205 protein-coding genes and 9 pseudogenes (2 of these 214 cut by a window edge) are annotated in these 225,068 nt (G+C 72.5%); 109 read left to right on the top strand and 105 right to left on the bottom strand.

Annotation, left to right across the window (positions count from 1 at the left end; all coding sequences use genetic code 11):
- The 3 genes from ACH4NX_RS06155 to ACH4NX_RS06145 all read right to left on the bottom strand — a co-directional run.
- A protein-coding gene (locus ACH4NX_RS06155) for an SMI1/KNR4 family protein (protein ID WP_351390982.1) crosses the window boundary here: on the bottom strand, positions 1-162 show its 5' portion. Its footprint begins 585 nt before the window's first position; the window shows 162 of its 747 coding nt (coding positions 1-162); its start codon is at positions 160-162; the stop codon falls past the left edge of the window.
- Between the two features lie 17 nt (positions 163-179).
- Entirely contained in the window at positions 180-1,034 is an 855-nt protein-coding gene (locus ACH4NX_RS06150) for an endonuclease/exonuclease/phosphatase family protein (protein WP_398126868.1), read from the bottom strand.
- A gap of 221 nt (positions 1,035-1,255) precedes the next feature.
- Positions 1,256-2,350, bottom strand: a complete 1,095-nt coding sequence (locus ACH4NX_RS06145) for a hypothetical protein (RefSeq protein WP_351390987.1) — start codon at positions 2,348-2,350, stop codon at positions 1,256-1,258.
- A gap of 454 nt (positions 2,351-2,804) precedes the next feature.
- Between ACH4NX_RS06145 and ACH4NX_RS06140 the strand changes: the two genes are divergently transcribed.
- Complete coding sequence (locus ACH4NX_RS06140; RefSeq protein WP_398126869.1) at positions 2,805-3,716, top strand: NAD-dependent protein deacetylase; 912 nt, start codon at positions 2,805-2,807, stop codon at positions 3,714-3,716.
- Positions 3,717-3,805: 89 nt separating this feature from the next.
- Here the strand turns inward: ACH4NX_RS06140 and ACH4NX_RS06135 are convergent, their stop codons facing one another.
- The 4 genes from ACH4NX_RS06135 to ACH4NX_RS06120 form a co-directional block, all read right to left on the bottom strand.
- Positions 3,806-4,795 carry an MASE1 domain-containing protein gene (locus tag ACH4NX_RS06135; RefSeq protein ID WP_351390992.1) on the bottom strand — a complete coding sequence of 330 codons (990 nt, stop codon included), beginning with the start codon at positions 4,793-4,795 and terminating at the stop codon, positions 3,806-3,808.
- A gap of 50 nt (positions 4,796-4,845) precedes the next feature.
- Positions 4,846-5,676: a PP2C family protein-serine/threonine phosphatase gene (locus tag ACH4NX_RS06130; RefSeq protein WP_351390995.1), complete on the bottom strand. Its 831-nt coding sequence runs from the start codon at positions 5,674-5,676 to the stop codon at positions 4,846-4,848.
- A 191-nt stretch (positions 5,677-5,867) separates the two neighbouring features.
- Positions 5,868-7,238 (bottom strand): PQQ-binding-like beta-propeller repeat protein, encoded by a 1,371-nt coding sequence (locus tag ACH4NX_RS06125; RefSeq protein WP_351390997.1) that lies wholly within the window; start codon positions 7,236-7,238, stop codon positions 5,868-5,870.
- A complete protein-coding gene (locus ACH4NX_RS06120) occupies positions 7,235-7,786 on the bottom strand; it encodes a SigE family RNA polymerase sigma factor (protein ID WP_351390999.1) in 552 nt (183 codons plus the stop codon). Before ACH4NX_RS06120 ends, ACH4NX_RS06125 begins: the two co-directional genes overlap by 4 nt.
- 143 nt (positions 7,787-7,929) lie before the next feature.
- Here ACH4NX_RS06120 and ACH4NX_RS06115 point away from each other — a divergent pair, with 143 nt between their 5' ends.
- Positions 7,930-8,748: a siderophore-interacting protein gene (locus ACH4NX_RS06115; RefSeq protein WP_398126870.1), complete on the top strand. Its 819-nt coding sequence runs from the start codon at positions 7,930-7,932 to the stop codon at positions 8,746-8,748.
- A 27-nt stretch (positions 8,749-8,775) separates the two neighbouring features.
- On the opposite strand, the gene ACH4NX_RS06110 is transcribed toward ACH4NX_RS06115, so the two are convergent.
- From ACH4NX_RS06110 to ACH4NX_RS06090, 5 genes are all read right to left on the bottom strand, one after another.
- Positions 8,776-9,168, bottom strand: a complete 393-nt coding sequence (locus tag ACH4NX_RS06110; protein WP_398126871.1) for a VOC family protein — start codon at positions 9,166-9,168, stop codon at positions 8,776-8,778.
- Complete coding sequence (locus ACH4NX_RS06105; RefSeq protein ID WP_351391005.1) at positions 9,165-9,467, bottom strand: metalloregulator ArsR/SmtB family transcription factor; 303 nt, start codon at positions 9,465-9,467, stop codon at positions 9,165-9,167. Before ACH4NX_RS06105 ends, ACH4NX_RS06110 begins: the two co-directional genes overlap by 4 nt.
- Before the next feature lie 38 nt (positions 9,468-9,505).
- Entirely contained in the window at positions 9,506-10,252 is a 747-nt protein-coding gene (locus tag ACH4NX_RS06100) for an SOS response-associated peptidase (protein WP_398126872.1), read from the bottom strand.
- Positions 10,253-10,338: 86 nt separating this feature from the next.
- Positions 10,339-10,674: a putative quinol monooxygenase gene (locus ACH4NX_RS06095; RefSeq protein WP_351391009.1), complete on the bottom strand. Its 336-nt coding sequence runs from the start codon at positions 10,672-10,674 to the stop codon at positions 10,339-10,341.
- Between the two features lie 88 nt (positions 10,675-10,762).
- Positions 10,763-11,353, bottom strand: a complete 591-nt coding sequence (locus ACH4NX_RS06090) for a helix-turn-helix domain-containing protein (protein ID WP_351391010.1) — start codon at positions 11,351-11,353, stop codon at positions 10,763-10,765.
- A gap of 126 nt (positions 11,354-11,479) precedes the next feature.
- On the opposite strand from ACH4NX_RS06090, the gene ACH4NX_RS06085 reads away from it, so the two are divergent.
- Positions 11,480-12,931, top strand: coding sequence for an amidase (locus ACH4NX_RS06085; RefSeq protein WP_351391012.1), 1,452 nt, complete (start codon positions 11,480-11,482; stop codon positions 12,929-12,931).
- Positions 12,932-12,989: 58 nt separating this feature from the next.
- Here ACH4NX_RS06085 and ACH4NX_RS06080 read toward each other — a convergent pair whose 3' ends face one another.
- The 4 genes from ACH4NX_RS06080 to ACH4NX_RS06065 are packed head-to-tail and all read right to left on the bottom strand — an operon-like array spanning position 12,990 to position 16,398.
- Complete coding sequence (locus ACH4NX_RS06080) at positions 12,990-14,003, bottom strand: DUF2891 domain-containing protein (RefSeq protein WP_351391014.1); 1,014 nt, start codon at positions 14,001-14,003, stop codon at positions 12,990-12,992.
- Positions 14,003-14,653, bottom strand: a complete 651-nt coding sequence (gene pcp, locus ACH4NX_RS06075) for a pyroglutamyl-peptidase I (protein ID WP_351391016.1) — start codon at positions 14,651-14,653, stop codon at positions 14,003-14,005. The genes ACH4NX_RS06080 and pcp overlap by 1 nt, the downstream gene beginning before the upstream one ends.
- Positions 14,654-14,707: 54 nt before the next feature.
- A complete protein-coding gene (locus ACH4NX_RS06070) occupies positions 14,708-15,682 on the bottom strand; it encodes a DUF979 domain-containing protein (RefSeq protein ID WP_351391018.1) in 975 nt (324 codons plus the stop codon).
- The gene (locus ACH4NX_RS06065) at positions 15,679-16,398 is read right to left on the bottom strand and encodes a DUF969 domain-containing protein (protein ID WP_351391020.1); all 720 of its coding nucleotides are present in this window, start codon (positions 16,396-16,398) and stop codon (positions 15,679-15,681) included. The genes ACH4NX_RS06070 and ACH4NX_RS06065 overlap by 4 nt, the downstream gene beginning before the upstream one ends.
- A 222-nt stretch (positions 16,399-16,620) precedes the next feature.
- Between ACH4NX_RS06065 and ACH4NX_RS06060 the strand changes: the two genes are divergently transcribed.
- From ACH4NX_RS06060 to ACH4NX_RS06050, 3 genes are read left to right on the top strand one after another with little or no spacing between them, the layout of a single operon-like run.
- Positions 16,621-17,373, top strand: a complete 753-nt coding sequence (locus tag ACH4NX_RS06060; protein WP_351391022.1) for a 5-oxoprolinase subunit PxpA — start codon at positions 16,621-16,623, stop codon at positions 17,371-17,373.
- The gene (locus ACH4NX_RS06055; RefSeq protein WP_351391024.1) at positions 17,370-18,029 is read left to right on the top strand and encodes an allophanate hydrolase subunit 1; all 660 of its coding nucleotides are present in this window, start codon (positions 17,370-17,372) and stop codon (positions 18,027-18,029) included. Before ACH4NX_RS06060 ends, ACH4NX_RS06055 begins: the two co-directional genes overlap by 4 nt.
- Entirely contained in the window at positions 18,026-18,880 is an 855-nt protein-coding gene (locus ACH4NX_RS06050) for a biotin-dependent carboxyltransferase family protein (RefSeq protein WP_351391026.1), read from the top strand. The genes ACH4NX_RS06055 and ACH4NX_RS06050 overlap by 4 nt, the downstream gene beginning before the upstream one ends.
- A gap of 28 nt (positions 18,881-18,908) precedes the next feature.
- Here ACH4NX_RS06050 and ACH4NX_RS06045 read toward each other — a convergent pair whose 3' ends face one another.
- Positions 18,909-19,526: a TOPRIM nucleotidyl transferase/hydrolase domain-containing protein gene (locus tag ACH4NX_RS06045; protein WP_351391027.1), complete on the bottom strand. Its 618-nt coding sequence runs from the start codon at positions 19,524-19,526 to the stop codon at positions 18,909-18,911.
- 309 nt (positions 19,527-19,835) lie between these two features.
- On the opposite strand from ACH4NX_RS06045, the gene malX reads away from it, so the two are divergent.
- Together malX and ACH4NX_RS06035 are read left to right on the top strand one after the other, a co-directional pair.
- Complete coding sequence (malX, locus tag ACH4NX_RS06040) at positions 19,836-21,467, top strand: maltose/glucose-specific PTS transporter subunit IIBC (protein WP_398126873.1); 1,632 nt, start codon at positions 19,836-19,838, stop codon at positions 21,465-21,467.
- Between the two features lie 2 nt (positions 21,468-21,469).
- Positions 21,470-22,696, top strand: a complete 1,227-nt coding sequence (locus tag ACH4NX_RS06035; RefSeq protein WP_351391031.1) for a MalY/PatB family protein — start codon at positions 21,470-21,472, stop codon at positions 22,694-22,696.
- Positions 22,697-22,866: 170 nt separating this feature from the next.
- Here ACH4NX_RS06035 and ACH4NX_RS06030 read toward each other — a convergent pair whose 3' ends face one another.
- Positions 22,867-23,595, bottom strand: a complete 729-nt coding sequence (locus tag ACH4NX_RS06030) for an ABC transporter permease (protein ID WP_351391332.1) — start codon at positions 23,593-23,595, stop codon at positions 22,867-22,869.
- A 10-nt stretch (positions 23,596-23,605) separates the two neighbouring features.
- A complete protein-coding gene (locus ACH4NX_RS06025; RefSeq protein WP_351391033.1) occupies positions 23,606-24,568 on the bottom strand; it encodes an ATP-binding cassette domain-containing protein in 963 nt (320 codons plus the stop codon).
- Between the two features lie 103 nt (positions 24,569-24,671).
- On the opposite strand from ACH4NX_RS06025, the gene ACH4NX_RS06020 reads away from it, so the two are divergent.
- The 9 genes from ACH4NX_RS06020 (at position 24,672) to ACH4NX_RS05980 (ending at position 36,581) form a co-directional block, all read left to right on the top strand.
- The gene (locus ACH4NX_RS06020; RefSeq protein WP_351391035.1) at positions 24,672-25,481 is read left to right on the top strand and encodes a TetR/AcrR family transcriptional regulator; all 810 of its coding nucleotides are present in this window, start codon (positions 24,672-24,674) and stop codon (positions 25,479-25,481) included.
- 374 nt (positions 25,482-25,855) lie between these two features.
- Positions 25,856-27,073, top strand: coding sequence for an AAA family ATPase (locus tag ACH4NX_RS06015; protein ID WP_398126874.1), 1,218 nt, complete (start codon positions 25,856-25,858; stop codon positions 27,071-27,073).
- Positions 27,074-27,102: 29 nt separating this feature from the next.
- A complete protein-coding gene (locus ACH4NX_RS06010) occupies positions 27,103-28,713 on the top strand; it encodes a VWA domain-containing protein (protein ID WP_398126875.1) in 1,611 nt (536 codons plus the stop codon).
- Positions 28,714-28,875: 162 nt separating this feature from the next.
- Entirely contained in the window at positions 28,876-30,189 is a 1,314-nt protein-coding gene (locus ACH4NX_RS06005) for an ATP-grasp domain-containing protein (protein ID WP_351391040.1), read from the top strand.
- 12 nt (positions 30,190-30,201) lie between these two features.
- The gene (locus ACH4NX_RS06000) at positions 30,202-32,247 is read left to right on the top strand and encodes a CocE/NonD family hydrolase (protein ID WP_351391041.1); all 2,046 of its coding nucleotides are present in this window, start codon (positions 30,202-30,204) and stop codon (positions 32,245-32,247) included.
- 42 nt (positions 32,248-32,289) lie between these two features.
- On the top strand, positions 32,290-32,823 hold the full coding sequence (locus ACH4NX_RS05995; RefSeq protein WP_398126876.1) for an NUDIX hydrolase: 534 nt from the start codon (positions 32,290-32,292) through the stop codon (positions 32,821-32,823).
- Positions 32,824-33,655: 832 nt separating this feature from the next.
- The gene (locus ACH4NX_RS05990) at positions 33,656-34,063 is read left to right on the top strand and encodes a YciI family protein (protein ID WP_351391045.1); all 408 of its coding nucleotides are present in this window, start codon (positions 33,656-33,658) and stop codon (positions 34,061-34,063) included.
- A gap of 8 nt (positions 34,064-34,071) precedes the next feature.
- Positions 34,072-35,217 carry a DUF6596 domain-containing protein gene (locus ACH4NX_RS05985; protein WP_351391335.1) on the top strand — a complete coding sequence of 382 codons (1,146 nt, stop codon included), beginning with the start codon at positions 34,072-34,074 and terminating at the stop codon, positions 35,215-35,217.
- Positions 35,218-35,384: 167 nt separating this feature from the next.
- Entirely contained in the window at positions 35,385-36,581 is a 1,197-nt protein-coding gene (locus tag ACH4NX_RS05980) for a glycoside hydrolase family 64 protein (protein WP_398126877.1), read from the top strand.
- A gap of 142 nt (positions 36,582-36,723) precedes the next feature.
- On the opposite strand, the gene ACH4NX_RS05975 is transcribed toward ACH4NX_RS05980, so the two are convergent.
- From ACH4NX_RS05975 to ACH4NX_RS05960, 4 genes are all read right to left on the bottom strand, one after another.
- Positions 36,724-38,283, bottom strand: a complete 1,560-nt coding sequence (locus ACH4NX_RS05975) for a GMC oxidoreductase (RefSeq protein ID WP_351391048.1) — start codon at positions 38,281-38,283, stop codon at positions 36,724-36,726.
- 29 nt (positions 38,284-38,312) lie between these two features.
- Positions 38,313-39,779, bottom strand: a complete 1,467-nt coding sequence (locus tag ACH4NX_RS05970) for an aldehyde dehydrogenase family protein (protein ID WP_398126878.1) — start codon at positions 39,777-39,779, stop codon at positions 38,313-38,315.
- Positions 39,780-40,112: 333 nt separating this feature from the next.
- Positions 40,113-40,601 (bottom strand): DUF6083 domain-containing protein, encoded by a 489-nt coding sequence (locus tag ACH4NX_RS05965; RefSeq protein ID WP_398126879.1) that lies wholly within the window; start codon positions 40,599-40,601, stop codon positions 40,113-40,115.
- A 161-nt stretch (positions 40,602-40,762) separates the two neighbouring features.
- Entirely contained in the window at positions 40,763-41,785 is a 1,023-nt protein-coding gene (locus tag ACH4NX_RS05960; protein WP_351391054.1) for an amidinotransferase, read from the bottom strand.
- A gap of 179 nt (positions 41,786-41,964) precedes the next feature.
- Here ACH4NX_RS05960 and ACH4NX_RS05955 point away from each other — a divergent pair, with 179 nt between their 5' ends.
- Positions 41,965-42,183 carry a hypothetical protein gene (locus ACH4NX_RS05955; protein WP_351391056.1) on the top strand — a complete coding sequence of 73 codons (219 nt, stop codon included), beginning with the start codon at positions 41,965-41,967 and terminating at the stop codon, positions 42,181-42,183.
- A gap of 223 nt (positions 42,184-42,406) precedes the next feature.
- On the opposite strand, the pseudogene ACH4NX_RS05950 reads toward ACH4NX_RS05955, so the two are convergent.
- From ACH4NX_RS05950 to ACH4NX_RS05925, 6 genes and pseudogenes are all read right to left on the bottom strand, one after another.
- A pseudogene (locus ACH4NX_RS05950) lies at positions 42,407-42,667 on the bottom strand (GNAT family N-acetyltransferase); the annotation flags it as partial.
- Between the two features lie 107 nt (positions 42,668-42,774).
- Positions 42,775-43,545, bottom strand: a complete 771-nt coding sequence (locus ACH4NX_RS05945) for a class I SAM-dependent methyltransferase (protein WP_398126880.1) — start codon at positions 43,543-43,545, stop codon at positions 42,775-42,777.
- Positions 43,546-43,637: 92 nt separating this feature from the next.
- Positions 43,638-44,801: an aminotransferase class V-fold PLP-dependent enzyme gene (locus tag ACH4NX_RS05940; RefSeq protein ID WP_398127161.1), complete on the bottom strand. Its 1,164-nt coding sequence runs from the start codon at positions 44,799-44,801 to the stop codon at positions 43,638-43,640.
- Positions 44,802-44,872: 71 nt separating this feature from the next.
- Positions 44,873-46,210 carry a pyridoxal-phosphate dependent enzyme gene (locus tag ACH4NX_RS05935; RefSeq protein ID WP_351391068.1) on the bottom strand — a complete coding sequence of 446 codons (1,338 nt, stop codon included), beginning with the start codon at positions 46,208-46,210 and terminating at the stop codon, positions 44,873-44,875.
- The gene (locus ACH4NX_RS05930) at positions 46,207-47,676 is read right to left on the bottom strand and encodes a Y4yA family PLP-dependent enzyme (RefSeq protein ID WP_398126881.1); all 1,470 of its coding nucleotides are present in this window, start codon (positions 47,674-47,676) and stop codon (positions 46,207-46,209) included. Before ACH4NX_RS05930 ends, ACH4NX_RS05935 begins: the two co-directional genes overlap by 4 nt.
- Before the next feature lie 241 nt (positions 47,677-47,917).
- On the bottom strand, positions 47,918-48,376 hold the full coding sequence (locus ACH4NX_RS05925) for a nuclear transport factor 2 family protein (RefSeq protein WP_351391073.1): 459 nt from the start codon (positions 48,374-48,376) through the stop codon (positions 47,918-47,920).
- 294 nt (positions 48,377-48,670) lie between these two features.
- On the opposite strand from ACH4NX_RS05925, the gene ACH4NX_RS05920 reads away from it, so the two are divergent.
- Positions 48,671-49,015 carry a hypothetical protein gene (locus ACH4NX_RS05920; protein ID WP_351391338.1) on the top strand — a complete coding sequence of 115 codons (345 nt, stop codon included), beginning with the start codon at positions 48,671-48,673 and terminating at the stop codon, positions 49,013-49,015.
- A gap of 315 nt (positions 49,016-49,330) precedes the next feature.
- Entirely contained in the window at positions 49,331-50,023 is a 693-nt protein-coding gene (locus ACH4NX_RS05915; RefSeq protein ID WP_398126882.1) for a dihydrofolate reductase family protein, read from the top strand.
- Here the strand turns inward: ACH4NX_RS05915 and ACH4NX_RS05910 are convergent.
- Positions 50,020-51,045 carry a Ku protein gene (locus tag ACH4NX_RS05910; protein WP_398126883.1) on the bottom strand — a complete coding sequence of 342 codons (1,026 nt, stop codon included), beginning with the start codon at positions 51,043-51,045 and terminating at the stop codon, positions 50,020-50,022. The two genes, ACH4NX_RS05915 and ACH4NX_RS05910, sit on opposite strands and share 4 nt — an antisense overlap.
- 235 nt (positions 51,046-51,280) lie before the next feature.
- Here ACH4NX_RS05910 and ACH4NX_RS05905 point away from each other — a divergent pair, with 235 nt between their 5' ends.
- Together ACH4NX_RS05905 and ACH4NX_RS05900 are read left to right on the top strand one after the other, a co-directional pair.
- Positions 51,281-53,353 carry a SpoIIE family protein phosphatase gene (locus tag ACH4NX_RS05905; RefSeq protein ID WP_351391080.1) on the top strand — a complete coding sequence of 691 codons (2,073 nt, stop codon included), beginning with the start codon at positions 51,281-51,283 and terminating at the stop codon, positions 53,351-53,353.
- Positions 53,354-53,446: 93 nt separating this feature from the next.
- The gene (locus ACH4NX_RS05900) at positions 53,447-54,130 is read left to right on the top strand and encodes a CBS domain-containing protein (RefSeq protein ID WP_398126884.1); all 684 of its coding nucleotides are present in this window, start codon (positions 53,447-53,449) and stop codon (positions 54,128-54,130) included.
- A 242-nt stretch (positions 54,131-54,372) separates the two neighbouring features.
- Here ACH4NX_RS05900 and ACH4NX_RS05895 read toward each other — a convergent pair whose 3' ends face one another.
- Positions 54,373-55,302, bottom strand: coding sequence for a LysR family transcriptional regulator (locus tag ACH4NX_RS05895; protein ID WP_398126885.1), 930 nt, complete (start codon positions 55,300-55,302; stop codon positions 54,373-54,375).
- Positions 55,303-55,386: 84 nt separating this feature from the next.
- Between ACH4NX_RS05895 and ACH4NX_RS05890 the strand changes: the two genes are divergently transcribed.
- Positions 55,387-56,703 carry an aspartate aminotransferase family protein gene (locus ACH4NX_RS05890; protein ID WP_351391088.1) on the top strand — a complete coding sequence of 439 codons (1,317 nt, stop codon included), beginning with the start codon at positions 55,387-55,389 and terminating at the stop codon, positions 56,701-56,703.
- Between the two features lie 104 nt (positions 56,704-56,807).
- Here ACH4NX_RS05890 and ACH4NX_RS05885 read toward each other — a convergent pair whose 3' ends face one another.
- The 3 genes and pseudogenes from ACH4NX_RS05885 to ACH4NX_RS05875 all read right to left on the bottom strand — a co-directional run bounded on the left by ACH4NX_RS05885 (position 56,808) and on the right by ACH4NX_RS05875 (position 59,825).
- Entirely contained in the window at positions 56,808-57,119 is a 312-nt protein-coding gene (locus ACH4NX_RS05885; RefSeq protein ID WP_398126886.1) for a hypothetical protein, read from the bottom strand.
- Positions 57,120-57,192: 73 nt separating this feature from the next.
- Positions 57,193-57,534: pseudogene (locus ACH4NX_RS05880) on the bottom strand (S28 family serine protease); the annotation flags it as partial.
- Between the two features lie 71 nt (positions 57,535-57,605).
- The gene (locus tag ACH4NX_RS05875) at positions 57,606-59,825 is read right to left on the bottom strand and encodes an MMPL family transporter (protein ID WP_351391094.1); all 2,220 of its coding nucleotides are present in this window, start codon (positions 59,823-59,825) and stop codon (positions 57,606-57,608) included.
- A 570-nt stretch (positions 59,826-60,395) separates the two neighbouring features.
- Between ACH4NX_RS05875 and ACH4NX_RS05870 the strand changes: the two genes are divergently transcribed.
- Positions 60,396-60,935: a DinB family protein gene (locus ACH4NX_RS05870; RefSeq protein WP_351391096.1), complete on the top strand. Its 540-nt coding sequence runs from the start codon at positions 60,396-60,398 to the stop codon at positions 60,933-60,935.
- Between the two features lie 120 nt (positions 60,936-61,055).
- On the opposite strand, the gene ACH4NX_RS05865 is transcribed toward ACH4NX_RS05870, so the two are convergent.
- Complete coding sequence (locus ACH4NX_RS05865) at positions 61,056-61,628, bottom strand: TetR/AcrR family transcriptional regulator (protein WP_398126887.1); 573 nt, start codon at positions 61,626-61,628, stop codon at positions 61,056-61,058.
- Positions 61,629-61,734: 106 nt separating this feature from the next.
- On the opposite strand from ACH4NX_RS05865, the gene ACH4NX_RS05860 reads away from it, so the two are divergent.
- Positions 61,735-62,601: a hypothetical protein gene (locus ACH4NX_RS05860; protein ID WP_398127162.1), complete on the top strand. Its 867-nt coding sequence runs from the start codon at positions 61,735-61,737 to the stop codon at positions 62,599-62,601.
- Between the two features lie 76 nt (positions 62,602-62,677).
- Here the strand turns inward: ACH4NX_RS05860 and ACH4NX_RS05855 are convergent, their stop codons facing one another.
- Positions 62,678-63,886: a Cmx/CmrA family chloramphenicol efflux MFS transporter gene (locus tag ACH4NX_RS05855; RefSeq protein ID WP_398127163.1), complete on the bottom strand. Its 1,209-nt coding sequence runs from the start codon at positions 63,884-63,886 to the stop codon at positions 62,678-62,680.
- Positions 63,887-64,036: 150 nt separating this feature from the next.
- On the opposite strand from ACH4NX_RS05855, the gene ligA reads away from it, so the two are divergent.
- The 5 genes from ligA to ACH4NX_RS05830 all read left to right on the top strand — a co-directional run bounded on the left by ligA (position 64,037) and on the right by ACH4NX_RS05830 (position 70,287).
- Entirely contained in the window at positions 64,037-66,145 is a 2,109-nt protein-coding gene (ligA, locus tag ACH4NX_RS05850) for an NAD-dependent DNA ligase LigA (protein WP_398126888.1), read from the top strand.
- Between the two features lie 128 nt (positions 66,146-66,273).
- Positions 66,274-67,620: an enolase C-terminal domain-like protein gene (locus tag ACH4NX_RS05845; RefSeq protein WP_398126889.1), complete on the top strand. Its 1,347-nt coding sequence runs from the start codon at positions 66,274-66,276 to the stop codon at positions 67,618-67,620.
- On the top strand, positions 67,617-68,417 hold the full coding sequence (locus tag ACH4NX_RS05840) for an SDR family oxidoreductase (RefSeq protein WP_351391108.1): 801 nt from the start codon (positions 67,617-67,619) through the stop codon (positions 68,415-68,417). Before ACH4NX_RS05845 ends, ACH4NX_RS05840 begins: the two co-directional genes overlap by 4 nt.
- A gap of 32 nt (positions 68,418-68,449) precedes the next feature.
- A complete protein-coding gene (locus ACH4NX_RS05835) occupies positions 68,450-69,442 on the top strand; it encodes an aldo/keto reductase (protein ID WP_398127164.1) in 993 nt (330 codons plus the stop codon).
- The gene (locus ACH4NX_RS05830) at positions 69,439-70,287 is read left to right on the top strand and encodes an amidohydrolase family protein (protein ID WP_398126890.1); all 849 of its coding nucleotides are present in this window, start codon (positions 69,439-69,441) and stop codon (positions 70,285-70,287) included. Before ACH4NX_RS05835 ends, ACH4NX_RS05830 begins: the two co-directional genes overlap by 4 nt.
- A 104-nt stretch (positions 70,288-70,391) precedes the next feature.
- Here the strand turns inward: ACH4NX_RS05830 and ACH4NX_RS05825 are convergent, their stop codons facing one another.
- Both ACH4NX_RS05825 and ACH4NX_RS05820 read right to left on the bottom strand, forming a co-directional pair.
- Positions 70,392-71,108 (bottom strand): GntR family transcriptional regulator, encoded by a 717-nt coding sequence (locus tag ACH4NX_RS05825; RefSeq protein ID WP_351391114.1) that lies wholly within the window; start codon positions 71,106-71,108, stop codon positions 70,392-70,394.
- Positions 71,109-71,150: 42 nt separating this feature from the next.
- On the bottom strand, positions 71,151-71,792 hold the full coding sequence (locus ACH4NX_RS05820) for a CatB-related O-acetyltransferase (RefSeq protein ID WP_351391117.1): 642 nt from the start codon (positions 71,790-71,792) through the stop codon (positions 71,151-71,153).
- Between the two features lie 121 nt (positions 71,793-71,913).
- Between ACH4NX_RS05820 and ACH4NX_RS05815 the strand changes: the two genes are divergently transcribed.
- The 3 genes from ACH4NX_RS05815 (at position 71,914) to ACH4NX_RS05805 (ending at position 74,353) form a co-directional block, all read left to right on the top strand.
- On the top strand, positions 71,914-73,122 hold the full coding sequence (locus ACH4NX_RS05815) for an MFS transporter (protein WP_351391119.1): 1,209 nt from the start codon (positions 71,914-71,916) through the stop codon (positions 73,120-73,122).
- 81 nt (positions 73,123-73,203) lie between these two features.
- Positions 73,204-73,785 (top strand): sugar O-acetyltransferase, encoded by a 582-nt coding sequence (locus tag ACH4NX_RS05810; protein ID WP_351391122.1) that lies wholly within the window; start codon positions 73,204-73,206, stop codon positions 73,783-73,785.
- Positions 73,786-73,795: 10 nt separating this feature from the next.
- Positions 73,796-74,353 carry a TetR family transcriptional regulator gene (locus ACH4NX_RS05805; protein WP_351391125.1) on the top strand — a complete coding sequence of 186 codons (558 nt, stop codon included), beginning with the start codon at positions 73,796-73,798 and terminating at the stop codon, positions 74,351-74,353.
- A gap of 83 nt (positions 74,354-74,436) precedes the next feature.
- Here the strand turns inward: ACH4NX_RS05805 and ACH4NX_RS05800 are convergent, their stop codons facing one another.
- Both ACH4NX_RS05800 and htpG read right to left on the bottom strand, forming a co-directional pair.
- Complete coding sequence (locus ACH4NX_RS05800) at positions 74,437-75,735, bottom strand: YeeE/YedE family protein (RefSeq protein ID WP_398126891.1); 1,299 nt, start codon at positions 75,733-75,735, stop codon at positions 74,437-74,439.
- A gap of 432 nt (positions 75,736-76,167) precedes the next feature.
- A complete protein-coding gene (gene htpG, locus ACH4NX_RS05795; protein WP_351391130.1) occupies positions 76,168-78,069 on the bottom strand; it encodes a molecular chaperone HtpG in 1,902 nt (633 codons plus the stop codon).
- 358 nt (positions 78,070-78,427) lie between these two features.
- Between htpG and ACH4NX_RS05790 the strand changes: the two genes are divergently transcribed.
- From ACH4NX_RS05790 to ACH4NX_RS05760, 7 genes are all read left to right on the top strand, one after another.
- Positions 78,428-79,300: an SGNH/GDSL hydrolase family protein gene (locus ACH4NX_RS05790; protein WP_351391133.1), complete on the top strand. Its 873-nt coding sequence runs from the start codon at positions 78,428-78,430 to the stop codon at positions 79,298-79,300.
- Positions 79,301-79,327: 27 nt separating this feature from the next.
- Complete coding sequence (locus tag ACH4NX_RS05785) at positions 79,328-80,284, top strand: GlxA family transcriptional regulator (protein WP_398126892.1); 957 nt, start codon at positions 79,328-79,330, stop codon at positions 80,282-80,284.
- Between the two features lie 150 nt (positions 80,285-80,434).
- Entirely contained in the window at positions 80,435-81,433 is a 999-nt protein-coding gene (gap, locus tag ACH4NX_RS05780; protein ID WP_351391138.1) for a type I glyceraldehyde-3-phosphate dehydrogenase, read from the top strand.
- Positions 81,434-81,482: 49 nt separating this feature from the next.
- Positions 81,483-81,983 carry a peptidylprolyl isomerase gene (locus tag ACH4NX_RS05775; RefSeq protein ID WP_398126893.1) on the top strand — a complete coding sequence of 167 codons (501 nt, stop codon included), beginning with the start codon at positions 81,483-81,485 and terminating at the stop codon, positions 81,981-81,983.
- A gap of 144 nt (positions 81,984-82,127) precedes the next feature.
- Entirely contained in the window at positions 82,128-83,606 is a 1,479-nt protein-coding gene (locus ACH4NX_RS05770) for a glutamate-cysteine ligase family protein (protein WP_398126894.1), read from the top strand.
- Positions 83,607-83,659: 53 nt separating this feature from the next.
- On the top strand, positions 83,660-84,502 hold the full coding sequence (locus ACH4NX_RS05765) for a class II glutamine amidotransferase (protein WP_398126895.1): 843 nt from the start codon (positions 83,660-83,662) through the stop codon (positions 84,500-84,502).
- Between the two features lie 288 nt (positions 84,503-84,790).
- On the top strand, positions 84,791-85,729 hold the full coding sequence (locus ACH4NX_RS05760) for a TauD/TfdA family dioxygenase (RefSeq protein ID WP_351391148.1): 939 nt from the start codon (positions 84,791-84,793) through the stop codon (positions 85,727-85,729).
- Positions 85,730-85,785: 56 nt separating this feature from the next.
- Here ACH4NX_RS05760 and ACH4NX_RS05755 read toward each other — a convergent pair whose 3' ends face one another.
- The 4 genes from ACH4NX_RS05755 to ACH4NX_RS05740 all read right to left on the bottom strand — a co-directional run bounded on the left by ACH4NX_RS05755 (position 85,786) and on the right by ACH4NX_RS05740 (position 90,931).
- Positions 85,786-87,609 carry a glycoside hydrolase family 2 protein gene (locus ACH4NX_RS05755; RefSeq protein ID WP_398126896.1) on the bottom strand — a complete coding sequence of 608 codons (1,824 nt, stop codon included), beginning with the start codon at positions 87,607-87,609 and terminating at the stop codon, positions 85,786-85,788.
- Positions 87,610-87,677: 68 nt separating this feature from the next.
- The gene (locus ACH4NX_RS05750; protein ID WP_398126897.1) at positions 87,678-88,583 is read right to left on the bottom strand and encodes a carbohydrate ABC transporter permease; all 906 of its coding nucleotides are present in this window, start codon (positions 88,581-88,583) and stop codon (positions 87,678-87,680) included.
- Positions 88,584-88,585: 2 nt separating this feature from the next.
- Positions 88,586-89,536 carry a carbohydrate ABC transporter permease gene (locus ACH4NX_RS05745; protein ID WP_398126898.1) on the bottom strand — a complete coding sequence of 317 codons (951 nt, stop codon included), beginning with the start codon at positions 89,534-89,536 and terminating at the stop codon, positions 88,586-88,588.
- Between the two features lie 21 nt (positions 89,537-89,557).
- Entirely contained in the window at positions 89,558-90,931 is a 1,374-nt protein-coding gene (locus tag ACH4NX_RS05740; RefSeq protein ID WP_351391160.1) for an extracellular solute-binding protein, read from the bottom strand.
- A gap of 137 nt (positions 90,932-91,068) precedes the next feature.
- Between ACH4NX_RS05740 and ACH4NX_RS05735 the strand changes: the two genes are divergently transcribed.
- A complete protein-coding gene (locus tag ACH4NX_RS05735) occupies positions 91,069-92,124 on the top strand; it encodes a LacI family DNA-binding transcriptional regulator (RefSeq protein ID WP_351391163.1) in 1,056 nt (351 codons plus the stop codon).
- Positions 92,125-92,145: 21 nt separating this feature from the next.
- Here ACH4NX_RS05735 and ACH4NX_RS05730 read toward each other — a convergent pair.
- Together ACH4NX_RS05730 and sigJ are read right to left on the bottom strand one after the other, a co-directional pair.
- Positions 92,146-92,563, bottom strand: a pseudogene (locus ACH4NX_RS05730) (hydrolase); the annotation flags it as partial.
- Between the two features lie 269 nt (positions 92,564-92,832).
- Complete coding sequence (gene sigJ / locus ACH4NX_RS05725; RefSeq protein WP_351391165.1) at positions 92,833-93,753, bottom strand: RNA polymerase sigma factor SigJ; 921 nt, start codon at positions 93,751-93,753, stop codon at positions 92,833-92,835.
- Positions 93,754-93,855: 102 nt separating this feature from the next.
- Here sigJ and ACH4NX_RS05720 point away from each other — a divergent pair, with 102 nt between their 5' ends.
- Complete coding sequence (locus ACH4NX_RS05720) at positions 93,856-94,218, top strand: hypothetical protein (protein ID WP_351391167.1); 363 nt, start codon at positions 93,856-93,858, stop codon at positions 94,216-94,218.
- An 18-nt stretch (positions 94,219-94,236) separates the two neighbouring features.
- On the opposite strand, the gene ACH4NX_RS05715 is transcribed toward ACH4NX_RS05720, so the two are convergent.
- Positions 94,237-95,166: a GNAT family N-acetyltransferase gene (locus ACH4NX_RS05715; RefSeq protein WP_351391170.1), complete on the bottom strand. Its 930-nt coding sequence runs from the start codon at positions 95,164-95,166 to the stop codon at positions 94,237-94,239.
- Positions 95,167-95,340: 174 nt separating this feature from the next.
- Between ACH4NX_RS05715 and ACH4NX_RS05710 the strand changes: the two genes are divergently transcribed.
- Positions 95,341-95,778, top strand: a complete 438-nt coding sequence (locus ACH4NX_RS05710) for a hypothetical protein (RefSeq protein ID WP_398126899.1) — start codon at positions 95,341-95,343, stop codon at positions 95,776-95,778.
- A 76-nt stretch (positions 95,779-95,854) separates the two neighbouring features.
- Here ACH4NX_RS05710 and ACH4NX_RS05705 read toward each other — a convergent pair whose 3' ends face one another.
- Genes ACH4NX_RS05705 through ACH4NX_RS05690 form a run of 4 tightly spaced genes read right to left on the bottom strand, consistent with a single transcriptional unit; the run spans position 95,855 to position 101,119 of the window.
- Positions 95,855-97,819 (bottom strand): glycogen debranching N-terminal domain-containing protein, encoded by a 1,965-nt coding sequence (locus ACH4NX_RS05705; RefSeq protein ID WP_398126900.1) that lies wholly within the window; start codon positions 97,817-97,819, stop codon positions 95,855-95,857.
- Positions 97,816-99,255, bottom strand: coding sequence for an MGH1-like glycoside hydrolase domain-containing protein (locus ACH4NX_RS05700; protein ID WP_398126901.1), 1,440 nt, complete (start codon positions 99,253-99,255; stop codon positions 97,816-97,818). The genes ACH4NX_RS05705 and ACH4NX_RS05700 overlap by 4 nt, the downstream gene beginning before the upstream one ends.
- Complete coding sequence (locus tag ACH4NX_RS05695; protein WP_351391181.1) at positions 99,252-100,052, bottom strand: sugar phosphate isomerase/epimerase family protein; 801 nt, start codon at positions 100,050-100,052, stop codon at positions 99,252-99,254. Before ACH4NX_RS05695 ends, ACH4NX_RS05700 begins: the two co-directional genes overlap by 4 nt.
- A gap of 20 nt (positions 100,053-100,072) precedes the next feature.
- Complete coding sequence (locus ACH4NX_RS05690) at positions 100,073-101,119, bottom strand: zinc-binding alcohol dehydrogenase (protein ID WP_398127165.1); 1,047 nt, start codon at positions 101,117-101,119, stop codon at positions 100,073-100,075.
- Between the two features lie 152 nt (positions 101,120-101,271).
- On the opposite strand from ACH4NX_RS05690, the gene ACH4NX_RS05685 reads away from it, so the two are divergent.
- Genes ACH4NX_RS05685 through ACH4NX_RS05665 form a run of 5 tightly spaced genes read left to right on the top strand, consistent with a single transcriptional unit; the run spans position 101,272 to position 106,792 of the window.
- Positions 101,272-102,675, top strand: a complete 1,404-nt coding sequence (locus ACH4NX_RS05685) for an extracellular solute-binding protein (protein ID WP_351391184.1) — start codon at positions 101,272-101,274, stop codon at positions 102,673-102,675.
- A 30-nt stretch (positions 102,676-102,705) separates the two neighbouring features.
- Positions 102,706-103,725 carry a sugar ABC transporter permease gene (locus ACH4NX_RS05680; RefSeq protein ID WP_351391186.1) on the top strand — a complete coding sequence of 340 codons (1,020 nt, stop codon included), beginning with the start codon at positions 102,706-102,708 and terminating at the stop codon, positions 103,723-103,725.
- A complete protein-coding gene (locus ACH4NX_RS05675; protein WP_351391189.1) occupies positions 103,722-104,606 on the top strand; it encodes a carbohydrate ABC transporter permease in 885 nt (294 codons plus the stop codon). The genes ACH4NX_RS05680 and ACH4NX_RS05675 overlap by 4 nt, the downstream gene beginning before the upstream one ends.
- Before the next feature lie 18 nt (positions 104,607-104,624).
- Positions 104,625-105,824, top strand: a complete 1,200-nt coding sequence (locus tag ACH4NX_RS05670; protein ID WP_351391353.1) for an ROK family protein — start codon at positions 104,625-104,627, stop codon at positions 105,822-105,824.
- Positions 105,825-105,883: 59 nt separating this feature from the next.
- Complete coding sequence (locus ACH4NX_RS05665; protein ID WP_351391192.1) at positions 105,884-106,792, top strand: Gfo/Idh/MocA family oxidoreductase; 909 nt, start codon at positions 105,884-105,886, stop codon at positions 106,790-106,792.
- A 35-nt stretch (positions 106,793-106,827) separates the two neighbouring features.
- Here ACH4NX_RS05665 and ACH4NX_RS05660 read toward each other — a convergent pair whose 3' ends face one another.
- Positions 106,828-107,757 carry an SDR family oxidoreductase gene (locus tag ACH4NX_RS05660; protein ID WP_398126902.1) on the bottom strand — a complete coding sequence of 310 codons (930 nt, stop codon included), beginning with the start codon at positions 107,755-107,757 and terminating at the stop codon, positions 106,828-106,830.
- 561 nt (positions 107,758-108,318) lie between these two features.
- On the opposite strand from ACH4NX_RS05660, the gene ACH4NX_RS05655 reads away from it, so the two are divergent.
- From ACH4NX_RS05655 to ACH4NX_RS05640, 4 genes are all read left to right on the top strand, one after another.
- Complete coding sequence (locus ACH4NX_RS05655) at positions 108,319-109,236, top strand: ABC transporter ATP-binding protein (RefSeq protein ID WP_398126903.1); 918 nt, start codon at positions 108,319-108,321, stop codon at positions 109,234-109,236.
- A complete protein-coding gene (locus tag ACH4NX_RS05650) occupies positions 109,233-110,030 on the top strand; it encodes an ABC transporter permease (RefSeq protein ID WP_398126904.1) in 798 nt (265 codons plus the stop codon). Before ACH4NX_RS05655 ends, ACH4NX_RS05650 begins: the two co-directional genes overlap by 4 nt.
- Positions 110,031-110,130: 100 nt before the next feature.
- A complete protein-coding gene (locus ACH4NX_RS05645; protein WP_398126905.1) occupies positions 110,131-110,862 on the top strand; it encodes a response regulator transcription factor in 732 nt (243 codons plus the stop codon).
- Positions 110,859-112,322, top strand: coding sequence for a HAMP domain-containing sensor histidine kinase (locus tag ACH4NX_RS05640; RefSeq protein ID WP_351391202.1), 1,464 nt, complete (start codon positions 110,859-110,861; stop codon positions 112,320-112,322). Before ACH4NX_RS05645 ends, ACH4NX_RS05640 begins: the two co-directional genes overlap by 4 nt.
- A 138-nt stretch (positions 112,323-112,460) precedes the next feature.
- On the opposite strand, the gene ACH4NX_RS05635 is transcribed toward ACH4NX_RS05640, so the two are convergent.
- Complete coding sequence (locus ACH4NX_RS05635; RefSeq protein WP_398126906.1) at positions 112,461-112,937, bottom strand: GtrA family protein; 477 nt, start codon at positions 112,935-112,937, stop codon at positions 112,461-112,463.
- A 214-nt stretch (positions 112,938-113,151) separates the two neighbouring features.
- Here ACH4NX_RS05635 and ACH4NX_RS05630 point away from each other — a divergent pair, with 214 nt between their 5' ends.
- Entirely contained in the window at positions 113,152-113,754 is a 603-nt protein-coding gene (locus tag ACH4NX_RS05630) for a TerB family tellurite resistance protein (protein ID WP_351391359.1), read from the top strand.
- A 68-nt stretch (positions 113,755-113,822) separates the two neighbouring features.
- Complete coding sequence (locus tag ACH4NX_RS05625; RefSeq protein WP_398126907.1) at positions 113,823-114,728, top strand: aminoglycoside phosphotransferase family protein; 906 nt, start codon at positions 113,823-113,825, stop codon at positions 114,726-114,728.
- Positions 114,729-114,848: 120 nt separating this feature from the next.
- Here ACH4NX_RS05625 and paaE read toward each other — a convergent pair whose 3' ends face one another.
- From paaE to paaA, 5 genes are read right to left on the bottom strand one after another with little or no spacing between them, the layout of a single operon-like run.
- Positions 114,849-115,970: a 1,2-phenylacetyl-CoA epoxidase subunit PaaE gene (paaE, locus tag ACH4NX_RS05620; protein WP_398126908.1), complete on the bottom strand. Its 1,122-nt coding sequence runs from the start codon at positions 115,968-115,970 to the stop codon at positions 114,849-114,851.
- On the bottom strand, positions 115,970-116,485 hold the full coding sequence (paaD, locus tag ACH4NX_RS05615) for a 1,2-phenylacetyl-CoA epoxidase subunit PaaD (protein ID WP_351391211.1): 516 nt from the start codon (positions 116,483-116,485) through the stop codon (positions 115,970-115,972). Before paaD ends, paaE begins: the two co-directional genes overlap by 1 nt.
- Positions 116,479-117,306, bottom strand: a complete 828-nt coding sequence (gene paaC / locus ACH4NX_RS05610; RefSeq protein ID WP_351391214.1) for a 1,2-phenylacetyl-CoA epoxidase subunit PaaC — start codon at positions 117,304-117,306, stop codon at positions 116,479-116,481. The genes paaD and paaC overlap by 7 nt, the downstream gene beginning before the upstream one ends.
- 9 nt (positions 117,307-117,315) lie before the next feature.
- Positions 117,316-117,609, bottom strand: coding sequence for a 1,2-phenylacetyl-CoA epoxidase subunit PaaB (gene paaB / locus ACH4NX_RS05605; protein WP_351391217.1), 294 nt, complete (start codon positions 117,607-117,609; stop codon positions 117,316-117,318).
- Positions 117,606-118,583, bottom strand: a complete 978-nt coding sequence (paaA, locus tag ACH4NX_RS05600; protein ID WP_351391219.1) for a 1,2-phenylacetyl-CoA epoxidase subunit PaaA — start codon at positions 118,581-118,583, stop codon at positions 117,606-117,608. The genes paaB and paaA overlap by 4 nt, the downstream gene beginning before the upstream one ends.
- Positions 118,584-118,810: 227 nt before the next feature.
- On the opposite strand from paaA, the gene paaI reads away from it, so the two are divergent.
- From paaI to ACH4NX_RS05585, 3 genes are all read left to right on the top strand, one after another.
- Positions 118,811-119,224 carry a hydroxyphenylacetyl-CoA thioesterase PaaI gene (paaI, locus tag ACH4NX_RS05595; protein ID WP_398127166.1) on the top strand — a complete coding sequence of 138 codons (414 nt, stop codon included), beginning with the start codon at positions 118,811-118,813 and terminating at the stop codon, positions 119,222-119,224.
- On the top strand, positions 119,221-120,567 hold the full coding sequence (gene paaK, locus ACH4NX_RS05590) for a phenylacetate--CoA ligase PaaK (RefSeq protein WP_398126909.1): 1,347 nt from the start codon (positions 119,221-119,223) through the stop codon (positions 120,565-120,567). Before paaI ends, paaK begins: the two co-directional genes overlap by 4 nt.
- 133 nt (positions 120,568-120,700) lie before the next feature.
- The gene (locus ACH4NX_RS05585) at positions 120,701-121,999 is read left to right on the top strand and encodes an NAD(P)-binding domain-containing protein (protein WP_351391224.1); all 1,299 of its coding nucleotides are present in this window, start codon (positions 120,701-120,703) and stop codon (positions 121,997-121,999) included.
- Between the two features lie 99 nt (positions 122,000-122,098).
- On the opposite strand, the gene ACH4NX_RS05580 is transcribed toward ACH4NX_RS05585, so the two are convergent.
- The 6 genes from ACH4NX_RS05580 to ACH4NX_RS05555 form a co-directional block, all read right to left on the bottom strand.
- Positions 122,099-123,226, bottom strand: coding sequence for a tryptophan dimethylallyltransferase family protein (locus ACH4NX_RS05580; protein ID WP_351391227.1), 1,128 nt, complete (start codon positions 123,224-123,226; stop codon positions 122,099-122,101).
- 207 nt (positions 123,227-123,433) lie between these two features.
- Complete coding sequence (locus tag ACH4NX_RS05575) at positions 123,434-124,783, bottom strand: cytochrome P450 (RefSeq protein WP_351391230.1); 1,350 nt, start codon at positions 124,781-124,783, stop codon at positions 123,434-123,436.
- A gap of 15 nt (positions 124,784-124,798) precedes the next feature.
- Positions 124,799-125,392, bottom strand: coding sequence for an ATP/GTP-binding protein (locus tag ACH4NX_RS05570; protein WP_345588053.1), 594 nt, complete (start codon positions 125,390-125,392; stop codon positions 124,799-124,801).
- Positions 125,367-125,744: a DUF742 domain-containing protein gene (locus ACH4NX_RS05565; RefSeq protein ID WP_351391233.1), complete on the bottom strand. Its 378-nt coding sequence runs from the start codon at positions 125,742-125,744 to the stop codon at positions 125,367-125,369. The genes ACH4NX_RS05570 and ACH4NX_RS05565 overlap by 26 nt, the downstream gene beginning before the upstream one ends.
- Entirely contained in the window at positions 125,741-126,142 is a 402-nt protein-coding gene (locus ACH4NX_RS05560; RefSeq protein WP_351391236.1) for a roadblock/LC7 domain-containing protein, read from the bottom strand. The genes ACH4NX_RS05565 and ACH4NX_RS05560 overlap by 4 nt, the downstream gene beginning before the upstream one ends.
- Positions 126,139-127,311, bottom strand: a complete 1,173-nt coding sequence (locus ACH4NX_RS05555; RefSeq protein ID WP_351391239.1) for an ATP-binding protein — start codon at positions 127,309-127,311, stop codon at positions 126,139-126,141. The genes ACH4NX_RS05560 and ACH4NX_RS05555 overlap by 4 nt, the downstream gene beginning before the upstream one ends.
- Before the next feature lie 333 nt (positions 127,312-127,644).
- On the opposite strand from ACH4NX_RS05555, the gene ACH4NX_RS05550 reads away from it, so the two are divergent.
- The 6 genes from ACH4NX_RS05550 (at position 127,645) to ACH4NX_RS05525 (ending at position 133,800) form a co-directional block, all read left to right on the top strand.
- Positions 127,645-128,397 (top strand): sulfite exporter TauE/SafE family protein, encoded by a 753-nt coding sequence (locus ACH4NX_RS05550; protein ID WP_351391365.1) that lies wholly within the window; start codon positions 127,645-127,647, stop codon positions 128,395-128,397.
- Positions 128,398-128,580: 183 nt separating this feature from the next.
- Positions 128,581-129,990: a cytochrome P450 gene (locus ACH4NX_RS05545; protein WP_398126910.1), complete on the top strand. Its 1,410-nt coding sequence runs from the start codon at positions 128,581-128,583 to the stop codon at positions 129,988-129,990.
- Between the two features lie 152 nt (positions 129,991-130,142).
- Positions 130,143-130,871: a trypsin-like serine protease gene (locus ACH4NX_RS05540; protein WP_351391245.1), complete on the top strand. Its 729-nt coding sequence runs from the start codon at positions 130,143-130,145 to the stop codon at positions 130,869-130,871.
- Positions 130,872-131,106: 235 nt separating this feature from the next.
- The gene (locus tag ACH4NX_RS05535; protein WP_398126911.1) at positions 131,107-132,042 is read left to right on the top strand and encodes an ABC transporter ATP-binding protein; all 936 of its coding nucleotides are present in this window, start codon (positions 131,107-131,109) and stop codon (positions 132,040-132,042) included.
- 76 nt (positions 132,043-132,118) lie between these two features.
- On the top strand, positions 132,119-132,526 hold the full coding sequence (locus tag ACH4NX_RS05530) for a hypothetical protein (protein WP_351391250.1): 408 nt from the start codon (positions 132,119-132,121) through the stop codon (positions 132,524-132,526).
- Positions 132,527-132,834: 308 nt separating this feature from the next.
- A complete protein-coding gene (locus ACH4NX_RS05525) occupies positions 132,835-133,800 on the top strand; it encodes a YihY/virulence factor BrkB family protein (protein WP_398126912.1) in 966 nt (321 codons plus the stop codon).
- 48 nt (positions 133,801-133,848) lie between these two features.
- Here the strand turns inward: ACH4NX_RS05525 and ACH4NX_RS05520 are convergent, their stop codons facing one another.
- The 4 genes from ACH4NX_RS05520 to ACH4NX_RS05505 form a co-directional block, all read right to left on the bottom strand.
- Positions 133,849-134,724 carry an oxygenase MpaB family protein gene (locus tag ACH4NX_RS05520; protein WP_351391253.1) on the bottom strand — a complete coding sequence of 292 codons (876 nt, stop codon included), beginning with the start codon at positions 134,722-134,724 and terminating at the stop codon, positions 133,849-133,851.
- 79 nt (positions 134,725-134,803) lie between these two features.
- Complete coding sequence (locus ACH4NX_RS05515) at positions 134,804-135,169, bottom strand: transglycosylase family protein (protein ID WP_398126913.1); 366 nt, start codon at positions 135,167-135,169, stop codon at positions 134,804-134,806.
- A 169-nt stretch (positions 135,170-135,338) separates the two neighbouring features.
- The gene (locus ACH4NX_RS05510) at positions 135,339-135,875 is read right to left on the bottom strand and encodes an isochorismatase family cysteine hydrolase (RefSeq protein WP_351391259.1); all 537 of its coding nucleotides are present in this window, start codon (positions 135,873-135,875) and stop codon (positions 135,339-135,341) included.
- Between the two features lie 77 nt (positions 135,876-135,952).
- Positions 135,953-136,768 (bottom strand): restriction endonuclease, encoded by an 816-nt coding sequence (locus ACH4NX_RS05505; RefSeq protein WP_398126914.1) that lies wholly within the window; start codon positions 136,766-136,768, stop codon positions 135,953-135,955.
- 142 nt (positions 136,769-136,910) lie between these two features.
- Between ACH4NX_RS05505 and ACH4NX_RS05500 the strand changes: the two genes are divergently transcribed.
- Positions 136,911-137,981: a nitrous oxide reductase family maturation protein NosD gene (locus ACH4NX_RS05500; RefSeq protein ID WP_398126915.1), complete on the top strand. Its 1,071-nt coding sequence runs from the start codon at positions 136,911-136,913 to the stop codon at positions 137,979-137,981.
- Between the two features lie 51 nt (positions 137,982-138,032).
- Positions 138,033-139,061: a methyltransferase gene (locus tag ACH4NX_RS05495; RefSeq protein WP_351391267.1), complete on the top strand. Its 1,029-nt coding sequence runs from the start codon at positions 138,033-138,035 to the stop codon at positions 139,059-139,061.
- 86 nt (positions 139,062-139,147) lie between these two features.
- On the opposite strand, the gene ACH4NX_RS05490 is transcribed toward ACH4NX_RS05495, so the two are convergent.
- The 5 genes from ACH4NX_RS05490 to ACH4NX_RS05470 form a co-directional block, all read right to left on the bottom strand.
- Positions 139,148-140,305 (bottom strand): SchA/CurD-like domain-containing protein, encoded by a 1,158-nt coding sequence (locus tag ACH4NX_RS05490; protein ID WP_351391270.1) that lies wholly within the window; start codon positions 140,303-140,305, stop codon positions 139,148-139,150.
- Positions 140,306-140,455: 150 nt separating this feature from the next.
- Positions 140,456-141,169 (bottom strand): class F sortase, encoded by a 714-nt coding sequence (locus ACH4NX_RS05485; protein WP_398126916.1) that lies wholly within the window; start codon positions 141,167-141,169, stop codon positions 140,456-140,458.
- A 109-nt stretch (positions 141,170-141,278) separates the two neighbouring features.
- Positions 141,279-141,722 carry a hypothetical protein gene (locus tag ACH4NX_RS05480; RefSeq protein ID WP_398126917.1) on the bottom strand — a complete coding sequence of 148 codons (444 nt, stop codon included), beginning with the start codon at positions 141,720-141,722 and terminating at the stop codon, positions 141,279-141,281.
- Positions 141,723-142,006: 284 nt separating this feature from the next.
- Positions 142,007-142,834: an alpha/beta hydrolase gene (locus ACH4NX_RS05475; protein ID WP_351391276.1), complete on the bottom strand. Its 828-nt coding sequence runs from the start codon at positions 142,832-142,834 to the stop codon at positions 142,007-142,009.
- A 179-nt stretch (positions 142,835-143,013) separates the two neighbouring features.
- On the bottom strand, positions 143,014-144,909 hold the full coding sequence (locus ACH4NX_RS05470; RefSeq protein ID WP_398126918.1) for a SpoIIE family protein phosphatase: 1,896 nt from the start codon (positions 144,907-144,909) through the stop codon (positions 143,014-143,016).
- Positions 144,910-145,038: 129 nt separating this feature from the next.
- Here ACH4NX_RS05470 and ACH4NX_RS05465 point away from each other — a divergent pair, with 129 nt between their 5' ends.
- On the top strand, positions 145,039-145,734 hold the full coding sequence (locus ACH4NX_RS05465; RefSeq protein ID WP_351391282.1) for a hypothetical protein: 696 nt from the start codon (positions 145,039-145,041) through the stop codon (positions 145,732-145,734).
- 54 nt (positions 145,735-145,788) lie between these two features.
- Here ACH4NX_RS05465 and ACH4NX_RS05460 read toward each other — a convergent pair whose 3' ends face one another.
- Positions 145,789-146,262, bottom strand: a complete 474-nt coding sequence (locus ACH4NX_RS05460) for an ATP-binding protein (RefSeq protein ID WP_351391285.1) — start codon at positions 146,260-146,262, stop codon at positions 145,789-145,791.
- 113 nt (positions 146,263-146,375) lie between these two features.
- Entirely contained in the window at positions 146,376-147,113 is a 738-nt protein-coding gene (locus tag ACH4NX_RS05455) for an SAM-dependent methyltransferase (RefSeq protein ID WP_398126919.1), read from the bottom strand.
- Positions 147,114-147,215: 102 nt separating this feature from the next.
- Here ACH4NX_RS05455 and ACH4NX_RS05450 point away from each other — a divergent pair.
- Positions 147,216-147,985 (top strand): annotated as a pseudogene (locus ACH4NX_RS05450) (LysR family transcriptional regulator).
- Between the two features lie 128 nt (positions 147,986-148,113).
- Complete coding sequence (locus tag ACH4NX_RS05445; protein WP_398126920.1) at positions 148,114-149,310, top strand: cytochrome P450; 1,197 nt, start codon at positions 148,114-148,116, stop codon at positions 149,308-149,310.
- Positions 149,311-149,348: 38 nt separating this feature from the next.
- On the opposite strand, the gene pgm is transcribed toward ACH4NX_RS05445, so the two are convergent.
- The 3 genes from pgm to ACH4NX_RS05430 form a co-directional block, all read right to left on the bottom strand.
- Positions 149,349-150,989: a phosphoglucomutase (alpha-D-glucose-1,6-bisphosphate-dependent) gene (gene pgm, locus ACH4NX_RS05440; protein ID WP_351391293.1), complete on the bottom strand. Its 1,641-nt coding sequence runs from the start codon at positions 150,987-150,989 to the stop codon at positions 149,349-149,351.
- A gap of 293 nt (positions 150,990-151,282) precedes the next feature.
- The gene (locus tag ACH4NX_RS05435) at positions 151,283-151,711 is read right to left on the bottom strand and encodes a hypothetical protein (RefSeq protein WP_351391296.1); all 429 of its coding nucleotides are present in this window, start codon (positions 151,709-151,711) and stop codon (positions 151,283-151,285) included.
- Positions 151,712-151,928: 217 nt separating this feature from the next.
- On the bottom strand, positions 151,929-152,867 hold the full coding sequence (locus tag ACH4NX_RS05430) for a LysR substrate-binding domain-containing protein (protein WP_398126921.1): 939 nt from the start codon (positions 152,865-152,867) through the stop codon (positions 151,929-151,931).
- 95 nt (positions 152,868-152,962) lie between these two features.
- Between ACH4NX_RS05430 and mdlC the strand changes: the two genes are divergently transcribed.
- The 3 genes from mdlC (at position 152,963) to ACH4NX_RS05415 (ending at position 157,368) form a co-directional block, all read left to right on the top strand.
- Positions 152,963-154,543 carry a benzoylformate decarboxylase gene (gene mdlC, locus ACH4NX_RS05425; RefSeq protein WP_398126922.1) on the top strand — a complete coding sequence of 527 codons (1,581 nt, stop codon included), beginning with the start codon at positions 152,963-152,965 and terminating at the stop codon, positions 154,541-154,543.
- Between the two features lie 47 nt (positions 154,544-154,590).
- Complete coding sequence (locus tag ACH4NX_RS05420; RefSeq protein ID WP_398126923.1) at positions 154,591-156,045, top strand: benzaldehyde dehydrogenase; 1,455 nt, start codon at positions 154,591-154,593, stop codon at positions 156,043-156,045.
- Positions 156,046-156,129: 84 nt separating this feature from the next.
- The gene (locus tag ACH4NX_RS05415; RefSeq protein WP_398126924.1) at positions 156,130-157,368 is read left to right on the top strand and encodes an MFS transporter; all 1,239 of its coding nucleotides are present in this window, start codon (positions 156,130-156,132) and stop codon (positions 157,366-157,368) included.
- A 157-nt stretch (positions 157,369-157,525) separates the two neighbouring features.
- On the opposite strand, the gene ACH4NX_RS05410 is transcribed toward ACH4NX_RS05415, so the two are convergent.
- Complete coding sequence (locus ACH4NX_RS05410; RefSeq protein ID WP_398126925.1) at positions 157,526-158,329, bottom strand: PepSY domain-containing protein; 804 nt, start codon at positions 158,327-158,329, stop codon at positions 157,526-157,528.
- A gap of 110 nt (positions 158,330-158,439) precedes the next feature.
- Complete coding sequence (locus ACH4NX_RS05405) at positions 158,440-159,378, bottom strand: LysR family transcriptional regulator (protein WP_398126926.1); 939 nt, start codon at positions 159,376-159,378, stop codon at positions 158,440-158,442.
- A gap of 215 nt (positions 159,379-159,593) precedes the next feature.
- Here ACH4NX_RS05405 and snpA point away from each other — a divergent pair, with 215 nt between their 5' ends.
- Together snpA and ACH4NX_RS05395 are read left to right on the top strand one after the other, a co-directional pair.
- Complete coding sequence (snpA, locus tag ACH4NX_RS05400) at positions 159,594-160,277, top strand: snapalysin (RefSeq protein ID WP_351400107.1); 684 nt, start codon at positions 159,594-159,596, stop codon at positions 160,275-160,277.
- Positions 160,278-160,413: 136 nt separating this feature from the next.
- The gene (locus ACH4NX_RS05395) at positions 160,414-160,674 is read left to right on the top strand and encodes a hypothetical protein (protein ID WP_351400108.1); all 261 of its coding nucleotides are present in this window, start codon (positions 160,414-160,416) and stop codon (positions 160,672-160,674) included.
- Positions 160,675-160,711: 37 nt separating this feature from the next.
- On the opposite strand, the gene ACH4NX_RS05390 is transcribed toward ACH4NX_RS05395, so the two are convergent.
- The gene (locus tag ACH4NX_RS05390; RefSeq protein WP_398126927.1) at positions 160,712-161,395 is read right to left on the bottom strand and encodes an adenosylcobinamide amidohydrolase; all 684 of its coding nucleotides are present in this window, start codon (positions 161,393-161,395) and stop codon (positions 160,712-160,714) included.
- A gap of 231 nt (positions 161,396-161,626) precedes the next feature.
- Here ACH4NX_RS05390 and ACH4NX_RS05385 point away from each other — a divergent pair.
- Positions 161,627-161,971, top strand: a pseudogene (locus ACH4NX_RS05385) (hypothetical protein); the annotation flags it as partial.
- A 118-nt stretch (positions 161,972-162,089) separates the two neighbouring features.
- Here the strand turns inward: ACH4NX_RS05385 and ACH4NX_RS05380 are convergent.
- Together ACH4NX_RS05380 and nsrR are read right to left on the bottom strand one after the other, a co-directional pair.
- Positions 162,090-163,286, bottom strand: a complete 1,197-nt coding sequence (locus tag ACH4NX_RS05380) for a globin domain-containing protein (RefSeq protein WP_351400111.1) — start codon at positions 163,284-163,286, stop codon at positions 162,090-162,092.
- Positions 163,287-163,360: 74 nt separating this feature from the next.
- On the bottom strand, positions 163,361-163,807 hold the full coding sequence (nsrR, locus tag ACH4NX_RS05375) for a nitric oxide-sensing transcriptional repressor NsrR (protein ID WP_351400112.1): 447 nt from the start codon (positions 163,805-163,807) through the stop codon (positions 163,361-163,363).
- Between the two features lie 114 nt (positions 163,808-163,921).
- Between nsrR and ACH4NX_RS05370 the strand changes: the two genes are divergently transcribed.
- Positions 163,922-164,359: a hypothetical protein gene (locus ACH4NX_RS05370; protein WP_398126928.1), complete on the top strand. Its 438-nt coding sequence runs from the start codon at positions 163,922-163,924 to the stop codon at positions 164,357-164,359.
- 8 nt (positions 164,360-164,367) lie between these two features.
- On the opposite strand, the gene ACH4NX_RS05365 is transcribed toward ACH4NX_RS05370, so the two are convergent.
- Positions 164,368-165,051 carry an ABC transporter ATP-binding protein gene (locus ACH4NX_RS05365; protein ID WP_398126929.1) on the bottom strand — a complete coding sequence of 228 codons (684 nt, stop codon included), beginning with the start codon at positions 165,049-165,051 and terminating at the stop codon, positions 164,368-164,370.
- Positions 165,048-165,371: pseudogene (locus ACH4NX_RS05360) on the bottom strand (FtsX-like permease family protein); the annotation flags it as partial. The gene ACH4NX_RS05365 and the pseudogene ACH4NX_RS05360, both read right to left, overlap by 4 nt.
- 154 nt (positions 165,372-165,525) lie before the next feature.
- Here ACH4NX_RS05360 and ACH4NX_RS05355 point away from each other — a divergent pair.
- From ACH4NX_RS05355 to ACH4NX_RS05310, 10 genes are all read left to right on the top strand, one after another.
- Entirely contained in the window at positions 165,526-166,170 is a 645-nt protein-coding gene (locus ACH4NX_RS05355) for a response regulator (RefSeq protein WP_398126930.1), read from the top strand.
- Positions 166,171-166,260: 90 nt separating this feature from the next.
- Positions 166,261-166,953, top strand: coding sequence for a GAF and ANTAR domain-containing protein (locus ACH4NX_RS05350; protein WP_351400117.1), 693 nt, complete (start codon positions 166,261-166,263; stop codon positions 166,951-166,953).
- A 79-nt stretch (positions 166,954-167,032) separates the two neighbouring features.
- Entirely contained in the window at positions 167,033-168,346 is a 1,314-nt protein-coding gene (locus tag ACH4NX_RS05345) for a cation:proton antiporter (protein ID WP_351400118.1), read from the top strand.
- Between the two features lie 207 nt (positions 168,347-168,553).
- Complete coding sequence (locus ACH4NX_RS05340; RefSeq protein WP_398126931.1) at positions 168,554-170,242, top strand: ATP-binding protein; 1,689 nt, start codon at positions 168,554-168,556, stop codon at positions 170,240-170,242.
- The gene (locus tag ACH4NX_RS05335) at positions 170,239-170,646 is read left to right on the top strand and encodes a roadblock/LC7 domain-containing protein (protein WP_279565898.1); all 408 of its coding nucleotides are present in this window, start codon (positions 170,239-170,241) and stop codon (positions 170,644-170,646) included. The genes ACH4NX_RS05340 and ACH4NX_RS05335 overlap by 4 nt, the downstream gene beginning before the upstream one ends.
- On the top strand, positions 170,643-170,990 hold the full coding sequence (locus ACH4NX_RS05330; RefSeq protein WP_351400120.1) for a DUF742 domain-containing protein: 348 nt from the start codon (positions 170,643-170,645) through the stop codon (positions 170,988-170,990). Before ACH4NX_RS05335 ends, ACH4NX_RS05330 begins: the two co-directional genes overlap by 4 nt.
- Positions 170,971-171,600 (top strand): ATP/GTP-binding protein, encoded by a 630-nt coding sequence (locus tag ACH4NX_RS05325; RefSeq protein ID WP_351400121.1) that lies wholly within the window; start codon positions 170,971-170,973, stop codon positions 171,598-171,600. Before ACH4NX_RS05330 ends, ACH4NX_RS05325 begins: the two co-directional genes overlap by 20 nt.
- A complete protein-coding gene (locus ACH4NX_RS05320; protein WP_351400123.1) occupies positions 171,597-172,838 on the top strand; it encodes a cytochrome P450 in 1,242 nt (413 codons plus the stop codon). The genes ACH4NX_RS05325 and ACH4NX_RS05320 overlap by 4 nt, the downstream gene beginning before the upstream one ends.
- The gene (locus ACH4NX_RS05315; RefSeq protein ID WP_398126932.1) at positions 172,835-174,058 is read left to right on the top strand and encodes a cytochrome P450; all 1,224 of its coding nucleotides are present in this window, start codon (positions 172,835-172,837) and stop codon (positions 174,056-174,058) included. The genes ACH4NX_RS05320 and ACH4NX_RS05315 overlap by 4 nt, the downstream gene beginning before the upstream one ends.
- Positions 174,059-174,155: 97 nt before the next feature.
- The gene (locus ACH4NX_RS05310; RefSeq protein WP_351400125.1) at positions 174,156-174,557 is read left to right on the top strand and encodes a hypothetical protein; all 402 of its coding nucleotides are present in this window, start codon (positions 174,156-174,158) and stop codon (positions 174,555-174,557) included.
- Positions 174,558-174,706: 149 nt separating this feature from the next.
- On the opposite strand, the gene ACH4NX_RS05305 is transcribed toward ACH4NX_RS05310, so the two are convergent.
- Both ACH4NX_RS05305 and ACH4NX_RS05300 read right to left on the bottom strand, forming a co-directional pair.
- Positions 174,707-175,861 (bottom strand): enolase C-terminal domain-like protein, encoded by a 1,155-nt coding sequence (locus ACH4NX_RS05305; RefSeq protein WP_351400126.1) that lies wholly within the window; start codon positions 175,859-175,861, stop codon positions 174,707-174,709.
- A 31-nt stretch (positions 175,862-175,892) separates the two neighbouring features.
- Positions 175,893-176,954: a glucose 1-dehydrogenase gene (locus ACH4NX_RS05300; RefSeq protein WP_351400127.1), complete on the bottom strand. Its 1,062-nt coding sequence runs from the start codon at positions 176,952-176,954 to the stop codon at positions 175,893-175,895.
- Between the two features lie 286 nt (positions 176,955-177,240).
- Here ACH4NX_RS05300 and ACH4NX_RS05295 point away from each other — a divergent pair, with 286 nt between their 5' ends.
- The gene (locus ACH4NX_RS05295) at positions 177,241-178,038 is read left to right on the top strand and encodes a ribonuclease BN (protein ID WP_351400128.1); all 798 of its coding nucleotides are present in this window, start codon (positions 177,241-177,243) and stop codon (positions 178,036-178,038) included.
- Positions 178,039-178,163: 125 nt separating this feature from the next.
- On the opposite strand, the gene ACH4NX_RS05290 is transcribed toward ACH4NX_RS05295, so the two are convergent.
- From ACH4NX_RS05290 to ACH4NX_RS05280, 3 genes and pseudogenes are all read right to left on the bottom strand, one after another.
- A complete protein-coding gene (locus tag ACH4NX_RS05290; protein ID WP_398126933.1) occupies positions 178,164-179,285 on the bottom strand; it encodes an SDR family oxidoreductase in 1,122 nt (373 codons plus the stop codon).
- Positions 179,282-179,509, bottom strand: a pseudogene (locus ACH4NX_RS05285) (thiamine pyrophosphate-requiring protein); the annotation flags it as partial. The pseudogene ACH4NX_RS05285 and the gene ACH4NX_RS05290, both read right to left, overlap by 4 nt.
- Positions 179,510-179,740: 231 nt before the next feature.
- Entirely contained in the window at positions 179,741-180,727 is a 987-nt protein-coding gene (locus ACH4NX_RS05280; protein ID WP_398127167.1) for a LacI family DNA-binding transcriptional regulator, read from the bottom strand.
- 320 nt (positions 180,728-181,047) lie between these two features.
- Here ACH4NX_RS05280 and ACH4NX_RS05275 point away from each other — a divergent pair, with 320 nt between their 5' ends.
- The 7 genes from ACH4NX_RS05275 (at position 181,048) to ACH4NX_RS05245 (ending at position 190,344) form a co-directional block, all read left to right on the top strand.
- Complete coding sequence (locus ACH4NX_RS05275) at positions 181,048-181,974, top strand: sugar ABC transporter permease (RefSeq protein WP_351400133.1); 927 nt, start codon at positions 181,048-181,050, stop codon at positions 181,972-181,974.
- Between the two features lie 6 nt (positions 181,975-181,980).
- Positions 181,981-182,931, top strand: a complete 951-nt coding sequence (locus ACH4NX_RS05270; RefSeq protein WP_398126934.1) for a carbohydrate ABC transporter permease — start codon at positions 181,981-181,983, stop codon at positions 182,929-182,931.
- A 95-nt stretch (positions 182,932-183,026) separates the two neighbouring features.
- Positions 183,027-184,370: a sugar ABC transporter substrate-binding protein gene (locus tag ACH4NX_RS05265; protein ID WP_351400135.1), complete on the top strand. Its 1,344-nt coding sequence runs from the start codon at positions 183,027-183,029 to the stop codon at positions 184,368-184,370.
- Between the two features lie 107 nt (positions 184,371-184,477).
- Positions 184,478-186,523 (top strand): beta-galactosidase, encoded by a 2,046-nt coding sequence (locus ACH4NX_RS05260; RefSeq protein ID WP_351400136.1) that lies wholly within the window; start codon positions 184,478-184,480, stop codon positions 186,521-186,523.
- A gap of 124 nt (positions 186,524-186,647) precedes the next feature.
- Entirely contained in the window at positions 186,648-188,699 is a 2,052-nt protein-coding gene (locus tag ACH4NX_RS05255) for an RICIN domain-containing protein (protein ID WP_398126935.1), read from the top strand.
- A 94-nt stretch (positions 188,700-188,793) separates the two neighbouring features.
- Positions 188,794-189,435 (top strand): sugar O-acetyltransferase, encoded by a 642-nt coding sequence (locus ACH4NX_RS05250; protein ID WP_398126936.1) that lies wholly within the window; start codon positions 188,794-188,796, stop codon positions 189,433-189,435.
- 117 nt (positions 189,436-189,552) lie between these two features.
- A complete protein-coding gene (locus tag ACH4NX_RS05245; protein ID WP_351400139.1) occupies positions 189,553-190,344 on the top strand; it encodes an SAM-dependent methyltransferase in 792 nt (263 codons plus the stop codon).
- A gap of 24 nt (positions 190,345-190,368) precedes the next feature.
- Here the strand turns inward: ACH4NX_RS05245 and ACH4NX_RS05240 are convergent, their stop codons facing one another.
- Positions 190,369-190,554 (bottom strand): hypothetical protein, encoded by a 186-nt coding sequence (locus ACH4NX_RS05240; RefSeq protein WP_351400141.1) that lies wholly within the window; start codon positions 190,552-190,554, stop codon positions 190,369-190,371.
- Between the two features lie 168 nt (positions 190,555-190,722).
- Here ACH4NX_RS05240 and ACH4NX_RS05235 point away from each other — a divergent pair, with 168 nt between their 5' ends.
- The 8 genes and pseudogenes from ACH4NX_RS05235 to proP all read left to right on the top strand — a co-directional run bounded on the left by ACH4NX_RS05235 (position 190,723) and on the right by proP (position 200,209).
- On the top strand, positions 190,723-191,904 hold the full coding sequence (locus tag ACH4NX_RS05235) for a spore photoproduct lyase family protein (RefSeq protein WP_398126937.1): 1,182 nt from the start codon (positions 190,723-190,725) through the stop codon (positions 191,902-191,904).
- Positions 191,905-192,038: 134 nt separating this feature from the next.
- Positions 192,039-192,602 (top strand): MSMEG_1061 family FMN-dependent PPOX-type flavoprotein, encoded by a 564-nt coding sequence (locus ACH4NX_RS05230; RefSeq protein ID WP_398126938.1) that lies wholly within the window; start codon positions 192,039-192,041, stop codon positions 192,600-192,602.
- A 103-nt stretch (positions 192,603-192,705) separates the two neighbouring features.
- Positions 192,706-193,566 (top strand): ABC transporter ATP-binding protein, encoded by an 861-nt coding sequence (locus ACH4NX_RS05225; RefSeq protein ID WP_398126939.1) that lies wholly within the window; start codon positions 192,706-192,708, stop codon positions 193,564-193,566.
- Positions 193,563-194,546: an ABC transporter substrate-binding protein gene (locus ACH4NX_RS05220; protein WP_398126940.1), complete on the top strand. Its 984-nt coding sequence runs from the start codon at positions 193,563-193,565 to the stop codon at positions 194,544-194,546. Before ACH4NX_RS05225 ends, ACH4NX_RS05220 begins: the two co-directional genes overlap by 4 nt.
- A 7-nt stretch (positions 194,547-194,553) precedes the next feature.
- Entirely contained in the window at positions 194,554-196,623 is a 2,070-nt protein-coding gene (locus ACH4NX_RS05215) for an iron ABC transporter permease (RefSeq protein WP_351400147.1), read from the top strand.
- Between the two features lie 55 nt (positions 196,624-196,678).
- Positions 196,679-196,924 (top strand): annotated as a pseudogene (locus tag ACH4NX_RS05210) (DNA polymerase III); the annotation flags it as partial.
- Between the two features lie 246 nt (positions 196,925-197,170).
- A complete protein-coding gene (locus ACH4NX_RS05205; protein ID WP_351400148.1) occupies positions 197,171-198,508 on the top strand; it encodes a lipase family protein in 1,338 nt (445 codons plus the stop codon).
- Between the two features lie 213 nt (positions 198,509-198,721).
- The gene (proP, locus tag ACH4NX_RS05200; RefSeq protein WP_351400177.1) at positions 198,722-200,209 is read left to right on the top strand and encodes a glycine betaine/L-proline transporter ProP; all 1,488 of its coding nucleotides are present in this window, start codon (positions 198,722-198,724) and stop codon (positions 200,207-200,209) included.
- Here proP and ACH4NX_RS05195 read toward each other — a convergent pair.
- Positions 200,173-201,114, bottom strand: a complete 942-nt coding sequence (locus ACH4NX_RS05195; RefSeq protein WP_398126941.1) for a DMT family transporter — start codon at positions 201,112-201,114, stop codon at positions 200,173-200,175. The two genes, proP and ACH4NX_RS05195, sit on opposite strands and share 37 nt — an antisense overlap.
- Positions 201,115-201,337: 223 nt before the next feature.
- Between ACH4NX_RS05195 and ACH4NX_RS05190 the strand changes: the two genes are divergently transcribed.
- Positions 201,338-202,099 (top strand): hypothetical protein, encoded by a 762-nt coding sequence (locus ACH4NX_RS05190; protein WP_351400150.1) that lies wholly within the window; start codon positions 201,338-201,340, stop codon positions 202,097-202,099.
- Between the two features lie 9 nt (positions 202,100-202,108).
- Here the strand turns inward: ACH4NX_RS05190 and ACH4NX_RS05185 are convergent, their stop codons facing one another.
- From ACH4NX_RS05185 to crtI, 4 genes are read right to left on the bottom strand one after another with little or no spacing between them, the layout of a single operon-like run.
- A complete protein-coding gene (locus tag ACH4NX_RS05185; RefSeq protein ID WP_351400151.1) occupies positions 202,109-202,600 on the bottom strand; it encodes an MSMEG_6728 family protein in 492 nt (163 codons plus the stop codon).
- A 14-nt stretch (positions 202,601-202,614) separates the two neighbouring features.
- Entirely contained in the window at positions 202,615-203,661 is a 1,047-nt protein-coding gene (locus ACH4NX_RS05180; protein ID WP_398126942.1) for a DUF5914 domain-containing protein, read from the bottom strand.
- The gene (locus ACH4NX_RS05175; protein WP_351400153.1) at positions 203,658-204,671 is read right to left on the bottom strand and encodes a phytoene/squalene synthase family protein; all 1,014 of its coding nucleotides are present in this window, start codon (positions 204,669-204,671) and stop codon (positions 203,658-203,660) included. Before ACH4NX_RS05175 ends, ACH4NX_RS05180 begins: the two co-directional genes overlap by 4 nt.
- A complete protein-coding gene (gene crtI / locus ACH4NX_RS05170) occupies positions 204,668-206,185 on the bottom strand; it encodes a phytoene desaturase family protein (RefSeq protein ID WP_351400154.1) in 1,518 nt (505 codons plus the stop codon). The genes ACH4NX_RS05175 and crtI overlap by 4 nt, the downstream gene beginning before the upstream one ends.
- 439 nt (positions 206,186-206,624) lie before the next feature.
- Between crtI and ACH4NX_RS05165 the strand changes: the two genes are divergently transcribed.
- From ACH4NX_RS05165 to ACH4NX_RS05155, 3 genes are all read left to right on the top strand, one after another.
- The gene (locus ACH4NX_RS05165; protein ID WP_351400155.1) at positions 206,625-207,827 is read left to right on the top strand and encodes a lycopene cyclase family protein; all 1,203 of its coding nucleotides are present in this window, start codon (positions 206,625-206,627) and stop codon (positions 207,825-207,827) included.
- Positions 207,828-207,928: 101 nt separating this feature from the next.
- Positions 207,929-208,738, top strand: a complete 810-nt coding sequence (locus ACH4NX_RS05160; RefSeq protein ID WP_398126943.1) for a methyltransferase domain-containing protein — start codon at positions 207,929-207,931, stop codon at positions 208,736-208,738.
- Positions 208,735-210,288, top strand: coding sequence for an FAD-dependent oxidoreductase (locus ACH4NX_RS05155; protein ID WP_398126944.1), 1,554 nt, complete (start codon positions 208,735-208,737; stop codon positions 210,286-210,288). The genes ACH4NX_RS05160 and ACH4NX_RS05155 overlap by 4 nt, the downstream gene beginning before the upstream one ends.
- 17 nt (positions 210,289-210,305) lie before the next feature.
- Here ACH4NX_RS05155 and ACH4NX_RS05150 read toward each other — a convergent pair whose 3' ends face one another.
- The 3 genes from ACH4NX_RS05150 to ACH4NX_RS05140 form a co-directional block, all read right to left on the bottom strand.
- Entirely contained in the window at positions 210,306-211,187 is an 882-nt protein-coding gene (locus tag ACH4NX_RS05150; RefSeq protein ID WP_351400158.1) for an SDR family oxidoreductase, read from the bottom strand.
- A gap of 91 nt (positions 211,188-211,278) precedes the next feature.
- The gene (locus ACH4NX_RS05145) at positions 211,279-212,898 is read right to left on the bottom strand and encodes an NAD(P)/FAD-dependent oxidoreductase (RefSeq protein WP_351400159.1); all 1,620 of its coding nucleotides are present in this window, start codon (positions 212,896-212,898) and stop codon (positions 211,279-211,281) included.
- Positions 212,891-213,397 carry an SRPBCC family protein gene (locus ACH4NX_RS05140; RefSeq protein ID WP_351400160.1) on the bottom strand — a complete coding sequence of 169 codons (507 nt, stop codon included), beginning with the start codon at positions 213,395-213,397 and terminating at the stop codon, positions 212,891-212,893. The genes ACH4NX_RS05145 and ACH4NX_RS05140 overlap by 8 nt, the downstream gene beginning before the upstream one ends.
- A gap of 302 nt (positions 213,398-213,699) precedes the next feature.
- On the opposite strand from ACH4NX_RS05140, the gene ACH4NX_RS05135 reads away from it, so the two are divergent.
- Positions 213,700-214,881 (top strand): S1 family peptidase, encoded by a 1,182-nt coding sequence (locus tag ACH4NX_RS05135; protein ID WP_351400161.1) that lies wholly within the window; start codon positions 213,700-213,702, stop codon positions 214,879-214,881.
- Between the two features lie 131 nt (positions 214,882-215,012).
- Here ACH4NX_RS05135 and ACH4NX_RS05130 read toward each other — a convergent pair whose 3' ends face one another.
- Complete coding sequence (locus tag ACH4NX_RS05130) at positions 215,013-215,456, bottom strand: hypothetical protein (RefSeq protein ID WP_351400162.1); 444 nt, start codon at positions 215,454-215,456, stop codon at positions 215,013-215,015.
- A gap of 203 nt (positions 215,457-215,659) precedes the next feature.
- Positions 215,660-217,024 (bottom strand): cation:proton antiporter, encoded by a 1,365-nt coding sequence (locus ACH4NX_RS05125; RefSeq protein ID WP_398126945.1) that lies wholly within the window; start codon positions 217,022-217,024, stop codon positions 215,660-215,662.
- 1,106 nt (positions 217,025-218,130) lie between these two features.
- Between ACH4NX_RS05125 and ctaD the strand changes: the two genes are divergently transcribed.
- Positions 218,131-219,849, top strand: coding sequence for a cytochrome c oxidase subunit I (gene ctaD, locus ACH4NX_RS05120; protein ID WP_351400165.1), 1,719 nt, complete (start codon positions 218,131-218,133; stop codon positions 219,847-219,849).
- 42 nt (positions 219,850-219,891) lie between these two features.
- On the opposite strand, the pseudogene ACH4NX_RS05115 reads toward ctaD, so the two are convergent.
- Positions 219,892-221,132, bottom strand: a pseudogene (locus tag ACH4NX_RS05115) (cytochrome P450).
- A gap of 208 nt (positions 221,133-221,340) precedes the next feature.
- On the opposite strand from ACH4NX_RS05115, the gene ACH4NX_RS05110 reads away from it, so the two are divergent.
- The gene (locus tag ACH4NX_RS05110; protein ID WP_398126946.1) at positions 221,341-222,183 is read left to right on the top strand and encodes an MBL fold metallo-hydrolase; all 843 of its coding nucleotides are present in this window, start codon (positions 221,341-221,343) and stop codon (positions 222,181-222,183) included.
- 60 nt (positions 222,184-222,243) lie between these two features.
- Here ACH4NX_RS05110 and ACH4NX_RS05105 read toward each other — a convergent pair whose 3' ends face one another.
- Together ACH4NX_RS05105 and ACH4NX_RS05100 are read right to left on the bottom strand one after the other, a co-directional pair.
- Positions 222,244-222,861, bottom strand: coding sequence for a hypothetical protein (locus ACH4NX_RS05105; RefSeq protein ID WP_351400168.1), 618 nt, complete (start codon positions 222,859-222,861; stop codon positions 222,244-222,246).
- 99 nt (positions 222,862-222,960) lie between these two features.
- Positions 222,961-223,374, bottom strand: a complete 414-nt coding sequence (locus ACH4NX_RS05100; RefSeq protein WP_398126947.1) for an SRPBCC family protein — start codon at positions 223,372-223,374, stop codon at positions 222,961-222,963.
- Positions 223,375-223,543: 169 nt separating this feature from the next.
- On the opposite strand from ACH4NX_RS05100, the gene ACH4NX_RS05095 reads away from it, so the two are divergent.
- Positions 223,544-224,728 (top strand): PP2C family protein-serine/threonine phosphatase, encoded by a 1,185-nt coding sequence (locus ACH4NX_RS05095; RefSeq protein ID WP_398126948.1) that lies wholly within the window; start codon positions 223,544-223,546, stop codon positions 224,726-224,728.
- 41 nt (positions 224,729-224,769) lie between these two features.
- Here the strand turns inward: ACH4NX_RS05095 and ACH4NX_RS05090 are convergent, their stop codons facing one another.
- On the bottom strand, positions 224,770-225,068 hold the 3' portion of the coding sequence (locus ACH4NX_RS05090; RefSeq protein ID WP_398126949.1) for a hypothetical protein. The gene runs 40 nt beyond the window's last position; 299 of the gene's 339 nt are visible here — the last part of the coding sequence; the start codon falls outside the window, past its right edge; its stop codon occupies positions 224,770-224,772.

Below are 225,068 nucleotides of genomic sequence, written 5' to 3'. Positions count from 1 at the left end.
CGGGGGGAGGGGGAAGCCCATCGTGGCCTCCCAGCGCTCGATCCGGCCCGGGGTGGCGGGCGGGTTGAGCATGGCGTGCGAAGCGGGAGCGTGGCGTTCCATCCACGTCTCGATCCGCTTCCACGCCCGCTGTACGCGTATGGAATCGTCGCTGCCGGTCACCGCGCGAAGGGTACCGATCAGGGTGCCGATCGGGGTGTGTGGCCCAGGTCTGCGTGGACCAGGTGGTGGTCCGAGTACGGGCTGGGGCGCACGCGGTGTTCGAGGGGGACCATGCCACGCAGGAAGACGTAGTCGAACTTGCTGTGCCAGTCGGTGGTCAGCTTGCAGGTACCGGCGGAGGGGGGACGGCACTGGGGGTCCGCGTCGTCGGCCAGTGCCCACATCCGGGCGAGTTCGGGAGCGTCGGGCACGGCGTTGAAGTCGCCGAGGACGATCGCGCGGTCGTGCCGGGCGACGGCCGCGGCGAGCACGTCGGTCTGGCCCGCTCGGACCGCCTCCTGACGTCGATGGGCGAGGTGTGTGTTGAAGACCCGGACGGGCTCGCCGCCCACCGTGGTGGTGACTGCCATGTACCCGCGGTCCTCGGACCCGCCGTCGGGATACTCCACGTTGACGTGGTCCGTCATCGGCGCCGCCGAGAGGACCGCCTGGCCGAAGGCCCCCGGATTCCACGGCGTTCCCCCGCACCGGCTCCGGTTGCTGAGAACCATGCCGTACTCGACGTGGTAGACAAGCCCGTAAAGGCTCTCCAGATAGGCCCGGATCCGCTCGACGTCACGCACGCACGCTTCCTGCATGCCGACGATCTGGGGAGCGTACGCGGCGATCTCCGCCGCCCGTTCGACGTCGCTCTCCTCGCACGGGTTGCAGATGTTCCACGTCATGACCCGGTTCGGTACGACCTCCCTGGGAGCGTCGGGGGGCAGCGGTCTGACGGCGAGGGAATCGCCTGGTGCGCTGGGACCGATCACCAGCAGGCATGCCGCGGTGATGGCACCCGCGAGCAACCGCGCGCCCCTTGCGAGCACCATGGCCTCCCCAAGATCCGTACACATGGCACCTGACGTCCTGAGGCACAAGGTTATGGGACGCGGGTGGCGTCGAACGCCCGGAGGTGCCCGAAGCCCGCTCTCCCTCGGGCACCGTCGTCCCGCACGGCCGGCCGGTCGCCCGCTGACCGGACCTGGCGCTCCACCCGCGCGGTCGTGGGTCCGGGCAGGCTCGCCACGCGGGCGGAGGCCGTCGTCGCCCGCTACCGGACGCTCACGCCGGTGCCCCCCGTCGGGACCGAGGTGGTGTCGCCGTCGGTCCAGAGGTAGGTGACGGTCACCCAGCCGTTGTCGTCGAGGCCGACGTTGTGGAAGGTGCCGTCGGCCAGGTCGATGCCGGCCGGGTTGGCGACCTGTCGGCCGAACTCGTCGCGTCCGCCGTTGTAGCCGTTCTCGTACGCCGCCTGCGCCTCGGGAAGACCCCGCGGCAGATCCTTCCACTGCTCGCGCTGCGCGGAGGGGTTCCAGTGGTCGTCGTGCGTGTTCCACGGGCCGACGTCCCACACCGGTGCGGTCTCGCAGCGGACCGGCCCGCACACCTGCACCGCATACTGACCGCTGTCCCTGGGCGACAGGGCCCGTCGTGAGGGGAGCGCCACGAAGTGGTCGTCCTCGCGGATGACGTGGCCGTTGGCGGTGGTGTGTCCGACCAGGCCCACGCGGGTGGCGTAGACCCGGGCGGAGAAGGGCGAGGCCGCCTTCGGCGCGGGTTCGGCGGGGGCGCTGCCCATGTCGTCCGCCGTCAGTGTCAGCGCCCTCACCGCGGCCGTGGCCCCGCCCTCGGTGTTCCACAGGGTGAGCCGGGCCTGGACGTCGACGACGTGGCGCGGCAGTTCCGCCGGGGTGCCGGTCGCCGCCCGTCGCCACTCGGTCCAGGTTCCGTCGGCGGCCCGTCCGCGTACGTCGACCTCGACGCTCGCCGCCGCGGGCACCGTCGCGTCGAGGCCCACGGTGACCCGGTCTACCGGCCGGTCGAGGTGGTGTGTCTCCAGCACGGCGGAGGCGTAGCCGCGGTCGCGGTCCAGGGAGGCGGGGTTGACGGAACCGTCCCGCACCCGCAGGGTTCCCGCCGCGTACCGGACGTTGACGTCGTCGGCGCCGGTCCGGGACAGGTCCGGGCGCCAGGACGCCGAGGGGGGCGACGGCGCGTCGCCGGCGGCCGGCACCGGAGCCGCGGCCAGTGCCGTACCGGCGAGGGTGAGCAGGCACGCCGTGGCGCTCAGCGTGTGCGTGGAGCGCGGTCCGCGGCGCGGGGCGGCGCCGCGGCGCCGGGTGGGGCGGACGGGACGGGTCAGCATGGGGCACTCCTGGGAGCCAGTCGTCGTTGACGCCCATGAAGAGGTCGGAGACACAGCCACCGTGGTCGGGCAGGCACGACCGGGCGTCATTGCTGTAACCGTCGTACTCGACGAGGCCGCCGTGGGCCTGGCAGGCCACGCGGACGGACGTCGGTCCGGGCGGGGTCGCCACCCGGGCGGAGTCCGTCGACGGCAGCTGACGGGTACTCACGTCCGTGGCCCCGGTCGGCAAGGGTGTGCCCGTGGTGCCGTCGTCGCGGTGGGCCGGAGCGGCTTCGTCAGTGACCTCTGCGTCGGCCGTCTCCCCCCGGCGCGGTCGCCCGGCGCCCCTCCCCCGACCTCGCGCGCCGGCCGCTCCACGGCCCGGTCGCCCGGTGTCCTCTCCGCTGCCCTCGCGCGCCGGCCGCCGGGCCGGTGAGAGCGCCCGGGGCGGGCTGTTCCGTACCCTGGCGGCATGCGCATGCGCCCCACTCTGAGCTGGACCCCTGACGAGGACCCGCCCCCGGGCAGCACGGATCCGGAGCCGGTCGCCGATGCGCTGAGCGCCGGTGGTGTGCTGGTGCTCAGCGGGGCCGGCATCTCCACGGAGTCGGGCATCCCCGACTACCGGGGCGAGGGCGGCAGCCTGAGCCGGCACACCCCGATGACCTACCAGGACTTCACCGGCAGTGCCCAGGCACGACGCCGGTACTGGGCGCGCAGCCATCTCGGCTGGCGTGTCTTCGGCCGCGCCCGTCCCAACGCCGGGCACCGGGCCGTGGCCGCGTTCGGACGGCACGGCCTGCTCTCGGGCGTGATCACCCAGAACGTCGACGGCCTGCACCAGGCCGCCGGCAGCGAGGGCGTCGTGGAACTCCACGGAAGTCTGGACCGCGTCGTCTGCCTTTCCTGCGGTGTCCTCGGTCCGCGCCGTGACCTCGCCCGGCGACTGGAGGAGGCCAACGCGGGCTTCGAGCCGGTGGCCGCCGGAATCAACCCGGACGGTGACGCCGACCTCACCGACGAGCAGGTCGGGGACTTCCGCGTGGTGCCCTGCGCCCGCTGCGGCGGCATCCTCAAACCGGACGTGGTGTTCTTCGGCGAGACCGTGCCGCCCCGGCGGGTCGAGCACTGCCGCACGCTGGTCCGTGCGGCGGACTCCCTGCTGGTCCTGGGGTCGTCACTGACGGTGATGTCCGGGCTGCGGTTCGTCCGCCAGGCGGCCCAGGACGGGAAGCCGGTGCTGATCGTCAACCGGGACCCGACCCGGGGCGACCGGTACGCCCGCACCCGGGTCGCGCTCCCGCTGGGAACAGCACTCACCACCGTGGCCGCACGGCTGGACATCCCCGTCGACGGCCCGGGGCCACTGCCCCCCCGAGGCTGACCGGCCGGGCCGACGGTGCCTCTCGGTCATGCCCCGGGAGGTGCTCCGGGCCGGTCCGGCGGACCGGGCCGCGGAAAGGCCGCAGCATCTCACCGGCCGTCTCCACCGGACGTGCCCGTGTCGCCCGGGCCACCGGCGTTCAGATGCTGCAGCGCCTCGACCAGTTCGTGGCAGGCCCGTTCCACCGACCGTCTGGTGTTGAGCTGTTCGCTGATCACGGCGGACAGCAGGAGCGCGGTCAGCCCCAGGGTCCCGTTGAACGCCTGGAGCTTCATCATGGTCTCGACGTCGGTCAGCCGCCCGAAGGAGCCGGCCTCGTCCCTGGCGGCGACGGTGGCCACCACGGAGGCGAACAGGGCGCACGGCATGCCGCCGGCCAGTTGGAAGCGCAGCGCGGCCCAGATCAGGATCGGGAACACCAGGAACAGAACGCTGACCGAGCTGTACGTGACCAGCGGTACGAGCACGCACACGACGAGGGTGAGCATCGCGGCCTCACCCCATCGGCCGGACGGGGGCGGCAGGCGGGCCCGGTACAGCAGAAGCAGCAGCGGGGTGACGATGACGACGCCCATGGCGTCACCCACCCACCACGCCAGCCAGACGAGCCAGACGTCGTCGGTGGCGAGTTTGTCCGTGAGGACGAGTATGCCGACGCCCGCCCCGGAACTGATCAGCATGGCGGTCAGCGCCCCCAGGAACACCAGCGCGAGGCCGTCGCGCAGCCGGCTCAGGCTCACGCGGAATCCCACCGCGCGCAACAGCAGGAAGGCACACAGGGGTGCGGCGGTGTTGCCGATCACGACTCCGACGGCCGAGAGCCCCGGCACGGTCAGGGACGCGACCACCAGCAGGGCTCCTACCGCGATGCCCGGCAGGCACCGTGCTCCGAACAGCAGCAGGCAGGCGAGCGCGACGCCGGTGGGCGGCCAGATGGGGGTGACCACCGCTCCGTCCGCGACCAGTTGCTGCGACAGCCCCAGCCGCCCCGCCGCGTAGTAGCAGGCGGCGACGAGCAGCGTCTCGCAGACCAGGACGACCGGTCGCGGCCAAGCACGGATACCCACCACAGCAGCCATCAGACACCGACGCCACCGTGTCGGCGAGGCGAGTCGTGCCCGGTGCCTCCCTACGGCGTAACAGCGCGCCCGTCATGACCGACGACCAGCACCGCCGCGTCGTCCTCGTGTCCCACCAGCTCGGCGTTCTTGAGCACGGCGGCCGCGAGTGAGTGCGCCTCCATCCCCGCCACGGCGGCGATGCCCGCCAGCCGTACGACCCTTTCGAGCCCCTCGTCGACACTGAGGGAGGGGCCTTCCACCACACCGTCCGTGAGCAGGACGAAGACTCCGCCGGTGGCGAGCTGGTACCGGGTCACCGGGAAGTCGGTTCCCTTCAGGACGCCCAGCGGCGGTCCCCCCTCGTCCTCGGAGACCTCCGCCTTGCCGTCCGCCGTGGCCCACACGCAGGGGATGTGCCCGGCCCGCGCGCTCTCCAGAACGCCGGTGGCCGGGTCGAAGCGCATGAAGGTGCACGTGGCGAAGAGGTCCTTGTTCAGGGAGAGGAGAAGATCGTTCGTACAGGCGAGCAGGTCACCGGGCTCACTCGTCACGGAGGCGAGCGCCCGCAGACCCACGCGTATCTGCCCCATGAAGGCCGCCGCGTCGATGGCGTGGCCCTGGACGTCTCCGACGGAGAGGCCGATACGGCCGTCGGGGAGTACGAAGGCGTCGTACCAGTCGCCGCCCACGTTGAGGCCGGAGTAGGCGGGTGAGTAGCAGGCCGCCAGGTGGAAGCCGGGGACCACGGGCAGGTCCGCGGGAAGCATGTCGCGCTGCAGGGCTACGGCGAGCTCCACCTGGGAGCGCCGGAGCTCGGCGAGTTCCCGCGCCTGGGTCGTCAGCGAAGCCAGCCTGGCCAGCAGCTCTTCGCCGTCAGGTGCGGGACGCTTGCGGAACATCGACCACTCCCGGGCCGGACGGCCTCTGGACGGGCTTCACCGTGCGGTTCGCCACAGCCCTGGCGGGCAGCGGGCACTGCCAGTGTCTCACTCAACCCGAACGGGGGCATGACGTCGCGAACCACGCGGAAGGAACGGGAGGAACAGGACTACTCGCCCCGCGCCCTCCCGCGCGGCCTCCTCTCGTCCCGCTACGAACCCGCCTCGGCCGGCTCCGGCCTGATACGGAACAGCTCGCCGCCGATCCGGCCGATGAGCCCGTGCTCGTAGAGCATCAGCTCCGGGGCGATCGCGCCCTCCACCGGGCCTTCCGGCACCGGCACCCGTCCGCGCCAGCGCACCGCGCCGCTGTCCAGGTCGAGCCCCACCAGCCGCCCGGAAGGGCCGAGGTAATACGCCGTGCGACCGCCGAGGTCCACCGCGGCGGCGGAGGGCGGTTCCCGCGTCGTGGGGTCGTCCGGCCGCGCGCGCAGCTTCAGCCCGAGGTCGCGCGACCACAGCCGCTTCCCGTCGTCGGCCGAGTAGGCGACGACGTCGCCGTCGCCGCCGGGTGTCAGGATGACGCCGCCGGCGACCACACCCATCGGCAGGCCGTCGACGCGGTGCCGCGACTCCCGGCCCGAGCCGACGTCGACGCGGGTGAGGGTGGCGGGGCCGGGGTCACCGAAGAACTCCTGCCCACCGGCCATGCCGCCCAGCAGGACTGCGTCTTTGTCCGTGCCGATGTAGGCGGTCGGGCCCTCGACGGACGCGACCGTCCGCGGCTCGCCGGTCGCCGGGTCCAGCCGGACGACGGTGCTGCGCTGCGGACTCTCCTCGCTGTCCGGCGAGCACATCAGGTACGGGGCGCCGCCGATGGCGGCCCGGTCGCAGTCCGCCTTCTCCCACGAGTACGTCCACAGCGTCCGGCCCGTCCGGTCGTCCAGCGCGACCACGCTCTTGAAGGCCGGGGCGTTGGCGAGGATCCCGCCGTCGAACAGCACGGCGGAGGCGGGGCCGCGGCTGTCGTCGGCCAGCTCGTGCTTCCACAGCACCCGTCGGCTGTCGATGTCGAGGGCGACGAGGTCGGTACCGGCCGCGGACGTCCCCGGGGCGTGATCGGCGTAGGTGTACAGCACCCCGTCGCGGACGCCGGGCAGCGCCCCCGCCGGGGAGCTGCCGCCGTCGGCCTCCGTCGCCTCGTGCTGCCACACGACCTTTCCGGTACGGGCGTCCACGCCGATGCCGTCGTACTCGGTCCCCCGGCAGTAGACGGCGCCGGGGCCGGTGGCACAGGCGTCCCAGGACGCGCCGGGCAACGTCGTCTGCCACAGCAGCTTGCTCCGCTCGCTCACCCGCGAGGCCGGTGGCCGCGCCTTGTCGCCGCCGCCCGCGCCGGTGGCGAGGACCGCGCCGAAGGTGACGCCCGCGAGGCCCAGGGCCGCTCCGGTGACGCGCGCCAGGTTCCGTCGTCGGCGGCGGCGCACGATGCGGTCGGCGACGTCCGCGGGAGCACCCGGGTCGTCGGGGGTCCAGTGGCGCAGGACGTCCCGGATCGCCTGGTCGAGCCGGTCGGCGTTCATGTGCGGGCCCCCTTCGGTACGTTGCTGCTCAGGGCGGTGGCCTCGGCCGGTGCCGGGGCGGCCAGCTCCGGGGCCAGTCCGCGCAGCCGGGCCAGTGACCGGTGGGTGGTGCTGCGCACGGTGCCCACCGAACATCCCAGGGCGCTCGCCACCTCCGTCTCGGACAGGTCCTCGAAATAGCGCAGCACCAGCATCGTGCGCTGCCGCGGAGTCAGCCGGGCGAGCGCCTGGCGCACGGTGATCCGCAGGTCGGCGTCGGACGTGCCGTCGGCGACGCCGTGGTCCTCCGGCGGCGCCGCGAACGTCGCCTCCCGGTGCGGGCGGCGCAGTCGCCAGCGGCTGATCTGCTGGCGGTACATCACCTTGCGCACATAGCCGTCCGGGTCCTCGATGTGCCGCCAGCGGCCCAGCGCCTTCATCAGAGCGATCTGCACCAGGTCCTCCGCCTCGTGCCGGTCGCCGCCGGTGAGCAGGTTCGCCAGGCGCAGCAGGGTGCTCCACCGGGCGTCGACGTAGTCCCGGAATCCCTCTTGGTCCTGCGGGTCCATGACCCCTCCCGTTCCCTGACGCTCACAAGGACGCGCGGACCCCGGCCGATCTATGCCTGCGTTTCCGGACTTCTGCCGCGAGCGGCACAACCGTCGCCGGGGGGAGGGTGATACGAAGGTCAACTTAGGCTAGCCTTGCCTGCATGGCGAAGGTTCGACGGCTCATGCCACAAGATCCCAGGATGTTCCGTGCCCACGTGGTGCGCACCGAACTCGTCTCCCCGTCCATGCAGCGCGTGACCGTCACCGGTCCGGACCTCGCCGGGTTTCCCTGGCTCGGGTATGACCACTGGTTCCGTCTCTTCCTCCAGCTCCCCCGCCAACGCCGTCTGCGGCTCCCCGAGTTCACCGGCTCCCAGTGGTGGCAGCCCTATCTCGCCATCCCCGAGGACGAACGGCCGCACTGCGCCAACTACTCCGTGGCCGACTTCCGCCGACAGGCGGCGGAGATGGACATCGACTTCGTCGTGCACCGCGGCCCCGGGGGCGACATCGAGGGCCGGGCGGCGATCTGGGCCTGCCGTGCCGCCCCGGGAGACGCGCTCGCCCTGCTCGACCAGGGCATCCTCTTCGACTGCCCGCAGGACGCCTCAGAGATCACCATCGTGGCCGACGAGACCGGCCTGCCCGCCGCTGCCGGCATTCTGCGCTCCCTGCCGGACGGGACCGTCGGACGGCTCATCCAGGAGGTGCCCACGGCGGACGACAGGCGCGCGCTGAACGGACCGGCGGGAGTCGCGGTCTCCTGGGTCGTGCGCCAGGAGGGCACCTCCGTCCCCGGCGTCGCCGCACTCCGTGAGCTTCGGCGGCTGTCCACCGCCAGCGCGACGGGGTACGCCTTCGTCGTCGGCGAGTCGGCCCTGGCCACCGAGGGCCGCAGGCATCTGCACCGTCTGGGCCTGCCCAAGGACCGCATCACCTTCTCGGGCTTCTGGAAGCACGAGAAGGCGCAGGCCGCCTGACGGCGGCCGGTCGCCGCCGAGAGCCGTCTACTGTGCCTGCGTCGCGATCTGGATGAGGTTGCCGCAGGTGTCGTCGAAGACGGCGACGGCGACGGGGCCCATCTCCACGGGCTCCTGGGCGAAGCGGACACCCAGCTCGCGCAGGCGCTCGTATTCCGCCTTCACGTCGTCGACGGCGAACTGGGCGAGCGGAATGCCGTCCTGGACGAGCGTGTCGCGGTAGGTCTTGACGGCCGGGTGGCCGGCGGGCTCGAGAAGGAGCTCGGTGCCGCCTGGCTCGTCGGGTGAGACAACCGTCAGCCACCGGTCCTGCTCTCCCACCGGTTCGTCGTGCTTCTTCACGAAACCGAGAACCTCCGTGTAGAAGCGCAGGGCCTTGGCCTGGTCGTCGACGAAGACACTGGTCATGTTGATCTTCATGGGGTGCTCTCTTCCGTTCGGGCCGTGTCGGGTGCGAGCCAGCGCTCGGTGATCCGCCGCAGCGGGGCTGTGTTCAGGTCGTGGAACTTGTACCGGCCCTCGCGCCTGATCTCGACGAGTCCGGCGGCCTCCAGCACGGCGAGGTGCTGGGAGACCCCCTGACGCGAGATACCGAGCCGGTGCTTCACACTCAGCCGTGAGCAGATCTCGAACAGTGTCTGTCCCGACTTCTCCGTGAGCTCGTCGAGGATGGTGCGACGCGTGCGGTCGGCCAGGGCTTTGAAAAGTTCGTCGGCCACGGCCACACGATAGGCAAGAAACCACTTGCCTATCAAGTCTAGGCGCCTCTCACGTCTTCCAGAAGCCCCGGACCGTCGTTACGGACGTTGTTGACCGCCGTGGACACGGGGCGGGCGTTCAGGCGGCCTCCGCCGGGCTGGTTCAGCAGGTCGCGCAGCCCCTCAGGGTCCTGGTGGGCGGGGTCCAGCCAGGCGTCGTAGTGCTCCTCGGCGACGGCCAGGGGCATCCGGGGGTGCACGCGGCCGACGGCATCGGTGGCCCGGGTGGTGACGACGGTGCAGGTCGTCAACCAGGCGGACCCGTCTTCGTCACGCTCGGCCTCCGGGTCGCGCCAGTACTCGTACAGCCCGGCCAGAGCCATCACCCGGTCGTCCTCGGCGTGGACGAAGTACGGCTGCTTGCGCACCTTTCCCGTCTTCGGGTCCTCGAGACGCCGCCACTCGTAGAAGCCGTCGGCGGGAAGCAGGCAGCGGCGCCGGGCGAACGCGACACGGAACGCCGGCTTCTCCCGGACGGTCTCCACCCGTGCGTTGATCATCCGGGCGCCGATCCGCACGTCCTTCGCCCATGACGGCACCAGTCCCCAGCGCAGCGGCCGCAACTGCCGCGTCGGGCGTGCGTCGTCGTCCGCGCCGCGCGGGGTGCGCTCGAGGACGGCCCACACGTCGTCGGTCGGCGCCACGTTCCAGCTCGGCGCCAGGCTCTCCTCGACGCTCCGGTCGGCGACCCGGAAGAGCCCGGCCAGGTCTTCGGGGCCACGGGTGGATGCGTACCGGCCACACATGGGTCCACCTTCCCACCTCGGCCGACGGGCCGCGCGCGGCCGGCACGCCGGTTGCCACCGCCCCCCACCGAGAGCGCGGCGGCGCCTCAGCCCTCTTCTTCCGGGACCGCCATCTCCCCGAGCCGCGACCAGTCCTCCTGTGGGACCGTCGCGTTGACCACGCGCGGCGTTTCCACCAGGTGGGGCGGCAACGTCTCACGTGCCGCGGCGAAGTGGTCCGAACCGACGTGCGCGGCACCGGCCTCGTCATCACGGAACGCTTCGACCAGCACGTACTCGGTCGGGTCGTCGATGCCTCGGGACCAGTCGAACCAGAGGCACCCGGGCTCCGCGCGGGTCGCCTCGGTGAAGGCGCGGGTGATGTCGGGCCAGGCGTCGGCGTGTTCGGGCCGGACGCGGAACCTGGCGGTGATGAAGATCATGGACGGGCCTTTCGGGCGTTCGGACGGTGGCCGGTCAGGCGCTCGGGCAAGCAGTGGGACGGTCCAGCAAGGGAGGAGCGGGGGAGGATCAGCGCCGGTCGACGATCCCCTCGACGATTCGCATCAGTCGATCGCCCACCTGGTCGATGCTTCCGTTCTGCGTGCTGACCTGCGCGCCTTCGAGTACGAAGGTGATCTCGGCCGCGGCCTGCTCCGGATGGGGCAGGCCGGCCTCGATGCACATGCCGACCAGTCTGCGGGTCTGGTGCGCCTTGTGCTTCTCGATCACCTGTCGTGCGGGATGGGAGCGGTCCGGCAGTTCGGCGATGGAGTTGATGAACGGGCAGCCCCGGTGCGAGATGGCCGGCAGCCCCTCCGCGATGAAGCGGGCCAGCCCCAGGATCTGCTCCCTGGGCCGGCCCGGGCTCTCGGCCTCGACGCGGTCGAAGGCCGCCCGGTAGTCGGCGGCGACGATGCGCAGCCACTCCGCGACCAGCGCGTCCTTGGTTTCGAAGTGCCGGTAGATCGCCATTTTGGTGGTCTCGGCCCGCTCGGCGATCGCCTGGACGCCCACCCGCCTGATCCCCTCGCTCCGGAAGAGCTCTTCCGCCGCGTCGAGGACGCGTTCGCGAGGGGGCAGTTTCGCGACTCTGCTCGGCCTGCCGGCGGTCGATGCCATGACTGCTCCGTGACGTCCGGTGGGTTCGGGCCTTTCACTGCTGCTACGGTACCAGTCCGTCCCATGCGATACCGCTCGGTATCAGTAGGGACCCAGTGGTATCGCTCGTTTCGAAGGAGGGTGACAGTGAGAATCGCCGAGTACGTGAACTTCGACGCGGTCGGGCTCGCGGAACTGGTGGCCAAGGGCGAGGTGACCCCCGCCGAACTGGAAGCAACCGCACGCGAGGCCGCGCAGGCGGTCAATCCGCGGATCAACGCCGTCGTGGAGACCTGGCCGGCCGACGACGGGCCCGGCCCCGGCAGCTCACCGCTGGCCGGAGTCCCCTTCCTGATCAAGGACATCGGAGTCTCCATGGCCGGGAGGCGAACGGAGCTGGGCAGCCGTCTCGCGGCCGGCAACGTCGCCGGCGCCGACTCCTTCCTCATGCTGCGCTTTCGCCGTGCCGGCCTCGTGACGTTCGGGCGTACCGCGACACCGGAGATGGCCTACAGCATCACGACGGAACCAGCGCTGTACGGTCCGACCCGCAACCCGTGGAACCCGGAGCGGAGCGCGGGCGGGTCCAGCGGGGGCGCGGGCGCGGCCGTCGCCGCCGGGGTGGTTCCTCTCGCACACGCCACCGACGCCGCCGGCTCGCTTCGCATACCCGCCGCCTGCAACGGCCTCTTCGGGCTGAAGCCCACCCGTGGCCGGGTCTCCATGGGCCCCGCCGCCGACGAGACGTTCAGCGGCCTGGCCGTGCACGGCTGTGTCAGCCGCACGGTACGGGACAGTGCGGCACTGCTCGACCGGATCCGCGGGCCGGAGCCGGGCGACCCCTACTTCGCGCAGGAGCCGTCCCGTCCGTACACGGAGGAAGTCACCCGCCGCCCGGGCTCGCTGCGGATCGGCGTCCTGACCCGTGCGTGGGGCGGACGCCGGACCGCACCACCTGTGGCCGACGCCCTCTCCCGCACCGTGGGTCTGCTCGAGTCACTCGGCCACCAGGTGGAGGAGGCCGAGGTGGGGCTCGGCGCCGACTGGGAGGACTTCGTCCTCGCCAACGCCCGTCTGATGACGGCGCATCTCACGGCCTCGGTCGACGAGTTGGCCGCCGCCTTCGACCGCCCCGTCGACTCCTCGACCCTCGAGCCGCAGACCCTTGCCGGCCACCACTACGGGCAGCGGGTCTCCGGCGCCCAGTTCGTCTCCGCTCTCGCGGTCCGGAACCGGGTCGCCCGGAGTCTGGCACGGTGCTTCGACGCCTACGACATCCTGCTCACCCCGACCCTTCCGGAGCTTCCGATGCCGCTGGGCACCTATGACGAGGGCGCACAGGCACTGGACGGCCTCGGCTGGATCGAGCGTCTCAACGACCGCTCGCCGTTCACCATGGCGTTCAACGTGGCGGGCACGCCCGCCATGTCCGTGCCGGTGACGGCCGACGCCGGGACGGGCCTCCCGGTCGGTATGCAGTTCGCCGCCGGTTACGGGCTCGAAGGCCGCCTCTTTCGCCTCGCCGGCCAACTCGAGCGAGCGGCCCCGTGGTCGGGCCGGACACCAACGGTGTGGGCGGGGAACCCCACGGACCGCTGAGAAGTACTTCCGGTGCGAGGCCGCCGGGCGCTTCGGTGCCGTGGGTCCCGACCTCCGTTCAGCCGTGGGCGACCGGGTCGAGAGCCAGGGCGGCGAAGGTGGCCAGCCAGTGGTCGGTGGTGAAGTCACCGCGTTCCACCGCCGGCAGCCCCGCCGAGAGGTGCGCCCGGGCCGCCGTGTCCAGGCGGTTGCGGACCGGTCCGTCGGGCAGGGCGTCCGCGACGGAGCGCAGCGCGGCCGCCCTGCTGAGAGTCAGGCCGAGCAGATGGCCGATCTGCGGGTCGGCGTGATCGGAGACGACCGGTACGTCCAGGAGCGGACAGGGGGCACCGGAACCCAGCGCGGGCAGGAAGCGGTCGAGCCACTGCGGGAACCTGTCCTTCGGGAGCACCCTGCGCATCGCGTCGGCCTCGCTCAGCGCCGGGGAGAGGAAGTCCTGTCCCGACGGTTCCCAGTGCGCGGGCGCGTCGTGGTCGTCGGCGAACCAGGCGAGCAGGCGTTCCCTCACGGCTCGGTCGGTCGCGGCCGACAGTTCTCCCGAGTCGAGCGCGAGGCCCAGCGCGAAGGCGCTGTTGGGGTGGTTGCCGTGGCGTACCGGATACGTGGCCTTGGGCAGCCACTCGGCCAGCAGCCGGTCGACGGCTTCGACGGCCGGCGTCAGCGCCTGGGCCCAGCGGGCGCCCGCCGCGCCCTGGTGGGCCCGGCACTCGGCGGTGAGCGCGAGCAGCCACGCCCAGCCGTAGGGCCGCTCGAAGGAGGGGCGGTCACGGAGGTAGGCGGCTTCGGCGGCGAGATTGCCGGGGGTGAGGTGCCGGTCGAGTACGTCGGCGGCCGGCCCTGTGTCCGGCAGTGCGGGCGTACCGCCGTGCCGGCGGAGCAGGCGGACGAGCAGCCAGTGCATGTGGACCGAGGAGTGCCAGTCGTAGGCACCGTAGAAGGCGGGATGCAGGGAGCGGGGTTCCGGGCGCTCGTCGGGTGAGGTGATCAGGTGGGCGGGGAAGTTGGGGTACTCGCGGGTGATGTTGGCGAGGGCGAGCTGGGCGAAGGGGGCCGCGTAGGCGCTGAGCGGCATCAGTGGGTGGCTCCTTCGGTGACCTTCAGGTCCCGCTCTGCCGGTGTGCGGGCTGCTGTGACCAGCAGGGCGCGCAGGCCGTGGGCGACGGTGGCGGGTGGCAGGGACGGCGCGGTGCCGTCGGTGACCTGCTCCGGTGCCCAGGGCACGTGCACGAAACCGCCCCGTATGTGCGGGAACTCGGTGGCGATGAGGTGACCGAGGCCGTAGGCCACATGGTTGCAGACGAAGGTCCCGGCCGTGTGCGAGACCGCGGCCGGGACACCGGCCTCCCGCATCGCGGCGACGCAGGCCTTGACGGGGAGGGTGGAGAAGTAGGCGGCGGGACCGTCCGCGATCACCGGTTCGTCGATGGGCTGTCGGCCGTCGTTGTCGGGGATGCGCGCGTCGTCGAGGTTGAGGCCGGCGCGTTCGACGGTGACGCCGGGACGCCCGCCCGCCTGGCCCAGGCAGAGCACCAGGTCGGGGGCTTTGGCGCGGATGGCGTCGCGCAGGGTGTCGAGGGACTTGCCGAAGACGCAGGGCAGTTCGGTGGCGGTGACCGTGAGACCGGTGGGCGGTTCGGCGGCCACCAGGGTCGCCGCACGCCACGACGGGTTCACGCTCTCGCCGCCGAAGGGGGCGAAGCCGGTGATGAGGACTCGGGTCATGGGCATTCCTTGCGGGTCGTGCGGGCCGGTCGGACGAGGGGCCGAAGCGGATGCTCAGAACGCGAAGAGGGACATGATGACGGTGCAGCAGCCGAGGAGCGCGATGCCCGTCGGCAGCTGTGCCTTGATCGGTCCGTACTGGTCCTTGAGCTCGAGCAGGGTGGCCGGGACGATGTTGAAGTTGGCGGCCATCGGCGTGCAGAGGGTGCCGGCGAAGCCGGCCAGCATGCCGATCGCCAGGACGGCGGGCTCGTTGCCGTGCATCTGCTGGATGAGCACGGGCCAGCCGATCGCCGCGGTCATCACGGGGAAGGCGGCGAAGGCGTTGCCCATGATGACGGTGAACAGGAACATGCCGACGCAGTACGCGATGACGGCGAGGTACCTGGAGTCGTCGGGCAGGACGTTGTTCACGATGTCGCCGACCTGTGTGCCGACTCCGGCGGCGGCGAAGATCGAGCCGAGTACGGCCAGCAGTTGGGGCAGGATCAGGGCGGAGCCCATCGCCTCCAGCATGGAGCGGCCGGAGTGGATCGGGACGGAGAGCCTGCGCTCGCCGGTGACCAGCATGCCGACGACGAGCGCGGCGACGCATCCGAGGCCGAGTCCGAGGAGCGTGGCCTTGCCCGTCTCGAACAGGCCGGACTCGTCCAGCACGGAGGCGCAGACGATCGCGACGAGCGGGATGGTGAGGGCGGGGACGAAGATCCTGCTGCCGAGCCGGGTGGCCGAGGCCTCGCGCTGTTCGCCGGTGGTGGTGACCGGGACGCCCTTGCCGAGGAAGTTGAAACCGGCGAGCACGATCAGGGTGAGGACCGCGACACCGAGCGGTTCGGCGGGCAGGGTCCAGTCGCCGTTGCCGGCGGTGGCGTTGGCTACGCCGGTGCCGTAGGGGAAGGTGAGGCCGAGCAGGCCCCAGAACGCGGCGGACGTCCACCGCTTGGGGTTGCTGCGGTCGGCGGCCATCTGCACGGCCATGACGACGAAGACGAGGCCTATCAGCCAGTAGAGCCATTCGACCTTGATCACTTGTCGGCCCCCTCGGGAAGCGGCAGGTCGTGCTCGGCGGCGGCGAGCGCCATCTCGCGCTCCAGTTGCCGGTCCAGGAGCAGCAGCCGGGCTCCGTGGATGACGAAGGCGCAGACCGCGAGCGGGATCGCCCACAGGGCCAGCTGGGTCGGTTCGATCTCCTGCTGGTAGGTGGAGTTCACGAAACCGGTGATCAGCAGGATGGAGCCGATCGCGATGAAGCAGTCCTCGCCGAAGAAGACGCCGACGGTGTCGGCCGACGCGGAGTAGGAGCGCACCTTCTCGCGCAGGCGGTCGGGCAGCCTGGCCCCGGTGGAGCGTTCGGCGGCGGCCTCGGCCATGGGGGCGACCAGGGGCCGCACGGTCTGCGCCGGGCCGCCGATGCTGTTCAGGCCGAAGGCCGCGGTGACCTGCCGGACCAGCAGGTAGACCGTGAGGAACCGGCCCGCGCTGAGGCTGCCCAGCCGGCCGATGAGATTGCGGGCCTGTTCGCGCAGGCCGTAGCGCTCCAGCAGGCCGATCACCGGGAGCACGATGGCGAAGACGGTGACCGAGCGGCTGTCGGCGAAGGACCGGCCGAAGGCCGCGAGGACCTCCAGGGGGCTCATCTTGCCGAGCAGTCCGGTGACGATACCGGCGACGCCCACCACAAGGACGGGGTTGCGGCGCGTGACGAATCCGAGGATCACCACGACCACACCGAGGAGAACGATCATTCGGTGGCCTTCTTCAGGCATGAGGGGGCAGAGCACGGACCCGGAAGCTGCGGAGCCGTGACTTCATCGGTCCGGGGACCATAGCTCCAGATGCGTGGCAGATGCACGGACACTAGCGATCGTTGAACGATCTAACAAGAGGTGAATCTCGCATCCCGCGCGCTCCTGGTCGTGACCGTCGATGTCTTGTCGGATCGTTCAACAATCGACTACGTTCGGAGTGTGATCGACCTCAACGCAGATCTCGGTGAGGGCTTCGGCCGCTGGACCCTCACCGACGACGACGCCCTGCTCTCCGTCGTCACCAGCGCCAACGTCGCCTGCGGTTTCCACGCGGGCGACCCGTCGGTGATGCGCCGCGTCTGCGACCTCGCCGCCGAGCGCGGGGTACGGATCGGAGCCCAGGTGTCCTACCGCGACCTGGCGGGCTTCGGACGGCGCGCCATGGACGTGCCCGCCGGTGAACTGGCGGCCGAGGTGGCGTACCAGATCGGCGCGCTCAGGGTGTTCGCCGAAGCCGCCGGGTCCGAGGTGGCCTACGTGAAGCCGCACGGCGCGCTCTACAACCGCACCGTCCACGACGCCGAGCAGGCCCGTGCCGTCGTGGCCGGGGTACGGCTCGCGGGTGGTGCGCTGCCCGTGCTCGGCCTCCCCGGCTCGCTGCTGCTCACCGCCGCGGGCGAGGCCGGGCTCACCGGCGTGCCCGAGGCCTTCGCGGACCGCGCCTACACCGCTCGGGGCACACTCGTCCCCCGCCGGGAGGCGGGCTCCGTGGTGACGGACGAGGACGCGGTGGTACGGCGCGCGCTGGCGTTCGCCGTGCGGGGCGCGGTCGAGGCCGTGGACGGGACGACCGTCGCGGTCGCCGCCCGCTCCCTGTGCGTGCACGGCGACACCCCGAACGCGGCCAGGATCGCTGCGCGGGTCCGCGAGGCACTGGAGTCGTCGGGGGTCGGGATCGAGGCGTTCGCATGACGCGGAGCCGGCCCCTCACGGTGCGTCCCGCCGGCCGCCACGCGCTGCTCGTCGAGCTGCCCGACGCCGAGCGCACCGCGGCCTTCCACGCCGAAGTGCTGCGCCGGCGGGCGGCCGGGTCCCTGCCGCCGGTGGAGGAGATCGTGCCGGGGGCGCGCACCGTCCTGCTGGACGGGGTGCCGGACCCGGACGCGCTGGCCCGCGGGCTCACCGCGTGGGAGGTGCCGCCGGGTGCCGACGACGACGGGGACCTCGTGGAGATCGCGGTGCGCTACGACGGGCCGGACCTGGCCGACGTGGCGGCGGTGTGGGGAGTCGCCCCCGAGGAGGTCGCCGCACGCCACACCGCCCACGTCCACCGTGTCGCGTTCTGCGGTTTCGCACCCGGCTTCGCCTACCTCACCGGTCTTCCCGCCGAGCTGCACGTGCCCCGCAGGGCCACCCCCAGGACCCGGGTCCCGGCGGGCGCGGTCGCCCTGGCCGGCCCCTACAGCGCCGTCTACCCCCGCTCCACGCCGGGCGGCTGGCAGCTGATCGGCACCATGCCGGACGCGGACTCCCTGTGGGACCCCGCACGCGAGCGGGCGGCGCTCCTCGTACCGGGGACGCGCGTGCGGTTCGTCACGTCGGACGCCGCCCCGGGAGGCGCGGAGTGACGGCGAAGCTCACGACCGTACGCTCCGGCGCCCTCACCACGGTGCAGGACTCCGGGCGGCGCGGCTACGCCCACCTGGGAGTTCCCCGCTCCGGTGCCTTGGACGCGCCCGCGATGCGGCTCGCCAACCGGCTGCTCGGCAACGACCCGGACGCCGCCGTCCTGGAGACCACCCTGACCGGCTGCGCCCTCCGGCCCGACCGCGCCATGACCGCGGTGGTCGGCGGCGCGCACTGCCCGGTCACCGTGGACGGGCGTCCCGCGGCCTGGGGGGCGCCCGTGCGGGTGCCGGCGGGCGCGGTTCTGGACGTGGGGACGGCGACCGCGGGCGTGCGCTCGTACGTGGCGGTGGCCGGGGGCATCGCCACCGATCCCGTCCTCGGCAGCCGCTCGACGGATCTGCTCTCGGGGCTGGGGCCCGAGCCCCTGCGCGACGGGGACGTCGTACCGGTGGGTCTCCCCCGGCCGGTGGCCCTGTCCGGCGCCGCTCCCTGGCCCGGACCCCCCGCCGAACTCGTCCTTCCGGTACGCCTGGGCCCCCGCGCCGACTGGTTCACCCCGGCCGCTCTGCGTACCCTCGTCTCGGCCACGTACCGCGTCTCCCCGCACAGCAACCGTATCGGCCTGCGTACCGAGGGACCGCCGCTGGAACGGGCGCCGGCGGGTGAACTGCCCAGTGAGGGCGTCGTCCTGGGCGCCGTGCAGGTTCCGCCGGACGGACGCCCTGTGATCTTCCTGCACGACCACCCCACGACAGGTGGCTACCCGGTCGTCGCGGTCGTCGCGGAACCCGCCCTGGCGGCGGCCGCCCAGGCCGCGGTCGGGACACCGGTGCGCTTCACGCGCGGCTGAGGGAGCACCAAACGCAGCGCCGACGGCCTCAGAGGCCGGTGAGCAGGTCGTCGAGCGGGGCGGGTACGCGGTCGGGGTCCAGTGCCTCGACCATGACACCGGCGTAGTGGATCTTGCGTCCCTTCTTCGTGCCGAGGAAGCGGCGCAACTGCTGCCGCGCGGTGCGGCCCTGCTGCGCGGGCTGGCGCAGGAAGGTCCGCAGGGCTCGCATGTCGCCCTCGGCCCGGACGAGTTCCTCCACCCGGGCCACGCCCAGCGCGCGAATGAGCTCGTCCTCCAGATCCGCCGCGCACACGAAGTACCCGTTGTCCGCCGCGCCGGCCCGCTCCATGGCTCGGTCGTAGTAACGGCTCTCCCTCTCGTCGCAGAGTCCCGTGAGGCGGAGCCCCAGACCGGCCGGCCCGAGTAACGTCGCGAAGCGCCCGACGCTCATCGCGCCGCCCATCGACAGGACGCACACTCCTTCCGCCGCCAGGTCCCGGCCGCGCGCCGCGGCCAGCGCGCCGACCGCGGCGACGTCGCTCGGGCCTTCGAGCAGGACCACCGCCCGGACGGGCAGGCTCGCCGCGAGCTCACGCGCGGGGGTGTCCGGGCCACCCGGTGCACACTGGATGACCGCCTCGCGGAACGCCCCCATGTCAGTCATGAGACGAGTCTCCGCCTTTCCCGGCCGCCACGGTAGTGGTTTCCCACTGCCGCGGGGGCGCCTTGGCGGACCGGTCCGGATCCGGAGCGGGCAGGAGGAGCCACCGCCTCCATGGACAGCCGCCGACCCGCTGTGATGTGATCCGTACGGCGGAACGGTCCTGCTCGGCGCGGTCACAGGTGACCCCGGGTGCCGCGCGAGGACGGCCGACCCCACGTCATGACTTCCGCCACCCGCTGTGCCCGTGGGCCCCGCATCGCCACGGCGAGCGTCCGGGCCCGTCCCCCCAGGCCCGAAAGTTCCGTACACATGCAGAAGACCAAGGCCGCGCTCTGGGAATTCCTCCAGGGACTCGGCAAGACGTTCATGCTGCCGGTGGCCCTGCTCGCGTTCTGCGGCATCATGCTGGGCATCGGTTCCTCGCTCTCCAGCGAGGCCGTCACTGACAACGTTGCCTTCCTGCGAGGCGAGGGCTGGCACCTCGTCTTCACGTGGATGGCCAACACCGGGTTGGTCGCCTTCACCTTCCTGCCCGTCCTCTTCGCGATGGCCATCCCGCTCGGGCTCGCCCGTGAGGACAAGGGGGTGGCCGCCTTCTCCGGTTTCGTCGGCTTCGCCGCCATGAATCTGGCGGTGAACTTCTACCTCACCGCCAAGGGCGTCGACTTCGAGGACGAGAAGGCGATCGAGCACTACGGCATAGCCGACGTGCTGGGTGTGCCGTCCATCGACACCGGGCTTCTCGGCGCCGTGGCCGTTGGCATCGTTGTCAGCCTTCTCCACCGGCGCTTTCGCACCCAACGGATGCCTGACGCGCTGGCCTTCTTCGGCGGGCTGCGCTTCGTCCCGATCGTCTCGGCCCTGGTCCTCAGCGTCCTCGGTCTGCTCATCCCGCTGCTCTGGCCGACCTTCAACGGCTGGATCACCGCCGTGGGCCGGGGCATCGGGCACACCGGGGTGTTCGGGCCGTTCTTCTTCGGCATGGGAGAGGTGCTGCTGCGGCCGATCGGGCTGCACCACATCCTCGTGGCCATGTTCCGCTTCACGGACGTCGGCGGTGCGGGAACCGTGTGCGGTGACCAGGTCTCCGGCGCCCTGAACATGTTCTACGCCCAGCTGGACTGCTCGGCCGCGCCCAACAGCGCGGTCACCGACGCCACGCACTTCCTCTCCCAGGGCAAGATGGCGGCCTATCTGGGCGGCCTCCCGGGCGCCGCGCTCGCGATGTACCACTGCGCGAACCGGCGGATGCGCCCCGAGATCAAGGCGCTGCTCGTGTCCGGGGTGGTGGCCTGCGTGGTGGGTGGCATCACGGAGCCGCTGGAGTTCCTGTTCCTCTTCGTCGCCCCGTGGCTGTACGCCATCCACGCGGTTCTGGTCGGGCTGGGGTTCCTCACGGCGGCCGGGCTCGGCGTCTTCATCGGGAACACCGACGGCAATGTCATCGACTGGCTCGTCTTCGGCGTCCTGCAGGGCTCGGCGACCAAGTGGTATCTCGTGCCGGTGATCGCGGTGGTGTGGTTCACCGTGTACTACTTCCTGTTCCGCTGGGCGATCACCCGCTTCAACCTGAGGACTCCCGGACGCGAGGAGCTCTCGGCACAGGACGAGGACGAACGGGGCGAGGACGCACAGCATGAGGTGGAGGAAGCCGCGCCGGACAAGGCGGCGGGACCCGGGCGCGAGCTGGTCGCGGGGAAGTACGACGCCGTCGCCATCCTCGACGCGATCGGCGGTGCCGACAACATCCGGTCCCTGGACAACTGCATCACACGTCTGCGTATGACGGTCCGGGACGCCGAACAGGTCGACGAGGCACGGCTGAAGAAGCTGGGGGCCGTGGGAGTCGTCAAACTCGACGGCCACAACGTGCAGGTCGTCATCGGCCCACAGGTCCAGTCGGTGAAGGACGCCATCGCCACGATGATCCCGGTGGGCTGACCATGACCTCCTCCTCCCCCGCCCCCGGCCATCCTGCTCGCGGGGCCTCGCCGGCGCCCTACGACTTCGACACCCCGGTGGACCGGCACGGCACCTGGTGCACGCAGTGGGACTACGTCGAGGACCGCTTCGGCGTGCCCGGTCTGCTGCCCTTCACGATCTCCGACATGGACTTCGAGACCGCCCCGGAGGTCGTCGCGGCACTCCGCGCACGCCTGGACCACGGGGTCCTCGGCTACTCGCGGTGGCGCCAGGACGACTTCCTCTCCGCGATCGTCCACTGGTACGCGACGCGGCACGCCACGGACGTGGAGCCCGAGTCGGTCGTCTACGCGCCCTCCGTCGTCTACCAGGTCTCGCAGCTGCTGCGGCTGTGGTCACGCCCCGGTGACGGCGTGGTCGCCCACACACCCATGTACGACGCGTTCCCCAAGACGGTGGCGGCCCACGGACGTCGGCTCCGGCGGTGTCCGATGGACGACTGGGCGGAGTTCGAGCGGCTGCTGGCGCTCGACGACACGGCCGTACTGCTGCTGTGCTCACCGCACAATCCGACGGGCAGGGTGTGGTCGGCGGACGAACTGGACCGGATGGCCCGGCTGTGCGCGCGGTACGACGTGGCGGTCATCAGCGACGAGATCCACTCCGACCTCGCGTACGCGCCGCACGTCCACCGGCCCTGGGCCCGGCACGGTGGCGACGGCCGGTGGGCCGTGCTCACCTCGGCCTCCAAGTCGTTCAACATCCCGGCACTGACCGGCAGTTACGGAATCATCCGTGATCCCGCGACACGCGAGGCCTATCTGCGCCGGCTCAAGGAGGCGGACGGTCTCTCCTCCCCCGCGGTGCTGTCCCTGGTCGGCCACATCGCCGCGTACCGCGAGGGTGCGCCCTGGCTGGACGCCCTGCGCGGATACCTCGCGGGCAACCTCGCGATGGTGGCCGGCCGTCTCCGCGAGGAGTTCCCGCGGCTTCGCTGGGAGCCCCCGCAGGCGGGATACCTGGCCTGGATCGACCTGCGGCCTCTCGGCGTCGACGACGACGCGCTTCAGCGCGACCTCGTGGAGGTGGAGAAGGTGGCCGTCATGCCGGGGGGCACCTACGGCTGCCCGGGACGGGTGCGGCTCAATGTCGGGTGCCCTCGGTCGAAGGCGGAGGCGGGTGTCGAGGCCCTGGTGCGCGCGTTGCGCCGGATCACCGGGCCGGACGGAGCGACGACCCCGTCCTGAGGGGCCACCTGCCACCCGTGACGTCGGTGCACGGGTGGCAGGTGGCCACCGCCCCTCGGTCCCCGGTCCATCGCGGACCGGGGCGGCGGGGATCATTGTCCCGCTACGACGCCCTAGAACTCGTGACGGTGGACGGGGTGTCCACCGAGGTCAGCCTGCGGGACGAAGCACTACTGGCTCGTCCGCCGCCGGAACAGCACTCCCGTCGCCGCCACCGACGCCGCCGTGATCGCCGCGCACCATGCGAGCGCATGCCAGCCGCCGGCGCCCACCGGCTGGTCGAGCAGAAGACCGCGCATCGACTCGATCACCGGCGTGACCGGCTGGTGTTCGGCGAAGCCGCGCAGCCAGGACGGCATGGTGTCGATCGGTACGAAACCACTGGACGGATACGGCAGGAAGGCGATGAAGAAGGTGAAGCCCCCGGCCGCCTCCGGCGACCTGGCCACCAGACCGACCGCCGCCGACAGCCAGGACAGGGCCACGATGTAACAGACGAGCACGCCGATCGCCGCGAACCAGCCGGCCGCCGACGCCGCGGGGCGAAAGCCGATCGCCGTGGCCACGCCGAAGACGACGACGGTGGCCGCGATGTTGCGGGCGAGTGAGGCGGCGACGTGCCCGGCCAGAACGGACGTGCCACTGACGTCCATGGAGCGGAAGCGGTCGATGATGCCGCCGTGCATGTCGTTCGCGACGCCCATGGCGGTGTTGCCGGCACCGAAGCCCGCGCACAGCACGAGCACGCCGGGCACCACGTACTGCACGTACGTGGTGCCGGTGTCGATCGCCCCGCCGAAGAAACAGACGAAGACGAGCATCAGCATGACCGGCATCACCAGCGCGCTGATCAGCGCGTCGGGCGTACGGGCGCTGAGCCGGACGGACCTTCCGGTCATGGTGAGGACGTCAGACACGGGTGCGCTCCTTCCGCTGCGTGAGTCCGGTGCCGGTGCCGGTGAGGGCCAGGAAGACGTCGTCGAGGGTGGCACCGTGCACGGCGAAGCGCTCGACCAGTACGCGTTCGGGGTCGACGGCGTCGAGAAGTTCCCGGACGTGCGCGGCGCGAGGGCTCGTCGCCACCCCGAGCCGCAGTTCGTCGGGATCACGACGCACCACGAGTCCGCCGAGGAGCCGGTCCGCCTCCTCGTACGCGGCCCGCCCGGCGAGCGTCAGGACCAGTAGTTCGTCGGCCACTCGCAGCTTCAGCTCGGCAGCCGTGCCCTCGGCGACGATCCGGCCGCTGTCGATGAGCGCGATCCGGTCCGCGAGCCGGTCGGCCTCCTCCAGGTACTGGGTGGTGAGGAAGACCGTCACCCCGGACCCGGCCAGCTCCGCGATCAGCTGCCACACCTCCTGCCGGCTGCGCGGGTCGAGGCCGGTGGTCGGCTCGTCGAGGAAGATCACGGCGGGCTCGCCGACGAGCGAGGCGGCGAGGTCCAGACGGCGCCGCATGCCGCCGGAGTACGTGGCGACCCGGCGGCCGGCTCCATCGGTGAGCCGGAAGCGAATCAGCAGTTCCTCGGCGCGGGCGCGCGCGGCGGCACGGTCCAGACGGGCGAGGCGGCCCATCATGCGGAGGTTCTCGACCCCGGTGAGCTGCTCGTCGAGAGCGGCGTACTGCCCGGTCAGGCTGATCGACCTGCGTACGCGGGCTCGCTCGGTGACGACATCGTGCCCGGCCACCCGGGCGTCGCCGGCGTCGGCGGCGAGGAGGGTGGCGAGGATGCGGACGGTGGTGGTCTTGCCGGCGCCGTTCGGGCCGAGCAGGGCGAAGACGGTCCCGGGGGCGACGGTCAGACCGACGCCGCGCAGGACGTCGACTTCCCCGTAGGACTTGGTGAGGCCGCGGGCCTCGATGGCCGGTGTCATGGGTGCGGAGCTCCTCTGCGTATGCCATACACGCTACTGCGTAGACCATACACGTTTTTGCGTATGCCGTACACGGAACTGTGTATGACCTACACTCCGGCCCATGGAGAACGACGCATTCCCCGCCAGCGTGGAAGCGGCCTGGGGCCTGCGTGACCGCCCCCAGAAGGGCCCGAGGCGCGCACTGACCCTCGACGGGATCATCACGGCGGCCATCGCGGTCGCCGACGGCGAGGGGGCCGAAGCGGTCTCCATGAGCCGGGTCGCGAAGGAGCTCGGAGCATCGACCATGGCGCTCTACCGCTACGTGGCCACCAAGGACGAACTGGTGACCCTGATGGTCGACTCGGCCGTCGGCGCACCCCCGCCGCTGCCGGACGGCGTCACCGGATGGCGCGCGGGCCTCGAGTTCTGGTGCGTCGCCATGCGCGAGGCGATGCTCCGCCACCCCTGGGCGGTCCCGCTGGTGGCCGCGAGCGGCGGACCGCCCATCACCCCGAACCAGCTGGCCTGGCTCGACCAGAGCCTCCGGATCCTCTCCGGCACCCGCCTCGGCCACGGAGAGAAGATCGCGATCACGCTGCTGGTGAGCGGCCAGGTCCGCAGCGAGGTCGGCATCACCGCGATGCTGCTGCGGGACCCCGACGGCACGAAGCGGCGGCTGGCGGGCTACAAGGACTTCCTCCGCCGGGTGACCGGGAACGGCAGGCTTCCGGCGCTGCGCGAGGCCGTGGAGGACGGCGCCTTCGACAACCTGGACGCGGACGCCGCCGCCGGGAGCGACGACTTCGACGACTTCACCTTCGGTCTGCAGCGTGCGCTGGACGGGGTGGCGGCGTACGTGGCGGCGATGGGCGACGCCCCGGTCCCCCACTCCTCGCAGGGTGATCCGACCGAGGCGACGGCCGAGTAGGTCTTCGTCCGGGGCCGGGACCGGTGGAGGGCGTACCGGGGGTGTGTACCGACGTTCGGCCTCCGTACCCCGCCCCGGTCCCGCGTTCGCACCGGCTCGGGACTCGAGGGCACCGGCACGCTCAGCCCGGCGGCGGCCCTGCGTCGCCTTCCCCGTCGGCGACCCGCCCGCTCCCTCGGACCGCTCCGACCGCCACGCCGACGGCCTGGCCGGCCTGCGCGGTCGCGCCCAGCGGCCCGCCCGCCGCCCATGACACCATCCTCCGTGGTCGCCGAAGCAGGTCGCCGACCGGGGGAACGGGCGAATCCGCGAGACACTCCGCGGTCGGCCCGCCCGACCGGACGCCCGGGACGAGGAGTTGACAGGAGTTGACCATGGGGCCCCAGGACACATCGCAGACGCGGGACGCGCGGGACACGGCCAAGCGGCTGCGGACGATCGGCGACGAATTGTCGGACCGTTTCTACGAGCGGGCCGACGTGGTGCGGACGCTGGTGGTGACGCTGCTGGCCGGACAGCACTCGCTGGTGCTCGGCCCGCCCGGAACGGCGAAGTCCGAGATGGCCCGGGAACTCACGGCCCGGATCGAGGGGGCATCCTACTGGGAGATCCTCCTGTCGAAGTTCACCGCGCCGACGAGGATCTTCGGTCCCGTCGACGTGGCCGCGCTGGCCCGGGGCGAGTACCGGCAGGTCTACGACGGCCGTGCCACGACCGCGCACGTCGCCTTCATCGACGAGATCTTCAAGTGCTCGACGGCGGCGCTGAACGAGACGCTCGGTTACCTCAACGAACGGATCTACCACCCCGAGAGCGGTGGCGAACCGATCCGCTGCCCGCTGATCGGGGCCGTCACCGCGAGCAACGAACTGCCGAGCGGAGAGGACACCGCCGCCATCTACGACCGGCTGCTGGTACGGATCGAGGTCAAGTACCTGGAGGATCCCTCGAACTTCGCCGCGCTGGTCCGTTCCGCCGTCAGCCGCCCGGTCACGCCGGCGCGGACCACGGTCGAGCTGGCCGCGTTGCGGCAGGCCGTGGCCGAAGGCGTCCCTGCCGTGGACGTCCCCGACGCGATCGTGGACGCGGTGTGCACGCTGCGGGCCGCCCTGCGCCGCAAGGAACTCGTCGCCTCCGACCGCCGTTGGCGGCAGGCGGTTGGCCTGCTCCAGGCGTCCGCGTACCTCGACGACCGGACCGCGGTCACCGAGGCCGACCTGTCGGTGCTGACCCACGTGTTGTGGAACTCCCCCGCCGAACGCCCGATCGTCGAACGCGAGGTACTGCAACTGGTCAACCCCGACGCCAAGGAGGCGCTCGACCTCGCCGACACCATCGAAGAGCTGGAGGTACAGCTCGACGCGATGGCCGGGCAGTCCCGCGAGGCACTGAGCGAGTGGGTCATCAAGAAGGCCCACAACCAGCTCGCCATGGCGGGCAAGCGGCTGGAGACACTGCGCGAGGAGGCGGCGGGCGCCGGCCGCTCCACCGCCGCCATCGACCGGGTCACCGGCCGCCAGCGCGCCGTACGCGCCCGCGTCCTCACCGAGGCCCTCGGCGTGGACGCCAGCATGGTGCGGGCGCGGCTCTGAACACCGGCGCGACGAGGACGAGCAGGAGCATGGGCGAGACGACACCGAACAGGCTGGACGAGCTGGCCGGCCGGGCCGGCCCCTGGCCGGCCGTGACCGCCGGCCCCGCACGGCACACCGCCGCAGTGGTCGCGGACCGGTTCGACCGGATGGCGTGGCGCGACACCTACGAGCAGTCGGCCGGACTGCGCGACCTGGCCGAGGAACTCGACGAGCGCCACCACCACGCCACCGACCTCCTGGCCGACGCGTTCCTGGCCGCCTACAAGGTGGGACCGCGGGTGCGCGAGCCCACGGAGATGGACCCCTCCCGGCTGGTCAACCACCAGATCGTCGCCTCACTGCTGGAGTCCGCGGAGTTCGCCGAACTGCACCGTGAGACGGTCGGCGACCCCTACGCCGCCGCCATGGCCGTCCTGGCCCAGGCCACCGCGCTGCGCCGGATGCTGGACGGCTCCGAGGCCGCCCGCGAGCAGGCCGAGCGGGCGAGGCGGGCCGGGCGGGACGTCGCGGACGCGGCGACCGCGGTGTCCGACGCGCTCCAGCGGGCCGCCGACGAGGCCGCCGAGGACGGCACTGTGCCGGCTGCGGCGGCCGACGCCGTACAGCAGGCCGTCGAGGCCGCGGAGGCCGCCGACCGGGGCGTCGCCCAGGACGCCGCGCAGGCCCTCGCGGTGGCGGTCCCGGGCCTGCGTGGCACCGCGCGGAACGCGATGGCGAAGGCTGCCTCGTCGGCCCGGCGGGAGGCCGCGCTGATGCGGGCGTGGGGCGTCGGTTCCGGCGAGCTGGAGCGGATGCCGTTCGACCGGCGTGCCCGGCTCGCCGAGCGGCTGCGCACCAGCCGGCTCGCACAGTGGGCCGAACTGATCGGCCGCTTCCGGCAGATGGCCGACGGTGAGCGCGCCCGCAAGGTGGAGAACGCCACCGGGGAGCTGGTCGGCGTCACGCTCGGCGACGACCTCTCCCGCGTCATCCCCTCCGAGCTGGCCAACCTCGGACTGCCCGAACTGCGCGCGGTGTTCGCCGCGCGTTACGCCGCCGGGGAGCTGATGCTCTACGACAGCCAGGGCGAGCAGGCCACCGGCCGGGGTGCGGTCATCGCGTGCGTGGACACCTCGCACTCCATGTACGAGGCGGGGCCCGGCGGAATCACCCGGGAGGCGTGGGCCAAGGCGTGCGCCCTGGCGCTGCTGGACCAGGCCCGCCACGCGGGGCGCGACTTCGTCGGCATCCTGTTCTCCGCCGCCGACAAGCTCCAGGTCTTCCGCTTCCCGGCCGACCGGCCCGCCGGCCTCGCGCGGACCCTCGACTTCGCGGAGACCTTCCTCGGCGGCGGCACCAGCTACCAGAGGCCGCTGACAGCGGCGAGCGAGATCCTCGAGGAGGAGTTCAACGACGCCGCCCGTACCCGCGGCGACATCGTGATGCTCACCGACGACGACTGCGGCGTCACCGAGGAATGGATGCGCTCCTGGAACGAGTCCAAACGCCTGCTCGGCTTCCGGGTCTTCGGCGTCGCGATCGGCGCCCCGCGCGTCGCCGAGGAGGGCTCGGTGCTGGAGGCTCTGTGCGACAACCTGCGCTCCGTCGAGGATTTCACCGACGTCCACGCCGCCGCCGATCTCTTCCGCGTGATCTGACGAGAAGGCACAAGCCCGCTTCGTCTTCCCGCCCCGGGCGGGTGCCGCCGGCGAGCGCGCCGCCGCCCGGCACCGCGCCGTCCGAACTGCCGAACGCCCGCCCGGGGGTTGCCCGAGCCACGCGCGGGTACCCCGCCGACCTTGGGAGGAGAAAGGAGAGTCGTGTCTGACGAAAACGTGAGGAACGTCTTCGTGGTGGGTCTCGACGAGACCAATCTTCCGACGCTCAAGGCCGTGCCGGGCGCGGATTCGCTTCGCTTCCACGGCCTTCTGACGGTCGAGGAGCTACAGGACGGGGAGGTTTCGCTACCCGAGGTGATCGAGAAGGCACAGCAGGTCCTGGACGCCTTCGACGGAAGCATCGACGCGATCGTCGGCTACTGGGACTTCCCGGTCAGCACCCTGGTACCGATCCTCGGAGCCCGCTACGGCACCCGCACCACGAGCCTGGCGTCGGTGGTCAAGTGCGAGCACAAGTACTGGAGCAGGCTCGAGCAGCAGAAGGTGACGGACCGCCATCCACGCTTCGGCCGGGTCGACCTGGAGGCCGACCCACCGCGTCCTCCGGACGGCCTGCGGTTCCCGATGTGGCTCAAACCGGCGTTGTCCTACTCCTCCGAACTCGCCTTCGGCGTGGACGACGAGGAGGAGTTCGGGGCCGCCGTCACCGAGATACGCGAGGGCATCTCCCGCATCGGCCGTCCGTTCGAGCACATCCTCGACCAGGTCGACCTGCCGCCGGAGATGGACGGCGTCGGCGGCCGGGTCTGCCTCGCCGAAGAGGCTCTGTCGGGTGTCCAGGTCGCCGTGGAGGGCTACGTCCGCCAGGGCGAAGTGACCGTCTACGGCACGCTGGACTCCATCGACTACCCCGGTTCGCCGTGCTTCCTGCGCCACCAGTACCCGTCCATGCTGCCCCCGCAGGTGATCGAACGGCTGCACACCGTCACCGAGCGGGTCATGCGCCGAATCGGCTTCGACTCCGCGACGTTCAGCGTGGAGTACTTCTACGATCCCGGAAGCCAGGACATCAGCCTGCTGGAGATCAACCCGCGCCACTCGCAGTCGCACGCGGAGCTCTTCGAGTACGTGGACGGCGTGCCCAACCACCACTGCATGCTCGCCCTCGCCCTCGGTCAGGACCCGCGCATGCCGCACCGGCAGGGGCCGTACGCGATGGCGGCGAAGTGGTACCACCGGTGGTTCACGGACGGCGTCGTGCGCCATGTCCCCACCGCCGAGGACATCGCCCGTATCGAACGCGAGATCCCGGGTGTGCGGATCGAAGTCCTGCCCGAACGGGGGCAGCGGCTGTCCGACCTGTCCCAGCAGGACAGTTACAGCTATGAGCTCGCGCACATCTTCACCGGCGGCGACGACGAGGAGGACATGCGCAGGAAGTACGACCAGTGCGTCGCCGCCCTGGGCCTGACCTTCGACGAGCCCACGGAAGCAGCGCGAGGACCGCGAGAGTAAGGAGCGCCGGTCATGCGTCATGTGACCCACCTGCCCTTCACCACGAAGGAAGAGGAACACGTCGTCATCCCCATGTCCGACGGCGTCCGCCTGTCGGCGCGCGTCTGGCGCCCCACGTCGTCGGACCACGAGCCCGTGCCCGCGGTGCTGGAGTACATCCCGTACCGCAAGCGGGACCTCACCGCCGTACGCGACTCCGTCCACCACCCCTACATCGCCGGGCACGGCTACGCCTGCGTCCGCGTCGACCTGCGTGGCACCGGCGAGTCGGAGGGAGTGCTGCGGGACGAGTACCTGGAGGTGGAACAGAGGGACGCCGAGGAGGTGCTGGCCTGGCTCGCCGAGCAGCCCTGGTGCGACGGCGGCACGGGGATGATGGGCCTGTCCTGGGGGGCGTTCGCGGCCCTCCAGGTGGCGGCCAGGCGGCCGCCGAGCCTGAAGGCCGTGGTCATCGCCTCCTTCACCGACGACCGGCACGCGGACGACATGCACTACATGGGCGGAGCCATGCTGTCGGACAACCTGGCCGAGGCGGGCACCATGTTCGCCTACGCCACCTGTCCGCCCGATCCCGCCGTGGTCGGCGACAGCTGGCGCGACATGTGGCACGAACGCCTGGAGCACTCCCGGCCCTGGGTCCTTCCATGGCTGCGCCACCAGCGTCTGGACGACTACTGGCGGCACGCCTCGGTCGCCGAGAACTACCAGGACGTGCAGTGCCCGGTGCTGGCGTCCAGCGGCTGGGCGGACGGCTACTCCAACGCCGTCACACGGCTGCTCGCCCACCTGGACGTGCCGCGCAAGGGGCTCATCGGCCCCTGGTCGCACAAGTTCCCGCACCTCGGCGAGCCGGGCCCCGCCATCGGCTATCTCCAGGAGGTGGTGCGTTGGTGGGACCACTGGCTCAAGGGCGTGGACAACGGCGTCATGGACGAGCCGATGCTGCGGACGTGGATGCAGGACAGCGTCCCGCCGTCCACGTCGTACGAGGAACGGCCGGGGCGCTGGGTGGCGGAGCCGTGCTGGCCGTCACCGCACGTCCGTCCGACCACGCACACGCTCACCCGGCACCGGATCGCGCCTCCCGGCGAGCCGCGCGAGGAGACGGCGGGGGACGGGGACGGCGAGGCGCTCACCGTGCGGTCACCCTTGTCCGTCGGTCAGTTCGCGGGCAAGTGGGCCTCGTACAACGCGCCACCGGACCTGCCCTACGACCAGCGTGAGGAGGACGGCGGCTCACTCGTCTTCGAGACCGAACCGCTCACCGAGCGGCTGGAGATCCTCGGATCGCCCACCGTCGACCTCGACCTGTCCGTCGATCAGCCGGTCGCCATGGTGGCCGCACGCCTGTCGGACGTCCACCCCGACGGAGCCGCCACCCGGGTCACCTACGGCTTGCTGAACCTCACCAGGCTGGACAGCGCGGAGCGGCCCGAACCGCTGGAGCCCGGACGTCGCTACCGCGCCACCGTCCACCTCAACGGAGTGGCGCAGAGTTTCCCGCCCGGGCACCGCGTCCGTCTCTCCCTGTCCACGTCCTACTGGCCGCTCGCCTGGCCACCGCCGAAGCCGGCCACGCTCGGCGTCCACGGCGGTTCCAGCACACTGACCCTCCCGGTCCGCCCCCCGGAGAAGGCCGACGACGACCGGGCCACGCCGTTCGGCGAGCCGGAGGGCACCCCGCCCCTCGTCACCACCACGCTGACGCCCCCGGAGGAACGCTGGGACGTGAAGCGCGATCTGGTCGGCTACAACGCCGAGCTGGAGACCGTGAAGGACCGTGGCACCGTCCGCTTCGAGGAGATCGGCCTGGACGTCGGCCGCCGCGCCCACGAACGCTACGCCTCCGTCGCCGACGACTTCACGTCCGTCAGCGGTGAGTCCACCTGGACCATGGAGTTCCGGCGCGACGACTGGGACGTCCGCGTGGTGACGCACACACGTCTCACCTGCGACGAGAACAGCTTCTTCGTCGACGCCACGCTGGACGGCTACGAAGACGACCGGCGGGTGTTCTCCCGCACCTGGAACGAGTCGGTGCCCCGCGATCTGCTCTAGCGGGCGTCGCTTTCTGAGGCCTCGACGATGTGGAATGGGCGGATGAACTCTCCTACGGAGGGCGCCGAGCGCCCGGAACGCGTCCGCCCCGCCGCCCACAGCCTCACCGGTGTGGGCCTCGCCGTCCTCGACCCCGCCGGACGGGTCCTGCTCGGCCTCGGCCACGACGGACGCTGGGAACTGCCGGGCGGCAAGGTCGACACCGGTGAGGACTTCGAGACGGCCGCCGGGCGCGAACTGGCGGAGGAGACCGGGCTCGTCGTGTCCGCGTCCGACATCCGGGTGATGGCGGTCCTCGTCGACGGCCTGGGCGGGCTGCCCAGGGTGACGGCCGCTGCCGTCACCCGGCGGGCCGCGGGTACGCCCCGGGTCACCGAGCCGGACAAGATCGCGCGCTGGGAGTGGTTCGACCGCAGCGCCGTCCCGTCCTCGCTCTTTCCTCCGTCCGCCTGGGTCCTGGACTGCCTGTGGCCCCAAGCCGCACCACGAGGAGCCGCCGGGGTACGTCACTACGAGGTGCTCGCCGACCGGGTCCGCGGGAGTGGGGCGGGTGAGTTCAACGGAGTACTTCCCTGAGCCGGTCGCACACCCGCCGCACGTCCGCCGCACGTCCGCCGCCTCGGGGAAGCACCCCGCCTCCCCCATGGCCACCTGCAGCGCGGGGCCGCAGGCGGCGAACCGGGTCATGTCCTGTGCTCCCGCGGGCTGTACGACGAAGTGGATGTGGCCGGGAACCCCGCCGGCGTGCGACCACAGGCACACGTACACCTGCTCCGGGTCCATCACCTCGGTGACGGCGGCGCTCACCCTTTGCAGCAGGGGTCCCAGCTCGCCGGCCTCCCGCGCCGTCAACCCGGCGACGTGCACCACGTGCCGGGCCGGTTTGACGACGACGGTGCCCAGGCCGAGCGGCCCCACGCAGTGCTCGACCACCCATGACCCGGTCCGCAGCACGCTCCCGCCCGGCAGCGGGGTCCTGCCGAACATGAGGTCCCAGGCCGGACATCCGCCGCCCGCACCCGCCGGGTCCTCAGCCATGCCGCTCCTCCTGCGCAGGCGCCGGACGCCTCCCGGCTGCCACGCGGCATTCGATCACGGCAGCCCGCCCCCGAGGAAAGTACTCCGCGCACCGGCCCGGCGTCAGGCCGTGGCCGTGCCCGTGGCCGTCGTGAACGGCAGTACGAGCCGGGTCGCCGACCGGCCGTGTCAGCCGGGGTCCCGCTCGCGAACGCCTCGGAGGTCCACGACGCGCGCCGTCCGCCGCAGGGTGCCGCGCGGCGGTCCGACGGTGCCGGCGGCGAACCGGGCCGGAAAAAGATTCGGCGGCGATGTCGAGAACCCGTGCCCGGCTCCGTCCCCGGGGTGAACGCGACCACAATGGGTCGTACCAGCACCGAGGAGAGACACCATGGCGAAGTACCTGCTGCTGAAGCACTACCGCGGCGCCCCGGCTCCGGTCAACGACGTCCCCATGGACCAGTGGACGCCTCAGGAGATCTCGGCCCACGTGCAGTACATGAACGACTTCGCGGCCCGGCTCGAGAAGACCGGCGAGTTCGTCGACGGCCAGGCGCTCGCCCCCGAGGGCACGTTCGTCCGGTACGACGGTGCGGGGCGCCCGCCGGTCACCGACGGTCCGTTCGCCGAGACCAAGGACCTGATCGCCGGCTGGATGGTGATCGACGTGGACAGCTACGAACGCGCCCTGGAGCTGGCCGGCGAACTGTCGGCCGCCCCCGGTGCGGGCGGGAAGCCGATCCACGAGTGGCTGGAGCTGCGCCCGTTCCTCGCCGCGCCGCCCACCGTCACGGAGTGACCTCGTCGATGGACGAGGCCCTGCTCCGGAGCCTCACGCCGAGCGTGCTCGGCATCCTCGTCCGCCGCGGAGCCGACTTCGCGGCGGCCGAGGACGCCGTGCAGGAGGCGCTGACAGAAGCGGTCCGGGTCTGGCCTGCCGACCCGCCCCGGGACCCCAAGGGCTGGCTGGTCACCGTGGCCTGGCGGCGGTTCCTCGACGCGACCCGGGCGGACCTGGCCCGCCGTCGCCGTGAGGGCCTCGTCGACGAGGAGCCGGCGCCCGGGCCCGCTGCGGCGGTGGACGACACCCTCCAGCTGTACTTCCTGTGCGCGCACCCGTCGCTGACGCCGTCGTCCGCGGTCGCCCTCACGCTGCGCGCCGTCGGCGGGCTGACCACGCGCCAGATCGCCCGGGCCTACCTGGTGCCGGAGGCCACCATGGCGCAGCGGATCAGCCGGGCCAAGCGCACCGTCTCCGGGGTGCGCTTCGACCGGCCCGGCGACGTCGCCACCGTGCTGCGCGTCCTCTACCTGGTCTTCAACGAGGGCTACTCCGGGGACGTCGACCTCGCCGCCGAGGCCGTCCGGCTCACCCGGCAGCTCGCGACCGCGATCGACCACCCCGAGGTGGCGGGGCTGCTCGCGCTCATGCTGCTGCACCATGCCCGGCGCGCCGCCCGGACGGCGCCCGACGGCAGCCTGGTGCCGCTGGCCGAGCAGGACCGCGAGCGGTGGGACACCGAGTCGATCGCCGAGGGCGTGGCGATTCTGCAGGCGGCCCTCGCCCGCGACCGGCTGGGCGAGTTCCAGGCCCAGGCCGCCGTCGCGGCACTCCACGCCGACGCGTCCACCGCCGAGGAGACCGACTGGGTGCAGATCGTCGAGTGGTACGACGAGCTCGCGCGGCTGACCGACAGCCCGGTCGTCCGGCTCAACCGTGCGGTGGCCGTCGGTGAGGCCGACGGGCCACGGGCCGGACTCGCCGCGCTCGCCGCGCTGGACGGCTCGCTGCCCCGGCACACCGCGGTGGCGGCGTACCTCCACGAGCGCGACGGTGACCTGGTGACCGCGGCGCGGCTGTACGCCGAGGCCGCCCGGAAGGCACCCAACCTCGCCGAGCGCGACCATCTGACGCGTCAGGCGGCGCGGCTCAACTCCGGGCGGCGTCACTGACGGGTCGCGCTCGGAGTGCTCCCGCGGCATTCGGCGCGACCGTCGCGGTCACCCACCCCGGTCCCGCACCCCTCCCGCATTGACATGAACGCGCCCCAGCGCGATTCTGAGAGCGCTCTCAGAATCGGTACGGACCAATTCCCCCCACACCCGCACGGAGGTGGAGAGTGCTCGCAAGCCTCAAACACCGTCTGCTCGCCGCGGCCACGGCCGCGGGTCTGGCCGGCGCCCTGCTCACGTTCGGCGCCGCGCCACCCGCGGACGCCGCGGTGCCCGCCACCATCCCCCTGAAGGTCACCAACAACTCCGGTCGCGGCGAGCCGGTCCACATCTACAACCTGGGCACCTCGCTGACGACGGGGCAGCAGGGCTGGGCCGACGCGAACGGCACCTTCCACGCCTGGCCCGCCGGCGGCAGTCCCCCCACCCCCGCCCCGGACGCGTCCATCCCCGGACCGGCCGCCGGCCAGACCAAGACGATCCGGATACCCAAGCTCTCGGGACGCGTCTACTTCTCGTACGGCCAGAAGCTCGACTTCCGGCTGGCCACCGGAGGTCTGGTGCAACCGGCCGTCCAGAACCCGAGCGATCCCAATCGCGACATCCTGTTCAACTGGTCCGAGTACACGCTCAACGACTCGGGGCTGTGGCTGAACAGCACGCAGGTCGACATGTTCTCCGCGCCCTACACGGTCGGCGTGCAGGGGTCCGACGGCGGCGTGAGCACCGCCGGCCGGCTCGAGCCGGGCGGCTACAGCGCGGTGTTCGGCGCGCTGCGGGCACAGCCCGGCTGGGGCGGGCTGATCCAGGCCAGGTCCGACGGCACCGTACTGCGGGCGCTGTCCCCGCTGTACGGGCTGGAGACCGGGGCGCTGCCCGCGTCGGTCATGGACGACTACATCGACCGCGTCTGGCAGAAGTACACGACGACCACCCTCACCGTCACCCCGTTCGCGGACCGGCCGAACACCATGTACTCCGGGCGCGTCTCGGGCGGCGTCATGCACTTCACCGACGGCGCCGGTGCGGTCGTCACGAGCTTCCAGAAGCCCGACGCCTCCAGCGTCTTCGGCTGTCACAAGCTCCTGGACGCCCCCAACGACCAGGTACGCGGACCGATCTCGCGCACCCTGTGCGCCGGCTTCAACCGCTCGACGCTGCTGAGCAACCCCGACCAGCCGGACGCCTCGGCGGCGGACTTCTACAAGGAGTCCGTGACGAACCACTACGCCCGGGTCATCCACGACCGGATGGCCGACGGCAAGGCGTACGCCTTCGCCTTCGACGACGTCGGCCACCACGAGTCGCTGGTGCACGACGGCGATCCGGCCCAGGCGTGGCTCACGCTCGACCCGCTCGACTGACCCGGCACACGAAACCGCCCCCGGCCTCCGTTCATGCGGGAAGCCGGGGGCGGCCTCACGGTGGGGCGTCGCCGGGGGCGGCTGTGCGAGGCCGCGGTCCGCGTCCGCGGTGCCGGCCGGCGTTGCGGGACGGCCGTCGGCGCTACTCCTCCAGGGCCGTCGGCCGGGGGGCGGGCCGGGCGGTGATGAGGTCCGCCGCGCGTTCGGCGGCGAGCAGCACGGTGACCATCGGGTTGATGGTCGGCATGGTGGGAAAGACGGACGCGTCCACGATCCGCAGCCCGTCGTGTCCACGCAGCCGCAACTGGGGGTCGACGACCGCCAGGGGGTCGTCGTCGGCGCCCATCCGGCAGGTCCCCGCCGGATGGTAGACGGTGTGGGCGGCGCGGCGCCCGTACTCGGACAGGTCGGCGTCCGAGCGTACGTCCGGACCCGGTGCCACCTCGCGCAGCAGCCAGTCGCTGAGCGGGGCGGTGGAGGCCACTTCGCGGGCGATCCGCAGGCCGTCGACGATCGTGCGCTCGTCGTGCCCGTCCGGGTCGGTGAAGTAGCGGAAGTCCAGGGCCGGTTTGACGTCCGGATCCGCGCTGCGCAGCCACATGCGGCCGACGGAGCGGGCGCGCGGCACGTTCGGGGTCATGCAGACGCCGTGCTCGGGGACGGGGTAGCCCAGCCGTTCGGTGTTGGCGGTGAACGGCACCTGGTAGAAGTGGAACATCAGGTCCGGGCGCGGGCCGCCCGCCGGGTCGCGGCGCAGGAAGAGGCCGGCGTCGGAGTCCATGGCCGAGTTGGGCGGCAGCGGTTCACGGGTCTCCCACACCATCACCGACTCGGGGTGGTCCAGCAGGTTCTCCCCCACCCCGGGCAGGTCCGCGCGGACCTCGATGCCCAGGTCGCGCAGTTGGCCGGCCGGGCCGATGCCGGAGAGCATGAGCAGCCGGGGCGTGTCGATCGCCCCGGCGCACAGGAGTACCTCGGCGTCCGCCTCCAGCGTCGAGAGGGAGCCGTCGGGATTGCGCACCTGGACGCGGGTGAAACGGCCCTCGCTGTCCGGCAGCAGCCGGTACGCCCAGGTCTCCAGGCGCAGCGTCAGGTTCGGCCGGTCCAGGACGGGGTGCAGGTAGGCGACGGAGGCGGAGGAGCGGGTGTTGGTCGCCGGGTCGTAGGCGAGGGAGAAGAAGCCGGCGCCGTCGCTGAAGGGCCGGGCGTTGAAGTCCTCGACGCGCGGTACGCCGAGCCGGGTGGTGGCCGCCGTGACGAAGTCCTCGGCGATCGCGTTGCGGTCGTCGGCACCGACGGGCACGATCGTGTTCTGCAGTCGTGTCCGGTACGGCAGGATCGTCCGGGGCTCCCACCCGGTGCAGCCGCGCTCCACCCACTCGTCGAGGTCCTGCGGGAACGGCAGGAAGCTGATCAGCGTGTTGTGCGAGGAGCAGCCGCCGAGCACGCGGGCGCGGGAGTGCAGGATGTGCGAGTTGCCGCGCGGCTGCTCCTCGGTGGTGTAGCCGTAGTCGAACTCGGAACCGAGCAGGTTGATCCAGTTGCGGAGCCGCAGGATGCGTTCGTCGCCGACATCGCTGGGGCCGCCCTCCACCACGCAGACACGGCTGGCCGGGTCCTCGCTCAGCCGTGCGGCCAGTACGCAGCCGGCCGTACCGCCGCCGATGATCACGTAGTCGTAGGTCGTCGTCTCGTCGTCCATGGCGTCGCCTTCTCTCTCGCCCTGCCCGCTCAGCCCTTGAACCAGCCGGAGACGGCCGGCCGCAGGTTCTGGTAGATGTGCTTGGCCTCCTGGTATTCGCGCAGGCCGGTGGGGCCGAGTTCGCGGCCGAAACCGGAACGGCCGAAGCCGCCCCACTCGGCCTGCGGTACGTAGGGGTGGAAGTCGTTGATCCAGACCGTGCCGTGCCGCAGTCGGCCGGCGACCCGCTGGGCGCGGCTCGCGTCGTTCGTCCAGACGCCGCCGGCCAGGCCGTACCGGGTGTCGTTGGCCAGTTCCACGGCCTCCTCCTCGGTACGGAAGCGTTCCACTGTGACGACCGGGCCGAAGACCTCCTCCCGCACGATGCGCATCGAGCGGTCGCAGTCGGCGTAGACGGTGGGCAGCAGGAAGAAGCCGCGGGACAGCTCGGGGTCGTCCGGGCGGCGGCCACCGCACACCAGCCGGGCACCCTCTTCACGGGCGACCTCCAGATAGCCTTCGACCTTCTCCCGGTGCTGCGCCGAGCTGAGCGGCCCGCTCTCGGTCGTCGGCTCGAGACCGCTGCCGAGCCGGATGGTCTGCGCGCGGGTGGCCAGCCGCTCGACGAAACGGTCGTGCAGGCTGTCCTCCACGAGCAGCCGCGAGCCCGCCGAGCAGACCTGGCCCGAGTGCAGGAACGAGGCTTCCAGGGCGTGGTCGACGGCGGCGTCGAAGTCGCAGTCGGCGAAGACCACGTTGGGGTTCTTGCCGCCGAGCTCCAGGGCGAGGTTCTTCACGCCCGGCGCGCACGCCTCCATGATCCGGCGCCCGGTGGCCAGGCCGCCGGTGAAGGAGACCAGGTCCACCTCGGCGTGGGAGGACATCGCCGCGCCCACGGTGCCTCCCGGGCCGAGCACCAGGTTCGCGACCCCGGGCGGCGCTCCCGCCTCGGCGATCAGCCGCAGCATGTGGATCGTGGACAGGGGGGTCGTCTCGCTGGGCTTGAGCACGAAGGTGTTGCCCGCCGCCAGGGCGGGGGCGACCTTCCAGGAGGCTTGCAGCAGCGGATAGTTCCACGGTGCGATGAGGGCGCAGACGCCGATGGGGTGGTAGGTGACCCGGCTGAGCACATCGGGGCCGACGTCCACGACCCGGCCGCCGTCCTTGTCAGCGATCTCGGCGAAGTAGCGGAACGCGTTCGAGACGTCCTCGATGTCGATGCGTGCCTCGGCGAGCGTCTTGCCGGTGTCGAGGGTTTCGACACGGGCGATCTCCTCCTGGTCGCGCAGGAGGAACCGCGACACCCTGAGCAGCACGTCGGCCCGCTCCCTGGTGGGCGCGGACGGCCAGTCGCCCCGGTCGAAGGCCTGCCGGGCGGCTCGTACGGCCCGGTCGACGTCGGCCTCGTCGGCGTCGTCCACCTGCTGGATGACGGACGCGTCGAAGGGGTTGACCACGTCCCGGCGGGCGCCGTTCACGGCGCCCGTCCACTCGCCGTCGATGAACAGTTCCGGCATCGCAGGCTCCCTCGCTCGTACCCGTCCGCTGCCGACGTAGCCACCGGCACGGCACACCTGGCACCAACATCGTCCGAGGGACCCGCACCGGTCATGCGGACGCACCGGCCGAGGGAGGGTTGGGCGGGGATGTGACCTGGTTGGGCTAGCCTTCTCGCCCACGCGGTCGGCCCGGGCCCGTGTCCGGCCGGGGGTGGGCGGCGCCCGTCGGCCGCTCGCCGGGGCCGACGGGGTGCACGGGGCCGGAGGGGCCGGCGCGGACACCGCAGGCCGTACGCTCCAAGGCGGCGTCGGGGCCGGGAGCGACGATCCGCCGGTGGCTGTCTCCTCCGGTCAGCCCACGTCGGGCAGCGCGCCCGGACAGCCGTCCTCGTCCGCCTGCCGCCGCGCCCGGCGCGCGTTCTCCTCACGCACCGCGTCCAGCCACCGCCACGGTTTGGTCTCGTCCAGGCTGAGGCCCGGGCAGGCGAGTTGATGAGGGATGCGGCACATGGTGCCGGGCGGCGGTTCGCTCAGGCCGCCGTTCCAGGCCCGCCCGCCGGAGTCGATGTGCCGGCGGTGCCCGCCCGGGACGAGGTGAGCGGGGATGGGCGGGCAGAATTCGAGCAGGACGTGCTGACCGGTGTAGGTGGCGCGGCGTTCGCCGGCCAGGCCGCAGTTCGGACAGATCGGCCGGGCCGGTGGTTCGGGCCCGGTGGCGCCGTCCCGGGCGGCCTGCCCCAGGTCGACGCTCTCCCACGGCCGCGGGGTGTCGGCGGGCGGCTGCCGGTGGCTGTCGGGGCCGGGTACCGGGTAGAGGCTCGCTTCGTGTGTGTCCCCCATGGAAGCGAGCGTGCGGCGAGGGACGGCAGCGGGACAGGGCGCAAGGCGGGCGCAACGGCAGCATCGGGGCGGGTCGTACGGGCGCGGGCCGGTCGGCACCCGGGCGCGGCCTTTCCGGCACGACCGGGTGCGGGCCTCCGGCACGACCGGGAGCCGGCCGGTCACTCGTCCAGTTCGCGGACCAGAGGATGGTGCGCACAGCGGAAGCCGCCGGCGAACGCGGACACCGCGTCGAAGGGAAGCGTGTGGACGGTGACGTTCCGGGCGGTCAGCGCGTCGGCGAGTCCCGTCAGACGTTCGTCGACGAGCACCTCCCCCGGACTCATGACGAGGCTGTTCCCCGCGAGGAGGTCCACGGCGGCCCGCAGGCTGACGTCGATCAGGTCCCAGTCGGCGACCGGCGCCGGCAAGCCGTCGACGAACTGCTCACGGCAGACGACCGCCAGACCCTCACGGACGGCGGTGAGACCGTCGTCCAGATGGATCACCTGGTCACTGACCGGCACCTCGTGGACGCGGTAGCCGTCCCCGAGCAGCCGCGCCAGCCACCGCGCGCCCTCCGCGTCGGACGCCGCTCCGCCCCGGCCGTGGCCGACGAGGATGTCCCGGCCGAGGACCATGACGTCACCGCCTTCGAGGAAGGGACCCGTCGCCGACGCGACCTCGGGCACCGCTACCGGCGACGGCGGCGGCATCACCGAGTAGCGGGCGCCGCGGGACACGGTCTCCGCGAAGACGGGACGCAGCCCGAAACGCTCCTTGAAACGGGCGGGCAGCCGCAGGGCGGCCTCGATGACGTGGTCGCCGACCACGATCATCGGGTCGCGGACGAAGGTCTGCATGCTGAACCGGTCGCCGTCGTTCTCGTACACGCCCAGTTCGTGCTGGGTCAGCTTCCGCGGCCGGTGCACGCTCACTCCGCGGCCGGTCAGGAAGCGGACCAGTCCGTCGATCTGCTCGACGCTTCTCGTGTATCCCTCCGGGTCCGCTTCGGACCAGAGTCTTCCCGCCCAGCGCGGCAGGTCCCGCCGGGTCGGGCCGGGGAGGAAATGCAGTGAGTCCGGCAGTCCCGCCCCGAGTCCCTCCGGGACACGGAAGTCGATGACGCGGCCCACCACGGCCTCCTTCAGGACTCCCCATTCGTGGGTGACGTTGACGCGGTCGGACGGTCGCACGGTAGCCATGATCGCGTGACTCCTTCACCTGTCCCAGTGAGCGGCCCGGGCCTCGCAAGGCCTCTGACCTGCTGACATATCCAGCGTTTCACGTGAAACCGGCCACTACCTCATCGAATGGACGCAAAGGACGCTGGTCAGTCCGGATGACCCGTGCCATCGAGCCCTCACCCCTCAGGAGGACATCCGTGCCGACCGGCGATCCGCTGGTGTCCGACGGCGCCGCGGCCGGGGGCCGGGCGTTCTCCGGCTTCGCAGTCGAGAGCCCGGCGCGCCTTGCGGCGGCGGGTGTGGGCGGTGCCGTGGCCAGGGCGCCGGCCGGCGATGACCACGGTGGCGACGGCGTGGCAGTCCGGCTCACGGGGGGGGTGTCGCGCGCGATGTCGCTGCGGCTGGACGGCACGTAGACGCACAGGACGGCGATCAGCGTGAGGGCGGCACCCTCGGACCATGGCGGGCCGGGGGCCGAGGATCTCCGGCCCGCCGGATCACCACGTGTACGTCGCGCCACCGCAAGGCGAACACCTCACTGACGGCGGTGCGTCACCTTCCTCGGACGCCTGCCGGGGAGTGGGGCTCACGCCGCACGGCCCACAACACCGGCCCTCCTCCCGGCAGCCGGAACTCCTCGGTCTCCGCGTCGGGAACGGCCTGCGCCTGAGGCGGCACCCAGAAGGCCGCCGCCGCGTCGGTGCGCTCGCATACGCCGTGCCGGGCGTACCGCCGGGTGGAGGGGGTGGTGAGGTAACGGCCCAACGCCGCCTCGCGCGAGGGGTCGTCGGGGAGGAACCAGCGCATCATCGGGTCGTCGCCGAAGGCGCGGGCCAGGGTTCGGCCGGCCAGCGCCGCCTTGTCGACCGTCGCCGTCTTCGGGATGCTCGTTGTCGACATACTGATCATTCCGCCCGTCCGACGACCTTCGACGGCCGGCGGGTCTTGGCAGGCCGGCGCCGGCCGTGACGGGATGCTGATGAGCCAGGCCTGTGACCCCGAGGGGGTCAGTCGCCCCTGACCGCCACCAGAACGGCGCTGTCACCGAACTGCCAGACCGGCGCGACATGCCGGAAGCCCGCCCGGCGCAGCAACTCGGCGTGGCGGTCCGCCGCGAGGTCCTCGTCGGCCCCGGTCCCCGTATGGGCCGCACGGCGCTGGGCGCGCTCGGCGAACAGGTCGGCCAGTTCGGGCTCCCGGGCCGCCGCGGCCCACCATTCCCGCCAGTCCTCGTGGGTGTGGCCGCCCGTCCGCTCCGCGCGGCACCGGCCCACGTACGCGGTGATGTCCGAGCAGGGTGCCTCGTCGGGCGGGAAGTGGTCCCCGTTGACGAGTACGCCGCCGGGACGCAGCAGCGCGGCCAGACGACGGTAGGTGTCCAGCAGTACCGGTTCGGGGAGGTAGTGCAGGGCCGTCGTCGAGACGGCGGCGTCCAGGGGGCGTTCCAGCCCGAGGTCGCCGGTCCAGCCGTCGGCGCCGATCACGGTGTCGACGTAGCGGGCGGCGTTCGCGTGGTGGGTCCGTCCCAGTTCCAGCAGCAGGGGATCCATGTCGGCGGCGACGATCTCCGCGTCCGGCAGGCGCCTGGCGAGTCTGGCGGCCAGGGAGCCGGGGCCGCAGCCGAGGTCGAGCAGGAGCGGCCGGGTACGGCCGGCCGTCACGTACTCGACGACATCCGTGATCACCGTGAACCGCTCCTCGCGGTCCACGGCGTAGCGCTGCTGCTGTCGCTCCCAGCGCTCCACCCACGTCCTGGCCATCGCCATGCTGATGCCCATCTGGTCGCGCCACCTCTTCCGTTTCTCACCCGTCGCGGACGGGACCGAATCTACAGGTGGAAACGGTTATCACTTGCCATATGGCTCGCGCTTCACGCCAATGACGCCAGCACGGTGAACAGGCGGTCGATTTCCTCCCCCGTGTTGTAGACGTGCGGGCTCACGCGCACCGACCCGTCCTTCTCGGCCGCGCCGGCCTGGCAGAGACTGTCGGCCCGCACCATGAAGCCGTGGCTGTAGAGGATGAACCCGAGGTCGTCGGACGGGATGTCGTGGTGCCGGAAGGTGACGATGCCGTGGCGGCGCTGAGCCGCGGGGACCGTGGAGCCGGCGGCCAGACTGGTGGGACAGCCCAGGATCTCGTACGCGTCGAGGTGCCTCAGCCGGTCGGTCAGCCGCGTCGTGAGGCCGGCGGTCCAACGGGCGATCCGGTCGGGACCGGCCGCCTCGAGCCAGTCGAGCGCCGCCCGCAGCGACACGATGCCCACCGTGTTGGGCGTGCCCTGCCAGCCGGCCGGCCGGAAGGCGGGCCCCCGCGCGTTGCGCGCCCAGACCGCTCCGGTACCCGGCAGGGCCATCGCCTTGTGCCCCGAGAAGACCACGAAGTCGACGTCGAGCGCCGGATCGGCCAGGTCGACGGGCAGATGGCCGACGCTCTGGGCCGCGTCCAGGCAGATCGGCACGTCCGGGCCGACCGCCGCGCGGATGCGGTGCACGTTCATGTCACCGCCGTAGACGTGGTGGACGTGCGTGGCGGCCACGAAACGGGTCCGCGGACCGACGAGGTCGCCGAGGGCTCGGTGGTCGTAGTCGCCCGAGACCGCCTGGTAGGGCAGGGCGCGCACATGTACCTCGACGCCGCGGGCCGCCAGCAGCCGCCGCGTCTCGAGCCAGGGGTCCAGATTGGCCCGGTGGTCCGCGAACGGCACCAGGATCTCGTCGCCGTCGGTGAGGTACGGCACCAGCCAGTCGCGGGCGACGGTGCGCAGGCCCTCGGTGGTGCCGCTGGTGAAGTGGACGGTGGAGTGCTCCGGTTCCGGGTCGCCAAGGAACTCCTTGACCCGCTCCCGGGTCCCTTCCACCAGCTCCGTGGTCCGGTTGGCCCAGGGGTAGGTGCCGCGGCCCGCGTTGGCGTTCGACGTCGTGAGGTAGGTCTGGACGGCGTCCAGTACGGCTCGCGGTTTCTGGGACGTCGCCGCGCTGTCCAGGTAGACCGACCCCGGATGGGCGGTGACGATGGGGAACTGCTCCCTCAGTTCCCGTTGCCAGACGACGTCCCGGCCGCTGTTCTCCTCGTGTTCCGCCCCGGGGAGCGGGCCGGCCGCGCTCACTCGCGCACCAGCGGTGCGCCCGCGTCCCGCCAGGCGACGATGCCGCCGGTCAGGCTGCGCACGTCGGGGTGGCCCAGGCTGGTCAGCAGGGCGGCGTAGCGCAGGGACCTCTCGCCGACGGGACAGGCGAGCAGTACCGGTGTCCGCTTGCTGAAGGGGAGCCCGCCGCGGACGAGTTCCTCGAACAGTTCGTCGACGATGTTGACCGAGCCCTCGATGTGCAGGGCGGCGTAGGCGTGCGGGCTGCGCAGATCGACGACGAGCGGCCGGGGACCGCCCTCGGTGATCCAGCGGCGGGCCTCGGCCACGGTCGCGGACCGGCCGCCCGCCCGCACCTCGTCCTCGGTGAGGGTCGCGAGGGTGGGCCCGCGGCTCGCCCTGCCCAGCAGCTCGGGGCGGCGGGCTCGCACGTAGCTCAGGTAGCTCTCCGCCCGGTCGCACACGATGAACACCGCGGTCTCCCGGCGGCCCGACCCCTCCAACGCCGCGTCGGCGTCCCGCAGGTGCCGGACCGCGCCCTGGTAGGCGGCGCCCCCGGTCGGTCCCGTCAGCAGTCCGCAGCGGCGGATGAGGGTGAGCATGCCGTCGACGGCCTCGCCCGAGGTGACGGACTCGATGGTGTCGTACGTGGCCGGGTCGAACAGGCCGACCTGATGGACCTCGTCGATGGTGCGGATGCCGGGGATGAAGTCCGACTTGTGGGCGACCAGGCCGAGCACCCGCACGTCCGGGTCGTGTTCGCGCAGCACCCTGGCGACGCCGGTCGACGAACCGGCCGTGCCCACGCAGGCGACGAACCAGTCCGGTGCGCGCCCGTCCAGGTCCTTGACTATCTCGGGACCGGTCCCCTCCGCGTGCGCCTCCACGTTGCGCGGGTTGAAGTACTGGTCGGTGTGCAGGTAGGTGCTTCCCGGTTCCGTGAGCGCCTGGTGGAAGTGGGTCAGCGGATCGTCCGTGTCGGTCGGGTCGAGGCACTCGCTGCGCCCCGGCAGCTCCTCGATCTCGGCGCCGAGCAGCAGGAGCAGCTCCTTGATCTCCGGCACCCGCATGCGGTTGGTGACGCTCTTGAACCTCAGTCCGTGCATGCCGGCCAGCAGGGCGAGGGCCTTGGCCGTGTTGCCGCTGGAGAGTTCCACGACGGTCCCCTCCCCCTCGGCCGCGCTCTCAAGGTGGGGGCGGGCCATGTGCCAGGCGGGCCGGTCCTTGACGGAGCCGAAGGGGTTGAGCATCTCCAGTTTGGCGTAGAGGTCGATGTTGCGCAGCCCGTGCACGGCGGGGTCGATGCGCACCAGCGGTGTGTTGCCGATGGCCTCCGTGATGCTGTCGTACCTCATGCGGGCGTTCCCCCCGGGTGTGTGATCGGCCAGTAGTCCTCGTCCAGGCACCAGCGCCAGGAGTCGCCGTCCTTCTCCACCGCCACCGTCCGTGCGAGGGGCTGCCGTTGCGCGTGGTGGGCGTGGAAGTCCATGGCGTACCCGGCGGTGTTGGCGAAGGCCAGCAGGTCGCCGGCGCGCGGCAGCCTGGGGAGGAAGACCAGACGGCGGGTGATGAGATCGGCCTCCAGGCACAGATTGCCGACGAGGTGGACTCCGACCGGCCCCTCGTCGTCGTCCTTCTCCGGTTCGCCGCGGGGCAGCAGTACGGGGTCCACGAGGACTCCGTGCTCCTCCAGGCTCACGTCCCCGGCGTTCATGCCGAGGCGCACCAGGTACGGGGCGGAGTCCTCGCCCGTGCGCCGCACGTCCAGCACCCGGGCCAGCGACAGCCCGCACTGGTCGACCAGGGAACGGCCGGGTTCGATGTGGAGGTCGTGGAGGTGCTCCAGGAGCAGGGTGCCCGGCCCCCGGCCCAGGACCGGTGCGGGCAGGGAGAGGAGTTCGTCGAGGTAGCCGGGGCCTGCGGTGGGGCGGTGGCCGGGGTACAGGGCGACGGACCCGCGCACCGTGCCGCCCTCGTTGCGCAGTCCGTAGCCGTGACCGCGCCAGGTCAGGGGCGGGCGGCCGCCGAGGACCGCCTCGCTGAGCGCGGTCGTCCAGCGTTCCCACTCCTCGGCGTCGGCGACGTAGCCGACACCGAACCCGCCGCCGATGTCGACGGCACGCGGCGCCAGTCCCCGTGCCCGGCATTCGTCCATGAGCAGCACGCACTGCTCCAGGGCCCGCCCCTTCTCGGCCAGGCCGGTGGTGTCCAGGTGGTAGGCGAGGCCGGTCAGTTCGACGGCGTCCGCGTGCCGTTCCACGGCCGCCAGGAGCGCCTCGACATCCCGCGCCGGGGTGCCGAAGCGACTGCGGCGCGACAGCATCCGGGTTCCCGCTCCCCCGTGGCCGGCTGCCGACTCGAATCCGGACAGGCGCAGCAGCACCGAGGTCCGGCCGAGTCCGTACTCGCGTACCAGGCGGGCCAGTTGTTCCAGCTCGCTCGGCGAGTCCAGGTTCACCGTCGCTCCCACGCGGGCCGCCAGCCACAGGAACTCCCGGTCCTTGGGACCCGTGGCCATGACGCGGTCCCCGGTGAAGCCGCAGCTCAGAGCGTGCCGCAGTTCCTCCAGCGAGGCGACGTCGACACCGACGGCGGCCGGTTCCCCGGCCGCCAGCCGCCGCACCAGGGCGCTGGAGCGGTTCGCCTTGTGCGCGAAGTACACCCGTCCGGCGAGATGGTGGCGGCGGTAGACGGCCCGGAAGCGCTCGGCGTTCGCGGCGACGGTCTCGGGGAGCAGCACGTTGAGCGGAGACCCGAGCGCGTCCACGAGCGAGTGCAGGAATGGTGCGGCCCCCAGCAGTGAGGCCAGCGGTTGATCCACCCGCGGCCTCAGATATAAGGGCACATCCACGAAAGACCCCTCCCCGTGTCGGCCGACCGTCGTTGCGACGACCGTTCGGGAGTAGTCGTTTCCAGGTACACACGCCGCTAAGCCTCGGGGCGCGGCCCAGGGCCCGGGCGGCCGCTTCCGCCGTCACCGGCCGGCTCGGCGCCCGGAGCGCGACGCGCACCCCTCAGCAGCTCGTACACGCCGCGGAAGCTGTCCTGGCCACCGAGCTCCGTCACGGGGTGCAGGCCTCGGCGATGGACAGGCTGTTCTCGTAGAGGTGGTGCCGGACGATCCGGCCGTCCTCGACGGTGAGGCGGAGCGCGAACGGCCCCTCGAACGACTTGCCCGTGGCGCGCACGACTCCCGACAGGTGCCCCGTCAGGACGGCGTCGGCACCGTCCACGAGGAGGACGTCCACCGAGGCACGCGCATCCTCCGGAACGGTGTGTTGCATCAACTCCGTGAACTGCGCGGCGCATTCGACGGCGGTGGACCGGGGCCGGATCCACGGGACGGCGGGGTTCTCGGCGAGCAGCCAGTCGACCTCGTCGGCGAAGAGTTCGACGAGCCGTCCGGTGTCCCCGGCGACGCGGGCGGCGAGGAACTCCCGCACCACGGCTCGGGTTGCCTCGGCGACCGTGGTGGCGCCGACGACGGGACTCGCCTCGGTGGCGGTGGGCTTGACGGACATCCTGCTCTCCTCGCGACTGCGGCCGGTTGCGGCGGGGGTCCCCGTCGACACACCTCATCCTGCCGAGGCAAGGGAGAACGGTCGATTACCCCTGAGGTAGGGCGCCCGGGGACGAGCCCGGGTTGCGTCGATCGGCGTTCACTCGTACGGCGCAGCCGCCGGGCCGGACAGGGCGACCGGAAGTCACTGCTTTGACACACACCGCCATCGGGCGTTGACTACCAGTACGGCGCAGAGCCATGCCGCCCCGGGGAACCCGGTGATCCAAGCAACCCAGGAAAGCGGCTGATGACGATGTACGACCAGACACGCGCGCGGCAGCCGTCGGACCAGGCCCCGCGCCGCCCCGAGCACCACTCCACGGCGCCGGACGCTCTCCTGCCGTCGGACGAGCGCGACGCGGTCCTGCTACGCCTTCGCCGGGCCATCAACACCTTCGCCGACACTCCGCGTCAATCGCTGGAAGAAGCGGAGGGCGCCTTCGACGACGCCGTATCGCACCTCGTGAACGCCCTCGCGCAGCGGCGCCAGGCCCTTCACGAGAGCTGGCAGGAAGGGGACCCCGAGGCGCAGGCCGAGGAACTCCGGGTCGCGCTGCGGCAGTACCGGGAGATCACGCAGCGGCTGCTGCGCACGTAGCGGCCCCGCCACCACGAGCGGTCAGGCCGGCGACGGGTCGTCGGCGCAGCGGAATGCCGGGTTCGCGCGGGAGGAGTCCGGGGTATCGGAGGGGCGGGCGGCGACCCGGTAGCGGTCGCGGTAGGAGCCGTGGCACAGGCGCGGGGACGGGCGGACGAACGGCCACTGACGCCGTTTACCCAGGAGACCCGGGAGGAATGGGCATGGGGCGTCACGTTCTCGGGGCGTCCGTCGTCGCCGCGCGACCGAGCCGACCCGACCCGACCCGACCCGACCCGACCGAGCTCGACCGGCAGAAGGAAGGAGCCGCCCGTCATGTCCCTCTCCCACGTCCACAACTTCTCCGTCTCGCTCGACGGCTTCGGCACCGGTGAGGGCCAGAGCCCTGACGCGCCGTTCGGCCATGCCGGTGAAAGGCTGCACGAGTGGATGTTCGCCACGCGGTGGTGGCACGAGATGACGGGCCTGCCCGGAGGGACCGGAGGTGTCGACGACGCCTTCGCACGGCGGTTCACGCCCGGGATCGGCGCCGAGATCATGGGCGCCGGCAAGTTCGGTCCTCCCGGATGGCACGAGGACCCGGAGTGGAGGGGGTGGTGGGGGGCCGACCCGCCGTTCCACACACCGGCCTTCGTCCTCACCTGTCATCCGCGTCCGTCGATCGAGATGGAGGGCGGCACGACGTTCCACTTCCTCGACGCGGCGCCCGACGAGGCCCTCGCGGCGGCTCGCGAGGCCGCGGGCGGCCAGGACGTCCGCATCGGCGGAGGACCCACCGTGGTCCGTGACTTCCTCGCCGCCCGGCTCATCGACCACCTGCACGTCGTGGTGGTCCCGGTCCTGCTCGGCCGGGGTGTACGCGTCTGGGACGGGTTGGAGGGTCTCGAGAGGGACTACGCGGTGGAGACCGTCTCCTCGCCCAGCGGGGTCACCCATGTGTCGTTCACCCGTGTGGTCCGAGAACTGACCGGCCGCGGAGGCGGGCAGCCTCGTCAAGGCGGCGGCTAGGCGCTTCTCGGCTTGCGGGCCGGAGGTTTGCGGGCGGGCGCGGGCGCCTTCTTCGCGGCCGTCCGTTTCGCGGCCGTCTCCCTCTCCGCGGCCGTCTTCCTCTCCGCGGCCGTCTTCCCGGCCGCCGGCGTCCGGGCAGGCGTCTTCTTGTCGGGCGTCTTCCTGGCGGGCGTCTTCCTGGCCGCGGCCTTCTTCTTCGGCCCGGGCAGCTCGTGCACCTCGGCGTGCCCGTCCTCGCCCCGGGACTCCTTCGCCTTGGAGACGGACTGCCGCAGGGCTGCCATCAGGTCCAGCACCTGGCCCGGCCGCTCCTCCCGCTCCGGCGCCGCCGGCGGTGCCTTGTGCTCACGCTTCGCCTCGATCAGCTCCGCGACGGCGTCCGTGTAGGTGTCCCGGAACTCCTCGCCCTCCAGGTCGTCGCGGGTCATCGTGTCCATCAGAGCGAGCGCCCCCTCGATCTCCTCCTCGGTCACCTCGACCGGAGGTGGCGTGAGGGAGGAGGGGTCGCGGATCTCGTCGGGCCAGCGCATGGCGTGCAGCACGATCGCCTCGTCCCGCACCCGCAGCAGGCCCAGCCGCTCCCGGCCCGACCACGCGTACCTCGCCACCGCCACCTTCGACGACCGTGCCAGCGCCTGCCGCAGCAGCTTGTACGGCTTCGCTGCCACCTGACCGTCGGGCTGCAGGTAGTAGCCGTCGCCGATCCGGATCGGATCCACGGACGCCAGCGGAACGAACGCCACGATCTCGATGGCCTTCGCGGCCGGCAGCGGCAGCTCGCGCAGGTCCTCGTCGGTCACCGGAACGATCTGCGTCCTGGTCAGCTCGTAGCCCCGGCCGATCTCGTCGGAACCGACCTCCCGGTCCTCCAGCTCACAGATCTTCCGGGTCCGGATCCGCCCCTGGTCCGCCAGGTGGTACCGGTGGAACCGGATGCTGTGGTCCTCGGTCGCGCCGACCACGTGGATCGGCACGGTGACGAGACCGAACGAGATGGCACCGCTCCAGATCGACCGGGGCATGACCAGACCTCTCCGCGAGGAAGCCCCCGAGCAGCACCAGACTAGGAGCGGCAGCACCGCCCCGCACGCGCACGGCCGCCCGCACGCGCCGTCGGCGCCGGCCGTGCACCGGCACATCACCGTCCTCGCATGCCATCACGGCGATACGGGCGTAGTGTCCTCGTATGTGCGATGTTCGGTGTGGCTGGCGTCGAGCAGCCCTGCCGGAGCCGGCGCGGATTCGGGCGGACATCTGATGGACACCGCGATGGCCGCCGTGATGCGGGAGAGCGGGGCGTTCGGAGGGCTGCTGTACGTGCTGCCGCCGGGTGACAACGCCCTCTGGCAGGTCCTGGTGGCGGGGGTCCCCCAGGAGTTCGCCACTCCGTGGCGGCGCGTCGCGCTGACCGATCCGATGCCGGTGGCGGACGCCGTCCGCGAGCGGCGCCTGGTCTGGGTCGGCGGCCGGGAGGAGATGGCGCGCCGGTATCCGCGGCCGGCGCTGGTCCTGCCGTACGACTTCGCGCTGGCGGCCACGCCGCTCGCTTCGGGTACCACCGTCCGGGGCGGGCTGGTGCTGCTGTGGCCCGGGGCCCACTCGGCACAGCTGAGCCCCGAGGAACGCGACGTCATCCTAAGGGGCTGCCGCCACCTGGGCGGGCTGCTTCGGCAGGCGGCGGAACGCGGCGACCCGCTGGTGCCCGCGGACCGGCCCCGGGCGGTGCCGCCACCGGCCGTGCGCGCTCCCTCCCCCGGCGAGGCGGCCTCGCTGTCGGCCTTCGTCGACCGCCTGCCGGGCGGGTCCTGCTCCCTGGACATCAACGGACGCATCACCTTCCTCACCCCGGCCGCGGCCGACCTGCTCGGTGCCGGCCGGGCCGACCTGGTGGGCGCCCTGCCCTGGGAGGCGCTGCCGTGGATGGACGTCCCCCACGTCGAGGACCGCTACCGGGCCGCGCTGGTCAGCCGCCGCCCCCAGGCCTTCACCGTGCTGCGTCCTCCGGAGACATGGCTGGCCTTCGAGCTGTACCCGGACGCCACCGGCCTCAGCGTCCGCATCACCCGCGGCGGTCCGACCGCGGACGCTCCCCCGTCGGGGTCCGTGCCGACCGCCGGGCCCAGTCGTGCCACCGTTCTGTACCACCTGATGCATCTGGCCTCCACCCTCACCGAGGCCGTGGGTGTCCAGGACGTGGTCGAGCAGACCGCCGATCAGCTGCTGCCCGCGCTGGGGGCGCAGGCCATGGTGCTGATGGCCGCCGAGGACGGACGCCTGAAGATCCTCGGCCACCGCGGCTACCGCGGCTTCCGCACCGAACTCGTGGACAGCTTCGACGCCGTGCCCCTCAGCTCGGACATCCCCGGCGCCGACGTCATGGCCACCGGCGTCCCGGGGTTCTTCGCGTCCTTCGCCGAGATGCGGCGCGCCTACCCGGCCACCGTGCACGAGGACGGGATGGCCGCGTGGGCCGTACTGCCGTTGATCGCGTCCGGCCGCCCCATCGGGTCCCTCCTGCTGTCCTACGAACGGCCCCACGCCTTCCCGCCCGGCGAACGAGCCGCTCTCACCTCACTGGCCGGCCTGGTCGGGCAGGCTCTGGACCGCGCCCGTCTCTACGACGCCAAACACCACCTCGCCCACCGCCTTCAGTCCGCCCTGCTGCCGCACACCCTCCCCCACGTGCCCGGCCTGAAGGTCGCCGCCCGCTACCTGCCGGCTGCCCGGGGCCTGGGCATCGGCGGCGACTTCTACGACCTGATCCGCCTCGACGAGCACACGGCCAGCGCGACCATCGGCGACGTGCAGGGCCACAACGTGGACGCCGCGGCCCTCATGGGGCAGGTCCGCACCGCCGTCCACGCCCACGCCACCGTGGGGGCGACCCCGGACGACGTCCTGGCCCGCACCAACCGCCTGCTCACCGATCTGGACCCCGGCCTGTTCACCAGCTGCGTCTACGTCCACCTCGACCTCGCCACGCACCGCGCCTGCCTGGCCACCGCGGGCCACCCGCCACCCCTCGTGCGCCATGCCGACGGACGCACCGAACTCTTGCGGGTACCACCCGGACTCCTGCTCGGCATCGAGCCCGACACCCTCTACCCGGCGCTGGAGTTCGGTCTGCCGCCCGGCAGCGTGCTCGCCCTCTACACCGACGGACTCGTCGAAGCCCCCGGAGTCGACCTCGACGACGCGATCGCGGCCCTCGCCGGACTGCTCGAACACGCCGACCCCACCGACCTCGACGCCATGGCCGACATCCTCATACGGCACGCGCCGACCCCGGGCGACGACATCGCCCTGCTCCTCATCAGTCCCGGTGCGTGACGCCGGGGCACTCCCCAGGGGGGCGGGTCGTTCCACAGGCAAGAAGGACGGACGCCGGTCGACACAGGCCGGCAGCGGAGGAGAAGACCCCTGATGAAGCACCAGAAGGTGTGCGATCTGATGAGCGACGCCGTGGTCCGCGTCCAGCGCGGCACACCGTTCAAGGAGATCGCCCACCTGCTGCAGGAGTACGACATCACAGCGGTGCCCGTCGTGGACGAGGAGGACCGCCCCGTGGGGGTGGTGTCCGAGGCGGACCTCCTGCAGAAGATGTGGGGCTCGGACCCCGACGGTTCGTCCGCGCACGAGGAACGGTCCCGGCCCGGCGGCGGCAAGGCGTTCGCCACGGACGCGGCGGGGCTCATGACCTCACCCGCGGTCTGCGCCCGGGAGGACTGGAGCGTCGTCGACGCCGCCCGGGTGATGGCCCGGCACGGCATCAAGCGGCTCCTGGTCGTCGACGAGGCAGGGCGGCTGATCGGGGTGGTCAGCAGAGGCGACCTGCTGCGGGTCTTCCTGCGCACCGACCGGGCGATCCGGACCGAGATCATCGAAGAGGCCCTGGTCAACGCCCTCGGTCTGGCTCCCTCGTCGATGCAGGTGGACGTGGAGCACGGGCATGTCGTCCTCAGCGGCCGGCTCCCCGGCCACGTGTCCGTCCCCGCGCTGGAGGAACACTGCCGACGCGTCGACGGCGTCGTCGCGGTGGAGTTCCGACAGGCGGGAGAGGCCGGCGCCGGGAGCTCGGCGAGCGAACCGGTCCGACGGCTGGGGTAGCGACAGGCCGGTGCCCGCCTTCGGGGCCGGGCGCACGTCTTTCCCCCTGGGAGACCGTCAGGCCGCGGTCTTCCGCGCGTCGGTCCGGGTCGTGCCGGAGGACACGCGCGGCCGGATGCCGGGGCGTGCCGCCGGCCGAGCCGGCGGTGTGCGCCGCTGCCGCTTCGGAGTCCGTGACGACGACCGTGGTGCCGTCTGAGGCCCGGCCGGCACCCTCCGGCACGTTGACGGGCCGCGGACTCTCACGGTCGCCGGGCGTCGTCACGGGGCCCGGCGAGGGCCGGGATCCGCGGATGGGCGCGCAGTGCCGCGATGACCGCGTTCACCGCCGCGCGCCGCGTGGTGCCGTGCCGCACCACGACGGCGACATTGCGGTGCACCGGAGGGCTGAGCTCCCGGGTGACGACTGCGTGGTCCGCGGTGACGGCCAGGGCGGGCAGCAGCGCGATCGAACCGGTCGACTCGACGTGCCGCAGCAGCATCAGATAGTTGCTGAACCGGCACGCCACCCGGGGTTCGAATCCCGACTCCCGGCACAGCCGCACGGTCAGGTCCGCCATGTACGACTGTGGTCGGTCACACGCCCAGGTCTCCTCCTCGCATGCCGCGAGGCTCACCGCCGTACGGGAGGCGAGCGGGTGTCCGCGCGGCAGCACCAGCACGACCGGGTCGGCCCCGAGGGACATGACCTCGATGTCCGAACCCCAGGAGAGACCCGCGTAGTCGGTCGTGGTGACGATGACGTCCGCCTCCCCCGAGCGCAGGGCGGGTCCGCTCTCGTGCGGCTCCATCTCGATCAGTTCGAGGCGCAGGTGCGGATGGGTGGTGGCCAGGCGCGTCGCCGCCGGGACCGCGAGGGTGTAGATCGCGCTCTGGAACACCCCCAGCCGGACGGTGCCGATGGGTTCCTCGTTCAGGGCCCGCAGTTCGGCCTCCGCCTCGGCCATGCGGTCCAGGATCTCCCGGCCCCGGCGGGCCAGCAGAAGACCGGCCGGGGTCAGCCGAACCCGCCGCCCGGTCCGCTCGAGCAGCCGGCACCGGGTCTCGGTCTCGAGCACCGCCAGTTGCTGGGACACCGTGGACGCGCTCAGATGCAGCGTGTCGGCGACCGCGCGGACGGTACCGAGCGTGTCCAGCAGGCTGAGCAGTCGTAGCCGTCCCGAGTTGAGCATTCCGCGATTGTACGTTTCTGCCGCACAGACAGGCCGGACATGTGCGATGGACACGCGCAGTGGTGCTTTCCTACGGTCGGTCGCATGCCTTTCGACGACACATCCCGCGCCGCCCCCGAGCGCCACCTCATCCGCTACTCCGGCCACGCCGACTTCTCGCCGGAGGTCGTCGTGCGCGCCGCGGGCACGTCGGTGTTCACCGAGAGCGGTCGTGAGCTGCTCGACTTCACCTCCGGTCAGATGAGCGCGATCCTCGGGCACTCCCATCCGGCGATCGTCTCGACGGTGCGCGAGCAGGTCGCGCACCTCGATCACCTGCACAGCGGCATGCTCAGCCCTCCGGTCGTGGAGCTCGCGCGCAGGCTGGCCGGCACCCTGCCCGATCCGCTGGAGAAGGCGCTGCTGCTGACCACCGGGGCGGAGGCGAACGAGGCCGCCGTGCGGATGGCGAAGCTCGTCACCGGCCGCCACGAGATCGTCTCCTTCGCCCGGTCGTGGCACGGCATGACGCAGGCCGCCGCGAACGCCACGTACAGCGCCGGGCGCAAGGGCTACGGGCCCGCCGCGCCGGGCAACTTCGCGTTGCCGGTGCCGGACCGCTACCGTCCCGGTGTCGTCGACGCCGAGGGCTCGCTGGACTGGCGTCGCCAGCTCGACCTCGGCTTCGAGCTGATCGACGCCCAGTCGGTCGGCAGTCTGGCCGCGTGTCTGGTCGAGCCGATCCTCAGCTCGGGCGGCGTCGTCGAGCTTCCGCCGGGCTATCTCGCCGCCCTGGCGCTCAAGTGCCGGGAGCGCGGCATGCTGCTGATCCTCGACGAGGCCCAGACCGGGCTGTGCCGCACCGGCGACTGGTACGCCTTCCAGCACGAGGGCGTCGTCCCGGACATCCTCACGCTGTCCAAGACGCTCGGTGCGGGACTGCCGCTGGCCGCGGTGCTGACCAGCCCGGAGATAGAGCAGCAGGCCCACGACCGGGGATTCCTGTTCTTCACCACCCACGTCAACGACCCGTTGCCGGCCGCCGTGGGCAACACCGTCCTCGACGTCCTGGTCCGCGACCGGCTCGACGAGCGTGCGCGCCGGCTCGGCACGGCACTGCGCGGTCACCTGGACAAGCTCGCCGCCCGCCACGACGTCGTCGGAGACGTCCGCGGCCGGGGACTGCTCCTGGGAGTGGAACTGGTCGGGGACCAGGTTCTGGGCGCCGGCGGCGCGGACCGGCTCGGTGCGGCCGTCACCCGGCGCTGCTTCGAGCTCGGGCTGCACATGAACATCGTCCAGCTGCCCGGGATGGGGGGCATCTTCCGTATCGCGCCCCCGCTGACCGCGAGCGACGACGAGATCGCCCGGGGCGCCGCCATCCTCGACGAGGCGCTGACCGACGCCGCCCGGGATCTCTGAGAAAGCCGCCTCCCGTCAGCCCGCCGCGCCGACCGGGTCGGCCGCCCACCGGCGGAGGGTGGCCGTGGCCTCGGCGCGGGCCGAGGGCGAGAGGTCCTCGATGGTCACGTGGTGACTGACGCCGGGCGCCCAGTGGACGCGGGAGTCACGGGTGCCGGGGCCGATACGGAAGTGCTCGGCGGCGGCCGGTCCTGGTCCCCGTTGACGAACAGGAGACGGCTGCCGCGCCGGCGGACCCAGCGGTCGACGTCGGGCATCGCACGGCGGTCGAAGCGCATCGGAATGTCGCGGGGCACGAGGTCGCGGGGCTCGACGGCGTCCGGATGGCGCAGCAGGCCGGTCAGATGGGTGGTCCGGACGTCGTAGTACCCGAGCTGGGTGCCGAGTTGGCAGAAGTGGGGGCCGTGCTGCTCCACGACCGGGTCGGTGTAGGCGGCGAGCAGCGCGGTGGCTTCCAGCCAGCGGTAGAGCTCCGTCGAGGAACCGCAGGTAGGCGGAGTCCTCGCGGTCGTCGACGTTGTTCGGCGCGGAGTACGCGATGGTGCCGTCCACGTCGTCGGGGTGGTAGCGGCGGCGGTGGACGGATGCCATGCCGCCCTTGCTGCCGCCCGTCGAGACCCAGTTGCCGCGGTAGAGCCCGCGGAACAGCCGCACCACACGGTGATGGTCCTCGGCGGCCTGGCGGACGGTCAGGTGGGACCAGTCGACGGTCGCCGGGCGCGAGGTGCCGAAGAAGCGGTGCTCGACGCCTATCTGGTTGCCGTCGAGCAGCACGGTCGGCTCGGCCCGGCGCGGTGACAGCGGTACCTCGTAGCCCGTCGTGAACAGCACCGTGGGACGGTCCGTCGAAGGCCCCGGTGGCCTGGAGGAGAACCAGGTCACCGGGGCCGTACGCGTGAGTGTCAGACTCCGGCCGTCTCCGGCTCGCGGGCGGGCTCCGGGGGCGCGGTGGTGTCACCGAGCTCCTTGTGGAGCTTCTCGCCCTCGACGTCGACGTTCGGCAGCAGTCGGTCCAGCCACTTGGGGAGCCACCAGGCCTTGGTGCCGAGCAGGGCCAGCACGGCGGGCACGATGGCCATGCGGACCACGAAGGCGTCGAAGAGGACCGCGATCGCGAGGCCGAAGCCCATCATCTTGATCATGTTGTCGTCCTCCATGATGAAGCCGGAGAAGACGCTGATCATGATGACCGCGGCCGCCGCGACGACCCGGCCTCCGTGGGTGAAGCCCGTGGTCACGGATTCGGCGGCGGACGAGCCGTGGACGTACGCCTCACGCATGCGCGTCACCAGGAAGACCTCGTAGTCCATGGCCAGGCCGAAGACCACGCCGATCATGAAGATGGGCATCATCGACATGATCGGGCCCGGCTGGTCCACCCCGAGGACGTCCGCGAGCCAGCCCCACTGGAACACCGCGACCACCGCGCCGAGCGCCGCGGCCACCGAGAGCAGGAAGCCGAGGGCCGCCTTGAGCGGGACGAGGATCGAGCGGAAGACCAGCATCAGGAGCAGGAAGGCCAGGCCGACGACCAGGGCCAGGTACGGGACGAGCGCGTCGTCCAGGGTCTGCGAGAAGTCGATGGTCATCGCGGTCGCGCCGGTGACCAGCACGGTCGCGCCCGTCTCGCCCTTGATGTCGCCGGACAGCCCGCGGATGTCCTTCACCAGCGACTCGGTGGCCGCCTCGCTCGGCCCCGTCTTCGGCACGACCGTGAGGACGGCGGTGTCGCCCGCCTCGTTGAAGTTCGCCGGGGTGACGGCCGCGGCCTCGCCGAGGCCCGTGATCTCCTTGCCGACGGTGTCGGCGGCGGCCTTCGCGTCGTCGGCGTCCCGCGTGTCGATGGTGACCATCAGCGGGCCGTTGAATCCGGCGCCAAAGGACTCGGACAGCATGTCGTAGGCCTTGCGCTGGGTGGTCTCGGGCGCGGAGCTGCCCTCGTCGGGCAGGCCCAGCTCCATGCTCGCGGCCGGCACGGCGATGACGCCGAGGCCGAGCACCGCGGTCAGCAGCACGGTCACCGGTCGCCGCAGTACGAACCGGGCCCAGCGGGTGCCGAGCTTCGGCTTGGCGGACGCGTCGCGCTGTCCGGCGGGCGCCTTGCGGTCCTTGCGGCTGAGCGCCTTCCTGCCGGCGAAGCCGAGCAGCGCCGGGGTGAGGGTGAGCGCGATCAGCACGGCGACGCCGACCGTGGCCGCGGCGGCCAGGCCCATCTTGGTGAGGATCGGGATGTTGACCACCGCGAGGCCCCCCAGGGCCACGATGACGGTGAGTCCCGCGAAGACGACCGCGGAGCCCGCGGTGCCGACCGCACGGCCCGCGGCGTCCTCGGGGGTGCGGCCCTCGGCGATCTCCGCGCGGTAGCGGGAGACGATGAACAGGGCGTAGTCGATGGCGACCGCGAGGCCGATCATCATGGCGAGGGTGGAGGTGGTGGCGGAGAGTTCGAGCGTGCTGCCGAGCGCCCCGATGGCGGAGATGCCGATGCCGACACCGATGATCGCCGAGAGCAGGGGCATACCGGCCGCGACGAGCGAGCCGAAGGTCAGCAGGAGCACGATCGCGGCGACGCCGATACCGATCAGCTCGGCGGTGCCGCCCATCTCCTGCTCCGCCATGACCGCGTCGCCGCCGGTCTCGACGGTGAAGCCGTCGCCGCGCGCGTCGTCGGTGGCGGCGGTGAGCGCGTCACGGGCCTGGTCGGTCAGCTCCATGGCGTTGACCTCGTACGTCACGGAGGCGTACGCGGTCGTGCCGTCCTCGCTGACGGCGTCGGCCTCGAACGGGTCGGCCACCGAGGCGACCTGCGGGCCGTTGCCGAGGGCCGTCACCAGTTCCTCGACCTGGTCCTTGCCGGCCGGGTCGGAGATCTTCCCGCCGTCGGGGGCGCGGATGACGACGCGTGCGGTGGCGCCCTCGGCGCCGGCGGCCGGGAAACGCTCCTCGAGGAGGTCGAACGCCTTCTGGGATTCGGTGCCGGGCATGGAGAAGGAGTCTTCGGGCGGGGCGGGCGCCGTGGACGCGGCGACGCCGGCGCCCACGAGTATGGCCACCCAGAGCAGGGCGACGAGGCCGCGGCGCCGGAACGCGCGTCGGCCGAGTCGGTAGAGGAACGTAGCCACCTGGGACCAATCCTTCGGATTATGGGCAGGACGAAGACCCGGCACATGGGGGGAAGGCGGAGGCGCTGACCGGGGTACGTTTCCATGCTCACCCGGGGGGTCCCGCATTTGATCCGCCCCTGGGTCTGGACCGGCGTACTGCGCAGGGTGTAGTGCGCCCCGGCGCTCCTCTCCCCCGGGTGTAGGCCGCGGCGATGGGTGTACGCCGCACTTCGTTGCCGCGGGCAGCCGACGTCTTTCGGCCGGTCACCGGGGTCGCGCTGCCGCCCGGGCCGGGTCGCGCCACCGCCCGGGCCGGGTCGCGCTGCCGCCCGGGCCGCGGCGGGCCCTCGTCCGCATCGGGAACTCCCGCGTCCCCGGGTGCGTCCGCCGTGCGAGGGAGAGCCGTGGCACAGCGCCCACGACCGCGCCGTGGTTCGTCCGGCAACGGCTCCGGTGGTCCCGGCGACGTCGGCGGCGTGGCCGCCGATCGGGCGGCGGGTGGGTGGCACCCGACGAGTACGGTCTTCCAGGGGAGCGACGCGCGCTCCGTGCCCCCGGGACGCGGGGGAGGGAAGGGACACATCGAGGATGACGACACCCCGCACGGACCTGCTGCTGCGTCAACTCGACATCGCGTGGGCCCTGTTCGAGTACCACGCCGACGGCCTGGACGACGCCCTGTGCCTGTGGACGCCCGACCCGTACCACTGGACGGTCCGGCCAAACGAGCAGGGGCGGTGGGTCGCCGACTTCCAGGTGCCGGAGCCCGACCCGGTGCCGGCGCTGACCATCGGATGGGTCACCTGGCACATCGGCTACTGGTGGACGGCCACCCTCCGCCACTGCTTCCGGGATCCGGCGCCGTCGGAGCACGACGAGGTCTTCTGGCCGGGTACCGCGCAGGGCGCCGTGGAATGGCTGCGCGGACTGCACGAGCGGTGGCGGGCGCGGCTGGACGGCCTCACCGACGCCGAACTCGACTCCACCGAGCGGACCGCGACCCTGCCCTGGGGCGCGGGCATGTCCCTGGCGGACGTGGCGGGCTGGGTCAACGTCGAACTGACCAAGAACGTCGCGGAGATCGGGCTCCTGCGCATCCTGCACGGCGCCCGGAACGCCCGCCCCTGACCACGGCGCGGACCCGGGTGTCCCGGGCGTCGGCGGCGGGCCTTCCGTCCGGTGGCTGAGCGCCGTGTACCGGGTGGCCTCGGCTCCCTGGGCACCGTACGCGGCGCCCGTACGGACGAGTCAGCCCGTCGCGGAGTTCTCGGCCGGACGGAACATCTCGCCCGTCAGCGCGCGAAAGGCCTCTTCGGGGTCCCGCCCGTCCAGCAGGCCGTCCAGGTTGCGGGAGAGCAGCAGCGACGCGAAGCCGTGGGCCATCGACCAGGCCGCCATGAAGCCGACGGCCGGATCATCGGCGTAGCCCGCCACGGCCACGCGGAGCCGGTCCCGTGTCCGCTCGCGCGCCGCGCGCAGCTCCGGGTCGTCCGGGCGAAGGAGCTCCGGACGGAACATGACCTGGAAGTGCGCCGGGTGCGCGATGGCGAACCGTACGTACCGCATGCCCAGGTCTCGCAGGTCCCCCGCCTGGCCCAGGGTGACGGACAGGAGTCCGTACCCCTCGGTCGCGATGGCGGTGAGAAGGCCCGCGCGGTCCCCGAAGTGGTGTGCGGGCGCGGCATGGGAGACGCCCGCGCGACGGGCCAGGCCGCGCAGGGACAGGGCTGCCGGGCCCTCGGTGGCGATCACGTCGAGGGCCGCGGCGAGCACGGCCCGTGGCAGGTCTCCGTGGTGGTAGGCGGCGCGTTCTGCGGTCATGGGAGCAGGTTAGCGCAGTCTAGTCATTGACTAGATCGTGTCCCGGATGCCAATCTGGCCAGTGACAAGATGTGAGGGTCGCGAGAAGAGAAGGGTCATGGACATCATGGGTATCGACCACGGACGCGTTCGGCAGATGTGGCATCTTCTGGAGCCCCTGCACGCCGTCGTCTACTACGCGCCGCAGGTCTTCGAGGAGGCCGAGTCGCTCGGGTACGACACCGGCGAGCGCTGGCCGAGCTACTTCGCCTGGCGGGCGGCTCCGCTCGGGGCGCCCGGATGCCGTCGGGTGACGTCCGCGTTCTACAGCTTCAGTCCGGGCATGGTCGCCGAGCACGTTCCCGCCGCCTGGGAGGTCGCCGCACCGGACAAGGTGATCGAGGCCCGTACGCGCGGTGTCGACCGGGCGTACGGCGCGCTCATCGGTGAGCGGACGGGCGGCCCCGACATCGGGGAGGCCGCCGCCCTCGCCCGCCGGGCGGCACAGGCCGCGCCCACCGAGGGCCGCCCGCTCGCCGCCGCCAACGCCGCGCTGCCCTGGCCCCGGGAGCCGCACCTCGTGCTGTGGCAGGCCGCGACGATCCTGCGCGAGCACCGCGGCGACGGCCATCTCGCCGCTCTCCTGACCGCGGGTCTCGACCCGGTGGAGGCACTGGTGTCCTTCGCCGCGATCGGCGCGGCACCGGCCGGCGTCTTCGCGAGCCGCGGCTGGAGCGAGGACGAGTGGGCGGCCGCCGGTGAACGGCTCCGGACCCGCGGACTCCTGGCGGCCGACGGCACCGCGACCGAGGCGGGCCGCGTCCTGCGCGCCGAGGTCGAGCGACGCACCGACGAACTGGCCGCCGCGCCCTGGCGGGCACTCGGCGCCGAGCACACCGCGCGCCTCGCCGACCTTCTCGGCCCGGTCTGGCTGGATGTGCTCGGCTCCGGACTGCTGCCCCGCGAGACCACGCTCGGCATCGGCAAGGTCTGACCCCGGGCGCCGGGGCGGCGTCTTCGGAGGCGCCGGATCGATGACGGCAAGCGACGCGTCCGCGCTCCGGTACGCGTCACACCCGCTGGGTCCGCTCCGCGCCGGCGGGCTCGGTGGCCATGCCGCCCATCACGATGCGCGACCGGCTGTGCAGCCGCAGCGAGACGGCGGCGAACGCGATCGCGACCAGGGTCATCGCTCCGCCCGCCCAGGCCGTGGCGGTGTAGCCGAGGCCCGCGTCGATCACCGTGCCGCCGAGCCAGGGGCCGCCGGTGTTGCCCAGGTTGAACGCGGCGGTCGTCGTGGCGCCCGCGAGGGTGGGGGCGGCGCCGGCGACGTCGAACATCCGCGCGTTGAGCGCCGGAGCGGTGTAGAAGGCGGAGACGCCGAGCAGCAGGGAAAGCGCGATCACGGCGGCGGGGCTCGACGCGAACAGCGCCAGAGCGGCCAGCAGCACGGTCGAGGCGGTGATGCCGGAGAGCAGCACGCCGAACAGGTGCGCGTCGGCGACCCGGCCGCCGACCGTGGTGCCGATCAGCGCGCCGATACCGAACAGCGCCAGCACGCTGGGCACCCAGCCGTCCGCCAGTCCGGCCACATCGGTGAGCAGCGGCGCGAGGTAGGAGAAGGCGCAGAACACGCCGCCGGCGGCGAGCGCGGTCATCACGATGGACAGCCAGACCTGACGGTCACGGTAGATCGCCAGCTCGCTCTTCAGCCGGGGCCGCCGCTCGGACAGCGGAATCCGCGGGATCAGGGTCACGACACCCACGAGTGCGACGGCGGACGCCGCGCCCACGGCCCAGAACGCGGACCGCCATCCGAGGTGCTCACCGAGGAACGCGCCCACCGGGACGCCCAGGACGTTGGCGATCGACAGTCCGCCGATCATCACGGCCATCGCGCGTGCGCGTGAGGTCTTCGGCACCATCGCGATGGCCACGGCGGCACCCACCGCCCAGAAGCCGGCACACGCCAGGGCGCTCACGACCCGCGAGACGAACAGGATCTCGTACGTGGTCGCCAGCGCGCCCGCGATCTGGCCGAGGCCGAACACCGAGATCAGCGCGACCAGCGTGATCTTCCGCGGCAGCCGCAGGGTCGCGACCGCGAGCAGGGGCGCGCCGACCACCATGCCGATCGCGAACGCGGATATCAGCAACCCGGCTTGCGGGATGGACACGTCCATGTCGTCGGCGATGGGCGGCAGCAGTCCGGAGAGCATGAACTCGCTCGTGCCGAGCGCGAAGACGGAGAGGCCGAGAATGTAGACGGCGAGCGGCATGCGGGATGCTGCGGGCCGTACGGAAGATGCGGGCATGACAGGTGTCAACGAAGGGTTTCTTCCCTCCATTCCCCCGCGGAGGGCCGTCTCACGATGCGGCGGGCCGGTGACCGGGCCGAATTGTCAGTGGTGGGCGGCATGATGCCACGCATGACGACTCCTTCAGCAGTGATCGTGGACGCCGCCGCCTACGCACAGGCGGTCGAGGACGCCGCGCGTGCGGCGGCCGCCTATTACGCGGGCGGCTCCTCGCCACTGGACGACGACACCTACGACCGGCTGGCGAGAGGTATCGCCGCGTGGGAGGCCGAGCACCCCGACGAGGTGCTGCCCGACTCCCCCACCGGCAAGGTCGCCGGCGGTGCGGCCGAGGGCGACGTTCCGCACACGGTGCCGATGCTCAGCCTGGACAACGTGTTCTCACCCGAGGAGTTCACCGCCTGGACGGCGTCCCTGGCCCGTCGTCTGGACCGGGAGGTCACCCGGTTCGGCGTGGGTCCCAAGCTGGACGGGCTCGCGGTCGCCGCCCGCTACAGCGATGGCCGCCTCACCCGGCTCATCACGCGCGGGGACGGCACGGCCGGGGAGGACGTGTCGCATGCCATCGGCACCGTCGAGGGACTGCCCGAGACGCTGGCCGAGCCGGTCACCGTGGAGGTGCGCGGCGAGATCCTCATGACGACGGCCCAGTTCGAGCACGCCAACGAGGTGCGCACAGGCCATGGCGGCCAGCCGTTCGCCAACCCGCGCAACGCGGCGGCGGGCACGCTGCGGGCGAAGGAGCGCGCCTACACGGTCCCGATGACGTTCTTCGGGTACGGCATGCTGCCCCTGTCCGGGACGGAGACCGCGCTCGCCGGGCGGCTGGAGGAGCTCGCGCACAGCGACCTGATGTCGACGGCGGCCGGGCTCGGGATACACACCAGCGCCGGGACGGCGGTCCCGGACATCGTCGTCCAGACGCCGGAACAGGTCGTGGACCGGGTCCGGGAGATCGCCGCGCTGCGCGCTCAACTGCCGTTCGGCATCGACGGGATCGTCGTCAAGGCCGACCTCGCCGCCGACCGGCGGGCCGCCGGATCGGGTTCCCGGGCACCGCGGTGGGCGATCGCCTACAAGCTGCCTGCCGTGGAGAAGATCACCCGGCTGCTGGAGGTGGAGTGGAACGTCGGCCGCACCGGCATCATCGCCCCGCGCGGCGTCCTGGAACCGGTGGTCATCGACGGCTCCACGATCACCTACGCCACCCTGCACAATCCGGCCGACATCACCCGTCGCGGTCTGCGGCTGGGCGACCACGTCATGGTGCACCGCGCCGGTGACGTGATCCCCCGCATCGAGGCACCGGTCGCCCATCTGCGCACGGGGGAGGAGCGGCCGATCGCGTTCCCCGAGCTGTGTCCGCGCTGCGGTTCGGACATCGACACGAGCGAGGAGCGCTGGCGCTGCGCACAGGGCCGCAACTGCCATTTGGTCGCCTCTCTCGCCTACGCCGCGGGCCGCGACCAGCTGGACATCGAGGGCCTGGGCGCCACTCGTGTCGTCCAGCTCGTCGAGGCCGGTCTCACCACCGACCTCGCCGATCTGTTCACCCTCCGGCGCGAGGAGCTGCTCGGCCTCGAGCGGATGGGTGAGACCAGCACCGACAACCTGCTCGGCGCGATCGCCAGGGCCAAGGAGCAGCCGCTGTCGCGGGTACTGTGCGCGCTCGGCGTCCGGGGCACGGGCCGGTCCATGTCCCGGCGCATCGCCCGGTACTTCGCCACCATGCACCACATCCGCGCCGCCGACGCCGACGCGATGCAGCGGGTCGACGGCATCGGGTCGGAGAAGGCGCCCTCGATCGTCGCGGAGATCGCGGCACTGGCCCCGCTCATCGACAAGCTCGCCGCCGCCGGTGTCAACATGACCGAGCCCGGCGCCACTCCGCCCCCGGCCGCCGGTGCCGACGGCGAGGGCGAAGTCCCGGGCGAAGGCGACGGTGCGGTCGCGACACCGGCGGAGGGCGGCCCGCTGGCGGGGATGCGGGTGGTGGTCACCGGCGCGATGACCGGGAGTCTGGAAAAGCTCTCGCGCAACGAGATGAACGAACTCGTCGAGCGGGCCGGCGGGCGCTCCTCCGCCAGCGTCTCGAAGAGGACGACGCTCGTCGTCGCGGGCGAGGGGGCCGGTTCCAAGCGGGCCAAGGCCGAAGAGCTCGGCATCCGCCTCGCCACACCGGACGAGTTCGCCACACTCGTCGCCGGCCTCCTCGACTGAGCCGACGCGGACGCCGACCTCCCAATCCCAAAAATCCTATGGGATCTGTCGCCCTCTTGACGAGCTGATCGCATCTGTCACACCATCAGAGCGACAGAATCCTATTTGATTCCAGTGGGGAAGCGACCATGACCGCGGCGCGCATCACCGAAGTCGACGTGATCGACATCCGTTTTCCCACCTCGCGCGAGCTCGACGGCTCCGACGCGATGAACCCGGACCCCGACTACTCGGCCGCGTACGTGATCCTGCGGACCGACGCGGGTGACGGGCTGGAGGGTCACGCGTTCGCCTTCACCATCGGGCGCGGCAACGACGTGCAGGCCGCGGCCATCGCCGCGCTGCGCGATCACGTGGTGGGCCTGTCCGCCGAGGCGGTGTGCGCCGATCCCGGTTCGCTCTCCCGGGCCCTGGTCGGTGACAGCCAGCTGCGCTGGCTCGGCCCGGAGAAGGGCGTGATGCACATGGCGATCGGTGCCGTCGTCAACGCGGTGTGGGACCTGGCGGCCAAGCGTGCGGGCAAACCCGTGTGGAAGCTCCTCTCGGACGCCGACCCGGAATGGCTCGCGGACCAGGTGGACTTCCGCTACATCGAGGACGCCCTCACCCGCGAGGACGCCGTGGCCCTGCTCCGAAAGGGCAAGGACGGCGCCGCCGGACGCGAGTCCCGGCTCCTGGCGAACGGCTACCCGGCATACACCACCTCTCCCGGCTGGCTCGGCTACTCCGACGACAAGGTGGTCCGGCTGGCCGAGCGGGCGGTCGCGGACGGCTTCACCCAGATCAAGCTGAAGGTCGGTGCCGATCGCGCCGACGACGTCCGCCGGATGCGCGCGGCACGCGCGGCCGTCGGCCCCGGTGTCCGGATCGCCGTCGACGCCAACCAGCGCTGGAACGTCGCCGAGGCCGTCGAGTGGACCAACGCGCTGGCCGAGTACACCCCGTACTGGATCGAGGAGCCCACCAGCCCGGACGACATCCTCGGGCACGCGGCCGTACGCGAGGGCGTGGCCCCGGTCAAGGTCGCCACCGGTGAGCACGTCCACAACCGCGTCGTCTTCAAGCAGCTCCTCCAGGCGGAGGCGATCGACGTACTGCAGATCGACGCGGCACGGGTGGGCGGGGTCAACGAGAACCTGGCGATCCTGCTCCTCGCCGCCAAGTACGGCGTCCCGGTCTGCCCGCACGCCGGCGGCGTCGGCCTGTGCGAGCTGGTGCGCCATCTGTCGATGTTCGACTACGTGGCACTGACCGGTACGACCGAGGACCGCGTGATCGAGTACGTGGACCATCTGCACGAGCACTTCAAGGACCCCGTGACCCTCGTGAACGGGCACTACGTGGCTCCCACGGCACCCGGCTTCTCCTCGGAGATGCACGCCGCGTCGATCGCGGCCTATCGCCATCCGGACGGCGTCTTCTGGGTCACCGACGCCGCCGGCCTCACCGAACCCCGGAAGGGGACGAACCGATGAGCGAACTGTCCGGGTTCAGAGCCCTGGTGACCGGCGGCGCGTCCGGCATCGGCAGGGCCACCGCCGGTCTGCTGGCCGCCCGCGGCGCGGACGTCGCCGTACTGGACCTCGATCCGCTCGGCCTCGACCCGCTCGCCCCGGACCCGCCCGGCCCCGGTCGGCCGGCTGGGGGCGGGCCCCTGCGCGGGTACCGCGCGGACGTGTCCGACGACGCCTCCGTACGGTTCGCCGTCGCCGCCGCCGCCGAGGATCTGGGGGGCCTCGACATCCTGGTCAACAACGCCGGTATCGGCGCGGTGGGAACGGTCGAGGACAACGACGACGCCGAGTGGCACCGGGTCCTGGACGTCAACGTCCTCGGTATGGTCCGCACCACGCGCGCGGCCCTGCCCCATCTGCGCGCCTCCGCGCACGCCGCCGTCGTCAACACCTGCTCGATCGCGGCCACGGCAGGGCTCCCCCAGCGCGCCCTGTACAGCGCGAGCAAGGGGGCGGTCCTGTCCCTGACCCTGGCCATGGCGGCGGACCACGTCCGCGACGGCATCCGCGTCAACTGCGTCAACCCCGGTACGGCGGACACGCCCTGGGTCGGCCGCCTCCTCGACCGGGCGGCGGACCCGGTCGCCGAGCGGGCGGCGCTGGACGCCCGGCAGCCCATGGGCCGGCTGGTCACCGCCGAGGAGGTCGCCGCCGCCATCGTGTACCTGGCGAGTCCGGCCGCCGCCTCGGTCACCGGCACCGCGCTCGCGGTGGACGGCGGGATGCAGGGCCTGCGGCCGCGGCCGGAGGGCCGGTGACGCGGCCGGACGGGAGCGGCGGCCGCGCGCCGCTGCCGAGCCGCACCCTCGGCCGAAGCGACGTGTCCGTCACCGCCCTCGGCTTCGGCGCCGCGGCCGTCGGCGGTCTCTACGAGGACGTGGGCGAGGAGGAGGCCGCGGCCGCCGTGGACGCCGCCTGGGAAGCGGGCGTCCGCTACTTCGACACCGCCCCGCACTACGGCCTCGGCCTGTCGGAACGCAGACTGGGCGAGGCCCTCGGGGCCAGGCCCCGCGACGACTTCACCCTGTCCACCAAGGTGGGACGGATACTCGTCCCGCACGCGGGCGGCGGTGACGACCTGGCCCACGGCTTCGCCGTACCGGCCACCCACCGGCGGCGGTGGGACTTCAGCGCCGACGGTGTACGCCGCTCACTGGAGGACAGCCTCACCCGCCTCGGGCTCGATCACGTCGACCTCGTCCTCCTGCACGATCCGGACGACCACGGGGAGCAGGCGTTCCGGGAGGCCTATCCGGCGCTCGAGGAGCTGCGGTCGCAGGGAGTCGTACGGGCGATCGGCGCGGGAATGAACCAGACCCGGATGCTGACCCGCTTCCTGACGGACACGGACGTGGACGCCGTGCTCTGCGCGGGGCGCTACACGCTCCTCGAACAGGGCGCGCTGGATGCCCTGCTGCCCGCCGCGGCGGCGGCCGGCAAGAGCGTGATCGCCGGCGGAGTGTTCAACTCCGGCCTGCTGGCCGATCCCTCGCCGGGCGCCACCTACGACTACGCGGCGGCGCCCCCGGACCTGCTGCACCGGGCCGTACGGATGCGCGACGTCGCCGAGTCGCGGGGCGTGCCGTTGCGCGCGGCCGCGCTGCGCTTCCCCTTCGGACACGCGGCCGTCGCCTCCGTCCTGGTCGGGACGCGGTCGGCCGCCCAGGTCCGGGACGCGGCCGAGCAGTTCCACCGGCCCCTGCCCGACGGCCTGTGGGAGGGCCTGCGGGCGCGGGGACTGCTGTCAGGTGAGGTGCCGGTGCCGGCCAGGGCGGTGACATGAGCGTCGTCGACGCCCACCATCACCTCTGGGACCTCGGCGTACGGGACCAGGAGTGGATCACCGGTCCGGAACTCGCCCCGCTGCGCCGCTCGTTCCTCCTCGCGGATTTCGAGACCGAGGCCCGCCAGGCGGGGGTGGCGGAGTCGGTGCTCGTGCAGACGGTCACCGTGCCCGAGGAGACCCCGGAACTGCTGGCCCTGGCCGCGGACAGCGAGGTGGTCGGCGCGGTCGTCGGCTGGACCGATCTGACGTCACCCGGTATCGCCGACGAGCTGGACCGGCTGCGCTCGCTGCCCGGCGGCGGGTTCCTGCGCGGCATCCGGCACCAGGTCCAGGCGGAACCCGACCCGGACTGGCTGACCCGGCCCGAGGTGCTGCGCGGACTGCGCGCGGTCGCTGCGGCCGGACTCGTCCACGACCTCGTCGTCCTCCCGCACCAGTTGCCGTCGGCGACGAGGGCGGCAGCCGCCGTCCCCGGGCTCACCTTCGTCCTCGACCACCTGGGCAAACCACCGATCGCGTCGGGCCGCCGGGAACCATGGGCCCGCCATGTGCGTGCGCTGGCCGCCCTGCCGAACACGGTCTGCAAGCTCTCCGGCATGGTCACCGAGGCGGACCGGCGGTCGTGGACGGTCGACGACCTCAGGCCGTACGCCGACACGGTGCTCGGCGCCTTCGGTCCCCGGCGGCTCATGTTCGGCTCCGACTGGCCGGTGAGCACCCTCGCCGCCCGCTACGGCGACGTCCTCGCCGCCACCCGGGAGTTGACCGGCTCGCTCACCGCGCCCGAGCGGCACGAGGTGTGGTCGGGCACCGCCCGGCGGGTCTACCGCGTCGGCGCATGACCGGGCCACCGGCACCGGCCTCCACCGAGGTTGACCGACGCCGCGACCACGGCGGGTGCCCGGCCCTCGTCAGCGCGGGCCGCGTCAGCCCGGCCCGATCCACGTCAGTCCGGCCCGAGCCGGCTGAGCCGGCGCTCCAGGCTCCGGGTGAGGTGGTCCGCCATCGCCTCGGCGGCGCGTTCGGCCCTGCGGCGCAGTATCGCGCGCACCACGCGCTCGTGCTCCGCGAGAGTCGGGGCCCCGTCGCTCTGGAGGTTGCTGAGGCGGAAGATGTGCAGATGGGAGTGGAGCCGCTCCACCGCGTCCGCGAGCAGGGGCCGATGGGCGGCCTCGGCGACCGCGTCGTGGAATCGCTGGTCCAGGGCGGCGAAACCCCGGTAGGCCGCGTACGGTCCCGCGGGGCCGGGGTGGGCCTGCATGTCCTCCAGGATCGCCTCGACCGCGTCGAGCTGTGACTCGTCGGCGTTGCGGGCGGCCAGGGCGGCGGCTCGCGGTTCGAGGAGCAGCCGCATCTCGAACAGTTCCTCCACCCCCCGCCGGGTCAGCAGCTCGGTGGCCCGGTACCCGGACAGGGAGCGTTTGACGACGAGACCGTCGGACTCCAGCCGGGCCAGGGCCTCGCGCACGGGGGTCGGTGAGACGTTGAGCGTGCGGGCCAGGGCCTCGATGCCGACGCGGGCGCCGGGGGCGATCCCATGGTCCATGACCATGGCCTTGATGTCCTCGTAGACACTGTCGGACAGCGCCTGCCGGACCGGTACCGCCGGCGCCCCTCCCGCCCCGGCCGCGTCGTCGGAGGCGGACGGGTCATGGGCCGGCATCCGGGTCTCCTCAGTGCGCTGTGCGTTACGGCGAGCGCCAGTTTAACGAGGTGGGGCGGCCGCTTCGAGGTCGGAGACGGTGCCCGACATGATGGTCCGCACGTGCTGGGTGATGTGGTCGGCCGGCCAGTCCCACCAGGCCACCGCGAGCAGCCGGGCGATGTCCTCGTCGCCGAAGCGGGTGCGGATGAGGCGGGCGGGATCGCCGCCGACGATCCCGTAGTCGGGCACGTCCCGGGTGACCACGGAGCCCGCGCCGACGATCGCGCCGTGTCCGATCCGTACGCCGGGCATGACCGTCGCGCCGTGCCCGAACCAGACGTCGTTGCCGACGACGGTGTCGCCCCGGTTCGGCAGGCCGGTGAGCAGGTCGAAGTGCTCGGCCCAGGAGCCGCCCATGGTGGGGAAAGGGAAGGTCGAGGGGCCGTCCATGCGGTGGTTGGCGCCGTTCATGATGAACCGGGTGCCGGTCCCCAGCGCGCAGAATCTGCCGATCACGAGCCTCTCCGGGCCGTAGTGGTAGAGCACGTTGCGCGTCTGGAACGCCGTCGCGTCGTCCGGGTCGTCGTAGTAGGAGTACTCCCCCACCTCGATCAGCGGGGAGGTCACCAGCGGCTTGAGGAGCACCACCCGCGGCTGACCGGGCATCGGATGGAGCACCGTCGGGTCTGCGGGCACGGGCATGTCGGGCGGCTCCTCGGGATCGCGTGCGGTGAGTCGGTCCCATGATCGCCGCAACGGAGCTCGCGGACCACCGGTTTACGCACGAGTGTACGTTCGTACACTTCGCCTGTAGGCTCCGCGCATGACTGTTGACGTTCTGCGCCGGCCCGCCCTGGCCGAACGGCGGGCTCGCGTGGCCGTCGCCGTGCTGTTCTTCACCAACGGGGCCCTGTTCGCCAACCTTCTGCCGAGGTATCCGCAGATCAAGGCGGACCTCGGCATCGGCAACGCCGCCTACGGGCTGGCCGTGGCGGCGTTCCCGGCGGGCGCCATCGCGGCCGGGCTCGCGGCCGGCCTGGTCGTCCGCCGGTTCGGCTCGGCGCGGGTGGCGGTCGGCGGCACGCTGCTGACCGGAGTGGGCATCCTCGCCGCCGGCCTGGCCGACTCGGTGGTGCTGTTCGCGGGCGCCCTGCTCCTGGCCGGAGCGGCGGACGCGTTCACCGACGTCGCGCAGAACGCCCATGGTCTGCGGGTACAGCGCCGCTACGGACGCTCCATCATCAACTCCTTCCACGCCATCTGGTCCATCGGCGCCGTCGCCGGCGGGTCCATGGCCGCCGCCGCGATCGCGCTCGACGTCTCCCGGAGCGGGCACCTGCTGTTCTCGGCCGTGGTGTTCGCGCTCGCGGCGTGCGTCGCCCTGCGGTTCTGTTTGCCCGGCCCCGAGACCGAACCGGAGGAGGAGGCCGGCACCGAGGGCCACGCGCCACGGCAGGCCCGGCGTGCGGCACCGGGGGCACGTACGCGCTACGTACTCGCCGCGCTGGTCCTCATCGCCACGGCCGGCACGCTCGTCGAGGACGCGGGCAGTTCCTGGGCCACCCTCTACCTCTCCGACTCTCTGCACGCGTCGGTGGCGCTGGCCGCTTCCGGCTATGTCGCCCTGGTCGGGGCGCAGTTCGTCGGCCGGCTCATCGGTGACCGGCTGGTGGACCGGTTCGGCCAGCGCGCGGTGGCCCGCTGTGGCGCCCTCGTCGCCGCGGCCGGCATGGGCCTGGCGCTGGCCGTGCCCACGGTGCCCGGGACGATCCTGGGGTTCGCGGCGGCCGGGTTCGGGGTGGCGACCCTGGTTCCGGCGGCGATGCACGAGGCCGACGAGTTGCCCGGCCTGAAGCCCGGGTCGGGGCTGACCATGGTCTCCTGGCTCATGCGGCTGGGCTTCCTGCTCTCCCCGCCGGTCGTGGGGCTGGTCGCCGACGCGGCGAGTCTGCGGGTGGGGCTGCTGGTGGTGCCGCTCGCGGGGGTCCTCGTCCTCGTGTGCTCCGGGGTGCTCCAGCCCCGCCGGCGCTGAGCGGAGCCACCGGGCGGGTGTCCCCCGGGCGATACGCCTCCATGAGTGTACGTTCGTACGCTTCGGGGTACGATCGTGCGCATGCCGACGGACTACTTCGCGCAGGACCCTCGCACGAACCTCGAACGCATGGAGGCGGGCGACCTCTACATCGCAGACGATCCCGAGATCGCCCGCAGGCAGCAGCAGGCCGTGCGGCTGGCCGCCCGCTATCAGGCCGCCTACGCGGAGGACGCGGCGGCCGCGCAGCCGGTCCTCGCCGAACTGCTCGGCTCCCTGGGCGCCGAGGCGCACGTGCGGCCCCCGCTGTACGTCGACTACGGCAGCAACATCTCGATCGGTGCGCGCACCTTCGTCAACTACAACCTGACCGCGCTGGACGTCGCGGCGATCACGATCGGCGAGGACTGCCAGATCGGGCCGGGCGTCCAGCTGCTCACCCCCACGCATCCCCTGGAGGCCGAGCCCCGGCGGGACAAGCTGGAGGCCGCCCGGCCCATCACCATCGGCGACAACGTCTGGCTGGGCGGTGGCGCCGTCGTCCTGCCCGGCGTGACCATCGGCGACAACTCCGTCATCGGCGCCGGAGCGGTCGTGACGAAGGACGTGCCCGCGGGCGTCGTCGCCGTCGGCAACCCCGCCCGCCCGGTGCGGAAGGTGTAAGCCCGCTCCCATGGCAACCGGACACACGGACCCGCAGCGGCGCGAACGCATCATCGCCGCCACGCTCGACCTGATCGCCGAGGAGGGCATCGCGCGCGTCTCCCACCGGAAGATCGCCACCCGCGCCGGGGTCCCCCTGGGCTCGATGACCTACCACTTCGGCGGCATCGACCAGTTGCTGCGGGAGGCGTTCGGCAGCTTCACCGACCACATCGTCGCCGTGTTCGACGCCCACCTCGGCGCGGCGGCCGACCGCGAGCAGGCCCGGGAAGCGGTGGCCGACCTCGTACACCTCCTGTCCGAGGGAAGCCAGCGGGACCTGGTGCTCACGCAGGAGCTGTACACCCTCGCCGCGCGCCAGCCGGCCTACCGGGAGCTCACCCACGAGTGGATGCGCCGCAGCCGCGTCCACCTGGAGAAGCACTTCGACCCGGACACCGCCCGCCAGCTCGACGCCCTCATCGAGGGGCTGACGCTGCACCGCGCGCTGGCCCAAGAACCCCACGGCAGGGCGCTCACCCTGGAGGCCGTCGCCCGTGTCACCACCACGGAGCGGCGCGCCCCGTAGCCGCCCGTGCGGCACGGGCCTGACCCCTGTGCCGCACGGGCATCGTCCCCTGCCTCCGTGCTCGCCGTCGTCCGGCTCGGGTGTCAGCAGACGCCGTCGCCCGGCTTGGGGTTGCCCAGGCCGAACAGGGGACGCAGCTTGAGGCCCACCCAGGTACCGGCCAGCGCGAAGGCCCCCCACAGCCAGCCGCTGAGGCTGCCCGAGGCGATGCCCGCCAGATAGGCGCCGATGTTGCAGCCGCCGGCGAGGCGGGCGCCGATGCCCATCAGCACACCGCCGAGCACCGCCGCGAGCGCCGTGCGCCAGGGGATGCGCCGGTGCAGGGCCCAGGTGCCGCCGACCGCGGCCGCGAGAGCCGCGCCGATCATGATGCCGATGTCGGTGAGGCTGGTCTTGTCGGCGAGTACCGGGCCCGCCAGCATCTCCGCGTTGCCCGGCCGCTGCCACCACGTCCAGTTCTCCGGGTGGCCGCCGAGCGCGCCCACGAGCTCCGAGCCCCACAGGCTGAAGGCGCTCGTGACGCCCCAGGCGCCACCGGAGACCAGCAGGACGCCCGCGCCGAGCACGGCCAGCGCGAGGGCGCCGGCGGCCAGCGGCCAGGAGCCGCGCAGCGCCCGGACGGCGGCACCGCGCGCCGAGGGCACGGCCCCGAGGGGCGGCGGGTTGCGGCGGGCCTGGACGCGCCGCGTGACCAGCACCACGAGGAGCAGCGCGAGGATGGTCACGGCCCAGGAGCCGAGCCGTCCGATGTGGTCGGACAGGACGACGGGCTCCCAGGCCGGGAGGTCCTTCCACAGGTCGAACTGCCAGGCGGCGAGGGTGGCGCCCGCGATGAAGCCGCCGAGGGTCAGCACCACCGACCCCTGTCCCGAGCCGACGGCGAAGAGGGTGCCCGAGGCGCAGGCGCCGCCGAGCTGCATGCCGACCGCGAAGAGCACGGAGCCGGCGAGAAGGCCGACCCCGATCGGCCCGGCGGACGGGGCCGGCTGGGAGCCGAAGAGTCCGGTGCCCGTGCCGATGAGCAGCGCGAACAGGGTGGCCGTGGTGCCGAGCAGCAGGGCGTGCGCCCGCAGCCCGGCGCCGTTGCCGACGGCGACCAGTTGCCGCCAGGCGGACGTGAAGCCGAACCGGGAGTGGAAGAGGGCGACGCCCAGGCCGAGGCCCAGCAGGAGCAGTACGCCCGGTTCGGCGCCGTGCGCGGACCATACGTACGCGGTCAGGGCCGCGGCGAGCAGGCCGGACACCGCGAGCGGCGTCCGCCTGACCGGGGGCAGGGGCGGCGCCTCGGGCCGTGCCGAGGAGGTCGGGGACGGGGAGAACAGGGCGGCGGGCGCGCGCGGCGGCGCGGCCGGGGTCGGCCCGGCTGGGGGCGCGGTGGTCACGGAAGATCTCCGGGGTGGTGCACGGGGACGGCGGGCGAGGGCGCTGGCGGACCGGCGGCGTGGGTGACGCGGCCGGTGTGGTTCAGCGGCGACAGAGGCCGTCGTCGACGCACCACGCCGAGTTCGCGAAGAGCGCGAGGCACAGCAGCGGAGCCGATGCATACATGCGTGCGAATATACGGAGTGCGGCGCTCCGGATGCCAGGCCGTCTCGCCATGCGGATGGCGAGGTGGACAGAAGACGCCCCGGAGCGCCGCCCCGGCGACGCCGCCTCCGTGCCTCACGGGCGCGCCCGGCCGCCGCGCACTCCTGCGGCGCGCGCTTGACCACCGGCCCGCCCCGCCGGGCCCGTGCCTCCGCCCCGTCCCGGACTCCACGATTCCGTGGCGTCCGGGACGGGCGCGGCGCCGGCCCGACCGATGGCCCGCGTGGTTACAGCGTGCGCTCCAGGCGGTCGGCGACCAGCTTCACGAAGCGGGCGGGCTCCTGCGGCCGGCCTCCCTCGGCGAGTACCGCCAAGGCGTGGAGCAGTTCGGCGGTCTCGGTGAGCTCCGTCCGGTCCTGCTGCTCGGTGTAGGCCCGGTTCAGGGACTTCACCAGCTGGTGCTCCGGGTTGAGTTCGAGGATCCGCTTGGCGTGGGGCACCTCCTGGCCCATCGCCCGGTACATGTTCTCCAGGGCGGGCGTGAGCTCATTCGCGTCGGAGACGACACAGGCCGGCGAGACCGTGAGGCGGGCGGAGAGGCGGACCTCCTTGACGTCCTCGCCCAGGTGCTCCGTCATCCAGCCGAGCAGGCCGGCGTACTCCTCGCCCTGCTTGTCCTTCTCGGCGTCGGTCTTCTCGTCCTCGGCGCCGCCGAGGTCGATCTCACCCTTGGCCACCGAGCGCAGGGGCTTGCCCTCGTACTCCCCCACCGCGTCGACCCACACCTCGTCGACGGCGTCGGTGAGCAGCAGGACCTCGACACCCTTGGCCCGGAAGGCCTCCATGTGCGGGGAGTTCTCGATGGACTGCCGGGACTCGCCCGTCATGAAGTAGACGGCGTCCTGGCCGTCCTTCATCCGCTCCACGTAACCCTTCAGCGTGGTCGGCTCGTCGGCGTCGTGCGTGCTCGCGAAGGAGGAGGCGGCGAGGATCGCGTCGCGGTTGTCGGAGTCGGTCACCAGTCCTTCCTTGAGGACGGCGCCGAACTCCCGCCAGAAGGTGGCGTAGCGCTCCGGCGCGGACGCCGCCAGGTCCTTGACCGTGGCCAGGACCTTCTTGGTCAGGCGACGCTGGATCATGCGGATGTGGCGGTCCTGCTGGAGGATCTCGCGGGAGACGTTGAGCGAGAGGTCCTGCGCGTCGACGACGCCCTTGACGAAGCGGAGGTACGGCGGCAGCAGTTCCTCGCAGTCGTCCATGATGAAGACGCGCTTCACGTAGAGCTGCACGCCGCGCTGGTATCCCTGGGTGAACAGGTCGTGCGGGGCGTGCGAGGGCACGAAGAGCAGGGCCTGGTACTCGAAGGTGCCCTCCGCCTGCAGCCGGATCGTCTCCAGCGGTTCGCGCCAGTCGTGGGCGATGTGCTTGTACAGCTCGTGGTACTCGTCGTCGGACACCTCGTCGCGCGGGCGTGCCCACAGTGCCTTCATCGAGTTGAGCGTCTCCGCCTCGCCCGCCTCGGCGCCGTCCTCGGCCGGCTTCGGCAGCAGGCGGACCGGCCAGGTGATGAAGTCCGAGTAGCGCTTGACGATCTCCTTGATCTTCCACTCGGAGGTGTAGTCGTGGAGCTGGTTCTCGGAGTCCGCCGGCTTGAGGTGAAGGGTGACGGAGGTCCCCTGCGGCGCCTCGTCGACCGTCTCCAGGGTGTACGTGCCCTCACCGCGCGACGTCCAGCGGGTTCCCTTCGCCTCACCGGCGCGGCGGGTCACCAGGGTGACCTCGTCCGCCACCATGAAGGCGGAGTAGAAGCCGACGCCGAACTGGCCGATGAGCCCGTCGGCCCCGGCGGCGTCCTTGGCCTCGCGCAGTTCCTGGAGGAACTTGGCCGTGCCCGAGTTGGCGATGGTGCCGATGAGGTGCGTGACCTCCTCGTACGACATCCCGATGCCGTTGTCCCGCACGGTGAGGGTGCGGGCCTCGCTGTCGGCGTCGAGTTCGATGTGGAGGTCGGTCACGTCGACATCGGGAGTGTCGTCCCGCAGGGCGGCGAGGCGCAGTTTGTCCAACGCGTCCGAGGCGTTGGAGACGAGTTCGCGCAGGAAGACATCCTTGTTCGAGTAGACGGAGTGAATCATCAGCTGCAGGAGCTGACGCGCCTCTACCTGGAACTCAAACGTTTCGGTCGGCATGGCTGGTGAGTACCTCACGGGTCCGCGGTCGGGTGAACTGACGGTAGTCACTTTAGAACAGCCCGAGTTCCCGCCGCCGCCGCTCGGGCGTCCTACCGGTACGGCGGCCTCGTCCAGCCGGTCCGTCAGGGCAACGGACGCGTTCCGCCGTGGCAGCGGAACGGGAGAGCCGGCGTAGGACCACGCAAGGCCGATCGGCGGCCAGTCGTGCCGTGCCGCTGCAACAAGTCGCGTCAGCAGCGTTGACGCAAGGTCAGGGCGCGTGCACATTACTTAAAAGTAGAACTGGCCGGTAACCAGCAACCGCACGCTCGCCCCCCTCCCGCGCCCACGCCCACGCCCCGAGAAGAGAGAGCCCATGCCGAAGCACGCCCTGCGCCGTGTCATGACCGCGACAGTAGCCGCGGCCGGTACGCTGGCCCTCGGTCTCACCGACGCCACCGCGCACGCCACGCCCTCCCTGGACTACGTCGCCCTCGGCGACAGTTACAGTGCCGGCTCGGGCGTCCTGCCCGTCGACCTCACCAACCTGCTCTGCCTGCGCTCCACGGCGAACTACCCGCATGTCATCGCCGACGCCACGGGCGCACGCCTGAAGGACGTCACCTGCGGCGCCGCCCAGACCGCCCACTTCACGCAGGCCCAGTACCCGGGCGTCGCTCCCCAGGTGAACGCCCTCAGCGCCGGCACCGACCTGGTCACGCTGACCATCGGCGGCAACGACAACAGCACGTTCATCAACGCCATCACCGCCTGCGGCTCCGCGGGCGTCCTCAGCGGCGGCAAGGGCAGCCCCTGCAAGGACAGACACGGCACGTCCTTCGACGACCAGATCGACACCAACACCTATCCTGCGCTCAAGAACGCGCTGCGCAGCGTCCGCGCCAAGGCTCCCAACGCCCGCGTGGCCGCCTTGGGTTACCCGTGGATCACACCGGCCACCGCCGACCCGTCCTGCTTCGCGAAGCTGCCGATCGCCGCCGGTGACGTGCCCTACCTGCGGAGCATCCAGGCACACCTCAACGCCGTCGTCGAGCGTGCCGCCGAGGAGACCGGGGTGACCTATGTGGACTTCTCGCAGGTGTCCGAGGGCCACGACGCCTGCGAGGCCGTCGGCACCCGGTGGATCGAACCGCTCCTCTTCGGTCACAGCCTCGTCCCCGTCCACCCCAACGCCCTCGGCGAGCGGCGCATGGCCGAGCACACCATGAAGGTTCTCGGCCTGAACTGACCGGCATCCCCACGTACGCTGTCCCGCGTGCCGTCCTCCCGCCCGCGTCGCGTCGCCGTCCTCGTGCTCGAGGGTGCCAAGCCGCTCGATGTCGGTATCCCGGCGCAGGTGTTCACGACGCGGGCGAGCATGCCGTACGAGGTGCGGGTGTGCGGCGCGGAGCCCGGCCTCGTGACCGGCGGTGACGGCCTGTCGTATCACGTCGCCCACGGCCTCGACGCGCTGGCCTGGGCCGACGTGATCTTCCTCCCCGGTTACCGGTCCCCCGACCTCGACGATCCGTCGCGGACCGTCGTCGAGACGCTGAGGGCGGCCCACGACCGGGGCGCGCGGCTCGCCGCCATCTCCACGGGCGCCTTCGCGCTCGCCGCCACCGGCCTGCTCGACGGCAGGCGGGCCACGACGCACTGGCACTACACGCGGGCGCTCGCGGCTAGGCATCCTCGCGTGCGGGTCGACGAGAACGTGCTCTTCGTGGACGAGGGCAGCGTGCTGACCTCCGCCGGCGCCGCCTCCGGCATCGACCTGTGCCTGCACATCCTGCGCGGCGACCTCGGGGTGGCCGCGTCGAACCACGCCGCCCGGCGCCTGGTCGCGGCCCCGTACCGCAGCGGCGGTCAGGCGCAGTACGTGCCCCGCAGCGTGCCGGATCCGCTGGGCGAGCGGTTCGCCGCCACCCGCGAGTGGGCGCTGCGCCGGCTCGGCGAGCCCCTCACCCTGGAGACCCTCGCCCGGCACGCGGCGGTCTCGGCGCGCACGTTCTCGCGGCGCTTCGCGGAGGACACGGGGTACACACCGATGCAGTGGGTCATGCGCGCCCGCGTGGACATGGCCCGTGAGCTGCTGGAACGCTCGGAACGGAGCGTCGAGCAGATCGCCGCCGACGTCGGTCTCGGCACCGGGGCGAACCTGCGGCTGCACTTCCACCGCATCCTGGGCACGACACCGAGCGAGTACCGGCGCACCTTCGCCCAGGGCGAGTAGTCCCACCGGCCCGGCCTTCCTCGCTTCCTCCGGCACTCGGCGCTTGGCGCGATCCTTGCGAACCGTGGCACTCACGCCGCTGCCACGCGCGGCCGGCACGCGCGAGCCTGGTGGCGAACGACCTGGTGACGAACGAAGGGACCCTCGCTCATGACGCGCATCGGCATCAACGGATTCGGCCGCATCGGACGCAACGTGCTGCGCGCGCTGCTCGAACGCGACAGCAAGCTCGAGATCGTCGCCGTGAACGACCTCACCGAGCCCGCCACCCTCGCCCGGCTGCTGGCCTACGACTCCACGGCCGGCCGGCTCGGCCGCCCGGTGACCGTCGACGGGGACACCCTCGTCGTCGACGGTCACCGCATCAAGGTCCTCGCCGAGCGCGAGCCGGCGCGGCTGCCGTGGGCCGAGCTCGGCGTCGAACTCGTGCTGGAGGCCACCGGCCGTTTCACCTCGGCCGACGCCGCCCGCGCCCACCTCACCGCGGGCGCGCGGAAGGTCCTGGTCAGCGCGCCCTCGAACGGTGCCGACGTCACCCTCGCGTACGGCGTCAACACCGACGCGTACGACCCGGCCGCGCACACGATCGTCTCGAACGCGTCCTGCACGACCAACGCGCTCGCGCCGCTGGCCGCGGTGCTCGACGAGCTCGCCGGCATCGAGCACGGTTTCATGACGACGGTGCACGCCTACACCCAGGAGCAGAACCTGCAGGACGGCCCGCACCGCGACCCCCGCCGGGCCCGCGCCGCCGGGATCAACATCGTGCCGACCACGACGGGCGCCGCGAAGGCGATCGGCCTGGTGCTGCCGAACCTCGACGGCAGGCTCTCGGGCGACTCGATCCGCGTGCCGGTACCGGTGGGTTCGATCGTCGAGCTCAACACGACCGTCGCCCGCGACGTGACGCGCGACGACGTGCTGGCGGCCTACCGCGCCGCCGCCGAGGGCCCCCTCGCCGGCGTGCTCGAATACTCGGACGACCCGCTGGTCTCCTCGGACATCACGGGCAACCCGGCCTCGTCGATCTTCGACTCGGCCCTGACCCGCGTCGACGGCCGCCACGTCAAGGTGGTCGCCTGGTACGACAACGAGTGGGGCTTCTCCAACCGGGTGATCGACACGCTCGGACTGCTCGCCACGCGCTGAAACGACGGCCGGTGCGACATCACGGGCGCTCACACGTCACAATGGTGCGATGAGCAATTCCAAGGTTTACTTCGACATCGACATCGACGGCCAGGATGCGGGCCGCATCGTCTTCGAGCTCTTCGAGGACGTCACGCCCAAGACCGCCAAGAACTTCCTCGAGCTGGCCACCGGCGAGCACGGCTTCGGCTACGCGGGCTCCTCGTTCCACCGTGTGATCCCGCAGTTCATGCTCCAGGGCGGTGACTTCACCCGGGGCGACGGCACCGGCGGCAAGAGCATCTACGGCGAGAAGTTCGCGGACGAGAACTTCCAGCTGAAGCACACCGAGCCCTACCTGCTGTCCATGGCGAACGCGGGCCCGAACACCAACGGCTCGCAGTTCTTCGTCACCACCGTCCGCACCCCCTGGCTGGACGGCAAGCACGTCGTCTTCGGCAAGGTCGTCGAGGGCACGGGCGTGGTCGACAAGATCGAGGGCTACGGTTCCCAGTCCGGCTCCACCTCCGCCAAGGTCACGGTGCGGGCCTCCGGCAAGCACGAGGGCTGATCGGCCGCACGAGGACCTGAACCCGACGGGGCCCATCGCACACGGTGCGGTGGGCCCCGTCCCGTCCCGTCTGGTGAGCGGCGCCAGGTGGTGCGACGCTGGGGTGGAGAGCGTCCGAGGAAGGCGACCACCCCGGGAGGACCGATGGGACGGGACGTCCCGGCGCTGGTCTTCACCCGTGAGGACCGCCGCCGGTACCGGATCAAGATGCAGGAGTGCCTAGAGGCCTTCGCGCAGATGCTGGGCGAGTCACGGTTCGAGACCGAGCGGCCCCAGGTGGGGCTGGAGATCGAGCTGAATCTGGTCGACGACGCGGCCGAGCCGGCGATGTGCAACAACGACGCGCTCGAAGCGATCGCGGACCCGGCCTGGGCCACCGAGCTGGGCCGGTTCAACCTGGAGATCAACATCCCGCCCCGCCGGCTGACGGCGGGCGGCCCCGACTCCTGGGAGGCCGAGATCCGCGCCGCCCTGAACCACGCGGAGGGCCGCGCCGAGTCGATCGGCGCGCACCTGATCATGGTCGGCACGCTGCCCACACTGCGCGAGGCGGACGTGGGCGAGGCCGCCCTGTCGGAGAACCCGCGCTACCGGCTGCTCAACGACCAGGTGTTCGCGGCCCGGGGCGAGGACCTGCACATCGAGGTGGACGGCGTCGACCGGCTGCGGACCTACGCGGACACGATCATGCCGGAGGCCGCCTGCACCAGCACGCAGTTCCACCTCCAGGTGTCCCCCGACGAGTTCGCCGACTACTGGAACGCGGCGCAGGCGATCGCCGGGGTCCAGGTGGCCCTCGCCGCCAACTCGCCCTTCCTGCTCGGCAAGGAACTGTGGCACGAGAGCCGTATCCCGCTGTTCGAGCAGGCTACCGACACCCGGCCGCAGGAGATCAAGGCGCAGGGCGTGCGGCCCCGGGTGTGGTTCGGGGAGCGGTGGATCAACAGTGTCTTCGACCTCTTCGAGGAGAACCTGCGCTACTTCCCGGCGCTGCTGCCCCTGTGCGACGAGCAGGACCCCGCCCAGACGCTGGACCGCGGCGACATCCCCGACCTGGGCGAGCTCACCCTCCACAACGGCACCATCTACCGCTGGAACCGGCCCGTCTACGCCGTAGCCCACGACAAACCGCACGTCCGGGTGGAGAACCGGGTGCTGCCCGCCGGTCCGACCGTCGCCGACACGCTCGCCAACGGCGCCTTCTACTACGGCCTCACCCGCGCCCTGGTGGAGGAGGAGCGGCCGGTGTGGTCGCGGATGTCCTTCTCGGTCGCCGAGGACAACCTGCACACCGCGGCCCGGCACGGTATCGAGGCACGGCTGTACTGGCCCGGCATGGGCGAGGTGACCGTGCCCGAGCTCGTACTGCGCCGGCTGCTGCCGCTGGCACACCGGGGGCTGGAGCTCTCCGGCATGGACGCGGCCTGGCGGGAGCCGCTGCTCGGCATCATCGAGCAGCGGTGCGTCACCGGGCGCAACGGCGCCGTCTGGCAGAAGGAGATGTTCCACCACATCGACGCCGGCGCCCACCCGGGCCGCCACGAGGCCCTGCGCCGGATGACACAGCAGTACATGGACTACATGCATCTCAACGCCCCGGTGCACACCTGGCCGGTCGACTGAACGTCCGGGGCGACCCGCGCGGCACGCGCCGAAGACCAGGGAGGCGGCAGACGATGTGCCGATGGCTTGCCTACTCGGGAACGCCCGTGCTGCTGGAGACCATCCTCTACAAGCCCGAGCACTCACTGATCGACCAGAGCCTGCACGCCCGGATGGGGGTCGAGACGACGAACGGGGACGGGTTCGGCGTCGGCTGGTTCGGCCCGGAGATGACGACCCCCGCGATCGTCCGGGAGATCGGACCGGCGTGGAGCAACCGCAATCTGCGGGAGATCGCGAGCCATGTCCGCTCCTCCCTGTTCTTCGCTCACATCCGGGCCTCCACGGGCAGTCCCGTGCAGCAGACCAACTGCCACCCGTTCCGCCACGGCCGCTGGATGTGGATGCACAACGGCGCCATCGCGGAGTTCCACCGGGTCCGGCGCGAACTCGCCCTGGCCGTCGACCCGCGGCTCTTCCTGGACATCGAGGGTTCGACGGACTCGGAGATGATGTTCTTCCTGGCACTCACCTTCGGCCTGGAGGACGACCCACCGGCGGCCGTGGCACGGATGGCGGGGCTGGTGGAGGAGGTCGGTCATGAGCACGGCGTCCAGTACCCGCTGCAGATGACGGTCGCCGTGACCGACGGACGTCGGCTGTGGGCCTTCCGCTACTCCAGCCAGGGCGCCTCACGGTCCCTCTACTACAGCTCGCGGGTGGAGAGCCTGCGCGCGCTCCACCCGGACCTGCCCTTTCTCCGGGAGGCGTCCGACGACACCCGCCTCATCGTCTCCGAGCCCCTGGGCGATCTGCCGGGCGTGTGGAACAAGGTGCCCGAGAGCAGCTACGGCGTCGTCCAGCCCGAGGGGGACGTCATGCTCCCCTTCACACCGCGGCCGGTCCGGACCGGTTGACAGGGACCCTGGTAGATCACACAATCGGTGCCATGACCACATACCGGTTCGGCACCACGGCGGAGTGTCCCCGCGTGCCCGAACGAACCGGGTGTGAGCGCTCCGGCCGATAACGGCCGTCCGCGAGCCGGGGTCTCGACGCGCGCGCCGCGTCCCGAGCCGACCGGCCTTCCCTCCGGCGAACAGCCCGGAGCATCTTCGTTTCCCGTTTCTTTTTCCCGGCCGGTCGGCGATGACGCGTACCGCCATGGCCCGGCCGACCCGGCCCACCGCAAGGGGAGGACTCCCATGACCGTCACGACCGCCGGCCCGACCGTCGATCTGCGCGAAGCTCGCATTCCGGGGGACGGTATGTACGAGGGCCGGCGCACACTGCGCCGGCTGCCCGAGGGGTGGGAGGAGCGGCCCTACGAACACTTCGAGGTCGTTCCGCAGGCCCGCACGATCGGTGCCGAGATCCGGGGCGCCGACCTCTCGCGCCCGCTCGGTGCCGCCCTGCGCGAGGAGCTGAACCGCGCCCTGCTGGAGTGGAAGGTGCTCTTCTTCCGCGCCCAGCACCTCACCTCCGACCAGCAGCGCGACTTCGCGGGCAACTGGGGCGAGCTGGAGACCAACCCACTGCTCGCCGCCGGTTCCAGCGACGACGTCGTCCGCTTCGACAAGAGCGCCGGGGCCGCCCCGACGTACGAGAACGTCTGGCACACCGACGTCACCTTCCGCGAACGGCCCGCGCTCGGCGCCGTTCTCCAGCTGCGCGAGGTGCCGCCGTTCGGCGGGGACACCATGTGGGCGGACATGGCCGCCGCCTACGACAACCTCCCCCAGGAGGTGAAGGACCGCATCGACGGCGCCCGGGCCGTGCACGACTTCATCCCCGGTTTCGCCCGGTTCTACGGCCCCGAGCGGCTGATCCCGCACCAGGACCTGTTCCCGCCCGTGGAGCACCCCGTCGTGCGCGTCCACCCCGAGACCGGGCGGCGCATGCTGTTCGTCAACGCCTCCTTCACCACCCGCGTCACCGGCATGGACCGTGACGAGAGCGACCGGCTGCTGCGCTTCCTGTTCCAGCAGGCACACGTCCCCGAGTACCAGGTGCGCTTCCGCTGGCAGCCCGGCGACATCGCCTTCTGGGACAACCGCGCCACGCAGCACTACGCCGTGGGCGACTACGGCTCCGACCGGCGCGTCGCCGAACGCGTCGCCATCGAGGGCGACCGTCCCTTCTGACACCGCGCGACCGGGGGGCCGGAGGCGATCGCCGCCTTCGGCCCTCCGGGGGCTCGCTAGGCCGGGTCCTGTTCCTCGATCGCGGCCGGGCGGAGCTGTGCGGCACGGATGCGGTCGATGTCGAGTTTCACGCCGCGGTCGAACCGGTAGATGCCGTTCTGCTCCTGGAAGACGTCGGTCAGCTGGGTGTAGCAGTAGCCGAACATGTCACGGTCCCCCAGCAGTACTTCGGTGAGACCGCTGAACCGCTCGTGGAACTCGTCCTCGTTGCGGACCCGTTCCCCGTAGCCCCAGGAGACGGTGCGCTCCTCGCCCGACCGGTCCGCGGCCGCCTCGGGGTCCCACCAGATGCCGCCGAACTCGCTGACGAAGTACGGCTGGCCGCGGTAGGGCTGGGAGTAGGGCGCTCCGTTGTCGTGGGCGTTGACGAAGGGGGCGTCCTTGGCGAGGCCGGACATCAACTGCCGGAAGGCGGCCGGGTCCTGCTCGTAGTTGTGGGAGTCGTAGATGTCGGTCTCGGCGACCCGGTGGGCGTAGCCGGAGGCGTCGATGACCGGCCGGGTGGTGTCCATGGCCTTGGTGGCCAGGAACATCGCCCGGGTCACGGCGTCGAGCCGGGTGATGCGGTCGTGCAGTTTCTGGTACGTCTCGTTCAGCGGGCACCAGCCGATGATCGAGGGGTGTGAGTAGTCGCGTTCGAGGGCTTCGAGCCACTGGCCGACGTAGGAGGCGTCGGGCTGCTGGTTGTCGCCCGAGGAGCCGCCGGTCTCGCAGCCCCAGTCGCCGAACTCGCCCCAGACCAGGTAGCCGAGACGGTCGGCGTGGTACAGGAAACGCTCCTCGAAGACCTTCTGGTGCAGCCGGGCTCCGTTGAAGCCGGCTTCCATGGCCAGCTCGATGTCCCTCACCAGTGCCTCGTCGGTCGGGGCGGTCATCAGCCCGTCCGGGTACCAGCCCTGGTCGAGGACGAGACGCTGGAAGAGCGGGCGCCCGTTGAGGGTGACGGCCTTGCCGCGCAGTCCCACCGCGCGCAGACCGGCGTAGCTCTCGGCGCTGTCCACGACCTGCCCGGCGGCGTCGAGGAGTTCGAGGCGCAGGTCGTACAGGTGGGGGTCGCCGGGGCTCCACTCGCGTCGCCGGTCGTCCGGCACCGGCAGGTGCAGGCGAGGGGCGAGGTCCAGGTCGGCGCGTGCCTCGGCGCGGGCCACCTCGCCGTGGGCGTCGCCGAGGACGGCGCGTACCCGGTGGCCGGGCCGGTTGCCGGACAGGGGCAGTTCGAGGTGGAAGGCGGAGCCGGCCAGGTCCGGGGTGATGCGGGGGCGGCGCAGGTGGAGGTCGGGTACGGGCTCCAGCCAGACGGTCTGCCAGATGCCGGTGACCCGGGTGTAGTTGCAGTCGTGGTTGGCGTACCGCACGGCCTGCTTGCCGCGCGCCTGCGGGCCGGACCTGGGGTCTCGGGCGCGGACGGTGACGACGACCTCGTCCCCCGCTCGGGCGATGTCGCCGAGGTCGGCGGTGAAGGGGGTGAAGCCGCCGCGGTGCCGGGCGACTTCCTTGCCGTCGGCCCATACGGTGGTGTCGTAGTCGACGGCGCCGAAGTGCAGCAGCACGCGGCGCCCGGCCCACGCCGCCGGCAGGGCGATGGCGCGCCGGTACCAGACGGCCTCCAGGAAGTCGGTGTCGCCGATGCCGGACAGCTCGGACTCGGGCGGGAAGGGGACGACGATCTCGCCGCGCAGTTCCCGGTCGAGCAGACCGCGCTCGAGTCCGCTGTCCCCCCGGTCCGTCTCGAACTGCCAGGCGCCGTTCAGGTTGAGCCAGTCGCGGCGCACGAACTGCGGTCGCGGGTACTCCGGGCGCGGTGCGGAGTGAGTGGGCACACATGCTCCAGTCGATCGGTGGGCCGGCGCGGGCGCCGGACCCGTGTGTACGGCTGTGGGGGTGTGGTTCAGGAGCCGCCGAGGCCGGTGGTGGCGACGGAGTTGACGATGCGGCGCTGGAAGAGGAGGAAGACCACGATCAGCGGCAGCGCCGCCAGCAGCGCGGAGGCCATGGACTGCGCGTACTGGATGCCGTAGGCGTCCTTCACGGTGGCCAGGCCCACCGGGAGGGTCATCAGGTCCGGGTCGTTGGTGACGATGAACGGCCACATGAAGTTGTTCCACGCCCCGATGAAGACGAAGATCGCCACGGCGGCCACGATCGGCCGCGAGAGCGGCAGCACGATCGACCGGAAGACCCGGAACTCGGAGGCGCCGTCGATCCTGGCCGCCTCCTCCAGTTCCTTGGGGATCCCGTCGAAGAACCTCTTGAGGATGAACACCATCATCGGCGCGACGACCTGGGGCAGGATGACCGCCGCGTAGGTGTCCACCAGGTCGAACAGGAGCATCTGCTCGAACAGCGGCACGACGAGCAGCTGCGGCGGGATCATGATGGCGGCGACGGTGACGGCGAGCAGTGCCCGGCGACCTCGGAACGTGCCGCGTGAGAAGCCGTACGCCGCGAGGGTGGAGACCACGACCGTGATCAGGGTGACCAGGCCGGCGATGAGGAGGCTGTTGAAGGCCCAGACGGCGACGTTCCCGCGTTCCAGGATCTGCTGGTACGCGTCCAGGGTGAAGGCGCCCTTGAACGGGGACAGGCCGGCGGTGGCGATGTCCTTCTCGCTCTGCAGCGAGGTGATGATCGCCCACAGGAAGGGCACCAGCCAGACGACTGCCAGGACGGTCAGCGCCGTGCCGGCCAGGACGCGGGGCAGCCGGCCGTGGCCGAGGAGCAAGGGGGCGCCGGTCTCCGCACGGGGTGGACGGCGCCGCGGGCGGACGGTCGTTGCGGTTGCGGTTGCGGACACGGTCAGTCCTCCTGGCGGAAGAGGCGGAGCTGCACGAGCGAGACGACGACGATGAGCGCGAAGAAGAGGTAGGAGATGGCGGAGGCGTAGCCGAGCCGGTAGCCGGTGAAGCCGACGTCGTAGACGTACTCCAGGACGGGGCGGGTGGAGCCGCCCGGGCCGCCCTTGGTGAGGATGTAGATCTGGTCGAACACCTTGAGCGACGCGAGGATCTGGAGCATGGCCACCAGCGCGGTCGTCCTGCGCAGTTGCGGCAGGGTGATGGACCACAGGCGCCGCCAGGCGCCGGCCCCGTCGAGCGCCGCCGCCTCGTCGAAGGTCGAGGGCAGGGACTGGAGCGCCGCCAGGTAGAGCAGGAAGTTGAAGCCGACCGTCCACCAGACGGTGAGGGCGGTGACGGACCACATGGCGACGGACTCGTCGGCCAGCCAGCCGACGGGCTCCATGCCGAGCGCGCCGAGGAGCTGGTTGCCCATGCCGAGGTCCGGCTGGTAGAGCCAGGTCCAGATGATGGTCACCACGGTGACGGGCAGCAGATAGGGGGCGAAGAACGCCAGTCGCCACGCCCACTGCCCGGCGAGCCCGCTGTGCACCAGCAGTGCCATCGCCAGCGCGACCAGCACCAGCGGCACGCTGGAGATGACGGTGAAGAAGAGCGTGTTGCCGAGGCTGCTCCAGACGTCCGGATCGCCGAGGGCCTCGGTGTAGTTGTCGAAGCCGACGAAGCTCGTGTCGCGCAGGGCGAGTGAGCTGTCGGTGAAGCTCATCCAGAGCCCCTGCACGATCGGCCACACCATGAAGAGGCCGAAGACGATCAGGAACGGCAGGACGAAGACGAACCCGGATCCCGGGGTGATGCGCAGGCGGCGCAGGACGGCGCGGCGCCGGCCGCCCGCGCGGGCCTGGGCCGGATCGGCCTTCACCTCGGCGCCGAGGGGTGCGGTGGTGGTCACGTCGGTCACTCCTTCAGCTGGTCAGGCCACCGGGTTGGGCTGCCGCAGCAGCGCGTCCGCCTCGCGGACCATCTGACGTACCGCCTTCTCGGCGGACGTGTTGCCCAGCAGCGCCGACTGGAGCGGCTGACACATCCGGTTCTGGAAGTTCGAACCGGCGCCGACGAACCAGTTGGGCGGGTCGAGCACCGCCACCTTCGCCGCGTCCGCGTAGGAGGACTGCGGCTTCAGGCCGGCGTACCCCGGTTCCGCGAGCACGGGCTGATAGGCGGGTATGTGGCCGGCGCTCGCCCAGGTGAGGCTCTGCCTGAGTATCTCGGCGACGTACCGGTGGGCCTCGCGGCGCCGTGCGGGGTCGGGGTTCTCCTGGTGCGGGAGGACGAAGCTGTGGCTGTCGGTGTAGACGGCCGGCCTGTCGAAGACCTGCGGGAAGGGGGCGGCGCCCAGGGGGAAGCCGGCCTTCTTCAGCGTCGGCAGTTCCCACTCCCCGAGCATGGCCATGCCGCCGCGGCGGCTCGTGAAGGCGGCCAACGCGCTGTTGTAGTCCAGGTTGTTGGGGTTGGTCCGGCCGTCGAAGAGCTGCTTCATCAACGTGACGACGCGTACGGCGGCGTCGGTGTCGATCTCGGGCGCACCCCCGTCCGGCAGGGTGAACGCGGCACCGGTCTGCGCGTAGAGGCCGGCGAACAGGCGCCAGTTCTGGGCCGTGTCGGTGACGTGGCCGAACAGGATGCCCGCCTGGCCGGTCGCGTCGGCGAGGGCCTTGCCCGCGTCCAGGAGGGCCTCGGGCGAGCCCAGGGGCAGCAGCTCGCCCGAGGAGTCCAGGAGCCCGGCGGTCTCGGCGGCCTCCTTGTCGTAGAAGACGATGAACGGGTGGACGTCCAGCGGGATCGCGTAGACGGTCCCCTCGTGCTGCGTCCGCTCCCAGACCGCCGGTGTGAAGTCCTTCCGCGTGACGCCGAACTCGGCGAGGAGGTCCAGGTCAAAGGGGTCCACCAGACCGCCGGGCGCGTAGCCCGCCAGCCGGGACAGATGCATGGCGGCCACGTCGGAGGCCCGGCCGCCGGCGGCGGACATGGCGAGCTTGGTGTAGTAGGACGGGCCCCAGTCCAGGATCGTGCGGTCGACCTCGAAGCCCTCGGCTCCCCCGGCCCCCTTGGACACCGCCTCGATCATCTCGTCCATCAGCATGCCGTCGCCGCCCTGGAACAGGTCCCAGACGCTCAGCGCCGATGCGCCGGAGGCGGAGGCCGGTGAGGCGCAGCCGGACAGCGGGGCCGCGGCGAGCAGGGCTCCCGCTCCGGCCATGGTGTGACGCAGAAGCCGACGGCGGCTGAGGCGGCGTACCGGATCGGACACGGCCGACACCTCCTGGGCAGGCAAACGGGAACTCATCGCGGACCTTTCGACGGCCGGACGCTCATGCGGTGGCTTGTTTTTACATCGATGTACATTGGCTGTAAAGAGCTGGGGCGATGCGTGCGGCCCGGGGACATAGACTCGGCAGTCGCGTGAGAGGCAGGGAGGTCTCGGTGGCACGGCCCAGGATCAAGGACGTCGCACGTCATGCGGGCGTTTCGGAGAAGACGGTGTCCAATGTCATCAACGACTACGCCCATGTCTCCGACCGGACCAGGCAGGTGGTGCGCGAGGCCATCGAACATCTCGGGTACCGGGTGAATCTGGCCGGGCGTCATCTACGCAAGGGCCGTACCGGCATCATCGCCCTCGTCGTTCCCGAACTGGACATCCCGTACTTCGCCGAGCTGGCCCGGCATGTCATCCGCGAGGCCGAGCAGTGCTCCCTGACCGTCCTGATCCATCAGTCCGGGGCGGACCGCGCCCATGAGCTGGCGGCGCTGGCCGGTTTCGGTTCCGCCTTCGTGGACGGGATCATCCTGAGTCCGCTCGCCCTGACCGCCGACGACCTGCGCGACCGTGTGGGTGCCCCGCCCACCGTGCTCCTCGGGGAACTGCTGGAGGAGGGCGCTGACCATGTGGCCATCGACAACGAGCGGGCCGCACGCGAGGCGACCCACCATCTGATCCATCTGGGGCGCCGCGCCATCCTCGCCGTCGGCGGGCGCGACGACTCGGGCCTGGGGACCGCCGAGGCCCGTACCCGGGGCTACCGTGCGGCACTGTCGGAAGCGGGCATCGCCTACGATCCGGCCGCCCTGCTGCCGGTCGACTCCTTCCGGATGCCGGACGGCGCCCGGGCCGTGGCGCGGGCGCTGCGCGACGGCGCCCGGCCCGACGCCCTGCTCTGCCTCAACGACCAGCTGGCGCTGGGCGCGTTGCGCGCCCTGCACGAGCACGGGGCCAAGGTGCCCGAGGACGTCGCCGTCATCGGCTTCGACGACGTGGAGGGCGGGCGGTTCTCCGTACCGACGCTGAGCACGGTGGCTCCCGACAAGGCGGCGGTGGCCAGGGTCGCCGTACAACTGCTGCGGCGCCGCATCGAGGAGGCGACGGGGCCGGACGGCGCGAGTGCGGCCGCCGAGTCCGCGGTGCTGTCGCCGCAGGACCGCATCGTGGCCCACCGGCTCGTACTGAGGGAGAGCACGGGGGGCCACGAGCGGCTCTGACGCGGTGGCCGGCCGGGTGCGTCAGTCCACGTGGACCTCGGCGCGGTCGACGCTCACGAAGGACGCCCCCGACCGGGAGTTGTGCTCGCCCGTCACCCGGATCCGCAGGGTGTGGTCGCCGTACGCGAGCCGGGGGCTGACGTACTGCACCGCCTCGCCGACGCGGATCGGGCCGTGGAGGTCCAGTCGTCGCTCGGGGCCGCCGTCGACACTGACGGCCGCGTAGCCGTTGCCTGTGTCCTTGACGGAGAGCAGCGGCCGTCGTCGTTGATCCAGTGATTCCTGTTCCAGGGGTCGCCGGAGGGCAGGTTCCGGGTGGCGCCCGTCGCGAGCGGCCGGCCAAGTCGGGGCTGCCGTCGACTCGCCAGGTGAACTTCCGGGCCCGCGCGGTGCGGTCGGTGCAGGCGTGGGCGGACGTGCTCCTGACGTGGTGGATGATGACGGGGCATCAGGTCAGGGACGCCTCACCCTCCTGCCGGCAGAGCGCAAAACGGCATTCCATTTGCCGCGGACCGTTTCGTCGGTGCCAGGTCGTACGTGTAGAGGCCGGAGCTGGTGGCGGGGCGGGCGGCGCAGGGGCCGGGTGAGTCCTGACCTCGGCCTTCGGTGGCTCGCCGACGGGGCTGCCGCCCGTCCGCGGACGAGAGACGCCGGGTGACTGCCCGTTGGCTCGTGGCCGCCCGCGTGGACCGGGCGGCGGTGGTGACATCACGACTCGCCGGACGGGTCCCGGCCGTCCCGCGCCCACGGCCGCAGCTTCTCCGGATTGCGGACCACCCAGATCCGGGTGACGCGGCCGTCGGCGACTTCGAACGAGGCCACGGTCAGGACGGCGCCGGCACGCCGGGCCACCAGGCCCGGCACACCGTTGACCGACCGCTGCAGGAGTTCGAGCCCCGGAGCCTTGTCGGCGATGGCGACCATGTACTGGGCGATGCGCGTGCCGCCCTCGATCGGACGTAGGGCGGCACCAGCCATGCCGCCCCCGTCGGCGGTCATCACAGCGGCCGGGTCGAGGAGGTCGACGAGGGCCGCGATGTCCTTGGTCTCCCATGCCGCTTTGACATGCCGTACCGCGTCGGCCTGCCCGGCCGTCGTCGCCGGCGCGGGAGCGGCGCGCGCCCGCCGCCGGGCGGAGGCCGCGAGCTGCTTGCAGGCCGCGGGGGTCCGGCCGAGGACGTCGGCGATCTCGGCGAAGGGATAGCGAAAGACGTCGTGCAGGACGAAGGCCACCCGCTCGGCGGGGGTCATCGACTCCAGAACGACGAGGAAGGCCATGGTCACCGATTCGTCCAGCACCATCAGATCGGCGAGGTCGGTGCCATGGCCGTGGTCCCACCCGGTGTGGTCGGGCAGCGGATCGGGCAACCACGCGCCGACATAGCGTTCCCGCCGGGACCGCGCCGAGCCGAGCATGTCCAGGCAGACGCGGCCGGTCACCGTCGTCAGCCAGGCGCCGGGGGACACGATCTCGTCCCGCCGGCCTTGTGGAAGCGCGTACCAGCGCGCGCAGGCCTCCTGCACGGCGTCCTCGGCCTCGGCCAGTGACCCGAGCAACCGGTAGGCGACATTGATCAGTTGGCGTCGCTCACCGGCTGTCTCATCGGTGCGCGTCCCCGCCGTTCCCATACTCCCGACCGCCTTCTCGCCTTACCTTTCGCGGGCCCGTGTCGTCGGGCTGGTGTGACCTTACCGATCTACCGCCCGTGGGCGGAAAGAGGAGACCTTGGCATGGCAGCCTCGGCGACGACACGGCGCCGCTTCCCGTTCCTGCGGACAGCGATCGCCGTGCAGACCCTGACCATCTTCCTCCAGGCGGTATCCGCCGGACTGCTGATGTCCTCGTCCTACGGGGAGGCGCTGCACAGTGCCGGAGCCCGCGTGATGTACGGGGCGTCGATGCTGTACGTGCTCGCGGCGGTGCTGGCGTGGAAGCCGGGCGGCGGCTCGCCCCGGCCCGTCTGGCACGCGTCCGGCTTCCTCGCCCTGGCCTCGGTCCAGGTGGTGGTCGGCATCGCCCACATGCCGTCGGTCCATCTCCCCCTGGGTGTCCTGATGTTCGGTCTGAGCGTGCTGGCGCTGGCGCGGCGCTGAGGTCCGGCACCGGGGCCGTCAGACGATCACGGCCTCCCAGGTGTCGACGGCGTAATGAACCGTCATGCCGTTGCGGCCGTAGAGGCGGGGGGCGCCCGTCGCGTTCTCGGTGTCGACGCCGAGGCCCACCGTGTCCCGGCCCCGGGCGGCGAAGCGGGCGAAGGCGTGGTGCAGGAGGAGCGCGCCCAGGCCGCGGCCGCGGGCCTCGCGCAGGACACCGATGCTCCGGATCCAGCCCATGGCCTCGCGGTCGTCCCGAGCCAGCAGGAAACCGGCGTCCCCCATGTCGTCGGTGCCGGCGATCCACACCAGGGACCAGTCCAGCGCTTCGGCGTGGATGTCGTCCAGCCAGAGCCGGTAGTCGCGCGGCTGGAAGTCGAAGTGGTCCGCGAACGCCTTCTGGTACAGCTCGTACACCCGGACCCGGTCCGCCTCCGTGGCACAGGCCCGCACCCGTACTCCCGCCGGGACGTCGGGCGGGAGGTCCCGCGCCGGGTCCACCGCTCGGCGCAGCACGTGGTGACGCCGGACGATGCTCCAGCCTCGGGCCGTCAGGAGTTCGGTGTCGGTCGTGGGCCGGGCGGCGAGGTGCAGGTGGACGACGGCCCGCGCGGCTCCGTTGGCCCGTGCCCGCTCCAGGGCGCGGGTCTCCATGGCCGCCAGCACGCGCAGCCCGGTCCGCTGGTGGTCGGGGAGCACGTAGTGGTCGATGTCGACGCGCTCCCCGCCGGACTCGTCCCACAGCAGCCCGTACGCCACCAGCCGGCCGCCGTCGAAGGCCAGCCACGAGTCCCGCTCCAGGTCCGTCCGCGGATGCTTCAGGTCGGCCTCGACGGTGTGCTGGTCGGTCTCGGGCCGACCGATCTCGATCCGGTCGATCTCGTTGAGGAGTTCGGTGATGGCGGGGGCGTCGGCAAGGGTGGCCGAACGCGGCTCAGCAGGGGACATGGGTGCAGGGTCGTGGGTGCCGGTGGGGCGCCGCAACGGGTTTTCCGCCGGCCCTCGGCACCCGTGGGCCGCACTCTTCGTGATGCCGTCGTCGATCCGGGCACGTAGGACGGCGAACCGCGGGCATACGGATGTCCCGAGGCCCTCTCCGTCGCCGACCAACGGGAGTTTTCCGTGACGCCGAGCCTGCGCACCGCCCGCGCGTGCCGTGCCGCCGCCGCACTGCTCCTCGCCGCCGCCGGGTACGCGGCCACCCATCACCCCTGGCTCGCCCTGCCCGGCCTGTACGCCGCCGCGGTGTTCGCCTGGTGTGCCGCCCGTGCCCGGACGGAGCACCGGCTGCGTCTCGCACGGGCCCAGCGCGCCGAGCGGCTGGCCCGCCCCCGCCGACAGCGGCCGCTCGTCGCCCTCGCACCGTGCTGCGTGTTCTGGCAGCAGTCCGACGGCGCCCTGCACGGCCCGGGGTGCACCCGCCCCGCCGCCGCGCGCGTCCCGCTGCCGGGCGACTGCTGCGAGCGGTGGTGGACCTCGCTGGGCGCACGGCACGACACGGGGTGCCGCCGGTACGTCGGTGCTTCGCGGGAGGACCGGGCCGGCACGACTCCGCAGTAGGACCGGCGGCCGCGGGAGAGGTGGGCGGACCCGGGAGCAGCGGACGTGGCCCGCTGCCGGGTCGTCCCTCCTTCGGCTACGCCGAGGACGGCGTCCCACGGGCGGCCCCGTCCGGCCGTTCCCCTTCCAGCGCCGTCCGCAGGGCCGACGGAGTGGCTGCCGCCCAGGCCTGGGGTGAACAGGAGTGGGGGTAGGGGACCGGTCCGGCGGTCGCCGAGCGGTCGTAGCCGGCGAGGACCTCGGGCAGCCGGTGGCCGTGGTGGGACGCCGCCGCGAGGAGGCCCTCGGTGACGGTGCGCACCTCGGCCGTGAGTCCCTGGCGGGCCAGGCCCAGGGCGATGACCGCGTTGTCGTGCGGCCAGGCGCTGCCCCGGTGGTACGACAGGGGGTGGTACGGCCGCTGGCCGGCGGCGAGGGTGCGGATCGCCCAGCCGGAGAAGAAGTCCGGCTCGAGCAGCCGCCGGCCCACCCGGCGGGACCTGTCCGCGTCGAGGATGCCCGACCACAGCAGGTGCCCGGCGTCCGAGGCCAGTGCGTCGGCCTGGCGGCCGTCGCCGTCCAGGGCGAGGGCGGGGAAGTCCGCTTCCGGCATCCAGAAGTCCGCCGTGAAGCGGTCCCGCAGCCGGGCGGCCTTCTCGCGGAGCCGGCGCGCGTAGGGCTCGTCCCGCCAGACCTCGTCGGCGAGCCGGGCCGTGCGCAGGAGTGCGTCGTAGGCGTAGCCCTGCGCCTCGCAGACCGCGATGGGGCCGCGTGCCTGGGTTCCGTCTCGAAAGCAGATGGCGCCCGCGGAGTCCTTCCAGTTCTGGTTGACCAGTCCGCCCGGATCGGGCGTGTACACGAGGTAGCCGTGCCGCTCCAGCCCGCCGTCGGTGAGCATCCAGTCGACGGCCCTGCGGGCGTGCGGCTCCAGGCGTGCGGCCAGGGAGCGGTCGCCGGTCGCCTCGTGGTGGGCGTGGAGCAGGACGAGGAAGAGCGGGGTGGAGTCGACGGCGCCGTAGTAGCGGCCGTACGGGATCTGCCGGAAGTGGGCGAGTTCGCCGTGCCGGGTCTCGTGGACGATGCGTCCGGGCTGCTCGCCACTGAAGACGTCGTGGCGCCGTCCCTGGGTGGCGGCGAGCGCGCTGAGTACGGCGGCGGCCGTCGCGGGCCGGTACGGCAGCAGAAAGTACGACGTCAGCAGTGAGTCGCGGCCGAACAGGGTGAGGAACCACGGGATACCGGCGGCGGGTACGCGCACGTCCTCGCCGTCGACGCCGGTGACCGGGATGGTCAGCAGGTCGAGGTCTGCGAGGCCGCGCTCGCAGGCGCGGGTCAGGTCGTCCGTACCCGCCGCTGTCGCGGGTTCGGGCCGGCGGGACTGTCGTGCGGCGGCGGGGGAAGCGGGCAGGGGCCGTCCGTGCGGGCGTGCGTGGACGGTCAGGTACAGGTCGGCCCGGCCGTGCGCGTCCAGTGGCAGGTGCCAGGTCAGCGTCCGGGCGGTGGAGGGCGGCTCCGTCCGCTCGGGGACCACCTCGTCCGGGGCGGGACGGCAGGTGAGTTCGGTCCGGGCGTGCCAGTCGGCTCGCCGGTAGGTGAAGAGCAGTCCCTCGGAGGTGCTCCGGGTCTCGTGCCGCGCACCGGGCTTGGCGTAGTGGCGGTCGTCGGCCCGGAGCTCGAAGAGGTCGGCGAAGTCGGCGTCGACGGTGAGGTCGAGGCGGGCGGTCACGGGGTCGGGGCGGTTGCCGACCAGAGTCAGGTGTTCGGTGAGCGTGCCCGCCGTGACGCTCTGCCGCCGGAAGACGGTGTAGGCGGGCGGTTCGTCCCGGGTGCCCTCGGGGGTCAGCACACAGGTGGCCATGGAGTCCGTGTCCGCCGTGGCGGGGACCAGGGCCGCGGGCGCGTCGCCGTCGACGGTGAGGCGCCAGCGGCTGAGGTGCCGGGCGTCCTGGCAGAACAGTCCGTCGGGCGTCGACCCGCGGATGCCGCTGATCTCCCCGTCGGCGCCGAGCCGGACGAACGTGGCGTCGCGCACCAGTTGGACGCGGTGGTCTGCCGCGGTCATGGCATGGCCTCCTTCGTGCCGGACCCCTTCGGACCGGATTCCTTCAGGCCGGATTCCTTCAGGCCGGACGCTCGCGGGGCGGACGCCTCGGCGTCGGCGCTCAGCAGGTCGAGCGCGAGGGCGGCGGTCCAGGAGAAGTGCCGGGTGCCGCGGGCCGCACCGGTGGAGGGGTCGACGTACTCGGCGAACCCGGAGCGTCCCGCCTCGGTGAGGAAGCCGGTGCGCAGGCGGTCGGCGTCCTGCTCAAGGCCGTGGGTGCGCAGCCCGCGCTCGATGAGCCAGGCGGTGTTGAACCAGGCCGGTCCGCGCCAGTACCTGGTGGGGTCGAAGGCGTGGCCGGTCAGGTCGTAGCTCGGGACCAGACGCGTGGCCGGGGCGCCGAAGCCCGGGCCGGTGAGGGTGGCGTGCAGGCGCCGGACGACTTCCTGCGGCAGGTTCGGGACGAGGAGCGGGATCAGGCCGCTCACGCTCCGCTCGTCGACCGGGGTGCCGGTGTGCAGGTCGCGCACGCGGAACAGGCCGGCCTCCTCGTCCCAGAGCCTGTCCACCAGTGCCCGGGTCAGCTCGGCGGCTCCCGCGGTGTGCCGCTCCCCCGGCAGGCCGAGTTCGCGCGCCATGGCGGCCAGGGCGAGTTCGCTCACGATCAGCAGCGCGTTGAAGGCCGGGTCCTCCACGGCGAACCGGTGCCGCACGACGCGGTCGTCGTAGCCGGCCTCCCGGTACTCGGTGGCCAGCCGCACGTACCGGCCGTAGTCGAGGTCGGTGGGCCGGTCGGCGGGATGACCGTGGTCGAGGTCGGCGCGCCGGAAGGTGCCGGGCGGGCTGGGTTCGACCCGCCGCAGAGCCCGGTCCCAGCAAGGGCTGTTGTCCATGCCTGCTTCCCAGGGATGGACGACGGCCGCCAGGCCGCCTGCGTCGAGATCGCGGCGGGTGCGGAGGTAGTCGTGCCAGGCGGCGAGCCGGGGGTGGACGCGGGCGAGGAAGCCGCGGCGCCGTGACTCCGCCGGGTCGGCCCGGTGCACCAGCCAGGCGGCCAGGGCGTGCACGGGCGGCTGGACGATGCCGGAGGTCTCGGCGGACGACGGCGCGCCCGCGGCCCGGCCGGCCCCGGTCGACTGCCAGAAGTCGGGGCTCGGGAAGTAGGCGTCGTGGGGCAGGGCGGGGTTGAAGACGATGTGGGGCACACGGCCGTCGGCCCACTGCGCGGCCAGCAGGGTCTCCAGTTCCCGCTGGGCGCGGCGCGCCGAGAGATGGCGCAGCCCGATGGCGACGAAGGCGGAGTCCCAGCTCCACTGGTGGGGGTAGAGGGTGCGGGAGGGGACGGTGGAGGCGCCGGTCCAGTTGTCGATGAGGACCCGCGCCGCACCGCGCCGCAGGGTCAGGTCCGCGGGCGCGGCGGGCGCGGGCCGGTCCAGGAGCTCCAGGTGCGGATTCACGCGCCCGACCTCTTGAGGAAGGCGGGGACGGAGCGCACGGCCTCGGCGGGGTCGCCGGTCAGCCGGCATTCGAGGGCGAGGTGGCCGTCGTAGCCGATGGTGTGCAGGGCGCCGAGCCAGGCGGGCCAGTCGAGGTGTCCGGCGCCGGGCTGGAAGCGGTTGGAGTCGGAGACCTGGGCGTGGCCGATGACGTCGGCGTGGGCGACGATCGCGGCGGCCGGGTCGGTCTCCTCGATGTTCATGTGGTAGCTGTCGATGCCGATCCGGACCGAGTCCAGGCCGACGGCGCGGATCAGGCCGGCGGCCTGCTCGAGCCGGTTGACCATGTGGTCCTCGTAGCGGTTGAGCGGCTCGAGGAAGAGGGTGACGCCCTCCCTGCGGGCGTGCTCGCCGAGTTCGGTCAGGCCGGCGAGGAGCACCTCGCGGTCCTCCTCCTCGGTGCGCGGCGGCTCGAAGGGCGGCAGGCGGCGGGAGAACATGCCGTACGAGGCGGGGCTCTGGGCGCCCACTCCGCCGATCTCGGCGATGACGGTGAGCTGGGACTTCATCTGGGCGACGGCGTCACGGCGCAGGTCCTCGTCGAAGGCGCCGAGGAAGTGGAGCATGTCGACGCAGACGGTCGGCATGACGACGCCGTCCTCGCGGGCCTGCTTCAGTTCGGCGCGGCGGGAGGCGAAGTGGAGGTCGCCCTTGCCGCGCAGTTCGATCGCGTCGTAGCCGGCCTGCTGGGCGAAGTCCCACTTGGCCTGGAGGGTGTCCCCGGGCAGCAGTTGTTCCTGAACGGCGGTCTTGAGCATGAGGGGGCCTTTCGGGACTCTCAGAATTCGAGGACGACCTGCAGCGCCTCAGCGGGCCGCTCGTCCAGCAGTACGTAGGCGTCGGCGGCATCGGCGACGGGGACCACGTGGCTCACCAGGGCGTCGACGTCCACCTGTCCCTCGGCGACCAGGCGCAGGAAGGTCTGCTGGAGGCGTTCGACCGTCCAGCGGTTCGACAACTGCGGGGGGACGCCGCCGATCTGGGAGCAGATCAGCTGGACCCGGTTGTGGTGGAACTCGTCGCCGAGGCGCAGGCCGATGCCGTCACCCTGGTAGAAGCCGGAGGCCACCACCCGGCCGCCCGCGGCGACGGACCGCAGCGCCTCGTGCAGGGCGGGATAGGCGCCGCTGATCTCGATGGCGAGGTCGGCGCCGAGGCCGCCGGTGGCCTCGCGGACACGTTCGGCGACGGCGTCGGTGCGTGCGTTGAGGGCGTACTGGGCGCCGTACCGCTTCGCGGTCTCCAGGCGGCCGTCGAGGGCGTCGACGGCGGTGACGCGGGCGCCGCTGAGCCGGGCGAGCCGGGTGGTGAGCAGGCCGATGACGCCCTGGCCGAAGACCGCGACGTCCTCGCCGAGGTGGATGTCACCGGCCAGGACTGCGTTGTACGCGATGGCGCCGACCCGGGCGAAGGCGCCGGCGAGCGGCTCCAGCCCGGTCGGCAGGGTGTGGCCGATCATGCGCTCGGCGGGGACGATGCCCTCGCTGCGGTGGCCCCAGATGCCCCAGACCAGGTCGCCGGGGACCGGCAGGCCCGGGGTGCCGGCGAGTTCCGGGGAGACCTCGGTGACCTCTCCGACCTCCGAGTAGCCCCAGCCGGCCACCGGGTACTCGATGCCGGGGGTGCCGTCGCGGAAGAGGCGTGCCTCGGGATCCCAGGTCCGGGTCAGGTACGGGTTGGTGCCGCGGTAGGCGGTGAGTTCGGTGCCGGCCGAGATGCCCGAGTAGCGGGTGCGGACGCGCACATGGCCGGGCGGCAGTCGGGCGCTTGCGTGCTCGGCGACCTCGACCCGGCGGGGGCCGGTGAACTGGACGACGCGCTCCACGGATGAGACGGGCGACACGGATGACACGGATGGCTCCGGAAGGGTTGCTGATGCGGTTGCGTCGACAATATCCGCAAGTTATGTCTTGTCAACAAGCAAAAGTGATGCTGTGATGCGTGGCGAGCAGACATAAGTCGGAACGAGGACACTCAATGCGCATCAGGACCATGCGGTCGAGGACGGCCGCGGTCGGCGTCACGGCAGCCCTGGGAATCGGGATGCTCTCGGGCTGCGCGGGCAGCACCGGACCCGGCAGGCCAGACCGTGAGATCACGGTCTGGTCCCAGGAGAACCTCCCCGACCGCGTCGCCGCGACGCGGAAGGTCATCGACGGGTTCGAGAAGAGGAGCGGGGTCAAGGTGAAACTCGTCGGCGTCGACGAGAAGCAGATGCCGCAGCTCATCATGTCGGCGGCGGCCTCGGGCACGCTGCCCGACGTCATCGGGGCGGCGCCCATGGGCCAGGTCTGGCAGATGTACACCAACGGCCTGCTGAACACCGACATCCCCGAGGAGATCGTCGGCGAACTCGGCCGCGACACCTTCAATCCGAACGCTCTGAAGCTGACCTCCGACGGCGGCACCAGCCTCGGCGTCCCCTCCGACGCCTGGCTCCAGCTGCTGGTCTACCGCAAGGACCAGTTCGAGCAGAAGGGCCTGGCCGCTCCCGACACGTACACGAAGGCGCTGGCCGCCGCCGAGGCTCTGACCACCAAGGGCCACGACGGCGTCTCCGCGGCCACCGATCCCAGCGACGCCTTCACGTCCCAGAGCTTCGAGAGCGTAGCCCTGGCCAACGACTGCCAACTGGTCGACGACCGGCACGAGGCGGCCCTGGACTCCCCTCAGTGCGAGGCGGCCTTCCGCACCTACGACCGGCTGGCCCGCGCCTACGGCGCCCCCGGCACCCAGACGGTGGACTCCACCCGCGCCACCTACTTCGCCGGCCGGTCGTCCATGGTCATCTGGTCCTCGTTCCTGCTCGACGAACTCGCCGGCCTGCGCAAGGACGCCCTGCCCAGCTGCCCCGCGTGCGGGAAGGACCCGCGGTACCTGTCGGACAACAGCGGCATCGTGACCGCGATGAAGGGCCCCGACGCCGAGGAGCCGGCCCAGTTCGGCGAGATCACGTCCTGGGTGACCACCAGGACGGCCGAGAGCGCGGCGTCCCGCGAGTTCATCGAGTACATGATGGGCACGGGCTACGAGTCCTGGTTCGGCATGGCGCCCGAGGGCAAGATTCCCGTCCGCGAGGGGACGGCCGCCGAACCCGAGCGCTACCTCGACGCCTGGCGCCACAGCGACATCGGCGTCGACACCCGCAAGCCGCTCGACGAGGTCTTCCCCGAGAGCCTGCTCGACCAACTCGCCGACGGCGTCGGCGACTTGCGCCGCTGGGGCATCACCCAGGGCGAGGGCGCCCTGGTCGGCGCGACCAACGGCGAACTGCCCGTCCCGAAGGCCATCGGCGCCATGACCAGCGGCCAGAGCTCACCCGCCGAGGCGGCACGCGAGGCCGACGAAGAGGTCGCCGCCCTGAAGAAGTCCCTGCAGTAGCCGCCCGCCTGCACGTCACGAAGGTCCCTCATGACAACAGCCCCAGCCGGCGCGCCGCAGCGCCGGGACACCGACCCTCGGCCCACGGACGAGCCCGCCGCACCGGGCCGCCGCCCGATGACCGCCAGCAGGCGCGCCAACCGCGCGGGCCTCGCGTTCGTCTCCCCCACCTTCCTCGTGGTCTTCGTGGTGGTCGTACTGCCCATCGCCTGGACCGTACTGCTGGCCTTCCAGAAGGCCGAGCTCGTCGACATCCAGGGCATGGGCCTGTTCGGCAACTGGTCCCTGGACAACTTCGCGCAGGTCTTCGACTCGGCCGGCTTCTGGTCCAGCCTGTGGACCACTCTGCTCTACACGGCGGGCTCCACGCTCGGCTCGGTCGTCCTCGGCCTGGTCGCCGCGCTCGCGCTACGCAAGCCGTTCAAGGGGCGCGGGCTGCTGCGCGCGGCGATGCTGCTGCCGTACGTCGCGCCCGTCGTCGCCGTGGCCTTCGTCTGGGAGGTCGCGCTCAGCCCGCAGTACGGCGTGGTCAACGACTGGGGCCGGCGGCTGTTCGGCTGGGACGACCCGATCGCCTTCCTGTCGACCCGGGAGTACGAGGTCCACCTGCTGGGTCTGCACTTCGACATCCCGCTGGCGCTGCTGACCGTCATCGTCTTCGAGTGCTGGCGCTACTTCCCCTTCGCGTTCCTGTTCATCCTGGCCCGGCTACAGGCGGTGCCCGACACTCTGGAGGAGGCCGCGCTGGTCGACGGCGCCACCCCCACCCAGCGTTTCCGGCACGTCATGCTGCCTCAGCTGATGCCCGTGGTCGCGCTGCTGTGCGTGCTGCGGTTCATCATGACGTTCAACAAGTTCGACGACGTCTACCTGCTCACCGGGGGCGGCGCGGGCACCGACGTGGCCGCCGTGCGCGTCTACGACTTCCTCACCGCCCGCTACGACGTGGGAGCCGCGGCCGCCCAGGCACTCGTCCTGGCCCTCTCGCTGATGATCCTGCTGGGCTTCTACTTCAAGTTCTTCGGCAACAAGGTCCAGGAGGAAGCGTGACGCGCAAGGCGGCCCTGAGCCGGGCCCGGTTCGAGGAGAGGTTCTTCGGCGTCGCACGCTGGTTCGTCATCGCGTTCCTCGCCGTGATCACCCTCCTGCCCTTCTACTACATGGTGCTGCTGTCGCTGAAGCCCATCGACGCGCTCCTGCTCGACCCGGGCTCCCTGTGGATCTCGGCGAAGGACTTCACTCTCGCCACCTACCAGGACGTACTGCGCTCCAGCGACGACGGCGGCCAGGGTTTCCTGAATTTCCTCGTCAACTCCGCGCTGGTCTCCCTCGGCACGGTGGTGCTGACCCTGGTGGCCGCCGTGCCCGGCGCGTACGCCGTCAGCCGGCTGAGGTTCTTCGGTCACCGTCAGGTCAGCGCCCTGTTCCTGGCCGTGTACATGTTCCCGGCGACGCTGCTGGCCGTCCCGCTCTTCGTCATCTTCGCGAAGATCGGGCTGTCCTCCAGCCTGGTCGGCCTGGCCATCGTCTACGTCGCCCAGACCGTGCCGGTGTCGATCTACATGCTGAAGAACTACCTCGTCACCATCCCGGCCTCCATCGAGGAGGCGGCGGCTCTCGACGGATGCTCGCGGCTGCAGACCGTCCGCAAGGTGATCCTGCCGCTGGCCCTGCCGTCCCTCATGGCGACCGGCCTGTACGTCTTCATGATCGCCTGGAACGAGTTCCTCTTCGCGCTGCTGTTCCTCGCCGCCGACCCCGGCCAGTGGACGGTCTCCCTCGGTCTGGCCCAGCTCTCCAACGGCATCGAGGTGCCCAAGACCGTACTCATGGCCGGTTCCGTGGTGCTGACCATCCCCGTGGTACTTCTGTTCTTCGCCGCCGAACGACTGCTCACCGAGGGTCTGACCAGCGGCGCCGACAAGAGTTGAGCCCTGGGGGACACCATGATGACGTCGAGTCAGGCCAGCGCGGGCGCGCTGCTGCAACTGATCCGCAGCGGCCGCGCCAACACCCGGGCCGACCTCCAGCAGGCCACCGGGCTGTCCCGGTCCACCGTCGGACAGCGCCTCGACCTGCTCAACCGCGCGGGGTGGCTGCGCCACACCACGGGTGCCTCCACCGGTGGCCGCCCGTCCCACCGGATCACCTTCGACCCGGGCCACGCCTCGGTCGTCGCCTTCGACCTGGAGACCCGGCACGCCCGCGCCGCCGTACTCGACCTCGCGGGCACCATCCTGGCCGAGCACACCGGGCCGATGGATGTCGGTGCGGGTCCCGACCACGTCCTGGACCGGCTGGCCGGATGGTTCCCGGACCTGATCGCGGCGGCCGGTGTCCCGGCGTCCCGGGTCGCGGGCATCGGGCTGTCCGTGCCCGGCCCGGTCGACTGGGAGTCCGGGCGGGTGATCGAGCCGCCCATCATGCCGGGCTGGGACCGCTATCCCATCCGCGAGCGCCTCCAGAAGGCGTACGCGATCCGGATGGGCCTGGCCCCGGAGGCCGAGGTCCCCCCGGTGCTCGTGGACAACGACGCCAACCTCATGGCGCTGGCCGAGCACCAGGCCAACCACCGTGACTGCGCGTCCTTCGTCCTGCTGAAGGTCTCCACCGGTATCGGCGCGGGTGTCGTCATCGGGGACAGTCTCTACCGCGGCATCGACGGCGGCGCCGGCGACATCGGGCACATCCGGCTGCACGACCGGTCGGACGCGCTGTGCATGTGCGGCTCGCACGGCTGCCTCGCGGCCGTCGCCAGTGGCCGGGCGATCGCCAAGGAGCTGTCCGCCCTCGGCCTGGACACCGCTTCCGGACGGGACGTCCGGCGCCTGCTCAACGAGGGGCATCCCGACGCCGTACGGCTGGCCCGGGAGGCCGGGCGGCGGGTGGGCGAAGTCCTGGTCACCGTCGTGACCCTGCTGAACCCCGGTGTGCTCATGATCGCCGGGGAACTCTCCGGGGTGCCCTTCCTGACCGGGGTGCGGGAGCTGGTCTACCAGCGCGCCATGCCCCGCGCCACGGCCGGCCTCCAGGTCGTCACCTCGCGGCTCGGCGACCACGCGGGGCTCGTCGGAGCGGCCGCCATGGTCGTGGAGCACCTCTACTCCCCCGCCGGCGCCGACGCCCGGCTCGACCGCCTGGCTCCTTGACCGCGACACCGCCGTCCCACCGGAAGACCCGTGAAGGGTTCCAGAAAGACAGGAACACCGTGACCGCATCCCCCGCCCCCTGGACCGACCGGCCCGTCGAGGTCGGGCTCGTCGGTGCCGGCCCCTGGGCCCGGGCCATGCACGCCCGCGTGCTGGCCGCCGGGCCGGAGACCCGGCTCGCCGCGGTCTGGGCCCGTCGTACGGAGGCCGCCCGCGAGACCGCCGCTCCCTACGCCGCCCATGTGGCCGCGGACTTCGACGAGTTGCTGGACCACTGCGAGGCCGTGGCCTTCGCCGTGCCGCCCGCGGTCCAGGCCGAACTGGCGCCATTGGCCGCCGGACGAGGCAAGGCCCTGCTGCTGGAGAAGCCGCTCGGTGCCGATCTGCCCGCGGCCCGCCGGGTGGCCGACGCGGTCGCCGAAGCCGGTGTCGTCTCCCAACTCGTGCTGACCAAGCGCTATCACCCGACGACGCGGGCCTTCCTTGAGGCCGCGCGCGCCTTCGACGTGGCCGGGGCCCGCTCGTGCTACCTCCACGGCGCCTTCCTGCAAGGCGACTTCGCCACCGGCTGGCGCCTCGAACACGGCGCCCTGCTCGACCTCGGCCCCCACCTGGTCGACCTGCTGGACGCCGCCGTCGGTCCCATCACCCGCATCCGGGCCACCGGCGACCCGCGCCGCTGGGTGGAGCTGACCTGCGAACACGAGAACGGGGCCGTGAGCCAGGCTTCGTTGTCCGGCTCGGTGGCCGTCCCCCGCGCGCTCACCCGCGTCGAGCTCTTCGGTCCCGGGCACCCGCTGGTCTACGACACGGCCGGCATCGACCACGAGGAGTGCTGGCCCATCCTGCGCCACGACTTCGCGACGGCCGTCCGCACCGGCACACCGACCGCGCTCGACGCACAGCGCGGCCTTCACCTGCAGAGCCTTCTGGACCAGAGCCTTCTGGACCGGGCGGCCCACGGCTGAGGCGGCGGGGCTCGGCCGGGCGCGCCGGTGCCGCGTCAGCGGGTGTCCGTCAGACCACCGGTGACGGCGATGACCTCACCGACGGTGAAACTGGAGTCCGCGTCGGAGGCCAGGTACACGTACGCGGGAGCCACCTCCTCCGGCTGGGCCACCCGCCCCATGGGAGCCGAGCTTCCCAGGTTCGTCAGATAGTCGTCGGGGAACCGCTGGCCCGCCAGGTTGAGCACCGTCCAGGTCGGCCCCGGGGAGACGATGTTGGCACGGACGCCGCGCTCGGCGAGGTGGGGGGCGATGGACTTGGTGAAGACGACCAGGGCCGCCTTCGAGGCGGCGTAGTCCATCATCATCTCGCTGCCCTTGAGCGCCTCCTCGGACGCGGTGGCGATGACGGCATCGCCGTGGGAGAGGTGCGGCAGGGCCGCCATCACCAGGTGGAAGTAGGCGTAGACGTTCGTCTTGAAGACCCGGTCGAAGTCCTCGGCGGTCAGGTCGGAGAGGCTGTTCTGGCTGTTGAGGTAGGCGGCGTTGCTGACCAGGACGTTCAGGCCGCCCAGCTCCGCGACGGTGCGTTCGACGACATCCGCGCAGAAGGCCGGTTCGCACAGGTCGCCCGGCAGCAGCAGACAGGCGCGGCCCTCCTTCTCGACCGCCTTGCGGGTGTCGTCGGCGTCCCTCTGCTCCTCGGGCAGGTAGACGATGGCGACGTCGGCCCCTTCGCGGGCGTAGAGGACAGCGACCGAACGGCCGATCCCCGAGTCTCCCCCGGTGATCAGCGCGACCTTCCCGGCGAGCTTTCCGGAGCCCCGGTAGTGGGGGGCGAGGTAGCGCGGGCGCACTTCCATCCGCTCTTCCAGCCCGGGGCGCCGCTGGCGCTGGAATCGGTAGGGCGGAGAGAGCTCCGCCTCCTCCTGGGGCATCGCCGGACGGTCGAGCGGTCCGCTCGCCGTTCCGTTCCTCTCCGCCATCCGGCCTCCAGACGATCGCACGCACGGTCGGCGCCACCGTCCGGCGGCGCCCGGCAATCGGATGTCCCGAGCTCAGGCACTCAAACAAGTCACGTCCGAGGCCGCGGGAGAGCAGAGCCGGTCGGGCAACGGCCCGGATGCCGCCGATCGCCGTCCTGGACACACGCGGGGTCGATGCCGGCCGGGGCGATGCGCGCCTCCGAGGAGGCTCCCCTTTCCGCGCCCCGGTCCGACAGGACCGCCGGCTTCCCTCCTGACCCTCCGTGGCCACCCGCCCTCTGCCGTCGCCCGGCTCTGCTCCGTCGCCAAGCCCCACCCCGCCGGTGGGTGTCGCTGTTTCGCTGTGCCCGACTGGGGCCACCCGGTCCCCGGCGTGCGGTGCCGTCGTTCCCGGCGTGGCGTGCGACCTGGATCCCGGCCGGCCGCACTTGGCGTTTCCTGTGAGTGAGGTGCCCCGGCCGCGGGCGGCCGGCGGGCGGTACGCTGCGGGAGCGCCGGATTCCCAGAGTTCTCCCAGAAGCTCCCAGGAACCGGTCGGCCCGGCCCGTCAGGATCTCGGCCATGACAAGGATCGACGTACAGGGACTGACCAAGCGGTACGGGCCCGACACCGTGGTGGACGACCTGTCGTTCACCGTGGAACCCGGGCAGGTGACCGGCTTCCTCGGCCCGAACGGCGCGGGCAAGTCCACCACCATGAAGATGATCATGGGTCTGGCAGCCCCCACCCGGGGTTCGGTCACCATCGGCGGTCGTGGCTACCGCGACCTTCCCGTACCGCTGACGGAGGTGGGCGCGCTGCTCGACGCCGGCGCCGTCCACGGCAGCCGGAAGGCGTACGACCATCTGCTGTCCCTCGCGGTGAGCAACGGCCTCTCCCGTGGCCAGGTCCGTGAGGTGCTCGCCCGGACCGGGCTGGAGGGTGTGGCCGGCAAGCGGGTCGGCGGGTTCTCGCTCGGTATGCGTCAGCGGCTCGGTATCGCTGCCACGCTGCTGGGCGACCCACAGGTGCTGATCTTCGACGAGCCGGTGAACGGACTGGACCCCGAAGGCATCCGCTGGATCCGGGCCTTCATGCGTTCCCTCGCCCGCGAGGGCCGGGCGGTACTGGTCTCCAGCCACCTGATGAGCGAGATGGCGCAGACCGCCGACCATCTGATCGTCATCGGCCGGGGCCGGATCATCGCCGACACCGGCATGAGCGAGTTCCTGCAGACCAACGGGGTGAGCAGCGTACTCGTCCGCACGCTCGAGCCCGGCGCGTTCGCACGACGACTGACCGCCGCCGGGGCCACCGTTCGGGACGGTCGCGAGTCCTCGCTCGTCGTCTCCGGCATGACCAGCGAGGACATCGGCAGACTCGCCGTCTACCACGGCGTCGCGCTCAGCGAACTCGCCCCGCAGCGCGCCTCCTTGGAGGACGTCTTCATGGAAATGACCAAGGACAGCCTCGAATACGAGGGGGCGACCGCAGCATGAGCGCGCCGACCACGTCCGGGGTGACCTTCGCCCACACCCTCCGCTCAGAGTGGATCAAACTCCGCAGCCTGCGCTCCACCTGGTACACACTGGTCTGCCTCTTCCTGGTCGGACTCGGCATCACGGCCGTGTCCATGAGGTCCGCCGGTCAGGAGTACAAGACCGCGACGGCCGCGGAACGGCAGACCTGGGATCCGACCAACCTCAGCCTGACGACGTACATCGTCGCCCAGTTGATCATCGGCGTGCTGGGCATCGTGGTCGTCACCTCCGAGTACGCGACCGGCCTGATGCAGACGTCGCTCACCGCCACGCCCCGCAGGCATCGGCTGCTGGCGGCCAAGGTGGTGCTGGCCGCGGCCGTCACCCTGGTGGCGGGTCAGGTGCTGATGTTCGCCGCCTTCCTCCTGGGACAGGCCCTCCTCACCACGCAGGAGGTGCCGTACGCACGGCTGGGCGACCCCGGTGTGCTCTCCGCCGTGGCGGGCGGCGGGCTCTATCTCTCGGCCATCGCACTGCTCGCCGTAGGTCTCGGCACGATCATGCGGGCCACGGCGGGAGCCCTCGCCACCCTGGTGGGGATCATCTTCCTGGTCCCCGGCATGGCCGGCCTCTTCCCTTCGGCGTTCCAGGGCCTGGTCGACTTCTGGCCCACCGCGGGCGCGGCGGCGGTCCTGACGACGGTCCCGAACCCCGACTTCCCGCACCCCTGGCTGAACCTGGGCGGAATGTGCCTGGGAGTGGCCGCCGTGCTGGTCTCCGCGTTCGTCGTCTTCCGACGCCGCGACGTGTGACGCCCGAGATGGCCGGGACGCCAGGGATGGCCGGGGTGAGTGGGACCGCGGCGCCACGAGGGTACGGGTTCCGCGGCCCGGCCTCCGTATCCTGGCCGGCATGGAACGGTCGGGTGGGACGGTGACGCCTCAAGGGGGTGCCGAGCAGCTGCTGGTGGTGGACGACGAGGCCACTGTCCGGGAGCTGCTCTGCGCGGCACTGCGTTTCGCCGGATTCCGGGTGGCCTCCGCGGCGACCGGCACCGATGCGGTCGCCGCGGCCACCGAGGAGCCCCCGGACCTGGTGCTGCTCGACGTCATGCTGCCGGACATGGACGGCTTCGAGGTGGTCCGGCGGCTGCGCGACCGGCGCCCGGCCGGTCGTGGCGGACCGGTGCCCGTCCTCTTCCTGACCGCCCGGGACCGGCAGGCGGACAAGGTCACCGGGCTCTCCCTCGGCGCCGACGACTACGTGACGAAGCCGTTCGACCTGGAGGAGCTGATCGCCCGCATCCGCGCGATCCTCCGCCGTACCACGGGCCTCCAGACCGATGTGCTGACGGTGGGCACGCTGACGCTCGACGCCGAGGGGCACCAGGTGACGCGGGCGGGGCTGCCCGTCCGTGTCTCCGCCACGGAGTTCCGGCTGCTGCGGTATCTGATGGAGAACGCCGGGCGTGTGGTGTCCAAGGCCCAGATCCTCGACCGGGTGTGGCGCTACGACTTCGGCGGGGACGCCAGCATCGTCGACACCTACATCTCGTATCTGCGCCGCAAGGTCGACACCGAGGAGCCGAAGCTCATCCACACCGTGCACGGTGTCGGCTACGTGATGCGGCAGCCCCGGCGATGAGGCGCCTGCTGAGCCGGTTCTCGCTGCGGGCCAGGCTGCTGCTGCTCACCACCGGGCTGCTGCTGACCGGACTGAGTCTGATCAGCGCGGCCGTCTCCGACCGCTTGCAGGACTATCAACTCGACCGGCTCGACAGCCAGTTGCGCTCGCTCACCGCGCTCATCCAGCGAGGTTCCGCCATCGGGCCGTCCGAAATCGAGGACCCCGCCGCCCGCCCCGAACTGCTCGGCCCCGGCCTCGACCTGCTCGGCGCCCCGTACCTGGTGTTCCTGGACGCGGACGGCGAGGTGACGCGACGCGTTCACACGCCGGGACTGGACAGCTCGTTCCTGCCGCCGTCCGACGAGCTGCGCACGGTCCCCACCGACGCCACGGCCGTCGATCTCCGGTCCGCGAGCGGCTCGGAACGCTGGCGGGCCGTCGCCCGGCCGACCGACGCGAGGGACGCAACGGTGGTCGCGGCGGCGCCGCTCGCGGAGGCCGACGCCACCATCGACCGGCTCCGCACCAGCAGCGTGATCAGCGGTGCCGTCCTGCTCGTGCTGCTGACGGGAGTCGGCTGGTTCGCGCTCGGCCGGGGCCTGGGTCCGTTGCGCCGCATCGAGCACACAGCGGCCGCGATCGCCGACGGGGACCTCGCCCGGCGCGTGCCCGGGCTCGCTCCGCCCGGTACGGAGATCGGCCACCTCGCGGCGTCGCTCAACACGATGCTCGGCCAGCTCGAGCGAGCCTTCGCCGACCGGGCCGCGTCCGAGGCGCGGATGCGTGCCTTCGTCGCGGACGTCAGTCACGAGCTGCGCACCCCGCTCTTCGGCATCAAGGGGACCACCGAGCTCTACCGGATGGGCGCGCTGCCGGAGCGGTCCGACGTCGACGAGGCGATGCACCGCATCCGGCGGGAGGCCACCCGGCTCACCGCCCTCACCGAGGACCTGCTGCTGCTCGCCCAGCTCGACGAGGCGCCCGAGGGACAGCTCGATCCGGCCCCGATGGACCTGCGCACTCTCGCGGGCGGCGCCCGCCACGACCTGCGCGCCCTCGACCCGTCCCGACCGGTGGAACTCACCGGGCCGGGAGGCGTCGGCCCGCCCGGCCCGGCCCCCGTCCACGCCGACGAGGCCCGGCTGCGGCAGGTCGTCACCAACCTGGTGGGGAACGCCGTCGCCCACACCCCGCCGGGAACACCGGTCAGGATCGGCGTCGGCACGGAGGGTGGTCGCGGCGTGCTCGAAGTGGCCGACGAAGGGCCGGGGCTGACGGCCGGGCAGGCGGATCGCGTGTTCGACCGCTTCTACCGGGCCGACCGTTCCCGGAGCCGCTCGGACGGCACCAACGCCGGGCTCGGTCTCGCCATCGCCCGTTCCCTCGCCCGGGCACACGGCGGCGACATCGAGTTGGAGACAGGGGTCGGCGAGGGCGCACGCTTCCGGCTGACACTCCCCCTGCCGGCCCAGGGCTGAGCCGGCAGGGGGCTGAGCCGGCTCGGAGCGTGCGGTCGGGCCACGGAACGGCTGTTCGGTCGACGACCTCGGTGGCCTCGACCTCGATCAGGTGCCCGGGCACGTCCGGCGCGGCGAAGCCGACGGGCGACGCCCGGTTCAGCGTCGCCGGCGGGCGGGGCTGCCGAAGACCGCCAGCCGCAGGACGACGAAGCGTACGACGGTGGCGGCGAGGGACGTGGCGGCGAGGACCCCGGTCTCGGCGGCGGGCGATGCGCCGGGCTCCGCGTGCTTGAACCACAGCACCGCACCGGACGTGAACAGATAGCCGAGCAGGAAGAGGCCACCGGCTCCCAGGTGGGCGCGGGCCGGCCCCGCGGCGGCGTGCCGGAACGTCAGCCGCCGGTTCGCTTCGGTGTTCAGCACCGTCAGCACCAGCAGGGAGACCAGGTTGGCGGCGGCCGGGGGCCACCACAGGCGCAGCGCCCAGTACAGCAGTGCCTGCCCGACGGTCGACACGATGCCGATCGCGACGAACCAGCCGACCTCCCGCGACCAGACCGTGCGCCGTGTGGAGGAGGCACGGAGCGGCTCGCAGGCGTCGGCAGCGGCCGACGACGCCTTCAGCCGAGCCACACGCCACGCTCCCACCCGGCCGACCGACCGATCGTCAACTGCTGGAATTCCGCGCAGCCTACTACGCCACCGTGAGACACTTTGCCTGGTCTTTGCCTTGTGGGAACCGCGCGGCTCCCGGGTGCGTTCATCCTGGTAGCCGCGAGGAATCGCGGCCGAGGGCCAAGACGGTCAAGACGGATACGCAGCAGCAACAGAAGCCGAGGTGGCACGAGTGGCGATGTGGGACAAGATCAAGGACCAGGCCAAGACCTTCCAGCAGTCCCAGGGCACTCGAGGAGCGAGCGGACCCGGGCAGGGACCGCAGGGACATCAGGGACCGCAGGGCCATCAGCCCCACCAGGGGGCCGGACAGCCGGGCTCGTCCTCCGGCGGCTCCAAGGCCCAGCTGATCGGGATGTTCAAGACCCAGCTCGCGTCGGTCAAGACCGAACTCAAGAGCGGCGCCTACCGGGACGCCAGTATGGCCATGTGCGCGCTGGTCGCCGCGGCCGACGGACAGGTGGAGCCGGCCGAGCGGCAGCGCGTGGAGGAGCTGATCGTTTCCAACGAGGTCCTGCAGAACTTCCCGGCGGACCAGCTCCGTCAGCGGTTCAACCAGCATGTGGACCGCCTCGTCGGCAACTTCGAGATGGGCAAGAGCGAGGCCCTGCAGGTGATCGCCAAGGCCGCCAAGAAGCCCGCGGAGGCCCGCGCGGTCATCCAGACCGGCATGGTCATCGCCGGGGCCGACGGCGTATTCGAGCCGTCCGAGCAGTACGCGATCCGCGAGGCGTGCACCGCCCTCGGTGTGTCCCCCTCGGAGTTCGGCGTCTGACCCCTGGCCCGTCCCACGGACGGAAACGCGCTTGACGGTCGTCGGCGCCGAGGGATCGGATGACGCCCATGAGTTCAGGGCAGCGGATGCATCCGGACCTCCACCCCCTCGACGACCGTCTCGTACGGCGCCTGGTCGCCGGGCAGTTCCCGCAGTGGACGGGGCTGCCCGTCGAGCGCTTCCCGTCCGGGGGCACGGTCAACGCGATGTACCGGCTGGGCGACGACATGGTCGTACGGCTGCCGCTGGTCAAGGGCGGGGCCGGGGACGTGCTGGCGGAGCGGAGGTGGCTGCCCCGCCTGTCGCCCCTGCTGCCCGCCACCGTCCCCGAGGTGCTCGGGGACGGTGAGCCCGCCGAGGGGTACCCGTGGCCGTGGTCGGTGTACCGGTGGCTGCCCGGAGAGCTCCCGGAGGCCGGAGCACTGACCGAGCCCGAGGCTCTGGCCCGTGATCTGGCCGGGTTCGTGACGGCGATGCGGGGCATCACTCTGCCGGACGCACCCGGTGCCCATCGCGGCGGACCGCTCGCCACGCTCGACGCGTCGACACGGGCCGCGATCGGCGAGTTGCGCGACCTCCCCCAGGAAGGCATCGACCGCGATGCCGTGACCGCCGTGTGGCAGGACGCCCTGCGGGCCCCGGACTGGGACGGACCGCCGGTCTGGCTCCATGCCGACCTGATGCCGGGCAACCTGTTGGTGGACGGCGGCAGACTGTCCTCGGTGATCGACTTCGGCTGCACGGGAGTGGGCGACCCGGCCTGCGATCTCTTCCCGGCGTGGAACCTGCTGCCGGCGGGTGCGCGGGAGGTCTTCCGGGAGGCGCTCGGCGTGGACGACGCGGCCTGGCGGCGTGGCCGGGGACGGACGCTCTCCCAGGCGCTGATCGCGCTGCCGTACTACCGGGAGACCAATCCCGCGATGGCCGGCAACGCCCGCCATGTGATCCGGGCGGTGCTGGCGGAGGAGGACTGAGCACCGCCCCCGCCCGCACGGCGCGGCACCCCGTCAGGCTAGCGGCGGAACCGGGCCCGCGCCCTCACCGGCGGCGACAGCCCCGCCCCAGCGCGCCGGCCGAAGGCGGGTACCGTCCGCTCAGCTGTCGTAGTCCACGGTCAGCTTCTCCGAGACCGGGTACGACTGGCAGGTCAGGACGTAGCCGGCCTCGACTTCCGCCGCTTCGAGGGCGTAGTTGCGGCGCATGTCGACCCTGCCGTCGGTCACCAGGGCGCGGCAGGTGCCGCAGACGCCGCCCTTGCAGGCGAAGGGCAGGTCGGGCCGGGTCTGCTGGGCTCCGTCGAGGACGGACCGATCCCGGGAGAGGGCGGAGGTCGTGGAGCGGCCGTCCAGGGTGATGACGACCTCGCTGACGGGACCCCGCGGGCCGGCCTCCTCGTGGTGGACCTCGCGCACCGGCTCGTCCTCTGCGTGGAACAGCTCCCGGTGGACGCGGCCCGCCGGGACGCCGAGGCCGGTCAGCACCTGCTGGGCGTCGGCGACCATGCCCTGCGGGCCGCACAGCCACCAGTGGTCAGCGCTCTCCACGTCCACCAGGGAGGCGAGGAGCGCCGAGAGCCGTGCGGCGTCCAGGCGGCCGGAGAGCACCTCCGCCTCGCGGGGTTCGCGGGAGAGCACGTGGGCCAGGTGGAAACGGGCCGGGTGGAGGTCCTTCAGGTCGGCCAGTTCGTCGGCGAACATCACCGTGTCGGTGCGGCGGTTGCCGTAGAACAGGGTGACGGCCGAGCGGTCGTCGGCCGCCAGCACCGACTCCGCGATGGACACCATGGGCGTGATGCCCGAGCCGGCGGCGATCAGCACGTGGTGGCCGGGGGTGGTCAGGTCGGGTGTGAAGAGGCCGGTGGGGGCCATCACCTCGACGGTGTCGCCCGGACGCACCTCGTTCACCAGCCACGACGAGAAGACACCGCCCGGCACCACCCGGACACCGATGCGCGGGTCCGTGCCGGCCGGTGCGCAGATCGAGTACGAGCGGCGCTCGTCGCGGCCGTCGATCTCGCGCCGCAGGGTGAGCGACTGCCCCGGGGCGAAGGCGAACTCCTCGGCCAGTTCGTCCGGGATCTCGAAGCTCACGGCCGCCGCGTCCGCGCACAGCCGCCGCACGGCGGCGACACGCAGTCGGTGGAAGGCGGGGCGGCGGCGAACGCGCGCCGGCGCCGGGCCGGAGGCGGTCGCCGAGGCGGGGGCGGTCGGGGCCATCAGATCTCCTTGACGTACTCGAACGGCTCGCGGCAGGCCCGGCAGCGCCACAGCGCCTTGCAGGACGTGGCGGCGAAGCGGGAGGTCTCCTCGGTGTCCGCCGAGCCGCACCGGGGGCAGGGGACCGCGGGCCGGACGGGTGACAGGACGAGGGAGACCGGGCCGCGGGGCGCGGCGCCGGGCGGGGCGATACCGTGCTCGGCGAGCTTGCGGCGGCCGGCCTCGGTGATCCAGTCGCTGGTCCAGGGCGGGTCGAGGACGGTACGGATCTCCACGCGCGCGTATCCCGCGTCCCGCAGGCGTGCGGCGACGCCCGCCCGCATCTCGGCCATGGCCGGACACCCCGAGTAGGTGGGAGTGAGGCTCGCCACCACGGTGCCGTCCCCGGTCACCTCGACGCCGCGCAGTACGCCGAGGTCGGCGAGGGTCAGCATGGGCAGCTCGGGGTCGGGCACCCGCTCGGCGACGTGCCGGGCGCGGCGGACGTCCAGGAGTGCGGGGCCGTCGGTCACCATGTCGCCTCCGGGTGGGCGCGGGCGACGCCCTGCAACTCCGCGAGGAGCGGCGCCAGATGTTCGGTGTGCTCGCCGGCGCGGCCGCAGCCGGGCAGCGGGCGGTACACCGGCAGGGGCAGTCCGGCCGCCTCGGTGACCTGACGCAGGACGTCGGCGACCTCGTCCCGGACGTCGTACGCCGTGTGCAGTTCGCCGAGGTACGGGGCGACCTGTTCCAGAGCCGTGCGCGTCCTGCGGTGCGACTCGTCCGTGCCGTCGCCGAGCCGCACGGCCCACTCGGCGGCGTACTGCCGGTGGTACGTCAACTCCTTGACGCCCTTGGCCGCGACCGCCGCGAGGACGGGGTCGGGGTGGGCCTCGAGACTCTGGAAGTGGGCCAGTCGCCAGCTGGAGAGCACCAGCAGCCGCACGATCGCGAACGCGAAGTCACCGCCGGGCAGTTCGGCCAGGGTCACGTTGCGGAAGTCGCCGGCGTCCCGGAAGTAGGCGTAGGCGTCCTCGTCGCGGCCGGTGCCGTCGACCTGGCCGGCGCGCGCGTAGAGCAGGCGGGCCTGGCCGAGGAGGTCGAGGCCGATGTTGGCCAGCGCCACCTCCTCCTCCAGCTCCGGCGCGCGCGTGACCCACTCGGCGAGCCGCTGCGCCGAGACCAGGGCGTCGTCGGCGAGCGCCACGCAGTCCGCGGCCAGCTCGCCGGCGTCGACTCCCTCGGGCACGGTGGTGTCGACGCCGTGCAGCGGGTCCTCGAAGCCGGTGCCGTAGGCCCAGCGGGTGTCGTCCTCGTGTCCCTCGGCCAGGGTCAGGTAGACGTGGTCGTCACTCATGCCCTGCTCCTAGATGTGGGGGACGTCGTCGGGGATGTCGTAGAAGGTGGGGTGGCGGTAGACCTTGTCGGCGCTGGGCGCGAAGAAGGGGTCCTTCTCGTCGCGGGTGGAGGCGGCGATGTGCTCGGAGCGCACGACCCAGATGCTCACGCCCTCGTTGCGCCGGGTGTAGAGGTCGCGGGCGTGGGTGAGGGCCATCGTGTCGTCGGCGGCGTGCAGCGAGCCGACGTGGACGTGGTTGAGGCCGCGCTTGCCGCGCACGAACACCTCGTACAGCGGCCAGCCCCGCTTGTCGGCGCTCATGCCGCCGCTCCCTTCTGCGTGCGGGCCGCCTGCTTGGCCGCGTGGGCGGTGGCCGCCTCGCGCACCCAGGCGCCCTCCTCGTGGGCGGTCCGCCGCCGCCGGATCCGCTGCTCGTTGCACGGGCCGTCGCCCTTGATGACGCGCGTCAGCTCGTCCCAGTCGGGGGTGCCGAAGTCGTGGTGCCCCGTCTCCTCGTTCCAGCGCAGCTGGGGGTCGGGCAGGGTGACGCCGAGCTTCTCGGCCTGCGGGACGGTCATGTCGACGAAGCGGCGGCGCAGTTCGTCGTTGCTGTGCCGCTTGATCTTCCAGGCCATCGACCGCGCCGAGTTGGGCGAGGCGTCGTCGGGCGGGCCGAACATCATCAGGGACGGCCACCACCAGCGGTTCACCGCGTCCTGGACCATCTCCCGCTGGGCGTCGGTGCCGCGCATCATCGTCATCAGCAGCTCGTAGCCCTGCCGCTGGTGGAAGGACTCCTCCTTGCAGATGCGCACCATCGCGCGCGCGTACGGCCCGTACGAGCTGCGGCACAGCGGTACCTGGTTGCAGATCGCGGCGCCGTCCACGAACCAGCCGATCACGCCGACGTCGGCGAAGCTCGGGGTCGGGTAGTTGAAGATCGACGAGTACTTCTGGCGCCCCTCGATCAGCCGCTCGGTGAGGTCGTCGCGGTCCGCGCCGAGCGTCTCGGCCGCCGAGTACAGGTACAGCCCGTGGCCGGCCTCGTCCTGGACCTTGGCGAACAGGATCGCCTTGCGGCGCAGCGACGGCGCCCGGGTGATCCACTCGCCCTCCGGCTGCATGCCGATGATCTCCGAGTGGGCGTGCTGGGCGATCTGCCGGATCAGCGTCTTCCGGTAGCCGTCCGGCATCCAGTCGCGCGGTTCGACGCGCTGGTCGCGCGCGATCGTCGCGTCGAAGTGCTCCTGCAGCCCGTCCGGGGGCGGCGCCTCGGCGGCGTGTGTCGTGGTCATCGTCACCAGCTTCCCAACCGACCATTCGTTCGGTATCAGTGTGACGCGTTTCCCGGTGCCGGGCAAGACCCGTACGCACACCGGCCACACTCTTGACACGGCGACCGGACGACTGGATTACTGGGCCCTGCCATGCGCTGACCGAATGATCGGTCGGGAAGACGAGGTGGTGGGAGCACGTGGTGGGAAGGGTGTCGCAGGCCGCTGGGCCGACGTCCACGGAGGTGATGCTCGCCGCGGACGAGGCGTCCCGGCGGCTGGGCATCGAGCTGGTCGAGCACGGCGAGGGAAGCGCCGTACTCCGTATGACCGTGACTCCGGCGATGGTGAACGGCCACCGGATCGCCCACGGCGGCTACCTGTTCCTGCTCGCCGACACCGCCTTCGCCTGCGCCTGCAACAGCCACGGCCCGGTGACCGTGGCGGCGGGCGCCGACATCGTCTTCGTCGCGCCGGCCCGCGAGGGCGACGTGCTCGTGGCGAGCGCCGAGGAACGCGCCCGGTTCGGCCGCAGCGGCGTCTACGACGTGACCGTGCGGCGCGCCGGAGAGGTGATCGCGGAGTTCCGCGGACGCAGCCGCGGCGTGCGGGACACTACGGCGCGCGAGACGCCGGGCACGACGACGAAGGAGTCGCGATGAGCAGCGAGCCGACGACCGGGACGTCCCCGGCACCCCGCCGCGGGGAGCCCCAGCCCCACGACCTGCTGGACGACGCCGAGCGGCTGTCCCGTGAGCAGCTCCAAGAACTCCAGCTCGACCGGCTGCGCACGACGCTGCGGCACGCCTACGAGAACGTGGAGCTGTACCGCGGGAAGTTCGACGCCGCCGGAGTGACGCCCGACGACTGCCGAAGCCTGGCGGACCTGGCCCGGTTCCCCTTCACCACCAAGGCCGACCTGCGGGACACCTACCCCTTCGGCATGTTCGCCGTCCCGATGGCCGACGTGCGGCGGGTGCACGCCTCCAGCGGCACCACCGGCCGTGCCACGGTCGTCGGTTACACGGACAACGACCTGTCGATGTGGGCGGACGTCATCGCCCGCTCCATCCGGGCGGCGGGCGGCCGGCCGGGCCACAAGGTGCACATCTCCTACGGCTACGGGCTGTTCACCGGAGGCCTCGGCGCGCACTACGGCGCCGAACGCGCCGGGTGCACGGTGATCCCGGCGTCCGGCGGCATGACGGCGCGGCAGGTGCAGATCATCCAGGACTTCCGGCCCGAGATCATCATGGTCACCCCGTCCTACATGCTCACCCTGCTCGACGAGTTCGAGCGGCAGGGCGTCGATCCGCGTACCACGTCACTGGAGGTCGGCATCTTCGGTGCCGAGCCGTGGACCGAGGAGATGCGCCGCGAGATCGAGGAGCGCATGGACATCCACGCCGTCGACATATACGGGCTGTCCGAGGTGATCGGCCCCGGCGTGGCACAGGAGTGTGCCGAGACCAAGGACGGGCTGCACGTGTGGGAGGACCACTTCTACCCGGAGGTGGTCGACCCGCTCACGGACGCCGTGCTCGCCGAGGGCGAGGAGGGCGAGGTGGTCTTCACCTCGCTCACCAAGGAGGCGCTCCCGGTGATCCGGTACCGCACGCGCGATTTGTCGCGGCTGCTGCCAGGCACCGCACGGCCCGCATTCCGCCGGATGCGGAAGGTCACCGGCCGCTGCGACGACATGATCATCCTGCGCGGGGTGAACGTCTTCCCCACCCAGATCGAGGAGATCGTGCTGCGCACGCCCGGCGTCGCCCCGCACTTCCAGATCCGGCTCACCGAGCGCGGCCGGATGGACCACATGACCGTGCGCGTCGAGGCCCGCCCGGGCACCGGTCCCGAGCAGCGCGAGGCCGCCGCCAGGGCGATCGGCCAGGGCGTCAAGGACGGCGTGGGCGTCACCGTGGAGGTGGAGATCGTCGACCCGGAGACCCTGGAGCGCTCGCTCGGCAAGCTCCGCCGGGTCAGGGATCTGCGCCGGGCATGACCTTCGTCCCGCAGCGGGGCGAAACGTGAGCACCGACACGTCTGTTCACCTCTCGTGCTGGTGTGCGCGGTGATGCGGATGGGCAGTGAATGCATGATCGGGGGAGATTGAGTACGTCCTGGGGGTAAATCCCGTGCGTGTGTGTGTGATCGGTGCAGGTCTGTCGGGGCTGGCGGTGGCCCACGCCCTCAAGGAGCGGGGCATCGGGTTCGTCTGCCTGGAGAGGGCTCCCGACGTGGGCGGGATCTGGCGTCAGCCGGAGGCCGGCGAGCGGGGCCCCGGGTACCTGTCGCTGCATCTCAACACCGCCAAGCAGCTGACCGGTTACGCCGGCTTCCCGATGCCGGACTCGTACCCGCTCTACCCCCGGCACAGCCAGTTCGCCGCCTATCTGCGGTCCTTCGCCGAATGGGCGGGCATACGGGAGAACGTCGAGCTGCGGACCGAGGTCGTGTCCGTGGGGCAGGACGCGGACGGCATGTGGACCGTCGTCAGCCGGGACGCGGACGGCGCGACGACGTCGCGGCGGTTCGAGCGGGTGATCGTCGCGTCGGGACACCACACCGACCCCGCGCTGCCCGACACGCTCCCGGCGGGTTCCGAGTCCTTCACCGGAAGGATCCTGCACTCCCTCGACTACCGGGACGGCGGTGACTTCGCCGGTCGGCGCGTCGTCGTGGTGGGTCTCGGCGCCTCGGCGGTGGACATCGCCGCGGACCTGTCGCGGCACGCCGCCGAGACCGTCCTCTCGGTGCGCCGGGGCCTGCACATCGTGCCCAAGCAGCTGTACGGGAAGTCGCTCGACGAGATCGCCGAAGCGCCCTGGTGGAACGAGATGTCCTTCGCCGAGCGGCGCAAGTGGGCCGAGGAGGCCCTGCTCGTCGCTCGCGGCAGGCTGGCGGACTACGGCCTGCCGGAGCCCGACCATCCGCTCTTCTCCTCCGCCACGACCCTCTCGGACGAGATCCTCAGCCGGATCCGGCACGGCGCGGTGACGCCGAAGCCCGCGATCGCCTCCTTCGACGGCGACCGGGTCGTGTTCACCGACGGCACCCGGGTGGCGGCGGACGCCGTCGTGTACTGCACCGGCTTCCACATGACCTTCCCGTTCCTGCCCGCCGGCTGTCCGGTGGCGGCGGACGGCTCGGTCGAGCTGTACAGACGGGTCGTCCCGGCCGACCGGCCGGGCCTGTACTTCGTCGGGCTCGTCCGGCCCGTGGGCGCGATCACCCGGCTGGTGGAGGCCCAGGCTCGGTGGGTGGCGGGGATCATCGACGGGGAGGCCGAGCTGCCCGCGGTGGACGGGATGCGCGAGGAGATCGGCACGTACCTGGCCGGCATCGTCCAGCGCTACGGCCGTACGCAGGGCGCCTCGATCCAGGTGGACGTCGGCCCGTATCTGGCGGAGTTCCGGGAGTCGCTGCCCGTGTGACCGCCCGCCGGGCGCCGTTGCCCGCGTCCGGCCACCATGTTCGCGACCAGGGCTCCCGGTGCGTTCCACCGGGAGCCCTGCGGTGTCCGGACCGTCCACTCAGCGCACCGCCACCGGATGCCGGACGGCCTCCACGGCCGGCGGCCTGACCGCGTACGCCTCCGAGGAGAGATAGGCCGTCACCCGTGGCGGGTGGTCCTGCTGATGGGCCAGCGCCAGGTAGGCGATCAGCCCCACGCCGTCCTCGGGCCGCCGCTCGGTGACGGCGGCCAGGGCACGGCCGAGGGCCGAGGGGTCCATGCCGTGGTGGCGCATCACCCGCTCACCCCGTGCGAGGGCCTCTCCGTCGTGCCGGGCGTAGTCCCTGACCGGGATGTGCAGAGTGAAGCCGCTCGGCCGCGCCGCGGCGGTGTCGGTGAAGGAGTGGCAGGACAGCCCCGGCCGCCTGCTGAGCCCCGTCACGTCGGGGCCGAGGCCCGCCGCCGCGCGGTAGAAGCCCTCGATCCCCGCGGGCCCCGGGCCCGGTTCCATGCGGGACAACCGCCCGGCCTGACCGGCCGTGAGGTTGTCGTGGCGCACGTAGACCTTCGCGCGGGGTTCCTCCCAGTCCCCCAGGTCCAGGGCCAGGAACGGGTATCCGACGCCCTGGGGCAGGTTGGCGAAGGCTCGCCGGTGGCCCAGCCGGTGCAGCGCCTCGCGCACCGTCGCGGCGGAACGGTCCGCCCCGTTCGCGGCCGGGTTGAGGTAGACCTTGACCTTGGGCACACCGCCGGGCCTCAGTTCCAGGGCGCACCACAGGGCCAGGGGGCCTTGCGGTGCGGGCGGCAGGAAGAGGTCCCGCAGGTCGTCGAGCGGGCCGGTGGAGAAGTGCCAGCGCCGCGCCATCGCCCTGATCGCCTCGAGTCCGACGCGGCCGTTGTGGGCCAGGCTGTCTGCGCCGCAGCCCGGTTCCAGGAGCACCCGCAGGGCGGGAGCCGCGTCCGGCTGGAAGGAGAGGGAGAACTCGACGGGGGTGTGGTCGTCGGACAGGAAGGTGCGGGCGGGCGGCGGCAGGTTCAGCGGTCGCCCGGCCACCGGGCCCAGGGTGTCCGTCAGGACCCGGGCGTAGGTCTCGGCGTCGGCCCCGGACAGGCCGGCGACCGCGCCGAGTCTTCGCAACTGACCGCCCGTGAAGGCTCCGAGCGTCGGTGTGCCTCCCGGACCGGCGCCCGTCACTCTGGCGGTCACCGGCCCGGCCCCCGCCGTAGCCGCACAAAGTGATACCCGCCTGGGGAGGCGGGTATCGGGGGGTGCGGCGGCGGGTAAGCGGCGTTCGTGGATATCTGGTCCACGACACCTCCTTTTACTCGTAAGCAACTTGAATGCTGCGTTGCTCACTACCCGTGCCGTTGGATCTTCATGCGGGAGGGGCAGGTGTGAAGGGTGTTACGCACGTCACCTGGTGAGCCAGTTGAGGAACTGGCTCCACATGCCGCTGCGTTCGGCCGGGCGGGCCGGGTTCGCCGCCTTCTCCCGGGCGGCTGCCCCGACGCCCGTCTCCGGGTCGCCGCGCCGTCCGGACCGCACCGGCGTGAAGCGGGCCGGGAGGGTGGCCAGGGCCCGGTTGAAAGGACCCGGACGCCACGTCAGGCTGTCCTCCGGGACGGCGAGTTCCACGTCGGGCAGCTCGTTGAACAGGTGCTCGACGGCGGTGACCGTGATGTGCCGGGCCGGTTCCTTGGACGGGCAGGCGTGCGGACCCGCGCTCCAGGCCAGGTGCGCGCGGTTGCTGCCCGCCTGGCGCGACGCCCTGAGGGCCGGCCCGGTGTTGGCCGCGGCGAAGCTGACCAGCACCAGATCGCCCGCACGCAGGTGCTGTCCGGCCAGTTCCGTGTCGGCGGCCGGGTAGTGCGGCGCGTAGTTCGACATGGGAGGGTTCTCCCACAGTGTGTCGTCGAGGGCCTCGTCGATCAGGCCGCCCTCACGGGCGTACCGCTCGTGGGTGAGCAGCCGGTGCAGGGTGTTGCCGATGAGGTTGCGCAGCGGTTCGGCGCCCGCGCCCAGCAGCAGCGCGAGCTGGTGGACCATCTCCTCGTCGGTCAGCCGGGCCTCGTGCTGCATCAGCCAGGAGGTGACGTCGTCGCCGGGCTTGCTCCGCTTGAGCGCGACCAGCTCCTCCACCGCCTGGAACAGCACGGCGGTGGCCTTGTCGGCGTTGACTCCGTCGAACATGCCGGAGATGCCGAACAGCACCCGGTCGCCGATGTCGGCGGGGCAGCCGAAGAGTTCGTTGAACACGAACAGCGGCAGCTGCCTGGCGTAGTCGCCGAGCAGGTCGGCAGAGCCGCGGCCGCCGAACTGGGAGATGAGGTAGCCGGAGATCTGCTCGGTGCTCCGGCTCAGCCGGCGGCTGTCCACCCGCGCCATGCTGTCGGTGACCGCCTGCCGCAGGCGCAGGTGGTCGGCGCCGTCGGCGAACATGCAGTTGGGCCGGTAGGCCAGCAGCGGCGCGACGGGGCTGTCCGGGCCCACCTTGCCCTCGTTGAAGGCCCGCCAGCGACGCGCGTCCTTGCGGAAGGAACCGGAGTCCTGCAGCAGCTGGAGCGCGGCGGCGTAGTCCGTGACCAGCGTCGCCTCGACCCCGGGGGCCAGTTCGACGGGTGCCGCGGCGCCGTAGTGGCGCAGGTACTCGTAGTACGCCTGCGGGTGGGCGGCGAACTCCGGCCCGTGCAGCGGCACCCGGGCGCCGGAGCCGTGGGCCGGGCACCCGGGCGGCGGCACCGGGGCGGTGTCGTGGGCGTTCATGTCTGCTCCCAGCTCCTAGCGGGTGCGGTCCAGCAAGTAGCGGACGAGGGTGGTCAGTGCGGCGGCGGAGGACTTCTCGTCGCGGGCGTCACAGGTGACGACGGGGGTGTCGTCGAGCAGGTCCAGTGCCTCGCGCAGCGCCCGTTCGTCGCGCAGCGGTACGCCGTCGAAGTGGTTGACGGCGATGGCGTAGTCGAGTCCGTAGTGCTCGATGAGGTCGATCACGGGGAACGAGTCGGCCAGCCGCTCGGGGTCGACCAGGACCAGGGCGCCGAGCGCGCCGCGGGCCATGTCCTCCCACATCTGCACGAAGCGCTGCTGGCCGGGCGTGCCGAACAGGTAGAGCACGACGCGGTCGCTGATGGTCAGACGGCCGAAGTCCATGGCGACCGTGGTGGTGGTCTTGCCCTGGACCCCCTTGAGGTCGTCGACCGCCTCGGCGGCCTGCGTCATCGTCTCCTCGGTGGAGAGCGGCTCGATCTCGGAGATGGAGCCGATGAGGGTGGTCTTGCCCACCGCGAAGTGGCCGACGACGAGGATCTTCACCGCGGTCTGGGTCGCCCCGCCGCGTACGTAGTCCTGCTCATCCAAACTTGGCGCGGAGGCCATTGAGCACCTCCTCCAGGATTTCCTTGTCGGCCAGGCGGGCGCGGGCCACGGGCGGGCGGGTCGTGAGATGGCCGCCTTCCATGAGGGACGCCAGCAGGATCCGCACCACGCCGAGCGGGAAGTGGGTGTGGCCGGCGATCTCGGCGACCGAGAGGTAGCCGGCGGAGCAGAGATCCAGCAGGCTCCGCTCCTCGGGGGACAGCCGGGTCGGCCGCCGTGTGTCCTCGGCGGCGGCGGTGACCAGGGTGATGAGGGAGAGGTGCTCCTCGTCGGGCAGGCCGCGTCCCTTGGTGATGACGTACGGCCGCACTAATTCGCCGGCCTCGGGCTCCCAGCCGTCGTGGCCGGTCATGAGCGGCTGCCGAGGTTCTCGCGCGGCGGTGTCGTCAGCCGCTTGCCGAGCTGGGCGACGAGCTGCTGCATCCGGAAGGTGATGTCCGCCATGTCGACCTCGGGGGAGGCGGAGACGCCGAGGTAGGCGCCCTCGCCGGCGGAGATCAGGAAGACCCAGCCGCCGTCGAACTCGACCAGGGTCTGCCGCCACGCCTGGTTCGGGTCCTCACAGAAGAAGGCGAGGGTGCGGCTGAGTGACTGCACGCCGCTCATCGCGGCGGCGACCCGGTCGGCGTCGTCCTTGTCGAAGTCCTGCGTCCGGGCCATCAGCAGTCCGTCGGCGGATATCAGGACGGCGTGCAGGGCCCCGGGAATCTCCAGGGCGCTGTCCAGCATCCATGACAGATCGTCGTTCACGAGTCCTCATGTCCTTCGCTTCTTGCACCGGGTGTTCTGCTCGTCCGGTCCGTCTCCTGTGGCCGGGTGACACGGCCGGTCTGCGTGCCCCGTTGGAAGGCGGCCATGATCTGCGCCTGCTCGGAGTCGGAGCGGCCGGCGGAGCGCGGGGTGGACGCACTGCCGGGCACGATGGCCATCGGGCGCTTGCGGCGCCGCCGGGGCAGACCGTCGTCGGTCTGCGACGAGGTGTGCGCGGTTTCCGGTCCGCCGTCCTGGCCGGCCCGGGGCGTGGCGCGGGCGGCCGGGGCGGGTGCCTTCTTCTCCGGCATGGCGGTGAGCAGTTCGTGCGGCAACAGGACCACCGCGCGTACACCTCCGTAGGGGGAAGAGGAGTCCACCGACACCTCGAAGCCGAATCGCTCGCACAGCAGGCCGATGACGGCGAAGCCGAACTGCGGCGGATTGCCGAGTCCCGCCACGCCCGAGGCACGCTCGGTGGCGAGCAGCCTGTCGGCGCGGGTGCGCTCCTCGTCGCTCATGCCGACGCCCGCGTCGTCGACGACGACGCAGATGCCCTTGGGCACGGTCCGGATGTTGATCTCGACGACGGTGTCCGGGCTGGAGTAGCTGGTGGCGTTGTCGAACAGCTCGGCGAGAGCCAGGGCGACGGGTTCGACCGCCCGGCTGGTGATGCCGAAGTCGACCTGGGAGAGGATCTCCACCCGGCGGAAGTGCCGGATGCGCCCCTGTGCGCTGCGCACCACGTCGTACACCGAGGCGGTGTCACGCCGGCCACCGAGCCAGCCGTCGCACAGGACCGCGATGGACTGGGCGCGCCGGCCGAACTGCGAGTTGGTGTGGTCGATCTCCAGCAGGTCCTGGAGGAGTGCCGAGTCACCGTACTTGGTCTGCAGCCGTGAGAGCACCAGCTGCTGTTCGGCGGCGAGGCCCTGAAGGGTCCGCATGGCCGATTTCAGGACGGTCTTCGTCTCGTCCTCGGCCCGCTCCTGAGCCGCCCGCACGGACTTGCCGTAATCGTTCTCCAGCTCTGTGTAGTGATCCCTGAGCCCCTGGACCTCTTGCCGCAAAGCTCGCGCCGCCCTGCGCTGGCGGCTGATGAGCGCGGCGGCGGCGACGAGGGCGACGAGGGCGACCCAGAGCAATGGGTTCCCCATGTATTCCGTCATAAGACTCTCTTCAGGCGACTGAAGGCCGGCTTGCTGAGTTCCCGTCTACGCGGGCGGTCCGGTGGACTGCCCGCACCGGCCTTGCCGCCCGGGCTGTCCCTGAAGTCGGGAATGGCGTCCTTTGACCCATCCGCCCGCTCCGCAAACGCGGTGATCGTATCACCGCATGATCAGGTGAATTGACGTCAAGAAGTGGCCGTGCGGGACTGGTTGGGGACCGGCCCACGGCGGGTCATGAACGCTGGGTACAGTCGGCCCCGTGAAAGATGCACAAGACACCTTCCGGCGGGGCCCGGGGCCGGCGCGGGACGGCACCGCGTGACGCCGGAGGCCATGGCCGCGGTGTTCGCGGCGGGCTTCGGAGCCGGCGCGATCAACAGCGTCGTCGGCTCCGGAACGCTGATCACCTTTCCGGTCCTGCTGGCCACGGGCCTGTCGCCCGTCACCGCCACGGTCTCCAACGCGCTCGGCCTCATCCCCGGTTCCGTCAGCGGGGCCATCGGCTACCGGAAGGAACTGAGCGGCCAGCGCTCCCGCGTCCTGAAACTGGGCGCGGGCGCGCTGGCGGGCGGTCTCGTCGGCGCCACGCTGCTGCTGGCCCTGCCGGCCGACGCGTTCGAGACGATCGTGCCGGCCCTGGTGGGTCTGGCCCTGGTCCTGGTCGCGCTCCAGCCCCAGCTCGGCAGGCTGGTCCAGCGCCGCCGGGAACGCACCGGCGCCTCCCCCCGTCGTGACGGCGGCCCGCTGCTGTTCACCGGACTGACGCTCGCCAGCGTCTACGGCGGCTACTTCGCCGCCGCGCAGGGGATCATCTACCTGTCCCTGATGGGCATGCTCCTCGACGAGTCCCTGCAACGCCTCAACGCCGTCAAGAACGTGCTCTCCGCCCTGGTCAACACCGTCGCCGCCGTCTTCTTCCTCTTCGCCGCGGACTTCGACTGGACGGCCGTCGCGCTCATCGCCGCCGGCTCGGGCCTCGGGGGTTACGCCGGGGCCAAGGTGGGCCGCCGCTTCAGCCCCCTGGTCCTGCGCGTCCTGGTCGTGACGGTCGGCACCGTGGCCCTCGTACAGCTGCTGCTGCGCTGACCGGGCGGCCGGGCCGGGGCCCTCGCGGACCGTCGGCCGAAGGGCCGGCCACCGCCGGTTGAACAGCGACCGAGGGCGGCATCTGCCCCACCGCTCCCCCTCCCAATCCCGCCCGCGCCCGCGGGGCACGTGGCATACACCACGCCGTGGCGCGGATTGCCCCCGGGAGTGATCAGGGAAGCCATGGAGGCGCCCAAGATCGACTCGAAGGGACCCGCCCTCGTGACGCTCGTAGCGCCTCCCCCCATACCCAGGGCAGCGGGCTCGCTCCCGCTTCTGGGCCACGCGATACAGCTCCTGCGCGACAACCTCGGCTTCATCGCCTCACTGCGCACCACCTACGGACCGCTCGTCGAGATCACCCTCCAGCCCGGCACCCGCACCCTGGTCGTCCAGGACCCCGAACTCATCCGCACCATGCTGACCGACCTCGGACCGAGCCTCGACAAGGGCCGGTTCTTCGAGAAGATGGGCCAGCTGCTGGGCGACTCCGTCGTCACCGCCGCCGGCCAGGCCCACGTCCGCAAACGGCGCCAGCTCCAACCGGCCTTCGCCCGCGACCGGATCGCCCGCTACGTCGACACCATGCGCGGCGAGACCGAGGCCGCCGTCGACGGCTGGACCCCGGGCCGGAGACTCGACGTGCGCGAGGCCATGGTCGGGCTCAGCCTGGACATGCTCGCCAAGACGGTGTTCTCCGGCAGCCTCGACGAGGCCACCTTCCGCCGGCTGCGCGCCGACCTGTCGGTGGTGATGAACGGCGTGGGTGCCCGCGTCATGCTGCCCGACTGGGTCGAGCGGCTGCCACTGCCCGTCAACCGCCGCTTCACCGCTGCGCGCGACGCCGTACGGGCCACCATCGACCGGGCGGTCACCGACCTCCAGGCCTGTGGCCACGACACCGGCGACATGCTGTCCCTGCTCCTGCGCACCACCGACGAGGAGACCGGCCGGCCGCTGACCGGGCACCAGATCTCCTCCGAGATCCTCACCCTGGCCGTGGCCGGCACCGAGACCACCGCCTCGGTGCTGTCCTGGGTGCTGTACGAACTCGCCCGCAACCCCGGCGTCGAGGCCCGGCTTCTGGACGAACTGGACGACGTCCTCGGCGACCGGCCGGTCACCTTCGACGACCTGGGCCGGCTGCCGTACCTCGGCCGGGTCGTCGACGAGACCCTGCGACTGCACCACACCGGATGGCTCGTCACCCGCCGCACCGTCACCGAGACCCGGCTCGGTCCCTGGACCGTGCCCGCCGGCATCGAACTCGCCTACTGCCAGCACGCTCTCCATCGCGACCCGGAACTGTTCACGGACCCGCTGAGCTTCGACCCCGACCGCTGGCTGGACAGCGGGCAGCCGCGTCCCACGCACGCGTTCCTGCCCTTCGGCGCGGGCAAGCACAAGTGCGTCGGTGACCGCTTCGCCCTCACCGAACTCGTCACCGCCGTCGCCACGATCACCCGGCGGGTACGGCTGGAGCTCGCCCCCGGCCAGACGGTACGGCCCGTCGCCGCGGCCACCGTACGGCCCCGGACCCTGCTGATGACCGTGCGCGGCAGAAGGGACACCCCGGCCCCGCCCGCCGGCTGAACCGACGTGCCGGACCGGCCGTCTCGGGCCGTCGGCATAACGGCGCGTTATGAGAAGTCGGGATTGGTGGCCCCGGACCCGCGCCGGACATGCTGAGCGGCGCCCCACACAGCCACACGCGCCCCCACGCGTGTCGTCGGAATCGAGGAGCCTTGCGCATATCCAGACTCGTCCCCACCTTGATGGCCGCTCTCATGGCAGCGCTGCTGTCCGCCCTCACACTCGCGCCGAGCGCCTGGGCGGCGGAGCCCCGGCCCGGTGACGGCGGCCCCCAGCCGATCATCGGCGGCGGCTACGCACAGAACGCCCCCTGGGCCGCCCGGCTGTTCTCCAACGGAACCCAGACCTGCTCCTCGACCATCATCTCCCCCACCTGGATCCTGACCGCCAGGCACTGCGTGAGCGGCGGCGGCCTCTCCTTCCGTATCGGCAGCCTCGACCAGAGCTCCGGCGGCACCGTGGCGAACGGCGTCCAGACCGTCACGCACGCCTCGTCCGACCTCGCGCTGGTCCGGCTCGACCGCTCCGTCTCCGCCACCTACGCGCGGCTCGGGCAGCCGGGCACGGTACGGGTCGGCCAGACGGTGCAGGTCTACGGCTGGGGCGCCACCTCCCGGTGCGGCTCGGAGATCAACTGCCAGTCCCAGCGCCTGAAGGTCGCCAACCTCAGCGTGACGCGTGGGTGTTACGACGCCTACTACGGTTCGGCGATCTGCGCCCGCCCCGGCGACGGCATCACCGCGGGCGGTGACTCCGGCGGCCCGATGATGGCCGGCGGCGTCCAGGTCGGCGTCGCCTCGACCAGCGACCGGCAGACCACCACGGCTTACACGAACGTGACCGCCTACCGCTCGTGGATCCAGTCCGTCGCGGGCGTCTGACCCGTCCCGCCCCGAGGACCGAACCGGACTCCGGCCCGGACCGCGGCCCCACTCCCGCCCGCCTCCGTCACGACGGAGGCGGGCGCTCGGTTCCCGGGGCCGTCACCGGCGCCGGCCGGAAGGCCGGCGGGCCCCGGTGCCCGGCGTCCAGGAAGCGGACGGCCCGGCAAGCGCGTGGTGATTACATCTAGCGTTCGGCGTGAACGATCGGCGTCCCGCGCGAAGGAGCTCCGGTATGGCCGGGCAGTCAGCCACATCCCTGACGAACGAAGACGAGGCGGCCGTACTGCGGCTCCGGGACGTGAGCGTCCGCCGCCACACGACGGACCAGCTGATCCTCGACGGGATCGACTGGACGGTCCGGCCGGGAGAACACTGGGCCCTGCTGGGGGCCAACGGCGCCGGGAAGACCACCCTGCTGCGGCTGCTCGGCGCGCTCACGCACCCCACGGCCGGGAGCGTCGAGGTCCTCGGCAGCCGGCTCGGCCGGGTCGACGTCCGCGAGCTGCGCGCACGCATCGGCCATGTCACGTCCGCCCAGCGGGTGCCACCGGACCTCACCGCCCACACGGTCGTCCTCACCGGCCACAGCGGCACCGTGCAGCCCCTGTGGCGGACGTACGACGACGAGGTCCGGCTCCGGGCCCGCGAACTCCTGACCGAACTCGACGTCAAGGAGCTGTGCGACCGGCCGTACGGCGTCTGCTCGGGCGGGCAGCGGGCGCGCGTCCTCATCGCCAGGGCACTGATGGCCGACCCTCCCCTGCTGCTCCTGGACGAGCCCTTCAACGCCCTGGACCTGCCCTCCCGCGAGGACCTCGTCGAGGCCATGCACCAACTGGCCGAGGGCCGCCCGCGGCTGGCCACCGTGACGGTCACCCACCACCTGGAGGAACTGTTCCCGGCCGTCGGTCACGCCCTGCTGCTGCGCGAGGGCCGGACCCTGTCCCAGGGAGGAGTGGACGACGTCCTGACCGACTCCCTCCTGACCGCGTGCTTCGGCCGCGACATCACGGTGGCGCGGCGCGACGGCCGCTGGTCCGCCTACTCGGGCCGGCGCACCGGGAGTCGAGGTCCGGGCCTGCACCGCCCTTCCCCCTCGGGCCCCACCGTCGGTTCCGGCCGCCTGGAAGGCCACGGGGCGGCCGGCCCCGCCCCCGGCCGGGCCTGACGCGTGCCACTTCGCCGTTTCGAGCGGGGGTGGGCTCCGCCCGGCCCCGACGGCGCGGCTGCTAGGTTCGGTCCTCGTGCATCCACAGGTATTCGACATGCGGTTCCGTGAACGCGGCCGCCGGACAAGAAGCATCGGTCTCGGCCTGCTGGCCGTCGCGAGCGTGCTGTGGGTGTGGTGCGGCGTGCTGCTCGCCACCCCGTACGAGATCGAGCGCGAGTACTCGACCACCCCGACGGAGTGCGAGTCCCGCCTCTTCACCGACGACGGCACCGCGAACGAGGGACCGGCCGAGGACCCCTGCGGCGACGAACGGGACTGGCCCGAGGCGCTGGCGCTGCTCGGCCTCTCGGTGCCCCTGTCCGTGGCGGGCGCGGTGCTCCTCACCTACGGACTCATCGGTGTGCGGATGAGCGAGCACGCCGCGGATCTGGCCCGGCTGCACGAACTCGCCGGCCGGGACAAGGGGCAGACCGGCGCGTAGCCCCTCCCCGCACCGGGGGCAGGCCGCGAGGGCGGCCCCGGACGTATCGGCGTACGGAACGTCCGGGACCGCCCCTCGGCTCCCCCGCGGGGGACTGCCCATCCGCCGGACACGGAAACGAGATCCGGCGGTGCGCGGCACATATGCACGCCCACGGGTTACCCCGGTCAACACGGCGACCGGGTCGGGCGCCGCCGCGGCCGCCGAGAATCGTCCGCGCCGCGCCGCGCTGCCCGGCCCGTTCCCGGGCATGCGCTTGAGTGGAAGCCCCCGACCTCGTCCGCCTCGCCCCGAGGAGCAGCCGCACCGTGGGAACCGCCGGCCACGTACCGCAGACCCGGGACATGCTCGGAGAAGAACTCTCCGGCGACGAAGCCCTGACCGCGCTGCGCCGGTACGGCGGCCTGCGGCTGCTGACCGACTCCTTCGCCCGGTTCCGCTACGCGGACGGCTTCACCAACGCGCGGGCCCTCGCCTTCCAGGTGGTGATCGGCCTGGTCCCGTTCACCATCGTGCTCGTGGGCCTCGCCACGTCGGTGCACACCGAGGGCGTGGGCCGGGTCATCGAACTCACCCTCGGCCGGATCGTGCCGGGCGCCAGTGCCGACGTGGTGGAGAAGGCGTTCGAGGGCACCCGGCGCAGCGCCGACAGCGACGCGTGGAGCACGCTCGCGCTGTGGCTGGGCCTGGCGTTCGCCGTGCTGAACCTCGCTTCCGCCATGGGACAGATCGAGCGGGGCGCCAACCGCATCTACGGCATCGAGCGCGACCGTCCCTTCCCCCGCAAGTACGCGAGGGCGCTGGTGCTCGCGCTCACCGCCGGCCTGCCCATGGTTCTGGGCTTTCTCGTACTCGTCGCGGGCGGGGCCGTCGGGGACGCCGTGGCCCGCTCCGTCGGCGACCGGGACGGCGGCGCCGGGTGGTGGGGCATGCTGCAGGTACCGGCGGGACTGCTGCTGGCCTGGGTCGCCTCGGCGGTGATCCTGCGCTGGTCGCCCCGCCGCGACCAGCCCGGCTACACCTGGCTGGCCTTCGGCTCTGCGGTCCACCTCGTGCTGTGGGTCTCGGCGACCTGGCTGCTCGCTCTGTACATCGGCCGAAGCGGCGCCTTCGGCAGCGTCTACGGTCCGCTCACCGCGTTCATCGCGCTGCTGCTGTGGGCGAACCTCACCGCCGTGGCGCTCTTCCTCGGCATCGCCTTCGCCGCCCAGCTGGAAGCGGCCCGGGCGGGTCTTCGCACGCCGGTACGGCCGGACCCCGGGCCGGGTGCCTGACAGACCCGTCGGGCAGGCCGGTCCGACGTGTCGGCGGCGAACCCGGGACTACGCCGCGTCGCGCGGCGGAGCCAGCGCCCAGCGGATGCCCGCCGTCACGGCCACGCCGAGCGGGCGTACGCACACGCTCTCCGCCGGAGGGACGCGGGGCAGCCACAGGGCGCGCGAGGCCCAGCCCGGCAGCAGTGAGACCGCGTTGGCGGCGACGACTCCGTACGGAAGACGTGCGAGCAGCGGCACGGGCGGTCTCAGCAGCAGGAACCGCGCGGTGCTCCGGGCCTCGCCACTCGCGCGCAGTTCGCCGCGGTAGGCGGCCAGTCGCTCCGCGAGCCCGGCGCGGTCCACGGGCGGGTCCGGGACACCGAGCGCGGTGGCGATGCGCGCCATGTCGGCCACGTAGGCGTCGCACCCGTCGTCGTCCAGGGGCCGGGCGCCGTAGCGCTGGTGGGCGCGCAGGAAGCTGTCGACCTCGGCGATGTGCACCCAGCACAGCAGGTGCGGATCGGCGGCGGCGTAGGTCTGGCCCTCCGAGGTGGTGCCGCGCACGGTGTCGTGCACGGCCCGTACCCGCTCGCACGCCTCCCGTGCGCTGTCGGCCGGTCCGTAGGTGGTGACGGCCAGGAAGGTGCTGGTCCGCTGCAGCCGGCCCCAGGGGTCGCCGCGGAATCCGGAGTGCGCGGCGACGGCGGCCATGGCCAGGGGGTGAAGCGACTGGAGCAGCAGGGCGGACAGCCCTCCGATGAACATCGAGGCGTCCCCGTGCACCCGCCTGACCGGTCGCTCCGGGCCGAACCAGCGCGGACCCGGTGCGTCGTGGATGCGGGCACGGTTCTCCGGCCCTCGCGGCCCCGCCACCCTGGAGAAGATCATGTCGCCGAGCCGTGCGCGCGGGGAGGGAAGGCCGGGGCCGGGGAGAAGTGTCATGGCTGCCGATCCCTCCTTCCCCTGCCGCGGCCGGGCGGCTCACATGACTACGTCTGCCCGGCCGCACCGCGTGGGAACATCAGGCGCACCCCCAGGCCGACATTCCCTGGATACGGGCCAGCCGCTTGGCCACGGCGATCTGCTCCCCGCGGGAGGCCAGGTCCGCGCGCGGCGCGTACTCGAGGCCGCCCGCCGCGATCCAGCTCGACCGCGCGAACTGCAGGCCTCCGTAGTAGCCGTTTCCGGTGTTCGCGTCCCAGTCGCCGCCGGATTCGCACGCGGCGATGGCGTCCCAGTCGGTGCGCGGGGGGATTGACGGTGACGCCGCCGCTTCGGAGGTCGCACCCAGTGCGGTCGCGGCGAACAGGACCACCACGGCGGTCCGGGTCCTTCGGCCCCGCGAACTGCGCGTGCCGCTCGGACGAGCATTTCGTCTACAGATCATACAGAGACTGTTACACCACGTGACGACGGTGCGCCGCGCAGGCCGCGCGTTCCGTACGCCGGTCGGAGCAGGCGAACCGTTCTCACGACGGGGTCGGCCGGCGAGGGCGGCCACGCGGCCGGCTCGAAGCGGATGCTCACGCCCGCGGGCCGCCCCTCGGTGGATCGCCTCACGCCCACAACTCGCCGCTGTCGCACACCCTGGCGCCCATGTTCCGCCGCATCATGCGCAACGCGGCATCCGCCAGGTCGGCGTGGATGTGGGCGACCGCGTCGCGCGGGACGACGACCCGCAGGTGGCGGATGTGGGCGTCGAGCGCCGAGTAGAGCACACACTGCTCGGTCACCTGCCCGCACAGCACGAGCCGGTCGATCCCCTGCTCGAAGAGCAGGTTCGTCAACGGGGTCTCGAAGAAGATCGAGTGGCGTGCCTTGACCACGAAGAGGGATGACTCGTCCGGCCGCAGTGGCTCGACGAGGCGGCCGTGCGGTCCGGAGAGCGCCTTGTCGAGGATCTCGCCGTGGTGCGAGCGCCACTCACCGAAGTTGTCGTTGACGTAGATCACGGGAACGCCCTGGCGCCGGGCCCGCCCCAGCAGGCCGGTCAGCGCCGGCAGCACGGATTCCACGGCGGGAATCAGCAGCTCGGCGTCCTCGTGATCGTAGGTGTTGATCATGTCGATGACGATCAGCGCGGTCTTGCCCATGCCGCCCAGGTTGCCACCGGACAGCGGAAGAATCGCTTCGCCCCGGCGTTCGGCGGGGCGCGGAGTGCTCCGGGAGATCACTGGAGGGCCCGGCCCGAGGATCGAGTCCCGTCCTCCACGGGGAAACCCGGCGCCCAGGGCGCCGGTCCCAGACCCTCGCTCCAGTCGCGCAGCCGCGCCTCGTTCACGCAGACTATTCCGCACCGCTCGGCGTACTCGACGGCCGGTGCGGTGAAGTCGCTGCTGGTGACGAGGACCGCGACGTCGGCCTCGTGAACGGTGAAACAGGTACCGCCGAAGCGCTGCAGATCCTGGGAGCCGACCTTGTTGTCGTCGCCGTAGCGCTTGCACTGGATGACGACGCGCCGGCCGTCGGGGGCCACCGCCACCACGTCCGCGCCGAGGTCGCCCGCTCCGCCCACCACCTCCACCTCGGCGCAGCCGTCCCGTACGCAGAGACCGGCTATCGCCTGCTCGAACTCGTCGGGGCTGAGCGCCTCGTGGCCGGCGGCCGCCACCGTGGTGGCCTCCTCGACGCCGGGCGCCTCGGCAACGGGCGCCGCCTCGCCCGCGGGCACCATCGTCCGCTGCTCCTCCAGCGCGTCCAGGGCTGTCGCCGTGGCCTCCTCCAGGGCGCCGGTGGTTCGGCGCGCCAGCCTGGACGGGGAGAACCCGGAGCGCCCGCGCCAGCAGACGACACCCGCCACCACTGCCGCGAGGACCAGGACGACGGCCCAGACGGGACGCCGCTGCGCGACGTCGACGGCCATCCGGCCGACCCACCCCACGATGATCAGTCCGACAGCGGCGAGGCCGAAGAACATGGCGGTCGCGCGGAGGTCGAAGCGGCGCCCGTGGCGTCTCGGGCGGGTGCGGTGTTCAGGCACGGTCACGATGGTCATTCCTCCCTGCGGCCGACATGTTGATCTCTTATGCCGTCTGCCCGGGAACCACCGGCTCACCGTCCGTTCATGACACGCCGTCGGATGGCTCATCCGTCCCGCGCGTGAATCTTTCGGGCATAACGTGCGGAATATGAAGAAATGCCATGTCGTGTACCTGGTGTGCACCGCAGCGATGATCGGAACGGGGCTCGGCGCGGCCCCGGCATCCGCCGGCCACACGACCCACGTGGTCCACCCCGGCGAATCAATCCAGAAGGCGGTGGACGCCGCCGGGTCGGGCGACACCGTCCTCGTCACCTCCGGCACCTACCACGAGAGCGTCAAGGTGAGCACGCCCGGGCTCACCCTGCGGGGCGTGGGCCGCGGCACGGTCATCAAGCCGAGCGCGGAGAAGGCCACCGACAACACCTGTGCCGAGGGCGGCAACGGCATCTGCGTGATCGGGACGAAGGACAAGAACGTCAAGGGCATCACCGTCGCCGACCTGACGGTGACCGGCTTCAAGCGCACCGGCCTGTTCTCCATGGCGACCGACGGGCTCACCGTGCGGAACGTGACGGCGGTGAAGAACGGCGTCTGGGGCATCGCCCAGGAGCGGTCGGTCCACGGCTTCTTCGTGGACAACATCGCCCGCGACAACGGCGACGCCGGCATCTTCCTCGCCAACACCATCAAGGCCGAGGAAGGCGCCGCGGACACCGAGGGCACGGTCGTCGCCCACAACCGGGTCGAGGGCAACCGGATCGGCATCACCGTCCGCCGTCTGCGCAACCTCGCCGTCGCGGACAACTACATCGGCGGCAACTGCGCGGGCGTGTTCGTCGTCGGCGACGAGAACAAGCCCATGGCCGGCGACCTGGTCGTGCGCGACAACCACGTCGTGCGCAACAACAAGTCCTGCCCGAAGACCGACCGGCTGGAGGCGCTCCAGGGTTCCGGCATCGTCCTGACCGGCACCGAGAAGGTCCTGGTCACCGACAACACGGTCGAGGGCAACTCCGGCAAGTCGTCGATGTCGGGCGGCATCGTCCTGGCCGCGAGCATGGTGGGCGCCCCCAACTCGAAGAACGAGGTCAACGGGAACAGGCTGCGCGACAACTCCCCCGCCGACCTGGTCAACGCCGAAACCGGGGACACCGCCAAGAGCAACACCTTCACCGGCAACACCTGCGGCGCCTCCAAGCCCGCGGGACTGTGCTGACCGGTCGGCCGTAGTCACCCGAGGACCGAAGAAGAAGGAAGGAAGCGGCACATGACGACCGCACAGACTGCCCCGCCACCGCCCATGCGGCTGAGGGAGCTAGTGTTCGGGGCGGCATGTGCCGCCGCCCTCCGCGCGGCCGCCCGGCTCGGCGTCGCCGACGCGCTCGGCGACACGCCCATGGCCGTGGAGGACCTCGCGGCCGCGGTGAAGACCGAGCCCAGGCCGCTGCGCCGGCTGTTGCGTGCCCTGACCTGCTACGGCGTCTTCGCCGAGCACAAGGACGGGACCTTCACGCACACCGACATGTCCCTGCTGCTGCGGGAGGATGACCCGCACAGCCTGCGCTACATCACGCTGTGGTGCACCGAGCCGTGGACCTGGGACGCGTGGCCCCAGCTGGACGAGGCGGTGCGTACCGGCGGCAATGTCGTCGAGAGTCTGTACGGCAAGGAGTTCTTCGCCTACCTCAACGAGGACGCTCCGGAGTCGGCCGAGGTCTTCAACCGCGCCATGACGACCTCCAGCCGGCAGTCGGCCCAGGACGTCGCGGCGCTCCTGGACCTGTCGGGGAGCGCGTCGGTGGCGGACATCGGCGGCGGCCAGGGGCACGTGGTGGCGAGCCTGCTGGAGAAGTACCCCACGATGCACGGCACCCTGCTCGACCTGCCACGGGTGGTGGAGAATGCCGACCCGCGGCTGCGCGAGGGCGGATCGCTCGCGGACCGGGTGCGGATCGTGCCGGGCGACTGCCGGGTGGCCGTCCCCGTCCAGGCAGATGTGTACATCATCAAGAACATCCTCGAATGGGACGACGACAGCACCGCCCGTGCGCTGCGGGGCGTCATGGCGGCGGGTGGGCCCGGGGCCCGGGTCGTGGTCATCGAGAACCTCGTCGACGACACGCCCTCGATGCGGTTCAGCACCGCCATGGACCTGCTGCTGCTCCTCAACGTCGGCGGCGCCAAGCACACCACCGACAGCATGGTCGGCCGGCTGACCGACGCGGGCCTCGTCATCGACGACATCCGCCCGGTCAACCCCTACCTGCACGCGTTCGACTGCACCGTGCCCGAGTGAGCCGACCCGAAGCCGCGGCACGTCGGCCGCCGGACCGCCCCCGCGGCGGTCCGGCGGCCGACGTGTGCGCGCCGTGGAGGGGCGGTTCAGGCGTCGGGCGCCCGGCGGTCGGTGACCAGCCCCATCCGGGCGCCCTCGAGAGCGCGGGCGAGGTCGCCGCCCGCCGGCGCTGATCCGTCCGTACCCGCCGGGCCCTCCAGGAGCGTAGTCAGCTCGGCCACCTGGCCGGGGTCCGAGAGGCCGAGGGACACCGCCGGGCCCGCGGCGTCGAGCCCGCCTCGTACGTCGACCAGCCGCACCACGATGTCGTCACGCTGGAAGACCGTGCTGCACAGAACGGGACCGCGCGGGTCCTGTGCCGCCGCCTCGTCGCGCTCGGCGAGCAGCCGGGCCAGCCGCATGCCGCAGCCCGGCCTGGCCGGATACGACAACGCGTGCCGCCGCGCCGCCGGGTCCTGGTGCCCCGAGGTCACGTGGTGGACGGCGGGCAGTGCCGCCCGTGTGTAGAAGATCCGGGCGGACTCCGGGTCGCCGAGGTTCCGGTCCTGCTCCAGATACGGGTTGATGGCCTCCTCGACGGCCCGCACCTCGGGCTGCTCGGCCACGTGCCGCAGGGCCGCGAGCAGGTCACCGCGCACCTCGATGGCCCGCACCACCCGGTTGCCGTGCAGGAACAGGGACGTACGGCACAGCCGTGTGGTGTCGTCGACCCGCGGCTCGGGCGAGGCGTAGTCCGCGAGGATTGCGGCGACCGCCTCCTCGCTGCCCGGTTTCACCGTGAAGGTGAGCGCGTGCCGGATCACGCCGTCACCGAGGCGGGGCGACGTCTGGAGCCCGCCCCGGGCGGCCCCGGCACCCGCCGCCGGGTGGCTCGTCTCCCGGACGACGTGGAAGCGGAGCGACCTGGTGTGCCGCACGCAGTTGTGCAGCGGCTTCACCATCCGCACGTGCTCCTCGCTGCTCACCCAGGTCAGGAAGGGCGGAGCGCTCTCCCACTCGCTGGTGATGAGCCACTGGGAGGGGTTCTCGATGGACTGGCACAACTGCTCGCCCAGGTGGCCGGGGACGGACTCGACGTGGCTGCGCAGTTGCTCGTACGTCTCGAGGAACTGCTGCTGGGCGCCGTCGTAGACCTCGACCAGCAGGACGACCCGGAGCCTGGAGCCGTCGAACACGGACTGGGAGACATGGTGCGACGCCTGTCGCGTCGGCGGTTCCGAAACAGGGGGGGACGTGGTGGTCATCCTGCGCACATCTCCTTCGCGGGTGCGGAACTGAACGTCGGCCGCGGTGATGCGACGCCGGCGTTCCTAGATCGTGTGCCCGGCCCCGGTGGCGCGCGACTCGTGTGCACTGCGCGGGTGACCGGCACCGCCGGCACCGCGCCGCGGAACTCAGACGAGGTGCGCGAAGACCACCAGGTTCTCCGTGTAGTCCTTGGCCTTGCGGTCGTAGTCGCCCGCGCAGGTGATGAGCCGTACCTCGGGCCGGTCCGCGTCGCCGTACACGCGCTCGCTGGGGAAGTCGTCCTTGTCGAACGTCTCCAGGCCGTCGACCTCGAAGGTCGCCCGGCGTCCGTCGGCTCTGCGGACGTGGAAGACGTCTCCCTCGTCCAGTTGGCCGAGGTACGCGAAGACGGCCGCGGACGTCTTCGTGTCCACGTGCCCGGCGATGATCGAGGTGCCCCTCTCGCCGGGGGAGGCGCCCTTGGCGTACCAGCCGACGAGGTTGGTGTCGTCGGGCGGCGGCGGCTCCAGCTGCCCGTTCGCGCCGATGGCGAGGTCGGTGAAGGGGGCGTCGACGGAGATCTCCGGGATGAGCAGACGCACCGGCTTCGAGCGCGGCAGGTCCGTATCCGCGTCCGTGTCCGTATCCGCGTCCGCCTCGGTGTCCGCCTCCGTGTCCGCCTGGCCGCCGGCCGCGGAGGGGGCCGACACACCGGGCTGAGGGGCGAGCGGTGGGCGGGAGGAGTCGGCCGACGTGTCGTTGCCGCCGACCAGGCTCACCGCCAGGACCAGGAGGGCCACGGCACACAGCACCGTCATGCCCGAGCGGGACCCGGTCGGCGCCTGCTCGTCGTCGGCGGGAGAGGAAGGGGGGACTGACATCGAGGACCACCTCACTGGGGCACGGGCGGCGGACAGGACGGGGGCGAGCGAGCCGGGCCGCCACGCGGTGCCTGGGTGGCGGCCCGACGGCTATCGCGCCCGGCATGACTCACGCCATCCCGTGAGCCGACTTCCTGCGCCGGACGGCGTACAGACCGGTCGCGGCGACGCCCAGGACGGCCAGTCCGCCCGCGGTCGTGGTCGGCGCGTCCAGCCCGCCGCCCCCGGTGTGCATACCGCCGCGCGGCTTCTCGTGCTCGCCGCCGCCCCAGGACTTCTCGCCCTCGTCCTGCTTGTAGGTGCCCGAGCCCTGCTTGGACGTCTCCGAGTCCTGCTTCTCCCAGTCGCCCTCGTTCACCGCGGTCAGCGCACCGCCGCCCGTGTGCATGCCGCCGCGCGGCTCCTCGTGCTTGCCGCCGTTGTCGTGCTCCTTGCCGTAGGAAGAGTCGTCGTGTTCCCAGTCGCCCCCGGCCGCCGCGTAGGCGCCGGGAGCGCCGAGGACGAGGACGGCCGAGGCCGCCGCCGTGGTCAGGAGCATGCGAGCAGAACGCATCTGAGTTCCTTCCGTCACGACCGGGCAGCTGGTGCTTCGTCAGCTGAGGGGACCCGGTCCCGACGTGAATCACCGTCAGCCAGCTCTTCGGTTCGCACCACTCAAGACGATCAGCCGGGTGAACGTCCGCCCGGACCGCGGCCCGCGTTGTCCGCCTCCCGGGGTCCGCCGGCCGAGATCGGCAGGCGCCCGGTCACCTCGGAAGGCCACGGTCGGGGCCCGCCTGCCTCGGCCGCCGCGGTCCCGGGCTCGGGGCCGGGGCCGCTTCTCCGCATCGGGCGGGGCTACTTCTTCAGGAACGTCAGGAGGTCCGCGTTGAACCGCTCCTTGTCGCCGGGCACCACGGCAATGCCGTGGGAGGCCCGCTCGTAGACCTTCAGCTCCGCGCCCGGCACCAGCCGAGCGGTCTTGCGGCCCGTGGCGTCGATGGGGACGATCCGGTCGTCGTCGCCGTGGACGACGAGGGTCGGGATGTCGAACCTCTTCAGGTCCTCGTGGAAGTCCGTGGTGCCGAACGCGTCCACGCAGTCGACGCCGCCCTGGATGGTCTGCGCCATCGCCATGTACCAGAAGGCGTCCTTGTTTCCCCGTGTGACCTTGTTCCCCTCGCGGTCGGCGGAGAAGAAGTCGACCGCGGTGTCCTGCCAGAACTGCGAGCGCTCCTCGATGATCCCGGCCTTGATGCCGTCGAACACCGACTGGGGGACGCCCTCGGGGTTGTCCGGCCCCCCCAGCATCAGCGGCGTGATGGCGGAGAGCAGGACCGCGGAACGGACCCGCCCGGTGCCGTGCCGGCCGATGTAGCGGGCGAGTTCACCGCCGCCCATGGAGTGCGCGACGAGGGTGACGTCGCGCAGGTCGAGGCCGGTGATCAGGTCGTTCAGGTCGTCGGCGAAGGTGTCGAAGTCGTAGCCGTCGTAGACCGGAGTGGAGCGGCCGTGTCCGCGGCGGTCGTGGGCGATGCCGCGGTACCCGGCGTCGGCCACCGCCTTGAGCTGGTCCTGCCAGGCGTCGCCGTTCAGCGGCCAGCCGTGGATGAAGACGACCGGACGGCCCGCGCCCCAGTCCTTGTAGAAGATGTCGACGCCGTCGCGAGTGGTGCAGATGGGCATGCGCCCTCCGTCGGTCGGGGCCCGGCCGTGCGGCGTGGGCCGGCGGGTGATGGGGACGCCTCGGCATCTCCCCCAGCAGTCGAACGTACTTACGCCGCTTCCGCACGCGGCAGACGACCGGACGGGTACGGCGAGCGGAGCGGCGCATGTGAACGCGGCGTCGCCGCCCCACTCCGTCCCTACGCGTCCGGGTCGACGTGTGTCGTGTCCTCCACCTCGGGCTCCTGACGGCGTGAGCCCGGAGCGGCCCGGTCGGGGGCCGCCTCGCTGTGCGCGGACTGGGGCGGTGGAGGCGGCGCGGTGTCCCCCGGTGCGCCGGCGCCGGCGCCGGGCAGGCGCAGGGCGAGCAGCGCGACGTCGTCGCCGCGCGGTGTGATGCGGGCGAGCAGCTCGTCGCAGAACGCGTCGATGCTCCGCCCCTCCAGCCGGCGGGCCAGGACGCCGGCGTGGTGGCGGAGCTTGGCCATGCCGAGGTCGATCGGGCGGTCGCGGCTCTCCACCAGGCCGTCGGTGTAGAGCAGGAGGACGCTCTCCGGCGGGAGCTCCTCGTGCGCGTCGGGCCAGTCCAGGCCGAGGCGCAGGGTGGCGCCCATGCCGATGAGCGGTCCGTGGCCGGCCCCCAGGAAGCGGGTCCCGCCGTCCGGTGTGATCAGCAGGGGCGGCGGATGGCCGGCGTTGACCCAGTGGAACTGCCAGGGGCCGCCTTCGGGGCCTTCGACGCGGGCGAAGACGAGCGTGGCCATGGGGGCGTCACTGGTGTTGGTCACGGCCTCGTCGAGACGTCGCATGATCACGCTGGGCGGCTCCTGGTGGTCCCAGGCCAGGGCGCGCAGCATGTTGCGGACCTCGGCCATGTGGGCGGCGGCCTGCAGATCGTGTCCGACCACGTCCCCGATGACCAGGGCCATGACACCGTCGGCGAGCAGGAAGGCGTCGTACCAGTCGCCGCCGACCTCCATGGCGCTCTCGGCGGGCCAGTACCGCGCCGCCATACGGAGGTGGTCGACCTGCGGGAGGGGCGTCAGCAGCTGGCGCTGCATGGTCTCGGCGACGTTCTGCTGCTCGTGGTAGAGGCGGGCGTTCTCCAGGACCAGTCCGACACGGCGGCCGATGTCGGCCAGCAGGGCGACCTCGTCCTCGGTGTGCGCGGGGCGCTCCTGCGCGCGTGCCACGGTCAGCATCCCGTACGTCCGTTGCCGGGTGCGGAGCGGCACGATGACGGCCGAGTGTCCGCCGAGCCGTTCGAACAGCACGCGATGGGTGGCGGCGAGAGGGTGGTGGGGGTCGTGCGACAGGTCCTCCGCGCTCAGCGGGGCGGGGCGGTCACCGTTGACCAGCCGGGTCAGCGCGGCGCGGGCCGGGTCGGGCAGCGAGGTCACCCGCCCTCTCAGCCGTCCCGTGCGGTGCGGGCGTGTGCTGCTGCGGACGGCGACCCGCTCCAGGACGTCCGAGTGTCCCGGGTAGACGTCGACCGCGGCCCACTGGCCGAGTTCCGGCACCAGCAGGCGCAGGAGGCGGCGAATCGTGGCGGAGGTGCGCTCGGTGGGGACCGGCACCGTGGAGATCTCGGCCACCAGGTGCAGCTGGGCGGTGAGGGCTTCCAGGGCGGCGGTGCGCGCCTCGGTCTCCTCGGCGGCGCTGCGGTGCAGGCTGAAGTCGTGGAAGACGAGGACCAGCCCCTGCGGCCGGGCTTCCCCGGCCAGCGGGGTGGCCGCCCAGATGATCGGTACCGTGGTGCCGTCGGCCCGCTGGAAGTACTCCTCGCTTCCCTCCTGGGCGGGCGTCCCGTACAGGGGGTCGCGCAGCGAGCAGCGTTCGCGCGGCACGGGGCTGCCGTCGGCGTGCCGGTGCAGGAGGTCGTGCGCGTCGTGTCCCATCATGTCCCGCGCCGACCGCCCCAGCAGCTGCTCGGCCCAGGGGTTCACCGAGGTGATCCGGCCGGACGTGTCGAGGGTGAGGACGCCGGCGCCGAGAGCGTCCAGGACGGCGCGGGCGAAGTCGGGCCCCGGGGCAGTGCCCGCTCCGTCGGCTCCTGGCCCGCCGCCGTCCCGGTGGCCCGCCCAGCGTGATGTCACGACCCTCACAGCCTTCCGACGCCGTCCATCCCGCCAGGTTCCCCCAGGGGCGGGGATGAACCGCTCCTGAGGGCCGAAGGAGGGAGGTCGGGTAGGCTCCCGGTGCTGATCTTGTACCGGGAGGGTTGCGTGCGGACGAAGAACACGACCACGGCGGCGACCGTGCTGACCTGTCTGCTGGCGGGGGCCCTCGTGGCGGGGTGCGGCGGCGACTCCGGCGGGAGCGAGTCCGCCGACGACATGCTCGAGGACGCCAACGCCGCGATGCGGGCGCTGAAGTCCGTGCGGGTCGACTCCACCAGCACCGCGGCGAAGGGCGGTACGGTCACCGTCCGGCTCCTGACCGACCTCGACAGCCGGTGCACCGCGAAGACCACGTTCTCCCAGGGCGGCACCCTCGACCAGATCCGGCTGGGCGAGACCGACTACGTCCGTCCCGACCGCGCCTATCTCGAGAAGTGGAAGCCCGGTAGCGTCACCAGCGAGCAGCGGCTGTGGATCAAGACGCCCGCCGACGCGGCGCAGCCCGGTGACGGGCTCTCCTCCTGCACGCGTCCCTTCGAGTCCTTCGGCACGGCGACGAAGGGCAAGAGCACCCGCGTCGGCGACCGGGAGGCGGTCGAGCTGACCGTGACGGACAAGGCGGACGAGGGCGGGACGTACACCTTCTACGTCGCCACGCAGGGCACGCCGTATCTGCTCAAGGCGGTCTACAGGAGTGCCGAGTACGACACGACCACGTCCTTCGCCGACTTCGACAAGTCGCTGGACATCCAGCCGCCGAAGGCGGCCGAGGTGATCGACGCGCGGGAGGCGCTGCGGTGAGCCCGTGAGCGGCGTGGGCCGCCGCCGGGCGAGGGAGCCGGCACCGCGCCCGGATCAGGACGGGCGGCCGACGGCCGTGCCGTTCATGTCGTCGGCGAGCCGCACCGCGGCCCTCATGCGCTTGCCGACCGGCTCCCGGTGCACCTCGAAGCTCTGGCAGACGGCCATCACTATCTCCAGCCCGTGCCGGCCGATCCGGCCCGGGTCCGCCGTCTCGGCGACCGGCAGTACCGGGTCGCTGTCCCACACCGTGACCTCCACCCGGTCCTCCGCCAGTTCCAGATCGACCAATGAGGGCCCGGGCGCGTATTTGCAGGCGTTCGTCAGCAGTTCACTGACCACCAACTGCACCAGGTCCATCGCGCGGTCGGACACCGGGAGGCCCTGCGCGGCCCGCACCCGTGCCAGGAACCCGCGGGCCAGCTCCCGGCCCCGGGCGATGTCGCCGGGCATGCCCTCGTACTCCGCCGAAACCCTGACCAGCTCGCTGCTTCTCAGCCGGTCCCCATCGTGGGCAGCCCTGTCCATCCGATCCGCCCTCTTCCTGAGCCTTGACCGTTACGCCAGCCCGTCTACCCCCAAAATCCGGGAAACATCAGAGAACGGCCCGTCCGATCACGACGACTGCGCGGTCTCGCCGCTCAGTCGCTCGTCGGACGCAGGACGAGGCAGAGAAAGCCCATCGACTCCCGGTAGACCCGCAGCCATTGCTCGCGGTGGGTGGTGGCCGCCTCCAGTGCCTGGGCACTGTCCGGGTCGGTGGGGTAGTCCAGGGCCCACGAGGCCAGCGACCCCGTCCAGGACCACTCGTATGCGTCGAGCTCCCGTCGGGTGCTGACGTGTCCGCCGACCGGGGTCCAGCCGTCCGCTGCGACCCGGTCCAGCGTGGTCGGCAGGTCGGTGAGGTCGCCGAGCATCTCGACGGCCTCGGCGGACGGTTCGCTCTCCCAGTAGCCGTCACCGACCAGGACGCGTCCGCCGGGCGCCAGGTGTCCGCGGGCGGCGGCCAGGGTGGCGGGCAGGCCGCCGAAGGCGTGGGTGGAGCCGACGCACAGGACCAGGTCGAAGCGGTGCGGGGCGGTGAACCGCGTGGCGTCCTCGCGGTGGAGGACGAGGCGGTCGCGCACGCCGAGCCGGGCCGCCGCCTCCCGGGCGTGGGCGAGCGCGGTCTCGGAGGTGTCCACGCCCTCGGCCGTCAGCCCCGGGTGCTCGGCGAGGGCGCGCAGCAGCCACTCGCCACCGCCGCAGCCCAGGTCGAGGACGCGCGCGTCGCCGCGTGGGACACCGCGTTCCAGGAGCCGGCGTACCGAGTCGTCGTCCAGGGGGACGGCGATCGGGTGATCGGCATGGGCGATTCGGGAGATCTGTTGACGGTCCACCGGCGGATCATCACACGCCGGCCCGGGCTGAGGCACCTGCTTTGCGCTTCGTCCAGGCACCGCACCCGGCACGGCGAAGGGTCGTGCCCGTAGATTGGCCGCTTGGATCTCCTGGCCGTACGCACCTTCGTCATGGTCGCGGAGGCCGGACAGTTCCAGGCCGCGGCCGCCGAGCCGGCGGTCTCCCAGCAGGCCGTCTCCCAGCGTGTCGCCGCGCTGGAGAAGGAGCTCGGGGTGCCGTTGTTCACTCGTACCGCGCGCGGGCCCGGCTCACCGTCGTCGGACAGGCGTTCCTGCCGCACGCGCGTGCGCGGCTCGACGCCGAGGAGCGGGCCGCCGCCTCCGTACGGCCCGGCCGCCGCCCTCCGCGGGTCGGCGTGATCGGCAGACGGACCGCCGTGGCCGGTCTGCTCCGCGGCTTCCACCGCGCGCGCCCGGACGTCGGCCTCGATGTCGTCATCCTCTGCGAGCGCCGTCCGGTCCGGGGGGATCGACGCGTCCTTCCGCTGCGTCACCGTGCCGGGGCGGGGACTCCCCGACGGCATCGAGGCCATGCCCTTCCTCGACGAGCCGCTCCAGCTGTTCACCGGGCCCGCCCACGCGTTCGCGGCGGCCCGCCGAGTCCTCGACGGTGGCGACCTTCCCCCAGCGAGCGGCCCCCGCTCGTCCGGCCCGCCGTCCACGATCTGCGGCGCGTCCCGACGCCCGTCCATCCGCACTCGCTGCTCTGGCACGCCGGCAATCCGCACCCCGCGCTGACCGCGCTGCGCGCCCACCTCGCCTCCCGGCCGTCCGGCCGCCTCGACACGGAGGTCCGGACACCGCCGTGGGCCCTGCGCTCCCACCCGCGGGACGGTGGCACCCGGTCGTGACGTCGCTCCTCCCCGACTGGGCGCACCGCGGGGGTGGTCAGCAGTCGGCGCGTGCGTGATCCTGTGACCACGCCGGCGGGCCGGGCGGTGACCGGGGCCGCGCGGCGGACGGACTTGGGGGTGCCCGCGTGGCGCACGACGGACAGGACTCCGCGCGCAAGGCCGTCCGGAGGCGGACCGGGGCGGCGTGCCCGGTCGGCCGCGCGGCGGACGGGACGTGGCAGGTGCGCGACTACGCTGCCGCGCGAGCGCTGCTGCGCGGCCCCGGCACCGTGCAGGCCGGCCTCGGCATCGAGACGGTGGAGAAGCTCCCGCCCCGAGTCCGCCGGCCCGTGCTCTACCGGGACGGCCCCGAGCACCGGGAGCATCGCCGGCAGACCGCGCGCTTCTTCACTCCCCGCCGGGTGGACGAGCACTACCGCGACCTGATGGTCCGCGTCGCGGACGAGCAGGTCGCGGCCCTGCGCGCGAGGGGCGAGGCGCAGCTCTCCGACCTGGCCTTCGAACTGGCCATCGGCGTGGTGAGCGAGGTTGTGGGACTGCGGTACAGCAGGCCCGGCATCCGCCGCAGGCTGGAGCGCTTCTTCCCCGAGGAGTTCGGCGAGCCCGGCCTGACCGGCGTGCGGGGCGTCTACTGGTTGGTGCGGCAGAACACCAACTGGCTCCGCATCCACCTGGCCGACGTCCGCCCCGCCATCCGCGCGCACCGTCGTCACGAGCACGACGACCTGATCTCGCACCTGATCGCGGAGGGCTGCTCGGACGCGGAGATCCTCGGTGAGTGCCTGACGTTCGCCGCGGCCGGCATGGTCACCACGCGCGAGTTCATCTGCCTGGCCGCCTGGCAGCTGTTCTCGGACGCCGGTCTGCTCGACCACTACCGCTCGGCGGACGAGAGCGGGCGCCTGGCCGTCCTCCAGGAGCTGCTGCGGCTGGAACCGGTGATCGGGCGGTTGCGCCGGCGCACCACGGAGGCCGTCGAACTCCCCTGTCCCGGCGGGCCGGTGACCGTCGGCCCCGGCGAGTACGTCGAGCTCCACCTGGACGAGGCCAACACGGACCCGAAGGCCGTGGGCGACGAGCCCCTGCTGATCCGTCCCGGCCGGGCCCCGGAGGTCGGTGCGGGGCTCGCCTTCGGCGACGGGCCGCACCGCTGTCCGGGCGCGCACATCGCCCTCCTGGAGACCGATGTCTTCCTCAGCCGGCTGTTCGCCCTCGACGGTGTCCGGATGAACGGGCAGCCGCGCGTCGCCTTCCAGAAGGCGATCGGCGGCTACGAGATTCGCGGGCTGACCGTGGCACTCCCCGGGACCGGTCGTCACTGACCGGCCCGGGGGCCGGGTGCGGGGGTGCCGGTGCGGCGTCAGCCGCCCAGGGCGCCGAGGACGACGAGCTTGGCCTCGTCCTGCACCTGCCGGAGGTGGTCCGTCCCGAGGAACGACTCGCCGTAGATCTTGTAGACGTCCTCGGTGCCGGAGGGGCGGGCCGCGAACCAGGCGTTCTCGGTGGTCACCTTGATGCCGCCGATGGGCGCGCCGTTGCCCGGCGCCTCGGTGAGCACGCCGGTGACCGGCTCTCCGGCGAGGGTGTCGGCGGTGACCTGGGCCGGGGACAGCTTGGCCAGGCGGGCCTTCTCCTCGCGGGTCGCCGGGGCGTCGATGCGGGCGTAGGCGGGTTCGCCGAAGCGTGCGGTGAGGGCCGCGTACTGCTCGGAGGGCGTCCTGCCGGTGACGGCGGTGATCTCGGAGGCGAGCAGCGCCAGGATGATGCCGTCCTTGTCCGTGGTCCACACCGAGCCGTCCCGGCGCAGGAACGACGCCCCGGCGGACTCCTCGCCGCCGAAGCCGAGCGTGCCGCCGACCAGTCCGTCCACGAACCACTTGAAGCCCACGGGTACTTCGACCAGCCGTCGGCCGAGGTCGGCGGCGACCCGGTCGATCATGCCGGAGGACACCAGCGTCTTGCCGACGCCGGCGTCCGAGGGCCAGTGGGTGCGGTGGGCGTAGAGGTAGGAGATCGCGGTGGCGAGGTAGTGGTTGGGGTTCATCAGTCCGGCGTCGGGGGTGACGATTCCGTGCCGGTCGGCGTCGGCGTCGTTGCCGGTGGCGATGGTGAAGCGGTCGCGCCGCTCGATGAGCGAGGCCATCGCGTGCGGCGACGAGCAGTCCATACGGATCTTCCCGTCCCAGTCCAGCGTCATGAACCGCCAGGTGGGGTCGGTGAGCGGGTTGACGACGGTCAGGTCGAGGCGGTGCTGTTCGGCGATCCGGCCCCAGTACGCGACGGAGGCGCCGCCCAGCGGGTCGGCGCCGATCCGCACGCCCGCCGTCCGGATCGCGTCGAGGTCCAGGACGCTCGGCAGGTCCGAGACGTAGGCACCCAGGAAGTCGTAGCGGCCGGTGCCGGGCGCGGTGAGCGCCTGGACGTAGGGGATACGCCGTACGTCCTTCAGGCCGGCCGTGATGATCTCGTTGGCCCGGTCCTGGATCCAGGAGGTCGCGTCCGAGCCCGCGGGACCGCCGTTCGGCGGGTTGTACTTGAAGCCGCCGTCGGCGGGCGGGTTGTGCGAGGGGGTGACGACCACTCCGTCGGCCAGGCCCGAGGGACGGCCTCGGTTGTGGGTGAGGATGGCGTGCGAGACCGCCGGGGTGGGGGTGTAGCCGTCCGTGATGTCGATGAGTACGGTCACGTCGTTGGCGGCGAACACCTCCAGCGCGGTGATCCTCGCGGGCTCGGACAGGGCGTGCGTGTCGGCGCCCAGGAAGAGCGGGCCGTCGGTGCCCTGTGCGGTGCGGTACTCGCAGATGGCCTGGCTGGTGGCGGCGATGTGGTCGTCGTTGAACGCCGCCGCCAGGGACGATCCGCGGTGCCCGGACGTGCCGAAGGCCACGCGCTGCCCGGGCTCGGCCGGGTCCGGGTGCAGGGCGTAGTACGCCGTCACCAGCCGGGCGACGTCGATCAGGTCCTCGGGGCCGGCCGGCTTTCCGGCTCGGTCATGCTGCATGCGCCCACTCCTCCGCATCGGTCGGGACTTCGCTCGCGGTCCCATCTTCCCCTGTCCGGGGAGCGGGACCCGACGTCCGGGCCGAGACCGAGGCCGACGGCACGACCTGGGCGGGTGGTCGCGACTGCCGGTCCGGCCCGCGCGCCGGGGTACGGCGCGGCGGGGCCGGCCGGCGATCGGTACGACGCGCGGACCGCCCGACGGAATACGGCGGTCACCGTCATGGCCGTGGAGCGCTCGCCCCTCGGCATCGATCCGGCCGCCGATCCGCGGAGTTGTCCGTCCGGAAGGCGTCAGATCCGGCCGCCGGTGAGGCGGGTGAGGGGGCCGTGTGTGTGGCGTCCCGCGCGGCGGCCCACCGCGTACGACGCGGCGCTCAGGGCGGTGACGCCGGCGCCCACGCCCGCCGCGACGAGCTTGCGGTGGGCGATGGCCGTCCACGCCGTCCTGGCCGTGGCCGCGACGTGTCCCGAGGTGGTGACGACCGCCTGGCGGCCGGCTTCGACGCCCTTCGCCGCCGTCTGCACGGCGCCGTTCGCGGCCTGGGCCGAACGCTGGGCGCCGGCCTTGGCCGCTGACGCCGCGTCACCGGCCTTGCCCGCGGCGGCCTGTCCGGCCCGCGAGGCGGGGGCGGTCGCCTTGTCCGCGGCGTCACGCGCCTTGGAATCGGCGGTCCGTGTGGTGGTGGGCTTCTGGCTCGTGTCCTTGTTCGGATCGCTCATGGACACCGCCTTGCCTTTCACGAGAACGGTAAACACGCGCGGCGAGTTGAGCGGCCCGCGGCGGTCAGGCGGTCGCCGTCGGCGTTCACGCGTGTCGTGGCGTGCCGTCCGCGCAGGACGAGTGAGGGCGGGGAAGGTGTCGTCGTCACGCGGGCGGGACCGCCCTGCTCGGCGGCCGTGGGCCGCGACGGGTGACGCCCGCCCGGCGACGCCTTCGTCATCGGGGCGCCGCGGTCGGCGGCAGCTGGGCCGGGCTCACCTGCTCGCCCAGCACCTGGGCCATGAACTGCACCAGCCACCGCTGCGCCGGGCTGCGCGAGGACTCGTGCCGCGCGTACAGGGCGATCTCGATCGGTTCGGTCTCGAAGGGCAGCCGGACCAGGCGCACCCGGTGGGAGGCGGTGAAGACCTCCCCGACGTACTCGGGGACGATGGCGATCAGGTCGGTCTGTTCCAGCAGGTAGGGCAGCATCGAGAAGCGGGTGGCGTCCACGGCCACCCGTTCCAGGAGCCCGTGCGCGGCCAGCACCGCCCGGGGCGCGACGTGCCCGCTCGGCCCGAAGACCGTCGCGTGGTGCTCGGCCGCGAGGTCCGGCAGCGTGACCGCGTCGCCCCGCACGCGCGGATGGTCCGCGGCGACCATGAGGACGTAGCGCTCCCGGAAGAGCGGAATCCGTACGGTCAGGTGCGAGGTGATCACCGGGGTGGCCACGAACGCGTCGAGGTCGCCGCGGCGCAGCTGGCTCTCGGCGTCCTCCACGTCGAACGGGCGGACGGTGAACGACACTCCCGGCGCGCGCTCGCGGGCCGCGGCGAGGAGCCTCGGCAGGAGGGTCGCCTCGCCGAGGTCGGAGAGGGCGATCGTGAAGCGGCCCGACATGGTCCCGGGGTCGAAGGCGTCACCCTGCCGGACCGTCCCGTCGATCTCCGCCAGGGCGCGCTGCAGCGGCTCGTACAGCCGCCGGGCGCCGGCCGTGGGCGTCAGTCCGCGACCGTTGCGGCGGAACAGCTCGTCGTCGAAGTGCCGCCGGAGCTTGCCCAGGCTGTAGCTGACGGTGGGCTGCGTGACGTGGAGCGTCTCGGCCGTGGCGGTGACGCTCCCGGTCTCGTACAGGAGGACGAAGACGCGGGCCAGGTTGAGATCGAAGGTGCCCATATCGATGAACTCTATATCGGCGTGCCGAAACATCTATTGGTGCCCATGTCGCGGGGTGCCTAGCGTGTCCGGCGTCACTGCGAAAGGAACCGTCCGTGCCATCCGTGCGTCGTGTCTCCCACGATTTCCTGGAGCGCCAGGGGCTCACCACCGTCTTCGGCAATCCGGGCTCCAACGAGCTGCCCTTCCTCGCCGAACTGCCCGAGAGCTTCCGCTACGTCCTCGGCCTGCACGAGGGCGCCGTCGTCGGTATGGCCGACGGCTACGCCCAGGCGACCGGCCGCCCGGTCCTGGTCAACCTGCACGCCGCGTCCGGTTCGGGCAACGCGATGGGCGCGCTGACCAACGCCGTCGCCTCCCGGACCCCGCTCGTGGTGGTGGCCGGCCAGCAGGTGCGGCCCGCCATCGGTCCGGAGGCCAACCTGGCGAGCGTCGACGCGCAGACCCTGATGAAGCCGCTGGTCGGCTGGGCGGCGGAACCGGCGTGCGCCGAGGATGTGCCGCGCGCGCTCGCGCAGGCCGTGTTCGAGGCTCGGCTCCAGCGGCGGCCGACGTATCTCTCCGTGCCGTACGACGACTGGTCGGCCGACGTCGACGACAACGCCCTGGCCGTGCTCGACCGGCGAGTGGAGCGGGCCTCGGTGCCCGGCGGCGAGCAGAGCCGCTGGCTCGTGGAGCGGGTCGCCGCCGCCCGGCGCCCCGCGCTGGTGCTGGGCGGCGACATCGACTCGGCGGGCCGGTTCGACGACGCCGTCCGGCTGGCCGAGCGCCTGGGCGGTCCGGTGTGGGCGGCGCCCTCGCTCTTCCGGCTGCCCTTCCCCAACCGGCACCCGCAGTTCCGGGGCGTGCTGCCCGCCGGGATCGCGCCCGTCTCGCAGGCCTTCGAGGGCCACGACCTCGTGCTCGTGCTCGGCGCGCCGGTGTTCCGCTACCACGAGTACCTCCCCGGCCGGTATCTGCCCGAGGGCACCCGGCTCATCCAGGTGACCGAGGACGCGTCGGCCGCCGCGCGGGCTCCGATGGGCGAGGCGCTGGTCGCCGACCCGGGAGCCGTCATCGACCTGCTCCTGAAGTCGCTCGACGCCCCCGGAGCGCCGGCGGGCGCCCACCGGCCCGCGCCCGAACCGCTCGCCGCCGAGGGCCCGGGCCTCCACCCCGAGCAGGTCTTCGCCGCGCTGCGCGACGAACAGCCGAAGGACACGGCGTACGTCGTCGAGTCGACGTCGACCAACTCCGCGTGGTGGCGCCAGATGGACCTGCGCCACCAGGGCTCGTACTACTTCCCGGCGGCCGGCGGACTCGGCTTCGGCCTGCCCGGCGCGGTCGGCGTCGCGATGGCCCAGCCCGGCCGCCCGGTCGTCGGCGTGATCGGGGACGGCTCGGCCAACTACGGCATCACCGCCCTGTGGACGGCAGCGCAGCACCGGGTCCCGCTGACCGTCGTACTGCTGCGCAACGGCACGTACGGCGCGCTGCGCTGGTTCGGCGGACTGCTCGGCGTGCCGGACGCTCCCGGGCTGGACATCCCCGGGCTGGACTTCACCCGCATCGCCGAGGGCTACGGCGTCCGCGCCCAGCACGTCGGCGGCGCCGAGGAGTTGCGCGCCGTACTCGCCGAGCGACCGGACCACCCCCGTCTCATCCAGGTGGACACGGCGCTCACCACGCCCTCCTGACCCCGACAGACATGTCGGACACGAACACCCCGAGGAAAGGCCAAGCGATGACATTCCTGGACAGCGGCGTCTGGGGCCGGAAGTTCTTCAGCGACGGCTGGCAGGACTCCCCCGGCGAGCACCCGGTGACCGAGCCGGCCACCGGCGACCGGCTCGGCGCCGTCGGCCTGGCCACGGCCGAGGACGTGGGCCGCGCCGCCGCACGGGCCGCCGAGGCCCAGCGGGAGTGGGCGGCGACCCCACCGCAGCGGCGGGCCGCCGTGCTGCGCCGCGCGGGCGAGCTCTTCACCGAGCACGCCGCCGAGATCGAGGACTGGCTGGTGCGTGAGGCCGGCTCGGTGCGGTCCAAGGCGAGCTTCGAGGTGGGGCTCGCCGTGGGCGAGTGCTTCGAGTGCGCGGGCCTGCCGACGCACCCCCAGGGCGAGGTGCTCACCTCCGAGGAGGCGCGCTGGTCGCTCGCCCGGCGCCGCCCGGCCGGTGTCGTGAGCGTGATCGCGCCCTTCAACTTCCCGCTCATCCTCGGCCTGCGCTCCGTGGCGCCCGCGCTCGCCCTCGGCAACGCCGTGCTGCTCAAGCCGGACCCGCGCACCGCGGTGAGCGGCGGTGTCGTCATCACCCGTGTCTTCGAGGCGGCCGGGCTCCCCGCCGGCGTCCTCCACCTGCTGCCGGGCGACGGCTCGGTCGGCCAGGCGGTCGTCGAGGCCCCCGAGGTCCGGGTCGTCTCCTTCACCGGCTCCACGCCGGTCGGCCGGGCGATCGGCGAACGGGCCGGAAGGCTGCTGAAGCGCGCCCACCTGGAGCTGGGCGGCAACAACGCGCTGGTCGTGCTGGAGGGCGCGGACGTGCCCAAGGCCGCCTCGGCGGGGGCGTTCGGCTCGTACATGCACCAGGGGCAGATCTGCATGACGACCGGCCGGCACATCGTGCACGAGTCGCTGGTGGAGGAGTACACCGCCGCGCTCGCCGCGAAGGCCGAGGCCCTGCCGGTCGGTGACCCGGCCCGCGAGGACGTGGCGCTCGGCCCGATCATCGACCGCCGTCAGCTGGAGCGGGTGCACGGCATCGTCACCGACAGCGTCGCGGCGGGCGCGAAGCTCGCCGCGGGCGGTGAGATCGACGGCGCCGGCTACCGCGCCACCGTCCTGACCGGTGTGACGACCGACATGCCCGCGTGGCGCGAGGAGATCTTCGGTCCCGTCGCCCCCGTCATCGGCTTCTCCTCACTGGAGGAGGCCGCGCGGATCGTCAACGACTGCGAGTACGGACTGTCGGTCGGCATCCTCGGGGACGTCGGTACGGCGATGAAGCTCGCGGACCGGATCGACTCCGGCAAGGTCCACATCAACGAGCAGACGGTGAACGACGAGCCGAACGCCCCCTTCGGCGGGGTCAAGGCCTCCGGCACCGGGTCCCGTTTCGGCGGCGCCGAGGCCAACGTCGAGGCGTTCACCGAGACCCAGTGGGTCACGGTCCGCCCGGACATCGCCGACTACCCGTTCTGACCCTTCCGGCCGCCCTCGCCGCCCGGCCACCCCGGCCGTTGCCGCTCCGCTCACTCACACCCGCCCCCCGGGGGGAGACTCACCATGGCTTCCGCCACCACGTCCGACGCGCCCGAGCAGTCCGGCCGCGCCGGCAGCAGCAGCACCTGGACGGTGATCCTGTGCTGGATCACCGTCCTGCTGGAGGGCTACGACCTCGTCGTCCTCGGCGCCATCATCCCCACCCTGCTCAAGACCCACCACCTCGGCATGACCGCGGGCGACGCGACGACCATCGCGACGCTCTCGCTCGTGGGCGTCGCGATCGGCGCGGTCTGCGTCGGTCCGCTGGCCGACCGGCTGGGGCGCCGCCGCCTGCTCATCGGTTCGGTGGTGCTGTTCTCGCTCCTCACCATCGTGGTGCCGCTGGCCGACTCCGTCGCGATGTTCGCCGCGCTCCGCCTCCTGGCCGGCCTGGGGCTGGGCGCGTGCATGCCCGTCTCGCTCACGATGATGGCCGAGCACATGCCTGCCAGCCGCCGGGCACGCGCCAGTACGCTGACGATGACCGGCTACCACACCGGTGCGGTGATCACCTCGCTGCTGGCCCTTCAGGTGACCGACAACTGGGAGATCCTCTTCTATCTGCTCGGCGTCGTCGGCCTCGTGGTCGCCGCCGTCCAGTGGTTCAAACTGCCGGAGTCGGAGGCCTTCGTCCGGGCGAAGCGGGACGGGGCCCAGCGGGTGCCGTTCACCGAACTGCTCAAGCCCGCCTACCTGCGTGCGGGCATCGGCATCTGGGTCGCGTCGTTCATGGGGCTGCTGCTGGTCTACGGCCTCAACACCTGGCTGCCCAAGCTGATGAACGACGCCGGCTATCCCGTGCCCACGGCCGTCACCCAGCTCCTCGTACTGAACGTCGGCGGTGTCGTGGGCCTGGTCCTCGGCGGGCTCGTCGCCGACCGGCGGGGCATCAAGGGCACCACGATGGGCTGGTTCGCCGTCTCGGTGGTCATGCTCGCGTGCCTGAGCATAAAGATGGAGAGCGACCTGCTGCTCAACGTCGTCGTCTTCTTCACCGGCGTGTTCGTCTTCTCGGCCCAGGTGCTCGTCTACGCCTACGTGACCAACTTCTATCCGGCCTCCGTGCGGAGCACGGCACTCGGCTCGGCGTCCGGGATCGGCCGGATCGGCTCGATCGTCGGCCCGTCGATCACCGGCGCCCTGGTCTCCTCGGGGGTCGGGCACCCGTGGGGCTTCTACTTCTTCGCGGCGGTGGCGGTCTTCGGCTTCCTGGCCGTGCTCACGCTTCCGCGCACGGTGGCGGGCGAGACCGCCGGCTGACAGCTCCGGGCACGCGCGACGGGAGCAGGCGGGTGACTCCACCCGGCTGCTCCCGTCGTGCTTCCTCGGTTCCTTCTGCGGTTCCTTCTTCTGTCCTTCTGTCCTTCTGTGGTTCTTCTCTTCTCGCGGTACTTCTCGCGGTGTTTCGGGGCGGCGCTCAGTCGCGGTCCACGTCCTCGCGCAGGATCTTGCCGTTCGTCGCGTCGACGTCCACGGTGGTCTTGTTCCAGTTGTCGGTCGACACGACGTCGACGGACCACAGGAGCTGCTGGTTGTCGTTCTCGTCCAGCTCGACGCCGGTGACGGTGCCCTTGGTCTTGTCGGTGGCCACCTTCACGGCCTGCTCCGGCGTCTGGGTCGCCTTCTTGAGCCGGTCGGCGAGCTGCTGCTTGTCGTCCGCGTCCTGGTCCTCGGCCTGGGTGCGGAAGACCTTGCCGGAGACCGCGTCGACGTCGATCCGGTGCAGGGTGCCGTCGGGGGCGGCGACCTTGGCCTCCCACTCGGGGGCGCCCTGGCTGGGGGCCGGGTTGGGCATGCTGGGGCTGGGCGAGCCGGTCGACGCGGTGGCCTCGGCGGAGGTGGGCTTCAGTTCGAGGTCGACGAGCTTGCCCTCGGGGACCTCCTTGACGGCGGTGTCGGCCGCCTTGTCCCAGGTGACCTTGGCCTTCGGGACCAGAGCCTCGCGCTCGGACTGGTCATCGGTCAGGGTCTCCGACGGAGACGGAGAGGGAGAGGCGGTGTCGGTGGCGGACGCCGTGTCGGTGGCGGACGCCGTGTCGGTGGCGGAAGCGGTGTCGGTGGCGGAAGCGGTGTCGGTGGCGGAAGCGGTACCGGTGGCGGAAGCGGTACCGGTGGGGGGAGTGGTCTGAGCCGCCTCGGCGACACTGGAACGTGTCGTGTCGGCGTTCGTGCAGCCGGTCATCAGCAGGACGGAACTGCCCAGGGCACAGATGACGGCCATCGAACGAAGAGGCGGAAGACGTCGCACAGAGCTCATACACCTCTCCGTAACCGTATGACCGTCTTGCCATACCGGTTCGGGTGGGAAACCACCGCAATGGCCGATATCGCTCAGCTCGCCGGTACGAGACGTGGCCCGGTGTGTTCCAGCCACTCCCGGTAGGCGGTGGACTGGCGGGCCACCTCCCAGTACGCCTCCTCCAGCGCCGGGTAGACGGCGTCCAGCTCCGCGCGAGTGCGCGCGGCCAGCAGCAGTCGTACGCCGAGGGGGTCGCCGTACAGACGCCGTACCGCCGTGTCGGGGCGTGACTGGGAGCTGGGCTGGCACACGGTCACGACCTCGCCGGTGGCGACGAGGGACGCGGCGGTGTGGTAGTCGCCGTGCAGCACGCGCGGGTCGAGGCCGACGGCGCGCAGCATGCGGTGCACGCCGTCCCACTCGCCGTCGACGGTGGGGTCGACCATCCAGCGGTCGCCGGCCAGGTCGGCGAGGCGGACGACGGGCCGGCCGGCCGCGGGGTGGCCGGCGGGCAGCATGACGAACTGCGGTTCACGCTCGACGAGGACCCGTGTCCGCAGGCCCTCGGGCACGTGCAGTGGGCAGCCTTCGACCTCGTGCACGAAGGCGACGTCGAGCTGGCCGTCGGTGACACCGCGCAGCAGCGCGTTGGCGGAGACGTCCATCTGGAGTGTCGGTTCCAGGCCCGGCCGTCTGAGCCGGCGCAGCCAGCCGGCCAGGGCGCGGCTGGCCGTGGAGCCGACCCGCGGCCGGCTGTCGCCGCCGGCCGCGGCGGCGCGGGCCTCGCGGACCAGGGTGCGCATGTCGGCCAGCAGCGGACGGGCCCTGCCGAGGACCGTGCGGCCGAGCGGGGTGGGGCGGCAGCCGGTGCGTTCCCGGATGAACAGGGGTCCGCCCAGGGCCTGTTCAATGCGGTTCAACTGGGTGCTCAAGGTGGGCTGGGCGACGCCCAGTTGGCGTGCCGCACGGTGCAGACTGCCGGCGTCGGCGATGGCGCACAGTGCGCGTAGGTGCCTCACCTCGAGCTCCATGCAGGGAGCGTAGGGCGGAACAGTTGGTTGCGCCAGGTGAACAAAAGGCGGCGGATCAGGGCGAGTTCTGCACTCCGGTCCAAGCTGTCGACGGCTGGTGCGCGGCGGGTGATAGCCCTGTCCTATCGCCTGCTGCCATCATCACAGCGGGCTCATGGGCGCTCCACACTCACCGATGACGACTTCTCCCCACTCCCCCACACAAGGAGTCATCGATGCGCATCAGTCTGCCCCTGCTGTCCACCGCGGTCGGCCTCGGTCTGACGGCGGCCGTGCTCGGCACCGGCCCCGCCGCGACCGGCGCCGCGCTCCGGGCCCCGGACCGGGCCGCTCACGTCGGCTACCAGCCCTCGGCCGGCTCGGGCGAGGACGCCCGGGCCAACCGGGCGTTCTTCGAGGCGGTCATCAAGTCCGTCGCCGAGAAGCGCGCCGCCGCCCCGTCCTCGGCGGCGGCCGTCACCGTCTACTACAGCGCCGCGGGCGCGCCCAGCTTCCGTTCGCAGATATCCCGCTCCACCCAGATCTGGAACGGCTCGGTGTCCAACGTGCGGCTGGCGGAGAGAAGTTCGGGCGCGGACTTCGCGTACTACGAGGGCAACGACTCGCGCGGCTCGTACGCGTCCACGGACGGCCACGGCAACGGCTACATCTTCCTCGACTACCGGCAGAACCAGCAGTACGACTCGACCCGGGTGACCGCCCACGAGACCGGGCACGTACTCGGTCTGCCCGACCACTACTCCGGCCCGTGCAGCGAGCTGATGTCGGGCGGCGGCCCCGGCCCGTCCTGCACCAACGCCTACCCGAACGCCAACGAGCGCGGCCGGGTCAACCAGTTGTGGGCGTACGGCTTCCAGGCCGCCCTGGACAAGGCGCTGCAGAAAACCTCTCAGCGCTGATCACCCGAGGCGGACGCGTGCGTGGGGGCGGCCCGGACCGGGCCGCCCCCACCCACGTACGCCCTCTCTCCGCTTGTGCGATCTGCCTGCGGGTACCCGGAGTTCACTCTCCAGCGAACCTCCGAAGGAGTCCGACGTGAACGAGCGGCAGGCACCCACCGGCAGCGGTCTCGGTGATCTGGAACCGGGCACCCGGCAGCGCGCGCAGTTGCGCACCCGCCTCGCCGACGTCGCGTGGACGGCGTTGTGCGTCGTACTCGCGCTGTGGGCCGTGTGGAGCGCCGTGGACCTCGCGCGGGGCGCGACGGCGTGGGTGTACTGCGCCGTGGCCTGGGTGCTGCTCGCCGTGGCGCTGGCCCTGCGGGTGGTGGCGGTACGGCGCAGGACCTCGTTGTAACGGCCCCGGACTCACCGGCCTGGTGACGGACCCGGATTCACGGGCCGGCGGGCAGCGCGGAGAGTACGGCCCGGTGGACGGCCCGGGCCAGCCGGGCTCCCCACTCGGAGCGCGGGCCGGCGAACGAGTGGACCTCGGCACCCTCCCGTGGGGCGCGGGCGGCGACGCACACGGCGTCCGTGGGAGTGCCGGAGCAGTCCAGGCCCGCCTCCAGCAGCGCCTGGACCTTGGCCTCGGTCATCGTCATCACGGCGTTGACCAGGGCGGCGTCGCTCAGTGCGACCGGCAGCGCGGCGACGATGTTGATCGTCCCCGGTGCGGTGGCCCCGGTGGCGCCCTCCTCGGGTGAGGCCGCCCATCCGCGTACCGAGATGCCCGCGGTCGCCACGGCTTCCACGCCGCCGTCCCGCGCGCGGGACGCGTCGGACACGTCGGCGGCCGTCATCAGGCCCACCCCCGGCCCCCGGGCGCCCGCGGCGCGAGCCAGGTCGGCCAGGTGCCGTGCCGGGTCGGTGCGCCGGTATCCGTGGGCGACCTGGGCGTTGAGCACCCACGCGCGCTCGGCGATCCCGCCGCCCAGCACGGCGCTGCTGGCCATCCGCCAGCCCGGCCCAGGGCGCCACAGCAGGGCGTGCAGCCGTTCGCCGTCCTCCGTCCGTGTCAGTCGCTCCGGGTTCAGCAGGCGGGGCCCGGTACGGGGCGGGGGCAGGAGGGCGGGCACCGGTCGGGGCTCCTTGCGGCGGTCAGGGGACGGAGACGAGCGGACGGACGTCGGGGGCGGGCTCGGTGAGGGACCGGACGATCGTACTCAGTGCCGTGCGCACGGGACGGGCCGCCCGGTCCGTAGCGGCGCCCGGTGGCCCGGCCCGGGCCACCGGGCGCGTTGCGGACCCGGTGCCGGGCGCCTTCACTGAACACAACCTCGCCACCAGGCGTCGGATCGGAGGCCGCGATGCTGTCCCACACCCTGGAGCATGGGGTCCTGGTCATCACCGTGGACCAGGACCCGGGAATCGCCGGGCGGGCCACGCTGACCACACACATCACCCACCTGGTCGACGCCCATCAGCCGACCCCCGTCGTCATCGTCCTCGCCGAGCGGGCCGCCGGCCCCGCCGCGGTCAGCGCCGTGCTCCGGGCCCACCAGTGGTGCGCCCGGCTCGGCGTCCTGATGTGCGTCGTCGCCCACAGCGCGCCCGTGAGGCGGCTGCTGGAGGACAACGCCGACACCTCCGGGCCGCGGCTGGTCGTGCACGCCCGCGTGGACACCGCCGTCTCCACCGCGTTCACCGCGGCGGTCCAACAGCCCGTACGTGGTTCCGGCGGCTCCCACGTCTCCCCGGCGCCCGCGTCCTCGTCCTCGTCCGCGTCCTCGTCCGCGTCCGCGTCCGGGGAGGGTGTGTGACCGCCTCCCGCTACTCCTGGCCGAGCCAGAGGTCGGGACCGAAGACCTCGTAGTGGATGGCCTGAGCGGGCACACCGCGGCGCAGCAGGTCGCCGCGGACCGCGCGCATGAAGGGCACCGGGCCGCAGAGGTAGGCCGTGAGCCCCGGAGGCAGTTCGAGACCGGTGATGTCGGCGAGACCGGCCGACGCGTCCGGTACCTGGTCGCCGGGCTCCTCGTACCACAGGTGGAGCCGGGCGTCGGGCAGCGCGCGTATCAGGTCGAGCTGTTCCCGCCGGTGTGCGTGGTCGGCGGGGGTGCGGTCGGCGTGGACGACGGTCACCGGGCGGGTGGTGCCGGCGGCGGCCAGGTGGTCGAGCATGGCCAGCATGGGGGTGACGCCGATGCCGGCGGAGGCCAGCAGCAGCGGGCCGTCGCCCTCGGCCAGTGCCAGGTCGCCGAACGGCGCGGACACGGTGAGCACGTCGCCCTCGCGGGTGTGCGCGTGGATCCACGAGGAGACCTCGCCCTCCGGCCGCCCGTCGCCCTGGACACGCTTGACGGTGATGCGCCGGTCGGACCGGCCGGGCGCGGCGGACAGGCTGTACTGGCGGATCTGCCGGGAACCGTCGGGCAGTTCGGACCGCACGCTGACGTACTGGCCGGGACGGAAGGGCTCGGCGGGGCGGTCGTCGGCCGGCCGCAGTACGAGGGAGACCGCGTCGGGGCTCTCCTCGCGCCGCTCGACGACCTCCATGCGGCGCCAGACGTCTCCCGCGGGGGCCCCTGTCTCCTGGTAGAGGCGGGTCTCGATGGCCACGAGCGCGTTGGCCATCAGCCAGTAGACCTCGTCCCAGGCCGCGGCGACCTCGGAGGTGACGGCGTCGCCGAGCACCTCCGCGATCGCGGCGAACAGATGGCGGTGGACGATCTTGTACTGGTCGGGGGTGACGCCGAGCGAGGCGTGCTTGTGCGCGATCCTGGAGAGCATCACGTCCGGACGGGCGTCGGGGCGCTCCAGCAGCATGCCGGCGAACGCGGCGATGGAGCCCGCCAAGGCCCGCTGCTGCTCCCCGCTCGCCTGGTTGCCCCGGTTGAACAGGTCCCGCAGCAGCTCGGGGTGGGCGTCGAAGAGCTTCCGGTAGAACAGCGTGGTGATGTCACCGATGGCCGCCCCTACTGCCGGAAGGGTGGCCCGGACCACGGGAACTGACTGTTCGGAGAGCACAGCGACTCCTTAATTGGTAGAACACATTCGTCTTTTAGGTCGCGGTTCGGCACCGGCCCGTCGGTCGCCGCCCCTCATCCGGAGGGGCGGTCCGTCAGGCCGATCAGGACCGGGCCGGTCGGCGAGGCCACCAGATCGGTCACGGTCAGCGGGTCGAGCGTGGCGTAGAAGGCCTCCTGCGCGTCCCGGAGCGCACCCCGGAGCCGGCAGGCCCCTCGCAGCGGGCACGGCGTGCCCCCCTCACAGGCGACCACTTCGCCGTCGCCCTCGAGTTCGCGCACCAGCCGGCCCACCGAGGCGCGCCGCCCCCGGTCGGTCAGCGTCAGGCCGCCGCCGCGACCGCGCCGCGCCTCCACGACACCCAGGTGCCGCAGGCGCGTGATGGCCTTCGCCGCGTGCGTGTACGGCACACCGACGACCTCGGCCACCTCGCGGGTGGTCGGCGGGTCGTCCCCGTCCCTCACGACCGCCAGGCGCATCACGGAACGCAGCGCCAGGTCGGTGAACTTGGTCAGCCTCACAACCGGGACGCTATCAAACACGCATAATAGATTCGTGTTTACTTACGACGACGACTCTGTGGAGTACGTCACTGGACGCCCCACTGGACCGCCCGCGACGGACGGTGACACCTGATGGCAGCGGAAGACAGCGGCTCCCCCGCTCCGGCGGGCACGCCTCCCCTGCCCCGGATCCTGTGCGACACGGGGGAACTCCTGCCGTCCGGCGGGGACCTGGCGTCCGGCGCCCTGTGGAAGCTCGCGGAACCGGGGCGGCAGCTCGACGCCAACGTGGTCCGCGTCCCCGCGGCGGGGCGGGTCGACACGCACACCGAACCCGACCTCGACGTCCTGCTGCTCGTCCTCGACGGTGCGGCCGCCCTCCTGTGCGCCGACGGCGAGCGACCTCTGCGCGCGGGCCTCCTGACCTGGCTGCCGCACGGTTCGGCGCGGGGCGTCCGGGCGGGCCCGGAGGGGGTGACGTACCTGACCGTGCACCGGCGGCGCCCCGGCATGCGGATCCAGCCGCCGGGCGCCGCCGAGCGGCTCCGGCCGGACGTGGACGGCACCTGAGGCCACGGTCAGCCGGCCGGTGCGGGCAGGCTCAGACGTCCGTCGCGCACCTCGGTGACACGGTCGGCCGCGGCCAGATGGGCGTGGTCGTGGGTGACCAGCACCGTGGCGGTGCCCCGCTCCCGGGTGAGCCGGGTGATCAGGTCGATGACCGCGGCGCCCCGCTCGTGGTCGAGCGCGCTGGTGGGCTCGTCGACGAGCAGTACGCCGGGGTCGTTCATCAGGGCGCGGGCGATGTTGACGCGCTGACGCTGGCCGCCGGAGAGCTGGTGGGGCCGGCGGTCGGCCCGGTCCGCCATGCCGACCGCGTCGAGGAGCTCCAGCGCCCGGCCGCGGGCGGCGCGCGGCCTGCGCCCGTCGAGGTGGGCCATCACCTGGAGCTGCTCGGCCGCGGTCAGCGCCGGCAGCAGGTTGGGCTGCTGGAAGACGATGCCGATCCGCTGCCGGCGCAGGTCCGCCAGCTCCCCCCGGCTCATCCCCGCGGTGTCCGTGCCGTCGACGGTGACGGTGCCCGTGTCGGGCGCGATGAGGGTGGCGGCCACGGCCAGCAGGCTGGACTTGCCCGAGCCGGAGGGACCGATGACGGCGGTCAGACCGCCCCTCGGGACGTCCAGACCGACGCGGTCGAGGGCGGTCAGGCGGCCGTCGCCGTCGGGGTAGGTGAGGGTGATGTCGGTCAGGCGCAGGCTCATCGGGCGCTCCCCAGGGCGGTCAGCGGGTCCACGGAGGTGATACGGCGGACGGCGAGCCCTGCCCCGAGCCCGCCGAGGAGGACCATCACGGCGGCCGGGACGAGGACGGTGGCGGGCGTGAGGACGAAGGGGACGGCCGAGCCGGAGACCGCGGCGCCGATCGCCGCGGCGGCGGCGGTACCCACGAGGGTGCCGCCGGCCAGCAGCACGACGGCCTGGCCGAGCGCGTCGCGCAGCAGGGCGGCGGTGGTGGCGCCCAGGGCCTTCAGCACGGCGATGTCGCCGCCGCGCTGGATCGTCCACACGGTGAAGAAGGCGCCGGCACGCCCTGGACGGCACACTCACCGTCGAGTCCGGTCCCGGACGCGGCACGGCGCTGGCCGCGCGGCTCCCGCTCACCCCCGCGCCCGCCCCCGCACGGGGCACCGACGCCCCCGACCATGCCCACGACCCCCACGGTCCCGAGGCGCAGCCGTGACCGAGACCACCCCGCCGCCGATCCGTCTGCTGCTCGCCGACGACCACCCCGTCGTCCGTGCGGGGCTGCGCGCGGTACTGGAGACCGAGGAGGGCGTCACGGTGGCCGCCGAGGCCGCGACCGCAGAGGAGGCCGTCGAGCGGGCGGGGCGGGGAGACATCGACGTCGTCCTGATGGACCTGCAGTTCGGCGGGGGCATGAACGGCGCCCAGGCCACGGCCGCGATCACCGCGCGACCGGGGGCGCCGCGCGTCCTGATCGTCACGACGTACGACACCGACGCGGACACGCTGCCCGCCATCGAGGCCGGTGCCACCGGCTACCTCCTCAAGGACGCGCCGCCCGAGGACCTCGCCGCCGCCGTACGCACCGCGGCGACGGGGCGGACCGCGCTCGCGCCCACGGTCGCGGACCGGCTGATGACCCGCCTGCGTGAACCGCACACCTCGCTGACCCGCCGGGAGGCCGAGGTCCTCACCCTGGTCGCCGAGGGTCTGTCCAACCAGCTCATCGCCGGGCGGCTCCAGCTGACCGAGGGCACGGTCAAGTCACATCTGGCCCGTGTCTACACCAAGCTGGACGTGGACTCCCGCACCGCCGCGGTCGCCACCGCCACCGCCCTCGGTCTCATCCGGCGCTGAACCGCGCCGCCGGTCGGCGGCGGGTTTCGATCTCCCTGTTGCGTACGGCCGTCTCCGGGGCACTCCTCCAGACAACGAGAAGGAGACGGCATGGAGGACTGGCGTGGGTTCGCACAGCAGATGGCGTCGCTGGCACGCGATCTGCTGGCCCAGGAGTCGGTGAACGGCACGCTCGAACGGATCACCGCCTCGGCCACGGAACTGGTGGAGGACTGCGACGCCGCCGGCATCCTGGTCCTGCGCGGCAAGCACGTGCAGTCCCTCGCGCCCACCGACCAGGTGGTCATCGACAGTGACGAGCTCCAGGGACGCGTGGGGGAGGGACCCTGCTTCGACGCGGCACGCACGTCCGAGGGGCAGCGGCACTTCCGCATCGCCGACTTCACCGACGAGGCACGACGCTGGCCCAAGTACGTGCCCGAGGCCCGCAAGCTGAAACTGGGCAGCATGATGGGTTTCCTGCTGTTCACCGAGGACGAGGACCTGGGGGCACTGAACCTCTACTCCTACCGGCCCGGCGCGTTCACCGAGGCCGACGAGACGGCCGGCTGGCTGCTGGCCTCCCACGCCGCGGTCGCCTTCTCCAGTGCCCGTACGCACGCCCAGTTGCAGGAGGCCATCGGCACCCGGCACACCATCGGCGAGGCCATGGGCATCCTCATGGGCAGGAACCGCCTCACCGAGGACCAGGCCTTCGCCGCGCTGCGCCGGTACTCGCAGGACCGCAACGTGAAACTCCGTGACGTCGCACGCCGGGTCTGCGAGCAGGGAGGTCTGCCCTGACCGCCGCGGGCGTCGTCCGGTCCGGGCTCGCGGCCGGGCAACTGGCGTACCGCCGCCCGGCCGCGGGCACACGACAGCGATGACCTTGGCTGACTTCCTCTTCACCGTGCTCGGGGCGGGCGCGCTCGCGGCGGCCGTGCTCCCCCGCCTGGTGGCCGGGCGGCCCCTGTCCATGCCGCTCGTCTTCCTGGCGTGCGGAGCCGTGCTGGAACTGCTGCCCACGCCGCTGCCGGAGATCGACCTGGTGCGCGACCGGGTGTGGGTGGAGCACCTCACCGAGATCTGCCTCATCATCTCCCTGATGGGCGCCGGGCTCGCCCTCAACCGCCCCTTCGGCCTGCGCCGCTGGCGTGCGCCGTGGCGGCTGATCGGCATCACCATGCCGCTGACCATCGCGGCCACGGGGCTCCTCGCCTGGTGGCTGCTGGACTGGCCGCCGGCCGCCGCGCTGCTGCTCGCGGCCGTGCTCGCGCCCACCGACCCTGTACTCGCCTCCGAGGTGCGCGTGGGCGAGCCCACCGACTCCGAGCACGACGAGGACGAGGTGCGGTTCGCGCTCACCAGCGAGGCCGGCCTCAACGACGGTCTCGCCTTCCCCGTCGTCATGGCGGCGATCGCGCTGACCGCGGCGGCGGGCACGGGCCTGTCCGGCGGCTGGGTGGGGCACTGGCTGCTGGTCGACGTGCTGTACGGGTGCGTGGTCGGAGTGCTGGCCGGCCTCGCCGTCGGCAGACTGCTCGGCTGGCTCTTCTTCCGCGCCGGCCGGCAGGCGGTGCGGCTGTCCGAGCACCGGGAGGGCTTCGTCGCCCTGGGCGCCACGTTCCTCTCCTACGGAGTCACCGAACTCGCCCACGGCTACGGCTTCCTCGCCGTGTTCGTCACGGCCTGCCGCGTCCGTGCCGCCGAACGCGACCACGGCTACCACACCGTGCTCCACGACTTCGTCGAGCAGGTCGAACGGCTGCTGACCGCCGGGCTCCTCTTCCTGCTGGGCGTCTGTGTCGCGCAGGGCGCCCTGGCCGACCTGACCTGGCGGGGCGCGGCCGTCGGTCTGCTCGTGCTGCTCGTCGCCCGGCCGCTGGCCGGCTGGGTCGCCCAGTTCGGCACGGCCGCCGGTCCCCGGGAGCGCCTTGTGACCGCCTTCTTCGGCATCCGCGGCATCGGCTCGCTGTTCTACCTCGCCCACGCGCTCGGCACGGAGGGCTTCCACGTCCCGGCCGGGGAGTTGTGGGCGGTGGTGGCCTTCACCGTCCTCGCCTCCGTCGTCCTGCACGGGGTGACCGCCTCCCCCGTGATCTCCCGGCTCGACCGGCTGCGGCTGCGGCAGGCCCACGGCCGCCGGCGGACGGGGTGGACGCCGAACGGGGACGAGGTGGCCAACGAGCGTCTGTGACGCGCTGCCGGAGCGGACTCAGGGGCAGCACGGGTGTGTGAACGAACAGCCCCGAAACAAGTAGAGATTGAGCGAGACCCTTCTCTTTTCGATCACTAACTCTCGTATAGTGATCGCCAGTTGCGCGCCGTGTGGCGGCTTCGAGCTCACACGCGCCCCCAAGGACGACACGAGGGCCGCTCCGGCGGCCTGGCGAGGACCCGATTGATGACCGCGCCCGCCCGCCCCGGCGACCGACCCGTCCCCCGCGTCCTCGGAGCCGTGACCCTGCCCTGCGCGGTGGTGTCGGCGCTCGTGGTCGGCGGTGCCGTCGCCGCGGCGCCGTCCTCGGCACGTGTTCCGCTCGGCCTGGGCGCGAGCGCCGCGGCGATCCTGCTCTGCGCGGCCGTGACGGTGGCCGTGCACGCCCTGCGCCGGGAACGGGCCACCCGCCGTCTGCTGGACGCCGCCCGTGCGGACGCGGCCGGGCTCGCACAGGACCGGGCGCGGCTGGCCGAGCGGGCGAAACAGGAACAGGAGCGCGTACGCGCCCAGGGCGAGCGCGAACGGGCCCGTCTCATGGCGGAATTCGAGGGTGAGCGGGAGCGGCTCGGGGACGGCTTCGAGCGGGAGAGGGTACGTCTCGCCGAACAGCGGGCCCAGGAGGTCGCGCGGCTCACCGAGGAGGCCGCCCGGCTGCGGGCGCGGCTGGAGCGGGCGAACAGCGGGCGGGCCGCCGCCGTCTCCGCGACCGCCAACGCGGCCGGCCGGATGCAGGCGCTGGCCACCGGAATGCTCGCCGACCTGCGCGCCATGGAGGAACGGCACAGCGACGAGGACGTCCTGGCCGACCTGCTCCACCTCGACCACCGCACCGCGCAGGCGGGCCGGCTCGCCGACTCGGTCGCCGTCCTCACGGGTGCCCGCTCCGGGCGCCGTTGGGCGCGGCCCATCGGCATGGAGTCCATCCTGCGGGGCGCCATGGGACGTATCGCCGGCTACCAGCGGGTGCGCGTGCACTCGGCCAGCGACACCGCCGTCGCCGGGCACGCCGCCGAGGGCGTCATGCACGCCCTGGCCGAACTCCTCGACAACGCCGCGAACTTCTCCCCGCCGACCGCCGAGGTCCATGTGTACGTCGAGGAGGTACCGGCCGGCGTCATCGTGTCCGTGGAGGACAGCGGACTGGTGATGGGCGAGGTGCAGCTGCGCCGGGCCCAGCAGGCGGTGTCCGGCGAGTCCGCCGGGCTCGGCGGTCTGACCGGCACCCGGCTGGGCCTCGCCGTGGTGGGCCGGCTGTCGGCCAAGTACGGGCTGAAGGTGTCCTTCCGGCCGTCCGCGCGCGGCGGCACGGGCGTGCTGATGCTCGTACCCCAGGACATCCTGAGCGGGCCGGCCGCGTCCGGCGGTCCGGCCGCCGGTCCGTCGGAGGCGGCCGGTCCGCCGGCCGACCCGGCACCGTCCGCCGACCTGCCGCGTACCCCCGCACCGCCCGCCGACCTGCCGCATGCCCCCGCACCGCCCGCCGCCGGGCCCGTATCCGCCGACGCGGACTCCGAGCCGCTGCCCGCCCACGAGTCGGCGGACCGCGGACCGGGCGCGTCGGCCGGGGCCCAGGCGCCCGACGAGCCGGACACGGGGCTGCCCAGGCGGCGCCGCGGCCGCACCCTCGCCGCCGCCGAACGCGCCCGCGCCACCAACCGGTCCGCCGAGCCGCACGCCACGCCGTCCGCCGACGACGCGAAGGTGCGCGCGGCCCGCTTCAGCAGCTTCCGCCAGGCCGTCCGGGCCACCGGTACCGCCGCCCGGGCGGACGGAGCCCCGCAGGCGGACCCCGCCGCGTCCGCACCGGCCGAGACGGCCCCCGACCACCCGTCCCACTCGCACGCGCACCCGGAAGGCGACACCACTTCATGACCGGCTCCACCACCGCCGACGAGAAGCTCACCTGGCTCATCGAGGGCCTTCTGGAGCGCACGCCGGGTGCGCGGCACGCGCTCGTCCTCTCCCGTGACGGACTCAAGCTGTGCCGCACCCCGGAGCTCTCCGTCGACCAGGCCGACCAGCTGGCCGCGATCGCGGCCGGCATCCAGTCGCTGTCCCACGGCGCGTCCGTGGAGTTCGGCGACGGCAGCGGCGGGGTGCGCTCGGCCATGACCGAGTTCTACGGCGGCATCCTGTTCATCGTGGAGGCCGGCGAGGGCGCGCACCTCGCCGTGGTCACGTCCGAGGACGCGGACGCTGGGCTGGTCGGACACAACATGAGCGAGCTCATCGAGCAGCTCGGCGAACACCTCACCGCGCGGCCCCGTACGTCATGAGCCGCCCCGGCAGGGACGACGCCCCCGACCGCCTGTACACCGTCACCCAGGGCCGCAGCCGGTCCGACCCCGGCAACCCCTTCGACCTGGTCACCCTCGTCGTCGCCGAGTGCGAGCCGAGACCCGGCATGCAGTCGGAGCACACGGCGATCCTCAGGATGACCGAGGCGCCCACGGCCGTGGTCGAGATCGCCGCCGAACTGCGGCTTCCGGTGAGCATCACCAAGATCCTGCTCTCCGACCTCCACGCGGCAGGCCGGGTGAGCGCACGCCACCCGTACACGGCGGCCGTACCCGATCCCGACATCCTGGAGCAGGTGCTCGTTGGACTCCGCAATCTCTGACGCCCGTACCCCAGCACGCGTCCCGCTGGGCGCGTCCGCAGACAACGGCCTGAAGATCGTGGTCGTGGGCGGGTTCGGCGTCGGCAAGACGACCATGGTCCGCTCGGTCAGCGAGATACGCCCCCTCAACACCGAGGAGACGATGACGCAGGCCGGCGAGGCGGTCGACGACATCAGCGAGGTGCGCGGCAAGAACGCGACGACCGTGGCCTTCGACTTCGGCCGCATCAGCCTCGACGCGCGCAACGTGCTGTACCTGTTCGGCGCGCCCGGCCAGGAGCGGTTCTGGTTCCTGTGGGACCGGCTGTTCTCCGGCACGCTCGGCGCGGTGGTCCTGGTGGACACCCGGCGCATCGACGACTCCTGGTACGCCATCGACCGCCTGGAGCACCACGGCACTCCGTTCATCGTCGCCTGCAACGACTTCGGCGGCCCGGGCCATCCGCCCGAGGCCGTACGCGAGGCGCTCGACCTGGATCCGCGGGTGCCTCTGGTCTCCTGCGACGCCCGGTCCCGCGAGTCCAGCAAGCAGGTGCTGATCGCGCTCGTGGAGCACCTCCAGGCCCACTACGCCGGCCACGCGGCCCGGCCCCGACAGGAGTTCGTGTGAGCACCGACGCCACCGGCGTCCCGGACGCCGTACCGCTCAGCGGCCCCCGCTTCCAGACCGAACCCGCCCTGCTGTACCGGCAGATGCGGCGCGAGCACGGCGCAGTCACCCCGGTGCTGCTGGACGGGGACGTCCCGGCCTGGCTGGTGCTCGGCTACCGGGAGCTGCACCAGGTGACGGGCGACCCGGCGCTGTTCAGCCGGGACTCGGGCCTGTGGAACCAGTGGGAGAACATCCCCGACGACTGGCCGCTGCTGCCGATGATCGGCCGGGCGCAGCCGTCGATCCTCTACACGGTCGGCGAACGGCACCGCGAACGCGCCGCCATGATCAGCGACGCGCTGGAGGCGGTCGACCCGCACGTCCTGCGGGGCCATGCCGAACGGTTCGCGGACGAACTCGTCGACCGGCTCTGCGCCAAGGGCGAGGCCGACCTGGTCGGCGACTACGCCATGCTGCTGCCGGTGCGGGTCCTGGCCCGCCTGTACGGCTTCTCCGACGAGGAGGGTCCCGCGCTCGTCACCGCCCTCAACGACATGATCGACGGCCGGGAGCGGGCCATCGCCGGCCAGGCGCACCTCGGCACGTCGATGGCGGGCCTCCTCGCCGACCGGAAGGCGGCGCCCGCCGACGACGTCGCCTCCCGGATGCTGGCCGACGAGAGCGGCTTCGGCGAGGAGGAGGTCGCCCAGGACCTGATGGTGATGCTGGCCGCGGGCCACCAGCCGACGGCGGACTGGATCGGCAACTCGCTGCGCCTGATGCTGACCGACGACCGGTTCGCCGCCTCGCTCTTCGGCGGCCGCAACAGTGTCGCCGAGGCCATGAACGAGGTGCTGTGGGAGGACACGCCCACGCAGAACGTGGCCGGCCGCTGGGCCTCGCGCGACACCCGGCTCGGCGGGCGCCACATCCGCGCGGGCGACCTGGTGCTGCTCGGCCTTCAGGGCGCCAACTCCGACCCGCAGGTCCGCACCGACGGCTCCGCGCTCACCGGCGGCAACAACGCGCACTTCTCCTTCGGCCACGGCGAGCACCGCTGCCCGTTCCCCGCGCAGGAGGTCGCCGAGGTCATCGCGCGCACGGGCATCGAGGTCGTCCTCGACCGGCTGCCGGACATCGACCTGGCGGTACCCGCCGGGTCCCTCACCCGTCGCCCCTCGCCCTGGCTGCGGGGGCTGACCGAGTTGCCCGTGCGGTTCACCCCGACCACTGCCCTGGGAGGCACGTCAGCATGACGACCGGTACCGAAGAAGCCCGGATCCCGCTGGACCCGTTCGTCACCGACCTGGACGGCGAGAGCGCCCGGCTGCGCGCGGCCGGACCGCTCGCCGCGGTGGAGCTGCCCGGCGGCGTGCCCGTGTGGGCGGTCACCCACCACGCGGAGGCCAAGGCCCTCCTCACGGACCCCCGCCTGGTCAAGGACATCAACGTGTGGGGGGCGTGGCAGCGCGGCGAGATCCCCGCCGACTGGCCGCTGATCGGGCTGGCCAACCCCGGCCGCTCGATGCTCACCGTGGACGGCGCCGAGCACCGCCGGCTGCGCACGCTGGTGGCGCAGGCGCTCACGGTGCGCCGGGTGGAGCACATGCGGGGGCGGATCACCGAGCTCACCGACCGGCTGCTCGACGAGCTGCCCGCGGACGGCGGCGTGGTCGACCTCAAGGCGGCCTTCGCCTACCCGCTGCCGATGTACGTCATCGCCGACCTGATGGGCATCGAGGAGGCGCGGCTGCCGCGGCTGAAGGTGCTGTTCGAGAAGTTCTTCTCGACGCAGACGCCGCCCGAGGAGGTCGTCGCCACCCTCACCGAGCTGGCCGGGATCATGGCCGACACGGTCGCCGCGAAGCGCGCCGACCCGGGCGACGACCTGACCAGCGCGCTGATCCAGGCGTCCGAGGACGGCGACCACCTCACCGACGCGGAGATCGTCTCCACGCTCCAGCTGATGGTGGCCGCCGGTCACGAGACCACGATCTCGCTCATCGTGAACTCCGTGGTCAACCTGGCCGCGCATCCCGAGCAGCGGGCCCTGGTGCTCTCCGGGGAGGCGGACTGGTCCGCGGTGATCGAGGAGACGCTGCGCTACTCGACCCCGACCTCGCACGTCCTGATCCGCTTCGCGACCGAGGACGTCAAGGTCGGCGACAAGGTGATACCCGCCGGGGACGCGCTGATCGTGTCGTACGGCGCGCTGGGCCGGGACGAGGGGGCGCACGGCCCGACGGCGGACGGGTTCGACATCACCCGCACCTCGCCCAGCCGGCACATCTCCTTCGGCCACGGCCCGCACGTGTGCCCGGGCGCCGCTCTGTCCCGGCTGGAGGCCGGCGTGGCGCTCCCCGCCCTCTACGCCCGCTTCCCGCGCCTGGACCTGGCGGTGCCGGCGTCGGACCTGCGCAACAAGCCGGTGGTCACGCAGAACGACCTCTTCGAGCTGCCGGTCAGGCTGGCGTAACGGCGTCCGGTCGGGACGGGGCCGTCACCCGCGGGGCGTTTGCTCCCCGCCCTGCGGGTAACTCCGGCATTCCGGACGCCGACCCCCGGGAGTCGCCATGTGGAAGCGCAAGAGCAGGAAGGGCCGTCGGACCACGAAGCCGGTCCCCGTGGAGCTGTGCGACCTGTGCGCCAGGGTCTTCCCCGAGGACCAGTCCGTCAGCGGTTACGTGCCGGACTCCTCCGCGGCGGATCCCACCCACCCCTGGGCCGACGGGCTGCGGCTCATCACCGCGTGCTGCGACGACCACTTCGACGTGGTCAAGGCGGGCTACGCGCACCGGCCCTTCGTGGAGGAGGAGCTGTGGGCGGCGAAGCTCACCCGGACGCTGACCGCGGGCCCGACGGCACTCTCCATGGAGCAGCTCGGCTGCCGGACGGGCCTCCAGGAGCCACAGATACGCGCCGCCATCGCCTGGCACAACGAGCGCATGCGTGAGCAGCAGCGCACGGACCCCTGATCCCTGCCCCGGGACCGGGCCCCCCTGCCCGCCCCCGGGCAGGCGGCTCGCCTGCCCGACGGCTCGCGGCCCGGTGGCCGGGGCCGTGGTCCCGGCCGAGGCGGGTGGCCGTGTCCCGGACGAGGCGGGTGGCCGTGTCCCGGACGAGGTCAGGACGGGCGTGTTCCGTGGACGCGGTAGGGCTCCGCGTCGGCCCACCTGACCTCCAGGCCGAGTCCCGGCCGGCCCGTGTCGGGGCGCAGGGCGCCTTGGTCGAGTGCCGGAACGCCGTCGAACAGCAGACGCTCGACGCGCACGTGGTCGTGGAAGTACTCCAGGTGCCGCAGCCGGCGCACGGCGCGGAAGGCGTGGGCGGATACCGCCGGGGCGCAGTGCGCGGACAGGTCGAGGTGGTGGGCCGCGGACAGACCCGCGACCTCCAGCACGCCGGTGATGCCGCCGCACCGGGTGACGTCGGCCTGGAGGCAGTCCACAGCGGGTCCGTCCACAAGGTTGACGAAGTCCCGCGCGGTGAAGGCGTACTCCCCCGCGGTGATCTCCAGGCGGGCCGGCCCCCGGGCGCGGAGCATGCGCAGCCCTTCCAGGTCCGCCGAGCTCACGGGCTCCTCGAACCACCGCACGTCCCACTCGTCGTGAAACCTGTGCGCCCAGTACAGGGCCTCCTTGCGGCCCAGCGCACCGTTGGCGTCGGTGAACAGCTCCGGCTCGTCCCCGACCGCGCGGCGCACGGCGGTCAGGCGCCGGGCGTCGGTCTCCGGTTCCCGGGAGGTCTTCAGCTTCACGCGGGGGATGCCCTGCTCCACCCAGCCGGTGAGCTGGTCGGCGAGGCGGCCCGGGGAGTAGTTGGTGAAGCCGCCGCTGCCGTAGACCGGCACCCGGTCGTGGTGGGCCGGCAGCAGGTGGGCCAGGGGAAGCCCCAGCAGCCTCGCCTTGAGGTCCCACAGGGCCACGTCGACGGCGGACAGCGCCATGGCGCCGGCACCGGGGCGGCCGGCGTTGCGCATCCGCTTCCCCATCCGCTCCCACGACGCGGGCGGCGAGGAGACCGGCCCGCCCTCGATCACCGGAGCCAGTACGGAACTCACGAAGGTCGCCACCGACACGTCCCCGTAGGTGTAGCCGAGGCCGCTCCTGCCACCGGCGTGCACCCGCACGAGCACCAGGGTCGTGGAGTCCCATTCCAGGGTGCCGTCCTGTTCCCGGCCGCCGGGGCCGTCGGTGGGGACCTCGAAGGCGTGCACGTCGACGGCGTCGACCACGTACTCGTCCAGCTCCTTGGCGTCGAAGCCGGTGGCCGGCGTCATCGTGTACTCCCTCGGGTCGTCCCGTGAGCGGTCAGGGCGCGCCGCCCTCCAGCATGATCACCGTCTTGATGTCGTCGGCGCTCCGCTCGAACGCCCGTGTCGCCCGTTCCAGCGGTTCGCGACGGGTGAGGAGCCGGTGGAGCCAGTCCCGGTCGGCTCGTGCCAGGGCGTCGGCGGCCTGCCGGAAGTGGCGGAGGTTGGCGTTGACGGAGCCCACGACGACGTCGTTCTCCAGCACGATGTCGCGGTTCACCGTGCCGGCGTCGACGGTCAGGCTCCGCCCGGCGGTCGAGACACCCGTGAGGCAGACGATGCCGTACGCCGCCGTTCCGCGGATCGCGTCGAACACCAGCCGGGCGGCCCCGGTGGCCTCGACCACGACGTCCGGGCGTACGGCGGCGAACACGTCGTCGGCCGCGCCGCTGTGGTACGTCGCCCCCAGCGCCCGCACGAGGTCCGGTTTGGGCCCGTCCGTGACCAGGTCCAGGACGTGCACGTCGAGGCCCCGCTGCCGGCCGAGCAGGGCGGCGAGGAGGCCGATGGGGCCGGCGCCGGTCACCAGTACGCTGCGGGGTTCGAACCAGGCCCTGGCGCCCACCCTCTCGATCTGCTCCCATGCCTTGGCCACGACACTGGCCGGCTCCATGAGCACGCCCGCGAGGCCGAGCCCCTCGTCGATCCGCACGGCGTAGCCGGTCTCCAGGCGCCACAGCTCGGCGCCGTACCCGTCGAGTTCCCTGATGCCGCGTTCGCGGTAGCGGCCGTTGCGGCACATGTCGAACTCTCCGTGCGCGCAAGCTCCGCAGGGCTCCGGGTCGGGGCGCCGCACCACGCCGGCCACCAGGTCACCGACGGCGAATCCACTGCCGGACGGTGCCTCGGCGACACGTCCGAGGGACTCGTGGCCGAGGATGAGCCGGTCGTGGCCCGGCGCCGCCCTGCCGTACTCGCCCGAGGCGATCTCCCGGTCCGTGCCGCACACGCCCAGTGCCGTCCCGCGGACCAGGAGTTCACCGGCGGCCGGCCTCGGGTCCGCGACCTCCTCCACCCCGAGCGAGCCGGGCCGGCCGGGGCGGACGGTCAGTGCGCGCATGGTGCTCACCCTCTCGGCTCGCCTTCCCGGAGCCGGTTCCCCGCATCGCCCGGCCCATGCGGAGGCCGTCCGGTCCGGCGTGGTGGCGGTCGCGATCCGGGCGTGGTGGCGGTCGCGGTCCGGGCGTGGCAGGCGCCCGGCCCGGGTGGCGACCCGTCCGGGGGCGCGAGGGCCGTCCGGGTGGGCGCGGCGGGCGTCCGGGTGGCACCGCGTTTGTCCGGGCCGCCGACGGGTCACACAGTTCCGCGTCCGCGAGCCATCGAAGGGACCGCCCGAGGAGCACCCCGTGAACCGCTTCCGGCAGCCGTTCCACCGCGTGTGGGACCGGTTGGCCGCGTCCTCCCTCGTCCGGCGCGGCCGGGACCTGGAGCTGATGCACCGGGCCATGGGGTTCGCCACGCTCGCCCTGGTGACGCTGGCCCCGCTGCTGATCGTGGTGGCCGCCTTCGATCCCCTGGGACGCGGCGGTTTCGGGTCCTGGCTGGCCGACGGCATGGGGCTGTCCGGCCGGTCCGCCCGGGTACTGACCGGCATCATCACTCCGCCGACCAAGATCGTCGGCACCACGAGCGTGTGGGGCGGTATCGCGCTCGCCGTGTTCGGCGTGTCCTTCGCGGCGAGCGTGCAGAACGGCTACGAGCGGATCTGGGAGCTGCCCTCCGGACCGTGGCACCGCGTCTGGCGCCAGATGACCTGGGTGGTCGCGCTGACCGCGTACCTCTACCAGGAGGTGCAGACGCGGACCGCTGTGCACGGGTCGGTGCGGATCGTGCTGTCCACGGCGACGGGCGTGCTGTTCTTCTGGTGGGGCCAGCATTTCCTGCTGGGCAGCCAGGTCCGGTGGCGGGACCTGCTGCCGGGAGCGATCGCGACCATGGTGGGCCTGATCGGCCTGCGCGGCTTCTCGTTCCTCGTCTTCACTCCCCTCATCCTCGACAACGCGATCAGCTACGGCACGGTCGGCATCGTGCTGGTGGTGGAGTCCTGGCTGATCGGGGTCGGGTTCGTGGTCTTCGGCGGCTCGATGGTCGGCCACTGGTTCTGCGAGCACCACTGGTGGACACGCACCGTCGACCGTGAATGACCCGTCCGCCGCCGTCGCAGCGGTGCGGGCACGATCCGGTGCTGTGACGTCACCGCGGGGCCGGCCGCCCTGAGCGGCGGCGCCCGTCCCGTCCGGGGACTACGTCCACGGCCCCCGGCCGGGAACTACATCCACGGCCTCCGGCCGGTGAACCCGGCCCACCACGGGGACGCGGCCCCACCGCGCCGGGAGCGCCGGCGCGCGCCGTCGGCCAGTGCCGCGGCGGCCGTGGTGGTCACGGCGGCGGCCAGCGCGAGCGGGCGGCGGTGGCGGGACAGCCAGAACTGGAGGCTGCGCGAGTGGGACTCGTCGTCGAAGACGCCGTGCGCGCCGTAGTCGGCCGGTGCGGTGTCGTCCGGGGGCTCGTAGAGGTTGACCGGGCGGGACGGGTCGACGGGCTCGTCGGTCTGCTGCCCGTCGTAGCCGGTCCGGGCCAGATAGCGGTCCAGCAGGCCCGGGGCGAGCTTCTGGCCGAGCAGGGTGGCGACGGTGGATCCGCCGACCCAGTACTCGCGCCGCCCGGGATGGTCGGCGGCGTACAGGACCGCCTCGGCGGCGACCTCGGGCTGGTAGACGGGAGTCACCGGGCGCGGATGCCTGGGCAGCCGGGTGAGGACCCAGCTGAACTGGGGCGTGTTGAGCCCGGGCATCTGGACCATGGTCACCCGTACCCCGCTGCGGTCGTGCAGCAGCTCGCAGCGCAGGGACTCGGTGAAGCCCTGGATGGCGTGCTTGGCCCCGCAGTACACCGCCTGGAGCGGGACGCTGCGCCGGGCGAGGGCCGACCCCACCTGCACGATGGTGCCGCGATCGCGCGGCGTCATGTGCCTCAGGGCCGCCTGGGTGCCGTGGACGAAGCCGAAATAGGTCACCTCGGTGGCCCGTTTCAGCTCTTTCGGGCTGATCTCCGCCACCGGGGCGAAGACGGTCGCGAACGCCGCGTTCACCCAGACGTCGATCGGGCCGAGCTCCGCCTCGGTCCGGGCGGCCGCCGCGTCGACGGCCTCCGGATCACAGACGTCCACCACCAGGGGCAGCGCGCGTCCGCCGGCCTCCCGGACCTCCTCGGCCGCCTGCTCCAGGGCGTACTCGCCGCGCGCGAGCAGGGCCACGGAACTCCCGCGGGCGCCGAAGGCCCGGGCGACGGCCCGGCCGACGCCGCCGGTCGCCCCGGTGACGACGACGACCTCGGTGCTGTCCGCCCGGCGGTGCCGCCCGCCTCGCCCGGCCCCGCGTCCACTCCTCACTTCTTGCCCCGGCCGGGGAGGTGCCCGGCGTACTCGGTGAGCTTCTGGCGAACGCCCCTGGTGGCGATCCCGGTGAGCTGCGGGTCGTGCAGCGCCGCCTTGACGGCCTTCTTGCCCTGCTCCTTCATGATGTGCGGCGGGATCGGCGCGATCTCCGCGTCGACCTTGAACTCCAGGACCACCGGCCGGCCGGCGGCGAGCGCCTCGTCCCAGGCGGAACCGAGCACATGGTCGGCGACTTCGGTCATGGAGCTCTCCCGGGCGTGGGGGCGGACGGCTGTCGGCTTGTGGAGTTGCCTTCACCGGCAGGCCGTAAACCGGGCGGTACCCATCCGTTCGGACAGGAATCGGCCCGGTCGTCACGCGGAGTGAACGAGGGCGGGCGTACCGCGGGACACCCCCGTGGCTACGGCCGACCCGCCCTGGACCGTGGCTCCGGCCCCGCCCCATGCCCTCTACTCCGGTGGTCCCGCCGTACTCGCCCGGGTCACCAGCCGGGTCGGCACGAGCGTCGTGCCGCGCTCCGGGCCGTCCTGGCGCATCTTGCGCAGCACGGCCTCCACACAGAGCCGCCCGACCTCGGCGAAGTCCTGGTGGACGGTGGTCAGCGGGGGCAGGAAGGAGCCCGCCTCGGGGATGTCGTCGAAGCCGATGACGCTGACGTCCTCGGGAACGCGCCGGCCGCGTTCGTGCAGGGCGCGCATCAGGCCCAGGGCCATCTGGTCGTTGGCCGCGAAGACGGCCGTGCACTCCTTACGGGCGGCGAGTTCCAGGCCGGCCCGGTAGCCGGACTCCGCCGACCAGTCACCCCGGGTGAGGGGCGGCGGGGTGCGGCCGGCCTCCGTCAGCGTCCGCCGCCAGGCGTCGGTGCGGCGCTGGGCGGCGAAGGAGCCCTCGGGCCCGCCCAGGTGCCACACCGTGTCGTGCCCGAGGTCCAGCAGATGGCGGACGGCCGCGCGGGTGCCGCCGGCCTGGTCGGTGTCGACGACCGTGTAGTGGTCGCCGGCGTCGGAGTCGACGACGACCACCTGCACGTGGGGCGGCAGTCTGAGGGAGGCCGCGTCCAGCAGGTGGACCTCCATGATGACGATCACCGCGTCGACGGCGAGTTCCTCCAGCCGGGAGAAGGCGCCCCGCACCTCGTCCTGGGTCGGGACGGCGACCGGCAGCAGCGTCACCGCGTACCCCTCGCTCGCCGCGGACGTGGCGATGGCCTCCAGGGTGCGCACGTTGCCCGTGGTGGCCAGCGAGAAGGTGATGACGCCGATGGTGCGGAACTCGCCGCGCTTCAGCGCCCGGGCCGCGCTGTTGGGCCGGTAGCCCAGCTCCTTCATGGCCGCCAGCACCTGGTGCCGGGTCTCCTCGGTCACGCCGGCGTAGCCGTTGGAGACGCGGGAGACGGTCTGCGAGGAGACCCCCGCGAGCCGGGCCACGTCCGCCATGGACGCCGTCGGCGCCCGGCCGCCGCGGCGGCGCCGCGTCCCCGCGTCCCGCGCGCCCGCGACTTCCTCAGCGGTGTCCACTGCCGTTCGCCACCTCTCCAGCCACCTCTCCGCGACGGTCCGAGCCCCGCTGCCGAAGGACCCTTGACCGTCGTCCTCGGGGCAGTGTAGACATGCCGCCATCAAATGTTTACGTAAACATAACAGCCCCCCGATCAGCGGAACCTCCCTTCCGCGCTACTCGATGTTTACGCAAACATGCTGAGGCTCCAGGACTCTCAGGACGTGGACGAGCAGGACGTGGACGAGCGAGGAACGACATGACGACGCTGCAACCCCCGGCCGCCGCCGAACCGCGGCCCGCCCCACCTCCGGCGAGGCGGGAGCGCCGCTCCTGGACGGGGTGGGGCTTTCTCGGTCCCTTCGTGGCCGTGTTCGCCCTGGTGTTCCTCGCGCCGCTCGCGTACTCGGTCTACCTCAGCCTCTTCCGCGACCAGCTCATCGGCGGAACCACCTTCGTCGGCCTGGACAACTACAGCCAGGCGCTCGGGGACGAACAGTTCTGGGCCTCCCTCGGCCGGGTCTCGCTCTTCCTCGCCGTGCAGGTGCCGATCATGCTCGGCATCGCGCTGCTGGTGGCACTGGCGCTGGACAGCGGACGCCTCTACGGCCGGGACTTCTTCCGCATCTCGATCTTCCTGCCGTACGCCGTGCCCGCGGTGGTGGCCACCCTGATGTGGGGCTTCATGTACGGCACCCGGTTCGGCCTGCTCGGCGACATCAACAGCGCCCTGGGCGTGTCCCTGCCCGACCCGCTCTCCCCCGACCTGGTGCTGGCCTCCATCGGCAACATCGTGACCTGGGAGTTCGTCGGCTACAACATGCTGATCTTCTACGCGGCGCTGCGCGTCATACCGAACTCGCTGTACGAGGCGGCCCAGATCGACGGCGCGGGCCAGATCCGCGTGATCACGGCCATCAAGCTCCCCGCCATCCGCGGTGCCCTGGTGATCGCGACGATCTTCTCGATCATCGGCAGCTTCCAGCTCTTCAACGAACCGAGCATCCTGCAGCCGCTGGCGCCCAACGCCATCACGACCGACTACACACCGAACTACTACACGTACTCGCTGTCCTTCAACGGCCAGCAGCACAACTACTCCGCGACGGTCGCCATCGTCATGGGGCTGATCACCATGGTCATCGCCTACGTCGTCCAGCTGCGCGGCATGCGCAAGGGAGTGTGAGCAGCGATGACCAATCCTGTCGTCACCGCCTCCGAGCGTTCCGCGAACGCCCCGTCCGGCACCACGGGACCGGTGCCCCGGCTGCGTGCGTCCCGGCGCCGGCACTCCCCCGGCAAGCCCCGGCGCAGCGTACTGCTGACCGTGCTCACCTCACTGGTGCTGCTGTACAGCCTGGTGCCGCTGATCTGGCTGGCCATCAGCGCCACCAAGACGCAGGAGGGACTGTCCCGCTCCTTCGGCCTGTGGTTCGACGGCGACTTCGCCCTGTGGGACAACGTCGCCCAGACCTTCACCTACGACGACGGCGTCTTCACCCGCTGGCTGCTGAACACCCTGCTGTACGTGGGACTGGGCGCCGGCGGTGCCACCTTCCTGGCCGTCCTCGGCGGCTACGCGCTCGCCAAGTTCGACTTCCCCGGCCGGCGTGCCGTCTTCGCCGTCGTCATCGGCGCGGTGGCCGTGCCGGGTACGGCGCTGGCGGTGCCCACCTTCCTGATGTTCAGCGAGATGGGACTCACCAACACCCCCTGGGCGGTGATCATCCCGTCCCTGATCTCGCCGTTCGGCCTGTACCTGATGTGGGTGTTCGCCACCGACGCCGTCCCGGCCGAACTGATGGAGGCCGCCCGCATCGACGGCGCCGGCGAGGTGCGGACCTTCTTCCAGGTCGCCCTGCCGCTGCTGGCGCCCGGCATCGTCACCGTCCTGCTCTTCACCATGGTCGCGACCTGGAACAACTTCTTCCTGCCGCTGGTCATGCTCAAGGACCCCGACTGGTATCCGCTGACCCTCGGCCTGAACAGCTGGAACGCCCAGGCCGCGACCGCGGGCGGCGAGGCCGTCTTCAACCTGGTGGTCACCGGGTCGCTCATCACCATCCTGCCCCTGATCGCCGCGTTCCTGCTGCTCCAGAAGTACTGGCAGTCCGGACTCGCCGCCGGAAGCGTCAAGGAGTAGCGCCGCACAGCTCCGAGCAGCCCCTCCACTGCCCCGAAAGCCCCTCCAACCCTCGACGGTGCCGGTTCCGGCCACGAAGAAGTGGAAGCAATCCCATGCCCAAGCACTCGCGCCGCCTCCTGCGCGGCACAGTCCTCGTCTGCGCCCTCGCCCTGGGGGCGACCGCCTGCGGAGACTCCGACGACGGCGGACCGAGCCGGAAGGCGGTCTCCGAGGCGGACATCCAGGCGGCCCTCGAGAAGGGCGGCACCGTCACCGTCTGGGCATGGGAACCCACGCTCGAGCAGGTGGCCACCGACTTCGAGAAGGAACACCCCGGCGTCAAGGTCGACCTCGTCAACGCGGGCACCAACAACGAGCAGTACACCGCCCTGCAGAACGCCATCTCGGCGAAGAAGGGCGTCCCGGACGTCGCCCAGATCGAGTACTACGCGATGGGCCAGTACGCCCTGACCGAGCAGCTCGCCGACCTCAAGGCCTTCGGCGCCGACAAGCTCTCCGCCACGTTCTCCCCGGGCCCGTGGAACGGCGTGAAGGCAGGCTCGGACGGCATCTACGCGCTGCCGATGGACTCCGGCCCGATGGCGCTGTTCTACAACAAGAAGGTCTTCGACAAGTACGGCATCGAGGTGCCCACCACCTGGGCCGAGTACCTGGACGCGGCCCGCGACCTGCACAAGGCCGACCCGAAGGCGTACATCACCGCCGACATCGGCGACGCCGGGCTCACCACCAGCATGCTCTGGCAGGCCGGTTCGCGTCCCTACACGGTCGACGGCACCAAGGTGCGGATCGACTTCTCGGACCAGGGAGCCAAGACGTACACCGACACCTGGCAGAAGCTCATCGACGAGAAGCTCCTCGCTCCCGTCAACTCCTGGACCGACGAGTGGTACAAGGGCCTCGGTGACGGCACCATCGCCACCCTCGCCACCGGCGCCTGGATGCCCGCCAACCTCGCCTCGGGTGTGAAGGACGCCGCCGGTGACTGGCGCGTCGCCCCGCTGCCGCAGTGGACGGCGGGCGGCAAGGCCGGCGCGGAGAACGGCGGCAGCGCGCTCGCGCTGCCGGAGCTCGGCGAGAACGAGGCGCTGGCGTACGCCTTCGTCGAGTACGCGAACGCGGGCGACGGCGTGCGGACCCGCCTGGAGAACGGCGCCTTCCCGGCGACCAACGCCGATCTGCGGTCCGCGGAGTTCCAGGACACCGCGTTCCCCTACCTCGGCGGCCAGAAGGCCAACAAGATCTTCGCCGAGTCCGCCGCGAACGTCGCCGACGACTGGGCCTACCTGCCCTACCAGGTGTACGCGAACTCGGTCTTCAACGACACCGTCGGCAAGGCCTACGTCTCCGGCACCACCCTGGCCGAGGGCCTGAGGTCCTGGCAGGAGGCGTCCGTCGAGTACGGCACCGAGCAGGGCTTCACCGTCGAGAAGTAGCAGTCGGAAAGCAGTACCGGCAGCACACGATGCGGCGGCCCGCGGGGCGGCGGCGCGACTCACCCACCGCCGCTCCCGACCGCACGCACCACACCGGAAGGACCGCCATGATCTCCACCCTTCTGTCCCGCCTGCGGCGCGGGCCGGACGGTGCCCCCGCCCCCCGTCTCGCCTTCGGCGCCGACTACAACCCCGAGCAGTGGCCCCGGGAGGTGTGGGAGGAGGACGTACGGCTGATGCGCGAGGCCGGCGTCAACGTCGTGTCGCTGGCCATCTTCTCCTGGGCGCACCTCCAGCCGGGCCCGGACGCCTGGGACTTCGCCTGGCTCGACGAGGTCATGGACCTGCTGTACGAGAACGGCGTCGGCGTCGACCTGGCCACCGCCACCGCCTCCCCGCCGCCCTGGCTGACCACCGCGCACCCGGAGATCCTCCCGGTCACCGACCGGGGCGAGACCCTGTCGCCGGGCGCGCGCCAGCACTGGCGCCCGACCTCGCCCGTCTTCCGCGAGCACGCCCTGCGCCTGGTCCGGGAGATGGCGACCCGCTACGCCGACCACCCGGCCCTGGTCGCCTGGCACGTCAACAACGAGCTGGGCTGCCACAACGTCCACGACTACTCGGACGACGCGGCCCGCGCCTTCCGCGACTGGCTGCGCGCCCGGTACACCACACTGGACGCCCTCAACCACGCCTGGGGTACGGCGTTCTGGTCGCAGCGCTACAGCGACTGGGAGCAGATCCTGCCGCCGCGGCTGGCCGCCTCGCACCCGAATCCGACCCAGCAGCTGGACTTCAAGCGTTTCTCGTCGGACGCGCTCAAGGACTACCTGCGCGCGGAGCGGGCGGTCCTGCGCGAGGTCACGCCCGACGTGCCCGTCACCACCAACTTCATGGTGATGCCCGGCACCAAGGGCATGAATTACGCGGACTGGGCGGACGAGGTGGACTTCGTCGCCAACGACCACTACGTCGTGCCGGGCCCCCAGGCCCGCGACGAGCTGTCCTTCTCGGCGAACCTCACCAGCGGCATCGCCGGCGGCCGCCCCTGGTTCCTGATGGAGCACTCCACGAGTGCCGTGAACTGGCAGCCCGTGAACCTGGCCAAGCGGCCGGGTGAGATGGCCCGGGACTCGCTGACGCACGTGGCGCACGGCGCCGACGCGGTCTGCTTCTTCCAATGGCGCCAGTCCGCGGCCGGCGCCGAGAAGTACCACTCGGCGATGGTCCCGCACGCCGGCGTGGACAGCGACCTGTTCCGCGCGGTCACCGCGCTCGGCGACACCCTGAAGACGCTGGCACCGGTGGCCGGGAGCGAGCGGGAGCCCGCCGGGGTCGGCATCCTCTTCGACTGGGAGTCGTGGTGGGCGAGCGAGCAGGACTCGCACCCGACCTCGCTGCTCGACTACCACCGGGAGGCACTCGACTGGTACTCGGCGCTGCTCTCCCTCGGCATCCGCGCCGACGTCGTCACCACCGGCGCCGACCTGAGCCGGCACCGGATGCTGATCGCGCCCGTGCTGCACCTGGTCCCGGCCGAGCTCGCCAAGGACCTCACCCGGTACGCCGAGCAGGGCGGGCACCTGGTGACCACGTACTTCTCCGGTGTCGTCGACGAGAACGACCACGTCTGGCTCGGCGGCTACCCGGGCGCCCTGCGGGACCTGCTCGGCATCCGCGTCGAGGAGTTCGGCCCGCTGCCCGCCGGGCAGTGCGTGGAGCTGGACGACGCGAGCACCGGCGGCCTGTGGACCGACCACATCACCGTCACCGCGCCTTCGACGGAGGTCCTGGCCCACTACCGCACCGGCGCGTACGCGGACCGCCCGGCCGTCACCCGGCGTACGACGGGCGACGGTTCGGCCACCTACGTCTCGACCCGGCTCGGCGCGGACGGGCTCGCCTCGCTGCTGCCGCGGCTGCTGGAGCCGGCCGGCGTGACGAGCGAACTGCCCGCCCAGGTACGGGGATCGGTCGAGACCACCGTGCGCCGCGGTCCCGGCGGCCGGTTCCTGTTCCTGGTCAACCGGACCGACCGGGCGGTGTCCGTCCCGGGCGTCACCGGAGAGGTTCTGGTGGGCGGCACCGACGCGGACGGCGCCGTCGTCCTCGCGCCCCGGGGCGTCGCCGTCGTGCGCACGCCCACCGGCTGAGCCGCCCCGGCGGCACACTCACGACTCCCCGGAGCGGTACGCACGCTCCGGGGCCACCCCCTTCCGCCCGGACCGGGGCGAAGGGGCCACCGCAGCGACCACACCTCTCAGTTGGGAGCACACGTTGGCACGCCGTACCCGCAGCAGACACCTCCTCACAGGCGCCGTCCTGACCGCCCTGGCCACGGGGGCCGCCCTGATCAGCGTCCCCGCGCAGGCCGAACCGGTCACGGCGGCCGCCGCCTCCGTCACCGTGCGGCCTGACCCGTCGTACCAGCAGGAGAGGTTCGAGGGCTGGGGCACCAGTCTGGTCTGGTTCGCCAACGCCACCGGCGACTACCCGCCCGAGATCCGCGAGAAGCTGGCCCGGCTCCTCTTCGGCGACGACGGCCTGGGGCTGAACATCGCGCGCTACAACATCGGCGGCGGCAACGCACCGGACGTCGAGGACTACCTGCGCGCCGGCGGCGCCGTCGAGGGCTGGTGGCAGGCCCCCGCGGGCACCACGCGCGAGGACACCGACTGGTGGAGCGCCGACGACCCGGCCGACTGGAACGAGGACGCCGACGCCACCCAGCGCTGGTGGGTGGAACGCATCAAGGACGACATCGACCACTGGGAGACGTTCAGCAACTCCCCGCCCTGGTTCATGACCGTCAGCGGCTACGTCTCCGGCGGCTTCGACTCCTCCGCCGACCAGCTGAGGTCCGATTCGGTCGAGGACTTCGCTGCCTACGTGGCGGGGGCGACGAAGCGGCTGGAGCGGGCCGAGGGCATCGAGGTCGACACCGTCGACCCGTTCAACGAGCCCAACACCCCCTACTGGGGCACCCGGCTGGGCGCGGACGGCGAGCCCGTCGGCGGCCGGCAGGAAGGGGCCCACATGGGCCCCGAGCTCCAGCGCGAGGTCCTGCGCGCTCTGGCTCCCGCGCTGAGGAAGGCGAAGGTCAAGGCGGACATCTCGGCGATGGACGAGACCAACCCGGGTACCTTCGCGACGAACTGGAACGCCTACTCCCAGGCCGACCGCGACCTCGTCGACCAGATGAACGTCCACACCTACGGCACCGGGCAGCGCACCACCGTGCGGGACCTGTCCAAGGCCGCGGACAAACCGCTGTGGATGAGCGAGGTCGGCGGCGACTGGGGCGACGGACAGGACTTCGAGGACATGCGGCCCGGCCTCGGCCTCGCCCAGCAGATCGTCGACGACCTGCGTGAACTGGAGCCCCGTGCCTGGGTGTTCTGGCAGCCCGTCGAGGACTACGACAACATGAAGCCCGGCGGCGAATCCGCCGGGGGCGGCAACTGGGGCAGCATCCAGCTCCCGTTCGACTGCACCGCCGAGGACACCCTCGAGACCTGCCCGATCCGGACCAACACCAAGTTCGACACCGCCCGCAACTTCACCCACTTCATCCAGCCCGGGGACCGGCTGATCAAGACGGACGACACCTCCAGCGCCGCCGCCGTCACCCGCGACGGCAAGGGCGCCTCGCTCGTCCACGTCAACCGCGCCACCGAGGCCCGCACGGTCACCGTCGACCTGTCGAAGTTCCGCGACGTACGCCGGGGCGCCACCGTCACCCCGGTCGTGACCAGCGCCGACGGCAAGCTCGACCAGCGGGCCCCGATCAGGGTGAGCGACCGCGCGGCCACCTTCACCGTGCCCGCCGAGTCCGTGACCTCCTTCGAGATCAAGGGCGTCTCCGGCGTCGCGAAGGACGCCGCCCCGCTGCGCAAGGGCCACACCTACACGCTGACCGGTGTGCAGAGCGGCAAGGCCGTCACCGTCGCGGCGGGCGGCACGGACCTCGTCCTCGGCGGCGAGGCCGGCACGAGCGCCCAGCGGTGGCGGCTCGGCGCGGTGCGCCACGACAGCGGTGTACGCGACCGCTATGTCTTCACCGATCCCGCCGGCGGCACGCGGCTGGCCGTACGCGACGACGTCCCGGTGGCCGAGCCCGACACCGGCAAGCGCGACAAGGCCGCCGAGTGGATCATGTCGACCACCGGTGACGGCACCTGGACCCTGGTCAACGCGGCCACCGGGCGCCTGCTCGAAGTAGGCGGCCAGGCGACGCACGAGGGCGCGGCCGTCACGACGTGGCCGCCCAACTCCGGCGCCAACCAGCGCTGGACCGTGACGGACGTGTCCGCCGCGAACACCGGCTGACGACCGCCACCACATCCACGGGTTCCGCCCGCACCGCACCGGTCCCGGGGCGGTGCGGGCGGAACCCGCACACACGCCGGCTGAAGGAGGCCACATGACGACCGATCCGCGCGAGACCGAGGTCCGCCGCAGGATGGCGGCGCGAGAGCTCTACTCGGACGGAGCGCCGGGCCTAAAGGCCCTGGCGGAGGAACGGCTTCGGGGCAAGGAGCTGGCCGACGCCTACAACCGGACCGGAGCCCGGGACGAGGAGGGCCGCCGGACGATCCTGAAGGAGATGCTCGGCTCCGTGGGCACCGGAGTGTGGATCGAGCCTCCGCTGCACGTGGCCTACGGCAACCGTGTGCACCTCGGCGACGACGTGTACGTCAACTTCGGACTCACCCTCGTCGACGACGTCGAGGTCTTCGTCGGGGACCGGGTGATGTTCGCCCCGCACGTGACCATCAGCACCACCGGACACCCCGTCCACCCGGAGCTGCGCGGGGACGGTACGCAGTTCTCGGCGCCGGTACGCGTCGAGGACGACGTGTGGATCGGGGCGGGGGCGCTGATCATGCCGGGGATCACCGTCGGCCGGGGCTCGGTGGTCGGCGCGGGCAGCGTGGTGACGGCGCACGTGCCGCCCATGGTGGTCGTCGCCGGGACTCCGGCGCGGATCGTACGCGAGATCACCGACGCCGACCGGGAGTGGACCTACCGCCCGCCCCGCACCCTGCGCCCCGGCGCCGGATGACCTGCGCGGAGAGAGCGGCAACTCCCGGTGTCCGTACGGCACATGGCACGACGCGCGGAGCAGTACGATGATCGGAGACCGCGGCGGAGCGTCACCTCCCGGAGCACGGAGCCTGCCATGACGACGGACCATTCCCAGCCTCCCCACATCGACACCGGCCGGGCCCACCCGGCGCGTGTCTACGACTGGCTGCTGGGCGGCAAGGACAACTACCCCGTCGACGAGGCGGTGGGCGAGACACTGCCGCCCCAGGCGCGGGACGCGGCGCGGCAGAACCGCGCGTTCATGAACCGTGCGGTGGCGTCTCTCGCCGCTCGGGGCGTCGACCAGTTCCTGGACATCGGCACCGGTATCCCGACGGAGCCCAACCTCCACCGGATCGTCCAGCGGACGGTGCCGACGGCCAGGGTCGTCTACGCGGACAACGATCCGATCGTCCTGCGCCACGCGGAGGCCCTGCTGGTCAGCAGTCCCGAGGGGGCCACGGACTACATCCAGGCCGATGTCCGGGAGCCGGACGGGATCGTGCGGCACGCCCGGGAGATCCTGGACTTCGACCGGCCGATCGCCCTGTCGCTGATCGCCCTGATGCACTTCGTCCCGGACGAGCAGGACGCCCACGGCATCGTCCGCCACCTGGTCGGGGCCCTCCCGTCGGGCAGCCACCTGGTCCTCACGCACGCCGCGATCGACCTCTTCCCGGAGCTGGCCGAGCAGGTGATCGCCCAGTACGCCAAGGGCGGCATCCGGCTCGGCTTCCGCACCCGCGCGGAGGTGGCACGCTTCTTCGACGGGCTGGAGCCGGCACCGCCCGGCCTGGTCACGGCCACCGAGTGGTACGGCGCCGGCCAGAAGCCGCCCGCGCCCGAGGAGAGCGGTATCTACGCGGGCGTGGCGCGTATCCCCTGACCGGGAGGGGCCCGGGGCGGCGGTTCAGCGGCGGCGTCCGCGCGTCGCCCAGCCGCTGCCGATCCCGGCGACGTGCAGGGCCAGCAGTGCCAGGCCGACAAGCATGACGTTGGTGGAGGTGAAGATGTCGTTGGTCGAGATCTCCGCCGCGTTGATCAGCCAGGCGATGAGGAACAGGACCGCCGCGATGATGGCGAGCACGGTGTACATCCCTTCGGATCGGGGGCACCGGAGCGGTGCCGTGTCACGCGTATGCCCCCGACGGGGTGCGTGACACGGCCGAAGGCACCGCGCGCTTCGTACAGTGGAGGGACGGGACCGTCCGCGGCACACCGAATCCGGGGCCGGTCCGCCCCGCCCCCTCGTACCGGAGCCCTCATGCACGACCCGTCCACCGCACCGGACGACGGCTCCGGCACGCTCTTCGGTCTCGACGCCCTGGCGCCCGGCCCGCCGGCCCCGCGGCCGGTCGCCGGACCACTCTTCCGGGACTCCCCCGCCGCCCGTCGTCTGCTGCCGGTGCGGGAGATCCACGCCGAGCCGGCGGCGGCCGCCTCCGAACGCGGCCGGCAGGTGATCGCCCGGTTCCCCGGGGCCCGCGTCGTCGAGGTCGACTCCCACTGGCGCATCCCCGGCCTGTACGGCAACGAGGGCAACGTCGATCGCTGGGTGCGCGTCAAGGGCGAGACGCTCGTCCTGGGTGAGCGCAAGACGCTGACCACCCGTCCCAACGGCCGGTCCGCGGACTGGATCGCCCCCGGCGCCTCCAACGGCTGCGCCATGGCCTGTGCCTACTGCTATGTGCCGCGTCGCAAGGGATACGCCAACCCGGTCACCGTCTTCACCAACACGGACCGGATCATCGCCCACCTCGGCCGGCACATCGCCCGGCAGGGGCCCAAGTCCGAGCCCAACCAGTGCGACCCAAAGGCCTGGGTCTACGACGTCGGCGAGAACGGCGACTGCTCGGTGGACGCCCTGATCTGCGACAACACCGCGGACCTGGTGCACGCCTTTCGCCAGTGGCCGACGGCCAAGGCCTCCTTCGCCACCAAGTTCGTCAACCCGGACCTGCTCGCCCTCGACCCGCGCGGCCGGACCCGGATCCGCTTCTCCGTGATGCCGCCGGAAGACTCCCGGCTGCTGGACGTGCGCACCTCCCCGGTCGCCGAGCGCATCGCCGCGGCCGGGGACTTCCTGGACGCCGGTTACGAAGTCCACTTCAACCTCTCCCCCGTGGTGGTGCGGCCGGGCTGGGAGGAGGCGTGGGCGGAGCTGCTGCGGCGCCTCGACGACGTCCTGCCGGACCGGGTCAAGCGGCAGGCCGCCGCCGAGGTGATCATGCTGACCCACAACCGGGACCTGCACGAGGTGAATCTGGGCTGGCACCCGCGCGCCGAGGAGGTGCTGTGGCGGCCGGAGCTCCAGCAGGCCAAGCGCTCGGAGAACGGCGCGCTGAACGTGCGCTACCGCAACGGCGTCAAGGCCGCGGCGGTCGAGCGGCTCCGTGCGCTCGTCGCCGCCCACGCACCCTGGCTGCGCATCCGGTACGCCTTCTGAGGCCGCGCACACCGCCCGGGCTCCGGGCCCCGTCGGGCACCGGGGAGGGCGAACCCAATGGCAGATAATGTGCCAGGTACGACCATCCGCCGGAAGCCCGCACTTCCGACACGCACATACCTGGGGAGCCGGCCTTGCCGCACACGATCGACGCGACCGGAGACCGGCCGGACGCCGTCACCGACGAGGGCTGGGTAGAGCTCGGCTCGCGCGCGGAACTGCGCGAACTGCTGGGCGAGCCCTGGCCCATCGTCATGGACAAGGTCCACGGCCGGCTCACGGACGAGGACCGGGACATCCTGGCCCGCTCCCCCTTCTGCCTGCTGGCCACCTCCGACGCGCGGGGCAACTGCGACGTCTCGCCGCGTGGCGACGCCCCGGGCTTCACCCACGTGCTCGGCCCCGGCACCGTCGCCCTGCCGGACCGGCCGGGGAACCGGCGGGGGGACAGCTTCCACAACATCCTGGACAATCCGCACGCCGGACTGCTCTATCTGATCCCCGGCGGCAAGGAGGTGCTGCGGATCAACGGCCGGGCCCGCCTCCTCACCGACGCCCCCTTCTTCGACGCGATGGCCCGGGACGGCCGCCGTCCGGACCTGGCGCTGCTGCTGGAGATCGACGAGATCTATCTTCACTGCCCGCAGTCCCTCAACCGGGCGGGACTGTGGAAATCGCAGCCTCAGAAGGTGAGTTGAGCGCGGCTGTCGCTCCCGGACGGCGGGGACGGGGCGGTCGCCCCGGGCGCCGTGTGAGCCCCGTCTCTACCAGCACTTTTTAGGTTAGGCTAACCTTCGCCACGTGAGATTCGGTGAAGACGCAGCCGGTACGCCGCGCCTGCGCGGTCATGAGCTGTCGGCGACGGGTGTGACCGTGTCGTACGACGGTGTCGATGTCGTGCACGGCGCCGCGGTCAGGCTCAGGCCCGGTGAAGTGACCGTCCTGGTGGGTCCGAACGGCAGCGGGAAGTCGACGCTGCTGCGGACCGTCGCCAGGCTGCAGCGTGCCCGTAGCGCCGCGCTGAGGATCGACGGGGACACCGACGGCCTGGCGCTGACGTCCCGTGAGTTCTCACGGTACGTCGCCCTGCTGACGCAGGGGCGCCCGACTCCGGGCGGGCTGACCGTGCGGGACGTCGTCGAGTTCGGCCGTTATCCGTACCGGGGCCGCTGGGGGCGGCCGGATCCGGACGGTCCGGCCGCCGTCGACCGGGCGCTCGCGCTCACCGGCGTCGACGCCCTCGCCGACCGCGGCGCCGACCACCTGTCCGGCGGGCAGTTGCAGCGGGTCTGGCTCGCGAGCTGCCTCGCCCAGGAGACCGGCGTACTGCTGCTGGACGAACCGACCACCTACCTCGACCTGCGCTACCAGGTCGAACTCCTCGACCTCATCCGCGATCTGGCGGACGTCCACGGGATCGCCGTCGGTGTCGTCCTGCACGACCTCGACCAGGCGGCGGCCGTCGCCGACCGGATCACGCTGCTCGAAGCGGGCCGGATCGTCGCCGACGGCCTGCCCGAGGACGTGCTGACACCGGAACGCCTCAGTGCCGTCTACGGCATCCGGATCGACGTCGACACCGACCCCCTGACCGGCCGGCTGCGCACCCGCCCGATCGGCCGCCACCACATACGAACCGAAAGGCTCGGCACCACCTCATGAGACGCCTCCTGCTCACCACGGCCACCACCGCCGCGGCGCTCACCCTTGCCGCCTGCGGCACCACCGAGCCCGCCGCCGACAAGTCCGAGAAGAAGGCGGCCTCGGAAGCCATCACCCTCAAGGACGGCAAGGGCACCGAGGTGAAGCTCGACGGCCCGGCCACCAAGGTCGTCGCCACCGAGTGGAACGCCGTCGAGAGCCTCGTCTCGCTGGGTGTCGACCCGGTCGGTGTCGCGGACGTCAAGGGCTACAAGACGTGGGACACCTCGGTCCCGCTGAAGAACGACCCCAAGGACATCGGCACGCGCGGCGAGCCGAGCATGGACACCGTCGCGTCCCTCGCCCCCGACCTCATCGTCGCCACCACGGACCTGCCGCCCGCCGCCGTGAAGCAGCTGCGCGAGGTCGCCCCGGTGCTGGAGGTCAAGTCCGCCGACGGCACCGACCAGATCGGGCAGATGCTCGACAACGTCGACCTCATCGCCAAGGCCACCGGCACCACGGACAAGGCGGAGACGATCCGCACGAACTTCGAGACGAAGGTCGCCGAGGGCAAGAAGGCCCTGGCCGACGCCGGGATGGCCGACAAGGAGATCGCCTTCGCCGACGGCTACGTGACCTCCAACCAGGTCTCGGTCCGCCCCTACACCGCGACCTCGCTGATCGGTGAGGTCAACGAGGCGATCGGTCTGAAGAACGCCTGGAAGGTGAAGGGCGACGAGGCCTACGGTCTCGGCTCCTCCGACGTCGAGGGCCTGACCGCCCTGCCGAAGGACACCCACTTCGCCTACATCGGCAACGACGAGGACCCGGCCGCGACCCCCTTCACCGGCGCGCTGGCGAAGAACTCGGTGTGGAAGTCCCTGCCGTTCGTGAAGGCCGGCGACGTGCACCGGCTGGACGACGGCATCTGGATGTTCGGTGGTCCCGGGTCGATGGAGGCGTACATCGACGCCGTCGTCGGCGCGCTGACGAAGTAGCGGGGTCATGGCCGTCACCGCAACCGAATCCGCCGCCCGTCCGTCGACGGCACCCACGTCCCGGTCGGGCGCGGCCGCGGTGACGGCCGGGCTCGTCCTGCTCGTCGCCGTCCTGGCCGTCGTCGACATCGCCCAGGGCACCGCCGCCGTCGGCCCTTCCGAGGTGTTCAAGGCCCTGACCGGGCGGGCCGACGCCGACGACGCGTCCGTCGTGATCGCGTCCCGGCTGCCCCGGATGACCGCCGGCCTCCTGGTCGGTGCCGCCCTCGGCATGGCCGGCGCCGCGCTCCAGGCGGTCAGCCGCAACGTGCTCGCCTCCCCCGACACCCTGGCGGTGAACGCCGGTTCCTACCTGGCGCTCGGACTGTTCGGCGTCACCGGCGTCTCCCTGCCGATGATCGCCTCCTCCGGGGTCGCCTTCGCCGGCGGTCTGGCGGCGGCGGCCGTCGTGCTGGGCCTGTCCGGCCTGGGCACGGGCACCGTCCGGCTGGTGCTCGCCGGCACCGCGCTGATGCTGGGTCTGACCTCCATGACGGAGGGGCTGCTCCTGCTCTTCCCCGAGCAGACGGACGGCCTCTACCAGTGGAACCAGGGCAGCATCGCCCAGAACGGTTTCGACGGCGTCCTGCAGATGCTGCCCGTCGCCGTCGTCGGGCTGGCCGGGCTGCTGCTGACGGCCCGCCGGGTGGACGCCCTCGCGCTCGGCGACGACGCCGCGCGCGGGCTGGGCGTCCCGGTCCGGGCCACCCGGGTCACGGTCGTCGTCCTGGCGGCGCTGCTGTCCGCCGCCGCGGTCACGCTCGCCGGGCCGATCGGCTTCGTCGGCCTGTGCGCGCCCGCCCTCGTCCGCCCGCTGGCCCGCCGCTTCCGCGGCTTCGTCCGCTCCGGTGCCTCCATGTCGGCGGCCGCGCTCACCGGCGCGGCCCTGGTGCTGGGTTCGGACGTGCTGCTGCGGACGTTCACCGACGACGACCTCTCGGTGGCGGTGCCCACGGGGGTCGTCACCAGCCTGGTCGGCGCCGTGTTCCTGGTCGTGATGGCGCTGCGGCTGAAGGACACGGCCAAGGCCGGCGCGCCGGACCGGCTGCGCATCCCGAGCCGGACGGTGTTCCTGGTCACCGTGGCCGTCCTGGTGGCCGTCCTGGTCGGCCTCGTGATCGCCGCCGTACTGGTGGGCGACAGCAAGCTGCTGCTCGGTGACGTCGTCAACTGGGCGCAGGGGCGGGCCGGACGGGCCGTCTCCTTCGTCCTGGACACGCGGGTGCCCCGGGTGCTCGCCGCGCTCTGCGCGGGCGCGGCGCTCGCCCTGTCCGGCACGCTGGTGCAGGCCGTGACCCGCAACCCGCTCGCGGAACCCGCCGTCCTGGGCGTCTCCGGCGGTGGCGCGCTGGGCGCAGTACTGCTGGTGACCACCGTGCCGTCCGCCGGAACGTGGGGGATCGCCGGGGCGGCGTTCGCGGGCTCCGCGGTCACCGCGGTGCTCGTCTTCGGGCTCGCCGCCCGGGGCGGTTTCCAGCAGAACCGGCTGGTCCTGGTCGGTATCGGCGTCGCCTCCGCGACGACGGCGCTGATCAGCCTGCTGATCGTGCTCACCGACCCGTTCAACGCGACGAAGGCGCTGACCTGGCTGTCCGGCTCCACCTACGGGCGGACCATGCCGGACGTCGTGCCGGTCGCGCTCGCGCTGATCGTCGGCATCGGTGTGGCCGTCGCCCGGCGCACCGAGCTGGACCTGGTCTCGCTGGACGAGGACACGCCGCGGCTGCTCGGCCTGCGCGTGGCGCGGGGACGCCTCGGGTTCCTGGTGCTGAGCGTCGTACTCAGCTCGGCGGCCGTGGCCTGTGCGGGCACCATCGCCTTCGTGGGGCTCGTCGCCCCGCACGCGGCCCGCGCTCTCGTGGGCCGGCGGCACGTACGGGTCGTGCCGGTCGCGATTCTCCTCGGCGCCACGCTCGTGTGCACGGCCGACCTGATCGGCCGCACGGTGATAGCCCCGGCCCAGCTCGGCGCGGGGCTCATGACGGCGGTCATCGGTACGCCGTACTTCCTGTACCTGCTGATCCGCAGCCGCCGATAGGCGCACCGGGCCGAAAGCCGGTGCCGGTGACCGTGCGCCCCCGTACGGTGCCGGGATGGACCGACGCGCCGCGGGCGGGGGCCACGACGGCCTGCTGAACGTCGTCGACCTGGAGGCCACCTGCTGGGACGGGCGACCGCCGCCCGGTGCGGTGAGCGAGATCATCGAGACCGGGCTCGCCGTGGTGGACCTCGACGCCCGGGAGCGGGTGGGCCGGCACCGCGTCCCGGTGCGGCCCGCCCGCTCCCGGGGCGGCGCGTTCCGCACCGAACCGACGGGCTTCACCCAGGCCGAGGCCGACCGGGTGACGTACCCCTTCGGCCGGCAGGCTCCGCCGATCACCGATGCCGCGTGGGGGACGCCCTGGTTCCCCGGCGTGCTCCTTGTGAGACAGCGTGTCAAGTTACTGAACCGTAATAAGCATGGCGCTACCCACGGTAACCCCTGTCCGGTTACGGTCCCGTAGCCCCACAGGAGCAGCGCGACCACGGCCCCGGCCCCACCGGACCGCGGACGACGATTCCGGCCCTTCCCCAGGAGGTTCGCCATGCCCGCACGCCCACGCACGCTCGCCGCGGCCGTCACGGTCGCTCTCGCCCTCGGCGCGCAGGCCGCCCCGGCCGCCGCGGCCACCGGCTCGGCCACCGGTTCGGCCACGGAGGTCTCGCGCGGCGTCGAGATACCCCCCTTCTACACTCCGCCGGCGACGCTGCCAGACGCCGACGGCGCGCTGGTCCGCAGCGAACCCCTGCGTCTCGCGCTGAGCCTGCCCAGTCTCGGTGGCCCCCTTCCGGGGCGGGCGACCCGGCTCATGTACAAGTCCACCGACGCGAACGGCGAACCGGTGGCCGTGACCGGCGCCTACATCGAGCCGACCGCGAAGTGGCGCGGCGACGGACCGCGGCCCCTGGTCGCCCTCGCGCCCGGCACCATGGGCCAGGGCGACCAGTGCGCCGCCTCGATGGCCCTGGAGCACCCGCTGACGCTCAACGGCGAGACGGTGTCGGTGGGATACGAGGACCTGTCGGTCTACCGGCTGCTGCTGCGCGGCGTCGCGGTCGTCGTCACCGACTACGTCGGCCTCGGCAGCACCGACCGGCTGCACACCTACGTCAACCGCGTCGACGGAGCCCACGCCGTACTGGACGCCGTACGCGCCGCGCGTTCCCTCGACTCGGCGTCGGTCACCCCGGACTCCCGGGTCGGCCTCTTCGGGTACAGCCAGGGCGGTGGGGCGACGGCCGCCGCGGCCGAACTCCAGCCGTCCTACGCCCCGGACGTCGAGCTGGCGGGCACCTACGCGGGCGCTCCGCCCGCCGACCTGACCGAGGTCACCGAGGCGATCGACGGCGGCGACCTGGCGGGCGCGCTGGGCTGGTCGCTCAACGGTTTCCTGCAGACCGAGCCGTCGCTGCGGCCCATCGCCGAGCGGTACATCAGCGCGGCCGGCGAGGAGGCGCTGAAGGACCTGTCGACCATGTGCGTCGGGGACGCGCTCTTCGGGTACGGAGGCGACAGCAGCACCGACTGGACGAAGACCGGTCAGTCGATCAGCGACGTCATCCGGGCCGAGCCGACACTGCGGGCCTTCCTCGACGAGCAGCGCATCGGCAAGCTGAAGCCCGGCAGCCCGGTCCGCGTGGCCACGGGCGTCAGCGACGACCTGGTCCCCCACGAGCAGTCCCGCCGGCTGGCCGTGGACTGGTGCCACAAGGGAGCGGAGGTCACCTACGACCCGGTCGTACTGCCGGGCGTCGGCAGCGGCCTGCTCAACCACTTCGCCCCGCTCCTCGCCGACCAGGGCAAGGCCATCTCCTGGCTGACCGACCGCCTCTCCGGGAAGCCGGCCGGCTCCAACTGCTGGAGCATGCCCGTACAGCCCTGAGCCGTACCGGAGGCAGGCGCGGTGCCCTCGGCGGACATCCGCCGAGGGCACCTGTGTGTCACCCGCGTGGACCCGGGCGGCGGCTCCGGCATGCGCCGGACGATCACTGCGGCACAGAATTCACTCAGGGGAATCGTGGTGCGGCGACAGAAAGGCGGCAGCGCGGTGAACGCGAAGCCTGACGGCGGGTCCGGGCCCCTGAGCCGGGTGAAGATGCCGAGTACGGTCGCGCACCTGCCGCGACAGGTGCGCGAGGAACTGACCCGCCGGCTCCGCCGCAACAAGCGCGCCTTCGGCGAGGACGACGTCCAGATCGTCGAGGGCCCGCTGCTCAAGCGCGCGGTCGGGGCCTCGGCGCTCGGCAACTGCATGGAGTGGTTCGACTTCGGCGTCTACAGCTACCTGGCCGCCACCATCGGCAAGGTGTTCTTCCCCGGGGCCTCCCCGACCGCCCAGGTCATCTCCTCCTTCGCCACCTTCGCCGCGGCCTTCGTCGTACGCCCGCTCGGCGGCCTCGTCTTCGGCCCGCTCGGTGACCGCGTCGGGCGGCAGAAGGTGCTCGCCACCACCATGATCCTGATGGCGATCGGCACCTTCTCCATCGGCCTCATCCCGAGCTACGCCACCATCGGCATCGCCGCCCCGGTCCTGCTGCTGCTCGCCCGCATGCTCCAGGGCTTCTCCACCGGGGGCGAGTACGGCGGCGCCACCACCTTCGTCGCCGAGTACTCACCCGACCGGCGGCGCGGGTTCCTCTCCAGTTGGCTCGACTTCGGCACCTTCGTCGGCTACGCGCTCGGCTCGGCGCTGGTCACCGTGCTGAACCTGGCGCTGACCGACGGCCAGATGCTCGACTGGGGCTGGCGCGTGCCGTTCCTGATCGCCGGTCCGCTGGGCCTCATCGGCCTGTACATGCGGCTCAAGCTGGAGGAGTCCCCCGCCTTCCAGCAGCAGCTCGACGAGCACGAGAAGAGCCTCGCCCAGGAGTCGGCGGGCAGCGAGTTCAGGACCATCATCCACAAGCACTGGCGTGCGCTGCTGATCTGCATGGGCCTGGTGCTGCTCTACAACGTCACCAACTACATGGTCACCGGCTATCTGCCCACGTACCAGACGGAGACCCTCGGCCGCTCCAGCGGCTTCGCCGACGTGCTGGTGCTGATCGGCATGGTGTGGATCGTGCTGCTGATCACCTTCCTCGGCCGGCTCAGCGACCATGTCGGCCGCCGCCCGCTGTACGCCGCCGGCGCCATCGCGATGATCGTCCTCGCCGTGCCGGCCTTCCTGCTGCTGAAGGCGGACGGCACCTGGGCGCCGGTCGCCGGGATCCTGCTCCTCGCCACCCTGCTGGCCTGCTTCGCCGCGCCGACCGCCGCCACCCTGCCCGCGCTGTTCCCGACCGCGGTGCGCTACGCGGCCATGGGCATCGGCTTCAACTTCGCCGTCGCCGCCTTCGGCGGCACCACGCCGCTGCTCACCGAGGCGCTGGTGAGCGTCACCGGCGACGACATGATGCCCGCCTACTACCTGATGGTGGCCGGGGCCATCGGTCTGGTGACCGTGCGGTTCCTGCCGGAGAGCGCCCAGGTGCCGCTGAACGGCTCGCAGCCCATGGTCGGTTCCCGGCAGGAGCAGGCGGAGCTCATCACCACCTCGAAGGACCTCTACAGCTTCTCCAAGGATCGCTCCGGGACCCGCTGACGCGTCCCGGGCGCACGGCCCCGGCGCGCGAACCACACCGACGCGGCGCCCGACCCCACGGCGACCCCGGCGCAGACCAGGGCGCTGCCCACGGCCTGCGGGGCGCCGTAGGAGCCGGCGCCGACGAGCGGGGCGGTGCAGGCGGCGGCGACCGGGATCAGACCGGAGAACAGGGTGGCGCGCTCGGCCCCGATCCGCTGCATGCCCATGTACCAGCACACGAACCCGATGACGGTGACCACCGCCGCCTGCCACAGCAGCGCGCCGGTCTCGACCGCGTCCGGCCGCGGCAGCCACCCGCCGCCGTCGACCAGCAGGCCGATCAGCGCCGACTCGGCCGCCGCGATCCCGCAGACCACCGTGGACAGCAGCCAGGGCCCCAGCGGGCGCAGTACGGGCACGGCGAGGACGGCGAATCCGACCTCGCCGAGCAGGGCGCACACGGAGAAGGCGATACCCGCGCCGTCGGTGCGCCCCCAGCCCTGGACCGTGAAGGCGCCCACGGCCACGAACAGCGATCCGTACAGCACGACGCGTTGTGGCCGGCGCCCCTCCAGGAGGGGAACGAGGACGGCGACGACCACGGGAGCGCAGCCCACGAAGACGCCGGGGACCGCCGGTTCCGCGGTGCGTTCCGCGAAGAGGACGGCCAGGTTGAAGCCGACCATGCCGACGGCCGCGAGGACCGCGAGGCGCATCCACCGGGCGGCACCGAGCGCGCGCAGCCGGGTCAGCGCGCCGGAGCCGGCGAGCGGGATGAGCAACAGGAAGGCCAGCCCGTAGCGCAGGAACTGACCGCCCGCGTACGGGTAGTCGCCGAGCAGGCTGTTGGCGGTGAAGGAGCCTCCGACAAGGACACAGGCGAGCGCGGCGAGCAAGGCCCCGCGCGTGGTGGTGGCGTTCATGCCCACGACACTAGGAAGCGCGGCGGCCCGTCACGGAGTCCACTTCGCGGGCGCCGTCGGGGACCAATCGGCGGCGACGGCCCTCACAAGGGCGTCACGGCTTCTCCCTCACGTGCATACGGGGGGAATCGGGGTAGTCGGAACGTCCCGGTGCCAACACATCGGGAAACCAAGGGATTTGACGGATCCGACGGTAATGGACCCACATGGGAAAGGACTTCCAGTGCGCACCAGCAAAGTGGCAACCGCCGTGGCGACCGCGAGCGTCTCGGTCGCCCTACTGGCCGGCTGCGGCGGCGATTCCGGTGCCGGCTCCGGCGACGACGGCAAGCCGTTCGAGGGGCAGAGCGCCGACGACATCGCCGCGAAGGCCGTCGAGGCCACCCGGCAGGCGAAGTCCATGCACGTGAAGGGCGACACACGTCTGGAGGGCGGCGGCAGTGTCACCATCGACGTCTCGGTCGACCAGGAGAAGAACTGCCAGGGCACCATCGGCACCGGCGAGGCCGAGGCGGACGTGCGGCACACCGACGCGACCCTCTATCTGCGCGGCGACGGGCAGTACTGGCAGGAGGCCCTGAAGCAGCAGCCCGACGAGGCGCGGCAGATGGCGCCGAAGCTGCGGGACAAGTGGGTGAGGATGCCGGCGAACGACGCCACGACCGCCGGTGTCTGCGACAAGCAGGGCTTCGTCGCCGCCATGGACGAGGACAAGTCCGAGCGCCGGGGCATGAAGCGCGGCTCCACGACGGAGGTGAACGGCGAGGACGCCCTGAAGCTGACCAAGGAGGCCCCGGGCGGCGAGACCCTCGCCCTGTACGTCGCCACGGAGGGCGAGCCGTACATCCTGAAGTCCACGTCCGAGGGCGGCAAGAACCCCGGCAGCGTCACGTTCAGCGAGTACGGCGAGCCGGTGGAGGCCGAACAGCCGCCGGCCGACCAGACGGTCGACCTGAAGGAACTCGCGGGCGAGCAGCGGGCCTGACCGTCCTCCCTAGAGGACGCCGCCTCCCGCCTCGCCGCTCTCCCGGTCCGAGGCCGGCCACACGTAGGGCAGGTCGTCCGGGACCCCGGGAAACAGCTCGGCGTACACCTCCGGCTCCTTGCGCACCAGCGCCGACCGATGGCTGCGGTGGAAGGCGTCGTCCCCGAGCCAGGGCGGCAGCTCCCCGGCGTGCGCCAGCTCCGGCTGGTCCCGCACCGGCTCACCCGGACGGCGCACGGCGAGTCCGGAGACGAGTGAGGCGGCGCAGCTGTCCTGGTGGCCCCGCTCGCGCCAGACCCGGCAGACCTCCAGGCCGTACCGGACGAGTGCCTCCTCGTAGCCCGTCCACATCCGCACCGCCGGATGCCGGCGCCAGCCGTAGCCGGGCACGGTCAGGCCGCGCAGCACCTGGAGCGCCTCGACCCGCTGTTTGCCCAGCCGACGGCGGTCCAGGGCCAGTGCCGACTCGCGGAAGCCGGGGTGGGGCAGGAAGGTCTGCATGCTGTCCTCTCCGGTCAGCCGGGGAACCGGCCGCGGTCGCGCAGGTGTCTGCGGCGTTCGGCGTAGGCGAGGTCGTCGCGCCACAGACGGCCGGCGGCAGCGCGCATCAGCGGGCGCAGGGCGGGTGCCAGGCGGCGGGCCACGGGGAATCCCGGCCGGTCGGAGGTGGCGAGCACCGCCTCGACGACCGCGGTGCGCGGCCGGCCGCTTCCGTCCGGGCCGAGCGGCGTGGCGTGGCTCTCCACGACGGACCCGGTGCCTTCGCCGTCGGTGATGCGCATGACGACGGTGCGGGGTTCCGGCGCGGTGAACTCGGCCCGTACGGGTACGACGAGCCGGCCGGTGAGCCTGAAGGAGACGTCCACGACGAAGCGGTCGTCGTCCTCGCCCTCGGCGGACGTCCCGCCGGGCGTTTCGACGGGTGTCTCGACGGGTGTCTCGACGACGGTGAGGTCCACGAAGGAGTACGGGTGGAACCAGGCGCCGTGCCACGGGTCGAGCCGGTTGGCGACGACGTCCTCGGGTTCGCAGATCCCGACTCCGCGCCAGACGGACGTCAGCGCCGTCGCCCGCGGTGGCCTGGCGGGTACGACGGGCGCCGGGGCCGGTGGCTCCTCCCCCACCGCGTCCAGCCGCACCCACACCAGTACGCCGTCGTCGTGGACCGGCCAGGGCTCCCACCCGGCGAACGGGGTGCCGTCCAGGGCGAGTCCGTGCCAGTGGCACACGAGTGTCCCGCACCGTAGCGGGCTGTCGGCCAGCGGGGCGCCGAGGTGGGGGCACGCGCCGGGCCCGCCCACCAGGCGCCCGCGCCCGTCCCGCCAGACGACGACCTCCACGCCGGCGACCGTGCCCGACAGCGGGCGGTCGGGCCGTACGCCGGAGCTCGCGCCGAGGACGTACCAGTTGCCCGAGGGGCGTGCCAGGGCGCGCTCGAGCGCCCCGGCGATGACGGCGGGCCGGGCCTCGCGCCAGGTGGGCCGCTGCCGCTGCCAGGGGACGGGGCGGCGGCGCAGCCGCAGGGGGAAGCGGCCCCGGCGGGGGCGGGGGGTCGCACTCATCCGGCCTCCTTGGCGGAGCGGGAGCAGACGTCGTTCGGACTCGGCACGGGCGGGGTCCGGTGGGCGGCGGAGCCACGTGCCTTCAGCCGGGCGGCCAGCACCCTCGCCAGTCCGTCGGCCGCGACGACCGCGCGCCGGCGGCGGCGCACCACCGCGCGCCGGTGCAGTACCGCGTACCCGTCGGCCGCGATGGCGTCGAGGATGGTCCGGTAGAGGACGTACGCGGTACGGATGCACGGTCGCGCGACCGGGTCCAGCATGGCCAGTCCGGGCGCGGCCTCACGGTAGACGGCGCGGGTGAGGGCCTCGGCGGCCCTCAGCGCGGCGGTGATGCGGGGGTCGTGGCGGCCGGTGCGCCTGCTCCACAGCAGCAGGTCCCGCTGGACGCCGTGCGCGGCCAGCAGGTCCGCCGGGAGGTAGATCCGGCCCCGGTCCAGGTCCTCGCCGACGTCACGCAGGAAGTTGGTCAGCTGGAAGGCGACGCCCAGCGCGGCGGCGTGCGGCGCGGCCCGGGCGCGGGCGGTCACGGTGCCGAGCACGGGCAGCATCTGGAGGCCGATGACGGCGGCCGAGCCGTGCATGTAGGCGCGCAGGTCGTCGTAGCTGGCGTAGTCGGTGACCGTGAGGTCGCTGCGCATCGAGGCCATGAAGTCGGTGAAGTGCGCCGGGTCGATGGCGTACCGGGCGGCGGTGTCCGCCAGGGCGAGCACGACGGGTTCCGCGGTGGGCCGGGCACCGGTCAGCGCCTGCCGCAGCTGCTCTTCGAGGCAGGCCAGGGTGGCCGCCCGTTCGGCGGCGGTCGCGTCCGTGCCCAGGTCGTCGACGATGTCGTCCGCCCACCGTGCGAAGCCGTACAGGGCGTGCACGGCCGGCCTGCGGTCGGCGGGCAGGAGGCGGGTCGCCAGGAAGTAGGTGCGTCCGTGGCGGGCGTTGAGGAGCCGGCACCGGGTGTAGGCGGCGCGCAGGGCCGGGTCGGTGATGCCCGCGGCGTCCAGTTCGCGGTGGGTCATCGGCGCCCGCCCCTCGCCGCCGTGGCGCGTGCCGGTGTTCCGGTGATGCGGGCGGCGGCCAGCTTCCCGGAGATCAGCACGGTCGGCACGCCGACGCCCGGGGTGGTCCCGCAGCCCGCGAGGACCGCGTTGTCCGTGCCGCGCACCAGGTTGCGGGGGCGGAAGGGCCCCGTCTGGGCGAAGGTGTGGGCGACGGAGAAGGGCGTGCCCGCGCCATGCCCCTGGGTGGTCCAGTCGGCGGGCGTCACCAGGCACTCCTCCTCGATGGCGGTGGCGATGCCGGTCAGTCCCCGGCGTTCCAGGGTGGTGAGCAGGCGGTCGCGGTAGCGGGGAGCGAGGTCGGTCCACTCCCGGGCGCCCGGTCCGATGTCGGTGTTGGGGCAGGGCGCGAGGACGTAGTGGAGATGGCGGCCCTCGGGGGCCAGGGAGGGGTCACCGGCGGTGGGCCGGGTGATCAGCAGCGACGGGTCGGTCATGAGGGTGCCGGTCCTGGTCAGTTCGTCGAAGGTCCGGTGCCACGCGGCGCCGAAGGAGAGCGTGTGGTGGGCGAGGTGCGGCCAGGTGCGGGTGGTGCCGGCGTGCAGGACGACGGCGGAGGGCGCGTGCCGCAGCCCGACCGGGCGGCGCGGGCGGCGGCCCAGCAGCCGGTGGACGACGGGCAGGTCGGGGGTGAGGACGACGGCGTCGCACGGGATGCGCTCGTGGGCGGTGACGACGGCGGTGACGCGGTTGCCGGAGCGTTCCAGCCGGGTGACGTCCTGTCCGAGGCGCAGGTCGGCTCCGGCGTCGGCGGCGGCGTCCGCCATGGCGCGGGGCAGGGCGTGCATGCCGCCGCGCGGGAAGTACACGCCGGCGACGGTGTCCATGTAGGCGATGACGGCGTAGGCGGCCAGCGCCCGGGCCGGTGCGACACCGGCGTACAGGGCCTGGAAGGAGAAGACGCGCTTGAGCCGCTCGTCCGTCAGGAACCGTCCGATGCGCGCGTCCAGCCGGCCGAAGCCGCCGAGGGCGGCGAGCCGGGCCAGGTCGGGGGTGAGCAGGCCGAGCGGCGAGTCGAAGTTGGCGTCGATGAACCGGCGCATCTGCACGTCGTGGAGCTGCCGCAGCCAGGTGCGCAGCCGCCGGTATCCGGCCGCCTCCCGGGCCCCGGCGAACCGTTCGACCTCGGCCTCCATGGCTACGGCGTCGGTGTGGACGTCCAGGGTGCCGCCGTCGGCGAAGCACGCCCGGTAGGCGGGGTGGAGGGGGAGGAGTTCGACGCGGTCGGCCAGCCGGTCGCCGACGGCGGCGAACGCCTCGTCGGCCAGATGGGGCATCGTCAGGACGGTGGGGCCCGTGTCGAGTCGGTAGCCGCCGAGTTCGCGCCGTCCGGCCCGGCCGCCGGGCAGCGGGTCGCGTTCCACGACCGTCACCCGCCGTCCGGAGCCCAGCAGGTGCAGGGCGGCGGACAGGCCCGCGAGCCCCGCCCCGACGACCACGACGTGGTCGGTGCGGCCGGTCACGGTCCGTGTCATCGCGGGTCCTTGCCCGCGGGCGACCGGTGACGCGGCTGTTCCCTGCTCTCGTCGGCCGTGCTGGAGCGCATCCCGGGTCCTCTCGTCGTCGGCTGCGGGGGTGAGCCATGTCGGGTACGTCGGCTGTCGCGGCTACTTCCGCCGAGCGGCACTCCTCGGATGCACCGTGCGGGGCCCGGCCACGGCCACGGCCGCAGGCGGGTGGGGTGACTCGGCGTCATCCCTTCCCCCGTCGCCCGCGGCACGATGCCGCGCCGGTCCGTTCACGCCCGGTAGTCACCCGCTCGGCGGGTACCCGCCCTGGGGACGTCCAGCGCGCCGTGCATCCACGGACGGCGGGGGACCGGAATACTCCGCCGAAAGCCGAAAGCCGCAGCGGGGCGGGACGGCCGGACCGGCGGGCTTTCGGACCGGCGGGCAGGCGGAAGGGAGGTGAACCGTGGTCGACGCGGACATCGTCGTCGTGGGTGCCGGGGCGGCGGGTCTCTCCCTGGTGCACAGGCTCCCGGCGGGGACTCCGCGTGCCGCGGCGCCCACCGCGGTCCTGGTCGATCCGCCGCCCGGTCCGCTGCGGGCCCCACGCCGCACCTGGTGCTTCTGGGAGTCCGGTCCCGGCCGCTTCGACGCGGCGACGACGGCGTCGTGGGAGTGGCTGCGGGTACGCGGCCGGGACGGAGCGGTCGTCCTGCGGCACATCGCGCCCGCGCGCTACAAGATGATCCGCTCGGACGACTTCGAGGCACTGGTGGACCGCGACCTGAAGGACCGGCCGGGGCTGCGGCGCCTGGAGGCGACCGCCGGAACGGTCACCACCCTGCCGGACGGGACCGCGTGCGTGCCGGCCACGGACGCGAGGGGAGCCCACGTCGGCCTGCGTGCCCGCTGGGTCTTCGACTCCCGCCCACCGGACCGCCTGCCGCCGGCCCGCACCCGCCTCCTCCAGCACTTCCGCGGCTGGTTCGTCCGCACCGAACGGCCGGTCTTCGATCCGGGGGTGGTCGACCTGATGGACTTTCGCACCGGGCAGCCGGGACGTGGCCTGTCCTTCGGCTACGTCCTCCCGACCGGGCGGCACACCGCGCTGGTCGAGTACACCGAGTTCGGACCGGCGCCGCTGACGTCCGACGCGTACGACAGCGCCCTGGAGGACTACACGCGCCGCGTCCTGCGCACCGGCGCCACGGAGGTCCTGTCGACGGAGCAGGGGGTGATCCCGATGACCGACGCCGCCTTCGAGCGGCGGGCCGAGGGCTCCGGGGCCGTCTTCCGTATCGGGGCCGCGGGCGGGGCGACGCGCGCCTCCACCGGGTACACGTTCGCCGCCGTGCAGCGGCAGTCCGACGCCATCGCCCGGGCCGTGCGCGCGGGCCGCCGCCCGGTGCCGCCGCCTCCGCACCCGGCGCGGGCCCGGCTGATGGACGCGGTACTGCTGCGCGCGCTGGACACCGGCCGGGTGGACGGCCCCGACCTCTTCTTCCGGCTGTTCGAGCGCGTACCCGCCGGGCGGCTGCTGCGCTTCCTCGACGGGCGGTCCCGGCTGTACGAGGACCTCGCGGTCGGAGTGCGCACCCCCGTCCTGCCGATGCTGCGTACGGCGGCGGAGCTGCCGTGGCTGTCGCGCCGGGACGACCCCGTCCGTTGAGCGGCACCCGTCCGAAACCCATCCGGTCCGAAACCCATCCCGTCCGAGAGCCACCCTCCGAAAGAACCGTCCGAAAGCCGCCCGTCCTTCAGGGAGCCCCGATGCCGCCCTTGCTGCGCGACTCCGCGCTGACCGCCGCCTTCGACCACGGCGCCGGCCGCTACGACCGCCTGGTCGCGCTCAACCCGGGATACCACGCCCAGTTGCTCCGCTCCGCCCGCCGGCTCGGCCTCACGGACGGCGGCGCCGGACGCCGGGTACTTGACCTGGGCTGCGGCACGGGAGCGTCGACGGCGGCGCTGGCCGCGGCCTTCCCCGCCGCGGAGATCGTCGGGGTGGACGCCTCGGCGGGCATGCTGGAGCGGGCCCGGGCCAAGCGGTGGCCGTCGCGGGTGCGCTTCGTGCACGCCCCGGCGGAGGAACTGCACCGGGCCGAGGTGGGCGGACCCTTCGACGCGGTCCTCGCCGGCTACCTGTTCCGGAACCTGACCGACCCCGACGCCGTCCTGCGCACGGTGCACGGGCTGCTGACTCCCGGTGGCAGGCTGGCGGTGCACGAGTACGCGCTCGGCGGGCGGCGTGTGGACCGTCTCGTGTGGGACGCGGTGTGCCGGGGCGTCATCCTGCCGCTGGGCACGGCCACGGGCGACCGAGACCTGTACCGGCATCTGTGGCGCAGCGTCGCGGCGTTCGACACCGCACCGGCGTTCGGCGCGAGGCTGGGCCGGGCCGGGTTCGAGAGGGTCCGGGTCCTGCCGCTGCCGGGCTGGCAGACGGGCATCACCCACACCTTCGTCGGCCGCCGCGCCGACACGGAGACGTACGACGCGCAGACGGACGGGGCCGAGGCGGGCGGCACGCGGACGGAGCGTGCGCGGTCGGGTGGCGTGGGGGAAGGCGGTGTCCGGTGAGGCGGCGGGGCGGGGCGGCGCTGCCGGGGCGGGACCGGCGGGCGCAGGCCGTCGTCCCCCGGGCGGGACGGGAGCGGGTGACCGGTGATCCGCCGTCCGTGGCGGTGGTCGGAGGCGGCATCGCGGGGCTGGCGGCGGCGACCGTGCTGGCGGAGCGGGGAGTCCGGGTGGTGCTGCACGAGCGCGAACCCGTGCTCGGCGGCCGGGTGTCCGGCTGGCCGGTCGGCCTGCCCGACGGCACGTCCGCCACGATGAGCCGCGGCTTCCACGCCTTCTTCCGCCAGTACTACAACCTGCGGAGTCTGCTGCGCCGGTCCGATCCCGAGCTGGGCATGCTGACCGGCCTGCCGGACTATCCGCTGCGGCACAGCAGCGGGCTGTGCGACGGTTTCCGCCGGGTGCCGCGCACTCCCCCGTTCAGCGCCCTCGGCTTCGTCGCCCTGAGCCCCAGCTTCGGGCTGCGCGACCTGCCGGCCCTGCGGCCCGCCGCTGCCCTGCCGCTCCTGGACATCCGTACGCGCCGTGTCCACGAGCGGCTGGACGACGTCAGCGCCCACGACTTCCTCGACGCCATCGGCTTCCCCGCGGCCGCACGGCATCTGGCCTTCGAGGTGTTCTCGCGCAGCTTCTTCGCCGACCCGCGGGAGCTGTCGGCCGCGGAGATGGCGCTGATGTTCCACATCTACTTCCTCGGCTCCAGCGAGGGACTGCTGTTCGACGTCCCCGGTGAGCCGTTCCCGCAGGCGCTGTGGGACCCGCTCGCGGCTCATCTGGGGCGGCACGGCGCCGAGGTGCGGACGAGTACGTCCGTCGAGGCCGTCCGGCCCGGTCCGTCCGGCGGCCACCTGGTGGTCGACGCCGCCGGTGCCCGGCCGTACGACGCGGTCGTGCTCGCTCTGGACACCGGCGGCCTGCGGGAGGTGGTGGGCCGCTCCCCGCGCCTGGGTGACGCCGGGTGGCGCGAGCGGGTGGCACGGCTACGGACCGCTCCGCCCTTCCTGGTCACCCGGCTGTGGCTGGACCGTCCGGTGGCGTCCGGCCGGCCCGGCTTCCTCGGCACCAGCGGCTACGGCTCGCTGGACAACGTCAGCGTGCTGTCCCACTGGGAGGGCGAGGCCGCGCGCTGGGCGGCGCGTACCGGAGGTTCGGTCGTCGAGCTCCACGCCTACGCCCTCCCGTCGACGGCCGTCCGGGAGGTCGAGGAGAAGCGCCTCGTCGACCAGTTGCACCAGGTGTATCCGGAGACCAGGGAGGCCCGCGTCATGGGGGAGCGGCACGAGTGGCGGGCGGACTGCCCGCTGTTCACCGTCGGCGGCTACCGTGACCGTCCGACGGTCCGCACGTGCGACCCGTCCGTCGTGGTCGCCGGGGACCTGGTCCGTACGGATCTGCCCGTGGCCCTGATGGAACGCGCCGCCACCTCCGGGTTCCTCGCGGCCAACGCGCTGCTCGAGCGGTGGGGCGTACGGGGGGAGACCCTGTGGACGGTGCCGGACCAGGGGCGCTCGGCACTGCTGCGGGCCGTGGCGCGACGGTTCGGGGCGCGCTGACCACGGTCCCCGTGGCGCTACGCCCCCGTCCCCTCGGCCGCGCGGTCGGCCCGCCCGCCCGCGCCGAGCGGACCGGTCGGGTCCATGGCGCCCTCGGCCTCCAGCCGGGGCAGCTCGCGGCGGGACAGCCGCAGGACCATCGGCGGCAGGGTGCTGCGCCCGACCTGGGCCAGGCGCAGCCAGCCGGGCACGTACACGGCCGTACGGCGGCGCTCCACGGCGCGGACCAGCCGGGCGGCGACATGGTCCGCCGGGTAGGTGCGGCGGGCAGGAGGCGGCATGTGCCCCCGCAGCTCGCGCAGGACCGCGTACCGGTCGGCGTCGCGGATCATGTCGGTGTCGATCCAGTTGAGGTAGGCGATGCCCACGGCGACCCCGTGATGGCCCACCTCGGCGCGCAGCGAGTGGTTGAAGGCCTCCACACCCGCCTTGGCGGCGCAGTACGCGCTCATCATGGGGGCGGCGCCGAGCGAGGCCAGCGAGGCGATCTGTAGGTGGTATCCCTCGGTGCGGAACAGGTCCGGCAGGAAGGCCCGGGCCGTGTGGGCGCTGCCGGTCAGGTTCACGTCGATGACGCGCCGCCACTCGGCGGGGTCCGAGGTGGCGAACGGGCCGCCCTCCGCGATGCCGGCGTTCGCCACCACGACCGACGGCGGCCCCAGACGGCCGCGGACCTCGGTGGCCGCCTCCTCCAGCGCGGCGGGGTCGGTGACGTCGACCTCGACGGCGATCGCCGGGGCCGGCAGGTCCGCCGCCACGGCGTCCAGTCGCGGCTTCTCGTGGCCGAGCAGCGCGAGCCGGGCGCCCCGGCGGGCGCACGCCAGGGCCAGGGCGGCGCCCAGTCCGCGGGCGGCGCCGGTCACCACGACGGTGCGGTTCTGGAGGGGGCTGCCTGTCACCGTTGGGCCCTTTCCTCGGGAACACGGATGGTGGTCGAGGGGGGTGGGTGGTCGAGGGGGCTGGGCGGTCGGCCGGTCCCACGCCGGCGTCTCATCGTTTGTCGCCCACGCGGTCGCGGCGGGTGAGGGTGCGCTGCACCCGAGTGAGGCCGGCGAACCGGTGCTGTCGCAGGGCGGCGCGCGCGGCGTTGGACCCGGGCGCCCCGTGCACTCCGCCTCCCGGGTGGGTGCCCGCGGAGGCGAGGAAGAGCCCGGCCACCGGGGTCTCCGGCCGCCCGGTGCCCGGCACGGGCCTGAAGACGAGCTGCTGGTGCATGGCGGCGGTACCGCCGTTGATGGCGCCGCCCTCCAGGTTGGCGTTCATGGCCTGGAGCGTCGGCGGGGCCAGCACCCGCCGGGCCCGGATCAGCGCGCGGAAGCCGGGCGCGAAGCGTTCCACCTGACGCTCGACGCGGTCGGCCATGAGTTCCCGCTCCCTGGTGTCCCAGCTGCCGGTGATGCCCTCCTCGCCCGCGTCGGCCCGGATGTCGTGGGGGACGTGGGTGTAGGCCCACGCGGACTCGGTGCCCCCCGGCGAGCGGGTCGGGTCCGTGGTCGTCATCTGGCCGAAGAGCGAGAAGGGGCGGTCGGGGACCCGCCGCATGGCGATCTGGGCGGCGAACCGGGTCAGCTCGTCCAGACCGTCGGCCAGATGCACGGTCCCGGCCCGGGCCGCGTCCTCGCACCGCCAGGGCACGGGGCCGTCCAGCGCCCAGTCCACCTTGAAGGTGGCGAAGTCCCACTGGAAGCGCCGCAGGTCGGCGAGGACCTGGTCCGGCAGGTGCTCCGGGGCGACCAGATCGCCGTAGAGCGCGGGCACGGAGACGTCCGCGAGGACGGCCCGCCGTGCGGTGACCGTCTCCCCGCCGGCCGTACGGACGCCCACCGCGCGCCGGTCGCGCACCAGGACGTGCTCGACGCGCTGTCCGCAGCGCAGGGTGCCGCCGCGCGCCCGCAACCGGTGGACCAGGGCCGCGGTGAGGGCGCCGGAGCCGCCGACCGGCACGGGAAAGCCGTAGGTCTGTCCGAGCATCGACATCAGCCAGCCGAAGCCGCCGCTGCCGGCCGCCTCGGGCGCGAGGTCGGCGTGCAGGGCGTTGCCGGCCAGGAGCAGTTTTCCGCCCTCGCCTCGGAACTCCTCCTCTCCCAGGCGGCGCACCGGCAGTACCAGGGTGCGCGCCAGCCGGAGCCCGCCCCCGCCGCGCAGCCGCAGCGCCAGCCGGGCACCGGCCCGGACCGGGGGGAAAGGCGTGAAGAGGGCGTCCAGGATGTCGGCCCGGTAGCGGTCCCACACCTCGTGCAGGCGGTCCCAGGCGGCGCCGTCCCCGGGTGCGAAGGCATCGAGGGAGGCGGCCGTGGTGCCGACGTCGCGGTCGAGTACCGCGCACGTGCCGTCGGTCAGGGGGTGGGCGAGTACGTGGGGGGCGTGGCCCCAGCGCAGCCCGTGGTCCTCCAGCCGCAGTCCGGCCAGGACGGGGGACGCGGCGGCGAGCGGGTAGAAGGAACTGAACAGGTCGTTGACGAAACCGGGGGCGACCTCGCTGTCGTGGCGCACCGCTCCGCCCGGCTCTGGCTGCTCCTCCAGTACCTCCACGCTCCAGCCGGCGTCCGCCAGCAGGTTCGCCGCCACCAGCCCGTTGGGGCCGGCCCCGATCACGACGGCGTCAGGCACGGCCGGTCTCCGCACCGAACTCCACGGACCCGGCCCGCTCCTCGGGATCCGGCCGGCACTCGTCCCCGGACTCGGACTCGCACAGCTCGGCGAGCCGGGCCAGCATCGCGCGGTGCCGCACCTGGATCAGCGCCTCGACGCCCACGTTGTGCAGCAGGCCACCGGGACCGCGCAGCGGGTGTTCGTCCACGAGCACCAGGCACTGCTCGCCCCAGGGGCGCAGTTCGATGGCGATGCGGGCCGTGCCGAGCCTGCCCGCCTTCGCCTCGAGCTCCAGTACGGAGCCCTCCACGCAGTGTCTGACCACCGACTCGTTGTTCAGCCGCAGCGGCCCGACCCGCACCTCGTAGGCGATCGTCGCGCCGACCCGCGGCCACTGTCCGGTCTTGGGGGTGACCTCGGACGGGCCCACCACCCACTTCACGTACTGGTCGCCGTCCGCGAGCACGTCCCACACCGCCCGCGGGCTCGCCTGGATCAACCGATGCCGAACCGCCACGCGTGCCTCCCACGTCCAGAAGCCGTCACTACTGCAAGGACGCAGCACTGAGTGCCCCGTCCACGACCGGCCAACCGGCTCTTCCTTCTCTCCGCGACCCTGCGCGCCCCGCGCGCCCTGCGCGCCCCGCGCGCCCCGCGTGTGATCCCCGGACCGGCCCGACGAAAGGTCCTGCATTGGCATGGACCTGACGTTCCGCTCTGGCTAAGCTCGGACCAACCCAGATGAGAGCGCTCTCAGACCGCGGCTGTTCCACCCATCTGTTCCACCCCACCTTGCTGGAACGACGAAGGGCAACTCCCGTGAGACGCAGCAGAATCAGGCACCTCGGCCTGGCCGGCCTCCTCGTGCTCGGCAGCGGCCTGACCGCCGTCGGCACGCTGCCGGCCGCGGCGGCCGACTCCCCCATCGCCTCCGCCACCTCCGCCACCTCCGCCGAGGAACCGGCCTCCGCCGGTCTCCTGGACGCCATGCAGCGCGACTTCGGCCTCACCCGGGCCGAGGCGGAGGACCGGCTCGCGGCCGAACGCCGCGCCACCGACCTCGCGCCCACGGCCCGCCGGGCAGCCGGAGACGCCTTCGGCGGCTCCTGGTTCGACGCCGACCGCGGGCGACTCACCGTGGCCGTCACGTCGGACGCCACTCCCGCGACGGTCCGGGCCGTCGGCGCCACCGGCGCGCACGTGCGCACCGTCGAGCACAGCGCGCGTCAGCTCGACGCGGCCAAGACCCGCATCGACCGCCTGGACGCACCCGCCGGCGTCAGCAGCTGGCACGTCGACCCGGCCGCCAACTCGGTGGTCGTCGGCGTGGTCGAGGGCGAGCGTGGCGACAACGATGTCCGGCGCTTCGTGGGCCAGGCCCGCGAGGCCGGTCCCGTCACCGTGCGTACAGTCCCGTCGGCCCCGCAGACCCTCGCGGCGGGCACCGTCGGCGGCGACCCGTACTACACCGGCAACGTGCGCTGCTCCATCGGCTTCTCGGTGCACGGCGGATTCGTCACCGCCGGGCACTGCGGCGGTGCGGGAGGGGCGGTCCGCGGCTGGGACGGCTCGCACATCGGAACGTTCCAGGGATCGTCGTTCCCGGGCAACGACTACGCCTGGGTCAGCGTGGGCAGCGGCTGGTGGACGGTGCCGGTCGTGCTCGGCTGGGGCGCCACTCCCGACCGGCTGGTGCGCGGCTCGAACGAGGCACCCGTCGGTGCCTCGATCTGCCGCTCCGGCTCCACCACCCACTGGCACTGCGGCACGGTCCTCGCCAAGAACGAGACGGTCAACTACAGCCAGGGCGCGGTGCACCAGATGACCAAGACCAGCGTCTGCGCCGAGGGCGGCGACTCCGGCGGCTCCTTCATCAGCGGTGACCAGGCGCAGGGCGTCACCTCGGGCGGCTGGGGCAACTGCTCCAGCGGCGGGGAGACCTGGTACCAGCCCGTCAACGAGATACTGAACCGCTACGGGCTGACGCTGCACACTGCCTGACCCGGGGGCGGCGGGGAGGGCTTCGCCGGTGTCCGGCGGGGTCCTCCCCGACCGCCGGCCGGGGGCCCTTCCGAGTACCGGTCGGGACCCCGGCCGCCGGTCGCCGGTCGCGTGGGCCGGTCGAACGCCGGTCAGAAGTCGCCCGGCCGGGCGCCCGGCTCCGGTCCGTCGGGGCCGGTCGCCGTGGTCAGCCGGCGGTAGGCGGCCCGCGCGTGGACCAGGCGGGCCAGTGCCGTGCCGACGAGGGCCGCGCCGAGCAGACAGCCCAGCCAGACCGCGTCCCTCCGGCCGGCCCACGTCAGCGTGCCGGCGGGCGGGATGGCGAAGCCGTTGAGGGACAGCCAGCACAGGACGGCCGTTCCGGGGGCGGCCGTGAAGCGGGCGCAGAGCCCGAGCAGGGCCGCCAGCACGGAGAGCACGGCCAGCGCGAGTCCCGGACGGCCCGAGCCCATGGTGCCGTTGATGAGCGCCACCAGGGCGAGCGCGCCGCCGAAGGCTCCCGCCCACACCAGCGGAGCCGAGACCGGCCGGGGGACGGGTCTGGCTCCGCTGCCCAGGGGCACCCACTCGATCATCCTGACGGCTCCTTCCGGTCCCGGACGGTTCCGACCACGGCATCGGACACCGACCCTGCGGGCAGATTGTCCCACCGGGGCACCGAGGGGCGTACCGGCCGGGGACCTGACCGGGGATCATCGAAGACCTCCCGTACCGGCCGTACCGGCCGCGGACGGCGGCCGGTACGGCCGGTCCCGGACCGCCGGGGCCCTCCCCGCTCCTACCGCTCGGCGTCCGCGGGCTCCGAAGCGGAGGAAGAAGCCGCAGCCGAGGCCGATCCCGCAGCCGATCCCGCAGCCGAGGCCGAAGCCGAGGCCGAGTCCCGGGACGACACGGCGGCCGGCGGTTCGCCCGCCGCCGCGTCCCCGTCGGGCAGGCCACCCGCCACGCTGGCGGGCTTCCCCGCCCCGCCAAGCAGCCTCCCGGCGGCCCGCAGGGCACCGGCGAGCACGTGCGACTGTCCCGCGACGATGGGACCGAGGACGGCGAGGACGAGGACGTATCCGGCGATGAACGGCGCGAGCCTCCCGTCGAGTCCCGCGCCCGCGGCCATGGCGGCCAGGATCAGCGCGAACTCCCCGCGGGCCACCAGGGTGGTGGCGATCTCCGCGGCCTGCTCGGAGCCGTAGCGGTAGACCCAGGCGACGCACAGCCCGGCGATGACGTTCATGACGACGGTCAGGGCCGCCGCCGCGGCGACCGGGCCCGCGACGGAGGCGATGTCGCCGGGGTCGATGGCGAGCCCGAAGGCGAAGAAGAAGATCGCCGCGAAGGCGTCCCGCAGTGGGTGCACCAGTTCGCGGATCCGGGGTCCGGAGGGAGTGCCCGCGAGGATCAGCCCGACCATGAAGGCACCGATGGCGTCGGCGACGCCGAGGACCTCGGAGACGCCGGCGACGAGCACCGCGGCACCGAGGAAGCTGATGACGAGCAGCTCGTTGTCCCGGGTCGCGATCAGGCGGCCCACGAGCCGGGTGCCGTAACGGGCGGCGGCGGCCAGCACCAGCAGGAAGCCGAAGGCCTTGCCTGCCTGGAGGGCGATGTCCCAGGCACCGTGGGCGCCCGAGATGATCGGCTGGAGGGCGGCCAGATACAGCGCGAGGAAGATGTCCTCCACGACGATGACACCGAGGATCAGACGGGTCTCCGGGCGGCCGATCCGGCCCAGGTCGATGAGGATCTTGGTGACGATCGCGGAGGAGGAGATGCCGAGCACGCCGGCGAGTACCAGCGCCTCCCGCAAGCCCCAGCCGAGGACGAATCCGAAGGCGAGCCCGGCGCCGACGTTGAGCAGCAGGTAGACGCCGCCGGCGGTCAGCAGCCGTTTGCCGCCGGCCTTCAGGTCGTCGAGGTGGAACTCCAGGCCCAGGTAGAAGAGCAGCAGCACCAGTCCGAGCGCGGAGAGCATCTCGAAGTCGTGCGCGTCCTTAACCAGCACGAAACCGGGGGTGTGCGGGCCGAGCAGAATGCCGGCGAGCATGAACAGGGGGATGGTCGGAAGTCCGATCCTGCCGCCGAGACGGGCGAGGAACGCGGCGGCCAGAAAGGCGCCGCCCATGGCGAGCAGGGTGTCAGCGTGTCCCACGGGCCACCGCCTTCGACCGCGCGGAAGGTCGGGCGGGCTTCACTTGCCAGGGATGGATGCGCATTCTCCTTCGTCTGTGACACGTCATCTGTCGTACGGCCGGGCGCCTTCGACCGGCCGGTGCCGTGACACCGCTTCCGGACCGGAGCGGGACCGCGGAGCGCACGGGCGGACGCCCGGGCCGGACCGCGGAGCGCACGGGCGGACAGCCGCCCAAGCCGGACCGCGTCCACGGCACTACGCCAAGATGACCACCGGCCGCCTCGGCACTCGGGGTGCGGACGGCACACCCGGAACAGACCACGCGGCAACGCCCGCGAAGCGGGCGAGATGGGGCTTCCCGCAACGATCCCCGGCCCTCGAAACGATCCCCGGCCCTCGAAAAAGCCCCCGGGGCGCGGCGTCACTCCAGGGTCACACGCCGGGCCGGTGCGGGGATATCGGGGACGACACCCATAGTCTCCGGTGGCCGACACCCATCACCGGCCAGGGACGCGCGCCGTTCCACGGCCGCGAAGCACCCGCTGTACGGCGAAGAAGGTCACCGCTGTACGGCGAAGCGAGGCCCCCGCGGTACGGCGGGGAGGGACGCGCCGACGGCGGAGAGGGACGCGCCGTGGCTCCCGCCGACCGCCCCACGTCGTCCGCCCCGCCGCGGGATGCGACGGGGCGGACGACTTCGCGGACGGTCCGTCAGCACGGCGTGGCTGCCATCAGCTTCTCGAACGAAGCCATGCAGTCCGGGCAGTGACGTGCCCGTTCGCCGTCGGATGCCTCAATACGTTCGCGGAGTCGCTGTCCGCACAGGGTGGCCGCGGCCTGTTTGGCCATCACGTGCCACACCAACGCTCCGCCCGCCTTCTCCGGGCCCACGCACATTTCGTACATGATCGGCCTCCCAGCCTGGACGCCGCTGACACCCTCCAGGAGACACCGGATCGGCCGTCACCAGTAGCGCGCGGGGGCCATTCGGGTGACGGCCGCTTCGTCCCTCCGAGGAGATGTCGCACCCGGACGGATAGAAACGATCAGCCAACCGGTCCTACCTGCGTGGGCGCGTGACGTGGCGTCGGCGCGGGCGGCCGGGGTTCGGATGCTCTGGTCGGATGACGACACAGACCGAACCGATCACGCCCCTCCCGGCGGCGGAGCACCGCGCCGGCGGGCGGGTGATCGTCTCCTGGCTGACCACGACCGATCACAAGCGGATCGGCCATCTGTACCTCATCACGTCGTTCGGGTTCTTCCTGATCGCCGGGGTGCTGGCGATGCTGATCCGGGCGGAGCTGGCCCGGCCCGGGCTGCAGGTGCTCTCCAACGAGCAGTACAACCAGGCCTTCACGATGCACGGCACGATCATGCTGCTGCTGTTCGCCACCCCGACCTTCGCCGGATTCGCGAACGCGGTCATGCCGTTGCAGATCGGCTCCCCGGACGTGGCCTTCCCGCGGCTGAACATGTTGTCTTACTGGCTGTTCCTCTTCGGCGGGCTGATCGTGCTCGCCGGCTTCCTCACCCCGCAGGGCGCCGCGGACTTCGGCTGGACCGCGTACACACCGCTGAGCGGCCCGCTCCACGCGCCCTACCTCGGTGGTGACCTGTGGATCATGGGGCTGGCGCTGGCCGGGTTCGGCACCATCCTGGGGTCGGTCAACTTCATCACCACGATCATCTGCATGCGCGCACCCGGCCTGACCATCTTCCGCATGCCGATCTTCGTCTGGAACGTGCTGCTGACGTCGGTCCTGGTGCTGCTGGCCTTCCCGGTGCTGGCGGCGGCGCTGCTGGTGCTGGAGGCGGACCGGCACTTCGGCTCGCTGGTGTTCGCCCCCGAGAACGGCGGGGCGATCCTGTGGCAGCACCTCTTCTGGTTCTTCGGCCACCCCGAGGTGTACATCCTCGCGCTGCCGTTCTTCGGGGTGGTCACCGAGATCATCCCGGTCTTCGCCCGTAAGCCGGTATTCGGCTACATGGGGCTGGTCGGTGCCACCATCGCCATCGCCGGGCTGTCGGCCACCGTCTGGGCGCACCACATGTTCGCCACCGGCGCGGTGCTGCTGCCGTTCTTCTCGTTCCTGACGTATCTCATCGCCGTCCCCACCGGCGTGAAGTTCTTCAACTGGATCGGCACGATGTGGAAGGGGTCCCTGTCCTTCGAACCGCCGATGCTGTGGGCGGCCGGCTTCCTGGTGACGTTCCTCTTCGGCGGTCTGACCGGGGTGATCCTCGGTTCGCCGCCGCTGGACTGGCACGTCACCGACTCGTACTTCGTCGTGGCCCACTTCCACTACGTCCTGTTCGGCACGATCGTGTTCGCGATGTTCGGCGGATTCAGCTTCTGGTGGCCGAAGATGACGGGCCGCATGCTCGACCACCGGCTGGAGAAGGTGCACTTCTGGACGCTGTTCGTGGGCTTCCACACCACGTTCCTGGTGCAGCACTGGCTCGGTGTGGAGGGCATGCCTCGCCGGTACGCCGACTACCTGGCCGTCGACGGCTTCACGGCCCTCAACACCCTTTCCTCCATCGGCGCGTTCCTGCTGGGACTGTCCACGCTGCCGTTCCTGTACAACGTGTGGAAGACCGCCAGGTACGGTCGGCCGGTAGGGGTCGACGACCCGTGGGGGTACGGGCGTTCACTGGAGTGGGCGACGTCCTGTCCCCCGCCCCGCCACAACTTCCACGCGCTGCCGCGTGTGCGCTCCGAGTCTCCGGCCTTCGACCTCAACCACCCCGAACTGGTCCGCTTCGACCAGGCGGAGCAGACGGGACGGCGGGACGCCGTGGAGCCGGGGCGGGGGCAAGGGCACAAGGGCGACCGTTAGTACCGGCCGGTGCCGACTGGTGCCGGCCGGTGCCGGTCCGCGTCAGGGCGCGTGTACGCCGGTGACGGCGAAGCCGCTGCGCGGGCGGGTCGGGATGCGGCGCAGCGGGATGCGCAGGTCCTGCTCCGGGACCGTGTACTCCAGGAGGGCCAGCCGCACGGCCAGGGACTCCAGCAGGCCCACGGTGATGCGCTCGCCGGGGCAGCGGTGTCCGGTGGCGGGGTCGCCGCCGCCCTGCGGGATCAGCTCGTCGGGGTCGGCGGGCCGCTCCAGGAACCGCTGTGGCCGGAAGGTGTACGGGTCGCCCCAGAGCTTCTCGTCGTGGTGGTGACCATAGACGTCGAGCAGCAGGATCCCGCCGGCCGGGACGGACTCGCCGTGCCAGGTCAGCTCCGTGACGGTCCGGCCGCCGAGGAACGGGGCGAACGGGTAGAACCGGCGGACCTCGTGGGCGAAGGCCGTGGCGAACGCGCCGTCACCGGCGCGCAGCCGCTCCCGGTGGGCCGGCCACCGGTACAGGGCGTGGGCGGCGAAGGCCACGAACCAGCTCACGGCGGCCGTGGGGCGCAGCACGTTCAGCAGTTCCACCGCCGCGGTCCCGGCGTCCAGCGGTCCGTCCGGGCCGTCGTGGTGCCGGGCGACCCGGTCGAGCACCGAGTCCGCGGGGGCGGAGACCTTCCCGCGCCGTACGTCCTCGACCAGGCGGGCCATGCGCGCCTCCTGCCGGGCGCGGGCGCGGCGGGCCCGCAGATGGCGCGGTCCCGGGGTGGCGAAGCCGTCGACCATCGTGATCAGGTCCCGGGCCAGTGGCTCCGCGTCGACGGCCTGGGGCGGGAGTCCGGCCCAGCGGCAGACTCCGCGGGTGAGCACCACGCCGGCCTCGTCGAACAGCACGACGCGGGGCGCTCGCTCCAGGAGCGTACGGCCTCGTCCCAGGCAGCGGTGACGTGCTCGGTGAGGCCGGCCACGCGCTCGGGGTCGAGCAGCGGCAGGAAGAGTTCCTTGCGGGCGCGGTGGGCGGCCCCGTCGAGGGTGTGGACCGCGCCCTGGCCGAACAGGGTGTCCAGCACGGGCGCGGGGATGGCACCGTGACGGTGGACGTGTCCCTCGTCGTAGAAGAAGCGCACGGCCTCCGGTCCGCGCACGGCCAGCGCGGGCCTGCCGAGCAGCCGGGTGCGCAGCACGGCGTCGGCGCTGTCGCGCATGCGGTTGGGCAACCAGGCGTACCCCTCGGTGAGCAGCGGCAACGTGCGGTCCATCAGGGGGCGTCGGTGTGCGTCCATGGCCGACGAGTGCCCTGGGCCGCCGCACGGACACCCGGGCCTGTCGGGTCTGGTCGGGCGGGGCGGGCGCGGTGCCGTCGACGCCCCGTCGGCGGGGTTGTGGCGGCGGGGTGAGCCGTCGTGGGAGGGGTACTCCGTCCTCCCGTGAGGGTCCGCCCCGAGCGGCCGGGCCCGGCCCCCTGCTCCCGGACAGGATCGGATCGCCCTTATGCCCCCGTCTCCGGACGACTCCCTGCGGATCCACTTCGTCGGCAACGCGACCGTGCTGCTCCAGTACCGGGGGCTGAGCCTGCTCACCGATCCGAACTTCCTCCACCGCGGCGAGCGCGCCTACCTCGGGCACGGTCTGGTGAGCCGCCGCCTGACCGAGCCCGCGCTCGGACCCGGCGACCTGCCAAAGCTCGACGCCGTGCTGCTGTCACATCTGCACGGCGACCACTGGGACCGCAGGGCCCGGCGGCGGCTGCCACGGTCGCTGCCGATCGTCACCACCCCGCACGCCTCCCGCAGACTGCAGGGTCTGTACGGGTTCCACCGGGCCGTGGGGCTGCGCACCTGGCAGGCGGAGACCGTGCGGCACGCGGACGCGCAGGCGCGCATCACGGCGCTGCCCGGCCGGCACGCCGGACTCCCCGCCCTGCGGCGCCTGCTGCCGCCGGTGATGGGCAGCCTGCTGGAGTTCGGCCCGGCCGACGGCCCCGCACGGCACCGGCTCTACGTGTCCGGCGACACGCTGCTCTTCGACGGCCTGGACGAGATCGCCCGGCGCTGTCCCGGACTGGACCTGGCCGTGCTGCACCTCGGCGGCACGACGCTGCCCGGCGGTTTCGTGGTGACCATGGACGGGCGCCAGGGCGCGGAACTGGCCCGGCGCCTCGACCCCCGGTTGATCCTCCCGGTGCACTACGACGACTACACCGTCTTCCGCTCCCCGATCGACGCCTTCCTGGCGGAGGCCGACCGGAAGGGGCTCGCGGACCGGATCGTGCACTGCCGGCACGGTCAGCGGGCCGTCTTCCGCCCGGACGGCGGGCCGCCCGTCGTGACGTAGCCGGCGCCGCCCGACCGCCCGTCCGGATGTGGCCGGCGCCGCCGAGGAGGCGTCGGCCGGTCAGTACAGCTTGTCGACGGCCTTGACCGTGGTGGCCCCGAAGTCGGCCACCTGAGCGTGCTCGAAGGTGCCCATCTGCCCCCACTGCACGACGGTCACGGTCCTGCCGTCCCGGCCCACCGAGAACAGGCCGATGTCGGAGGCGCCCCACTCGGCGACCGTGTGGACGCCGTAGACGTGCGCGCCCTCCTCCACGTTCAGCCGGCCGTAGTACTTCTGTGTGGCGGTGACGTCGGGGTACCGCTCCATCACCTTCCGCGCGCAACCGGCGAGGTCCTCACGGAGCAGGGCGGCCAGCCTCCCGGCCCGCCGCTCGCTGCGCTCGACGACCGTGACCTGGAGGGCACCGGTGTCGTACTCGGTCCAGTACCGGCGGTGGGAGGCGGTGGACGGCAGCGCCTCGCCGACGCACATCGGCAGGGGGTCCGGCTGCCCGGCGGTGACCGGCCCGGCGTGCCAGCCGGAGGTGGCGTGCGGCGGCAGTTCGGCCGGCTCCAGGAAGGCGGGCGGGCCGGGGCGCGGCGCCGCCGCGGTCGCCGGGACCGTGGCCGCGGCGAGCGCGGCGCCGGCCGCCAGCGCGGTCACCGTGGCGCGGACCGCTCGGTTGTGGACGTGCATGTTTCCCCCATGACGGTTCGTCGGTATCGGTCGTTCTTTTCCCCGTACGACCTGTACGACCCGACATGGGGGCGAAGGGTTGCCCTTGTCCCCGCGAATTCACCCGGCCGCGTTGTCGGTGCGCCTCCGCACCTGCTCCTCCAGGCGCCGCAGGCTGCTGTCGAGGGCGTCGGCCACCGTCCGCTGCCCCGGGTCGTGTCCCTCGTCGAAGAACGACAGGTGCACCGTGACCTCGCTGGCTCCGCTGTCCAGTCCGGCGACCTGCAGCCAGCCCGCGTAGCTGCCCTGGTCACGGGTGCCCCACTCGAGCCGCATCTGCTCGGGCCGGGCGCTCAGCAGTGCTGAGGTGTCCTGGTCGGTGCGGTCCTCGTGGACGGTGACGGCGGGCGGCTCCTCCGGCTCCACGTGCAGGTCCCGGGGCAGCCAGGTGTCCAGCTGCCCGACGTCGGCGGCCTGGTCGAAGACCTGCTCGGGATGGGCGGGCATGGTGCGGGAACGCTCGTACTCGGTCATGCGGCACCACTCCTTCGCTCTCGGTGTCGTACGACGTGACGCGTGCCCTGTCCGCACGGACCGAAGCGCCCGGCGGGCGATCCGCTCGACGGGCGAGGCCCGGCGGGCGGTGCCAGACTGCTGCGCAACGTGCCCCGTCCCGACGGGTTTCTCGACGAGGGGAGACGAGGTGTCGACGTCAGAGACGAGCGACGCGCCGCTGTACGAGTTCCTCGCCGATCCCACCCATCTGACGCTGGACCTGGCCACCGCCCTGAACCGGTGCACCAAGGCGCTGGGCCTTGAACACGCCGCGGTCTACCTGGTCGATCTCCAGCAACGGCATCTCGTGCCACAGACCGACGTGGCGTCGGCCATCCCCGTCGACAGTTCACTGGCGGGCTGGGCCTACCGGACGCAGGCGCTGCGCGTCGAGGAGTCCGAAACGGGCGGCGTCACGGCGTGGCTGCCCCTGGTGGACGGCGCCGAGCGGCTCGGGGTACTGGCGCTGCACTCGTCCGCGCTCACCTCCGCCACACTGACCCGCGGGCGGGCGCTGGCCTCGCTGCTGGCCATGATGATCACCTCGAAGCGGGCGTTCGAGGACTCCTTCGTACGGCACACCCGCACCGAGCCCATGCACCTCCCCTCCGAGATGCTCCGGGCGTTCCTGCCGCCGCGCACCATCGGCAACGCGCACGTCGTGTCGACGGCCGTCCTCGAACCGGCCTACGAGCTCGGTGGCGACGCCTTCGACCACTCGCTCACCCCGACGACACTGCACATCTCGGTCATCGACTCCATGGGTCACGACCTCGCCTCCGGTCTGACGAGCGCGGTGGCGCTGGCCGCCTGCCGCAACGCCCGGCGCAACGGATCCGATCTCCCCGCGCTCGTGGAGTGCGTCGACGACGCGCTGGCCCGCTGGCTGCCGGACCAGTACTGCACGTCGGTCCTCGCCCAGCTGGAGTTCGAGACCGGTCTGCTGCGCTGGAGCAACTGCGGCCATCCGGCGCCGCTGCTCATCCGCGGCGAGCAGCTGCTGGTCGACGCCCTGGAGCGGGAAGCCGATCCGCCGATGGGCGCGCCGGCCCGTCTCTCCCCCGACCCGCGCCGGACGCACGAGACACGGCTGGAGCCCGGGGACCGAGTGCTGATGTACACCGACGGCGTCACCGAGGCGCGTACCCGGGAGGAGAAGCTGTTCGGGCTCGAACGGTTCGCCGACTACGTCATCCGGGCCACGGCCGGGGGCGAGCTGGCCCCGGAGACGCTGCGGCGCCTGATCCACTCGATCCTGGACTCGCAGGCCGGCGGGCAGCTGCGGGACGACGCGACGATCCTGATGTTCGAATGGCGGCCGCCGGGCCGCTGACCCGCCGTCGCTCGGTCGACGCCCCGTCGGTGGCGGGCGGGTCAGACCCGGTGCCCCCGCGCACGCAGCCACTCGTGCACGACGTCCTTGTCCGACGGGGTGATCCGGACGGGGCCCGCCACGTAGGGGCCCTCGTCCTCGGTGAACCCGGTGTCCGTGATCCTCGCGGTGACCCAGGTGGCCAGGTCCTGGGCGGCCCGCTCGGACAGAGCGCCCCGTTCCCAGCCGGTACGGGCCTCGTGCTCCGCGGCACGGTCGTGGTGCCCGGTCTCCGCCAGCCATGCCGCCACCAGCCGCTCCACGGTCTCGATCCGGTGATCATCGGGCCCGGCCGGGTGGG

It is taken from the genome of Streptomyces sp. NPDC017225, assembly GCF_044331465.1.
In the GTDB taxonomy this organism is placed as follows: domain Bacteria; phylum Actinomycetota; class Actinomycetes; order Streptomycetales; family Streptomycetaceae; genus Streptomyces.
The sequence above is the reverse complement of the archived record's forward strand: the minus strand, read 5'-3'. Positions and strand labels throughout refer to the sequence as shown.

What these genes read in the sequence shown, in the direction of transcription:
- ACH4NX_RS06020 (WP_351391035.1), top strand. Translation starts at nt 24,672, where the DNA reads ATGGAGAACGACGCATTCCCCGCCAGCGTGGAAGCGGCCTGGGGCCTG.
- ACH4NX_RS05740 (WP_351391160.1), bottom strand. Translation starts at nt 90,931, where the DNA reads ATGAGTTCCCGTTTGCCTGCCCAGGAGGTGTCGGCCGTGTCCGATCCG.
- ACH4NX_RS05760 (WP_351391148.1), top strand. Translation starts at nt 84,791, where the DNA reads ATGACCGTCACGACCGCCGGCCCGACCGTCGATCTGCGCGAAGCTCGC.
- ACH4NX_RS05975 (WP_351391048.1), bottom strand. Translation starts at nt 38,283, where the DNA reads ATGGACGACGAGACGACGACCTACGACTACGTGATCATCGGCGGCGGT.
- ACH4NX_RS05335 (WP_279565898.1), top strand. Translation starts at nt 170,239, where the DNA reads ATGACCGGCTCCACCACCGCCGACGAGAAGCTCACCTGGCTCATCGAG.
- ACH4NX_RS05790 (WP_351391133.1), top strand. Translation starts at nt 78,428, where the DNA reads ATGCCGAAGCACGCCCTGCGCCGTGTCATGACCGCGACAGTAGCCGCG.
- ACH4NX_RS05130 (WP_351400162.1), bottom strand. Translation starts at nt 215,456, where the DNA reads ATGATCGAGTGGGTGCCCCTGGGCAGCGGAGCCAGACCCGTCCCCCGG.
- ACH4NX_RS05240 (WP_351400141.1), bottom strand. Translation starts at nt 190,554, where the DNA reads ATGTACACCGTGCTCGCCATCATCGCGGCGGTCCTGTTCCTCATCGCC.
- ACH4NX_RS05205 (WP_351400148.1), top strand. Translation starts at nt 197,171, where the DNA reads ATGCCCGCACGCCCACGCACGCTCGCCGCGGCCGTCACGGTCGCTCTC.
- ACH4NX_RS05870 (WP_351391096.1), top strand. Translation starts at nt 60,396, where the DNA reads ATGACGACACCCCGCACGGACCTGCTGCTGCGTCAACTCGACATCGCG.
- ACH4NX_RS05160 (WP_398126943.1), top strand. Translation starts at nt 207,929, where the DNA reads ATGCCGCCCTTGCTGCGCGACTCCGCGCTGACCGCCGCCTTCGACCAC.
- ACH4NX_RS06015 (WP_398126874.1), top strand. Translation starts at nt 25,856, where the DNA reads ATGGGGCCCCAGGACACATCGCAGACGCGGGACGCGCGGGACACGGCC.
- ACH4NX_RS05840 (WP_351391108.1), top strand. Translation starts at nt 67,617, where the DNA reads ATGAGCGAACTGTCCGGGTTCAGAGCCCTGGTGACCGGCGGCGCGTCC.
- paaB (WP_351391217.1), bottom strand. Translation starts at nt 117,609, where the DNA reads ATGAGCGCCGACAAGCGGGGCTGGCCGCTGTACGAGGTGTTCGTGCGC.
- ACH4NX_RS05460 (WP_351391285.1), bottom strand. Translation starts at nt 146,262, where the DNA reads ATGGACAGGGCTGCCCACGATGGGGACCGGCTGAGAAGCAGCGAGCTG.
- ACH4NX_RS06135 (WP_351390992.1), bottom strand. Translation starts at nt 4,795, where the DNA reads ATGGCTGCTGTGGTGGGTATCCGTGCTTGGCCGCGACCGGTCGTCCTG.
- ACH4NX_RS05340 (WP_398126931.1), top strand. Translation starts at nt 168,554, where the DNA reads ATGACCGCGCCCGCCCGCCCCGGCGACCGACCCGTCCCCCGCGTCCTC.
- ACH4NX_RS05245 (WP_351400139.1), top strand. Translation starts at nt 189,553, where the DNA reads ATGACGACGGACCATTCCCAGCCTCCCCACATCGACACCGGCCGGGCC.
- ACH4NX_RS05490 (WP_351391270.1), bottom strand. Translation starts at nt 140,305, where the DNA reads ATGACCACCACGTCCCCCCCTGTTTCGGAACCGCCGACGCGACAGGCG.
- ACH4NX_RS05510 (WP_351391259.1), bottom strand. Translation starts at nt 135,875, where the DNA reads ATGGGCAAGACCGCGCTGATCGTCATCGACATGATCAACACCTACGAT.
- ACH4NX_RS05970 (WP_398126878.1), bottom strand. Translation starts at nt 39,779, where the DNA reads ATGCCGGAACTGTTCATCGACGGCGAGTGGACGGGCGCCGTGAACGGC.
- ACH4NX_RS05280 (WP_398127167.1), bottom strand. Translation starts at nt 180,727, where the DNA reads ATGGCGGACGTGGCCCGGCTCGCGGGGGTCTCCTCGCAGACCGTCTCC.
- ACH4NX_RS05810 (WP_351391122.1), top strand. Translation starts at nt 73,204, where the DNA reads ATGCCGACGGACTACTTCGCGCAGGACCCTCGCACGAACCTCGAACGC.
- sigJ (WP_351391165.1), bottom strand. Translation starts at nt 93,753, where the DNA reads ATGGGAACGGCGGGGACGCGCACCGATGAGACAGCCGGTGAGCGACGC.
- ACH4NX_RS06055 (WP_351391024.1), top strand. Translation starts at nt 17,370, where the DNA reads ATGACGCGGAGCCGGCCCCTCACGGTGCGTCCCGCCGGCCGCCACGCG.
- pgm (WP_351391293.1), bottom strand. Translation starts at nt 150,989, where the DNA reads ATGCAGCATGACCGAGCCGGAAAGCCGGCCGGCCCCGAGGACCTGATC.
- snpA (WP_351400107.1), top strand. Translation starts at nt 159,594, where the DNA reads ATGCGCATCAGTCTGCCCCTGCTGTCCACCGCGGTCGGCCTCGGTCTG.
- ACH4NX_RS05300 (WP_351400127.1), bottom strand. Translation starts at nt 176,954, where the DNA reads ATGCGCGCACTGACCGTCCGCCCCGGCCGGCCCGGCTCGCTCGGGGTG.
- ACH4NX_RS05990 (WP_351391045.1), top strand. Translation starts at nt 33,656, where the DNA reads ATGGCGAAGTACCTGCTGCTGAAGCACTACCGCGGCGCCCCGGCTCCG.
- ACH4NX_RS05545 (WP_398126910.1), top strand. Translation starts at nt 128,581, where the DNA reads ATGGAGGCGCCCAAGATCGACTCGAAGGGACCCGCCCTCGTGACGCTC.
- ACH4NX_RS05180 (WP_398126942.1), bottom strand. Translation starts at nt 203,661, where the DNA reads ATGAGTGCGACCCCCCGCCCCCGCCGGGGCCGCTTCCCCCTGCGGCTG.
- ACH4NX_RS05495 (WP_351391267.1), top strand. Translation starts at nt 138,033, where the DNA reads ATGACGACCGCACAGACTGCCCCGCCACCGCCCATGCGGCTGAGGGAG.
- ACH4NX_RS05910 (WP_398126883.1), bottom strand. Translation starts at nt 51,045, where the DNA reads ATGCCCCGGTCGATCTGGAGCGGTGCCATCTCGTTCGGTCTCGTCACC.
- paaE (WP_398126908.1), bottom strand. Translation starts at nt 115,970, where the DNA reads ATGGCCCCGACCGCCCCCGCCTCGGCGACCGCCTCCGGCCCGGCGCCG.
- ACH4NX_RS05435 (WP_351391296.1), bottom strand. Translation starts at nt 151,711, where the DNA reads ATGAGCGATCCGAACAAGGACACGAGCCAGAAGCCCACCACCACACGG.
- ACH4NX_RS05220 (WP_398126940.1), top strand. Translation starts at nt 193,563, where the DNA reads ATGAGACGCCTCCTGCTCACCACGGCCACCACCGCCGCGGCGCTCACC.
- ACH4NX_RS05310 (WP_351400125.1), top strand. Translation starts at nt 174,156, where the DNA reads ATGTGGAAGCGCAAGAGCAGGAAGGGCCGTCGGACCACGAAGCCGGTC.
- ACH4NX_RS05965 (WP_398126879.1), bottom strand. Translation starts at nt 40,601, where the DNA reads ATGGGGGACACACACGAAGCGAGCCTCTACCCGGTACCCGGCCCCGAC.
- paaI (WP_398127166.1), top strand. Translation starts at nt 118,811, where the DNA reads ATGCTCGCCGCGGACGAGGCGTCCCGGCGGCTGGGCATCGAGCTGGTC.
- ctaD (WP_351400165.1), top strand. Translation starts at nt 218,131, where the DNA reads ATGACGACACAGACCGAACCGATCACGCCCCTCCCGGCGGCGGAGCAC.
- ACH4NX_RS05535 (WP_398126911.1), top strand. Translation starts at nt 131,107, where the DNA reads ATGGCCGGGCAGTCAGCCACATCCCTGACGAACGAAGACGAGGCGGCC.
- ACH4NX_RS05305 (WP_351400126.1), bottom strand. Translation starts at nt 175,861, where the DNA reads ATGACGCCGGCCACCGGCTTCGACGCCAAGGAGCTGGACGAGTACGTG.
- ACH4NX_RS05370 (WP_398126928.1), top strand. Translation starts at nt 163,922, where the DNA reads ATGGCAGCGGAAGACAGCGGCTCCCCCGCTCCGGCGGGCACGCCTCCC.
- ACH4NX_RS05960 (WP_351391054.1), bottom strand. Translation starts at nt 41,785, where the DNA reads ATGGCTACCGTGCGACCGTCCGACCGCGTCAACGTCACCCACGAATGG.
- ACH4NX_RS06130 (WP_351390995.1), bottom strand. Translation starts at nt 5,676, where the DNA reads ATGTTCCGCAAGCGTCCCGCACCTGACGGCGAAGAGCTGCTGGCCAGG.
- ACH4NX_RS05715 (WP_351391170.1), bottom strand. Translation starts at nt 95,166, where the DNA reads ATGTCCCCTGCTGAGCCGCGTTCGGCCACCCTTGCCGACGCCCCCGCC.
- ACH4NX_RS05185 (WP_351400151.1), bottom strand. Translation starts at nt 202,600, where the DNA reads ATGCAGACCTTCCTGCCCCACCCCGGCTTCCGCGAGTCGGCACTGGCC.
- ACH4NX_RS05105 (WP_351400168.1), bottom strand. Translation starts at nt 222,861, where the DNA reads ATGCACGTCCACAACCGAGCGGTCCGCGCCACGGTGACCGCGCTGGCG.
- ligA (WP_398126888.1), top strand. Translation starts at nt 64,037, where the DNA reads ATGACGACTCCTTCAGCAGTGATCGTGGACGCCGCCGCCTACGCACAG.
- ACH4NX_RS06115 (WP_398126870.1), top strand. Translation starts at nt 7,930, where the DNA reads ATGGCGAAGGTTCGACGGCTCATGCCACAAGATCCCAGGATGTTCCGT.
- ACH4NX_RS05720 (WP_351391167.1), top strand. Translation starts at nt 93,856, where the DNA reads ATGGCAGCCTCGGCGACGACACGGCGCCGCTTCCCGTTCCTGCGGACA.
- ACH4NX_RS05900 (WP_398126884.1), top strand. Translation starts at nt 53,447, where the DNA reads ATGAAGCACCAGAAGGTGTGCGATCTGATGAGCGACGCCGTGGTCCGC.
- ACH4NX_RS05625 (WP_398126907.1), top strand. Translation starts at nt 113,823, where the DNA reads ATGAGTTCAGGGCAGCGGATGCATCCGGACCTCCACCCCCTCGACGAC.
- ACH4NX_RS05550 (WP_351391365.1), top strand. Translation starts at nt 127,645, where the DNA reads ATGGCCGCGGTGTTCGCGGCGGGCTTCGGAGCCGGCGCGATCAACAGC.
- ACH4NX_RS05235 (WP_398126937.1), top strand. Translation starts at nt 190,723, where the DNA reads ATGCACGACCCGTCCACCGCACCGGACGACGGCTCCGGCACGCTCTTC.
- ACH4NX_RS05500 (WP_398126915.1), top strand. Translation starts at nt 136,911, where the DNA reads ATGAAGAAATGCCATGTCGTGTACCTGGTGTGCACCGCAGCGATGATC.
- ACH4NX_RS05365 (WP_398126929.1), bottom strand. Translation starts at nt 165,051, where the DNA reads ATGAGCCTGCGCCTGACCGACATCACCCTCACCTACCCCGACGGCGAC.
- ACH4NX_RS05650 (WP_398126904.1), top strand. Translation starts at nt 109,233, where the DNA reads ATGAGCGCGCCGACCACGTCCGGGGTGACCTTCGCCCACACCCTCCGC.
- ACH4NX_RS05855 (WP_398127163.1), bottom strand. Translation starts at nt 63,886, where the DNA reads ATGCCGCTCGCCGTCTACATTCTCGGCCTCTCCGTCTTCGCGCTCGGC.
- ACH4NX_RS05670 (WP_351391353.1), top strand. Translation starts at nt 104,625, where the DNA reads ATGACGTCGAGTCAGGCCAGCGCGGGCGCGCTGCTGCAACTGATCCGC.
- ACH4NX_RS05985 (WP_351391335.1), top strand. Translation starts at nt 34,072, where the DNA reads ATGGACGAGGCCCTGCTCCGGAGCCTCACGCCGAGCGTGCTCGGCATC.
- ACH4NX_RS05520 (WP_351391253.1), bottom strand. Translation starts at nt 134,724, where the DNA reads ATGACACTTCTCCCCGGCCCCGGCCTTCCCTCCCCGCGCGCACGGCTC.
- ACH4NX_RS05345 (WP_351400118.1), top strand. Translation starts at nt 167,033, where the DNA reads ATGACCTTGGCTGACTTCCTCTTCACCGTGCTCGGGGCGGGCGCGCTC.
- ACH4NX_RS05935 (WP_351391068.1), bottom strand. Translation starts at nt 46,210, where the DNA reads ATGAGGTACGACAGCATCACGGAGGCCATCGGCAACACACCGCTGGTG.
- ACH4NX_RS05575 (WP_351391230.1), bottom strand. Translation starts at nt 124,783, where the DNA reads ATGAACGCCCACGACACCGCCCCGGTGCCGCCGCCCGGGTGCCCGGCC.
- ACH4NX_RS06140 (WP_398126869.1), top strand. Translation starts at nt 2,805, where the DNA reads ATGCGCATGCGCCCCACTCTGAGCTGGACCCCTGACGAGGACCCGCCC.
- ACH4NX_RS06035 (WP_351391031.1), top strand. Translation starts at nt 21,470, where the DNA reads ATGACCTCCTCCTCCCCCGCCCCCGGCCATCCTGCTCGCGGGGCCTCG.
- ACH4NX_RS05645 (WP_398126905.1), top strand. Translation starts at nt 110,131, where the DNA reads ATGGAACGGTCGGGTGGGACGGTGACGCCTCAAGGGGGTGCCGAGCAG.
- ACH4NX_RS05860 (WP_398127162.1), top strand. Translation starts at nt 61,735, where the DNA reads ATGGGTATCGACCACGGACGCGTTCGGCAGATGTGGCATCTTCTGGAG.
- ACH4NX_RS05820 (WP_351391117.1), bottom strand. Translation starts at nt 71,792, where the DNA reads ATGCCCGTGCCCGCAGACCCGACGGTGCTCCATCCGATGCCCGGTCAG.
- ACH4NX_RS05420 (WP_398126923.1), top strand. Translation starts at nt 154,591, where the DNA reads ATGACATTCCTGGACAGCGGCGTCTGGGGCCGGAAGTTCTTCAGCGAC.
- ACH4NX_RS05705 (WP_398126900.1), bottom strand. Translation starts at nt 97,819, where the DNA reads ATGACCGCGGCAGACCACCGCGTCCAACTGGTGCGCGACGCCACGTTC.
- ACH4NX_RS05260 (WP_351400136.1), top strand. Translation starts at nt 184,478, where the DNA reads ATGATCTCCACCCTTCTGTCCCGCCTGCGGCGCGGGCCGGACGGTGCC.
- ACH4NX_RS05265 (WP_351400135.1), top strand. Translation starts at nt 183,027, where the DNA reads ATGCCCAAGCACTCGCGCCGCCTCCTGCGCGGCACAGTCCTCGTCTGC.
- ACH4NX_RS05830 (WP_398126890.1), top strand. Translation starts at nt 69,439, where the DNA reads ATGAGCGTCGTCGACGCCCACCATCACCTCTGGGACCTCGGCGTACGG.
- ACH4NX_RS05655 (WP_398126903.1), top strand. Translation starts at nt 108,319, where the DNA reads ATGACAAGGATCGACGTACAGGGACTGACCAAGCGGTACGGGCCCGAC.
- ACH4NX_RS05825 (WP_351391114.1), bottom strand. Translation starts at nt 71,108, where the DNA reads ATGCCGGCCCATGACCCGTCCGCCTCCGACGACGCGGCCGGGGCGGGA.
- ACH4NX_RS05815 (WP_351391119.1), top strand. Translation starts at nt 71,914, where the DNA reads ATGACTGTTGACGTTCTGCGCCGGCCCGCCCTGGCCGAACGGCGGGCT.
- ACH4NX_RS05920 (WP_351391338.1), top strand. Translation starts at nt 48,671, where the DNA reads ATGTACGACCAGACACGCGCGCGGCAGCCGTCGGACCAGGCCCCGCGC.
- ACH4NX_RS06045 (WP_351391027.1), bottom strand. Translation starts at nt 19,526, where the DNA reads ATGACTGACATGGGGGCGTTCCGCGAGGCGGTCATCCAGTGTGCACCG.
- paaK (WP_398126909.1), top strand. Translation starts at nt 119,221, where the DNA reads ATGAGCAGCGAGCCGACGACCGGGACGTCCCCGGCACCCCGCCGCGGG.
- ACH4NX_RS05765 (WP_398126895.1), top strand. Translation starts at nt 83,660, where the DNA reads ATGTGCCGATGGCTTGCCTACTCGGGAACGCCCGTGCTGCTGGAGACC.
- crtI (WP_351400154.1), bottom strand. Translation starts at nt 206,185, where the DNA reads ATGACACGGACCGTGACCGGCCGCACCGACCACGTCGTGGTCGTCGGG.
- ACH4NX_RS05945 (WP_398126880.1), bottom strand. Translation starts at nt 43,545, where the DNA reads ATGGGCATCAGCATGGCGATGGCCAGGACGTGGGTGGAGCGCTGGGAG.
- ACH4NX_RS05805 (WP_351391125.1), top strand. Translation starts at nt 73,796, where the DNA reads ATGGCAACCGGACACACGGACCCGCAGCGGCGCGAACGCATCATCGCC.
- ACH4NX_RS05570 (WP_345588053.1), bottom strand. Translation starts at nt 125,392, where the DNA reads ATGGCCTCCGCGCCAAGTTTGGATGAGCAGGACTACGTACGCGGCGGG.
- ACH4NX_RS05330 (WP_351400120.1), top strand. Translation starts at nt 170,643, where the DNA reads ATGAGCCGCCCCGGCAGGGACGACGCCCCCGACCGCCTGTACACCGTC.
- ACH4NX_RS06095 (WP_351391009.1), bottom strand. Translation starts at nt 10,674, where the DNA reads ATGATCTTCATCACCGCCAGGTTCCGCGTCCGGCCCGAACACGCCGAC.
- ACH4NX_RS05350 (WP_351400117.1), top strand. Translation starts at nt 166,261, where the DNA reads ATGGAGGACTGGCGTGGGTTCGCACAGCAGATGGCGTCGCTGGCACGC.
- ACH4NX_RS05515 (WP_398126913.1), bottom strand. Translation starts at nt 135,169, where the DNA reads ATGATCTGTAGACGAAATGCTCGTCCGAGCGGCACGCGCAGTTCGCGG.
- ACH4NX_RS06100 (WP_398126872.1), bottom strand. Translation starts at nt 10,252, where the DNA reads ATGTGTGGCCGGTACGCATCCACCCGTGGCCCCGAAGACCTGGCCGGG.
- ACH4NX_RS05845 (WP_398126889.1), top strand. Translation starts at nt 66,274, where the DNA reads ATGACCGCGGCGCGCATCACCGAAGTCGACGTGATCGACATCCGTTTT.
- ACH4NX_RS05110 (WP_398126946.1), top strand. Translation starts at nt 221,341, where the DNA reads ATGCCCCCGTCTCCGGACGACTCCCTGCGGATCCACTTCGTCGGCAAC.
- ACH4NX_RS05405 (WP_398126926.1), bottom strand. Translation starts at nt 159,378, where the DNA reads ATGGAGCTCGAGGTGAGGCACCTACGCGCACTGTGCGCCATCGCCGAC.
- ACH4NX_RS06000 (WP_351391041.1), top strand. Translation starts at nt 30,202, where the DNA reads ATGCGTCATGTGACCCACCTGCCCTTCACCACGAAGGAAGAGGAACAC.
- ACH4NX_RS05660 (WP_398126902.1), bottom strand. Translation starts at nt 107,757, where the DNA reads ATGGCGGAGAGGAACGGAACGGCGAGCGGACCGCTCGACCGTCCGGCG.
- ACH4NX_RS05175 (WP_351400153.1), bottom strand. Translation starts at nt 204,671, where the DNA reads ATGACCCACCGCGAACTGGACGCCGCGGGCATCACCGACCCGGCCCTG.
- ACH4NX_RS05680 (WP_351391186.1), top strand. Translation starts at nt 102,706, where the DNA reads ATGACAACAGCCCCAGCCGGCGCGCCGCAGCGCCGGGACACCGACCCT.
- ACH4NX_RS05915 (WP_398126882.1), top strand. Translation starts at nt 49,331, where the DNA reads ATGTCCCTCTCCCACGTCCACAACTTCTCCGTCTCGCTCGACGGCTTC.
- ACH4NX_RS05270 (WP_398126934.1), top strand. Translation starts at nt 181,981, where the DNA reads ATGACCAATCCTGTCGTCACCGCCTCCGAGCGTTCCGCGAACGCCCCG.
- ACH4NX_RS05905 (WP_351391080.1), top strand. Translation starts at nt 51,281, where the DNA reads ATGGACACCGCGATGGCCGCCGTGATGCGGGAGAGCGGGGCGTTCGGA.
- ACH4NX_RS06080 (WP_351391014.1), bottom strand. Translation starts at nt 14,003, where the DNA reads ATGCCGCTCAGCGCCTACGCGGCCCCCTTCGCCCAGCTCGCCCTCGCC.
- ACH4NX_RS05565 (WP_351391233.1), bottom strand. Translation starts at nt 125,744, where the DNA reads ATGACCGGCCACGACGGCTGGGAGCCCGAGGCCGGCGAATTAGTGCGG.
- ACH4NX_RS05275 (WP_351400133.1), top strand. Translation starts at nt 181,048, where the DNA reads ATGACGACGCTGCAACCCCCGGCCGCCGCCGAACCGCGGCCCGCCCCA.
- ACH4NX_RS05695 (WP_351391181.1), bottom strand. Translation starts at nt 100,052, where the DNA reads ATGCTCAAGACCGCCGTTCAGGAACAACTGCTGCCCGGGGACACCCTC.
- ACH4NX_RS05640 (WP_351391202.1), top strand. Translation starts at nt 110,859, where the DNA reads ATGAGGCGCCTGCTGAGCCGGTTCTCGCTGCGGGCCAGGCTGCTGCTG.
- ACH4NX_RS05555 (WP_351391239.1), bottom strand. Translation starts at nt 127,311, where the DNA reads ATGACGGAATACATGGGGAACCCATTGCTCTGGGTCGCCCTCGTCGCC.
- ACH4NX_RS06030 (WP_351391332.1), bottom strand. Translation starts at nt 23,595, where the DNA reads ATGACCGGAAGGTCCGTCCGGCTCAGCGCCCGTACGCCCGACGCGCTG.
- ACH4NX_RS05925 (WP_351391073.1), bottom strand. Translation starts at nt 48,376, where the DNA reads ATGTCCGTCAAGCCCACCGCCACCGAGGCGAGTCCCGTCGTCGGCGCC.
- ACH4NX_RS05685 (WP_351391184.1), top strand. Translation starts at nt 101,272, where the DNA reads ATGCGCATCAGGACCATGCGGTCGAGGACGGCCGCGGTCGGCGTCACG.
- ACH4NX_RS06125 (WP_351390997.1), bottom strand. Translation starts at nt 7,238, where the DNA reads ATGAACGCCGACCGGCTCGACCAGGCGATCCGGGACGTCCTGCGCCAC.
- ACH4NX_RS06010 (WP_398126875.1), top strand. Translation starts at nt 27,103, where the DNA reads ATGGGCGAGACGACACCGAACAGGCTGGACGAGCTGGCCGGCCGGGCC.
- paaD (WP_351391211.1), bottom strand. Translation starts at nt 116,485, where the DNA reads ATGGTGACCGACGGCCCCGCACTCCTGGACGTCCGCCGCGCCCGGCAC.
- ACH4NX_RS05770 (WP_398126894.1), top strand. Translation starts at nt 82,128, where the DNA reads ATGGGACGGGACGTCCCGGCGCTGGTCTTCACCCGTGAGGACCGCCGC.
- ACH4NX_RS05410 (WP_398126925.1), bottom strand. Translation starts at nt 158,329, where the DNA reads ATGGCCGTCATCTGTGCCCTGGGCAGTTCCGTCCTGCTGATGACCGGC.
- ACH4NX_RS06120 (WP_351390999.1), bottom strand. Translation starts at nt 7,786, where the DNA reads ATGGACCCGCAGGACCAAGAGGGATTCCGGGACTACGTCGACGCCCGG.
- gap (WP_351391138.1), top strand. Translation starts at nt 80,435, where the DNA reads ATGACGCGCATCGGCATCAACGGATTCGGCCGCATCGGACGCAACGTG.
- ACH4NX_RS06150 (WP_398126868.1), bottom strand. Translation starts at nt 1,034, where the DNA reads ATGGTGCTCGCAAGGGGCGCGCGGTTGCTCGCGGGTGCCATCACCGCG.
- paaC (WP_351391214.1), bottom strand. Translation starts at nt 117,306, where the DNA reads ATGAGTGACGACCACGTCTACCTGACCCTGGCCGAGGGACACGAGGAC.
- malX (WP_398126873.1), top strand. Translation starts at nt 19,836, where the DNA reads ATGCAGAAGACCAAGGCCGCGCTCTGGGAATTCCTCCAGGGACTCGGC.
- ACH4NX_RS06065 (WP_351391020.1), bottom strand. Translation starts at nt 16,398, where the DNA reads ATGATCGTTCTCCTCGGTGTGGTCGTGGTGATCCTCGGATTCGTCACG.
- ACH4NX_RS06025 (WP_351391033.1), bottom strand. Translation starts at nt 24,568, where the DNA reads ATGACACCGGCCATCGAGGCCCGCGGCCTCACCAAGTCCTACGGGGAA.
- ACH4NX_RS05415 (WP_398126924.1), top strand. Translation starts at nt 156,130, where the DNA reads ATGGCTTCCGCCACCACGTCCGACGCGCCCGAGCAGTCCGGCCGCGCC.
- paaA (WP_351391219.1), bottom strand. Translation starts at nt 118,583, where the DNA reads ATGACCACGACACACGCCGCCGAGGCGCCGCCCCCGGACGGGCTGCAG.
- ACH4NX_RS05250 (WP_398126936.1), top strand. Translation starts at nt 188,794, where the DNA reads ATGACGACCGATCCGCGCGAGACCGAGGTCCGCCGCAGGATGGCGGCG.
- ACH4NX_RS05195 (WP_398126941.1), bottom strand. Translation starts at nt 201,114, where the DNA reads ATGAACGCCACCACCACGCGCGGGGCCTTGCTCGCCGCGCTCGCCTGT.
- proP (WP_351400177.1), top strand. Translation starts at nt 198,722, where the DNA reads ATGCCGAGTACGGTCGCGCACCTGCCGCGACAGGTGCGCGAGGAACTG.
- ACH4NX_RS05430 (WP_398126921.1), bottom strand. Translation starts at nt 152,867, where the DNA reads ATGGGCACCTTCGATCTCAACCTGGCCCGCGTCTTCGTCCTCCTGTAC.
- ACH4NX_RS06145 (WP_351390987.1), bottom strand. Translation starts at nt 2,350, where the DNA reads ATGCTGACCCGTCCCGTCCGCCCCACCCGGCGCCGCGGCGCCGCCCCG.
- htpG (WP_351391130.1), bottom strand. Translation starts at nt 78,069, where the DNA reads ATGCCGACCGAAACGTTTGAGTTCCAGGTAGAGGCGCGTCAGCTCCTG.
- ACH4NX_RS05480 (WP_398126917.1), bottom strand. Translation starts at nt 141,722, where the DNA reads ATGCGTTCTGCTCGCATGCTCCTGACCACGGCGGCGGCCTCGGCCGTC.
- ACH4NX_RS06090 (WP_351391010.1), bottom strand. Translation starts at nt 11,353, where the DNA reads ATGGCATCGACCGCCGGCAGGCCGAGCAGAGTCGCGAAACTGCCCCCT.
- ACH4NX_RS05895 (WP_398126885.1), bottom strand. Translation starts at nt 55,302, where the DNA reads ATGCTCAACTCGGGACGGCTACGACTGCTCAGCCTGCTGGACACGCTC.
- ACH4NX_RS05775 (WP_398126893.1), top strand. Translation starts at nt 81,483, where the DNA reads ATGAGCAATTCCAAGGTTTACTTCGACATCGACATCGACGGCCAGGAT.
- pcp (WP_351391016.1), bottom strand. Translation starts at nt 14,653, where the DNA reads ATGACCCGAGTCCTCATCACCGGCTTCGCCCCCTTCGGCGGCGAGAGC.
- ACH4NX_RS06110 (WP_398126871.1), bottom strand. Translation starts at nt 9,168, where the DNA reads ATGAAGATCAACATGACCAGTGTCTTCGTCGACGACCAGGCCAAGGCC.
- ACH4NX_RS05865 (WP_398126887.1), bottom strand. Translation starts at nt 61,628, where the DNA reads ATGACCGCAGAACGCGCCGCCTACCACCACGGAGACCTGCCACGGGCC.
- ACH4NX_RS05890 (WP_351391088.1), top strand. Translation starts at nt 55,387, where the DNA reads ATGCCTTTCGACGACACATCCCGCGCCGCCCCCGAGCGCCACCTCATC.
- ACH4NX_RS05485 (WP_398126916.1), bottom strand. Translation starts at nt 141,169, where the DNA reads ATGTCAGTCCCCCCTTCCTCTCCCGCCGACGACGAGCAGGCGCCGACC.
- ACH4NX_RS05215 (WP_351400147.1), top strand. Translation starts at nt 194,554, where the DNA reads ATGGCCGTCACCGCAACCGAATCCGCCGCCCGTCCGTCGACGGCACCC.
- ACH4NX_RS05100 (WP_398126947.1), bottom strand. Translation starts at nt 223,374, where the DNA reads ATGACCGAGTACGAGCGTTCCCGCACCATGCCCGCCCATCCCGAGCAG.
- ACH4NX_RS05995 (WP_398126876.1), top strand. Translation starts at nt 32,290, where the DNA reads ATGAACTCTCCTACGGAGGGCGCCGAGCGCCCGGAACGCGTCCGCCCC.
- ACH4NX_RS05315 (WP_398126932.1), top strand. Translation starts at nt 172,835, where the DNA reads ATGACGACCGGTACCGAAGAAGCCCGGATCCCGCTGGACCCGTTCGTC.
- ACH4NX_RS05475 (WP_351391276.1), bottom strand. Translation starts at nt 142,834, where the DNA reads ATGCCCATCTGCACCACTCGCGACGGCGTCGACATCTTCTACAAGGAC.